Below are 226,601 nucleotides of genomic sequence, written 5' to 3'. Positions count from 1 at the left end.
TTCGACGTCGTACGCGTGGGCGAAGGCTCGACCGACGACGAACCACCCGGCGACGACGGAGCGGACTCCGAAACCGTGGCCCCCGGGGACGACGCCCCGCTCCCGCCCGCCGGCGCAGACCCGCTCCCCGACGGTCCCGGCGTCGCCGACGACGGCGCGGAACCCGACGTTTCGGCGGACGGAGTCGCGCCGTCCGTGGTCTCCTCGGCCGGCAGCTCCTCCTCCGTGTCGCCGCCCTCGGTCACCGACTGCTCGGTCGAGACTCCGGGGTCACCCTGCGGTTCACTGTTCGAGGTGAGCCCGAGGGTCACCACGGTGCCGAGCACCCCGGCGAGCAGCACACCCGCACCGGCCGCGACGAAATTGCGCCGGGCCCCGCCCAGCACCGCGAAGCGGCCGCTCTCCCCCGCATCGGCTGCCTTCGGAGCGCTCTGCCGGGACACGACGGCAGGCTCGTCCGGGTAGGTCCGCGGCATCGACACGGGTATGACGGCCGGCAGGCCGCGGGGCGGCGACACCAGAAGCGGGTTCGCCGTCGTCTCACCGGTCGCGAGGACACCGCCCGAGGCCGGTCCGCCGGAGCGGTCCTCGACCAGGGCGAGCGCCCGCCGCCCGGCCACCGCACCGGACTTGTCGGCGAGAGCCCCCCGCATGCTGATGGATGTCTCCAGCTCGGCCCTGGCCCGGTCGAGGTGGCCGGTACAGAGGGCGAGTACGCCCAACTCGTGGTGGAAGTACGCCTCTTCGGCGACCTCACCGGCGATCCGTCCGGCCTCCTGGCCGATCCGCAGGGACCTCTCCCAGGCGCTCCAGTGCAGCCCGGCGGCCAGGGCGGGCGAGGCGCTGCGGGCCAGCAGCACGGCGACGCTGGTCTGCCCGGCCCCGTCGCCCGGCACCAGCTGCGCCATCGCCGCGACGATCGCATCGGACTCGGCCACCACCCGCGCGGGAGTGACGGAGGGGTGACCGGCCCACCAGGCGTAGTGCTGGGCCACCGTCCGCGCCCGGTCCGTGGCGTCGTCGCCGTATCCGGCGGCCTCCAGCTGGGCGAGGACCCCGGCGGCCAGCCGGTAGCGGGAGCCGGCCGGGGACAGCAGCCCGCAGCCGGCCAGCTCACCGAGCGCCGCGTCGGCGTGGGTGTCCCCCACGAGCGCCGGCAGATGCGCCTGGTGCGGCACCTCGCCGCCGAGAGCGACCGCGAAGCGCAGGGTGTCGCGTGCGGCCACGCTCAGCCGTGAGCCGAGCAGCGCGGCGGGGGCGGCCCCCTCACCGAGGCTGGGCAGCGGTACGTCCGCCTCGACGGCTTCCTCGGCCCTCGGCGGCTCGTCGACGGGCCGGTTCTCCAGGTAGCCGTACTCGTCGTACGCGGTCGGGTCGGTGCTCAGCAGGTCGCGCTGGCGCAGCAGCGCGCCCGCCTGGACGAAGCGCAGCGGAAGGCCCTCGGACTCGAACCAGAGGTCGCCAGCCCAGTTGGCCTCATCCTCGGTGAGCTTCCGCTCGACCACGCGCTCCATCAGGTCGATCGAGGCGCCGCGGTCAAGTCCGGCGAGGAAGACCTCTTCGAGGTGGGAGTCGGGGCCGGGCGCGGCGACGTCGGGCGTCGCGGCCAGCAGGAAGGCGCATTCGGGCGTCGCGTCGAGCAGTTCGTCCAGGGCCGTGCCGCCGAACTCCAGGTCGTCGAGGACGACGACGGCGCCGGTCGTCCGCAGCTTCTCCAGCAGCAGCTCACGGTCCGGGCGGTGCAGCGGGGCGTCGTGAACGGCCTCGAAGAGTCCGTGGAGGAGGTCGGCGACGGTGCGCTTGTGGCCGCTCAGCCGGACGACTCCGTCGGGCGCGAGTTCCGCACAGTCGGCGGCGACGGCGTTCAGCAGCGCGGTTCGGCCGGAACCGGCCGGTCCGGTGAGCCGTACGGAGCGGCCGCGGGCCAGCAGGCGCATCAGCCGTTCGCGCTCGTCCTCGCGCTGCAGCAGGGGCATCTGGAGGACGGGCGGGCCCGGCGGAACGGGGGGCGCGGCGGCCCGCTCGCGGTCGGCCCGCTCCTCGGGGGTGCGCCGCACGGGTGCGGGGGGCTGCTCCCCGGGCGGACAGGGCTCGACCTCGCTGCCGTCGACCGGGTTGACCGTGAGCAGGAGGTCGCCGGATATGAGCGGGACGATGCGCGCCTGTTGCGGCGTTTGCTGACCGAAATCAGGCGTCAGCGGATCACGGGAAGGACGGCGCCGGCCGGCTTCCTCGGTGAAGTCGCTGCCGTCGTGGCCGTACTCTTCCGGCCCCCGGTGTGTCGGGTCCATCGCCAAAGCCCCCAAGACGCGTCGAGCACGGTTGTCCCTCCCGGCCTCGCACGCCCAGCTGTCGCTTCCGGTCCGGTGTCCGCCAGGTGGGTCCGTCAATCGGCAGACGGCCGAACCCTAAACCTTCGCACAGTATCTACGAACATCCGGGGTGCCGCGCCGCCCCACAGATCACGGTCTCGTGAGGATTGTGTGGCTTCGGCAGACCCCGGGACGGACAGGTGCGGTCAGACGCGCGGCAGGGATTCTGCGGCGATTCCGCCCTCGATGGCCAGGATGCGGTGCAGTCTGGTGGCCACGAGAAGGCGTTGCATCTGCGGCGGCACACCGCGGAGCACCAGCCGCCGCCCGGCGCGCCCGGCCCTGCGGTGCGCTCCCATGATGACGCCCAGTCCGGTCGCGTCCCACGAATCCAGCTCGGTCAGGTCGAGCACCAGGTCGCCGACTCCGTCGTCGAGGGCCGAGTGCAGGACCGTACGGGCGTCCGCCGCGCTTCGGACGTCGAGGCGGCCCCCGACGACCAGCTCGGCGTGGTCGCCCCTGATGTGCATATGCGCTCCCCTGGAATGCTCCGTGGCATGGTCGGTCTGTCTGAAACTGTCTCTGCCCCAACTGACTGCGGCAACGACAGGGAAGTTGCCGTCTGTAAGCGAACCGATACCGAATTCACTCCGTGGAGTGACCGAGGCCCGCCGTGGAACCCTGCGGATCCACTGCGGATCCGCTGGTTCCGGAGGACGGCCCCCGGAATCCCGGGACTGACCGACGGCAGATCAGGCAGCCGGGGGCCGAAAACGATCAGTAGGTGTAGAAGCCCTGCCCGCTCTTGCGGCCGATGTCACCCGCATCGACCATCCGGCGCATCAGCTCCGGGGCGGCGAACTTCTCGTCCTGGGACTCGGTGTAGATGTTGCCGGTGGCGTGCAGCAGGATGTCGACGCCGGTCAGGTCCGCGGTGGCGAGGGGCCCCATGGCGTGGCCGAAGCCGAGCTTGCAGGCGATGTCGATGTCCTCGGCCGAGGCGACACCCGACTCGTACAGCTTGGCGGCCTCGACGACGAGCGCCGAGATCAGCCGGGTGGTGACGAAGCCGGCCACGTCGCGGTTGACCACGATGCAGGTCTTGCCGACCGACTCGGCGAACTCCCGCGCGGCGGCGAGGGTTTCGTCGCTGGTCTTGTAGCCGCGTACGAGTTCGCAGAGCTGCATCATCGGGACCGGCGAGAAGAAGTGGACACCGACGACGCGCTCCGGGCGCTCCGTCACGGCCGCGATCTTGGTGATCGGGATGGCGGAGGTGTTGGAGGCCAGCACGGCGTCGTCCCGGACGATCTTGTCGAGGCTCCGGAAGATCTCGTGCTTCACCTCCAGCTTCTCGAAGACGGCCTCGACGACGATGTCCGCGTCGGCGACCGCGTCGAGATCGGTGGTCGTGGTGATGCGGGCGAGCGCGGCCTCGGCGTCGGCCTCCGCGAGCTTGCCCTTGGAGACGAACTTGTCGTAGGAGGCCTTGATGCCGTCACGGCCACGGGTCAGCGCCGCGTCGGTGACATCACGCAGCACGACGTCCCAGCCCGCCTGGGCGGAAACCTGCGCGATACCGGACCCCATGAGTCCGGCGCCGATGACGGCGAGCTTCCTGGCCACGTTGGCACCCCTATGCATTCTCGGCGGTTCTTGTTCCGTGCTCTCCGGCGGAGGTTAGTACCCGTGAGGGACGCTGGGGTGGTGAAGAGATGCGCGTCACGTCTCAAATGACGGACATCACACCGGGATGCGTCATTCAGTGGCGCGCCGGGCGTAGTTGAGCACCTTTTCGCCCAGCAGGTCCTCGATGTCGTCGAGCAGGACGAGTGCGTCGCGGGACACCTCGGCGGCCTTGCGGCCCGCCACCATCTCGGCGCCGATGTACGCCATGAGCGTTGCGTGCACCCAGGCGAGCTGACCGGCCACCAGGGTCGCGGCCCGGTCCCCGGGCCCGTTCCCGCACTCCTCCTGCAGCGTGCCCTCCAGGTGCTGGAGGGCCTCCTGCTGGATGTGCCAGAGGCGGGCCTTGAGGCTGTCCGCGCCCTCGATGACCCGCATGAACCGCTCGTAGCCCTCCATCAGGCCGACGGTGGGCGACACGCTCTCGACCTGGATGCGCAGTTCGCGCAGGACGGCGTCGGCTGCGGACTCCCCCTTGTCCCGGCCCCGGACGTACCGCGAGAGGCGGTCGACGACGCCTCGGCTGCGGTCGAGGAAGAGATCCTCCTTGGTCGGGAAGTAGTTGTAGACGGTGTTCACCGAGACGTCGGCGGCGCGGGCGATCTCGGCGATCGTGACCGCGTCGAACCCCCGCTCCAGGAAGTAACCCGTGGCCACGTCCGAGATGTACTGCCTGGTCTGGCGCTTCTTGCGCTCCCTCAGTCCCTCAGCCATGGCCCCATCGTAGGCAGCTCTGGGGTGCCTGAATATTTGGTGTCATTGCAATTTTACAGTGACTCTGTTTTTGTGGTCGCTATGCCAATCATCAGCACGGCCGGGCTCGCCCGGACCTTCACCTCGAAGACCGGCCCCGTGGAAGCCGTACGTTCCATCGACATGACGGTCGCGGCCGGCGAGATCGTCGGTCTCCTCGGCCCCAACGGAGCGGGCAAGACCACCACCCTGCGCATGCTCACCACACTGCTCGCCCCCACCGGCGGCGCCGCCACCGTCGCCGGCTGCGACCTGATCGCAGACCCGGCCGGGGTACGGGAGAAGTGCGGGTACGTCGCCCAGTCCGGCGGCGTGGACCCCCACATCACCGTGCGGGAGGAACTCGTCACCCAGGGCCGGATGTACCGGCTCGGCAGGGCCGAGGCGGTCACCCGGGCCGGAGAACTGGCCGGGGACCTGGGCCTGTCGGACCTGCTCGACCGGAACACGGGCGCGCTCTCCGGGGGCCAGCGGCGGCGGCTCGACATCGCGATGGGGCTCACCCACCGGCCACCCCTGCTCTTCCTCGACGAGCCGACCACCGGACTCGACCCGGGCAGCCGGAACGACCTGTGGGACCTGGTGCGGCGACTGCGCGACGAGACCGGCACGACCGTCGTGCTCACCACCCACTACCTCGACGAGGCCGACGCGCTCGCCGACCGGCTGGTCGTCATCGATGGCGGCCTGGTCGTGGCGGAGGGCACACCGGCGGCCCTGAAAGCCCGGCACGCACAGTCGCCCGAGGCCTCGCTCCAGGAGGCGTTCCTCGCGATCACGGGCCGCGCCCCCGCCGCCGACGCCGCTCCCGTCGCCGTCTAGGAAACGAGTCCCATGCTTCTCCACGACACCGCGCTCGTCTTCGGGCGGTACGTCCGGCAGACCCTGCGCTCAAAGTTCCAGATCCTCTTCGGCGTCCTCATGCCGCTGCTGTACCTGCTCTTCTTCGGCCCGCTGCTCACCGGGCTGCCGCTCGGCCCGTCCGGTGACTCCTGGCAGATCCTGGTCCCCGGCCTGCTGCTCCAGCTTGGCCTGTTCGGTGCCTCGTTCGCCGGGTTCGCCCTCATCATCGACAAGTCGACCGGTGTCGTGGAACGGATGCGGGTGACCCCGGTCAGCCGGCTGGCACTGCTGCTGGGGCGGGTGCTGCGGGACACGCTCCTGTTCATGTTCCAGGCGGTGCTGCTCGTCCTGGCGGCCCTGCTCATGGGGTTGCGCGCCCCTCTGCCCGGGGTGCTGATCGGCTTCGCGTTCGTCGGCCTGCTGACGGTCTCGCTGGCCTCGCTGTCGTACGCCCTGGCCATGAAGGTCAGTACGCCGCAGGGATTCGGCCCGCTGATCAACGCGGTGACCATGCCGGCCATGCTTCTCTCCGGCCTGATGCTGCCGATGACCCTGGGCCCGGGATGGCTGGACGTGCTGTCGCACCTCACGCCGTTCCGCTACCTCGTGGACGCGGTGCGGGACGCTTACGTGGGCTCGTACGCCACCGCGCACATGCTGTACGGCGTCCTGGTCGCCCTCGGATTCGCGGCGCTCGCCGTGACAGTGGGCACACGCGTCTTCAGGAGGGCGGGGGCTTAGAGGGTCCGGCGATTGGGGGGTGGGTGAAGGAGCGGGGCTGGGTGCGTGCAGCTGCAAGGCGGAGGATTGAGGCAACGCGAAGGGGGTCCCCCCATGCCTTCAGGGCCCTTCAGGGCTATGGGGGAGTTGGTGATTGACGACAACGCCGGAGGGGGCCCCTCCCGGCTCGAGCGAAGCCGAGAGTTGGGGGAGCGCGTGCCCAGCCCCGCGACGCCGCCCCCCAATCGCCGGACCCTCTTCACTAGGCTGACCGCATGGTCAATCTGACACGTATCTACACCCGCACCGGCGACACGGGCACCACCGCCCTCGGCGACATGAGCCGGACCGCCAAGACCGATCTGCGGATCTCCGCGTACGCCGACGCCAACGAGGCCAACGCGGTCATCGGCACGGCGATCGCGCTCGGGCAGCTGAGCGAGGACGTCGTCAAGGTTCTCGTCCGGGTGCAGAACGATCTGTTCGACGTGGGCGCGGACCTGTCGACGCCGGTCGTCGAGGAGCCGAAGTACCCGCCGCTGCGGGTCGAGCAGAGTTACGTCGACAAGCTGGAGGCGGACTGCGACCACTTCCTGGAGCAGACGGAGAAGCTCCGCAGCTTCATCCTGCCGGGCGGTACCCCGGGCGCCGCGCTGCTGCACCAGGCGTGCACGGTGGTCCGCCGCGCGGAGCGGTCCACGTGGGCGGCGCTGGAGGTGCACGGCGAGGCGATGAACGCGCTGACGGCCACGTACCTCAACCGGCTCTCCGACCTGCTGTTCATCCTCGCCCGGGTCGCGAACAAGGAGCTCGGCGACGTGCTGTGGGTGCCGGGCGGCGAGCGGTAGACAAGACGGGCCCCGCCGGCACCTTGACGCCCGCCCGGCGATTGAGGACACACCTCACCCGGGCGGGCCCGACACCCGCTTCGCCTCCCGCTCCCGCCCGGGGCCCCGCTTCGGGAACAGCGTGTAGCTCACCGCGATCACCAAATTGATCCCGGTCACGAACAGCATCGTCTGCTGCCAGGACCGCAGCGACGCCACGTCCCCGTCGCCGCCCACGTACCAGACCGCCGCCTGCAGCAGGGCCAGCGCCGTCACCGAGGCCACGGTCCACCGCCCGGCAACCCGCCACTCGTGCGCGGCCCGCGCCATCCCGTACTTGGGCGGCTTCACCGGCGGCGGACCGCCCGCGAAGCGGTGCGCGACCCGGGCGTCGACCCACTTGATCGTGGAGTGCCCGAGTCCGACAGTGAAGCCGATGTAGACCGCGGCGAGCCCGTGCTTCCAGTCCGGATCGGCGCCGTTCTTCAGGTCGACGGCCGTCACCACGAGCAGGACGACCTCCAGCAGCGGCTCGCACAGCAGCACGGCGGCGCCCAGCCGCGGCTTCTTCGCGACGTAGCGCAGCGCGAGCCCCGCGGCCAGCAGCACCCAGAAGGCGATCTCGCAGAGAACGATCAGTGTGACGATCACGGTCCGGCTCCCTTCGCTCCCCTCCAGCGTCCCCGCCGCGGCGCACCCGATCGTCGGCCGGAGTGACGAACCGGCGCTGCATCCTTCGATGTACTCGCGGCTCACTCCCCGTACCGACGTGCAAAGACGCCCCGCCGTGTTGGATGGCAGGGTGTTCTCTCCTCCCCGCCCCCACCGCGGCGACGTCCTCATCGCGGTCGTCGGACTGCTCGGCGGTACGGTCCTGTCGCTGCTCGGTCTGCACATGCAGAACGGCCGCCTCCTCGACGCGCCCTGGCTCGCGCTCATCCCGCTGACCGTGATGTCGGGGCTGGAACTGCTGCGCCGGAGCGCACCGCAGACGGCGCTGGTCATCGGCACCTTCGCCCTGGTCGCGGACCAGTTCACCCGGGGGAACCTGGCGACCGTGCTGATGTTCACCGACATCATGTACGCGGCCGTGCTGTACGGGACCCCGGCGGCCGCACGCCGGATCCCGGTGACCACGTTCCTGATCACGGTCGGCACCACGATCGGCTTCCTGGCCTGGTTCCGCGATGCCGAGGCGCTGCTCATCGGCATCGTCACCGGCCTGGTCTCGTTCGGGCCCGCGCTCACCGGCGTCAGTGTGCGCAACCACCGGGACGCCGCCGAGACCGCCCGGCTGCGTGCCGATCAGACCGCCCTGCTGGCCGAGATGGACCGCACGCAGGCGGTGACCGCCGAGCGCGCCCGGATGGCACGCGAACTGCACGACATGGTCGCCAACCACCTCTCCGCCATCGCCATCCACTCCACCGCCGCGCTCTCGATCGACGATCCGGCGACCTCCCGCGACGCCCTCGGGGTCATCCGCGAGAACAGCGTCGACGGTCTGGCCGAAATGCGCCGTCTGATCGGGCTGTTGCGCACCGGGGCAGCGGACCTGGAGCCGAGCAGCTCGCCGACCCTCGGCTCACTGGACGCCCTCATCGAGCAGCACCGTACGAACGCCTCCTCCAGCGGGCTGACCTGCACCCTGGACGACGCCCGCACCGACTCCGGCCGACTGCCCGCCCCGGTCGAGCTGGCCGCGTACCGCATCGTCCAGGAGTCCCTCACGAATGCGCTCAAGCACGCCGCACCGGGCCCGGTCACCGTTCGGCTGGGGCAGACGGGGGAGCTGCTGACGGTGGAGGTGGTCAGCGCCCTCGGGAACCGGCCGGGGCCGCGTGCCCCGGGCTCAGGGGCCGGTCTGATCGGGATGCGGGAGCGAGTGGCGCTGCTCGGCGGGGAGTTCGAGGCGGGCTCCGTGTCCACCGGGGACGGAGCGAAGATCTGGCAGGTTCGGGCAGAACTGCCCGTGGCGGAAGGAAGCGTGAAGCCATGACGATCCGGGTTCTGGTCGCCGAGGACCAGGCGGCCGTACGGGCGGGGCTGGTGCTCATCCTGGGCAGCGCACCGGACATCGAGGTCGTCGGGGAGGCCGGTGACGGTGAGGAGGCCGTCCGGCTGGCCCGCGAACTGCGCCCGCATCTGGTGCTGATGGACATCCAGATGCCCCGCCTGGACGGGGTGTCCGCGACGAAGCAGGTGGTCGCGGAGCGGCTGGCGGACGTGCTGGTACTGACGACGTTCGACCTGGACGAGTACGTGTTCGGCGCACTGCGGGCCGGGGCGTCGGGCTTCCTGCTGAAGGACACGGAGGCGCACGGGCTGCTCGAAGCGGTCCGCACGGTGGCGCGCGGCGAGGGGCTGATCGCTCCGTCGGTGACGCGCCGGCTCATCGCCGAATTCGCGGGGGCGATGCCTCCCCAGCCGTCGGGGGGCCCCGACAGGACGGTCCTGAACACGCTCACCCGGCGCGAGCGCGAGGTGCTCGGCTGTCTCGGCGAGGGGATGTCGAACGCGGAGATCGCGGTGCGGCTGACGATGGCCGAGGCGACGGTGAAGACGCACGTCAGCCGCTTGCTGGGGAAGCTGGAGCTGCGCAGCCGGGTCCAGGCGGCCGTACTGGCCCAGGAGTTGGGGATCTGAGGTTTAAGCACACCCGGCCTCGATCTTTGGTCTGGACCTCTTGACGATTGGTCCAGACCTTCCTAATCTCACCGAACACACTGCGGTGAGCCCGCCATGACAAGGCGGACTCAGGGCGGCGCAGGGTTTGCAGTCCACGGACCACCCCCGTTCGGCCGGACCCCACCCGAGGAGCACCGTTGAGCACTGAGACCCCCCGCCGGACCCGATTCAGATTCGGGGCCGGAAAAGCCACCAGATCCCGAGCAGTCGCGGGCCTCACCGCGCTACTCCTTCCGCTCGCCGCGCTGGTCGGCCTGGCCTCCCCCGCCGAAGCCGCCACATCGGCGACCGCCACGTACCTCAAGAAGTCCGACTGGGGCAGCGGCTTCGAAGGCCAGTGGACGGTGAAGAACACCGGCACCACCGCCCTGTCCTCCTGGACCATCGAGTGGGACTTCCCCTCCGGCACCGCGGTCGGCTCCGCCTGGGACGCCACCGTCACCAGCTCCGGCACCCACTGGACCGCCAAGAACGTCGGCTGGAACGGCTCGGTCGCACCGGGCGCCAGCGTCTCGTTCGGCTTCAACGGCACCGGCTCCGGCTCCCCCACCGGCTGCAAGCTGAACGGCGCCTCCTGCGACGGCGGCAGCGTCCCCGGCGACAACGCCCCCTCGGCCCCCGGTACCCCCACCGCGAGCAGCATCACCGACACGTCGGCGAAGATCAGCTGGAGCGCCGCCACCGACGACCACGGCATCAAGAACTACGACGTCCTGCGGGACGGCGCGGTCGTCGCCACGGTCACCGGCACCACGTACACGAACACCGGCCTCACCGCGGGCACCGACTACTCGTACACCGTGCAGGCGAGGGACACCGCCGACCAGACAGGCCCGGCCAGCGGATCGGTCAAGGTGCACACCACCGGCGGCGGAGGCACCGACCCCGGCACGGGCGACAAGGTCAACCTCGGCTACTTCGCCGAGTGGGGCGTCTACGGCCGGAACTACCACGTCAAGAACCTGGACACCTCCGGTTCGGCCGCGAAGATCACGCACATCAACTACGCCTTCGGCAACGTCCAGAACGGCAAGTGCACCATCGGTGACTCCTACGCCGACTACGACAAGGCGTACACCGCCGACCAGTCCGTCGACGGCGTCGCCGACACCTGGGACCAGCCCCTGCGCGGCAGCTTCAACCAACTGCGCAAGCTCAAGGCCAAGTACCCGCACATCAAGGTCCTGTGGTCCTTCGGCGGCTGGACCTGGTCCGGCGGCTTCGGCCAGGCCGCGCAGAACCCGGCCGCGTTCGCCCAGTCCTGCTACGACCTGGTGGAGGACCCGCGCTGGGCCGATGTCTTCGACGGCATCGACATCGACTGGGAGTACCCCAACGCCTGCGGTCTGACCTGCGACACGAGCGGCCCGGCCTCGCTCAAGGCCCTCACCTCCGCGCTGCGCACCAAGTTCGGCAGCAGCAACCTGGTGACCGCCGCGATCACGGCCGACGGCTCCGACGGCGGCAAGATCGACCTCGCCGACTACGCGGGCGCCGCGCAGTCGCTGAACTGGTACAACGTGATGACGTACGACTTCTTCGGCGCCTGGGACGCGAAGGGCCCGACGGCACCGCACTCCCCGCTCACGCCGTACACCGGCATCCCGAAGGCCGGCTTCACCGCCACCGAGGCCATCGCCAAGCTGAAGGCCCAGGGCGTTCCCGCCTCGAAGCTGCTGCTCGGCATCGGCTTCTACGGCCGCGGCTGGACCGGCGTCACCCAGGACGCACCCGGCGGCACCGCGACCGGCGCGGCCCCCGGCACGTACGAGGCGGGCATCGAGGACTACAAGGTCCTCAAGAACAGCTGCCCCTCCACCGGCACCGTCGCCGGTACCGCGTACGCGCACTGCGGCACCAACTGGTGGAGCTACGACACCCCCGCCACCATCACCAACAAGATGACCTGGGCAAGGAACCAGGGCCTGGGAGGCGCCTTCTTCTGGGAGTTCAGCGGGGACACCAGCAACGGTGAGCTCGTGAGCGCGATGAACAGCGGTCTCAAGTAGTCCCCACCGCACGGCTCATCGCGTAACCCCCGAAAAGCACCGGGGAGACAGGTCCGCCCCCTGTCTCCCCGGTTTTTCGTGTCTGTTGTACGCAGCCCGGCCTCAGGCCACGTTCACCCTCTGGCCGGGCGGTGCCGCCTCCAGCCAGGCGAGGAATCCGGTGAGGGCGTCCTCGCTCATCGCCAGCTCCAGGCGGGTCTCCCGGTGGAGACAGCCGAGCACGACGGCGTCGGAGAGCAGTGCGAGCTCCTCCTCGCCCTCGGGCAGCCGGCGGGCGACCACCTCGATCGAGGCGCGCTCCAGCACCCGGCGCGGGCGCGGCGAGTAACTGAAGACCCGGAACCAGTTCACCTTGTCGCCGCTGTACCGGGCGACCCCGTACACCCAGCCCTTGCCCGAGAGGTCGGGCTCCTCCGGCACGTTCCATCGCAGGCTGCAGTCGAAGGTCCCGCCGGAGCGCTGAATCAGCCGCCGGCGCAGACCGAAGACGAAGAGCCCCAACAGGACCAGTGCGACGACGAGCCCGCCCACCCACAGCGCGAGGACCATCTCCACCGACCTCCTCGCGTCATCGAGTAAACGGATACCGCCCGAACTTCACCTGCACCTGCATCGCCTCAGCCGCGACACGGTCTGGAGAGGTCTCCAGCTCGGGCCGCGGCTGAGGTTAAAGCCGTTTCGCGGGGTGACTAGTGCACCGCCACCGCACGCAGTCGCACATCGGCGCGGCGCTCGGCGGCGCTGTCCGTGTCCGACTTCGCACGCTCGAACGCACGCTCCGCGCGCTCGACATCGATCTCGTCCGCCAGCTCGGCAATCTCCGCCAGCAGCGAGAGCTTGTCGTCGGCGAAGGAGAGGAAACCGCCGTGCACAGCAGCGATGACAGTACCGCCGTCGCTCGTACGGATCGTCACCGGGCCCGATTCCAGCACACCCAGGAGCGGCTGGTGACCGGGCATGACACCGATGTCGCCGGACGTGGTACGTGCGACAACGAGGGTGGCCTCGCCGGACCAGACACTGCGGTCCGCGGCGACCAGCTCGACATGCAGCTCAGCAGCCAAGGGTGGCTCCTCGGGTCACCACCCGGCGGTCGTGCCGGGTGTTGGGTCAATTCTACGGGGCGTGGTGAGGGGGGCGGGACACACCCACCCCCCTCGGTGAGCCGGAGGCTCAGGAGACGCCGAGCTCCTTGGCGTTGGCCTTGAGGTCCTCGATGCCACCGCACATGAAGAACGCCTGCTCGGGGAAGTGGTCGTACTCCCCGTCACAGATCGCGTTGAACGCGGCGATCGACTCGTCGAGCGGAACGTCCGAACCGTCCAGGCCGGTGAACTGCTTGGCGGCGTGGGTGTTCTGCGACAGGAAGCGCTCGACGCGACGGGCGCGGTGGACAACGAGCTTGTCCTCCTCGCCCAGCTCGTCGATACCGAGGATCGCGATGATGTCCTGGAGGTCCTTGTACTTCTGCAGGATCCCCTTGACGCGGCTGGCCGTGTCGTAGTGGTCCTGCGCGATGTAGCGCGGGTCCAGGATGCGGGACGTGGAGTCCAGCGGGTCCACGGCCGGGTAGATGCCCTTCTCGGAGATCGGACGGGAGAGAACCGTCGTCGCGTCGAGGTGGGCGAACGTGGTGGCCGGGGCCGGGTCGGTCAGGTCGTCCGCGGGGACGTAGATCGCCTGCATCGAGGTGATCGAGTGACCACGCGTCGAGGTGATGCGCTCCTGGAGCACACCCATCTCGTCGGCCAGGGTCGGCTGGTAACCCACTGCGGACGGCATGCGGCCGAGCAGCGTGGAGACCTCGGAACCGGCCTGCGTGAAGCGGAAGATGTTGTCGATGAAGAGCAGCACGTCCTGCTTCTGCACATCGCGGAAGTACTCCGCCATGGTCAGGGCGGACAGGGCCACGCGAAGACGCGTGCCCGGCGGCTCGTCCATCTGGCCGAAGACCAGCGCGGTCTTCTCCAGAACGCCCGAGTCCGTCATCTCGTCGATGAGGTCGTTGCCCTCACGGGTGCGCTCACCGACGCCGGCGAACACCGACACACCGTCGTGCAGCTTCGCCACACGCATGATCATTTCCTGGATGAGGACCGTCTTGCCGACGCCCGCACCACCGAACAGACCGATCTTGCCGCCCTTGACGTACGGGGTCAGCAGGTCGACGACCTTCAGGCCGGTCTCGAACATCTCGGTCTTGGACTCGAGCTGGTCGAAGGCCGGGGCCTTGCGGTGGATCGGCCAGCGCTCGGTGATCTGCGCCTCGGCCTCCGGCTCGTTCAGGATCTGACCGAGGGTGTTGAACACCTTGCCCTTGGTGATGTCACCCACGGGAACGGTGATGCCCGCACCCGTGTTGGTCACCGGGGCCTGGCGGACCAGGCCGTCGGTGGGCTGCATCGAGATCGCGCGGACCACGCCGTCACCCAGGTGCTGGGCGACTTCGAGGGTCAGCAGCTTACGAGCGCCGGCCTCGGCCGGGTCGTCGACCTCGACGTGCAGGGCGTTGTAGATCTCCGGCATCGCGTCGACGGGGAACTCCACGTCGACGACCGGGCCGATGACCCGGGCGACGCGGCCCGTGGCAGCGGCCGTCTCAACTGTCGTCGTCATTACTTGTCACTCCCCGCGGACGCGTCGGCCAGCGCACCTGCACCGCCGACGATCTCGCTGATTTCCTGGGTGATTTCGGCCTGGCGGGCCGCGTTGGCAAGCCGGGAGAGGCTCTTGATCAGATCCCCGGCGTTGTCGGTCGCCGACTTCATCGCGCGGCGGCGGGCGGCGTGCTCGGAAGCGGCCGCCTGCAGCAGTGCGTTGTAGATGCGGCTCTCGACGTAGCGCGGCAGAAGGGCGTCGAGGACGTCCTCCGCCGACGGCTCGAAGTCGAACAGGGGAAGGATCTCGTCCTTCTCCGTGCTCTCCTTCGCGACCTCGTCGATCGAGAGCGGCAGCATCCGGCCGTCGACCGCGTTCTGCGTCATCATCGACACGAACTCGGTGAAGACGATGTGCAGCTCGTCGACGCCACCCTCGGCCGTGTCCTTCGTGATGGACTCGATGAGGGGCGCGGCGATCTTCTTGGCGTCCGCGTACTCCGGGCTGTCGGTGAAGCCGGTCCACGACTCCGCGACCTTGCGCTCGCGGAACCCGTAGTAGGCGACACCCTTGCGGCCGACGATGTACGTGTCGACCTCCTTGCCCTCGGCCGCCAGCCGCTCCCGCAGCTTCTCCGCCGCCTTGATGGCGTTGGAGGAGTAGCCGCCGGCCAGACCGCGGTCGCTCGTGAGGAGCAGGACCGCGGCCCGCACCGGGGCGTCGGCCTCGGTGGTGAGCGGGTGCTTGGTGTTGGAGCCGGTCGCCACCGCGGTCACCGCGCGGGTGAGCTCGGTCGCGTACGGCATCGACGCCGTCACCTTGCGCTGCGCCTTGACGATGCGCGAGGCGGCGATCATCTCCATCGCCTTGGTGATCTTCTTGGTCGCGGTGACGGCTTGGATGCGGCGCTTGTAAACGCGAAGCTGAGCGCCCATCGATCAGCCCTCGCCCAGGAGCTTGCCGTCCGAGGTCTCGAACTGCTGCTTGAAGGCGGCGATCGCGTCGGCGATCGACTGCAGCGTGTCGTCGGACATCTTGCCGCCCTCGGCGATGCTGGTCAGGAGGTCCTTGCGCTCACGGCGCAGGTACTCCAGCAGCTCACCTTCGAAGCGGCGGATGTCCTCGACCGGGACGTCGTCCATCTTGCCCGTGGTGCCGGCCCAGACGGAGACGACCTGCTCCTCCATCGGGAACGGGGCGTACTGGGCCTGCTTCAGCAGCTCGACCATGCGCTTACCGCGCTCCAGCGACGCCTTGGAGGCCGCGTCCAGGTCGGAACCGAAGGCGGCGAACGCCTCCAGCTCGCGGAACTGGGCGAGGTCCACGCGCAGCCGGCCGGAGACCTGCTTCATGGCCTTGTGCTGGGCGGAGCCACCGACTCGGGAGACCGAGATACCGACGTTGAGCGCCGGACGCTGACCCGCGTTGAACAGGTCGGACTCCAGGAAGCACTGGCCGTCGGTGATGGAGATGACGTTGGTCGGAATGAACGCCGACACGTCGTTCGCCTTGGTCTCGACGATCGGGAGACCCGTCATCGAACCGGCGCCCATGTCGTCGGAGAGCTTGGCGCAGCGCTCCAGCAGACGCGAGTGCAGGTAGAAGACGTCGCCCGGGTAGGCCTCGCGGCCCGGCGGACGGCGCAGCAGAAGCGACACGGCGCGGTAGGCGTCGGCCTGCTTCGAGAGGTCGTCGAAGATGATCAGGACGTGCTTGCCGGCGTACATCCAGTGCTGGCCGATGGCCGAGCCGGTGTACGGCGCCAGGTACTTGAAGCCGGCCGGGTCGGACGCCGGGGCGGCGACGATGGTCGTGTACTCGAGCGCGCCGGCCTCTTCCAGGGCACCTCGCACGGAGGCGATGGTGGAGCCCTTCTGACCGATGGCGACGTAGATGCAGCGCACCTGCTTGTTCACGTCGCCCGAGCGCCAGTTGTCGCGCTGGTTGATGATCGTGTCAACGGCCAGCGCGGTCTTACCCGTCTGACGGTCGCCGATGATCAGCTGACGCTGGCCGCGGCCGATCGGCACCATGGCGTCGACGGCCTTGTAGCCGGTCTGCATCGGCTCGTGCACCGACTTGCGGACCATGACGCCAGGGGCCTGCAGTTCGAGGGCGCGACGGCCTTCGGTCGCGATCTCGCCGAGGCCGTCGATCGGGTTGCCGAGCGGGTCGACGACGCGGCCGAGGTAACCCTCGCCGACGCCGACGGAGAGCACCTCACCGGTGCGCTGCACCGGCTGGCCCTCCTCGATCCCGCTGAACTCGCCGAGGACGATCGCACCGATTTCGCGCTCTTCGAGGTTGAGGGCGAGACCGAGGGTTCCGTCCTCGAACTTCAGCAGTTCGTTCGCCATGGCGGAGGGCAGGCCCTCCACCTTTGCGATGCCGTCGCCGGCAACGCTGACCGTTCCGACCTCCTCGCGCGAGGCCGCGTCCGGCTGGTACGACTGGACAAAGTTCTCCAGTGCGTCCCGGATCTCCTCCGGCCGGATCGTGAGCTCCGCCATCTGGGTTCCCTGCTCTCCTTGTTGGGCCCGAAGTTTCTTAAGGGGGTCTGGGGGCCGACCCCCAGGAATCTTCTGCAATTTCTGCACGGCCCAACCGGGCCGCTGGTCTTGCTCTGTTTCTGTTTGGTACGTCGCGCTGTGTCAGCCGGCCATGCGTCGGGTCGCCTCTTCGAGGCGCTCCGCGATGGTGCCGTTGATGACCTCGTCGCCGACCCGCACCACGATCCCGCCGAGGACCTCGGGGTCCACGTCCAGGCTCAGGTGCATCTGCCGACCGTAGATCTTCGCCAGGGCGGCGCCGAGGCGCTGCTTCTGCCGGTCACTGAGCGGCACGGCCGAGGTGACGACCGCGACCACACGGTCCCGGCGGTCCGCGGCGAGCTTGGAGAGGGACTCGAGTCCCGCTTCCAGGCTACGTCCCCGGGGCTGGGTGACGAGCCGCACGACGATGCGCTCGGTGGTGGGCCGCGCCTTGCCGCCGAGCAGGCTGCGCAGCAGCTCGCCCTTGGCGGCGGGGGTCGCGGTCCGGCTGGTCAGCGCGGAGCGCAGCTCGGTGTCCGAGGCCACGATCCGGCCGAACCGGAACAGCTCGTCCTCGACGTCGTCGAGGTCTCCGCTGCGCTGGGCGGCGGTGAGGTCGGCGGTGTTCGCCAGCTCCTCGGTCGAGTCGACCAGGTCACGCGACTGCGACCAGCGCGAGCGGACCATGCCGGAGACCAGGTCGAGGGCTTCGCCGCCCACCTGGCCGCCCAGCAGCCGTCCGGCCAGCTCGGCCCTGGCCTCGCCGGCCTGCGCCGGGTCGGTCAGGACCCGGCGCAGCGACACCTCGCGGTGCAGCAGCGCCGTGACGCCGGCCAGGTCCTCGGCGAGCTTCGCCGCGTCGACCGACGTGTTGTCGGTCAGCGCGTCGAGACGCTCGCGTGCGGCAGCCAGTGCCTCGCGGCTCGCGCTGTTCATCGGACTGCCTCGGCCTTCGCCTCGAGCTCGTCGAGGAACCGGTCGACGGTGCCGCTCTGCCGGGCGTGGTCCTCGAGGGACTCGCCGACGAGCTTGCCGGCCAGGGCGGTGGCGAGCGTGCCCACGTCCTGGCGCAGCGCCGAAGCTGCGGCCTTGCGGTCGGCCTCGATCTGGGCGTGGCCGGCAGCGACGATCTCCTCGCGCTGCCGCTGGCCTTCCGCCCTCATTTCCTGCAGGATCACGGCGCCCTGCTCCTGCGCCTCCTGGCGCAGACGAGCGGCTTCGTGGCGGGCCTCGGCGAGCTGAGCCTTGTACTGCTCAAGAACGCTCTGGGCCTCGGTCTGGGCCGCATCGGCCTTTTCGATGCCGCCTTCGATGGCCTCGCGGCGCTCTTCCAGAACCTTGTTGATGTTCGGGAGGAGCTTCTTGGCGAGGAAGCCGAAGACGATGACGAAAGCGATGAGGCCAATGACGAGCTCAGGGATCGGCGGGATCAGCGGGTTTTCCGGATCCTCCGCCGCGAGCTGAACCAGGGGGTTCACGTCAGTGCCTTCCGTCGAATGGGCTGTTCGCGACCGGTCAGGCGGTCGGGTAGACGAACGGCATGACCAGACCGATCAGGGCGAGCGCCTCACAGAAGGCGAAGCCGAGAATCTGGTTGGCGCGGATGAGGCCGGCAGCTTCGGGCTGACGGGCGAGCGCCTGGGTGCCGTTACCGAAGATGATGCCGATGCCGACGCCGGGGCCGATCGCGGCGAGGCCGTAACCGATCGAGCCGAGGTTGCCCTTGATTTCGACGCCGGCGGCGAGGGTCTGGAGAGCGGACATGCCGGTTCTTCCTTCTCTTTCAATGTCCGGTGGGGGTTGGCCACCGGGTGCTTCAGGAGGTGAGGTGCTCAGTGCCCCTTGGCGAGAGCGCCCTGAATGTAGCTGCAGGCCAGGAGCACGAACACATAGGCCTGAACAGCCTGGATGAAGAGCTCGAAGGCCGTCATCACGAGGACCATCACGAACGACACGCCTGCGTAGGCGAAACCGATGCCGTTGAGCAGGTACCAGCTGGCGATCGTGAAGAGCAGCAGGAGCGTGTGGCCCGCGAACATGTTGGCGAAGAGTCGGACCGCGTGCGTGAACGGCCGGACCAGCAGGTTCGAGAACAACTCGATGGTCATCGAGAGCGGCAGGACCCCGCCGAGGCTCTTGTCGTAGCCCGTGAAGTTCTTGAAGGCACCGACGAAACCGTGCTTCTTGAAGGTCAGGCCGACCCACACGATGTAGACGATCCCGGCAAGAACGGCGGGGTACGAAATGATCGCCGTCACGGGGAACTGCGCGATCGGGATGATGGACCAGAGGTTCATCATCCAGATGACGAAGAACAGGGAGACCATCAGCGGGACGTACTTCTCGCCGTCGCGCTTGCCGATCGTCTCGTAGACGATGCCGCGGCGGATGAAGTCGTATCCGGCCTCGGCCGTCATCTGAAGCTTGCCGGGCACCAACTTCGGCTTACGGAAGGCGGCCCAGAAGAAGCCAACGATGATGACCGAGCCGAGCAGGGCCAGCAGCATCGTCTTGTTGAAGTACAAGTTGCTGTCCGCGTCGCCCCAGAGGGGCTCGAACAGGAACGAGTGCAGGCCGGGTGCCGGGAAACCACAACCGTCGAAGATGTGGCAATCGGTCTCGAAGGCGAGCACCTGTGTCGGGTCAGCACTCACCGCGGGCTCCTTCAGCGTGGCGCATAGGTACGGCAACCTCGTTGTGTCGGCGCGGCGCGCAGCCGCGGTTCGGCACTGGACTGGTGTTTCGGATGTGTGAGCGGCAGTCAGGCATGTGAGCCTCGCGATCGTGCAGGCGTCAGCTCACATGCCCGCGCCCGCAGTGCCGCAGTTGGAACCGGACGATAGCAGGGTCGTGAACCTGCACTTATTCCGCCCCTACCCTTCACGCTGCGGACCCCGGCTTCTTGGGCTTTTCGTCCTTGTCGGACTCGGGTTCCACGTAAAGGATCTTGGCCTTCATGTGCGCACGCGCCTGTGCGCCGATCCACACGAGTGTCGTCACGACCAGAGTGATCGCGAAGGCCTTCGGGTTGAACAGTGAGGTGTTCTTGAATACGGCGACGAAGATGAACAGCAGCAGGAGTTGCGCCGTGTACAGCGCAAGCCCCATCGCCTGGAAGAGGTGGGGCATGGACCGGGCGGTCCGTTGCAGGACCATCAGTCCGATCCCCATGAAGAGGATGACCACGATCGTCGCAACGATCGCGCCCAGGGCTCCCTTGCCACCGGCGACGCCACCGCTGATCGCGGCGGCGACTGCGCCGGCGACAGCGGTGGGTACGGCGGTCTGGAGGAGAGTCCGGACGTCGTTGGACGGCATGGCGGCAGCTCCGCTTGCTGGGGGTGGGCAGTGTGTCGTCATGGACGAGCGTAGGCCCGGTCCGAGTCGATGCCTCGGGCCAATGGACCGTGCTACTCAGGTCCTTCGGCTCTGTCACCGGGCTTCGTGAACGGTATCACAAACTATTTGATGAGGTCTTTACCTAGAAAGTGTGCTCACTGTCACACGTGAGAGCTAATCAGCCCGTGTGAGCAAGACAACTCAGCAACTTGTCTGGTATTGGCCCTTGATGACCGAATCACCGACGCGTCGAATCTGCCTTGCGCCGGTCCGCGAAGCGCGAACGGGGGCCGATCGCGGTCGCTCCGTTGACGCCGGACACCCCGGCCGCGATCGGGGGCTGCGGCGCGGACTCGTGGCCGTCCTGCCCCATCTGGTCATCCGGGGGCCGCTGTTGGCTCTCCAGCCCCTGCGACGACTCCGTCCCGGGTTCCGCCCCGCGGCGGCTCCGGCGGCGGTAGCGCGGCGGCACGAAGCCCTCCGCCCATCGCGGGGCGCGCGGGGTGAACCGGGGCATCAGCAGCAGGATCAGGCCGAGCGCGCTCAGCCCCACGATCAGGAGCACGATCCACATCGACGTCGAGTGCACCGAGTAGCCGACGGCACCGAAGGCGATCAGGGCCGACCAGAAATACATGATCAGCACCGACCGGCTGTGCGAGTGGCCGATCTCCAGGAGCCGGTGGTGCAGATGCCCGCGGTCCGCGGCGAACGGCGACTGTCCGTTCCACGTGCGCCGCACGATCGCCAGCACCAGGTCCGCCGCCGGGATGGCGATGATCGTCAGTGGCAGGAGCAGCGGGATGAAGACCGGCAGCATCGCGTGGGTCGCCTGCCGTTCGCTTCCCGCGAAGAGCTTCATCGCGTCCGGGTCGACCTGCCCTGTGACGGAGATCGCGCCGGCGGCGAGGACCAGACCGATCAGCATCGACCCGGAGTCGCCCATGAAGATCCGCGCAGGATGCATGTTGTGCGGCAGGAAGCCGAGGCACATGCCCATCAGGATCGCCGTGAAGAGCGTCGCGGGGGCGGCCGCTTCGATTCCGTACCCGTACCAGAGCCGGTAGGTGTAGAGGAAGAGCGCGGCCGAGGCGATGCACACCATGCCCGCTGCCAGGCCGTCCAGTCCGTCGACGAAGTTCACCGCGTTGATCGTGATGACGACGAGCGCGACCGTCAGCAGCGTGCCCTGCCACTGCGTCAGCGGGACCGTGCCGACGCCGGGGATCGGCAGCCAAAGGATCGTGAGGCCCTGGAGCACCATGACGGCCGCGGCGATCATCTGCCCGCCGAGCTTGATCAGGGCGTCGATCTCGAACTTGTCGTCCAGGACGCCGATCAGCCAGATCAGGGCCGCTCCGGAGAGCAGCGCCCGAGGTTCGTTGGAGAGCTCGAAGACGCCGTCGAGGTTGGCCAGGTGATCGGCGACGATCAGCCCGGCGCACAGCCCGCCGAACATGGCGATGCCACCGAGCCTCGGTGTCGGTTCGCGGTGGACGTCACGCGCACGGATCGCGGGCATCGCCCCGACCGCGATGGCGAACTTACGCACCGGGCCGGTGAGCAGATACGTCACCGCGGCCGTGACACAGAGCGTCAGCAGGTAATCACGCACGGGCTGCCCCAGAAATATCGCCGGCCATCTCAGCCCACACCTTAGCCCGACCGGCACATGGGGGGCGGAAGCAGGAGCGGGGCTGGGTGCGTGCAGCTGCAAGGCGGAGGATTGAGCCATGGCGGAGCCATGGTGATTGACGACAACGCGGCAGATGTCCGTGACCGGCCTCGCGACGCCGCCCCCCATGTGCCGGTCGGGCTAAGCTACGTCGGCCTCGTGGTTGAGGACACGGAGGCCCCGGCAATGGTTGCACAGGCTGCCGGCATTGCGGACGTACTGCTTATTTCACCCGGGGTACGGGGGATGCTGCGCCGCCATCTCCCGCACCTCCGCGAGGACGTCACCCTCCTCCCGGACCGCGGAGCCGATCAGGACCGCGAGGCGCGCCATGTCGGTGTCGTCCATGCCCTGGGTGGTGACGGCCGCGGTGCCGAGCCTGATGCCCCGGGCGTCCCCGTACGGCAGCGCGCAGGTGTCCAGCACCAGCCCGGCGGCGGCCAGCCGGGCGCGGGCCGTGGGGCCGTCGACGCCGAGCGGGGCCGGGTCGGCGACGATCAGGTGGGTGTCCGTGCCGCCGGTGGTGACGTCGAAGCCCTCGGCCTCCAGGCCGGCCGCCAGTACCCGCGCGTGGTTCACCACGTGATGGGCGTACGCGGCGAAGGCGGGCGCGGCCGCCTCACCGAACGCGACGGCCTTCGCCGCCACCGTGTGCATCTGGGCGCCGCCCTGCGTGAAGGGGAACACCGCCCGGTCGATCCGCTCCGCCAGCTCCGCGCCGCACAGGATCATGCCGCCGCGCGGCCCCCGCAGCACCTTGTGCGTGGTGGCGCAGACCACGTCCGCGTACGGGACGGGGCTCGGCGCCGCTCCCCCGGCGATCAATCCCATCGGGTGCGCGGAGTCGGCGATGAGGTAGGCGCCCACCTCGTCGCAGATCTCCCGGAACAGCTCGTGGTCGGGGTGGCGGGGATAGGAGATCGAACCGCTGACGATCGCCTTGGGCCGGTGTGTGCGGGCCAGGGTCCGGACCTGGTCGTAGTCGATCAGCCCGCTCTCGGAGTCCACCCCGTAGCCGATGAACTCGAACCAGCGGCCGGAGAAGTTGGCGGGCGAACCGTGCGTGAGGTGTCCGCCGTACGGGAGTCCCATCGCGAGCACCGTGTCACCGGGCCGCAGCAGCGCCGCGTACGCCGCGAGGACGGCCGAGGATCCGGAGTGGGGCTGCACGTTGGCGTGCTCGGCGCCGAAGAGCGAGGTGGCGCGGCGGATCGCGATGCGTTCGGCCGCGTCCGCCTGTTCGCAGCCGCCGTGGTGGCGGGCGCCGGGGTATCCCTCGGCGTACTTGTTGGCGAGCGGGGAGCCGAGTGCGGCCAGGACCGCGGGCGAGGTGAAGTTCTCCGCCGCGGTCAGCTGCAGGGTGTCGGACTGGCGGTGCAGCTCCCCCACCAGGACATCGGCGATCTCCGGATCCTCCCGGAGCAGGGCGCCGAAGTCCTGCGGCAGGGCGGCGACGGCGGAGGGTGCGGCAGCAGCAGTGGTGACCGGCATCGGGGGCTCCGGGCCTGGGGAGGGGAACGCCTGGGGGGTGACGTCAGCTCCAATGTAGGCCCGGGGCGGATCTGCTGCCCGCTGTCCCGGGCCGTGGCGCACCCTTCCGGGCCGCTAGGGAGTGTTTTAGAGGTAGCGTCGGCCGCCCGGAGGGCGGGTCTCGCGTGGTCCGGTGCGTGCGATCGCAAGGTGCCGGGGTGCCCTCGGATGGGGTCTCCCCTGCTCGAACGCAGTTGAGAGCTTGGGGAAGGAGCTACTAGGGCATTTCGGCAACGCGGCGAGCGTGCGTGCCGGACCACGCGAGACAAACGGGACTTCTCAAACACGACCTAAGGGCCCCGGCCTGCTCCGTACGGCGGTCGGAGCGCCACGGACGGCCCCCCGGGCGTCACTTCAGCGCGGTGCCGATACGCCCGTCAGCGCGGTGACGACCGGGTCCAGGGCCTGGTTGATCTCGTCCCCGATGGACCGGAAGAACGTGATGGGGGCGCCGTACGGGTCGTAGACCTCGTCGGCCTCCGCGGTCGGGGCCAGCAGCCAGCCGCGCAGCGCGGCGGCCGCGCGCACCAGGGCGCGGGCGCGCTCGACGACCCCCTCGTCGAGTGCGTCGGGCAGCGTGGCGGGGTCTATCGCCCGGACCAGTCGGGTGAACTCCTTGAGCGTGAAGGTCCGCAGCCCGGCCGAGTGACCCATCGAGATCACCTGGGCCCGGTGGTCGCGGGTGGCGGTGAGCACGAGGTCGGCGCGGATCACGTGCTCGTCGAGCAGTTCGCGGCCGACGAACCCGGTGGCGTCGGCGCCGAAGTCGGCGAGGACCACCTCCGCGTTGGCCTCCATCGGGGCACCCTCGTGCCCCCAGGTGCCCGCGCTCTCCACGATCAGCCCGCCCTGGAGCGGGTCGCCCAGGCGGTCCACGAGGGCGTGCCGGGTCAGCCGCTCGGTGATCGGTGAGCGGCAGACGTTGCCGGTGCTGACGTGGAGGATGCGGAAGGTGTCGGTCTGCCCCGCTATGCCACGCCCCTCAGGGGCGGTCAATTGGCCACCTCAAGGTCGGGAACCACCTTGCGCAGGTCCTCCGCGGAGAGCGCGCCGGCGCGCAGCAGGACCGGCACCTTGCCGGTGACGTCGACGATCGAGGACGGGACGATGCCCGGGGTCGGGCCGCCGTCGAGGTACACGGAGACGGAGTCGCCGAGCATCTCCTGGGCCGCGTCGCAGTCCTCGGGAGAGGGGTGTCCGGTGAGGTTGGCGCTGGAGACGGCCATCGGGCCGACCTCCGTGAGCAGTTCGATGGCGACCGGGTGCAGCGGCATCCGGATGGCCACGGTGCCGCGGGTGTCCCCGAGGTCCCACTGGAGCGACGGCTGGTGCTTGGCGACGAGCGTGAGCGCGCCCGGCCAGAAGGCGTCCACCAGCTCCCAGGCCTGCTCCGAGAAGTCGGTGACCAGGCCGTGCAGGGTGTTCGGCGAACCGATGAGGACGGGCGTCGGCATGTTGCGGCCGCGGCCCTTGGCCTCCAGGAGGTCGACGACGCCCTCGGAACTGAAGGCGTCCGCACCGATCCCGTACACGGTGTCGGTGGGCAGCACGACCAGTTCGCCTCGGCGGACGGCGGACGCGGCTTCGCGCAGACCCGTCGTACGGTCCGTGGCGTCGTTGCAGTCGTATCGCCGTGCCATCAGCCGGCCTCCTCAAGCATGTACGGGTAGGGCTGGTACGGGTCGTGCGGGTGGTTGCCGCCGGTCACGGCATGGCCTTGCGGGCCGTGGCGAACCGGGGACGCCTGTTCAGGTCGGGGTGGTCGGCCGCGTCGGCCCAGCCCCGCTCCTCGGTGAAGATCCACGGCACCTGGCCGCCCTGGGTGTCGGCGTGCTCGATGACGACGAGGCCGCCGGGACGCAGCAGACGGTGGGCGGTGCGCTCGATGCCGCGGATGGTGTCGAGGCCGTCCTCGCCGGAGAAGAGGGCCATCTCCGGGTCGTGGTCACGGGCCTCGGGGGCCACGTACTCCCATTCGGTGAGCGGGATGTACGGCGGGTTGGAGATGACCAGGTCGACCTGGCCGTCGAGCTCGGGAAGGGCCGTCAGGGCGTCTCCGCGGTGCACGGTGACCCTGGACTCCTCGGCGTTCTTCCTGGTCCATTTGAGAGCGTCCTCGGACAGCTCCACGGCGTGCACGCGCGAGCGCGGCACCTCCTGGGCCATGGCGAGGGCGATGGCACCCGATCCGGTGCACAGGTCGACGATCAGCGGCTCGACGACGTCCATCGCGCGGACGGCGTCTATCGCCCAGCCGACGACCGACTCGGTCTCCGGCCGGGGCACGAAGACGCCGGGTCCTACCTGGAGCTCCAGGTAGCGGAAGAAGGCGCGGCCGGTGATGTGCTGGAGCGGTTCGCGGGCCTCGCGCCGGGCGATGGTCTCCCAGTAGCGGGCGTCGAAGTCGACGTCCGGCACGTTGTGCAGCTCGCCCCGCTTGACGCCGTGCACGAACGCGGCGAGCTCCTCCGCGTCGAATCGCGGTGAAGGGACACCGGCGTCGGCCAGCCGCTGGGTGGCCTGGGCCACCTCGGCGAGCAGCAGGTTCATCGCGGTTCTCCGTACGGGTTCACGAGCGGGGCGGGCGGCGGACAGGACTTACGCGGCGGCGAGCTTGGCTGCGGAGTCGGCGTCGACACAGGCCTGGATCACAGCGTCCAGATCCCCGTCGAGCACCTGGTCCAAGTTGTACGCCTTGAAGCCGACGCGGTGGTCCGAGATCCGGTTTTCCGGGAAGTTGTACGTACGGATCTTCTCGGACCGGTCGACCGTTCGCACCTGGCTGCGGCGTACGTCGGACGCTTCCTGCTCGGCGGCTTCCTGGGCCGCGGCGAGAAGCCTCGACCGCAGGATACGCATGGCCTGCTCCTTGTTCTGGAGCTGGCTCTTCTCGTTCTGGCAGGAGGCGACGACACCGGTGGGCAGGTGCGTGATGCGGACTGCGGAGTCCGTGGTGTTGACGGACTGGCCGCCGGGGCCGGAGGAGCGGTAGACGTCGATACGGAGATCGTTGGCGTGGATCTCCACCTCGACCTCCTCGGCCTCGGGCGTGACGAGCACACCGGCGGCGGAGGTGTGGATGCGGCCCTGGGACTCGGTGGAGGGCACGCGCTGCACGCGGTGCACGCCGCCCTCGTACTTCATCCGGGCCCATACGCCCTGGCCGGGTTCGGTGGCCCCGTTGCCGCCCTTGGTCTTCACGGCGACCTGGACGTCCTTGTAGCCGCCGAGCTCGGACTCGGTGGAGTCGATGATCTCGGTCTTCCAGCCGACGCGCTCGGCGTAGCGCAGGTACATGCGCAGCAGATCACCGGCGAACAGGGCGGACTCGTCGCCGCCCGCGCCCGCCTTGATCTCCAGGAGCACGTCCTTGTCGTCGCTGGGGTCACGGGGTACGAGCAGGAGGCGGAGCTTCTCGGTGAGCTCCTCGCGCTCCTTCTCCAGGTCCTTGACCTCGGCGGCGAAGTCGGGATCGTCGGCGGCGAACTCGCGGGCGGTCTCGATGTCGTCGCCGGTCTGCTTCCAGGAGCGGTACGTGGCGACGATCGGAGTCAGCTCGGCGTAGCGCTTGTTCAGCTTGCGCGCGTTGGCCTGGTCGGCGTGGACCGACGGGTCTGCGAGCTTCGTCTCGAGATCGGACTGTTCGCCGATCAGTTCCTCGACCGCCTCGAACATCTTCGGGCTCCTGGTTTCTTCGATCGTCGTGCCTGCCGGCCGGCGGGTGCCTGCCGGGCGGGATGACGGGTATGCCGTCGTCCCGGCCGGAAAAAAACGCCGGTCCCGGCGCCCCCGGGAAGAGGGCGCCAAGGACCGGCGCAGTGGCTCGCTACTTGCTGGCGGAGCCGGCGGCCTTGCCGAAGCGGGCCTCGAAGCGGGCCACGCGGCCACCGGTGTCGAGGATCTTCTGCTTGCCCGTGTAGAACGGGTGGCACTCGGAGCAGACGTCGGCACGGATGGCGCCGCTGTCCAGCGTGGACCGGGTGGTGAACGACGCGCCACAGGTGCAGCTGACCTGCGTCTCGACGTACTGGGGGTGAATGTCGCGCTTCAAGGGTTTCTCCTAGGTTCGGGAGGGCGCCGGGTCGTACGCGCGGATTGCGCGTCCGTGAACCGGGGCCGACGTACCAGTCTGCCAGGACCGGCCGTATCTCCCAAAACGAGGGTCGGCCGCCCGCTATTCCCGAAGGGCAGTCACTGCACGATCTGCCCGGCATCGCCCTTGTCGCCCGCCGACTTCTCGGTGGCGGAGGCGGGGATCGGCCGGTCCTCGAGGAGCGCCTTCCACACCTGCTTACCGGCCTCCTCCTGCGGGATGACGCGGTTCGGGTCGGCGGGGTCGTACTCGACGGGCAGGGTCACCATGTGGACGTCGTTCGCGCCGAGCCCCTTGAGGCCGCTCGCGAAGGAGGCGAGTGCCTTGACCGAGCCCAGGTCGGAGTCGGTGGTGATGGCCTTGGTCGCGGTGTCCGCGATGCCGTACAGCTTCGTGCCGTTGAGGATGCCCACGCTCTTGGCCTGCTCCATCAGCGCCTTGATGAAGGCCTGCTGGAGCTGGATGCGGCCGAGGTCGCTGCCGTCGCCGACGCTCTTGCGGGTACGGACCAGCCCGAGCGACTCCTCGCCGTTCAGGGTGTGGGTGCCCGGTTCGAGGTTCAGATGGCTCTTGGAGTCGTTGATCGCCTGCTTGGTGGTGATCTCGACCCCGCCGAGCTTGTCGACCAGCTTCTTGAAACCGGTGAAGTCGACCTCGATGTAGTGGTCCATGCGGATCCCCGACATCGACTCCACGGTCTTGACCGCGCAGGCCGGTCCGCCGACCTCGTACGCCGTGTTGAACATCGCGCGCTGCTCCCCGGCGACGGGCTGTCCGCTCTCGGCGCCCGTGCACTCGGGCCGGGTGACGAGGGTGTCGCGCGGGATGGAGACGACGCTTGCCGTCTTGTGGCCCTTGTTGACGTGCACCACCATCGCGGTGTCCGAACGGGCGCTTCCCTGGTCCTCGCCGTACTGCGCGTTGGCGCCGGAACGGGAGTCGGAGCCGAGCACGAGGATGTCCTCGGAACCGTTGTCGACGTTGTCGGGGCGGTCCTTGCCCAGCGCGTTGTTGATGTCGACGGCCTTGAGATTGCCGTTGAGGTGGAAGTACGCGTAGCCGAGCCCGGATCCGCCGACGACGACGATGCCGGCCAGACTCCACGCGGCTATGACGGTCGCCCTGCGGCGGCGGGACGGCTTCCTCCGGCGTCTGCCGGTGGCCCGTATTCGGTTGCTGCTCCCGCTCTGCTCGCTCATCCGTCTCCTCGTTCCTCGGCTGCTCCCGGCTACCCCCTGCAGTGGTGTGCGGGTCTGTGTGCCGCTTTGTCGCTCCTGGTGTCGCTCTTGGTTACGACGCTGCGGCGACAAGAAGGGTTGCACAGGGCGCTGTGGCCTCCGGGTAAGCGCGGGGCCCGTCCACGGGGTGCGGGAACAGCCGGTGACACCGGGTTCACCTGCGGTTTCCTGGCCGCTACAGGCAACAGGACATCGCCCCGGGGCCCGCCGGCCGTGTGGCGAAGGTCTCGGAGCGGCAACGGCACAGGGCCGCCCCCGGCACCGAGGTGCGGGGGCGGCCCTGTGTACTGCCGGAGGACGCGGACTAGTCGTTGTTGCCCGCGGACGGCGTCGTCTTCTGGATCTGGAGCAGGAACTCCGCGTTGGACTGGGTCTTCTTCATCCGGTCCAGGAGGAGCTCGATCGCCTGCTGCTGGTCCAGCGCGTGGAGCACCCGGCGCAGCTTCCAGACAACCGCCAACTCGTCGCTGCCGAGCAGGATTTCTTCCTTACGGGTGCTGGACGCGTCGACGTCCACCGCCGGGAAGATGCGCTTGTCGGAGAGCTTGCGGTCGAGCTTGAGCTCCATGTTGCCGGTGCCCTTGAACTCCTCGAAGATCACCTCGTCCATGCGCGAGCCGGTCTCGACGAGCGCGGTGGCCAGGATGGTCAGCGAGCCGCCGTCCTCGATGTTGCGCGCCGCACCGAAGAAGCGCTTCGGCGGGTAGAGCGCGGTCGAGTCGACACCACCGGACAGGATGCGTCCGGAGGCCGGGGCGGCGAGGTTGTACGCGCGTCCCAGACGGGTGATCGAGTCCAGCAGGACGACGACGTCGTGACCCAGCTCGACGAGACGCTTGGCGCGCTCGATGGCCAGCTCGGCGACGGTCGTGTGGTCCTCGGCGGGACGGTCGAAGGTCGAGGAGATGACCTCGCCCTTCACCGACCGCTGCATGTCGGTGACCTCTTCCGGACGCTCGTCGACCAGGACGACCATCAGGTGGCACTCGGGGCTGTTGACCGTGATCGCGTTGGCGATCGCCTGCAGGATCATGGTCTTACCGGTCTTCGGCGGGGCCACGATCAGGCCTCGCTGGCCCTTGCCGATGGGGGCGACCATGTCGATGATCCGGGTGGTCAGGACGTTGGAGTCGGTCTCCAGACGGAGCCTGTCCTGCGGGTACAGCGGGGTCAGCTTCTGGAACTCGGGCCGACCGCGGCCGGACTCCATGCCGTTGACCGAGTCGAGGCGGACCAGCGCGTTGAACTTCTCGCGCCGCTCGCCGTCCTTGGGCTGGCGCACCGCACCGGTGACGTGGTCACCCTTGCGCAGGCCGCTCTTGCGGACCTGGGCGAGCGAGACGTACACGTCGTTCGGGCCCGGCAGGTAGCCGGAGGTCCGGATGAACGCGTAGTTGTCGAGGATGTCCAGGATGCCCGCGACGGGGATCAGGACGTCGTCGTCGGTGACCGGCGGTGCGTCGCTCGCGAAGTCGTCGCGGCCACGACGGCCCCGGCGGTCGCGGTAGCGGCCACGGCGTCCGCGCCGACCGCCCTCGTCGTCGAAGTCGTCCTGCGGTCCGCCGCCGCCCTGCTGGCCCTGGTTCTGCCCCTGGCCACCCTGACCGCCACCCTGACCGCCCTGGCCGCCGCCCTGGCCACCCTGACGCCGGCCCTGGCCGCCCTGGTCGTCGCCCTTGCCGCGACGGTCGCGCTGACGCTCACGGCGCTCGCCGCGTTCGCCCCGCTCACCGCGCTGGCCGCGGTCCTGGCGGTCGCCACGACGGCCCTCGGCGTTGTCCGCGGCGGCTTCGGCCTTGGACTCGGAACGGTCCTCGGCAGGGGCATCCTGCTTCGGCTCGTCCTGCGTACGGTCCTTGGCCTGCGCCTTGGTGTCCGGGCTGCCCGCCTGCGCGGTCGCACGGCGACGACGACGCTCGCCCGTGGGCTGGTCGTCGCTGGCCGGCTGGCCGGGGATGTCGATCTGCTGCTGAGCCGTGGCCTTCTCGGCGGGTGCGGCGGCCGGGGTCTCGTCCCCGGCGCCGGTGCGCGCCTTGGAGGTGGCCCGGCGCTTCGGCTTGGCCTCCGCCTCTTCGGCGGGGGCCGAGGCGGCCTTGGCCTTGGGCGCGGAGGAGCCGCCGGCCTGGGTCTCCTTGATGACCTCGATCAACTGGCTCTTGCGCATCCGCGCAGTGCCCTTGATGCCGAGGCCGGACGCGACCTGCTGCAGCTCGGCCAGGACCATGCCGTCAAGGCCGGTGCCGGAGCGGCGGCGCCGTGCGGTGGTGCCAGTGGCAGCACCTTCGGCAGGCGCGGCGCTGTCGACGTTCTTGTCGGCAGTCACGCCCATCAGATCGGTGGTGTCGCTCACGAAGGGTCCTTCCCTGGAGCGGACGTCGGCCTTCTGGCTCGGCGACCGGTTGTGCTGTCCGACTGCGGTCTTCGGTGCGGACCGTGCCGGGGCGGTGGTCCCGCCGGATAGGTACGGCGGAGAGATGAACGTGTGCGTGGGGCCCGGCGCGAGCATCCCCCTGCTCGGCCCACTCCTGGACAAGCGAGGGGTGTCGTGCCGGTTCCGGAGCGTGCTCGAAACTGCTCAGGCAGGCTGCTCAGGCAGTTGGGGAGGCTCCCGGAAGAAAGGTGGTCCCGGAAAGGGACACGAAGCAACGCGCCGCATAGACGTCGATTGCAGACTTGAGGTTAACACTACCGGCTCCAACAAACATTCCCCCTCTCACTCACCGGCAATCACTTCTCGCTAAGGCGCGAGCGGCAGCACGCTCGCCCCCTGGGCGTCGAGAGCGAGCCGGTTGGCCGCCCATCCCTCGCCCGCCAGCCGTGCGACCTTGTCGGCCGCACCGTCCTCGGCCAGCGCCAGCACGGTCGGCCCGGCACCGGAGATGACCGCGGGCACGCCGTCGGCGCGCAGCCGGTTCACGAGCTCCACGCTCTGCGGCATCGCCGGAGCGCGGTATTCCTGGTGGAGCCGGTCCTCGGTGGCCGTGAGCAGCAGCTCGGGGCGCCTGGTCAGGGCCTCGACGAGGAGCGCGGCGCGGCCGGCGTTGAAGGCGGCGTCGACGTGCGGGACGGATCGCGGCAGCAGTCCGCGGGCGGTTTCGGTGAGCACCGGCTTGCCGGGAACGAAAACCACCGGAACGATGGAATCCGCGGGATCCATCCTGATGGCGCGGGCCGATCCGCCGTCCATCCACGCGAGGGTGAATCCGCCCAGCAGACAGGCCGCGACGTTGTCCGGGTGGCCCTCGATCTCGGTGGCGAGCTCCAGCAGGGCCGCGTCGTCGAGCCGGGCGTCGCCGCCGGTCGTCACGGCCCGGGCGGCGACGATTCCGGCGCAGATGGCAGCGGAGGAGGAACCGAGGCCGCGGCCGTGCGGGATGCGGTTGGCACAGACGATCTCCAGCCCGCGGGGCTGTCCGCCGAGCAGGTCGAAGGCCGTGCGCAGGGAGCGTACGAGCAGGTGCTTCTCGTCGCGGGGCAGCGTGTCCGCGCCCTCGCCGGCGATGTCGATGTGCAGCCCGGAGTCGGCGACCCGGACGACCACGTCGTCGTACAGGCCCAGCGACAGGCCGAGGGCGTCGAAACCCGGGCCCAGGTTGGCGCTGGTTGCGGGGACGCGCACCCGGACGGCGGCGGCTCGGAAGGCGGGACCGGCCATCGCTCTGACGACTCTCCTTGTGAGGCGGCGGGGAATTCGAGGAGCTGCGGGGTCTTTCGGGGCTCTCGCGGCTCTTCGGGTTCTGCTCTGTGCGGCTCTTCGGGGTTCTGCTGGGGCTGAGGATTTCCGGGGGTCTGCGGGTGTGTGGGGATTCTTCGGGCCGAATGCGGCGGCGGGTACGGCCTGACCCCGGAATTGAACCGACGGCCGCAACGGCCCGAGCACCCCGGCATATGCGGCGGGGCGGGTTGGGTACAGCTTATCGAAGGAAGGTTCTGTCGCGACATAGGGCGCACAGGAGGCGCACGATGCGTGTCGCACGTCTGCGATGCGCTCTCCGCCCCGAAAAGGGGTGTTCCGGCCGTCTTCCTGACGAACCGTTGCCGCGGCCGCACCCGGGGCCCGTCATCCGGACCGGGGGTGCGGCCGCCCTGCGGCGGGGTGCTGCGTCCTGCTACGCGAGGCCCAGCTTCTCGGCTGCGGTGACCGCGTCGACCGGGACGGTGACCGGCTGGGGGGCGCCGGCGACGGCCCAGTCCGGGTCCTTGAGCCCGTTGCCGGTGACCGTGCAGACGATCTTCTGGCCGGGGTCGACCTTGCCCTCTTCGGCGGCCTTGAGCAGACCCGCGACCGAGGCGGCCGAGGCGGGCTCCACGAAGACGCCCTCCTGGGAGGCCAACAGTCGGTACGCCGCCAGGATCTGACGGTCCGTGACCTCGTCGATGAAGCCGCCCGACTCGTCCCGTGCGGCGAGCGCGTACTGCCAGGAGGCCGGGTTGCCGATCCGGATCGCGGTGGCGATGGTCGACGGGTCCTTGACGATCTCGCCGCGCACGATGGGCGCGGAACCGGAGGCCTGGAAGCCCCACATCCGCGGCTTGTGCGTGGACAGGCCGTCCCCGGCGTACTCCGTGTACCCCTTCCAGTACGCGGTGATGTTGCCCGCGTTGCCGACCGGGAGGACGTGGATGTCCGGGGCGTCGCCGAGCGCGTCGACGATCTCGAACGCTGCGGTCTTCTGGCCCTCGATACGGACCGGGTTGACCGAATTGACCAGTGCCACGGGGTAGTTGTCCGAGAGCGAGCGGGCCAGCGTCAGGCAGTCGTCGAAGTTGCCGTCGACCTGGAGGATCTTGGCGCCGTGGACGAGCGCCTGACCCATCTTGCCGAGTGCGATCTTGCCCTGCGGTACGAGGACGGCGCAGACCATTCCTGCCCGTACCGCGTACGCGGCGGCGGAGGCGGAGGTGTTGCCGGTGGAGGCGCAGATGACGGCCTGCGCACCCTCCTCCTTGGCCCGGGTGATGGCCATCGTCATGCCGCGGTCCTTGAAGGACCCGGTGGGGTTGGCGCCCTCGACCTTGAGGTGCACCTCGCAGCCCGTGCGCTCGGAGAGGACCTGAGCGGGAACGAGCGGCGTTCCACCCTCACGGAGCGTGACGATGGCCGTGGTGCTCGTGACCGGAAGACGGTCCCGGTACTCCTCGATGATGCCGCGCCACTGGTGGGTGCCCTTGGTGGTCATGGGTCCTTACTCCCCTTCAACACGCATGATGCTGGCGACACCGCGCACGGTGTCGAGCTTGCGCAGCGCCTCGACGGTCCCGGAGAGGGCGGCGTCGGGCGCGCGGTGGGTGACGACGACGAGGGAGGCCTCGCCGCCGCCCTGTTCGATGCCGGCTTCGTCGCCGCTGCTTGAATTTCGGCTCTGCTGGCGGACCGTATCGATCGATACGCCCTGTTCGGCGAAGACCGTCGCGACCTGGGCGAGTACGCCAGGCTTGTCGGCCACGTCGAGGCTGATGTGGTACCGCGTGACGACGTCGCCCATGGGGCTCACCGGCAGACGCGTGTACGCGGACTCGCCGGGCCCGGGGGCCTCGTTGAGTTTGTTGCGGCAGACCGCGACGAGGTCGCCGAGGACCGCGGAGGCGGTCGGCGCGCCACCGGCGCCGGGGCCGTAGAACATCAACTGCCCGGCGGCCTCGGCCTCGACGAACACCGCGTTGTACGCCTCGCGGACGGAGGCCAGCGGGTGGCTGAGCGGGATCATCGCGGGGTGCACGCGGGCCGTGACGGACTGCCCGTCGGCGGCGCGCTCGCAGATGGCGAGGAGCTTGACGGTGCAGCCCATGCGGCGGGCGGAGGCGATGTCGGCGGCGGTGACCTCCGTGATGCCCTCACGGTGCACGTCGCCGATCTTCACCCGGGTGTGGAAGGCGATTCCGGCGAGGATCGCGGCCTTGGCGGCGGCGTCGAAGCCCTCGACGTCGGCGGTCGGGTCGGCCTCGGCGTAACCGAGTGCGGTGGCCTCGTCGAGCGCCTCGGAGTAGCCGGCGCCGCTGGTGTCCATCTTGTCGAGGATGAAGTTGGTGGTGCCGTTGACGATGCCGAGGACCCGGTTGACCTTGTCGCCGGCGAGGGACTCGCGCAGCGGCCGTACGAGCGGGATGGCACCGGCCACGGCGGCCTCGTAGTAGAGGTCCCGGCCGTGCTGCTCGGCGGCGGCGTGCAGGGCGGCGCCGTCCTCCGCGAGCAGTGCCTTGTTGGCGGAGACGACGCTCGCACCGTGCTCGAAGGCGGTGGTGATGAGGGTGCGGGCGGGCTCGATGCCCCCGATGACCTCGATGACGACGTCGATGTCGCCCCGTTTGACGAGGGCGGTCGCGTCGGTGGTGATCAGGGCGGGGTCGATGCCCTCACGGACCTTGGAGGGCCGGCGCACGGCGACGCCGGCGAGCTCCACCGGCGCACCGATGCGCGCGGCGAGGTCGTCGGCGTGCGTCGTCATGATGCGGGCCACCTCTGAGCCGACCACTCCACAGCCCAGCAGCGCCACCTTCAGCGGACGCGTACGCATCATCCGACCTCGTTTCCTTTACATCTGATGTGTGAACCAGTCTCACTCACCGGACGGGCGTTTCCGCCACCCGTCCGGATCCTGAGATGTTTGGTGGACTCCCGGGGTGTGCCCCGGGAAATAAGTCATCAGCCGACGTCGAGACGCAGGAGATCTTCCTCCGTTTCGCGCCGGACGATGACCTGTGCCTGTCCGTCGCGCACGGCCACGACGGGCGGCCGCAGGGCGTGGTTGTAGTTGCTCGCCATGGACCGGCAGTACGCGCCGGTGGCGGGGACGGCGATCAGGTCGCCGGGGGCCAGGTCGGACGGCAGGAACGCGTCCTTGACCACGATGTCACCGCTCTCGCAGTGCTTGCCGACGACCCGGACGAGCATCGGCTCGGCGTCCGAGGTGCGCGAGACGAGCGCGACGCTGTACTCGGCGTCGTACAGCGCGGTGCGGATGTTGTCCGACATGCCACCGTCGACGCTGACGTACGTACGCAGCCCCTCCAGGGGCTTGATGGTGCCGACCTCGTACAGCGTGAAGGCCGTGGGCCCGACGATGGCGCGGCCGGGCTCTACGGAGATCCTGGGGGTGGCGAGACCGGCGGACTCGCACTCGCGGGTCACGATGTCGCCGAGCGCCTTGGCGATCTCGTGCGGTTCGCGCGGGTCGTCCTCGGAGGTGTACGCGATGCCGAGGCCGCCGCCGAGGTCGATCTCGGGCAGTTCCACGCCGTGCTCGTCGCGCACCTCGGCCAGCAGCTGCACCACACGCCGGGCGGAGACCTCGAAGCCGGCCATGTCGAAGATCTGCGAGCCGATGTGGGAGTGGATCCCGATGAGTTCGAGCCCGTCGAGGGTGAGGGCCCGCCGGACGGCCTCGGCGGCCTGCCCGCCGGCCAGCGCGATGCCGAACTTCTGGTCCTCGTGCGCGGTGGCGATGAACTCGTGGGTGTGCGCCTCGACGCCGACGGTCACCCGGATCTGCACGGGCTGGCGGCGGCCGAGCCGCTGCGCGATGTGCGCGACGCGGACGATCTCCTGGAAGGAGTCGAGCACGATCCGGCCGACTCCGGCCGTGACGGCCCGCTCGATCTCGTCGACCGTCTTGTTGTTGCCGTGGAAGGCGATGCGCTCGGCGGGCATTCCGGCGTCCAGCGCGGTGGTCAGCTCGCCGCCGGAGCAGACGTCGAGGTTGAGGCCCTCCTCCTGGAGCCAGCGCACGACCGCGCGGGAGAGGAAGGCCTTGCCGGCGTAGAAGACGTCGGCGCCGGGTCCGAACGCGTCGGACCAGGCGCGGCAGCGGGCCCGGAAGTCGGACTCGTCGAGGAAGTAGGCCGGGGTGCCGAACTCCTCGGCCAGCCGGGCGACTTCGATCCCGCCGACGGTCAGGGCCCCGTGTTCGTCGCGGGTGACCGTACGGGCCCAGACCTTCTCGTCCAGGACGTTGAGGTCCTCGGCGGGGGCGGAGTAGTGGCCCTCCGTCATGACATCGGCGTGACGGGGCCCGGCGGGGTGTGCGGATCGGCTCATCGTGTTGCTCTGCTCTCTCGGGTCTCTCAGAGGTGTCGGGGTGCGCTGATACCGAGCAGGGACAGGCCGCCGGCCAGCACCGTCCCGGCGGCCTCGGCGAGGGCGAGCCGGGAGCGGTGGGCGGCCGAGGGTTTCTCGTCCCCGACGGGAAGCGGTGAGGCGGCGTCATGGAAGTCGAGGAAGGCCCGCGCGACCGCTTCGAGGTGCCGGGCGAGCCGGTCGGGGGCACGGTGGTGGGCTGCGGCGGCGAGCACGGCGGGGTGGTCGTCGAGGAGGGCCAGGAGCGCGGGCGCGTCGGCGCCGTGGGCGCTTGCCGTGTCGCCGGGGGTGCTTCCGAAGCCGCCCGGGGCGCTCGCGGTGCCGCCCGGGGCGCTCGCGGTGCCGCCCGGGGCGCTCGCGGTGCCGCCCGGGGCGCTCGCGGTGCCGCCCGGGGCGCTCGTGAAGCCGAGCAGCGCCGCGCCGCGGGTCAGCGCGTGGGTGCGGGAGTGCGCGTAGCGGACCAGGAAGAGCGCGTTGCCCTCGCCCTGGACGAGGAGGTCGTCACCGAGGGGGGCGCGGTCGTGCCCGGCGGGCCGCAGCAGCCCCCAGCGGGTCGCGTCGGGCCCGAGCCGGCCGAGCAGCTCACCGGCGGTGGCACCGGCGGGGACGGGCCGTATCTCCGTGATCTCCGTGGCGCGCGGCTCCTCGACATCGACGGGGATTCCCAGCCGCGCCCAGTCCGGATCGGGCACCTCGTCACAGCCGACGCTCACCCGCGCGCCCTGCGCCCTCGCGAGCGCACCCACCGCATGGGCGGTGACGGCTGCCCGGACCTCGCGGGCATGGCTGAATCGCAGCAGGTCCCCGGCGAGCGCGTCCCCGTGCCCGTACCGCAGCCCCTGTTCGCGCACCCGGGCCATCAGCGCACCGTGCCCGTCCGCGGAGGCGTCGAGCGTGAAGTTCAGGAATCCGGGCCCGGTGATCTCGACCCGCCCGATGCCGGGCGCACCGGCCACCCGCTCCCGCAGGATCTCGGCCACTTCCCGCGCGGTCAGGGCGGCGGGCCCGGCCAGCTGAAGGGCGACGGCGCTGGCGTAGTCACCGCGGCCGCCGGGCCGGGTCCGCTCCACTCGCACGCGCGCGGGCACGGGCGCGCGCAGGACGTGCTCGTCCACGGCGCGGCGCACGGCGTGCAGCACGGTCGCGGAGAGATCGGCGGGGGTCACGGGACAAGCGTATGGGAGGAAGGGGGGCCTTTCGCGAACCGGTTTCGCCATCCGGTCAGCCGGCGGCGCTCTCCGCCCGCCCGGCGCCCTGCCACCCGTCAAGCACGGAAGACCGCCCGCGCTCCATCAACTGCCGCACGAGCCGCACCAGCTCGCTCGGCTCGAAGGGCTTCGCCAGGAACGCGTCGACGCCCGCAGCGACACCGTTGTCCACCTCGTACGGCGTGCAGGCACTGACGATCGCCAGGGGCAGATGAACGGTCCGCGGGTCGGAGCGCAGCCTGGTGGCCGTCTGCAGCCCGTCCAGGCGGGGCATCACGACATCGAGCGTGATCACGTCGGGCCTGATCCGATGCACCAGATCCAGACACTCGACACCATCGGCCGCGGTCACGACCTCGAAGCCCTCCAGCTCGAGATTGACCCTGATCAACTGCCGGATGACCTTGTTGTCGTCGACAACAAGCACACGGCCGCACGCCTCTGACACCCTTCGAGAGTAGGTGGAGCGGAGTGGCTGCGTCCGGGTTTTGCCCACTTCCGTCCCCGGACGGGTGGCGCGGGGGTGGCTGGATGTGTGTGCGACCTGCGGGCGTACATCCGCATCGGGGCACGAAAAAGGCTCTGGCCAGCATTTCTGCTGGCCAGAGCCTTGATTCCGGAAGTGCCCCCGGCAGGATTCGAACCTGCGCACCCGGCTCCGGAGGCCGATGCTCTATCCCCTGAGCTACGGGGGCGTATCGCTGTGTTGCTCTGCGACGGGTGAAACACTACCAGCTTCCACGAGGTCTCCGTGAACAGGTATTTCCGCGTCGCCGCGATGCGTCCGGCTCCCCCGGACGCATCGCGGCGGACCGGGTCACGCCACCGGCAGCCCCGGTGCCGGATACCCGTCCATCAGCGCCTTCACCTCGGCGCGGACCTTCGTGACGGTCCTCTCGTCGCCCGTGCGGGCAGCGTCGACCACGCGGTCGATCCAGGCCGCGACGGTGGCCATCTCCGAGGCGGGGATGCCCCGTGAGGTCAGGGCCGGGGTGCCGATGCGGATGCCCGAGGGGTCGAAGGGCTTCCGGGTGTCGTAGGGGACGGTGTTGTAGTTGACGACGATGCCGGCGCGGTCCAGGGCCTTGGCCGCGGTCTTGCCGGGGACGTCCTTGTTCGTGAGGTCGATGAGCAGCAGGTGGTTGTCGGTGCCGCCCGAGACGAGGTCGAAGCCGCGGGCCGCCAGTTCCTCGCCCAGGGTGCGGGCGTTGGTGACCACGCCGTGGGCGTAGGTGCGGAAGTCCGGCGTGGCCGCTTCGCGCAGGGCCACGCCGATGGCGGCCGTGGTCTGGTTGTGCGGGCCGCCCTGGAGGCCCGGGAAGACGGCGCGGTCGATGGCGCGGGCGTGCTCGGCCCGGCTCAGCAGCATCGCGCCGCGCGGGCCGCGCAGGGTCTTGTGGGTGGTGGTGGAGACCACGTCCACGTGCGGGGCGGGCGAGGGGTGCGCGCCGCCGGCGATCAGGCCCGCGATGTGGGCGATGTCCGCGACGAGGACCGCGCCCACCTCGCGGGCGACCGAGGCGAAGCCGGCGAAGTCGATCTCGCGGGGGACGGCCGTTCCGCCGCAGAAGATCAGCTTGGGCCGCTCGGCGAGGGCGAGGTCGCGCACCTCGTCCAGGTCGACGCGGCCGGTGTCGCGCCGCACCCCGTACTGGACGCCGTTGAACCAGGTGCCGGTGGCGGAGACGCCCCAGCCGTGGGTCAGGTGGCCGCCCATGGGGAGCGACATGCCGAGCACGGTGTCGCCGGGCTTGAGGAAGGCCAGGTAGACGGCGAGGTTGGCCGGGGAGCCGGAGTAGGGCTGGACGTTGGCGTGGTCCATGCCGAAGAGCGCCTTGGCCCGTTCGACGGCGAGGGTCTCGACCTGGTCGATGATCTGCTGGCCCTCGTAGTACCGCTTGCCGGGGTAGCCCTCGGAGTACTTGTTCTGGAGGACCGTGCCGGACGCTTCGAGCACGGCCGATGAGACGTAGTTCTCGCTGGGGATCAGGCGGAGGGTGTCGGCCTGGAGCTGCTCCTCGGCGGCCACCAGCGCGGCGAGTTCCGGATCGGCTGCCGCCAGGGCGGGGTGGCGGGGGTGCGAGGGTACGGATGCGGTCACGGGATCCTCCCGGGTCGGCCGCGTTGCTGCGGCGTGGACCCGGATGCCCAGGCGGACGGCTCTCCGGAGACGACGCCCCGGGCGGGCCCGGGGTGTGCCGCTCCCTCGTGGTCGATTCCACTGAGCACCCCGGCAGGGGGTGCGCGCCAGTCGCAGCGCTTCGTACCTTACCGGGCGGGCGGTTTCGGGGCCCGGCATTCCTCCACGGGGCCGGGCAGCGTGTAGCCGGGCGGCCGGAGCAGGCCGGGAGTCAGCCTTCGCGGCCGGGCAGCATCCCCAGGGCCCGGGAGCGCTGCGCGACGAGGTCGTCGTAGGTGCCGTCGCGCTCGGCCCAGCGGTGCACGAGGGCCGCCTTCACGACGACTTCGCGGGGCGTGGGGTCCGCCGAGAGCAGGTGCATGACCTCGGTGGCGAAACCGTCGAGCGGCAGCGCGTGCGGGTTCACCTCTTCCTGGCCTGCAGTGGCGACGGCCGGGGGGACGAGCTCGACGACGCCGACGCCGGTTCCGTCGAGCTGAGCGCGCAGGGCCTCGGAGTAGGCGTGTACCGCGGCCTTCGAGGCGGCGTAGGTGGGCATGGGGGGGAAGGGCAGGAAGGCGATGCCGGAGGTGACGGTGATGAACGTGCCGGTGCCCCGCCGGACCAGGTGCGGGGTGAAGGCGTCGATGACCCGGATGGTGCCCACCAGGTTGGTGTCGATCGTCCTCTCCGCCGCCTCGAAGTGCGCGGGGTCGCGCAGGTCCTCCAGGAGCATGACGCCCGGCATCGTCACCACGGTGTCCAGCTGGGGGTACCGGGCGAGCACGGCGTCGCGGGCGGAGGTGACGGAGGCGCTGTCGGTGACGTCGATACTGATGGTGCCGAAGCCTTCTCCGGCGAGTTCCGAGAGTGCCTCGGTGTTGCGGCCGCCGACGGCCACGGTGCTGCCCGCCGCGGCGAACCGGCGGGCCAGCTCCCGTCCGATGCCCGAGGTCCCGCCGACGACGAGAACGGTGCGGTTGGAGAGATCCATGAGGTCTTCCCTTCGGTCCGGGGCGCCGGCGGCATTCGGGCTGCGGCGCCTTCGGTGATGTTCCGCGGTCCTCCGCAGAACGCTGTACCCGCAGTCTTGACGGAATCAGCCGGGCCTGGCAGAGCCCCCGTCTTCCCTGGTCCTGCGAGGGCCCCCTCTGCGACTCGCACACCGCATTACGGTGGGCCCATGAAGGATGAGGAATCCGGCAACCGGCTCGGCAGCTACCTGCGCGCCCGGCGCGAGCTGGTCTCCCCGGAGCAGGCAGGGATCCCGCCCGGCGGCAACCGCCGGGTGCCGGGGCTGCGCCGTGAGGAAGTGGCCCTGCTCGCCGGCATCAGCCCCGACTACTACCTGCGCCTGGAACGTGGCCGCGACAAGAATCCTTCGCCCCAGATCCTCGAATCACTCGCACGGGTCCTGCTTCTCGACGATGTCGAGCGGACGTATCTGCTCGGTCTCACGGCGGTACGTCCCAGGTCGTCGCGGCGCAAGCGGCCCGAGCACGTCCCCGCACGGGTGCACCAGCTCCTCGCCCACCTTCAGGTCCCCGCGTTCGTCGAAGGGCGCGCTTTCGACGTCCTGGCTTCCAATCCCATGGCCGTCGCGCTCTCCCCGCGCCTGCGGCCCGGCCAGAACCGGCTGCGTTCCCTGTTCCTCGACCCCGGGGAACAGGCCTTCCACCAGGACTGGGAGAAGGCTGCGGCCGAATTCGTCGCCGGGCTGCGCACCACCATCGGGGACGACACCGACAACCCCAGGTTCGTGGAGCTCGTCGGGGAGCTCGCACTGTCCAGTCAGCGGTTCCGCGAGCTGTGGGCCCGCCACGACGTCCGTAACCTCGACGGGGGCACCGCCACCGTCCACCATCCCGTCGTCGGTGCACTACGGCTCCACCGCGACAAGCTGCCCATCGGCGACGTCATCCTCGTCGTCTACTACCCCGACAAGGACAGCGACAGCGACGAGAAGCTGCACCTTCTCGCCGCACTCTCACAGACCGGGCCCACCGACGCGGCACACAGCGGGTCGGCAGACGCCCCGCACCCGAAGACGTCATGACGAAGGCCGGCCGTGCGGCCGGAACGGTCGCGGCGACGACTCGGGCCGGAGGAAGGCGCAGGCACAAGCGGCGTGCTCACCACCGGCCCGGGTTCGCGCCCCGGTTGACGAGCGTGCGGCGCGCGGGCCGGTTCATGCCGGACCCGGGACAGACACCCACTGGTACACGATCACGATCTGACACGGGTGCCCCGCAGCCCCCGACACCGGGTCATACCTGAGGAAAGAGCAAGATACTCGGCGGTCCGGTGCGAACTCCCCTCGCCGACTTACCCCTTGGCCGATTCTTGGTCATTGCATGCCCCCTACATGAGGCGTTCCTCGCCAGAGTGGCGCATTACATGTGCACATCATCCGGCACATGCTCCACACGCGAGACCCACATCGCAGGGGGTTATTTTGAGAATCAGCCGCGCCCGACGACGCGCCGCGCTGAGCATGGCAGCGACACTGCCGCTGCTCGCCGGTGCGCTCGCCCTCGGGATACCCGACGCCAGCGCGGATTCCGCGCCGAGCGGCCGGGACGCGCTGCAGGGCACCAAGCCGGCCTGGGCCACCGCCACGGCCGACCGGGGCGCCACGGCCGACAGCGGAAAGGTCACCGTCCGGGTCCACCTCGCCGGACGGGACGCGAAGGGGCTGGCCGCCTACGCGGCCGCCGTCTCCGACCCGCAGTCGCCTTCGTACGGGAAGTACCTGAGCGCCGCGCAGGCGCAGGCGCGGTTCGGGGCCACCCAGGACCAGATCGACCGGGTCGGCCAGTGGCTGGAGTCCAGCGGGCTGACCGTCACCGGCGCCAACCGGCACTACGTCTCGGCCACCGGTGAAGTGGCGAAGACCGAGAAGGCGTTCGGCACCCAGCTGCGCGACTACCGCAAGGGCGGCCGCACCTACCGCGCTCCGGCCTCCACCGCCTCCGTACCCGCCGCGCTGAGCGATGTCGTACTCGCCGTCTCGGGCCTCGACAACGCACCGCACAAGTCGAGTCACGACGAGGTGCTGCCGCCGCCGGACGCGGTGTTCCGCAACTCCGGGCCGTTCTCCTCCTACTTCGGGTCGAAGACCGCCTCCACCCTGCCGGGCGCGTACGGGGACGAGGTGCCGTACGCGGTCAAGGGGTACACGGGCAAGCAGCTGCGCGCCGCGTACGGGGCCGGGAGCTACACCGGCGAGGGGGTGACCGTCGCCATCACCGACGCGTACGCCTCCCCCACCATCGCGAAGGACGCCGCCGAGTACGCCAAGCGCAACGGCGACGCGCCCTACCGGCGTGGGCAGTTCAGCCAGGTGCTGCCGGACGACTACACGAAGACCGAGGAGTGCGGTGCCTCCGGCTGGTACGGCGAGGAAACCCTCGACGTCGAGGCCGTGCACGCCGTCGCGCCCGCCGCCGACATCGTGTACGTGGGCGGCGCGTCCTGCTACGACAACGACCTGCTGGACTCGCTGAACAAGGTCGTCGACCACCGGCTCGCGGACATCGTCTCCAACTCGTGGGGCGACATCGAGGCCAACCAGACGCCCGACCTGGCGCTCGCCTACGACCAGGTGTTCAAGATGGGCGCGGTCGAGGGCATCGGCTTCTACTTCTCCTCGGGTGACGACGGCGACAACGTCGCGTCCACCGGCACCAAGCAGATCGACGTCCCGTCCAACTCCGCCTGGGTGACCTCAGCCGGCGGTACGTCACTGGCCGTCGGCAAGCACGACACGTACCAGTGGGAGACCGGCTGGGGCACGCTGAACGCCCCCCTGGCGGCGGACGGCAAGAGCTGGACGGGCTTCCCCGGCGCGTACACCTCGGGCGCGGGCGGCGGGACCAGCTCCACCGTGAAGCAGCCGTTCTACCAGCGCGGCATCGTGCCGGACTCACTGGCGAAGGCCAACGGGAAGACCCGGATGCGTACGGCTCCGGACATCGCGGCCGTCGCCGACCCGAACACCGGCTTCCTGGTGGGCCAGACGCAGACGCTGCCGGACGGATCACTGGGCTACGACGAGTACCGCATCGGCGGTACGTCGCTGGCGGCGCCGGTCATCGCCGGTGTCCAGGCCCTGGCGCAGCAGGCGCAGCGCGGGCGCCCGATCGGTTTCGCCAACCCGGCGATCTACGCCCGCTACCACTCGAAGGCGTACCACGACGTGACGGACCACCCGCTGGGTGCCGGCCGTGATCTCGCGGTCGCCCGGGTGGACTTCGTCAACGGCGTCGACGCGGCGGACGGCCTGCGGACCTCCGTGCGCAGCCTGGGCAAGGACGCCTCGCTGTCGGCGGTGCGGGGATACGACGACGTGACGGGTGTCGGTACGCCGGCCTCCGGCTATGTGAGCTCGTACCGCAGGCGCTGAGTCCGGTGCGCTGGACGGGGGGGGCGGCCGCCACGGGACTCGGTCCTGTGGCGGCCGTCCGGTCTGCTCCCGGTGCGCCGGTGGTGGGCAACCGACTCGGTCACGCCGAGGCCCGTTTGCGCGAGGCGGCCTTGGTACCGCCCTGCTTCTTGGCCGCCGCCGTCTTCTTGGCCGCGGCGCTCTTGGCCGTGCCGTTCTTCGACTCGGTCTTCTTCGCGCCGGACCGGCTGCTGGACGCGCTCTTCTTCGCCGCCGGTTTTCCCGTACTCGCCGTGGACTTCTTCGCTCCCGAGGACTTGGGCGAGGAGGAAGCGGTCTTCCGGGCCCCGCCGGACCCGGCGCGCGACACCGACTTGCCCGTGGGCGTCCTGCGGGTGGTGGAGCCCGATGACTCGCGGTCCGCGATCGAGGTGACCGATGCCTTCTCCTCGTCCGCGCCACCCCTCTCGCCCTCCTCCTCGCCGCGGGCTTCCTTCGCCGCCCGCACACTGCTCTCCAGGGCCGCGAGCAGGTCGATGACCTTTCCGCCGCCGGAGCCGCCGGACTCGGGCGGTTCCAGGACCTCACCGGATGCCTTGGCCGCGATGAGTTCCTCGACCGCCTCGCGGTAGTCGTCGTGCAGCGAGTCCATGTCGACCTCGCCGAGCGTGTCCATCAGGGCGTCCGCCAGGTCGAGTTCGGCGTCGCGGACCGACACGTCGCTCTCCGGGGCGACCCCTTCGGGGGCCCGGATCTCGTCCGGCCAGAGCAGTCCGTGCATCGCGATCACGTCGTCGACCACGCGCAGCATCCCCAGGCGCTCCCGCCCGCGCAGCGCGTACTTGGCGAGGGCGACCTTCTGGCTGCGCTTCAGGGCTTCGCGCAGCAGGGTGTACGGCTTGGCGGCCGGTACTCCGTTGGCGGAGAGGTAGTACGCCGCGTCCATCTGGAGCGGGTCGATGGAGTCTGCCGGTACGAAGGCGACGATCTCGATCGTCTTGGCGGTGGGCAGCGGCAGCGAGCCGAGGTCCTCGTCGGTGATCGGGATCATCGAGCCGTCCGCGTCCTCGTACGCCTTGCCGATGTCGGAGGCGGTCACCTCCTCGCCGTCCAGATCGCACACCTTGCGGTAGCGGATGCGGCCGCCGTCGGCGAGGTGGACCTGGCGGAAGGAGATCGAGTGGTTCTCGGTGGCGTTGACCAGCTTGATCGGGATGCTGACCAGCCCGAAGGAGATGGCGCCGTTCCAGATGGACCTCACCGGTCACCCCTTACATGCGTTACGCCCGTATAGATCCGTGTTTCGTGTGATTCTTATCGTATGACGCCGATCACAGTGGTGGAGGGGCGGCGGGTGCCGCTCAGCAACCTGGACAAGGTGCTGTATCCGGCCACCGGCACCACCAAGGGCGAGGTGCTGCACTACTACGCGGCCACGGCGGCCGAGGTGCTGCTGGCGCATCTGCGGGACCGGCCCCTGTCCTTCCTGCGCTATCCGGACGGGCCGGACGGGCAGCTCTTCTTCACCAAGAACCCGCCGCCCGGTACGCCGTCCTGGGTACACACCGCCCCGGTGCCGCACCACGAGAAGGAGCAGGCGAGGCAGGTCGTCGTCCAGGACCTCGCCTCGCTGATGTGGGCGGCCAACCTGGTGGTGGAGTTCCACACCCCGCAGTGGCGGGCCGAGGCGCCGGGGCTGGCCGACCGGATGGTGTTCGACCTGGACCCGGGGGCGCCCGCGACGGTCGTGGAGTGCTGCACGGTCGCGCTCTGGCTGCGGGAGCGGCTGGCCGCGGACGGCCTGCAGGCTTACGGGAAGACATCCGGTTCGAAGGGGCTGCATCTGCTTGTACCGGTGGAGCCCACCGCCTCCGAGCGCGTGTCGGCGTACGCGAAAACGCTCGCCGTCCAGGCCGAGAAGGAGCTTCCGGATCTGGTGGTGCACCGGATGAGGCGGGCGCTGCGGCCGGGCAAGGTGTTCGTCGACTTCAGCCAGAACGCGGCGGCGAAGACGACCGCAACCCCCTACACCCTGCGCGCGCGGGCCGAACCGACCGCCTCCGCGCCGGTCACCTGGGCCGAGATCGAGGCGTGCCGCCGGCCCGGGGAGCTCGTCTTCCTGGCCGGTGACATGGCGGAGCGGCTCGCGCGGTACGGCGATCTGCTCGCACCGCTCACCGAGCCGGACCACGGGCGGCCGGTTCCGGACACTCCGTAGGGCTCGATGGCCGGGACATACCGCATCGCCGCTGGCCTTGTCATGTTCAAGGGCAAAAGGCGGGATGGGGCGGGTGGATTGTCCGAGCGGTGGTGCACACTCTGCGCAGACACTGCTTCGTGGGAAACCGTGGGGAGGCGATGGCGTGTTCGCGGGGATCGACGAGGTCGACTGGGCCTCGATGGAGCACGCCTACGGGCCTGCCGACGACGTTCCGGAGCTGCTTCGGGGCCTGGCGTCCGCCGATCCGTCGGAACGCGAGGCCGCACTGGACGGCATGTACGGGGCGGTCCACCACCAGGGTGACGTCTACGCGTGCACGCTCGCCTGCATCCCCTTCCTCTTCGAGCTGGTCGTCGATCCGGTGGTCCCGGACCGCGGGGGCATCGTCGAGCTGCTGACCAGCATCGGCGGCATCGACATCGACGAGGAGGACCTCGGGGAGGCCGAGGACGAGGACGAGGCCGAGGGCGCGGCCAACTACGCGATGGCGGCGGCCGCCGTCAGCGCGGGCGCCGGGGTCTTCTTCGCACTGATGGCCGACGAGGACCCGGGGGTACGGGTCTCCGCCCCGCTGGCGCTGGCCACGCTGCACGGCAGTCCGGCCCGGGTGCTGACGCTGCTGCGGGAGCGGCTGACGGTCGAACCGGACGACGAGGTGCGGCTCGCCCTGGTCGAGGCCGCGGGGCGGGTCGCCCTGCGCCACGGCCCGCTGACCGGCCGGATCGCCGACTGGCTGAGCCGGCTGGCCGCCGAGGCGAACCCGCCGGGGCTGCGGCTGGCGGCCCTGGCCCAGCTGGCGCGGTGCGCGCCCGAGTCGCTCCCGGGCGATGTGGTGCGGGTGGTGGCGGGTCTCCTGCGGCAGCTGCGGTCGGCTCCGGGGACGGCGAAGGCCTCCGAGGCGGGGTCCCGGGGCCTGGGAACGCACACCGATCCCGATCCCGATCCCGCCTGCGCCGAGGCGGCACCGGTGACCCTGTTGGGGCAGCTGCGGGCGTTGTCGGCCGAGGACAGGGCCGGGCGTACGGCGCCCTGGACGGCCGATCTGCTGCGCACCCTGCATGTCGGCCTCGACGACCGGGTCGCCGACCGGACGGCACTGCTGGCCGATCAGCTGTGCAGCCCCGACCCGGGGCAGCGCATCGACGCCGTCCGGATGAGCGGCGGGCTGATCCGGGCCTGGCGCGGTTCCTACGGGGAGCTCGTCCGGCTCGTGGGCGAGCAGCTCACCTCGGACGAGCCGAAGCTGGCCGAGGCCGCCTCGCACGTCCTGGAGGAGCTCTTCGGCCTGGCCGCACCCGCGGCGGACGCGCTGGCGGCCCGGGTGGCGGCGGATCCGGGCGCCTGGGTGAAGGAGTGGGCGAGCGGGCCGCCGGGGCTCGGCAGCGCGGTGAAGGCCCTGGCCCGGCTGGGCGACGCCCGCGTGGTGCCCTCGCTGGCGGCGGCGCTGGAGCGGCCCGAGGTGCCGCACGACGTGGGGTTCGCCATCGGGTATCTGGGGCCTGCCGCCGCACCGTTGGCCGGGGTGCTGCGCCGCCGGCTGAGCGAGGTCGGGCTGGACGAGGAGGCGTACGACCGGGCGAGTCCGCTGCTCGCCGGGCTGACCGCGCTCCGGGCGGGCGAGGCGGCGCCGGAGGTGCTGCGGATCCTGCGCGGTGCGCCGGAGTACCGGGGCGAGTGGCTGCGTACGGCGGCGCTGCGGGCGCTCGGCTCGTTCGGGCCCGCGGCGCACTGCGCGGTCCCGGAGCTGCGGGCGCTGATCCGCCGCCCCGGGACGGCGGGGGCCACGGAGGCGGCCGAGGCGCTCTGGGCGGTGGACGGGGACGCCGGGGCGGTGCTGCCGGCCCTGATAGAGGGGCTCCAGGCGGAGCACGCGCGCGAGCGGCGGGCGGCGGCGAGCGCGCTGGGCCGGCTCGGCGCACACGCGGCGGTGACCGCGCCGCGGCTGCGGGCGCTGCTGCTCCACGAGGAGCTGTGGCTGCGGGTGGACGCGGCGATCGCCTTGTGGGAGGTTTCCGGACGGGCCGAGGAGTCCGTTCCGGTACTCCTCGCGGCCTGGGAACAGAACCGTCATGTCAGGGTTCGGGTGGCCGAATGCCTGGCGCGGACGGGGGCTGCTGGTGCAGGGTCGGACGCGGCGCACGTGCTGCACGCCGAACTCGCCTCCGTACGCCGTCACAACGCGATGGACGGCGGATACGGCAGCCACGACACGTACGAGGACGAAAAGCTGCTGGCGCTCTGCCGCCGGGCACTCCTGGGGAAGACGGGGAAGGGACCCACGACATGATCATTTTCGGTACGCGAGGCTATCTCTACCAACTGGCGGTCCTGACGCTGGTCTGCGGCTGGTGCGGGAATCCGTCGGCGCACACGCTGCGCAAGCGGGTGACGAAGTTCACGTTGTTCTTCGTGCCGCTGTTCCCCTTCTCGACGAAGTACGCCACGCAGTGCACCTTCTGCGGCGGGGAGCAGAAGATCCCCAAGGAGCAGGCCGACCAGCTGCTGGCCCAGCACGTGGCCTCGCAGGACGGGAACCCCTTCGGTCAGTCCCCGCAGCAGCCGGGCTACGCTCCGGGCACGCAGGGCCAGGGCCAGAACCCGTATCAGCACTGAAGTACCGGAACCGAAGCATCAGTACGAAATACACATAAGAGACCTCCTTCCGCATAAGGTCTACGGAGCCGGAGCCGGGGCCGTGCACACGCACGCGCGGTCCGGCCCGGCCGGCCCTCGGAATCGGAGGAAGACATGCGTCCGCAGCACCGGACGGGGCGCCGCGCGGCTGCCGCCTTCGCGGCTCTCACGGGCGCCGTCCTGCTGGCCGGCTGCGGCACCGGTGGCGAGCTGAAGAGCGCCGGACGGGCCCCGGCCGCCATCGGTCCCGCCCGTCTCTGGCCGGAGCTGCCGCCCGCCTCCGCCGCCCCGTACGACTACGGCGAGGGCGAGACCGCTCATATCCCCGGGATCACCGTCCCGGGCGGCGACGTGCGCCGGCTGGACCCGGTGGCGGTGGTGCAGGCGGGGCTGAACGCCCGTCCGGACCGGTCCAGCGGCACGGCCGCGTTCCCCGCCGAGACCGTACGCCGGATCAGCGCCTGCCGGACCGCACCCGCCTCCTGCCCGGTGCTGAAGCCGTACTACCGCGACCTGACGGGCGACGGGCGCGACGAGATGGTCCTCGGCATCCAGCTGGCCGACCGTCAGCTCTCCGTACGCGTCTACATGCCGGAGCCGAGCGGGCTGACCCGGATCATGTCGACCTCCGATGCCGTGATCAGCGTGGAGCTGGCGGGCCGGGACCTGATCATGCGGGCTCCGTCGGCCATCACCGGGTACGAATACCGCACGGCCTGGTCCTGGGACGACCAGCAGCGCGCCATGCTGCCGACGCAGGACGAGATCCTGCGGATGGCTCCCCGGGCCGACCCGGGCCGGCGCAACACGCCGAGCGCCCGGCCCTCCGCCCGGCCGACCGCCGACGCGACCCCGACACCCGGCACCGCCGCGCCCACCTCGGCCCCCTCCGCGGCCGTGACCGCGGAGCGCCGGTGAGAGCGCACCGGACCGGCGCGGCCCGGTCCCGGCGCGGCCGGCGCGGGCCGCGGCTGCCCGCCTGGACCGCGACGCTCACCTGGAAGTCCGCGGTCTTCATCACCGTGATGTGCTGCGTCCTCGCCGCCCTGCTGGGCGTGCTGGTGCACACCGCGGTCACCCGGCAGACGGTCGGCCACGCCCGGGAAAAGGCGCTGGCCCGACTGGAGGCCGTCACCACGGCCTACGAGGCGGGCGGTGCGCTGCCGCCGCGTTCCGGGCTCGACCCGCCGGGGCTGCCCGCGTCGCTGCGCGCCCTGGCGGTGGACGGGAAGCGGGGCACGATGGTGGCCGACCACCTCGGCCGCCCCACGATGTGGGCCGCCGCCCCGGCCGACGGGCGGGCCCTGGCGACACAGATCGACTACAGCCAGAGCGCCCGCACGATCAACGGCCTGGACGGGGCGATCGTGGGCTCCTCGCTGCTGGCGATCGGCGCCACCCTGCTCGTCGGGGCGTTCGCCGTCACCCGGGTGACCCGGCGGCTGCACCAGACCGCGCGGGTGGCCCGCCGGATCGGTGCGGGAGACCTGGACGCCCGCGTCAACGACCCGCGCACGGCCGACCCCTCGCGCCGCCAGGACGAGGTCGCGATCGTCGCCGGAGCGCTGGACACCATGGCCTCGGCGCTCCAGCGCAAGCTCGTGGCCGAGCAGCGCTTCACCGCCGATGTGGCGCACGAGCTGCGCACCCCGCTGACCGGCCTGTCGGCCGCCGCCGAACTCCTGCCGCCGGGCCGTCCCTCGGAGCTGGTGCAGGACCGGGTCCGGGCGATGCGCGCGCTGACGGAGGATCTGCTGGAGATCTCCCGGCTCGACGCCCGTACCGAACAGGTCGATCTCGCTGTGCACGAACTGGCGCCGCTCGCCGGGCGGGTGGCGTGCGCCTCGGGTCCCGGCACCGAGGTCCGGATCGCCCCGGACGGGCCGCCCATGCGGGTCGAGACGGACAAGCGGCGCTTCGAGCGGGTGCTCGGCAATCTGATCGGCAACGCGCACCGGCACGGCCGTCCGCCGGTGGTGCTGACGGTCGACGGGCCGGTCGTGACCGTACGCGACCACGGCGGGGGCTTCCCGGACTACCTGATCGCGGGCGGTCCGCAGCGCTTCCGTACGGAGGCCGGCACCAAGGGGCACGGCCTCGGGCTGACCATCGCCGTCGGGCAGGCCGAGGTGATGGGCGCCGAACTGGCCTTCGAGAACGCGCCGGACGGCGGGGCGGTGGCGCGGCTGACGCTGCCGGAGTACGTACACCTGGACGACGGCGGCCAGGAGCCGCCGCACTCCCCCGCCGAGGTCTGACGGCAGGGCGGCACCCCTGGACCGCAGACCCACGAACCCCCACACCAGCACATAAGGGAAATAACACCCACCTCTTGCTACGTTGCGTGGCATGACCGCAACGACGGCGGACGCACCCCCGCCCGAGCTGCGCCTGCCCAAGCGGCGCGGCGTAGAACTCTCGCTCCTCATCGGGGCCGTCCTCCTCTCCGTCTACGGCTACGCCGCCGTCGGTCTGGCCCACGACGACGCGGTCCCGCCCGATGTCGCCGGATACGGCGGCGGGCTCGGGCTGCTCGCCCTCCTCGCCCATCTCGCCGTCCGCTTCCGTGCCCCGTACGCCGATCCGCTGCTGCTGCCCATCGCCGTCCTGCTCAACGGCGTGGGCCTGGTGCTGATCTACCGGCTCGACCTGGAGACCCCGAAGGACCAGGCGGCGCCCACCCAGCTGATCTGGTCCACGCTCGGCGTCGCGTTCTTCATCGCGGTGGTGGTGTTCCTGCGCGACCACCGGGTCCTCCAGCGCTACGCGTACCTCTCCGTCGCCGCCGCCCTCGTCCTGATGATCGTGCCGATCTTCTTCCCCGCGGTGAACGGCGCCAAGATCTGGATCAGGATCGGCGGATTCTCCTTCCAGCCGGGCGAGTTCGCCAAGATCCTGCTCGCGGTGTTCTTCGCCGCCTACCTCGCGGCGAACCACAACGCCCTCGCGTACACCGGCCGCAGGATCTGGAAGCTCCAGCTCCCCGCCGGCCGGGTACTCGGCCCGATCGTGGCCATCTGGCTGATCAGTGTCGGGGTCCTGGTCCTGGAGCGCGATCTGGGCACCTCGCTGCTGTTCTTCGGCCTGTTCGTGATCCTGCTGTACGTGGCGACGGGCCGGACCGGCTGGATCGCCGTCGGACTGCTGCTGGCCGCCGTCGGCGCGTTCGTCGTCGGCTCCTTCGAACCGCATGTGCACAGCCGGGTGCAGGACTGGCTCGACCCGTTCGCCTCCATCGACGCCGGCCGGGGCCCCGGGCAGCTCGCCCAGTCACTGTTCGCCTTCGCCGCGGGCGGGATGCTCGGCGCCGGTCTCGGGCTCGGCCACTCCATCCTCATCGGCTTCGCCGCCAAGTCCGACTTCATCCTGGCGACGGCCGGCGAGGAGCTCGGCCTGACCGGGCTGACCGCACTGTTCATGCTGTACGCGCTGCTGGTGGCGCGCGGATACCGGGCCGGGCTCGCCCTGCGCGACGCGTTCGGGCGGCTGCTCGCGATCGGCCTCGCCTCGATCCTGGCGCTCCAGGTGTTCGTGATCGCGGGCGGGGTGATGGGGCTGATCCCGCTGACCGGCATGGCGATGCCGTTCCTCGCCCAGGGCGGTTCTTCGGTGGTCACCAACTGGATCATCGTGGCGCTGCTGATCCGGGTCAGCGACGTGGCCCGCAGACCCCACCCGGACAAGGTGGAGACCGGAGTCGTCGCCTCGGTTCCGGAGGGCGAACTGTGATGTCCCATCCGCCGGCCACCCGGGAGGCCCGGACATGATCCGCTACATCCGCCGCGCCGCCGCGTTCTGCCTGCTGCTGCTCGTGGCACTGCTGGTGAACGCCGCCCGCGTCCAGGTCTTCGAGGCCGACGCTCTCGACGACAACCCCGCCAACCGCCGTACCACCATCGACCGTTACGACCAGCCGCGCGGCAACATCCTGGTCGACGGCCGGTCCGTCACCGGCTCGAAGGACACCGGCGAGCAGCTCGCCTACGAGCGCACCTACCGCAACGGCCCGCTGTACGCGCCGGTGACGGGCTACGCCTCGCAGACGTACGGCACGACCCTGATCGAGAACGCCGAGGACACGATCCTCTCCGGCACGGACCCCAGGCTCGCCCCGCTCCCCTTCTGGAACGAGATCACCCGCGCCCGGCAGCCGGGCGGCGATGTCGTCACCACGATCAAGGACTCGATGCAGCGCGCCGCCTACGAGGGGCTCGGCAGCCGCCGGGGCGCCGTCGCGGCCGTCGAGCCGGCGACCGGCAAGATCCTGGCCCTGGTCTCGACCCCGTCGTACGACCCCGGGCGGCTCTCCGGCACCGGTTCGTCCGTCACCGACGCCTGGCGCGAGCTCAACGCGTCCGCGAGCCAGCCGATGCTCAACCGGGCGATCCGGCAGACGTATCCGCCCGGCTCCACGTTCAAGATCGTGACGGCCGCGGCGGCGCTGGACGCCGAGGTCGTCACCGATCCGGACGCCGAGACGGACACCCCCTCCCCCTACGTCCTGCCGGGCACCTCGACGACACTGCCCAACGAGGCGAGCGGCTGCGAGCAGGCGTCGCTGGCCGAGGCGATCCGGGTCTCCTGCAACACCGTGATGGCGCACCTCGGAGTGGAGGTCGGGCTGGACGGCATGGTGGAGGCCGTCGGGAAATTCGGCTTCAACGACACCGGGCTCAAGATCCCGTCCGGGGTGGCGAAGAGCAACTTCGACACGGACATGAGCGACGACCAGCTGGCCCAGTCCGCGATCGGCCAGTTCAACACGACGGCGACCCCGCTCCAGATGGCGATGGTGGCCGCGGCCGTGGCCAACGGCGGCGACCTCATGCACCCGTACCTGGTGGACCGTACGACCACGCACAGCGGCTCCACCGTCCGCACCACCGGGCCGCGTACGTACCACCGGGCGATGAATCCGCTGACGGCGACGCAGCTGCGCCAGATGATGATCGACGTGGTCCAGGACGGCACCGGCACCAACGCGGCCATCGACGGGGCGACGGTCGGCGGCAAGACCGGCACGGCCCAGCACGGCATCGACAACTCCGGTATGCCTTATGCGTGGTTCATCTCCTGGGCGCAGGCGGAGGGCTCCGCCAGGCCGGCCGTCGCCGTCGCCGTGGTCGTCGAGGACGCCGCCGCCGACCGGGCCGACATCAGCGGCGGGGGCAGCGCCGCGCCGATCGCCCGTTCCGTGATGGAGGCGGCGCTGCGAGACTGAGCCCCGTGACGGGATCCAGGGATGTCTCCGGGACGCTGGGCGCGATCGAGCGGGAGGACCCGCGACTGTGCGCCTTCCTCGACGTGTGGCGCCAGGAGGCCCTCGCCCGGCTGCCGGCGGCGGCCCGACTCCCCCTCGCCGGGCTGCCGTTCGCGGTGAAGGGCCCGACCGGGTTCCGTTCGTACGCCGCCCGCCGGCTGATCGCGGCCGGTGGCGTCCCGGTCGGCTCGACCTCCGTGCCGGGCCCCGGCACGTACTGGAAGACCTGGGGGCTGGGCGCTCACGGCCGCACCGTCAACCCGTGGCGGCCGGACCGGAGTCCGGGCGGCTCGTCGGCGGGCTCGGCGGTGGCGGTCGCGGCGGACCTGGTGACGCTGGCGACCGGCAGCGACGGGGCGGGGTCGGTGCGCATCCCGGCCGCCTGGTGCGGGGTGTTCGGGCTGAAGACGACCAACGGGCTGCTGCCCTCCCCCGACCGCTCCGGCCTCGCCTCCGCCGGGGTCCTGACCCGGACGGCCGCGCAGGCGGAGACCTATCTGCGCTGCGTCCTGGACGGCTACGAACCGGCCGCGGCCGAACTCCCCCTGGCCGCCGTCCACAGCCCGGACCTGGGGTTCGCGGACGTCGACCCGGAGGTGGCGGCGGTGGTGCGGGACGCGGTACGGCGGCTGGTCGCGGCGGGGGTGGTACGGCTCGTGGACAGCGGGTGCGAGCTGCTGGACCCGGGGGCGGTCTGGCAGGCCGTGCGGGACGGGGAGGTGCCACCGCACCTCGGGGACGTCCGGCGCGAGAACGACCGCAGGCTGGACGCCTTCTTCGCGGGCACGCCCCTGCTGCTCACCCCCGCCACCCCCAACCGCCCGCACGGCCACGACGGTCCGGGCGCGCTCTTCTCGACCTCGCTGACCTGTGCGTTCAACCTGAGCGGACATCCGGCGGCGAGTGTGCCCGCCGGATTCACCCCGGACGGCTGCCCGGTCGGGCTCCAACTCGTGGCGCGGCGGGGCGCGGACGCCCGGCTGCTGGCCATGGCGCGTGCGGTGGAGGAGGCGCTGGGGCCCGTGCGGCCGTGACGGGCGGCGGCATCCCGGGGAAACCGGGCGCCCCGGGCCCCGGACCGCCCCACGGCTGGGGTGCCTGCGGATACCCGTAGGGCGGCTGTCCCGGCACCGATGCTGGGCGTACGGATTCTACTGGGCCTGCGGCGAGCCGTACGGGTCCTGCGGAGGCGGGGGCGTGGTCATGGCGCCCAAGTTACGTCATACGCGAACATCGTTTCGAGTCCCCGGAAGGGGCCGCCCCCGCCTCAGTTCAGGGGCTCACGGCGTCGCAGCCACTCGGCCGGCACCCCCTCGACCCCGGTGACCGCGCCGACGACCCCGCCGGTGATGGCGCACGTGGTGTCGACGTCACCGAGCCCCTCGGCGGTGGCCCAGAGCGCGGCCTCCAGGTCGTCCGGGTGCCGGGCCGCGGTCCACAGGGCGAACGGCACGGTGTCGTCGGCACGGATGCGCTGCCCGTTGCCGAGCAGGTCGGCGGCCTTCCACGGTTCGGTGTCGAACGGTACGTCCACGGCCCTGAGCAGGCCGTCCCGCACCGCACCCGCGGGGGTCCGCCCGGCGACCCGGGACAGCGTGAACTCGCCCCGTACCGCCAGCGCCGCCGCCACCGCGACGGCCACCGCGCCCGCGATCCCCTCCGGGTGTGCGTGGGTGACCTCCGCTTGCAGGACAGCCTGTTCGACCACGTGGTCGACGTCGCGGTGGAACCGTGCGCCGAGCGGGGCGACCCGCATCGCGGCGCCGTTGCCGAGGCTGCCGCCCTCGAACAGTTCGGGCGCCAGCGTCCGCCAGTCGGCCGGCGACGTCAGCAGTTCGGGCAGCAGGATGTGCATGCCGTGGCCGTAGCCGCGGGCCCGGTCGGCGTCGAAGGCGAGAGCGAAGTACAGCGCGAGCCGGTCCTGCTCGACGTGCCCGTGGTCGTCGAGCACCCGCTGCAGCGCGCGGGCCAGCGCGGTGTCGTCGGTCCAGTGCCAGACGGGCTCGTGAGGTGTGCGGCGCGCCCGGATCTCGCTGTACGCCTGGCGGGGCTGCCGGAAGAGGGAGAACCATCGTTCCCCGAACGCGTCGCCGAGCGCGAGGGCTTCGAGACTGCGGCGGGCGGCGGTCAGGCCGGGGGTGGCATCGGTGGAGGTCATGGAGGCATCGTCCCGCCGCCGGCCCGGGACCGTACACCGGATTTCGGCGCCTGGCAGGTGGACCCCGGGGCCAACGCTGCCGAGGTCCTCGGCCGCTATCGCGAGGAGACGGCGCTCGCGGACGCCGTCATCACCTCGGCCGTGGCAGACGCACCCCTGGCGTGGTGGCCCCACGACCAGTTCGGCGCACCGCATCTGCACACGCTGCGGGACGTCCTGCCGCACGTCATCACCGAGACCGCGTGCCACGCCGGCCATCTCGACGCGGCACGCGAACTCCTCGACGGGCGGCGGTGGCCGGGGCCCGGCCGGGCCTACTGGCCCTGTCCGCCCTCCGCTATCGCCTCCGCCACCTCCGCGACCCGTTCCTGCTCCTCCACCTCGAAGCGCTCCCGGTCCAGCTGCTCGGCTATCTCCTCGTCCTGCGCCATCAGCAGGTCCAGGTTCGAGTCGCCGAGGTCGAAGACGCCCATGTCGACGTACGCCTTCTGGAGGCGCTCGCCCCACAGGCCGATGTCCTTGACGCATGGGACGATGCGGCTGAACAGCAGCTTGCGGAAGAGCTGGAGGAACTCCGAGTGCTCGGAGAGGTCCTTCGCCTCCTGCTTGGCGATGCCGAAGTTCTCCAGCACCTCGACCCCGCTGAGCCGGTCGCGCATCAGGTAGCAGCCCTCGATGACGAACTCCTCGCGTTCGCGCAGTTCGGCGTCGCTCAGCTGCTTGTAGTAGTCGCGCAGCGCCATCCGGCCGAAGGCGACGTGGCGGGCCTCGTCCTGCATGACGTACGCGAGGATCTGCTTGGGCAGCGGCTGGGTCGTGGTGTCGCGGATCATGCCGAACGCGGCCAGGGCCAGGCCCTCGATGAGGACCTGCATGCCGAGGTAGGGCATGTCCCAGCGCGAGTCGCGCAGAGTGTCGCCGAGCAGCCCCTGGAGGTTGTCGTTGACCGGGTACAGCATCCCGACCTTCTCGTGCAGGAACCGGCTGTAGATCTCCGCGTGCCTGGCCTCGTCCATGGTCTGGGTCGCGGAGTAGAACTTGGCGTCCAGGTCGGGGACGGACTCCACGATCCGGGCGGCGCAGACCATGGCGCCCTGCTCACCGTGCAGGAACTGGCTGAACTGCCAGGAGGTGTAGTGCTTGCGCAGCTCTCCCCGGTCGTTCTCGGTCATCTTCGCCCAGTGCGGGGTGCCGTACAGGGTGAGTGCCTCGTCGGGGGTGCCGAGCGGGTCCGTGGGGTCGACCTCGATGCTCCAGTCGATGCGCTTGTTGCCGTCCCACTGCTTGTCCTTGCCCTTCTGGTAGAGGGCGAGGAGCCGCTCGCGGCCGTCGTCGTAGTCCCAGCTGAACCGGGCGGCGCCCGAGGCGGGCACCGTCCACAGCGGCTGCTCGGGGGCGGTGGTGTAGAGGTCGTGTGTCGACACGGACGGCTCCTTCGCCTCTCAGGGCCTCGGTAAGTCACCTGACTCCTGGCTCAGTTGGCAGGTTCACACGTTGGTAGACGCCGGGTCAACAAGTCGCGCGCAAGGGATTGACGGCCTTGCTGACAGGCAGTCTCATAGTGGGTGACCGTCGGTAACCCAGGGGAGAGGCACGTCCAGCCATGACGACCGTGACCGAACGCGATGTGCAGTTGCTCCGCGACGCACTCGGCCCGCTCCGCGACCGCGAGCAGATCGCCGAACGGCTCCTGGAGGCCTCCGCCAAGCACTCCTTCGACCCGGACAAGGAGCTCGACTGGGACGCGGCGGCCGAGGACGGCAAGTGGTTCTGGCCGCCCGAGCTCATCTCCCTCTACGACACCCCGATGTGGAGGAGGATGTCGCTGGAGCAGCGGCAGGACCTGGCCCGCCACGAGGCCGCCTCGCTCGCCTCGCTCGGCATCTGGTTCGAGATCATCCTCATGCAGCTGCTGGTCCGCCACATCTACGACAAGCCCGTGGTCAGCAACCACGTCCGCTACGCGCTCACCGAGATAGCCGACGAGTGCCGGCACTCGATGATGTTCGGCCGGATGATCACCTGGAGCGGGGCCCCCTGCTACCCCGTTCCCCGCAGGTACCACAACCTCGCCCGGGTCCTGAAGACCGTCTCCACGACGCCCGGTTCGTTCGCGGCGACACTGCTCGGCGAGGAGATCCTCGACTGGATGCAGCGCCTGACCTTCCCCGACGAGCGCGTCCAGACCCTGGTGCGCGGCGTGACCCGCATCCACGTCGTCGAGGAGGCGCGCCACGTCCGGTACGCCCGCGAGGAGTTGCGCCGCCAGATGGTGACGGCCCCGCGCTGGGAGCGCGAGCTGACCCGGGTGAGCTGCGGGGAGGCGGCCCGCGTCTTCTCCGTCTGCTTCGTCAACCCGCAGGTGTACGAGAACGTCGGCCTGGACCGGCAGGAGGCCGTGGCCCAGGTGAAGGCCAGTGGTCACCGGGCGGAGGTCATGCAGTCCGGGGCCAAGCGGCTGACGGACTTCTTCGACGACATCGGTGTTCTGGGCGGGGTGGGACGCAGACTGTGGAAGAGCTCGGGCCTGCTGGCCTGACAGCATCAGCGCTTAGGCTGCCAGGTATGACCCCTGCCGCAGCCGCGCCGCCGACCCGTGCGTACCGAAGGCTCAGCGTCGAGGAACGGCGTACCCAGCTCCTCGGCGCGGCGCTCACCCTCTTCGCGCACCGGGCCCCCGACGAGGTCTCGCTCGACGAGGTCGCGACGGTGGCCGGGGTGTCGCGCCCGCTGGTCTACCGCTACTTCCCCGGCGGCCGTCAGCAGTTGTACGAGGCGGCGCTCAGGTCCGCCGCCGACCAGCTGAAGCTGTGCTTCGCCGAACCGGCCGTGGGCCCGCCCACGGAACGGGTGACGCGCGTCCTCGACCGCTATCTCGCCTTCGTCGACGAGCACGACGCCGGCTTCAGCGCCCTGCTGCGCGGCGGCAGCGTCGCCGAGACGTCCCGTACGAGCACGATCGTCGACGAGGTGCGCCGGGCGGCCGCCGAGCAGATCCTCCTGCACCTGGGCCGGGGCGCCGACAGCGAACCCGCGCCGCGGCTGCGGATGATGGTGCGCACCTGGATCGCCGCGGTCGAGGCCGCGTCGTTGATCTGGCTGGACGAGGGGAAGCAGCCGGCCGCGTCCGACCTGCGCGACTGGCTCGTCGACCAGTTCATCGGGCTCCTCGCCGTCACCGCGGCCACGGACCCGGAGACGGCGTCCGCGGTGGCCGAACTGCTGCCGCTGGAGACCGCGGCGGGCCCTGCCGGCCGGCTGGCGGACCGGCTGTCGCCGCTGATCGGCGCGGCGGAGCATCTGCTGCCGCCCGGCTGATCGGTCAGACTGGGGCGGTGAGAAGCGAGAACACCCCCTTCACCGGCGGCCCGCTGGACGGGCGCGTCCTGCCCGTCCTCGTCGGCGCGACCGGCCACCCGCCCAAGTGGTACGAGGTCCCGGTCCCGGCCGACGACGGCGGACCGGCCACCGTGTACGCCTACCGGCGGGTCCCGTCCGGGTACACCAAGCGGCTGGGGATCCAGCGGGGCTGGGTGTACGAGTACGCCCCGGACGGCCGTGAACGCCACCGCCCCAAGTGGCCCTGGTCGAAGCAGGGGTAAGAGGTCCGGGCGGAATGGGCCCCGGGCCGAACACTCTAAGATCGACGGTCCGAGGGACGGCAACAAGGGGGTGCGCCATGGAGGCGCTGCGTCAGGACGATCCACGCCGTTTCGGCCCGTACACCGCGCTGGTGCGGTTCCGTGAGACGGCCGCCGCGGTCCAGTACCTCGCGCACGGTTCGGCCCCCGACGGCTTCGTCGTGATCACCGCGGCCCGGCCGGCACTGGCCGCACTGCCGGCGTTCCGGCGGCGGTTCCTCGCGGAGGCGCGTACCGCCGAGCGGCTGGCGGGCCGCTGGGTGGAGGCACGGCCGGCCACCCCGGCCGACGGGCCCGAGGACGACGACCTGCTGTGGACGGCCTCGGCGTACGTACCGGCGCTGACCCTCGCCGAGGCGGTCGACCTCGCCGGGCCGCTCCCCGAGCGTGCCGTGCGGATACTGGGCGCGGGCATCGCCGAGACGCTCTCCCGGGTCCATGCGACGGGGGCCGTGCTGCAGGGTCTCGCCCCCAGGACGGTGCTGCTGGCCGAGGACGGGCCGCGGCTCACCGCGTTCGGGCCGCTGGGCGCGGCGGCCGACGCCGAGGCGCGGCCGGGCGGCCAGCTCTCCGTACGCCTCGGCTATCTGACCCCGGAGCAGGTCGCGGGCCAGGAGGCCGGACCCGCCTCCGACCTCTTCGTGCTGGGCCTGCTCCTCGCGTACGCGGCGACGGGCAGCACCCCGCTGGCGGAGGGTCCGGCCGACGAGGCCGCGGAGCGGATCGCCCACACCGACCCCCGGCTGGACGCCGTGCCGGACGAACTGCGTGAACTGGTCGCCCGCTGCCTGGCGAAGGACCCGGCCGACCGCCCCACCGCGGGCTCGGTGGCGGCGGAGCTGGCGCTGGAGGGTGCGGCCGGACTGGCCAAGGGCGGCTGGCTGCCCGAGCCGCTGACGGCCGCCCTGGCCGAACAGAGTGCGCGGGTACGGGAACCGGCGGCCGTGGTGGACGCCGCCGACGGGGGCACGGTGGCCCTGGCGGACGCCTCCGACGTACAGGACGCCACGCCCCCGCCGCCGCCCCATCGCGACACCCGGACCGCACAGTTGGGGGTCATCGACCACCAGGCCCCCCGGCCCGACCGCGCGACCACCCAGCTCGCCCTGCCACCCGGACCGCCCCTGCCACCCGGGCAGTCCATGCAGCTGCAGGGGCAGCCGGCCGGCATCCCCGCCGCGCCTGCGGCCCCGCACCCGCCGGCGCTGCCCGCCCCCGGACCCGTCGCGCTCCTCCCCGTCGCCACTCCCCCGGCCCCCGCCGGGCGTACCGCCGTCGACCGCCGCACCCTGCTGATCGGGGCCGCCGCCGGAGCCGCCGGCCTCCTCGTCGGGGGCGGCGGGGTCCTCGCGCTCGGCTCCGGTGACGACGCCGAGCCCACGGTCGACGCGAAGCCCGCACCGAGCCCCAGCCGGCCGGTCGTCGCCGGGCTGCCCCCGCAGCCGCGCTGGGTCTACACCCACCCGGCGGCCGAACCGGCCCCCCTCACCGCCACCCTCTGGAACGAACGGCTGCTGGTGCTGACCGGCGAGACCCATGCGTCCGCCGTCGATCTGAGCACCGGGCGCCGGATCTGGGAGAGCCCGGACGCCGCCAAGGGCCAGGCCGCCCTGGCCGCCGGCAAGGAGTTCGTCTTCGTCGCCGGCCCGTCCGAGTTCCTGTGGCTGTCCGCGAAGGACGGCCGGCCGGCCCACCGGGTGGCGTACGCCGACGGGTTCGAGGGCGCTCCGCACCTCTCGGTGCGCACGCTCGTCGGATCGTCCGGTGCGCACCTCTGGTTCACCGGCTCGCACGAGGTCACCGTGAAGGCCCCCAAGCCCAAGAAGGGCAAGAAGCCCGGCAAGGACCGGCAGGTCGTCAAGTCCTATCTGTTCGGGTACGACATCGAGCAGCGCAAGGAGCTGTGGCGGACGCCCGTGCCCACCGGCCGCGGTCCGATCGCGCCCGTCCACCGCCTGGTGGCGATCCGCCCGGACGCCGTCGTCGTGCGCCAGGACCGGCTGACGCTCACCCCCGCCGACGTGAAGGCGGCCAAGGGCAAGGCCCTCTTCCGCAGCTTCGACCGGCAGACCGGGAAGCAGCAGTGGGCCAAGGCCATCGGCACGGTCGCCCCCGACGCGGCAGCCGTGGGAGACGCGGACGGGGTGCTGTACGCGGCGGTCGGCGACGACCTGCGGGCCTTCGAGACCCCCGGTGGCCGGCCGAAGTGGACGCTGAACGGCACCTCGGGTTCCTTCTTCGGAACCTCCGTCGAGGCCGGTGGGCTGCTGCACACCACCAACGGCAACCAGGAAGTGGGCGTGGTCGACCGGGAGACCGGGCGGCTGCGCTGGCGGCGGTCCACGGAGTCGGTGGTCAAGGGATCGACTCCCACGGTCACGGTCAGCGGCTCGGGCAGCACGCTGTTCGCGGCGGACCCCGGGCAGGTCACCGCGTTCGCGGCGGCCGACGGGCGGCGGCTCTGGAAGTTCCAGGACATCGGGGCCCAGGACCCGAAGGGGGCGACGGTCACCGCCCGGTACCAGGTGCTGGCCTACGGGAAGACCGCGGTCGTCCGGCGCGACCGCGTGGTCTACGCGTTCCCGGTCGCCTGACCGGTGCGGCCGACGGGCGGTGCGGTCGCCTGACCGGTGCGGCCGACGGGCGGTGCGGTCGCCTGACCGGTGCGGCCGACGGGCCGGTGCGGTCGCCGGGCCGGTGCGGTCGCCGGGCCGGTGCGGTCGCCGGGCCGGTGCGGGCCCGGACCGCCGCCTTCCGGGGGAATCGGGCCACCGCCACACCCGGAGGTTCTTGCATCACCTGACGGCGAGTGAGCGTATGGAGGAATTGCGCTCACTCATGGGGTAGTCGCACGATTCGCCCCGTTTCGGAGGTGGTGTCGTGTCGGGCAAACTCCTGCGCTCCTTCGGCACGGCGGCGCTGGCCGCCGTCGTCGTGACCTCACCGGCCGCAGCCGTCGCGGCCCCCTCACCGGCCCCGTCGCCGAGCACCGAGAGCTCCGATGGCCCCGCCGCCCCGGCAGCCGGTCCCGAGGCGGCGCCCGGCAGCGTCGCCGGACTGCTGAACGAACTCCAGCGGCTGTACCAGCAGACCGAGGAGGCCACCGAGACCTACAACGGGACGGCGGCCGAGCTGAAGAAGCGGACCGCGGAGGCGAAGAAGCTGGACTCCGCGCTCGTCACCGCCCGGCTCTCGCTCTCCCGCAGCCGCGACGCCGCCGGGCAGCTGGCCCGTGAGCAGTACCAGGGCCGGTCCGAGCTCTCCGCGTATCTGCGGCTGCTGCTGATGCGCGATCCCGAGTACGCCCTGGACCAGGGCCAGGTCGTCCAGCGGCTGGCCGCGGGCCGGGTGGCGACCATGAAACGCCTCGGCGGCGCCGAGAAGCGTGCCGACGACCTGGCGAAGGCATCCCGCAAGGCCCTGGACCGGCAACAGGTCCTGGCGACGCGGCAGAAGAAGGAACGCGACACGGTCCAGGAGCGGCTGAAACAGGTCGAGGGGCTGCTCGCCACACTCTCGGCGGACCAGCTCGCCGAACTCTCCCGCCTCGAACAGGAGGGTACGGACAAGGCCCAGGACGCCCTGGTCGCCTCGGGCGCCCTCTCCTCGGCCCGGCCGGCGACCGCGCAGGGCGGCGAGGCGGTCCGGTACGCGATCGAGCAGATCGGCAAGCCGTATGTGTGGGGCGCGGAGGGGCCGGGCTCGTTCGACTGCTCGGGGCTCACCTCGCAGGCCTGGGCCAGCGCCGGCCGCACCATCCCCCGCACCTCGCAGGAGCAGTGGCGACAGCTGCGGAAGGTGGCGGTGAGCGCCCTGCGGCCGGGCGATCTGGTGGTCTACTTCCCGACGGCCACGCACGTGGCGCTGTACATCGGCAACGGCCTGGTGGTGCAGGCACCGCGCCCCGGCTCCCGGGTCAAGGTCTCACCCGTGGCGTCGAATCCGCTGCTGGGCGCTGTCCGGCCCGATCCGGAGAGCGCGCCGCTGACCACGTACAGGACGCCGAAGCTTCCCGAAGGGGCCTCCGAGGGCTCCGACGAGGGGTACGGCGACACGTCGGCGCCCGGCGAGTAGCGCGCAGCGACGCATCGGCCGGGCCGGGCGCGCCGGAGGACCGGCGGTGCCCGGCCCGGCCGGTGCGTTCAGGGGGTACGGGGCGTTCAGGCGGCCGGACCCGCGACCGAGGCGAGGTAGGCGTTCGTCTTCTCCGGCTCGTAGAAGAAGTTCTCGAAGTCCGCCGGGTCGTTGAACCCGTTGGCGAAGCGGTCGGCGACCGGCTGGAGCTGAACGCCGGCGCCGATCAGGTTCAGCACGTGCTCCGGCGGGACGCCGAGCATCGCGTTAGTCCACTTCGTGACGTGCTGGGCGGTGTCCCAGTAGCGGTCGAACGTGGACTGCATCCACGCCGCGTCGAACTCCCCGTCGCCGTGCTCGATGATCGAGTCCAGGTAGGCGTTCGCACACTTGGAGGCCGAGTTGGAGCCCTGGCCGGTGATCGGGTCGTTGGCGACGACCACGTCCGCCACACCGAGCACGAGACCGCCGCCGGGGAGCCGGCCGATCGGCTTGCGGACGGTCGGGGCGTAACGGCCCGCCAGGGTGCCGTTGGCGTCGGTCAGTTCGACCTTGGTGGCGCGCGCGTACTCCCACGGGGTGAACTTCTCCATGAGCTCCAGCGTCTTGGCGAGGTGCTCCGAGGGGTCCTTGATGCCCTGGAAGGCGTCGATCGGGCCGCCCGGGACGCCCTCCCAGAACAGGATGTCGGCGCGGCCGGACGTGGTCAGGGTCGGCATCACGAAGAGCTCGCCGACGCCCGGGACCAGGTTGCAGCGGACCGCGTCGAACTCGGGGTGCTCGGGGCGCGGTCCCATGCCGTGGACGTACGCGACGGCCAGGGCGCGCTGCGGGGCGTCGTACGGCGAACGGGACGCGTCCCGGCCGAACATGGACACCAGCTCGCCCTTGCCGGCCGAGACCATCACCAGGTCGTAGGTGCGGGAGAAGTAGTCCAGGTCGGACACGGCCGCACCGTGGATGACGAGCTGTCCGCCGCGCTGGGCGAAGGTGTCCATCCAGCCGGCCATCTTCACGCGCTGGTCGACGGACTGGGCGAAGCCGTCCAGCTTGCCGACCCAGTCGACGGCGCGCGAGGAGTCGGGCGCGGCGACCGAGACGCCGAGGCCCTCGATGCGCGGGGCCTGGGACTCCCAGAAGTTGAGCTGGTAGTCCCGCTCGTACTGGAGCGCGGTGTGGAACATGCACTGCGTCGACATGACCCGGCCGGAGCGGATCTCGTCGGCCGTGCGGTTGGACATCAGGGTGACTTCGTAGCCTCTGGACTGCAGTCCGAGGGCGAGCTGGAGCCCGGACTGACCGGCTCCGACTATGAGTATCTTCCGCATCGCGGTTCTCCGTTGTGTGTAGCTAGGGCCTGGCGTCAAACTGCCGTCGTCGCCCGAAGGGCGGCCGCGCGGCGTCTGACGGCAGTTTGACGCCGCGAGCGTGCGTGCCAGACGCCGCCCGGCAGGCGGGACTTTCGAAACACGCCCTAGGCCGGGGTGTTGTCGAGAGCGTGGCCCACCAGGGCCAGCAGCGACTCGACGACGGTGATCCTGTTACGCGCGTCCATGATCACAACTGGCACGTGCGGAGGGACGGTCAGGGCCTCCCGGACGTCTTCGGCCTCGAACCCGGGTGTGCCCTCGAAGTGGTTGACGGCCACGATGTACGGCAGTCCGCAGCTCTCGAAGTAGTCGAGTGCGGGGAAGCAGTCGGCGAGCCGGCGGGTGTCGGCCATCACGACCGCGCCGATCGCGCCGCGCACGAGGTCGTCCCACATGAACCAGAAGCGCTGCTGGCCCGGTGTGCCGAAGACGTACAGCACGAGGTCGTCGTCGAGCGTGAGACGGCCGAAGTCCATCGCGACGGTCGTGGTGACCTTGTCGGGCGTCGCGCTGAGGTCGTCGGTCTCCTCACTGGCCTGGGTCATCATCGCTTCGGTCTTCAGCGGGGTGATCTCGGAGACCGAGCCCACGAAGGTGGTCTTGCCCACCCCGAAGCCGCCCGCGACCACTATCTTCGTGGCGATCGGGGCCCTGGTGCGGTCGAGCTGCCAGGCCTGCAGCGATTCCTCGGCCTGGTCCTTCGGCCCCGGCTGGCGCGGGGCGAACAGCGGCGACTCAGAGACGACGGAGTCCATTGAGCACCCTTTCGAGCAGTGCGCGGTCGGGCTGGCCGGTGCCGTGACCGGTTCCGTACACGCGGATCTTTCCCTGGTCGGCCAAGTCGCTGAGCAGCACCCTGACCACACCGAGCGGCATCTTCAGCAGGGCGGAGATCTCCGCGACGGTACGCATCCGGCGGCAGATCTCGACGATGGCCTGGAGCTCCGGCATGACGCGCGAGGCCAGGTTGCCGTTGGTCAGTTCGCGGCGCTCGTCGGGGGCTTCGAGCGCGGCGACGAACGTCTCGACGAGCAGGACGTGGCCGAAGCGGGTACGGCCGCCGGTGAGCGAGTACGGGCGCACCCGCGCGGGCCGTTTGTCGGCCCCGCGCACCGGGAGCCTGCGGGCGGGTTCAGCAGCAGCGGGGATCACTGGGCGCTCTCCATCGATTTGCGCAGCTCACTGCGGAGTTCGGGGGTGAGTACGTGTCCGGCACGGCCGACGAAGAGCGCCATGTGGTAGGCGATGACGCTCATGTCGCAGTCGGGTGTGGCGTGCACACCGAGCAGCGAGCCGTCGCTGATCGACATGACGAAGACGCTGCCTTCGTCCATGGCGACCATGGTCTGCTTGACGCCGCCGCCGTCCATCAGCTTCGCGGCGCCGACGGTGAGGCTGCCGATGCCGGAGACGATGGTCGCCAGATCGGCGCTGGAGCCCCGGGGGCCGTCCTGCCGGCCTGCCCCCTTGGCGTTCTGGTGGCCGGGGTCGGAGGAGAGCAGCATGAGTCCGTCGGACGAGACGACGGTGACCGAGTGGACCCCTGGCACCTCCTCCACCAGATTGCTCAGCAACCAGTGAAGGTTCCGGGCTTCGGTACTCAGCCCGAATGTGCTGGGCGCAGTCAACTGCGTGCCTCCTCGACTGTGTCCCCCGTCTCTCCGGTTCGGCCATCGGTACGGCCTGCCGGCTCAGTGTGCTCGGTACGTGTGGTGCCTGCGGCCGGGGCGGTGGTCTCGGCGATCTCCGCCTCGACGTCCCGGCGGCCGTTCTTCGCGCCCTGGTGGAAGCCGCCGAGCCGGCGGCGCAGGGCTTCCTTGTCGACGCTGCCCGTGCGCTCGGGGGCGGGGGCAGACGCGGGCTTGACGACCTTGGGGGTGCGCTTGGGCAGCCCCTTGTCGGTGGTCCGCTCGGGCGCCGGCTGCGGGTCGGGCTCCGGGTGGCGCGGCCCGGGCAGCGCGTCTGCCACCGGGTTCGCGACGGGGGCGGGGGCGGGTGCGGGTGCCGGGGCGGGGGCGGGGGCGGGTGCCGTAGCGGGCTCCGGCCGGCCGGCCTCGTCGGCGGTGCGCTCGTGACGGTCGGGGCCGATGGCGTACGGGCCGGCGGCGGTCGTGGGCTCCGGGCCGTCCCCGAAGGCGGGGGCGTGCGTGAACTCGGGCACGTCCTCGAACTCGGGCACCCTCGGGAGCCGGACCTGCATCGTGGTCTCGGCCTCGGTCTCCGGGGGCCGCACGGGCCCGGGGACCGGGGAGACCGGGGAGGGCCCGGGCTGCTGCGGGCCCTCCGGCTCCGGCGCGGCCGGAGGGGCGTGGTCGGGGACGACCGGGGTGGCGACCGGGGTGTGGTCCTCGGCCGGGGCGGCCTGCGGGCCGGGCGTGGGAGCGGCCGTGGTGCCGGTCTCCGCGATCGTCTGCTCGGCGATCGTCTGCTCGGCGGCCGCGATCAGCGGGTCACCGGGCAGGGCGAGGGTGCGGCGCGGCAGGGCGTTGGAGTTGGCCTCGGCGACCGATCCGGGGAGGTTCAGCGTGGGCGCGTCGCCCAGGGCCGTGACCGGCGGCGGGGTCGCGGCCGGGGGCGCCTTCGGGAGCAGGGCCTGGGGCAGCACGACGACCGCGGTCACCCCGCTGCCCTTCTGCTCCCGCAGCTGGACCCGTACACCGTGGCGTGCGGCCAGCAGCGAGGTCACCTGGAGACCGAGACCGGCCCCGTCCGCGCTCTGCTCACCCGCCTCGAAGAGCGACGGGTCGCCGAGACGGGTGTTGAGCTCGCCCATCCGTACGGACGACATGCCGATGCCCTCGTCCTGCACGGAGAGCATCACCTCTCCGGTCTCCAGCAGCCAGCCGGAGAGCTGGACATGGGAGTCGGGCGGAGAGAACGAGGTGGCGTTCTCCAGGAGTTCGGCGACGAGGTGGCTGAGGTCGTCGGCGGCGAACCCGGCGATCTGGGCGTGCGGCGGCAGGGACTGGATGGTGACCCGCTCGTACCGCTCGATCTCGCTGACCGCGGCGCGCGCCACGTCGACCAGCGGGATCGGCCCGGGGTGCCCGTGTCCGTGCTCGGCGCCGGCGAGGACCAGCATGTTCTCGCTGTGGCGGCGCATGACGGTGGCCATGTGGTCGAGCTTGAACAGCGTGCCGAGCCGCTCCGGGTCCTGCTCGCGCTCCTCCAGGGACTCGATGACGCCGAGCTGGCGCTCGACGAGGCCGAGGGTGCGCAGGGACAGGTTGACGAAGGTGTGGTGGACGGTGTTCTTCAGCTTCTCCAGCTGCGCCGCCAGATCCGCGGTGTGGACCTGGAGTTCGGCGCGCTGGAGGGTGAGGGCCTCGCGGCCCGCGATCAGTTCGCCGCGCTCGCCCTCCAGCTTCTCGAACCGTCCGTTGAACTCGTGGAGCAGTCCGTGCAGCCGGCCGTGCAGGGCGTTGACGGAGCGGACGACCTGGGCGAACTCGTCGTTGCGGCCGGTGTAACGGACCGGTTCGGCCGTCTCGGGTTCGGCGGCGAGGCGGCCGGCACCGATCCGCAGGACGGCGAGCGGCTGCGTGAGGGTGCGGGCCACGGCGGTGGAGACGCCGACGGCGATGAGCAGACAGCCGCCGAGCAGCGCGATCCGCAGCTCGAGCGCGGTGACGTCGTCGTCGCGCAGCTGGCCGAGACGCTGCACCTGCGAGGTGCCGAGGGCGGATTCGACGCCCCGCATCCGGTCGATCCGGGCGGAGAGCGCTGCCTGGAGCTTCTTGCTGCTGACCTTCTGGTCGGACTCGGAGAGCTCGGGGCGATCGGTGAGTGAGGCGAGGTACTTGTCCGCGCTGTTGACCTCGGGGCCGGTGACGGTGGTGGACAGCTTGTCGCGGGCGCTCGCACCGGCGGCCTGGTCGAAGTCGGCGAGGGCGGAGAGCTCGCCGACCCGGGACTGCTGGGCGGCACGGCTCAGCTCGTCGCGGGTGCGGTCCTCCTTGGTCTCGCCCTCATCCTCGGTCTGGACGGGCAGGCCCGTGAACGGGTCGGTCTGCGGGGCGGCCGGTTCCTTGCGGGGGACGGCGAGCGCGGCGAGCAGCAGCCCGCGGGTGGCGGAGGCCTGCTCGGTGGCCCGGCCGAGCGCGAGCGGGGCGCGGACCGCCTCGGCGGCGCGCGGCGGCGTGCTGTCCGCGAGTTCGTCGGCGAGGTCGTGGAGCTTGGAGATGACCTCGGAGTACGCCTGATGGGCCTCCAGCGCCGTGCCTTTGCCGCTGATGGCGTTGCGGCGCAGGGAGGGGATGGTGGAGAGGTCGCGGCGCAGCACGGCGGAGGCCGCGTCCCGGATCTCGTCCACCTGTTGGTCGACCCGGGCGCTGCGGCTGCCCGCGGCGCCGTTGGCCGACCCGGGCCTGCCCTCCCGGCCGGCGGCGATGAAGGCAGTGACCTCGTCGCGCTCGTCGGCGAGGGAGTGCGCGAGCGCGATGGCCTGCTGGTTCACCTCCGCGAGGGTGACCAGCCGCTGCGAGTCGGTCAGGTCGGAGGAGGCGCTCAGCGCCGCCGGTGCCCCCGCGGCTATGACGGTGATCCCGACGACCGCGACGCCTGCGACGAGCCGGCTGCGGACGCGCACGGTGCGCCCGCTCTCAGCCGGCGCCGATGACGCCACCTCGGGTCCGCTGTGCTTGCTGCCCTTGCTCCGAGGCCGCTTCTTCTGCACCGGTGCTCGCAATCTCGACTCGTCCGCCCTTGAAGCAGAGGTGACGCCCGGTCACGTGAACGAGCGCCCCGACCCCTGGTACGGCTTCTGACCATTCCAGTGCTTTTGAGAGGGGGGCGTGCATCAACCGCTCCGCCACTCGAACGAGTGAACCGCACTCCGGAGTTGGCGAACAAGTCTCCCCCCGGGCTCCCGAGAGCACACCTGGGCACCCGGCTGGATCTTCGGGGCAGGCTTTGGCAGGATGCCCGCCCGCACACTTCCCGGAGTGATTCGTTCCGCTCCAACGGCCCGTCTGACCTGCTGGTACGGGCCAATCCCCGGTCCGTGCAGGCTCCGTGAAGGCATCGTGCAAACTTGCCGCATGCGCATCGAACTCGCCACCGCCCCCGGTCTCGCCGGGCACCCGAACGAGGACTGGACGGCCACCGTCCTGCCCGCCTCCGGCCAGGGTGGGGGGCTCGTCCTGCTCGACGGGGTGACCCCGCCCCGAGGTGACGACGGTTGTGCGCACTCCGTCCCCTGGTTCACGGCGCGACTCGGAGGGGCCCTGGTCGAACTGTCGGGTTCGCGGCGGGATCTGACCCTGCGGGAGATCCTCGCGGAGTCCATCCGGCGCACCGCCGACACGCACCGTTCCCTGTGTGACCTTTCTCACGTGCGCACGCCACAGGCAACCGTGGTCATGGTGCGTTGGGACGAGACGGAGATCGAGCACCTGGTGCTGTCCGACTCGGTGCTGCTGTTCGAGTCGCCGGGCGGCGCCGTCCGCGCCCTGCTGGACGACCGGCTCGACCGGCTGCCGCCGGGCTCGCTCGCCTCCGAGGCGAGCGCCGACGCACTGCGGAACAGGGAGGGCGGCTTCTTCACCGCCGCCGCCGACCCGGCCGTGGCCGGCCGCGCGGTCACCGGGCGGACGCCACGCGCCGAGGTGCGGGCGGTCGCCGCGATGACGGACGGGGCGAGCCGCTGGACGGAGATGTTCGGCGAGGGCGACTGGGCGGCCTGCCTCGGAGTGCTGCACAAGGAGGGCCCGCAGGCGCTGATCGACCGGGTCCGGGTCCTGGAGGACGCGGACACCGACCGTACGCACCTGCGGCGGAGCAAGCGGCACGACGACGCGACGGCGGTCTACGCCCAGCTGTGAACCGCCCCGGCGCGCCCGGCGGTCCACGCGCGACTGCGACCCGCCCCGGCGTGCCCTGCGCGGTCCTCGCGCCGCCTTCGCCCGCCCCGGCGTGCCCGGCGGTCCGCCTCAGCCCTCGGCGCGGGCGTTCAGCTGGTGCAGGAGCCGGGCGAGCTCCGCCACCTCGACGCGGTCCCAGTCGGCGAGCTTGCGCACATAGCGGTCACGGCGCGCGTCCCGGACACTGCGGAAGCGGGCGAGGCCCTCGTCCGTGAGGTGGACGAGGAAGGCCCGCCCGTCGGCGGGGTCCGGCTCGCGCGCCACCAGTCCGAGGTCTTCCAGGGCACGCAGTTGACGGCTCATGGTGGCCTTCCCGACACCGATGTACGAGGCGAGGTCGGTGGCCCGCTGACGGCCGGCCGACTCCAGGCGTACGAGGAGTCCGTAGGCCGCCGCCTCCAGCTCGGGGTGCACCTCACGCGCCATTTCACCGGAGTTGGCCCGGGCGCGGCGCAAGAAGACCGCCAACTCCAGTTCCAGGGCGAGGAATTCGTGGTCCACACCATTTCCTCCGGTTGCGCCGGGTTCACTCCCGCTTTCGCTCCCGTGCACGTCAACACCCCTCATGAGCTTTCCCACCAATGAAAGTTTCTTTCACCGCCGCTCATCGCCGCAGCTCCGCCAGTATTTCGCAGGAGTAGACCAACGGCACCGCCCAGGCCCTCTTCCGCCACCCGGGTCTACGTGCGTAGCGTCATGCATGGCATGTTCACACCACGGCATGCCGCCAGGGGTGCGTCCGACGCTCCCCGGGTCAGCAGTTCCCCCCACCAAGGCTTCGGAGGCACGCACATGCCCGTGCACAGATCCGGCTCCAAGACAGCCCGTCGCTCGCGGTTCGCCGCAGCGGGAACTCTGCTCGCAGCGCTCTCCCTCCTCGTCGCCCTGCCCGGCGCCGCCGGCGCGGCCCCGACTGCGGGGGACCCCACGAAACCCGCCCGGGGCACGGCCACCATGGGCATGGGCGTCGTCGCCCACGACGGCCAGGGCGGCCTGCCCACCACCCGCGCCGTCCAGACCGAAGGCGTGGACGTGAGCGGCCACCAGAACGCCGTGGCCTGGTCGACGCTCTGGAACAGCGGCGTCAAGTGGGCCTACGTCAAGGCCTCCGAAGGCACGTACTACACGAACGAGGACTTCGCCCAGCAGTACAACGGCTCGTACAACGTGGGGATGATCCGCGGCTCGTACCACTTCGCCACCCCGGACACGACGAGCGGCGCCACCCAGGCCAACTACTTCGTGGACCACGGGGGCGGCTGGTCCAAGGACGGCAAGACGCTGCCCGGCGTGCTCGACATCGAGTGGAACCCGTACGGCGCGCAGTGCTACGGCAAGACCGCGGCCGGGATGGTCTCCTGGATCCGTGACTTCGTGAACACCTACAAAGCGCGCACCGGACGCGATGCGGTCATCTACACCGCGACCAGCTGGTGGCAGTCCTGCACGGGCAACAACGCGAGCTTCGGCGCCACCAACCCGCTGTGGGTGGCCCGCTACAACACCACGGTCGGAACGCTCCCGGCCGGCTGGGGCTTCTACACGATCTGGCAGTACACCTCGTCCGGCCCGACGGTGGGCGACCACAACCACTTCAACGGCGCCCTCGACCGCGTACAGGCACTGGCCAACGGCTAGCCGCCGACCGCTCGGCCCTTCCCCACGGAGCCCGGTGACGCATCCCGTCGCCGGGCTTTGCCTTGCCCAACGCCTCCGACCAGGAACGGAGGCCCCTGACCGGCCTCACGCCACCCCCCTATACACCGCATGTATACGCGCTGTGTATATTCCTTGCAGCTCGCACGTAAGTGCGAGGTAAGCAACGAGGGAGTGACCTGCCTTGCCCAGTAGGACGAAGTCGATCGGTACGGGGTTGGCCGTCGCTCTTGTGACGGCGCTCACGCTGACGCTGAGCGGCTGCTCGATGGAGACCACGGCCCCCGGATCCGCCCGCGGCGACGCGGGCTCGGACGCCAAGGGATCGTTCGGCCCGGTGGACTGCCGCAAGGCGAAGTGCATAGCCCTCACCTTCGACGCGGGTCCGGCCGAGGACACCCCCCACCTGCTGGACATCCTCAAGAAGGAGAAGGTCCACGCGACTTTCTTCCTGCTGGGCAAGAACCATGTGAAGAAGCACCCCGAGACCGTCCGCCGGATCGAGGCGGAGGGGCACGAGGTCGCCAACCACACCTGGTCGCACGAGATCCTGACGGACAAGAAGCCCGCGGAGATACGCGCCGAGCTGGAGAAGACGCAGGACGCGATCGAGGCGATCACCGGCAAGAAGCCTCGTCTGATGCGCCCGCCGCAGGGCCGCACCGACGACACCGTCTCCGAGATCAGCAAGGACCTCGGGCTCTCCCAGATCCTGTGGAGCGCCACCGCCAAGGACTACTCGACGACCGACTCCGCGCTGATCAAGAAGCGGATACTCGACCAGGCGAGCAAGGACGGCATCATCCTGCTGCACGACATCTACAAGGGCTCGGTACCCGCGGTGCCCGGCATCATCGAGGAGCTGAAGAAGCGCGGCTACACCTTCGTCACCGTCCCGCAGCTGATGGCGCCCGCCGAGCCGGTCCCGGGGACCATCTACCGCCCCTGATCCGATCCGCGGCCACCGCTCACGCGGAACGGCCCGCCTCCCCGCGAGGGATGACGGGCCGTCCGCTCCGGTCGTGTCCGCAGCGCCCACAGACCCTTAGGCCGCGGCCGGGATCCTCCGCTCCGCCGGGGCCGAGGCCGGGGCGAGGGCGATCTCCAGGACCTGGCGGACGTCGGTGACCGGGTGGACCTCCAGGGTGTCCAGCACCTCGGCGGGGACGTCGTCCAGGTCTGCCTCGTTGCGCTGGGGGATCACCACGGTGGTGATGCCCGCGCGGTGGGCGGCCAGCAGCTTCTGCTTCAGGCCGCCGATCGGCAGCACCCGTCCGGTCAGCGACACCTCACCGGTCATCGCCACATCCGTACGGACCAGCCGTCCGGAGAGCAGCGAGGCCAGCGCGGTCGTCAGGGTGATGCCCGCACTCGGGCCGTCCTTGGGGACCGCGCCCGCCGGGAAGTGGATGTGCACGCCCCGGTCCTTGAGGTCCGCGACCGGCAGCTCCAGCTCCGCACCGTGCGACCGCAGGAAGCTCAGCGCGATCTGCGCGGACTCCTTCATCACGTCGCCGAGCTGACCGGTGAGGGTCAGTCCGGACGCCCCGGTCTCCGGATCGGCCAGCGACGCCTCCACGAAGAGCACGTCACCGCCCGCCCCGGTCACCGCGAGCCCGGTGGCCACGCCCGGCACCGCGGTGCGGCGCTCGGCCGGGTCCTGGGCGGACTCGGGGACGTGGTGCGGCCGGCCGACGAGACCGCGCAGATCGTCCTCGGTCACCGTGAACGGCAGTTCGCGGTCGCCCAGTTCGTGCTGGGCCGCGACCTTGCGCAGCAGCCTCCCGACGGCCCGCTCCAGATTCCGGACCCCGGCCTCCCTCGTGTACTCGCCGGCCAGCTTGCGCAGCGCGGACTCGTCGAGGGTGACCTCGTCCTCCTCCAGACCGGCCCGCTCCAGCTGGCGCGGGAGCAGGTGGTCGCGGGCGATGACGACCTTCTCGTCCTCGGTGTAGCCGTCGAGCCTGACCAGTTCCATCCGGTCGAGCAGTGCCTCCGGGATGGCGTCGAGCACATTCGCCGTAGCCAGGAAGACGACGTCGCTGAGGTCGAGTTCGACCTCCAGGTAGTGGTCGCGGAAGGTGTGGTTCTGGGCCGGGTCGAGCACTTCGAGGAGGGCTGCGGCGGGGTCGCCGCGGAAGTCGGAGCCGACCTTGTCGATCTCGTCGAGGAGGACGACCGGGTTCATCGAACCGGCCTCCTTGATGGCGCGGACGATGCGTCCGGGGAGCGCGCCGACGTACGTACGCCGGTGGCCGCGGATCTCCGCCTCGTCACGGACACCGCCGAGTGCGACGCGGACGAACTTGCGGCCCATGGCGTGCGCCACGGACTCGCCGAGCGAGGTCTTTCCGACCCCGGGCGGCCCGACCAGGGCCAGCACGGCACCGCCGCGCCGGCCCCCGACGACGCCCAGTCCGCGGTCGGCGCGCCTCTTGCGTACCGCGAGGTACTCGGTGATGCGCTCCTTCACGTCCTGCAGGCCCGCGTGCTCGGCGTCGAGGATCTCCCGGGCGCCCTTGATGTCGTACGCGTCCTCGGTCCGCTCGGTCCACGGCAGTTCCAGGACGGTGTCGAGCCAGGTCCTGATCCAGGAGCCCTCGGGGCTCTGGTCCGAGGAGCGCTCCAGCTTGTCGACCTCCTTGAGCGCCGCCTCGCGGACGTGCTCGGGGAGGTCAGCGGCCTCGACGCGCGCCCGGTAGTCGTCGGACTCGTCCTCCGGGTCGCCGTTGAGCTCGGAGAGCTCCTTGCGTACGGCGTCGAGCTGGCGCCGCAGCAGGAATTCGCGCTGCTGCTTGTCGACGCCCTCCTGGACGTCCTTGGCGATGGACTCGGCGACGTCCTGCTCGGCGAGGTGTTCGCCGAGCCACTGGATGGCGAGCTTCAGCCGGGCGACCGCGTCGGTCGTCTCCAGCAGCCGCACCTTCTGGGCGGTGGTGAGGAAGGGGGAGTATCCGGAGTTGTCGGCGAGCGCGGAGACGTCCTCGATCTGCTGGACCCGGTCCACGACCTGCCAGGCACCGCGCCCCTTCAGCCAGCTGGTGGCGAGCGCCTTGTACTCCTTGACCAGCTCGGCGACGGCTCCGGGGAGGGGTTCGGGGACGGAGACGTCGACCCGTGTCCCTTCCACCCAGAGCGCGGCACCGGGACCGCTGGTCCCGGCCCCGATGCGCACCCGTCCACGGCCGCGGATGAGGGCGCCCGGGTCACCGTCCGAGAGTCGCCCGACCTGCTCGACGGTCCCCACGACACCGATGCCGGTGTAGGTCCCGTCGATGCGCGGAACGAGCAGCACCTCGGGCTTGCCGCCGGCTTCGCGGGCTGCGGCCTGTGCGGCCTCCACCGCGGCGCGTACATCGCTCTCGGACAGGTCGAGAGGCACCACCATTCCGGGCAGCACGACCTCGTCGTCGAGCGGCAGCACGGGCAGGGTGAGCGGTGTGACCGCATTGGACTCAGTAGCCATGATCTCCCCTTTGGCAGTCAAGTTGAGCTATGTGGACTCAATGCTAGTGAGCCGCTCAATGTTCCCCGGGGTGCGTTCGCTCTGAGCGATCGCGGCATGACAGCCGCGGCCTGCCCTGGGTGCAACAGCGGGCGGGACCGCCGTAATCCCGCGACCGCACGGGCCCGCGTACGCGCAATCGGGCGCGACATCGTGCAGCACATCGGGCGCGAAATCCCGTGGAGGACGAGGGTCCGGCCGACCAGGATGGGCCCATGGCCGATTCCCTCCTTCCCGTGCAGGCCCTGCTCGTCGTGGACGTCCAGAAGGCGGGGGTGACCGGAGACAGGGCCGTGCCCGGCGCGCCCGAACTGCTGGAGCGGACCGCGGACCTGATCGCGCGGGCACGGCAGAGCGGTGCACTCGTCGTGCACCTCCAGAACGACGGTGCTCCCGGCGCGGGCGACGAACCCCACACGCCCGGCTGGGCCCTCCACCTGCGGGTCGAGGCGGGGCCCACGGAGTCCGTGATCCGCAAGACCAGGGACGACGGCTTCGCCGGCACGTCGCTGGGCTCCCTGCTGAGCGGGGCGGGCGTCAGGGCAGTCGCCGTCTGTGGCGTGATGTCGGAGGTGTGCGTCCAGGCGACGGCCCGCTCGGCCCTGGCCCAGGACTACCGGGTCGTTCTCCCCCATGACGCGCATGCGACGCAGGACATCCCGGCGGCTCCCGGGATCAGCGCGGCGGTCCCGGCCGCCGTGGTCTCCCGGGTCGCCGCGTGGGCCATCAGCGCGGACGCGGATGTCACCACACGGGCCGCGGACGTGACGTTCACGGCTCCGCCGGAGGCGTAGCCGGAGTCACGGGGTATATGCCGTGGTCAGGGGGGAGCGGGGCGGGCAGAGTACCCGTATGGACGACGACCGAGGGCCGAATAGGGACGGCACGATCGCGTGGGAGGGCTCACTGAGCCGGGTGCAGGAGGGGGTCGCGCCTGTCGTCGCGGCGGCCCGTTCCCGGATCACGGAGGAGGCTGGACCAGTGACCTGGCCGAGTCGGCCGAGCTCTTCGCCCGCTACCGCCCGCATCTTCCCGAGCGGGCCGAGCAGATGCGGCCGGCCGCGCGCACGGGCCGCACCCCGACCGCCGATCCGGCCGTCCTGCCCATGCTCGTCGACGACCTGGCGCCCTGGCTGGCGGCCGAGCACATCGCGGTGCACGGCGAGAAGGCGCCACGTCCCTGACCGGGTCCGGATGCGGCGTACGTGAACCGACCGGGCTCCCGGCTCCGATAGAGGAGGTGTGAGCGACGTGCACCCCTCGGGGGACGACCGGAACGACGAGGCGCTGCTGCGTGCCGTCGCGCAGGGGGACACGACCGCGCTGGCCGCGCTCTACGACCGGCACGCCGGCTGGCTGCTGGCCCGGCTGAACCGGCGGTGCGCGGACGCCGAGACCGTACGGGAGGTGCTGCAGGACACCTTCGTCACGGCCTGGCGTTCCGCCGGTTCGCACCGCGGTGCCGAGGCCGGCGGCTGGCTCTGGGTGATCGCCGCCCGCCGGCTGGTCGACGCGCAGCGGACCCGGGCCAGGACGGAGCGCGTGGCACAGGCCGAGAGCGCCGGCGGCGCGGAGTGGGCGGCCGCCGTGCCGTCCGCCGAGGACCGGGTCCTGGCCGGTCTGGAGTACGGCGACGTGGGTGCCGCGCTCGAGCGGATCTCGCCCGAGCTCCGGGAGGTCCTGCGGGCGACGGTCATCGACGGGCTGACGACCCGGGAGGCCGCCCGGCTGCTCGGCATACCGGAGGGGACGGTCAAGACCCGGGCGATGCGGGCCCGGCGAGAGCTGCGGGCCGCACTGGACCGGCTGGTTGTGGAGAACGGTCCGTTGGGAGGCACGGCATGACGGCCTGGCATGTGGGGGACGAACTGGCCGGGCGGTACGCGGCGGGGACCGCCGCCGAGACCGACGCCTGGTCGCTGGAGAAGCACGTCGAGTCGTGCGCACACTGCGCGGACCGGGTGTCGGCGGCGGTACGCGGCCGGGGGGCCGCGGCACCGCTGCTGGCGGACATCCGCACCGCGGTGCTCGCGGTCGCGGAGGCGGAGCCGGTACGGGGAGCCCCGCGGTTGCCGGGGCCCGCCTCCCGGCTCGGGCGGGTGGTGTGGGCCGCCGGCCCGGCCCTCCGGGGGGCGTGGGCCGGGGCGCTGCTGCTCGTGGCGCTCGGGGCCGTCGCCCTGGCGTACGTCGGCGGACTCGGCGGCGCGGCCCGCCCCCTGCTCCTCGTCGTCGCTCCGGTGCTGCCGCTGGCCGGGGTCGGCGTCTCGTACGGGCGCCACGCCGACCCGATGCACGAGATCGCCACCACGACCCCGGGCGGCGGGCTTCGGCTGCTGCTAGTCAGGACCACGGCGGTACTCGCGGTGGCCGTCCCCGTGCTCACGCTCGCCGGGGCGGCGCTGCCCTCGTCGGCGGGCGGACCGGGGGCGGTGGCCTGGCTGCTGCCGGGGCTCGCCATGACGCTGGGGGCGCTGGCGCTCGGCTCGTACGTCGGCTGCCGCACGGGCGCCTCGTCCGTCGCCGCGTGCTGGGCCGCCGCCGTCGTCCTGCCGGCCTTCGGTACGTCGCCGTCGCGCATCTTCGACGCGGCCGAACCGGCCACCCGGTACTTCGCGGGGACCGCCGCACAGAGCGGCTGGGCGGCCGCGGCGGTGCTCTGCGCCGGGCTGCTGGCCCTGCGCCGCCGATCATTCGACCATCTGGAGAAGTCATGAGCGTGATCGCATGAGCAGCACCGTCAAGGTCACCGGGCTGACGGTCCGGCATCGCCGGACGACCGCCCTGGACGGCGTCGATCTGGACTTCGCCCTCGGTGTGCACGGGCTCCTCGGACCCAACGGGGCGGGCAAGACGTCGCTGATCAGGGTGGTGTCCACGGCTGCCGCCCCGACCGCCGGGCGGGTCGAGCTGCTGGGCAGCGAGGTGGGTGCGGAGGCGGATCACCGCAGCCGCGCGGCGGTCCGGCGCAGGCTGGGCTATCTGCCGCAGGAGTTCGGCTTCTACCCGGGCTTCACCGTCCGCGAGTTCGTCGCGTACGTGGCATGGCTCAAGGAGATGGACGGCGCCCTGATCGCGGGCGCCGTGGAGCGTGCGGTGGACCGGGTGGGCCTGACGGACCGGATCGACGCCCGGATGAAGACCCTGTCCGGCGGCATGGTGCGGCGCGTCGGCATCGCCCAGGCGATCGTCAACGAACCGGATCTGCTGCTGCTCGACGAGCCGACCGCGGGTCTGGACCCGGAGCAGCGGGTCGAGTTCCGCACCCTGATGCGGGAGCTCGGCGAACGGACCACGGTGATCCTCTCCACACACCTGGTCGAGGACGTGGCCACGGCCTGCGCCGATGTGACGCTGGTCGAGGCGGGCCAGGTCGCGTACCGGGGGACCACGGCCGAACTGGCGGCCCTGGGTAGCGAGGGGGCCGAGCTCGACGGCAGCCCCATCGAGCGCGGCTACACCGCCGCCCTGCGTACCCACCGTGCGAAGGCGGGGGCCCGATGACGACGACCGGCACCCCCGTCGCGGAGCAGCAGGACCCCCCGATGCACCGCTCCACCCGCTCACGCGCCGCATACCGCTCGACCCTTCTCGCGCTGCGGACCGAGCTGCGCCGCGGCATCGCGCCGTGGACCGGTGCGTGTACGGCGGTCATGCTCGCCGTCCCCATGGTGAACAAGGCCGATACGTGGCAGGGCGACTGGGGCGAGACCCAGGGATATCTGCACTCCGTGGCCACCCTCCTCGCCGGGCCGATGGTGGCGGCCGCGGCCTGCTGGGCCGGCGCCCGTGACTACCGGCGCGGCACCGACGAACTCTGGCGCTCGACCCCGCTCCCCCGCGCGTCGCGGGTGCTGGTGGCCGCACTGCCGGTCGTACTGTGGTCGGTCGCCGGGTATCTCGTCGTGCTGGCCGCGTCGCTCGTGGCCACCTGGCCGTACACAGGCGGCGGCAGCCCGTTCCTGTCCCTCGCCGTAGTGGACGCCGGCGTCCTGGTGGCCATGGGGCTGGTGGGGTACGCAGTCGGTCAACGGTGCCGGTGGCGGCTGGCCGCGCCGGTGCTCGCCGTGCTTCTGTACCTGGCCCTCGGCGTGCCCAACTACTCCGAATCGTCGGCGCAGTACCTCGACCCGGCCATGCAGTACATGCTCACCAGATCGCTGCCGGTGTGGTGGTTCGCCCCGGCGATGGTGGCCTGGACCTGCGGTCTCGCTCTCGCCGCACTGATCGCCCACGCGGCCAGGCGCCGGATTCTCGCCGTCGTACCACTGGTCGTTGCGGCGGCGGTCGCGCCGCTGATCGTGCACACAGGCTCCAGCCTGATCCGGGACGACCCGGCCGCCGGTCGGCTCGTCTGCGCGGACGGCACCCCGCAGCTCTGTCTGACCGCGTACGACGCATCGCTGCTGCCCCAGGTATCCGAGGCGCTGTCCGGGCTGTTCGGGCGGTTGGACGGAGTGCCGGGGGCACCGGCCCGCTACGTGAACCAGCAGCCCCTGGACGGCACCGCCGAGGTCTGGGTGCCGACGCCGGACATCGGCTGGTACGTCCGGCGAGGGCGGCTGCAGCACCCGCAGGACTTCGCCCGGCAGGTGGCCTACCAGGTGGTGAACCGGGACTGCCCGGACCCGGCGACCAAGGCGGAGCAGGCGGGCTCCGAGCGGCTCGTGTCCACCGACGATGCCGTCAGGGGCTGGCTCGCCGGTCCCGAGCCCTGGCGTCCCGTCGACGCGGAGAAGACCCCGCAGCAGCGCCGGCTCGAAACGATGCCGGCCCCCGAGCGCCGGGCCTGGCTCGGCCGCTTCCTCGCCACGCGCACGAGCTGCGACCCGTCCGAGGTGCCGGCCCTGTGAACCGCGCATCCGGCACCGTTCCCGTCCTCTGTCTGCGCTCCCGCGCCGTGCCCCGTACCGCCGCCGCGCTGACGTGCATCGTCCTGGTCGCCGCCTGGGCCGCCGACTGGCTGGTGAGCCGGACCTACTTCAACCACAGTGCCCGCGTCCCGGTCCTCGTGCTGGCCCCGATGCTGGTGTCGGCCGCGATCGGCACCAGCCTGTACGCCGCCGCCGACGAGCTCGACCGGACAGCCGTGCGCCGCTGGTGGCCGCGGCGGCTGCTGCATCTGCTCGCGCTCACCGTGCCGGCCGCGACGGCTCTCGCGCTGGCCGTCCCCGGACATCCCGAGGCCTTCGGCGCACCGGGCATGGTCCGTAACGTGCTCGGTGCGACCGGGGTGGCGGCCGCCTCGGCCGCCCTGATCGGCGCCCGGCTGAGCTGGCTGCCGATGACGGTGTACGGCGGCGCGGTGTACCTGGCGGCCCCGCGCACTCCGGGCGGCGCCGCCTCCGTATGGGCCTGGCTGATGCAGCCGGGGCCGCAGGCCGGGGCGTGGGTGGTGGCCTCGGTGGCGTACGCGACGGGGGCGACGCTGTTCGCCGTACGCGGGCCGCGCCGCGAACGCGGCTGACGACGCCCCCCCGTTCGGGGAAACCGCTGGCCCGGCGGCTGCGGCAAGCGACAGGATGACGGGACACCGACCGCCATCCACCGGAGACCAGCGCCATGCCCCTCACCTTCGGCCCCGACGCCCTCGCCCCCGTCACCCTGGACCGCCGCGAGGGACCGTACGGGGAGGTCGTCCTGCGCAGGCGGGGCGACGACTTCGAGATCATCGCCAACGGGTGTTTCCTGATGGACACCTCCGACGGGCGCTCCGAGCGGCTGCTGATCGATGCCGCGCTCGACGCGCTGCCCGCAGGGAGGAAGGACCCCGCGGTACTCATCGGCGGGCTCGGCGTCGGGTTCTCGCTCGCCCGGGCCGCCGACGGGCCGAGGTGGGGGCGGATCGCGGTGGCCGAGCGGGAGCAGGCCATCGTCGACTGGCACCTGGACGGGCCGCTGTCCGGGATCTCGGGGGCGGCGCTCGCCGATCCGCGGACCGTCGTCCTGACGACGGACCTCGTCGCCCACCTCCGTACGACTACGGACCGTTACGACGCGCTGTGTCTGGACATCGACAACGGACCGGACTGGACCGTCACCGAGGACAACGGGAATCTCTACTCCCCCGCCGGGCTCGCCGACTGCCTCGCACGACTCACGCCGGGCGGCGTGCTCGCGGTGTGGTCCGCACAGCCGTCCACGGAGTTCGAACAGGCCTTGCGGAATGCCGGATTCCGTGGGGTAAGGACGGAAGAGGTAGGCGTTGCCCGAGGTGTGCCCGACGTGGTCCATCTCGCAATTCGAGCAGCCTGACAACCCCCGCCGGGTATACGGGCCCCCGGGACGCCCGGGGGCCAAGCGGCACAAGCGCGACACTCCGCCTCCGTTGTTCCCCCGGCCCGCCCCCGCGGGCTTGCACCCTGCGTAGCCGGGAGCCCTCCGCTGCCTTTACGCTGCTGACCGATAGCGGGATCACCCACGAAATTCACGAGCGAAGACCGTACGTCCGGGGGAATGGCCTCCGTGAGAACGGGCAGGGGCGGGGCGATGGAACAGACACACACCACCCACACAGGTGTCGCGGCCACCCCGGGCGCGCAGCGCCGCGTGCTGGTGGTCGAGGACGACGCCACGATCGTCGATGCCATTGCCGCCCGGCTGCGGGCCGAGGGCTTCCTGGTGCAGACCGCGCTCGACGGCCCGGCGGCCGTGGACGCGGCCGAGGCCTGGCAGCCGGATCTGATGGTGCTCGACATCATGCTTCCCGGCTTCGACGGCCTGGAGGTCTGCCGTCGCGTGCAGGCCCAGCGCCCGGTGCCGGTGCTGATGCTGACCGCCCGCGACGACGAGACCGACATGCTGGTCGGCCTCGGCGTCGGCGCGGACGACTACATGACCAAGCCGTTCTCCATGCGTGAGCTGGCGGCCCGGGTCCACGTCCTGCTGCGCCGGGTGGAGCGGGCCGCACTGGCCGCCGTGACACCCCGCAGCGGAATACTCCGCCTCGGCGAGCTGGAGATCGACCACGCACAGCGCCGGGTGCGCGTCCGCGCCGATGACGTGCACCTGACGCCGACCGAGTTCGACCTGCTGGTCTGCCTGGCCAACACCCCGCGCGCGGTGCTCTCCCGGGAGCAGTTGCTGGCGGAGGTCTGGGACTGGGCGGACGCCTCGGGCACCCGCACCGTCGACAGCCACATCAAGGCGCTGCGCCGGAAGATCGGCGCGGAGCGGATCCGTACCGTGCACGGTGTCGGTTACGCGTTGGAGACCCCAGCGCCATGACCGCGCCCGGACCGGGGCTCCGGCCGTTCTCCATCAAGGCCAAGCTGGGCACGCTGGTCGTGGTCTCGGTGTTCATCACGACCGGGTTGATCATGGTGGCGGTGCGCACGCGCACCGAGCTCCGGTTCATCACGGTGTTCTCGGTGATCGCGACCCTGCTGATCACCCAGTTCGTGGCGCACGGCCTGACCGCGCCGCTGGACGAGATGAGAGCCGTGGCCCGGTCGATCTCGCACGGCGACTACACCAGACGCGTGAGCGGCGCCGACCGGCGTGACGAGCTCGGCGATCTGGCGCAGACGATCAACCTGATGGCGGACGACCTGGCCGCCGTGGACCGGCACCGCAAGGAGCTGGTGGCGAACGTCTCGCATGAGCTGCGCACCCCCATCGCGGCGCTGAGAGCCGTGCTGGAGAACGTCGTGGACGGGGTGTCCTCGGCCGATCCGGAGACGATGCGGACGGCGCTCAAACAGACGGAGCGGCTCGGCCGGCTGGTGGAGACGCTGCTGGACCTGTCCCGGCTGGACAACGGCGTGGTCACGCTGAAGGCCGGCCGCTTCGAGGTGTGGCCCTATCTGTCGGGGGTCCTCAAGGAGGCGAACCTCGCCGCCGCGCACCGCCGGCTGTCCTCCGGCTCCGGCAACCACTCCCGCACGGACGTCCATCTGCACCTGGACGTGTCCCCGCCGGAACTGACCGCGCACGCCGACGCGGAGCGGCTGCACCAGGTGGTGGCCAACCTGATCGACAACGCGGTGAAGCACAGCCCACCGCACGGCCGGGTCACCGTGCGCGCCCGGCGCGGCGGGCAGCCCGAGTCGCTGCATCTGGAGGTCATGGACGAGGGCCCCGGCATCCCGGAGTCCGAGCGGCACCGGGTCTTCGAGCGCTTCAACCGCGGCGAGGTGCCGTCCCCGCACGGTCCGGGCAGCGACGGCGGCACGGGACTGGGCCTCGCGATCGCCCGCTGGGCGGTGGATCTGCACGGCGGCCGGATCGGTGTGGCCGAATCAGCTCGCGGCTGCCGCATACGCGTCACTCTTCCGGGGATCCATCAGCCGCGAGGTTGACATAGGGTTCGAACCGGAAGGGCACGTTCTACGTGTTCTGTTCAAGGGGTACGGTCGAAGGGGCCGTAACTACGGTCTCGCGTACCCGGAGTGAAGCGGAACCAAGCTTGTTTCCCGCCATTTCCTGCCCCGAAACCCGACTTTCGATGTGACTTGCACGACGAAGACCGGCCCGGCCTGCATGGAACGGCCGGGGAGGCGTAGCCTTGATTTCCGCTGTCCATCACCTTGTGAAGCGGAAGAGGGCGGTTGCCGCCGTGTCGTCTCAGTCCCCCAGTAACTCGAGCATCTCGACCGACCAAGCAAGCCCGGGTACGAACCCGGCTGCTGCTTTTGGCGCCAATGAGTGGCTCGTCGACGAGATCTACCAGCAGTACCTCCAGGATCCCAATTCGGTCGATCGCGCCTGGTGGGACTTCTTCGCCGACTACAAGCCGGGTACGTCCGGCACGGCGGACAAGCCCGTTCCCGGCGCCGCAGCCGCGGGGGCTGCGGTGCCCGCGGCCCCGGCCGCCACCGCACCGGCCCCCACCACGCCTGCCGCACCCGCGGCCAAGGCTCCGGCCGCCCCGACTGCCCCGGCGCCCGCACCGGCCGCCCCGGCGGCTCCGGTGAAGGCCGCACCGGTGAAGGCCGCACCGGCTCCCGCCGCGAAGGCCCCGGCCGCTCCGGCGACCGAGGCTCCGGCCGGTCCCGAGTACGTGACGCTGCGCGGCCCGTCCGCCGCAGTCGCGAAGAACATGAACGCCTCGCTGGAGCTGCCGACGGCCACGTCCGTCCGCGCCGTCCCGGTGAAGCTGCTCTTCGACAACCGCATCGTCATCAACAACCACCTCAAGCGCGCCCGCGGCGGGAAGATCTCCTTCACGCACCTCATCGGGTACGCGATGGTGCAGGCCCTCAAGGCCATGCCGGCGATGAACTACTCCTTCGCCCAGAAGGACGGCAAGCCGACCCTGGTGAAGCCGGAGCACATCAACCTCGGCCTCGCCATCGACCTCGTGAAGCCGAACGGCGACCGCCAGCTGGTCGTCGCGGCCATCAAGAAGGCCGAGACGCTCAACTTCTTCGAGTTCTGGCAGGCCTACGAGGACATCGTCCGCCGGGCCCGCAACGGCAAGCTCGGCATGGACGACTTCACCGGCGTCACCGCCTCGCTGACCAACCCCGGCGGCATCGGCACCGTTCACTCGGTACCCCGCCTGATGCCCGGACAGGGCCTCATCATGGGCGTCGGCGCGATGGACTACCCGGCGGAGTTCCAGGGCACGTCGCAGGACACCCTGAACAAGCTGGGCATCTCCAAGGTCATGACGCTGACCTCGACGTACGACCACCGGGTCATCCAGGGCGCCGCCTCCGGCGAGTTCCTGCGGATCCTCTCCCAGCTCCTGCTCGGCGAGAACGAGTTCTACGACGAGATCTTCAAGGCGCTGCGCATCCCCTACGAGCCGGTCCGCTGGCTCAAGGACATCGACGCCTCGCACGACGACGACGTCACCAAGGCCGCACGGGTCTTCGAGCTGATCCACTCCTACCGGGTCCGCGGCCACGTCATGGCCGACACCGACCCGCTGGAGTACCACCAGCGCAAGCACCCCGACCTCGACATCACCGAGCACGGCCTCACCCTGTGGGACCTGGAGCGGGACTTCGCGGTCGGCGGTTTCGCCGGCAAGACGATGATGAAGCTCCGGGACATCCTCGGTGTGCTGCGTGAGTCGTACTGCCGCACCACCGGCATCGAGTTCATGCACATCCAGGACCCGAAGCAGCGCAAGTGGCTCCAGGACCGGGTGGAGCGTCCGCGCCCCAAGCCCGAGCGCGAGGAGCAGCTGCGCATCCTGCGCCGGCTGAACGCCGCGGAGGCGTTCGAGACGTTCCTGCAGACGAAGTACGTCGGCCAGAAGCGGTTCTCGCTGGAGGGCGGCGAGTCCGTCATCCCGCTGCTCGACGCGGTCATCGACTCCGCCGCCGAGGCCCGCCTCGACGAGGTCGTCATCGGCATGGCCCACCGCGGCCGGCTGAACGTGCTGGCGAACATCGTCGGCAAGTCGTACGCGCAGATCTTCCGGGAGTTCGAGGGCAACCTCGACCCGAAGTCGATGCACGGCTCCGGCGACGTCAAGTACCACCTGGGCGCCGAGGGCACCTTCACCGGTCTGGACGGCGAGCAGATCAAGGTCTCGCTGGCCGCCAACCCCTCGCACCTGGAGGCGGTCGACCCGGTCCTGGAGGGCATCGCCCGCGCCAAGCAGGACATCATCAACAAGGCGGGCACGGACTTCACGGTCCTGCCCGTCGCGCTCCACGGCGACGCGGCCTTCGCGGGCCAGGGCGTCGTCGCCGAGACGCTCAACATGTCGCAGCTGCGCGGCTACCGCACCGGTGGCACCGTGCACGTCGTCATCAACAACCAGGTCGGCTTCACCGCCGCCCCGGAGGCGTCGCGCTCCTCGATGTACGCCACCGACGTCGCGCGCATGATCGAGGCGCCGATCATCCACGTCAACGGTGACGACCCCGAGGCCGTCGTCCGCGTCGCACGGCTCGCCTTCGAGTTCCGTCAGGCGTTCAACAAGGACGTCGTGATCGACCTCATCTGCTACCGCCGTCGCGGTCACAACGAGGGCGACAACCCGCAGTTCACCAACCCGCAGATGTACACCCTGATCGACAAGAAGCGCTCGGTGCGCAAGCTCTACACCGAGTCCCTCATCGGTCGCGGCGACATCACGCTGGAAGAGGCGGAGCAGGCGCTCCAGGACTTCCAGGGTCAGCTGGAGAAGGTGTTCGCGGAGGTCCGTGAGGCCACCTCGCAGCCGGCGCAGCCGCATGTGTCGGACCCCCAGGCCGAGTTCCCGGTGGCCGTGACCACCGCGATCTCCCAGGAGGTCGTGAAGCGGATCGCCGAGTCGCAGGTCAACATCCCGGACCACATCACCGTCCACCCGCGCCTGATGCCGCAGATGCAGCGTCGCGCGGCCTCGGTGGAGGACGGCACGATCGACTGGGGCATGGGCGAGACCATGGCCATCGGTTCGCTGCTGATGGAGGGCACCCCGGTCCGGCTCGCCGGCCAGGACACCCGCCGCGGCACGTTCGGCCAGCGCCACGCGGTGCTGGTCGACCAGGTGACCGGCGAGGACTACACCCCGCTGCTCTACCTCACCGACGAGCAGGCCCGTTACAACGTCTACGACTCGCTGCTCAGCGAGTACGCGGCGATGGGCTTCGAGTACGGCTACTCGCTGGCCCGCCCGGAGTCGCTGGTCATCTGGGAGGCCCAGTTCGGTGACTTCGTCAACGGCGCACAGACCGTCGTCGACGAGTTCATCTCCTCGGCCGAGCAGAAGTGGGGCCAGACCTCCGGCGTCACGCTGCTGCTGCCGCACGGCTACGAGGGCCAGGGCCCGGACCACTCGTCCGCCCGCCCGGAGCGTTTCCTCCAGATGTGCGCGCAGGACAACATGACGGTCGCGATGCCGACCCTGCCGTCGAACTACTTCCACCTTCTGCGGTGGCAGGTGCACAACCCGCACCACAAGCCGCTGATCGTCTTCACCCCGAAGTCGATGCTCCGCCTCAAGGCGGCGGCGTCGAAGGCGGAGGAGTTCACCACCGGCGGCTTCCGCCCGGTGATCGGCGACGGCTCGGTCGAGCCGAGCGCGGTCCGCAAGGTCGTCTTCTGCGCCGGCAAGGTCTACTACGACCTGGACGCCGAGCGTCAGAAGCGTGGCGACACGGAGACCGCGATCATCCGTCTGGAGCGCCTGTACCCGCTGCCGGGTGCGGAGATCCAGGCCGAGATCGCCAAGTACCCGAACGCGGCGAAGTACCTGTGGGCCCAGGAGGAGCCGGCCAACCAGGGCGCCTGGCCGTTCATCGCCCTGAACCTGATCGACCACCTGGACCTGGCCGTCGGCGCCGACGTCCCGCACGGTGAGCGCCTGCGCCGCATCTCGCGGCCGCGCGGCTCGTCCCCTGCGGTCGGCTCGGCCAAGCGCCACCAGGCGGAGCAGGCTCAGCTGGTCGCTGAGGTCTTCGAGGCCTGACCGGTCGCCTTACCCGTACGAAAGGGGCCCGGCTCCGCGAGATGATCGCGGGGCCGGGCCCTTCGGCGTGGGTGCGGGGCTCAGGTGATGAGCGGCTCGAAGGGCCAGAACCGCGGGTCGCCGTCCGCAGGCCTGGTGGCGATCGCCGCGTAGCAGGCCACGGAGAGCGGATGGCGGGACGTCAACGTGGCGTTGGCGCGCTCGCAACTGGCCCGGCCCAGTTCACGCGCGGCGCCGAGCTGTCCCGTGCGGGCCCTCATCACGACCGCGTTCATCGCGCAGCCGATCGTCCAGGGGTGGTCCTCGCCGACCGCGCCCGCCATCAAGGTGCGGGCCCGCTCGACGAGCTGGGAGCCCAGATCGCGATCCCCGGTCGACCAGTGTGTCAGCCCCAGGTTGCCCTGGACGCCGATGGTGTACGGATGCCGGTCGCCCAGCATCCGCCGGTAGCCGGCCATCACGTGTTCGTGCAGTTGCAGTGCCTGTCGGGATTCACCGGCCTCCCTCTCCGCCGTCGCGACGGCCGTGGCGATCAGGAGGCTGAGGGGATCGTGCTCCCCGAGGAGCCGCAGTGCGCTCTGCCTGGTCGCGGCGAGTGCCGGAAGCGCGGACTCGGGTCCTTCCAGGGCGTACTGGCAGAGCGTCAGGTGATATTGGGCGCGCAGCGTCTGTGGGTTGTTGGAGCCCATCCACCGCAGATGGCGCGCGACCGTCTCCCGCAGGGCGAGTTCCGCTTCCCGGTGCCGGCCGAGGAGCCGCAGGTCCATGGCGAGGTTGATCTCCGAGTACAGGGTCGGCGGCGCGTTCGGCGCCAGGACGGACCGGCGCAGGTCCAGGGTGCGTTCGTCCTGTCGCCTCGCTTCCTCGTACCGGCCGAGCAGTCGTAGGGACACGGCGAGGTTGTTCTGCGCGTTGAGCGTGCGGGGGTCATCGGGGCCGAGCAGCAGCCGGTCGCGCTCCAGGATCGAGGAGGAGAGGTCCAGCGCCTCCTGGTAGCGGCCGAGGCCCCGCAGATCGGCGGCGAGGCCGCCGGCGGCGCGCAGGTGGTCGAGGTCCAGTTCGCCGCGTTCGGTGGCCAGGAATTCCGTGGTGGCGCGCTCGACGCCTTCGCTGCCGCGGTAGTCGCCGACGGCCCGCAGCAGGTTGGCGTAGTGGTGGCGCAGGGCCAGGACCCGCTCGTCCACCGGTCGGAGCTGCCGCGCCCAGGACTCCATCGCGGGACGGGCGAACCGGATGCCGCTGCCGTACTCTCCCGAAAGGTACATGTAGCGCAGGCAGTTGAGGACCAGTCGGTGCACCTGCGGAGCGGTGCTGTCCAGCACTTCCGCCCAGGTGAGGTGGGGCGTGAGAGCGGCGTAGGCAGGCCAGTGGCGGATGTCCGACGGGTCACCGGGATCGGCGGCGGCAAGGACGCGGCAGGCACCGTCGGCGCATGCCTGCCGGTCGCTTTCCGGCATGCTCTTGCGAACGATCTGGTGGATCATGCGGTGCAGGTAGATCGACTCGCCGGAGGTCGCGTCGTCGATGACGGAGTCGTGGGACTCCAGGCGGACGACGGAGTACTGGCGCAGCTGGCCGATCGCCTTGTTCCACAGCAGCGGATCGTTCATCAGGGCCGCGAACCGTCCGGGCAGTTCATCCGGCGGAACCGCCTTCAGAAGCCGTACGGGAACGGAGCCGGGCGCGAGGAAGCTGCACAGGCGCAGCAGGTCGACGGACTCCGGGACGGTTTCCCGGAGCTGGTTCAGCACGATCGACCAGGCCGTCTGGAAGGCCAGCGGGAAGTCCGCGGACACCTTGACGACATCCTGGTCGATCCCCCCGGCCAAGAGGTCGATGTACTCCTCGACCAACAGGTCCGATTCGTTGAGCCAGCCCGCGGTCTGGTCGAGCAGCAGCGGGAGATCCTCCAGCGCCCCGGCCAGCCGGTCCGCTTCGGCGTGCGTCAGCCGCGGTGCCCGGCGGCGGATGAAGGCGACCGACTCGTCGCGCGCGAACACGCCCACCTCGACGAGGGCGCTGTTGTGCTCGCTCCACTCCGGGTTGCGGGAGGTGATCAGGACGTGCCCGGGGCCGGTCGGCACCAGGTCCCGGATCTGATCGGGTTCGTCCGCGCCGTCCAGGATCAGCAGCCACCGGGAGTAGGGATCTCCCCGGCGCAGTGAGTCGCGGACGGCGCGCAGGCGTTCGCCGTACTCGGCGCCCGTGGGCAGGCCGAGTTCGGGGGCGAGTTCGGCGAGCTGCTGGCGGTAGAGCGCCCGCCGGTCGGCGGACACCCACCACACCACGTCGTACTCGGAACCGAACCGGTAGACGTACTCGGCCGCGAGTTGCGTCTTGCCGGCTCCCGACAGACCGTGCAACGTGACCACTCCGGCGCCCGCTCCGGCGTTCTGCAGCGTCTCGTACACCACCGGCAGCAGTTCCTCACGGCCGGTGAACCGGGTGTTACGGCGCGGGACCCCACCCCATACCTCGGGCATGTCGGCCGGGAATCGGGGGCCCGCGCGAGCCGCCCGGTCGGGCAGCGGGTCGGCGGGCAGCCCCAAGCGCGCCAGCAGCCGTCGTTCCGCCTCCTGCGCACCGATGCCGGTGAGATCCGCCGCGTCGAGCAGCGAGGTGGCGCCCGGTGGCAACGAGGTGGTGAGGGAGACCGCGGCGAACCGGTCCGGGTCGGGGGCGACGACCTCGCGCAGGGCCCGCTCCCACTCCTCTTGGCTGCGCGGGCCCAGCTGGAAGTACCAGTCGCTGAGCAGGACCAGGACCCGGCCCGGTGAAAGCGCGAGATCGCCGAGGGCCTCCGCCAGCTGCTGCTCGGTCGGGGGGCCCCAGCGCCGGTGGATCACGGTCACCCCGCGCCGCTCCAGCCGGTCCGCGATCCACGCCGCCCAGGCCCGGTTGAACCCGGCGAAACTGACGGTGACGCTGGAGTCGAGCCGGCCGGGCTCGGCGGGCCGGCCGGATCTCGGGACTGGTGCCGGCGGCGGGCCGGACCTCCAGGGGCCCCGGTCGCCCACGCCCCCTTCCGCTGGATGCCCGGGAGCGCCGCCGGGCGGGGCCCCCGGAATGCTGCGGGCGGCAGGGCGCGTCCCGGCGGACCCGGCCGGCTCCACGATGACGCAGGGCAGTTCGGCCTTGCGGACCGAAGCACCCCACTGGTTGAAGATGGTCAGCCGCAGCACGGCGTCGCCGGTGGAGGTTCCCGCGGTCACGAGGAACCTCGCCGGACCGTACGTACCGCCGAACCGGTGCAGTACGAGTCCCGGGTCGTCGAGCACCTCGCAGACGAAGTAGGGGGCCCCGTCCAGCGAGACGCTGAAAGCCAGTTCCTCCTCGTCGTACGGCCACGCGTCGCCGTCCGTGCCGCCCCGCCCGTCGAGCGGGCCGCGCAGATCGACGCTGACGCACTGGACGAGGCCGGGTTCCACCTCGGGCAGCCAGCCCACCACGGGCTCGATCAGCAGGGGACGTTCGTCCTGGGTCACGACGCATCCGCCTCCGCCCCGGCCGAGCCGCCCTGGTACCGCCCGGTGAGGCGCACGGTGCTGAGCGGGTGTCCGTAGTACTGGAACATCAGGCTGTACAGCAGCCGCAGCACGTTCCTCTGCCGTGCCGCGTCGAACGTGCCGTCGTCCCTGACCATCATCGGGACGTCGCCGCCGGCGGCGAACGCCGCGTGGACTCCGGCACGGAAGGAGCGCAGCGCGCGGGCCACCGGCCGTTCGGGGTCCTCGGTCACGGTGTCGACGATCCGGCGGATCATGACGCGGGCCTCGGCGTCACCGACTTCTCCGGCGGAGACGATGCAGCCGCCGGCGCCCTTCTCCAGGAACACCTGGGTGAAGCCCCGAAGCCCCTGCATACCGTCCCCGTTGTAGTCGATGAAGCGTCCCGAGTGGCAGGCGTTGAGGCAGACCAGCGAGGCGTCCCGGCGCAGGACATTCATGCCGAGCCGGTCGTAGTCGGCCCATGTCTCGCCGGCGAGGGTGAGGTTGTGGATGATGCCGGGGTCGAACGTGCCGTGGCAGCCCATGTAGACGAGGCCGACCGGCTTCGTCGACAGGTCGTCGAGACTGTTGAGGAAGGTCTCGATGCCGGAATGGGTCTGGTGCTCGTACCCCTGGAAGAACTCCTGGTCGCGAGCCATGTCGGAATGGAAGAAGCCCAGAACCGCCCCGTTCGGTTCGGCGGCCGTGGCCGGGAAGTCGTCGAGCCAGCGGGCCAGATCGACGAGCGCGCCCAGCGGTCCTCCGGGAAGTTCCGCCTCCGCCACGGCAGGCAGGTGGAGTGCCTCCCAGGGCAGATCGAAGCCGGTCTCGTCGAGGACGACGATCTGCAGCGCCTCGCCGTGGACCTGCCGGCACCGGTTGATCCATCCCGTCAGCCGGTGCTGGTACCCCGACCAGCGTGCGATGGACTTGAAGAGTTCGGACGGCGGTGTGCCGCCCCGCCGGGCGTGGCCGAGGCTGACGTCGACGGGCCGCAGGAAGCCTTTGCCCGTGGTGTAAGGGAGCGCGTCCACACCGTCGCACCACGCCTGGACGCCGAAGTCCGGGTCTTCCGGGGCCTTCTTGCGGTGGCGCACGACGAGGACGCGGGCGTACGTCGTGTCCGGCGCCCGGCCGGGGTGCGCGGGGGCCGGGCCGAGACCTTGCGGCTGCGCCGTGCGCACCCCGTCCGGTACCGGCGTCCGCTGCCCCGGCAGCACCTGAGCGGCTGCCGCGACCATGCCGCGGATGAGACGCAGGCGGTCCTCAGCCATGGATGGCCACCCGCGGATCCCGGTCGGCCCGGCCCACGACGACACCGCAGCCGAGGGCCTCGGCCAGCGTGGCCGGAAGGCGGGTGTACGGGTGCCGGCCCGGGTCGACGACCACGCAGTGCAGCCGGCTCCGCCCCAGGGAACGGATGCGTGCGGCCACGGCCAGGGCGTCGTCGACACCCGCCCGTCGTACCGGGCCCCGCCCTCGCGTCCCGGCCCGGCTCATGGCCAGCGGTACGTTGCCCCGGCCGTCGGTGACCACGACGAGCAACGCTTCGACGAGGCCGGCGCGATGGTGCTGGAAGGTGCGCCGCAGCGCGTGCGCGGCCCGGTCGAGCCCGTGCGCGAGCGGGGTGGCCCGGCCGGGCGGGCGGGCCAGCGCGGCCGCGATCCGGGGGTCCCGGGTGGAACGGGCGGTGAACGCGCCGGCCCGCAGCTCGTTCGTCTCCCCCGCGCCGCCGACCTCGACGATCTGGACGGACGCCCGGGTGACGTAGGCCCAGTGGACGAACGGTTCGAGCGTCGCGGACCAGTCCCAGTCCCCGCGGCAGGTGTGGTCGAGTACGAGGGTGAGCGTCCGGACCGGTTCGGGCGCCCGGACATAGCCGCGCAGGTCCTGCGGAAGGATCACCAGCGGCCCGCTGCCGCCCCGGTGCGCCCGGTATGTGGCGGCCTCCATCGCGGTACGGACCGGAGCCAGGTCCCACAGGTCGCGGGCGCGCCGCACCCCGACGACCGGGCCCCTGGAAGCGCGGGCGCCCGTCGCGCGGCGGGCGGGTGTCCGCAGCACAGCCCCGCCCGGCCCCGGGCCCGCGGTGTCCTCCGGGTACGGGGAGGCCGGGAGCTGCCGCTCCCCGGCCGCCGGAGCGAGTCCGAGCGGGACCGCGGATTCGGGGTCGTGCACCGGGATTCCCGCCTCCGTCCCGCGCTCCGCGGTCCGCGGGTGCTCGGGACGGGCCGGGTCGCGGCCGGGCCCCGTGAACGCGGGCGCGTCCTGCTCCGAGGGCTCGTCGAGGGGTGATTCCGGACGGGTGCGGGTGCGGAGGCGGATCAGCCGGGCGGCCCGGCCCACGTGGTCGGCGGTGACCGGCAACGAGCCGGCGAGCGGCGCACCGCCGGCCACCGTGGCGTGCCCGGCGCCATCCATCCGGGCCAAAGCGCGGGCGATGCGGGCCAGGGCGAGCTCCCGGCGGTGTCCGACGTTCTCCTGGTCCGCCAGGAGTTCCAGCACCGTCGGTACGAACTCTTCGGTGAGGGTGAGACGTGGGCGTGGTGTCGTCGGGTCGAGGGCGGTGGCCCAGTCGGCAGGGAGCTCTCCGAGCGGGTCGGTGCCCGGCAGCGGCCGCAGTCCGGGGGTGGCGAGGCGGACGGGGAAGCGGTCCAGCAGGTGCGGGGAGAGGAGTTCGGCGTCCTCGGCCCGGCAGCAGGCCAGCCATCGCGCGCGGGGCCGCCAGTGGTGGCGGATGCCGGAGTGTTCGAGGGTGGCGGTGACCGTGCCGAGCAGCTGAACGGCCGCCCGCATGCCCGGGACGCTGAGCCGGGCCAGGTCGGGCACGACGACGAGCCGCGCACCGTCGCCCGTCTCGGCCAGCGGTCCGGGCACGAAGGTCAGCTCGACGCCTCGTGGGCCGCGGTGCACCCGGGGCCGTATCCAGAGGTCCTCGTCGACCGTGCCCGCGTCGAGCACCGTCCGCGACACCGCGGTGCCCGGGGGATGTCCGGCGGCCCGGCCCAGCACCTGGGCGAACACGCCTGCGACGGCGGGGAGGTGTTCGGGCGGGAGGTCGAAGAGCAGGACGCCGGTGAGGGACGGTTCGAGGGCGGAGCAGACGAGCGCGGCGAGCAGCCGGCGCGAGACGTCGTCCGGCTCCCCCGGGTCCTGCACGTGTTCCGGACGGGCAGCCATCCGCGACTCAGCCGAACAGCTCGTCGAGAGCGGAGTCCTCGTCCGGCCCCCAGCTCAGCTCCGAACCGTGAACGGAATCGGGCCTGCGGTGGCGCAGCGCGAACGACAGGACCCGGCGCACGTGCCGGGGCTCGACCCGCCCCGCCCCCTCCTTGGCGGCCAGCGCCCGGGCGGCCTTGGCCACCAGCAGGTCACCACGCTGTCCGACGGCACCCGTCCGGGAGGCTGCTTCGGCGCAGAGCCTGCTGATGTCCGTGCCCAGCCGGACCGCCGGCAGCCGGTCGCGGGCGGCCATCAGGTCGTCCCGCTGCTTCCGGTTCTCCTCCTCGGCGGTGCGCAGCCAGTCGGAATCGGGGACGGTCCGCTCCTCCTCGAAGGTGAGCACGGTGGTGATCATCCGGTGGCGTTCTTCGAGGTCCAGTTCGGCGGCGGTCACCATCAGACCGAAACGGTCCAGGAGTTGGGCCCGCAGGCTCCCCTCCTCCGGATTCATCGTGCCGACGAGCCCGAAGGACACATGGGTCTCGGTGTCGATGCCTTCTCGCTGAACGGAGAGGACACCGGTGGAGACGACATCGAGGATGATGTTGACGATGTGGTCGTCCAGGAGGTTGACCTCGTCGACGTACAGCATCCCCTTCTCGTGCGCCTCCTCGAGCAGTCCGGCCTGCCGCTTCGCCTCGCCGCGCATCAGGGCGTCCAGTTCCCAGCCGCCCAGGACCCGGTCGTCTGTCGCGTTGATCGGCAGCGTGACCGGCAGCCGGCCGCCGGTCATCAGTGCGAACGCCCGCACCACGGTGGACTTGGCCGTGCCCCGCTGTCCCACGATGAGGACGCCGCCGATGGCCGGAGCGATGTAGTTCAGCTCCAGGGCCAGCTTCAGCTCGTTCTGCCCGACGACACGGCTGTACGGAAGGATGGGAACCGGCGTCCCCGACGCCGCACCGCTCACGACGGGGCCACCACCGCGGTCGCCTGCTCCTCGCGCCCCGGCTGCCAGCGGAAGGTGACCTGGATCTGCGCCTCCGCACCGGCCTTCACCACGGCGGCCATGCCCGCCTCGAAGGTGATGCCGACCTGGAGTTCGACCTCGTCGGGCCGCAGCCCGTCCCCGAGGTCGCCCAGCCTGCGCATGGCCTGGGAAGCGCAGCGCCGGGCGAGGTCGAGGCCGTCCCCGTACAGATCGCCCGCCGCCCCCAGCGCGCGCCGGGCGGAACCGGCGCCGTCCCTGGTTTCCGTGCTCCCGTACAGCGAGTCCGCGTCGCTGACGGGCGACCGGGCCGAGGTGTACGCGTCGGCGTCCACCACGACCGGTATCGGACCGTCCTCGCCAGGTGCCACAGAACCCACTACGACAGCCATACGCCCCCCTGGGTACACAAGTCGCTTGCGATGCAAGGTTACTGACACATCATCAAGCATGCGGAGCGATCAGATGAACTGGGGTTCGAAGTCCCAGTAGGGCCGTACGCGGGAGCGCGCCGACATGGTGTGGACATGCTGGGCGCCCAGCGTCTTCCCCAGATCGTCCAGCGCCTCCGATTCGACCTTGTCCGCATGGCGCAGGTCACGGAGGCCCCGCAGGTCCGCCGCGTGCGCGATACGGGCGGAGAGGGTCAGCGGGTGGGTGCGGCCGAGGACCTCGATGGCCCGGGTGCTGATCGTCTCCGTCAGAGCAGCGGCGGCCTCCGGGTCACCCACCAGGTTGCGCAGCGCCGAGGCGTTGACCGCGCAGCCGAGGGTCCAGGGGTGGTTCTCGCCCACCGACCGGCCCATGTCGATGAGCGCTTCCTCCAACAGGTGGTGCGCCTGGTCCCGCTCGCCGACGTTGCGCAGGATCAGGGCATGGTTGGCACGGGTACCCGCGACATAGGGATGCTCCTCGCCGAGCATGTCGACATAGCCACCCACCACCTTCTCGCTTATGGCCCTGGCCTGGTCGATGTCGGCGTGCTCCCGGGCGAAGAAGCTCTGGCTGGCCGCGAACATCATGGTCAGCGGGTCGTTCTCGCCCAGGACCCGCTCGCCGCGTTCCAGTACTCGGGTGAACAGGTCCGCGGCCTTGCTCCGCTCGCCGGAGCGGTACAGGCAGAGCGCGAGGTTGTGCTCGGCGCGCAGGGTCTGGGGGTTGTCCTGGCCCATCACGATGCTATGCACCCGGGCGCTCTGGGTCTGAAGCGATTCGGCCTCGTTGTACCGGCCGAGCAGGCGCAGGTCGGTGGCGTAGTTGGTCTCCGAGTAGAGCGTCCAGTTGTGGCGCGGGCGGAGCAGTTGCCGACGCGCCTCCAAGGTGCGCCGGTTGAGTTCCAGCGCCTCCTGGTACCGGCCAAGCAGCCGGAGCGACATAGCCAGGTTGTTCTGCGCGTTGAGCGTGCGCGAGTCCTGGTCCCCCAGCAGTTCCCGGTAGGCGCCGAGGATCCACTCGGACATCTCATGGGCTTCGTCGTACTTCCCGAGCCCCCGCAGGTCGGCCGCGAGGCCGCCTGCCGCGCGCAGGTGTTCCAGGTCCTGCGCACCCCGCTCGGCCCGCAGGTGGTCCACGGCGGCCCGCTCGATGGCCTCGGTTCCGGCGTAGTCACCGACGGCCCGCAGCAGGTTGGCGTAGTGGTAGCTGAGGTCCCAGAGGCGCGGGTGGTTCTCGCCGAGCAGCTCGCGCCACGCGGTCATGGCACGGGCACCCAGCTTGATGCCGGCCCGGTACTCGCCGGAGAGGTACATGTAGCGCAGGCAGTTGAGCACCAGGCTCTGCACCGCGGGGTCCGTGCTGCGCAGGACGTCGGCCCACTTCAGGTGCGGGGTGATCTCCGCATACGTGGGCCACAGCCGGGTGTCCGTGGGGCGGCCGGGGTCGGCGGCCGCGAGGGCGCGGCGGACAACTTCGATGAACTCGCGGCGGTCCTGGTCCGGCATGTCCTTGCGGACGATCTGGTGGACCATGCGGTGCAGGTAGATCGACTCACCGGAGGTCGCGTCGTCGATGATGGAGTCGTGGGACTCCAGGCGGACGACGGAGTACTGGCGCAGCTGGCCGATCGCCTTGTTCCACAGCAGCGGGTCGTTCATCAGGCCCGAGAGCTGTTCGGGCAGTTCCCCGGACGGCATTTCCTTCAGCAGCCGTACGGGGATGGAGCCGGGCGCGAAGAAGCTGCACAGGCGCAGCAGGTCGACGGACTCGGGGACGGTGTCCCGGAGCTTGTTCAGCAGTATCGACCAGGCGGTCTGGAAGGCCAGGGGGAAGTCCGCGGAGACCTTGACGACGTCCTGGTCGATGCCGCCGGCGAGGAGGTCGATGTACTCCTCGACCGACATGTCGGAGTCGTTGAGCCAGCCCGCGGTCTGGTCGAGCAGCAGCGGGAGATCCTCCAGCGCCCCGGCGAGCCGGTCGGCCTCGGTGTGGGTGAGGCGCGGGGCCCGGCGGCGGATGAAGGCGACCGATTCCTCCCGGCCGTAGACCGGCACCTCGACGAGGTTGCTGTTGTGCTCGCTCCACTCCGGGTTGCGGGAGGTGATCAGGACATGCCCGGGCCCGGTCGGCACCAGGTCCCAGATCTGGTCGGGTTCGTCCGCGCCGTCCAGGATCAGCAGCCAGTGCGCGTGCGGATCGCCCCGGCGCAGTGAGTCGCGGACCGCGCGCAGGCGTTCGCCGTACTCGGCGCCGGTGGACAGGCCGAGTTCGGGGGCGAGTTCGGCGAGCTTCTGCCGGTAGAGCGCGCGCCGGTCGGCTGGCACCCACCACACCACGTCGTACTCGGAACCGAACCGGTACACGTACTCGGCGGCCAGTTGCGTCTTGCCGACACCGGACATGCCGTGCAGCGTGACCACGCCGGCGCCGGTGCCGGCGTCCTGGAGCGCCTGGTAGGCCTTGCTGAGCAGTTCCTCACGGCCGGTGAAGCGGGTGTTGCGGCGCGGAACCCCTCCCCACACCTCGGGGGTGTCGAACGGGAAGCGGGGGCCCGTACGGGTCTCGCTTCCCTCGGGCAGCGCGCTCGTGGGCAGGCCCAGACGTACGAGCAGGCGGCGCTCCGCCTCGACCGCTCCGACGTTGGTGAGGTCGGCCGCGCCGAACACCGAGGTGGCGCCGGGCAGTGCCGAGGTCGTGATGGAGACCGCGGCGAACCGGTCCGGGTCCGGGGCGACGACCTCGCGCAGGGCCCGGTTCCACTCCTCGTGGCTGCGTGGGCCCAGTTGGAAGTACCAGTCACTGAGCAGGACGAGGACCCGGCCGCGGGAGAGGGTCAGATCCTGTAGCGCGTCCTCCAGCGGGACGTCCACCTGAGGGTCCCAGCGCTGCTGGACGACCGTCACTCCGCGCCGCTCCAGCCGGTCCGCGATCCACGCCGCCCAGGCCCGGTTGAACCCGGCGAAACTGAGGGTGACGGTCTGCGCCCCGATTGCTCCAACTTGCTTACGCGTACCGGGCATTCAACCGTCTCCCTGACATCGTTGCGAGCCTTTTCACGATACACCGGGGCGTGGTCGCTCCGGCCGGAATCACCTGGCTGCTCACGTCCTGGGTGATCCGTTCCTCTGCTGCCATATCACCCGCGTGGTGTTCACATAGGCGTCCGCGCGCGCCAGGTGACCCGTGGGTGGAGGCGAATCCTCCAGACGGTGGTAGAGCGTGATCATCTCGTTGACGAGGACGCGCCCCTCGACGGTCAGCAGGGCAGATCCGGCCAGTACGGGCAGTACGGCCCCGACCTGTTGACGGCAGCGGGCGTGCTCGGCCCAGGCCAGGTCGCGATGGGTGACGCGCCGCGCGCCGAGTGCGAAGCGCTGCCAGTAGTCGGCGAGCCCGAGGTGCGAGTAGGCGCCCTGGAACAGCCCGTCGAAGGGCCGGGGGTCGGCGCGCCAGGGGGCGAAGTGGCGGGGCGTGGCGTCCTCGTGGTGCAGCGGGACGAGTGCGCCGAGCGCGGCGAGCTTGGTGTGCTGGAGCTCGTGGACGAGCGTCGACGCGAAGTAGGCCGGGGTGGCGGGCTTGCTGCTGAGAACCGCGCCGAAGGCCTCGCGCCGGGTGCCGCTGCAGTGGGCCGCGGCCTCGCCGGTGGGTCCCGAGCCGGGCGGCGGGCCGAGCGGGACGAGGCAGCGCAGCAGCACGGCCGCTTCGGTGAGCCGGTGCTCGCCGCCGATGCGGAGCAACGGTTCGACTCCGGCCCAGGACGCGATCCAGGCCTTGCGTTCGCTGTCGTCGATGTGCGTGGCCGCGCTCAGTCCGTGCCGCTCCAGGCCGGTACCGCGGGTGCGGTACGGGTCGACGTCGTCCAGGGGTACGGGGCCGGTACCCGGCAGCACGGCGGACAGCATGAGCACCGGCAGCCAGCGCGGGTCGGCCGAGCTCAGGGTGCCGTCCGGCTGGGTCCGTACCGTCAGAGGGGGCCCTCCGGTCGGCCGTACGGTCATCTCCCCGTCGGCGAAGGCGAGTTCGGCCGTTCCGGCCGGGGCTCGCACCGCCCCCAGCGTCGGCAGGGAGAGCAGGCCGTCGCGGGCGGTGAGCCGGGCGGTGACGGACATCCCGGCGCGGATCGCGGCCGCTGCCGCGAGTGCGGTCAGATGGCCCAGGTCGGCGAGGAGCCCGGGGCCGTCCGGGGCCGCCGTGGTGAGGCCGGTCAGGAGCCGCTGCGCCCAGGGCCCCGTCATGGGGTGGAACAGCACGGCGTGCACCGCGGCCCGGTCGGTGCGCTCGGCGGCTTCGAGCAGCGCCCAGTCCGCGCGCAGCCGGTCGAGCAGCGGGGGTGGGCAGACGGTCGTGGGGGCGGCGGCCGCCGCGTCGAGCAGGGCCCGGAGGAGGACGAGACGGCGGGTGTCCTGGTCGCGTACGAGCAGGGCGAGGGTGGCGGCGGTGCCTTCGGTGCGGCCGAGTTCGCGCAGTGCGCGGTCGGGGACGGGGACGGCGGAGTTCATGGGGGGTCTCCTGCGGTTGCGTCGGCGAGCCGGTCCGCCACGTGGCGGACCAGCCGGTCGAGGTCGGCGCAGTAGACGGAGGGGTTGATGAAGCCGTTCTCTGCGCGGTAGCGGTGGGCGTAGTGGCCGCCGCCGCAGACGGTCAGCAGCGGGCAGGCGCGGCAGACGGCGGCGAGTGCGCCGGCCCCTGCCTGGCGGGCGGCGACGCCGGGGTGGCGCAGGGCGTCGTCGAAGGTGTGCCGGAAGATGTCGAGTCCGGTGGCGGCTGCGGTGTCGTAGGCGGACTTGAGGGAGTCGACCTGTTCGATCGATCCGTCCGTCTCGACGACGACCGCGTTGAGGGGGTCGAGCCCGAGGGACTCGGTGGCGCCGGGCAGCCCGAGGAGCAGCGCGATGCACTCCTCGAAGAGCCGGATCCGGGTCTCCCGCCGGGAGGCCGGCCACCAGCGGTCGAAGACGGTGCACAGCCAGTCGCCGTACGGGGTGGCTCGGCCCGCCCCGGGGCCCGTGGGGACACCGGCCGGATCCGGCAGACCGGGCGGCGGCTTGGTCCAGTTGCCGTGCGGCAGAAGCAGGTCCAGGGCCGGAGGGCGCAGGGCGAGCAGTGACTCGTACATCTCCAGGGGGTCGGTGCGCGGGTCGACGACGGTGAGGATGCCCGCGTACGCCTCCGGGTGGCGGTCGGCGAGCAGCCGGGCGCCGCGGGAGGCGGCGGGCCAGGAGGGGCGGCCCGCATGGTCGGTGCGCAGGGTGTTGTGTGCGGCCAGGCCGCCGTCCAGGCTGATGCCGATGCGTATGCCGTGCCGGGCGAGGGTGGTGACGCCGGCGTCGGTGAGCAGGGTGGCGTTGGTCTGCACGGTGGCGTGGACGGTGCAGTCGCCGGGCACCCTCTCCCGCAGCCGGTCGGCGAGGGCGGCCAGCCGCTCGGGTCCGGCGAGGAGGGGTTCGCCCCCGTGCAGGACGAGGGCGACATGGCGGAGCCGATGGGTCGCCGCGTGTTCGGCGATGCGGTCCGCGGTGCCGTCGAGGACAGCGGGCGAGGCGGCGGCGGGGCGGGTCCGCCAGGTCGAGTCGGGGCCCTCGTACAGGTAGCAGTAGCGGCACGCCAGGTTGCAGCGGCCGTGCACCTTGACGATGAACTGCCCGAAGGGCACCGGCCTCACCGCGTGGGAGGAAGACGCCGGGTCCGGGCGCGCCGCCCCCTCCACGCGCCGCGGCGTCGTCCGTCGGGCCACTGGGGCACCCCCGTGCTGTACGTCTGCCGGGACGCGGCCCGGAACCGGCCGCCCGGGCCGGACGGCCCCCGCGTCGTACGGCGGGGGCCGGTCCGTCCCGGGCGATGATGTCGTGGTCGTCGGCGGCCCGGTACCGCTCCGGGCGGCACCGGACCGCGCGGCTGCGGGGCTCCCCGCCTCAGAAGGCGTTGTTGAATCCCCAGAGCATCTCGCGCGGCTGTTCGACGCGGCCGCGCAGATCCGCGACCACCTCGGCCAGCACGGGATGGTCCATGGTGCGCAGGGACTCCAGATCGAGGCCCAGGAGATCCGGCAGCTCACCGGTGGCACCGGACGCACCGGACGTCCCCGCCCCGTCCTTACGTGTCGACTCGCTCATCACGCCTCCCCGTAGTACAGCACCGGGACCGCCGCGCCGCGCTCGCCGTTGAGCGCACCCCGCCGGCCCCGTGTCCCTGACCTGCCTCGAGCCTTGCGTTCGGATCGTGCCGGGCGCCACCTGTCGCGGAAGCGCCCCGTGCTCGTCGTTGAGCACTCAGCGCTCCAGTTCGGCCAGCCGCTCGGTGGTCGACTCCCCCGCCGCGCCGCCGCCGTCCCGCAGTTTGCGCCACTCCTGACGGGCCGCCCGGTACGCGTCCCGCGCGGCCCGGGGGCGCCCCGCACTCTCATAGGTCATACCCCGCCAGTGGTTGGCTGTAGCACCCAACTCCACAGCCTCTTGGAGCTTTTGTGGATTCTCCAGCTCCGCTTCGGCCTCGGCTGCGGCCTCGGCGGCCGAACGGAAGGCCTCCGCGGCATCGTCGCGCCGGGCCGGCCTGTCCAGTACGTCGGCGGCCTCCAGACAGGCGCGGCCCAGCTCCAGCCAGCAGCGGGCCGCGGTCAGCGGAGCCGTCGCCTCCTGTGCCGCCAGCCTGAGGAGGTGTTCGGCCTCCCGTAGATCGACCCGGTCCGCTGCGGCCCGGTGCCGCAGCATCAGGGCCCGGCCGAGCATGAGCAGCCGCTCGGACTGGTGCGCACCGCCCGCGGGTGTCTCGGACCGGCAGTCGCGCAGCACCCGCACGGCCGCGCCGACATACGCGCCGCCGTCCGGCAGTTCGGCGCGGCGCAGCAGCGTGGTGCCCCACTCGGCGAGCAGGTCGGTGTGGGCCCGCGAGTCGCGCGGGGTGCCGCGGGCGGCGCGGGCGAACCACTCGGCGGCGGCCACGAGTTCGTCCGGGTCACCGGTGTGCTCGTAGCGGGCCGCCCGGATCCGTCCGGCCCTGGTCTGCAACTGGGCGCGCTGCCGCCCTTCGCGTACGGTCTCCAGCGCCTGGCCGGTCAGGACCGCGGCTTCGTCCGGCTCCTCGCCCGAGGCGAGCAGCGCGTCCACCAGGTCCAGCACGATGCGGTTCCCGGTGCCCGTGGTGTGCCCGCCGCCCTGCGCGAACGCGGTGCGCAGGGAGCGCGCCGACTGCCGCGCGTACTCCTGGGACTGCTCCGTGTCCTCGGTGGCACCGGCCAGTTTCAGCAGTGTCCTGCCGTGCTGCAGCGGCAGTGCGGCCGGACGGTTCTCCTGGTCGGGCCAGGAGTCGGCGAAGGCCTCCAGCATCCCGCAGGCGCTCTGCAGCAGGGCGCTGTCGCCGTCGAGCCGCCACTGCGCCTCCAGGGCCCGCACCCGCTCCAGGGTGAGTCGCAGGGCCTCTGCCGGCTCCATACCGGGAGCCGCGCAGGCGAGGGTGTACTCGCGCTCGGCGCGCCGCAGGAGGTCCAGGGCGCCGCGCCGGTCCCCGCGCCGCCGCCCGTCGTCGGCCGCCGCGTGCAGGACCTGTGCCAGCACCGCCCGTTCACGTACGGCGCCGGGGTACGCGACGGCCCGTTCGGCGGCGCGCCTGGCCTCGTCGAGCAGATCGTCGCCGCCCCGCACCTCCCAGAGCCTCAGCGCACACCGCGCGTACTCGGCCCAGAGTTCGGGGCCGACGGCGGACTGCGGGCTGTTCTCGGCGGCACCTCGCAGCAGTTGTACGGCGTCGATCAGGCGCTGCACCATCTTGTCGGCCTCGAACTGCCGCACGAGCCGGCGGGCCCGACCCACGGCGGGACTGGTGCCGGATCCCGGGAGATCCGCCCCCTCGGAGGGCTCCGGGGGCACGAATCCGGGGGGCACGGGCATGAAGCGCTCCAGCACGCGGGCCGCGACCTCGGCGAAGGCGTGGGGGACGCCCCGGCCGTCGCCCGGCTCGTGCCCCACTCCCTCGATCCCGTCCCGCTCGTCCCCGTCCCCGTTCTCCTCGCTCTCCTGGCTCTCCCAGGTGTCCTCCGTCCCGTCGCCGGGCCGGGTACGGGTGCCGGCGGCGAACCGCGAACCGCGCAGCGCTCCGTCCCCGAGCTGGGCGAAGGCGAGGGCGGGGAAGTTGGGTCCGCCCTTGCCGAACCGCTGCTCGATGTACTGCGAGCAGTGCTTGAGTACGAGCAGGGCCTCGTCGCGGCCGAGCGGTCCGAGCAGCGCGTCCTGGACGCCGGGCTCGAACGCGTACCACTGCCCGCGGCCCCCACCGCCGTCGGCGCGGGTGAGCAGCCCGCTGAGCAGCACCTCGGCCAGCTCGGAGGGCCCCGAGTGGGGCAGCATCGTGCGCTGCACGAGTTGCATCACCGGAAGGTAGAGGGGGGCTGCCGCCAGATGGACGGCCAGCTGTCCGGCGGCCGGTGAGGCCACCGAGCGGAAACGGCTGACGAGTTGGAGCGAGGAGAGCGATCCGCCGGACCGCTGGGCGGCGGCCGCCGGCTGGTCGGCCCGCACCCACCCCACCGCTCCGGCGATCCGGGCCGCGCCGGTTCCGGAGAGCAGTCTGGCCCAGGCGCCGAGCGCGTCCGCCGTGGGCGGGAGGACCGGGACCGCGAGGGCTCCGGGGTGCACGGCGGGGCCGGTCCCGGCGTCCTCGGCGACCCTGAGCAGCGCCGCTCCGGCCGGCCCGTCGCCCCGCGAGAGGGAGCCGAAGGTGACGGGCAGCCTGGTCCGGTTCCACATGCGCTGCGGCAGCGGCTGCAGGACGGCGACCGGGGACTGGCAGGCCAGCTGGTGCAGCAGCCGGTGGGCGCGCCCGCTGTGCCAGAGCGGTCCGGCGCAGTCACTGATCACGACGGTGACCCGGCGCCCCGTCGGATCGCTGAGCCGGTCCGCGGAGTGCAGGGGGCCCGCCGCCGGGTCGGAGCTGCGACTGACCGCGCATCCGCCGTCCGGACCCTGATGCAGATAGCGCACCTGGACATCCCGGAAGGCACCCAACTGGGCGAATATGCGCTGGAGTTCGCGGAACATCCGGTCCCACACCAGCATGGAGGAGGAGGCATCCATGACGCACTGGAGGATGGCGTCACCCCTGCGGATGCCACGGAACACCGGCATGATCACGCCGCCGGCCCGGGCACTGAGTTCAGCGGTCGCCGTCTCGTCCAGGGCGCGCCGCAGCGGCGCGGAGGCCGGGTGGTAGCGCTGCAACGGGCGTAACGCGCGGGCGAGTTCGAGTGGGGCCGGGAGCACGGGGGCAGCCGGCACGCCGAAGGTGAGCGCGGCGCCGGGGTCGTCCGCGGCGGGTCGCCGGCCGGGGCCGGAGTCACCGTCCCGGGGCGTGCGCGTCTGACCGGGGAGGGGGTACAGGGAGATCTTTCCGTCCCCGCCCGTCCTGCGCGCCGCCTCGGGCGCGGCGTCCTCGCCGCCGTCCGGGCCGTCCCGCCCCGGCGTGGTCTCCGCGCCGGTACGGGCAGGAGCCACCGGCTCCTCGGCCTGCGGCGCGGGCGCGGGCGCGCCACCACCCCCGCTCTCGCTCCGGGCCGCCGCGGGCCCGTCGGCACTGCGCGTCCACCGGGCCAGCCAGAGCGCGTCGCACAGCTGCTCCACGTCGGGGTCGAGCCCGGCTCCACGCAGTCGGGCGACCAGCGTCGCGAGCTGCTCCGGGCCGGGCGCTCCGCCACCCGCCTCCGCACGGGGCGTTCCGTCGCCCGTATCCACACCGGGCGTTCCGTCGCTCACATCCGCACGGGGCAGCGGGTCCGGCGCCCCACCCGGCCCCGGGCCCCCTGGGGCCCCTGGCGTCCCGTCCGCCCCATGCATCAGCGCGTCACCTCGGCCGGTCGAGTCGCTGGATGAGCAGGTCGGCGAGCCGGTCGCGGCCGGTCGGAGCCGCAGCCTGGGTGAGGTAGATCGCGTTCAACAACTGGTCCGTCGCCAGGAGTTCGCTGCGCGAGCGCTCCAGGAAGAGCGTGATGAGATCCTCGCTGGATCGCGCCGCCTCCTCGCCCAGATGTGCCTTGACGAACGCCGCCAGCCGCTTGTGGTCGGGCCGCCCCAGCTCCAGGTGAATGCAGCGGCGCATCAGCGGGGCGGGGAAGTCCCGCTCACCGTTGCTCGTGAGCACCACGAACGGGAACGCCCGGCACTGCACACGGCCGCCCTTGATCCGCACCTTGTTGCCGTCGTGGTCCAGTACGTCCGCCTCGCCGTCGGGCAGCCGGTCGGCGATCCGCTCCAGCTCGGGGATGGCGAACTCGCCCTCCTCCAGCACATTCAGCAGATCGTTCGGCAGGTCGATGTCGCTCTTGTCGAGTTCGTCGATGAGAAGCACCCGCGGCCGGTCCGAGGGGAGCAGCGCGGTGCCCAGCGGTCCGAGCCTGATGTAACTCCCCACGCTCTGCGCGGAGTCGGCACCGGAGCCGTCGTCGGCCGACGCGTGCGAGGCGATCTGTACGTCCTGCAGCCGCGCGATCGCGTCGTAGTGGTAGAGCCCGTCGAGCAGGGTGGTGCGGCTGACCACGGGCCAGCGCAGCACCTTGCCGAACTCCAGCTCCCGGGCGACGGAGTGGGCCAGGGTGCTCTTCCCCGCCCCCGGGTCCCCGGTGACCAGCAACGGGCGCCGCAGATACAGCGCGGCGTTGATCATTTCGAGCTCCTCGGCGCCCGGCCGGTGCTCCTCGGCGATCCGCCCGGGAATGCCGAGCCGGCGGTCGGCCGACTCGCTCCCCTCCGCCCCTGCGGACGCACCGGCGAAATCGCGCCAGGGCGGCGGGGGCGGCAGTTGCGCAACCTCGTCGTGCGGTTCGCCGATTCCTCGGTAGATGAGCCACTCGCTGGGTTCACTCATAGCGTGTTCCTCGTTGTCACTCGCCTGCGGGCGGCCGCCGTCGAACGTGCCTTACCGTAGCGAGCCGGAGTAACCGCCGTAAGGGGATGGCCTGTTCGGCCTCCCGGGCGATGTGGAAAGCTTCGCGTCACGGTGCCTCCAGGAACTCGTCGGGATCCGGCACGGCTTGGTTCGCATCTGCGTAGTACAGGGCGATTCCGTCGGACCAGAACATTTCCGTACGCCCTGCCCCCACTCCCCTTCTCAACTCATGGATCTTCCAAGGCAGCCGGTCCGGGGTACGGGCGTCCGCCACGGCCTCGGCCACGCGGCGATGGAATTCCCTGCAGAGTGAGTCCGCCTCCGCGGGCCGCCGCTGCAGCAGGGCGGCCTCGAAGCCGGCGTCGAGCAGCCGCACCACTCCGGCCGTGGTGTCGGAGTCCGGCCGGCTGCCGTAGCGGCAGAGCACCGGCACGGTGCCGTGCGCCAGGGCTCGCAACCCCGTCACATCCGGTACACGTACCCTCAAATCGTCCTCGCAGTCGACGACTTCGGCACGGATGGCCACCCCCTCCCCCGCCCAGGCGTCCCGGCGTCCCGGCTGCTCGTCGACCGGCCCCCGGTGGGAACCGCGCAGGACCACCGGGCGTACGGCCCCGAGCGGCAGTCCGTTCGTGGGGAGCACCCACTCGTCGACCGGCAGTCCGAACAACTGGGGTGCCACGACCACCTGGAGCATCGCCGGACTGCCCGGCTCGTCGCACCGCCGGAAGGCCTCGGCGAGCGCGGCGGCGAGCCGGTCGGGGACCGTGCCGAGCAGGGCGCCCCGGCTGTCCATGTCGATGGGCTCCGCCCCCGAGGCCTGCCGGCCGACGGCGACCCGCCAGTCGTACTGGTCCCGGGCCCAGCCCTGGAGGTCCACGTTCAGCACGACACTGTCGCGTTCCCCGTACAGGACGGGCTCACTCGCCGGTGGGCGGCCGGACTGCTGGCGATTCTGCTCCAGGCGCAGGCGAATGCCCGCCCACTCCATGTCGAGCTGCCGGCGCAGGCCCCGCGGGAGCTCGACGTCGGCGATCTGCTTCACCCACCCCCACAGCTCCTTGGCGTTCGTGACGGAGAGCTGCCCGCAGGGGCGGTCCGCCGCGAGGACGCCCATGCAGTAGCGCACGATCAGTTCGAACCGGGCCCGCCGGGCGCGGACACCGGCCTCGTACAGAACCCCCAGACCGTCACGCCAGCCGCGCGGGGCCGGACGGTGGTTCCGGGAGTAGACGTCGGGCAGGCCGTCGAGGAGCGCGAGCAGGCTGCGGGTACTGGCCGGCGGCGGGAGTTCGGCCAGTCGCCCGAGCAGAGCCGCGCGCAGCCTGGGACCGAGGATGCCACCGGGGGGCAGCGGCCGTTCGCTCTGCACGTCGGTCCACGTCCGCTCGGCGCCGACCGCGCTGTTGTGCCGGTCCGCGTGGTAGCGGTCATGGGCATGGAACACGGACTGGTAGATGTCGTCGGTCTCGGTCTCGATGGGCGTGGACGGCACCTCCAGGGTGCGCAGCCGCTCGATCCCGACGGCCATACCGCCCTGCTGCCTGTCCAGCCGTGACTTGACGACTCCGACGACCTCGCCCCGGGCGAAGTCGATCACGGGGCCGCCGGACATGCCCGGCTGCACCCAGCCCTCGTCGAGGAGGACGACCTGTTCCACGTCGTCGTCGGCGCCGTAGGCTCCGTTCGCCCGGTAGGCGCCGTTGAACAGCTTCAGGCCACCGCCGGGTGATTCGACCCATCCCACGCAGCGGATGTCGCTGCCGTGGCGCAGGGCCCCGGAACGCTCGGCGACGTACACGCACGCGTGCTCGACGGGCCGGCGGAGCTGGATGAGCGCGAGGTCGGGGGCTGGCCACCCGGCCGTCCCCGGCGGCCGGGTGCCGGGCATCGCGACGACGACCTTGCCGGGGACCTCGGTGAGTTCGCCGCTGTACCGGTCACCTCTGAACACCACGTTCACCACACCCCCTTCCCCCCGCACCGCCACATGCGCGCACGTCAGGATCCAGCTCGGAGCGATGAAGAACCCGCTCCCCAGGAACTCCCCCGACCCCCCTCCCCGGGCCTCCCCGCCCGGTTCGTCAGGGGCATACCCGGACGCCGGGCGATGGATGCGTACGGTGGCGTCCTCCACGAGGCCGATGAGAGCAGCGTCCGACTCCTCCTGGCCGCCCCCTGCGCCCCCGTCGCCGCCCGGGGTCATGCCCCGCCACCGCCGGCGCCGTCCGCGCCGTCCGGGTGTGCCGGTGCGCCGGGGGCTGCCCCGGCGGGCGGAGACGGGGGTGCGGGCGCCGGTGGCGCCGGTGGCGCGAACGGAACCGGCGGCACAGGCAGCGGAGGCACGGCACCCGGAGGCGCAGGTGCCTGAGCGGGTACGGGTGCGGGCGCCGGCGGGGGCGGATCGACCGGCGGCCCACCGCCGTTCCAGGTGAGCGTGACCTTGATCGCGCCCTTCGCCTCGCCGTCAGCCAGCAGTCCGACGATCTTGCCGGACTTCGCGGTGAGCTCGATCCCGAACTCGACGCTGACCTCGTCCGGCCGCACCGCACGCAGCGGCACGGCGAGCGAGCGCGCGACACTGGTCACCACCGAGTGCAGACTCTCGACCCGGGCCTGCACCTGGTCGGTGAGGTCCCCGAAACCGGTGTCCGTGAACGTCAGACCACCGGACTCCGGACGGTCCAGCTCCTCGGCTCCGGAGATCCGTGCCCAGACCGGTGTGCCGTCCGGCATCTCGATGCGTGTGATCCGGGCCCCGCTGTCGTCCATGACGCCCCCCGTTTCCCAACTACCCGCAGGTTAACGGCCGTAGCCGGCCGATGCGAGGCACATGGACCATCACGCGGGGAGTCGGCTGCCCGGTTCTCGGCGCGTACGCCCCCAATTGCCGGACCATCCAAGAGGGTCCGGCAATTGGGGGGGGCGGGTGAAGGAGTGGGCTGGGTCGTGCAGCTGCAGGGCGGAGGATTGAGCCATGGCGAATGGGGCCTCCCCTGCTCGAGCGCAGCCGAGAGCTCGGGGAACCTGGTGATTGACGACAACGCCGCAGGTGTGCGTGACCAGCCCCGCGACGCCGCCCCCCGATTGCCGGACCCTCTAAACTTGCTCCATGTACTTCACCGACCGCGGTATCGAGGAGCTGGAGAAGCGGCGAGGCGAGGAAGAGGTCACCTTCGAGTGGCTCGCCGAGCAGCTGCGTACGTTCGTCGATCTCAATCCCGACTTCGAGGTGCCGGTCGAGCGCCTCGCCACCTGGCTGGCCCGGCTGGACGACGAGGACGACGAGGACTGATCAGCGGTTCGCAAATGATCAGCGGTACCCGAATGATCAGCGGTACGTGGACTGACCGACGAGGGGCGTCCAGGGGCCGCCCCTCCCCTCGCCCGGCTCCTCGTCCCTGATCCGGTCGTACGCGAGGCCGAGCGCACCGTGCACCATCAGCAGCGCCCCGGCGAAGACCCATCCGCCCCTGCGCCGGCCCGCTCCCCAGAGGGCGATCGGGAGCCCCGCCGCCAGCTGGGCGCCCGCCAGGGCGCGGGCCCTGGGGCCGCGCATCCAGGGCCCCAGGGGGCTGCTCTCGACCGCTTCGAGTTCGACCTTGACCACGTCGCGCCAACCGGTCCACGCGATCCGCTCGGCCTGCGGCCACGCGTCGGCCCCCGTGACCAGCCGGCCGGAGGGCTCGCCGGGATCCAGGCCCGGCGGGAGTTCCAGCCCGATGCGGGCGAGCACGGCGAGCAGTCCGCGCAGCCGGGCCCGGGCGTTCGCCTCCGGATCGGGGCGGGTCAGGGCTTCGAGGGCCTGGACGTCCAGCACGGGATCGAGGCCGAGCCGCTCGGCGAACGTACGCATCGCCTCGTCCTCACCCGCCGGGGTCCCGTCGGCGAGCCACACGTAGCCGACGGGGCGGCGGAATCCCGCGGCCAGCGTGTATCCGGCCCGGTCACCGTCCCACCACAGGGCCAGGACCGGCCAGGTCGAGCCGACCGCCAGCGCGGTGGCCCAGCCGCCGAGCACCCGGTCTACGGGCTCGGCGGCCTCCCCCGGCGCCGGCTGTCCGCCGCTCCCGCGCTGCCAGGGCGTCCCTTCCGGTACGAGGACGCTCCAGCCCTCCCCGGCGGGCGCGAGCAGCATCCGCTCACGCAGCAGATGGGCGACCGGCCGCACCGTATCCGGTTCGGCCCGGCACAGCAGCAGTGCTCCCACGGGTGATGTCGCGTCCATGCCCCACACGGTAGGTCAGATTGCCCGCATTTGACGCACTCTGCTCCGCCAGTCACCTCACCCCTCCCCGCTGACGCACCTTGACTTCCACGATCCGCGATATATCGTGTTCTGCAAGAGACGCGATATGTTGCGTCATCCGCGCTCCCCAGGAGGTCAGATCCATGCCTGTGTCGACGTGGGCCATCGCCGAGCCTCGCAGGCTCACCTTCGACGAACCCGTGACCGCGCTCAGCGTGCGCATCGTCAACGGAACGGTCAACGTCGTCGGCACCGACGAACCGACCGCCAGGCTGGAGGTCTCCGACATCGAGGGGCCACCCCTGATCGTCACGCAGCAGGACGGCGTCCTCACCGTCGCTTACGAGGACCTGGCCTGGCAGAGCATGCTCAAGTGGCTCGACCGCAAGGGCTGGCAGCGCCGCGCGGTCGTCTCCCTCGCGGTCCCGGCCGGGTCGGCGGTGGAGGTCGGCGTGGTCGGCGCCGGAGCCTTCGTGTCCGGGGTCCGCGGTCGTACGGACGTACGTGGCGTCACCGGCGACACCACGCTCGTCGGACTCGCCGGACCGGTCGGCGCGGAGACCGTCTCCGGCAACGTGGAAGCCCAGGCAGTCACCGGCGAACTGCGCTTCCACTCGGTCTCCGGCGACCTGACCGTCGTCGAGGGCGCCGGGGCCTCGGTGAAGGCGGAGTCGGTCAGCGGCAACATGGTGCTCGACCTCGACCCGACCGGGAAGCCCACCGACGTCCGGCTGGCCACCATCTCCGGCGCGCTCGCCATCCGCCTGCCGCACCCGGCCGACGCGAAGGTCGAGGCGAACACCGCGAGCGGCTCCGTCTCCAACGGCTTCGAGGATCTTCGGGTCAGCGGACAGTGGGGCGCGAAGAAGATCACCGGCACGCTGGGCTCCGGAACCGGGACACTGAGGGCGACGACGGTCTCGGGATCGATCGCCCTGCTGCGCCGCCCACCGGCCGAGGACGATCCGCACGACGCCGAGCCGACCGGAAAGGTGCTCTGACATGCCCCCCGTATTCGCCCACGGCCGCCTGCGCCTCTACCTGCTGAAGCTGCTCGACGAGGCCCCCCGCCACGGCTACGAGGTGATCAGGCTCCTCGAGGAACGCTTCCAGGGCCTGTACGCCCCGTCGGCGGGCACGGTCTACCCGCGCCTGGCCAAGCTGGAGGCGGAGGGCCTGGTCACACACGCCACGGAGGGCGGCCGCAAGGTCTACTCGATCACCGACGCCGGCCGCGCCGAACTGGCGGGCCGCACCGGCGAGCTCGCCGATCTGGAGCTGGAGATCAGGGAGTCCGTCTCCGAGCTGGCCGCCGAGATCCGCGACGACGTCAGGGGCGCGGCGGGCAAGCTGCGCAGCGAGATGCGCGCCGCGGCCGACGAGTCGCGGCACACGGGCTCCTCGCGGCCGGGCGGCAAGGCCGGCAAGGCGTCCCCCTTCGGCGATCTCGGCGACCTGGGCAACTTCGGCGACTTCGGTGACAAGGAGGCCTGGCGCACCGCTAAGGAGGAGCTGCGCAAGGCGAAGCAGGAATGGAAGGAGCAGGCCCGCCGGGCGAAGGACGAGTCCCGCCGCGCCCGCGAGGAGGCCCAGCAGGCCCGCCGCCAGGCCAAGGAGGCCCAGGACAGGGCGCGCGAGCAGATGCAGAACGCCGCGCGCCAGGTCCAGGACCACTTCGCCCGGGGCGACTGGCCGGCAGGCGTACGGGAGGGGCTGGCCGAGATCACCGGCCAGCTGGGCGGCTTCGCACGTACGGGCAACTGGCCCCCGTACGTGAAGCCGGATGTCGCTGAGGACGGCCTCGCCGCCCCGGTTGACGCCGATCCGGACTGGGGCAGGGACGCGGGCGGCACCGGTGACCCGGCCCGCGACCTGGACCGCCTGCTCGACCGCTTCCGCGACGACATCCGTGATGCGGCCAGGGACCGGGGGGTGACGGAGGACCAGCTCACGGAGGCCCGCCGCCACCTCTCGACGGCGGCTGCCCACATCGGGGCGCTGCTGCGGAAGGACACCGACGGCACCGCGAAGTAGGGCGCCGGCAGCGGGGCGGCCCGGGGAGCGGGAACACTCCCCGGGCCGCGCCGCGTTCAGCCCGCCTTGCGTTCCTGGCGCGCGTCGCCGTCCCCGTACAGCGCACGGTTGACCGTCTCGTACGTCGCGCCGTGCTCGGCGAGCACGTCGGCGACTACCCCGGGGGACGCGGTGAGGGCCAGCAGGAGGTGCTCCTCGCCGATGAAGCGGTCACCGCGGCCGAGTGCGATCCGCAGCGACTTCTCCAGGATCTTCTTGGCCTCCTTGGTGAACGCACGGGTGCCCGGCCACCGGCGCCGTTCCTTTCGGTCGCCGCGCAGGGCCCCTTCGCCGTGCGCCTCCTCGATGCGGGAGACGATCGCGGTGAGATCGATGCCGATGCCGGCGAGGGCGTCGGCGTCGGCCCTGGTCATCCCGCCGCGCCTGCGTGCGTCGGCGAGTGCGGCCTCCACCGAGGCCCTGCGGTCCGTGAGGCCCAGTGCGGCGACGGCGAACGACGCCCGGCTGCCCTCCTGGTCCAGCAGGGCGAGCAGCAGGTGTTCCTCGGTGACCGAACCGGCGTCGGCCCGTTCGGCATGGGTCACGGCGCCGGTCACGGTGGCGCGGGCACCCTTGGTGAATCGCTCGAACATCAATGCCTCCCGTACTTCTTGTGCACGGCCTGCCGGCTGACGCCCAGTTCGGCCGCGATCTCCTGCCACGACCAGCCCTGGACACGGGCGCTTCTGACTTGTACGGCTTCGAGCTGCTCCAGCAGCCGCCGCAGCGCGGCGACCGACCGCAGCCCCACGCGGGGGTCGCGGTCGCCGGCGCGCTCGGCGAGATCCGTTGCTTCGGTCATGGTGTCAACTTACGTTGACACCATGACGCACGTCAACCCTAGTTGACAGTCAGCACGATCTTCCCGAACTGGTCACCCGAGGCGAGGCGCTCGAATCCCTCGGGGGCACGGTCCAGCGGCAGCACCTCGTCGATGACGGGACGCACCCCCGTCGTGGCGCAGAACGCCAGCAGGTCCTCCAGCTCGTCCTTGGAGCCCATGGTCGAACCGACGACCTTCAGCTCCAGGAAGAAGATGCGGGTCAACTCGGCGTGCGAGGGCCGGTCGCCGCTGGTCGCCCCGGAGATGACCAGCGTGCCGCCGGGGCGCAGGGACTTGACGGAGTGGGACCAGGTGGCGGCGCCGACCGTCTCGATGACGGCGTCGACCCGGTGGGGCAGCCGTGCGCCCGGCTCGTACGCCTCGATCGCACCGAGTTCGACGGCCCGCCTGCGCTTGGCCTCGTCGCGGCTGGTGGCGTAGATCCGCAGCCCGGCGGCCCGGCCGAGGACGATCGCGGCGGTCGCGACACCGCCGCCGGCACCCTGGACCAGGACGGAGTCGCCGGGCCGCACCCCGGCGTTGGTGAAGAGCATGCGGTACGCGGTCAGCCAGGCGGTGGGCAGACAGGCGGCCTGCTCGAAGGTGAGCTCCTTCGGCTTGGGCAGCACGTTCCAGCTGGGGACGGTCACCTGCTCGGCGAACGTGCCCTGGTAGCGCTCGGTCAGGATGGAGCGGGGCTCGTCGGGGCCGACCCCGTGCCCGGTCTGGCCGATGACGGAGTGCAGGACGACCTCGTTGCCGTCCTGGTCGGTGCCCGCGGCGTCGCAGCCGAGGATCATCGGCAGCTTGTCCTCGGCCAGGCCGACGCCGCGCAGGGACCAGAGGTCGTGGTGGTTGAGGGAGGCGGCCCGGACGTTGACGGTGGTCCACCCGGCACGCGCCTCGGGAGCCGGGCGTTCGCCCAGCTCAAGGCCGTTGAGGGGGTGGTCGCGGTCGAGGCGGGATGCGTAGGCGGCAAACATGGGGCCGACGATAGGCGGGGCCACGGGCGGGCGTAACCGGCTGCGGGTGTGACACGCACCGCGCGTGTCAGCGACCGGCCCCGGCCGGTTCGTTCGAGCGCCGGAGGGGCACAATCAAGCCCCTCCGGCGCTTGAGGAGCGCGGGTCCGGGGGCAGCGCCCCCGGAAAGGCGCCGCGCCCGAACCCCCGCACTCACGCACCTCAGCGCCGGGACACACCCTCCGCCCGCGCCGCGGCGGCCACCGCGGCCGTCACCGCCGGGGCGACCCGCTCGTCGAACGGCGACGGGATCACGTAGTCGGCGGCCAGCTCGTCGCCCACCACGTCCGCCAGCGCGTTCGCCGCGGCGATCTTCATGCCCTCGGTGATCCGCGACGCCCGCACCTGGAGCGCGCCGGCGAAGATGCCGGGGAACGCCAGCACGTTGTTGATCTGGTTCGGGTAGTCCGAACGCCCGGTCGCCACGACCGCCGCGTACTTGTGCGCGATGTCGGGGTGGACCTCGGGGTTCGGGTTCGCCATGGCGAAGACGAAGGCGCCGGGCGCCATCGAGGCGACGGCCGGCTCCGGGACCGTACCGCCCGAGACGCCGATGAAGAGGTCCGCGCCGGCGAGCGCGTCCGCCAGGGACCCCGAGATCCCTGCCTTGTTGGTGAGCTCGGCCAGCTCCCGCTTGACCTCGGTCAGGTCGTCGCGGTCCCGGCTGACGATGCCCTTGCGGTCGGCGACGGCGACATCGCCGATCCCCGCCGCCAGCAGGAACTTGGCGATGGCGACCCCGGCCGCACCCGCGCCCGAGATGACGCCGCGCAGCTCGCCCAGGCCGCGCCCTGACAGCTTCGCCGCGTTGCGCAGGGCCGCGAGGGTGACCACGGCCGTGCCGTGCTGGTCGTCGTGGAAGACGGGAATGTCGAGCCGCTCCTGGAGCTTGCGCTCGATCTCGAAGCAGCGCGGCGCCGAGATGTCCTCCAGGTTCACGCCGCCGAAGGACGGGGCGAGCCGGACGACGGTCTCCACGATCTCGTCCGCGTCGGTGGTCGCGAGCGCGATCGGCACCGCGTCCACACCGCCGAACTGCTTGAACAGGATGGCCTTGCCCTCCATCACCGGAAGGGAGGCCTCGGGGCCGATGTCACCGAGACCGAGCACGGCGGTGCCGTCCGTCACGACGGCGACGACCTGGGACTTCCAGGTGTAGTCGTGGACGAGCTCGGGATTCTCGGCGATCGCGCTGCACACCTTCGCCACGCCGGGCGTGTACGCGAGGGACAGGTCGTCCTTGTCCCGGATCGGGACGGTGGCCTGCACGGCCATCTTCCCGCCCCGGTGGAGCGCGAAGGCCGGATCGAACGGCTCGTCGGTGGTGCCGGCTGTCGTGCTGTCCGTGTTGCTGTCGCTGCGAGGATTGACGATCTCCGCTGCCATGGTGTTGACCCCTTAAGTCTTCATCGTTCGAGGGTGGCCACTCCTGGTTGAGGAGGGGTGGGTGGGCACCGCGTACGTTCCCCGCGCTGGGCGATCGGTCCGCCTCTGCGGGGAGGAATTCATACGCGCGGGCGCGCCGCACACGCGCCCTGAGCCCCGGATGAGGGGTGTAAACGTCCTTCTTACCGGACAGGCCACACCGCAGACGAGTCGGTATCCCCACGGTGACACGTCTCATAGTGGGACATACACACAAGTCGGCCAGTCGACATGAAACCCGCCCAGAGCAGGTCCTGGGCAGGGGATTTTCCGGCAGGAAGAAACGATTCCAGGGAAAGGTCCGGCCTTGATGTGCCGGCCCACTGGGTTCGGGGGTGTCCCGTTACCCGATTTTGACATGCTGCGCCCCCTGATTGGGCTAGTCCGAATGGCAAGATGCCGTAATCACACAAGGCGGCGACACTCGGCGCCGTGTGCCATACCGCCTGGTTACACCCCCTTCACCTGCCGGAGGAACCCCTCATGACCGCACGTACCACTCGTCGTACGACCGCGAAGTCCCGGATCGCCGCGGTCGGCGCCATCGCGGTCGCCGGCACCATGCTGCTGACCGCCTGCGGCGACCAGACGAAGAACAACTCCAGCGACTCTGCTTCGCCCAAGGCCGGCGACGGCGCGTCCTCCTCGGCCTCCGCCGCCGCCCTGCTCCCCGCGGACATCAAGTCCAAGGGCGTCATCAAGGTCGGCTCCGACATCGCGTACCCGCCGGTCGAGTTCAAGGACGACTCCGGCAAGACGGTCGGCATCGACCCCGACCTCGCCGCCGCGCTCGGCAAGGAACTGGGCGTGGAGTTCCAGTTCGAGAACGGCACCTTCGACACCCTCGTCACCGGTCTGCGCGCCAAGCGCTACGACCTGGCGATGTCGGCGATGACCGACACCAAGGACCGCCAGAACGGCATCGACCCCGAGACGAAGAAGAAGGTCGGCGAGGGCGTCGACTTCATCGACTACTTCACCGCCGGTGTCTCGATCTACACCAAGAAGGGCGACGACCAGGGGATCAAGACCTGGGCCGACCTCTGTGGGAAGAAGATCGCCGTCCAGCGCAACACCGTCTCGAACGACCTGGCCAAGGCCGAGTCCAAGAAGTGCACCGGCGGCAAGAAGATCGCCATCGAGTCCTACGACAACGACCTGCAGGCCCAGACCCGGCTGCGTTCCGGCGGCGCCGACGCCGGCTCCTCCGACTTCCCGGTCGCCGCGTACGCGGTGAAGACCTCGGGCGGCGGCAAGGACTTCCAGATCGTCGGCGACCAGGTCGAAGCCGCCCCGTACGGCATCGCCGTCGCCAAGGGCAACGACCAGCTCACCAAGGCGATCCAGGCCGCGCTGGACGCGATCATCAAGAACGGCGAGTACGGGAAGATCATCGCCAAGTGGGGTGTGGAGGCCGGCGCGGTCACCGAGGCCAAGCTGAACGGCGGATCCTGACCGGATCCGGCCCTGAAAGGCATCAGCCGTGACTGACATCGAGAAGACGGGCCCGGTCGACCGGTCGCCCGCACCCCCCACACCGCCGGCCGGACCGGCGGCGATCAAGGCCATTCCGGTCCGGCACTACGGCCGGTACGTCTCGGCGGTCGTCGCCATCGCCGCGCTCGTCGCGATCATCTACGCCTTCAGCCAGGGAAAGATCAACTGGGGCGCGGTCCCCGACTACTTCTTCGACGACCGCATCATCAAGGGGGTCGGCCAGACGCTGCTGCTGACCGTCCTGTCGATGGTGATCGGCGTGGGCGGCGGCATCCTGCTGGCCGTGATGCGCCTGTCGAAGAACCCGGTGACCTCGTCGATCGCGTGGTCCTACATCTGGTTCTTCCGCGGAACACCGGTTCTGGTCCAGCTCTTCGTCTGGTTCAACCTGGGTCTGGTCTTCGAGTACATCAACCTCGGGCCGGTCTACAAGGACTACTGGTCGAGCTTCATGACGCCGCTGCTGACGGCGCTGCTCGGCCTGGGCCTCAACGAGGCCGCGTACATGGCGGAGATCTGCCGCGCCGGTCTGCTCTCGGTCGACGAGGGCCAGACGGAGGCCTCGCACGCGCTCGGCATGAGCCACGGCAAGACGCTGCGCCGTGTCGTGATCCCGCAGGCCATGCGGGTGATCGTGCCGCCCACGGGCAACGAGGTCATCAACATGCTCAAGACCACGTCGCTGGTGGCGGCCGTACAGTTCTACGAGCTCTTCAAATACGCCCAGGACATCGGGCAGGCCTCCGGGGCCCCGGTGGAGATGTACTTCCTCGCCGCGGCCTGGTACCTCGTCATGACCTCGGTCCTGAGCGTCGGGCAGTACTACCTGGAGAGGTATTACGCCCGCGGCTCCAGCCGCAGTCTGCCGCCCACCCCGATGCAGAAGATCAGGGCCAACCTGCTGTCGCTGGGCCGCCCGAAGGGAGGCATGGCATGACCGCCATGGTGAAGGCCGAGGGCGTCCACAAGTCCTTCGGCGCCGCACACATCCTCAAGGGCATCGACCTCGAGGTCGCCCCGCGCGAGGTCTTCTGTCTGATCGGCCCGTCCGGCTCCGGCAAGTCGACCTTCCTGCGGTGTATCAACCACCTGGAGCAGATCAGCGCCGGCCGGCTGTCCGTCGACGGCGAGCTGGTGGGCTACCGCCAGAAGGGCGACAAGCTCTACGAGCTCAAGGACAGCGAAGTCGCCCTGAAGCGCCGCGACATCGGCATGGTCTTCCAGCGCTTCAACCTGTTCCCCCACATGACGGCGATCGAGAACGTCATGGAGGCCCCCGTCCAGGTCAAGGGCGAGTCCAAGGCAGTCGCCCGGGCCCGTGCCGAACGTCTCCTGGACCGCGTCGGCCTGTCCGACAAGGCGAAGAACTACCCCTCGCAGCTCTCCGGCGGACAGCAGCAGCGGGTGGCCATCGCCCGGGCGCTGGCCATGGAGCCGAAGCTGATGCTCTTCGACGAGCCCACCTCGGCGCTCGACCCGGAGCTGGTGGGCGACGTGCTCGACGTCATGCGCGGCCTCGCCGAGGACGGCATGACGATGATCGTCGTCACCCACGAGATGGGCTTCGCCCGGGAGGTCGGCGACGCGCTGGTCTTCATGGACGACGGCGTGGTGGTCGAGTCGGGCCACCCGCGCGACGTCCTGACCAACCCGCAGCACGACCGGACGAAGTCGTTCCTGTCGAAGGTGCTGTAACTGCGAGCACGCGCGCGGGGGCGGTACGGGCCGACGGGGCCCGTACCGCCCTCGCGTACGTACGCGCTACTTCACCGGCAGCAGCTCCGGCCTGAGCATCAGCGTCCGCAGCTGCGCCCGCGTGAGCGGCGGGGTCCTGAGCAGCGGCCCCAGCGCGGCGTCGCCCTCGAACCCGGTGCTGGCCCGCACGGCCAGCCGCCTGCCGTCCTTGAGCGTGAGCCAGCCCGACAGCTCCGGGCCCCACTGCGCGAAGCTGCTGTGAATGAGGGTCTTCGGGTCGTTCCAGATGGTCAGCACCCTCCCGTCCGGCAGCTCCTCCCGGACGCAGTCCTTACGCTGCAGCGCCCCCGCCCCTGCGCACACGTTCGTGTTCCGGAGGAAGCCGGGAGGTGCCATCCCCCCCACTTCGAGGAAGCCGACGCCGCCGCCCCTGCGGACCGCGTAGAGCCCGCTGAGCGGCCCGCCCGAAGGCTCCACGATGTGCTGAGCCGTCCCGCCCACTTTGAAGATGTCGCGCGGCGACACCTGCTCGACCGAGCCGACTCCCTCGGGCAGCAGCTTGATCAGTTTCCGGGCCCGCGCGGTGTTGCCGGCGACCTTGCCGGGGGCCGCGACCGAGGACGCCCGCGGCGCCTCTCCTCCCGCCGAGATCCCGGGCACCACGAACGCACCCGCCGCCACCGCGCACACCGCCGCCGCCGACACCGCGACCCGGCGGCGCCTGCGTACCCGCGCCGCCCGCGCGTAGACCTCCTCGGTGCTGATGACCGGCCGCCCCGCTTCCTCGGCGGCCCGCTCCAGCAGCTCCCGCACGTCGTTCATACCAATTCCTCCGCCATCTCGGCGCGCAGCGCCGCCAGCCCCCGAGCCGCGTGGCTCTTGACCGTGTTCTCCCGCATCCCGAGCACCTGGGCCGTGGCCTCGACGCTCAGGTCCTCCCAGAAGCGCAGCACCAGTACGGCCCGCTGCCTGGGCGTGAGCCGGGCGAGTGCCGCCCGTATCGCGAGGCCGGTGTCCGTGTCGGGTGCGTGGACCGCCCGCTCGGGCAGTTCGCCGTACGACTGCTCGCGCCGCCAGAACCGGCGGCGGGCCGCGATGAAGGTGTTGATCAGGGTCTTGCGCGCGTACGCCTCGATGTTGTCGAGCCGCCCGTACCGCCGTCCGCCGAGCACCACCTTGACCAGCGTCGCCTGGACCAGGTCCTCGGCCTCGTGCCGGTCGCCGCAGAGCAGATACGCGCTGCGGAAAAGTGCGGTGCGTCTGCTCTCGACGAAGGCGTGCAGCGCGTCGTCGTCATCGCTCCGCATCGTCAGTGTCCCTCCCCCTGGTCCGCGGGCGCGGACCGTCTCACCCTTCCAGTGCGGTGGGACGCAAGGCGGGTTGCGGCAGTAGGCCAAAAAATGGCGGGGCGGCACGGACCGTCGTCCGCACCGCCCCGCCCCGCATGGTGCCGCTACTTCACCGCGAGCACCAGACTGTCCGAGGGGGAGGACCAGACGGCCCGCGCCTCGGCGAACCCGGCCGCGCACAGGGTGTCCGCATGCCATGCCGCGGATGGCGTGTCGCCGTCGGCGTGCTCACCGTAGATCTCGAAGCGCTCGGCGGTCGGCCCGGCGAGCACCGGGTCCTTCGCGGCCAGTGCCCACCAGTCCGCCCAGTCCAGGACCCCGGCGCCCTTGGCCCGGTCCATGCCGGCGTGCCGGTGGGCGCGTTCGGCCGCGTTGATCCGGGGAGTCCCCGTCTCGATCATGCGGTCGGCGTTCATGAACACGCCGCCTTCCCGGACGAGCCCGCCGATCTGCCCGTAGAGGGCGGTGAGCGGTTCGCTGTGGAGCCAGTGCAGGGCGGTGGCGGTGAGGACGGCGTCGTACGAGTCGTGGGGCAGCCGCTCCGTCCACCGCGGGTCCTTGAGGTCGGCGGTCACGAAACTGACGCGCTCGTCGCCGGCGAAGGTGCCGCGGGCGATGGCGAGCAGCGCGGGGTCGAGGTCGACGCCGGTGCTGGTGGCCTTCGGGAACCGCCGCAGCAGCCTGTCCGTAATACTTCCCGTACCGCACGCGAGGTCGAGCACCCGCGGTTCCGGGCCTGTGAAGGCCTCGACCATGTCGAGCATGACCCGGAAGCGTTCCTCGCGGTCGGGCAGGTACCACTCCTGCTGCCGGTCCCAGCTGCTTTGCCAAGCCTGCCAGTCGGTGCCCGTCACTGATTCCGTCACCCGAAACCTCCATGTAATACCCTGGGCTGGCAGCAGCCCATTACATCGTCATCGTCGCCCCGACCTTAGACCGACCCGGTAAGGACTACAAGTGGAACTGGCCTATTACTCGGACTATGCCCTGCGCCTGGTCAACACCGAGGAGCCGGCCCGCAACAAGGACGCCCTCACCTCGGTCGACGCGGTGCGTGAGCTCTTCGGCGCCAACGGGCAGGCGGCACGGCGGGCGACCGACGCGGACGTGACCCGCTTCCGGTCCGTACGGGCCCGGCTGCGCGCGGTCTTCGAGGCGGCCGACGGCGGCGACGAGACGCTCGCCGTCGACCTGCTCAACTCGCTGCTGCTGGAGTTCCCGGTCAGCCCGCAGATCTCCGGGCACGACACCCGGGACTCGGACGGCAAGCCGGACTGGCACATGCATCTGTCCGACCACCCGTCCAACGCCACGGCGGGCTACGCCGCGATCGCGGCGATGGGTCTCGCCTTCCACCTCACGTCGTACGGCGTGGACCGGCTCGGCCTGTGCGAGGCGACACCGTGCCGCAACGCCTACCTCGACACCTCGACCAACCGCTCGCGCCGCTACTGCTCGGACCGCTGCGCGACCCGCGCCAACGTGGCCGCCTACCGGGCCCGGAAGCGCCTGGAGACGGAACGGGCGGCGGAGACCGGCCGCAGCGCGGAGACCGCCCAACCCACCACGCCGCGCACCGAGCGCTGATCCTTCGTCAGCGGCCGGTAGCGGGCCCGGACCCTGGCCAGGACGAGGTCCTCGGGCACGGTCCCGTAGTCCGTGCTGTCCCCGCCCGCGAAACTGTTGTCACCCAGCACCCACCAGCCACCGGCCCGCCGCTCCACGGCCCGCTTGACCACCAGCAGGTCCTGCTGGAACGGGTGCCGCAGGATCACCACGTCACCGGGGCGCACCGGCGCCCCGTACTGCACGAGCAGCCAGTCCCCGTGGTGAAGCGTGGGCACCATCGAAGGCCCCGTCACCTCCACCACCTGGAACGGGACTCTCGCCGCCAGCCCCCGTCCGGGCTGGTCATCGGTCAGCTCCGGCACCTCCGGCACCTCCCGCATCTCTCCGGCACCTCCACGGTCCGTCCAGTACACCGTCCCCCACAGGGTTCCGTGCATTCGGCCACTGGTCCCATCCTCACCCTGGACTTTTGGCCTAAGCCCACGGGGGCACCCGCTAAATCACGCCTCTCACGGAGTAATGTCCCACCTGAGAAGACGATCACGAGGAAGGACAGCCCCATGCTTTCCCGCCTGTTTGCCCCCAAGGTGAAGGTCAGCGCCCACTGCGACCTCCCCTGCGGCGTGTACGACCCGGCCCAGGCCCGCATCGAGGCGGAGTCCGTCAAGGCCGTCCAGGAGAAGTACCAGGCCAACGAGGACCCGCACTTCCGGGCCCGCGCGGTGGTCATCAAGGAGCAGCGCGCCGAGCTCGCCAAGCACCACGTCTCGGTGCTGTGGAGCGACTACTTCAAGCCCCCGCACTTCGAGAAGTACCCGGAGCTGCACCAGCTGGTCAACGACGCCCTCAAGGCGCTGTCGGCCGCTAAGGGCTCCACGGACCCGGCCACGGGCCAGAAGGCGCTCGACCTGATCGCCGAGATCGACAAGATCTTCTGGGAGACCAAGAAGGCCTGATCTCCGGTTGGGCCGCCCGACCCCCGATATCGCGGGTCGCGTCGCCCGTACCTGACCGCACCCGGTCCGCGGGGCGCCGATGACGGCGTCCGTCGCGGACCGGGTGCGGTCTTTTTTTCTCCTGGCCGCAGATGGGCGTGGATCCGCAGGGTGGCGACGGCGGAAGCGCGGCCGGGGACCAACTGAACCCGCTTGACGCTCGCTCCGCCGTGGGTGCTTTCCGTTCAGTTCCTCATGGCATAGCGCATCAGCTGGAGCGCTGAGCGGCTGCCTGAAGGCGCTCATAGAGGAAGGGGGCGTCGAGACATGTGTCGATGACACGATCGCGCACGTCGGTGAGAAGCCAGCCCAGCAGTTCGGCAGTGGCGTCGTACTCATCGTAGAAGCCCAGGCGCAAGTCAGTGATCTCGAACTCGAACATCACGTCGTCAACGAGGTCTGCCAAGTGCGCATCGGCGGCTGGGGTATTGGTCGCGGTCCATACGTTCAGCCAAGGACGCAGGCTGTTGGTGGCCACGGTGATGACGCTGAGGGAATCCCTGACGGGCACGGGGCTGGGGTGAGTATGCAGCGTGCTCTGCCACCAAGCGGACCAGACGTCCTGCAGGGCCTCGGCCAAGGGCAAGTCCCAGGTGGCCCAGCCCGCGTGGATCAAGCGGGAGGCAATGAGCTCCTCGTCGATGTGGAGCCTGCCTGTGACGAGTAGGCGAATGATGCGCGGGACGAGGTGACGATAGAGACGAGGAAAGTCTTCCCAATGATCAGGCGTCTTTGCGGCAACCGAGGAAACCAGGTCGTCGCCTATGAGGTGCAGCGGGCCGGAGAGTTCGGCGAAGTCGCGATCGCCGTAGCAGTACGTGCATCCTGTGACGAGGAAGGAACCTTCTGAGGCGAAGGCGTGGTCCAGGGCATCGAGAGCTGTCATGAGCTGCTCAGAGCAAGACATGAAGACCTGCCGGGGGACTCCGTCCGGGTGACCGGCGAAGATCGCAGGCTATCAGGCCGTCCCCCGCCTCTCACGGAATACCTTGATGGCCCGAGTCGAGGGAAGCGATGGTCCGTGAAGGATCCGTCTCCGATCCTCACACGGGCGACTCGATAGGGTCGGGCCATGATGGAGAGCCCCGTGGTCGAGCTACTTGAGACCGAGTACCGGCGCGTTTGGGACCGCTTCTACGACGAGTTCACGTTCCGGCCGAGTACGAGTTCTCTCAAGTGGCCGGCCATCAAGGAGCCCGTCGCATCGGTTGCCTGGAGCCTTGCCGCGCTTGACGACGACCCTGAATACGAGCGGTTGGACCGCTTGGTCGAGGTGGTCGAGCAGGGGCTGACTTCCTGCATTGGCCCGAGCGGAACGCTGCTCGCGCTCGACTGGCAGCACACGTCGTATCGCTTGGCACCGCTGGGCGTCGGTGGCCCGGGGCAGTCGGCCTGGCCTTTGAGCCCGTACCCCGATGGGGATTACTACATCTACCTCTCGGAAGACTTCCGGATGGGCAGTTTCGGGCACCCCTGGGAACAGTCGCTCTGTCTGTTCGGTCAGGAATTCCTCGACGCCGCATCCGCGGAGGTGGAGAAGCTCCTCGGCCAGCCGATCCGTAGATCCGGCAGGGCAGTCGGCACCGCCTGAGTCGGGCCCCGACTTCACAGGCGCCCAGAGAGTCAGACCCCACAGCGCATCCTGATGCCCTCGCTGCTCGCGGCAGCGAGGGCATCAGTCGTCAAATGGCGCGGGCTGTGGGCAACTGCGCGACCCACTTCGTCACCTCGGTCAGATGCTCGGGCTGCAGCCCGAGCTGCGGGTCGGGCTGAACGATCAGGGTCGGCGTTCCCCTGGCGGTACGCTCCGCCGCCCAGGCGCAGTCGAGGCTGGTGAAGTCGTCGTCGATCCAGATGGCGGGAGCGTCTGCCAGCCAGACCTCGACGTGGTCGCGTTTCCAGAGGTAGCCGTCGGGGTGACTGGTAGTGATCTGGGGGCGAGGCAGGTCGAGGTAGGGGAAGTCGGGCAGCCCCAGGAGAGGACCGATGATCGTGGTGGCGTCCCTGCGCCAGCTCGTGCACCACACGGGGGTGACGAGTCCGCTGGTCAGGAGGTCGGTGAGAAGGACGCCCTGGCTCGGGTTGAGCCAGATGGGGACGGGGTCGTCGGGGTGTCGGCCGGTGGGCAGGACGGTGTGGCGGACGTGGGTGGGCGGGGTGCTGCCGTCGGCGGCCGGGAACGGTATGAGGACGCCGTCGATGTCGAGGAGCAGGTAGGGCGGGGTCATCGTTGCCTCCGTCGGTCAGCTTTTGCGGGCGGTGATCAGGAGGGTGGTGGGCCACGGGTCGCGGCGCGGGTGCCGCAGCTCCACCGTCGAGGTGATGCGCAGGCCGGTCCGGGAGAGGTGGGCGTCCCAGCGGCGGGCGTCGAACTCCCATCGGGCGAGGGGCAGTCGGGTGCGGTCGGGCATGGTGACGTAGTCCTCGCGCGGACGGTCGTCCGTGGATGGATGTCTTCCGGCCCGTGCCGGGTGAGGAACGGAGAAGGCCAGGACTCCGCCCGGTTCCAGGCGTCGGGAGATGGCGGCGAGGAGGAGCTCGGGGGCGACGAGGCCGACGGCGCCGAAGACGGAGTAGATCGCGTCGAAGGTCCGGCCGGTGGCCTGCAGGTGGTGCAGTGCGTGCCCGGCGGCGAACGTGACACCGTCGATGTGGCCGTAGTGGGAGCGGGCCCGGCGTACCTGGAGGCCGATCAGGTCCACGCCGGTGGCGCGGGCCTGGTGGTATTTCGCGAGGTGGGCCACGTTGTGGCCGGGGCCGCAGCCCAGCTCCAGGACGGGTTTGCCGCACAGGTCCCGGCCCAGGATCTCGGCGCCGGGACCGATGCCCGCGTGGGTGCTCCACTCCATCCGGGCCCGTGCAGTGAGGGCGTGCGCGGGAGCGGCGGCTGTGCGTTGGGCTGCGTGGGCGTACCAGGGGGAGATCTGGGCGAGCACCTAGACCTCCAGGAGTTGGGCCACGTCGCCCAGGTGGCGGCGGACGACGGGGATGTACGCGGGGTCCTTGGCCGGGTCGTCGATCCAGCGGATGGCCTGCTCCATGAACCACTCCACGGCCCACATGCGGTGCCAGCCCAGGGCCCATGCCTCTGCGGCCAGGCCGCCCCGCGCGGCGAGGGCGTCCTCGTGGCCGCCTGCGGTGACGTATTGCTCCAGGAGCACCCGCATTCGGAAGGGGCTCGGTACGTCGGTGGTGCCGTGGTACGAGGCGAGGTCGATCAGGCCGGGGCCGGTGAAGGCGCGTGCGAAGTCGAGGAGGTGCCAGCCGTTCTCCCCGATGTGGATGCTCGTGGGGTGGAACTCGGAGTGGACCCAGCCGAACGGGTCGAGCGTCGCCCCCTGGACGCGGGTCTCGGCTGCGGCGGAGATCTTCCCCAACGCCGTCTCGATGTCGTCGCAGTCCGCCCATCGGTCGGTTTTCCGGAGCCGCTGGAGGTGATCGAGGGCCCGGCCGGGCAGGGCCGCGAGGCCCGCCCCGTCGAGGAGGGGTAGACCGCCCGCCGGGCGGGCGGCATGGAGCATGACGGCGGCGGCGACGCCGTCGAGGTCGTCGGCGTCCCGTACGGGAGTGCCGAGGTCGTCCATGAGCATCCCGAGCCACTTGTCCTGCATGGCGGTGGCGTGGAGGGCGGGGACCGGGAGGCCGCGCTGGTATGCCGCCCGCAGTGCCTGGGCCTCGCGGTCGAAAGGTTCCTTGGCGTACTTGAAAACGGCCGTAGTGCCGTCGGGGAAGGTGACGCGTTCGACGCCGGACATGCCCCAGACGCGAATCTCGGTACGTTCGGGGAGGGGCTTGCCGACGAGGGCGCACAGGTCGTCCAGCAGGGTGGCGGACAGGCTCTGGTCCATGTGGGTCTTCTCCAGGGGACTGGTGGGCTCCGGGGCGGGCGGCGCGCGAGCCGGCCCGCCCCGGAGCCGTACTGGGGGCGGGGCTACTCGGCTGCGGTCACGCGGTGGACGTAGACCTGCTCGATCCAGCCCGCCTTGAACTCGGCCAGGTCGTCACGGAAGTTGGCCATCGAGGCACCGTAGGGCGCGACGACGCCGCCGGACTGGTCCGGCACGGACTGGCAGCCGTGCACGAGCCGGCCGCCGAGCGCGGCGTGGGCCTTGATGGACTCGATCCGGCGGTGCTCGTTGAACCAGCCGCCGTGGTAGACCTCGTCGAGCATTCCGCCCGTCGCGTCGTCAAGGTCGAAGACGACGGAGGTGGCGGCGGGGAAGAACCAGCACGGGCCGACGTTGGAGATGTGCCCGTCCACCTCGACCTTGTTGAGCGCCATCAGCGTGGCCGCCTCGCGCAGCATGCGCAGGTGGTCGGCGGTGACCTGCGGGAGGCCGAGGCCGGCCAGGTGCTCCTCGCGGAAGAGGTACGAGTACACCCCGTACGCCGTCGCCAGCACACGGGCCGCGTCGGACGTGGACTCGCTGTGCTGCTTGATGAAGTCGAGCGCGAGCTGCTCGACCGCGCTCTCGGTAGTCTCGTCCACGTCCAGGAGCTGGGCCTTGACCAGCTCCCAGTCGGCGACGAGCCAGGTGCTGGACTCGAAGCGGAAGAAGTACTCGGCCGGGTCGATGGTGATGCGCCGGCCGTCGACCTGGATGCCGGGCAGGCGGTTCCAGCGCGGGTCGAAGGCGTCGGGCAGCTCGACCGTGATGGTCGCGGTGTCGATGGTGGTCACCGTGTCTCCGTCTCTGATCGTCCGGGCCCGGGGCACAGGAATGCCCGAGCCCGTTGGGGCGTACGGCACTTGGGGGCCGCCCGGCCCGCGATGCCGTGAGTGGGGCGGCTGTCGATAAGTGAACCGCCCGCTACGCAGAGTGGGTACGGTGTGAGCGAGGCCAAGCGGTATACACGGTTTACGGATCCGGAGCGGAGGCGATCGTGTCGACACCGACCAGCGCCAACTCCCGCCTGCGCGACACGATCAACGCCGCCGGGTGCACGTATGACGCGCTCGCCAAGGATGTACGCCGCATCGCCGCCGAGAACGGCGAACTGCTCCAGACCAACAAGTCGGCCATCTCCCACTGGGTGGGCGGTGCCCGCACGCCGACTGGCCAGGCAGGCCAGTACCTCGCCGAAGCCCTCTCACGGCGGCTGGGACGCGTCGTCACCCGAACCGAGCTCGGCCTCCACTCACCCGACACGCAGTCGCCACCGGGCACCGACCCCGTCACCGCGGTCACCGACCTCGGCCGCGCAGACGTCGAACGCCGCCGCTTCCTTGCCATCGCCGCCTTCACCACGGCCGGCGTGGCCATGCCGCTCCTGCACGACCACGAAGCCACCTCCCGGATGCTCCGCGCCCGCACCGCCCGCTCCCTCGTCGGCAGCGACGACATCGATGTCGTACGACAGATCACGGCGGCCTTCAGCGCCGCCGACGAACGCCTCGGCGGCGGCCACGGCCTGACCACAGTCACCGCCTACCTCGCCGACACAGCAGCCCCCATGCTGCGCGGACGCTTCCCCACAGAAGCCTTACGCCAGGCCGCCTTCGGCGCCGTCGCCGAACTCGCCTACCTCGCAGGGTGGAAGCACCACGACCTTGGACACGAAGGCGCTGCCCAGCGCTACTACCAGGTCGGCTACCAGCTCGCCTGCGAAGCCGACCCCCACGGCCACGCCGCCTGGATGATGCGCGCCCTCGCCCACCAGTCCCTCAGCCTCAAGCAACCCCACCACTGCGTGGACCTCGTCAAAGGAGCCCTCACCCGCGGCCTCGGCCACGTAGACGGCCAAACAGAAGCGCTCCTCCACATCACGCACGCTCGCGCCTACGCAGCGGTCGGCGAGAACCCATTGGCCGCCCGCGCTCTCCTCGCCGCCGAAGACGCCCTCCTGCGCGAGGACGGTCCCCAGCCCAGCTTCTCCCGCGTCAGCGGTCCCGCCGCCGGCACCGTGGCCAGCCACACCGCCCGCACGCTGACCGACCTCGCCGACCACATCGGTACGGAACAGCAGCACCGCGACGCCCTCACCCGCTGGGACCCGGAGAAGTACAAGCGCGTCCACGCCCTCACCCATGCCGACCTGGGCGACAGCCTCGCCGCCCAGGCCCGAGCCGATGAAGCTGTCGCGGCCTGGACCCAGGCCCTGGTCCTCATGGAGGGCATGACCTCCGACCGCACCCGGAAGGCGATCACCTCGATCCGCTCGACGCTCGCGATCTACCAGCGCCGCCGCGTCCCCGGCGCCGCAGATCTCGCCCGCCGAGCCCGCGAGGCCCTCGCCTAACATGCCCAACAACCCGCCCGACGAAGGGAACCCCGTGGCCCAGCAGACCGACAACCGCCCCCCGGCGCTCAAGCCGGCACTCGAATCCATGACCCTGCTGGTCGCGGCCGTCATCGTCCACGACAAGGCCACCAATCGCGTCGTCCTCCTCCAGCGCAGCGAGAACGCCAAGTTCGCCCGGGGCATGTGGGACCTCCCCGTCGGCAAGAGCGAACCGGGCGAGCCCATCACTGAGACGGCAGTCCGCGAGCTCTACGAGGAGACCGGCCTCACGGTGAAACCGGAGGCCCTCAAGGTGGCCCACATCATCCACGGAGCCTGGGGCGTTGAGTCCCCCAACGGCTTCCTCACGGTCGTCTTCGCCACGCACGAATGGGCTGGCGAGCCCGAAAACCGCGAACCTCACAAGCACTCCCAGGTCCGCTGGATCGACGCCCACACAATCCCCGAAAGCTTCGTGGACACCACCTCAAGCGCCCTCCACCGGTACCTCATGGGAGGACCGGAGGTTTCCCTGAACGGCTGGAGCTAGGCTCACTTCCATGCCCGATCCAACTCCTGACCCTCGCCTGCAAGCCTTGATCAACCAGCTCCAGCCGGGCCCCGTGAGAACGGTGGAGGTCATCGGGTTCGACGGAGCGGATGTCCTGGTGAAGCTTGTGGATGGCGAAGGAGAGAACGCCGAGATCGGTCGGGTCCCCCGGCACGAGGCTTCGATGCGTCGGCTGGAGCACCCATCCGAGCTCTTCAAGATCGGCCAAGAGATCAACGCCGAGGAGATCGGACGTTGGGGTGAAGGTCAGCTTCATCTCTCCACCAGGGCGTGCGAAATCCCATCCTTGCGATCCTTTCTCCTCACCAAGGAACGCGGACAGGTTGTCACCGGGACCGTCGCGGAAGTGCGCAACTTCGGGGCCTTCGTCTACCTCGACGGCGAGCCTGATGGCTTGTGCACCGGCTTCATCCGAGTGCCAGACCTGACGTGGTCTCGGATCGACTACCCCTCCGAAGCCGTCAAAGCCGGCCAGCGGATCACGGCGGAGGTGATTGTCGCCGAGACGCGATCCGGACAAGTCACCCTCTCGCTGAAAGCCCTGCAGGAAGATCCACTCATCCGCTTCGCGGACCAGGCCGGCCGCGTCGTCACAGGGCGGATCACCAAGATCATTCCCTTCGGTGTGTTTGTGCAGCTTGCTCCGGAGGTCGAAGGGCTCCTTCACATCTCAGAGCTGACCGACGAGCCGGTTGAGACCCCTGCCCAACTCGTCCGCGAAGGCGAGCTGATCGCAGTGAAGGTCGCCGAGGTCGACCTTCAGCGTCACCGGCTGCGATTGTGCGCTGCTGACGGAGCAGGCAGCTAGTGACCTGAGTCGGAGGTTCCTGAGCATTTCGCCCTCCTCCCTGCACTGCGGCAAGTGATGCCGCGACAAGCCGAACCTCGATCGGAAGCAGACCCGACCACCGACCGATAGAGGTCGAGAACTACCGAGCAACTTCCGACTCAGGTCACTGGAGTCATTCCGAAATCCGGTGGATCCTCCGCCGCAGGCGAGTCACAATCCGCCTGGGAACTGGGATGAGGGGGAGCTTGTTTGGACGTGTTCGCGTGTGCCGAGTGCGGCACGGAGCTGACGGTGCCGGTGTCCCGGGTTGCCCTCCCCGTCCACACCCACCACGGGGGGTGGGAGGAACTCCATCCGCCGCTGATGAAGCCCGCCACGTATGCCGTCGACCCCCGGCCCACTGGACCACCCTGGCGGTTGTGGGAGGAGGTCGGAGAAGACGCGGCCGCCCGACAGGGTGTCTACGCCCCTGTGTACTCGGTCTCCTTCGGCGCGCGGAACAGGATCGTCATCGCTCCCGGGGACTCCCGGTCCATGGCCCTGATCCCCGAGAAGTGCGAGGGCTACTGCCAGGGTCTGGACGGCCGGGACGGTCCCAACCTGGCGTGCGAGGGGTGCGGGCGAGCCGTGGCGACCCGCATGGACGACTGCGGATCGTGGCAGGCGGTGTGGCTGGAGCCCGACGCGGTCGTACCCCGTCCCTCGGGACACCTGGCCGGTCCACCTTACGGCTGGGACGACCTGGAGCGTGTCGAGCACCGCGTCCCACCCGTCGAACCCGACGGGTCGTGGAGTCGCCACTGGGAGGCGGCGGTCGGAGTCGCGCTGGCCCACCTCGTGGCGACCACCGAGGGGCGCCCGGTGGCACTCCCCTCCGGCCCCGTCGCCGAGCTGCTCGGCCACGCCGTCAACCAGTACCTACCCGCCGGGCCCGGAACCCGGTCCGTGGGGCTGGCCGGCCCCGGGATCCGCACACCCCGGCCCCGTCCCGACGTCCTCCTCGTCCCCCGCCACCCCCTTACGGGCGCGCCTTGGCGCCCGCTCGGCGACGAGGAGGCTGTGGTATCGCTGGACAGCGGAGTCTGGGCATACCTCGCCCACCCGGGCGAGACCTCGCCGATGCCCGCGACGGGTGTTCTACCGGAGGGCGTGCTGCGAGACGACTACCCTCTGCCGCCGCACCCCTGGTACCCGCTGGCGCCCCACCACCGCGCCTTCGAGTACACCTTGGTCGGGCTTCCCGCCGTACGAGACCCCCGGCTGCGCAGGTATCGCGACGCATCCCGCCAGACTTGAGTCGGAAGCTCCCCAGTAGTTCTCCGCCTCGATCGATGCGATACCCGGTCCGCTTCCGGCCGGAATTCAGCTCACCTCGGCATGACCGGCCGCAGTTCCGGGAGTCGGACGAACCGCCTAAGAATCTCCGGCCCAGGTCACTAACGCTGGCCCGCTGAATCACGCATCGGCCGTCACGTACTGGGTCGGGCCTGAGCCGCCCAAAACCGGTCGGCACGTGCCCGCGGAGGGGCGCTGTCGGTGCCTGAGTGCACACTGCCGCTATGAGATCTTCCTCGTCCGTCGCAGCCGAGACGTCACACGCCCCCTTTGACTGGGTGGAGTCGATGGGCGGTCCCTTGATCGTGATTCCCGTCTCCGCGCTGGATGCATGGCGCGGGTGCACGGAGAGCGGGATGGTCGTGGGGGACGGGGCCGATCCGGACGACTACGACAGGGCCTGCGCGGTGGACGATCTGGCCGGCGCGATCGCCGTCGGCGAGGACGGGGTGCAGGCGCTGGTCCTGGGGGACGAGCCCGCCACAACCTGTTACATGCCTGAGCATCACGCCTTCCTCCGCTGGCTCGCCGCCGACTCTGAAACCGGGCTCAAGGCCGCCGCCCAAGCTGTCCTCGCAGATCCCGCCACCCAGTGGGAGCAGCACGGGATGTGGATCACGGACGGTCCAGCTGTACTCATGGACTCCGCCGAAGCAGGTGCTGAGCTGAACGTGGAGTATCCGGGTGGTGGACTTCCTGCACAGGCAGGAGTCTCGCTGCCCCCTGGCCGCTGGAGGGTCCGCGCCGTCCACACCGAGGCCGACGAGGAGAACTGGGTTGGCCTGGTGCAGCTCCTGGCCGTCGCGGACTAGCGCGTCGTCTCGTTCTCGCTGTTATTCACTGCCGGGTGGTGACCCGCGTCGCTACTCTGCACGTCATGCCGAAAAAGCTCATCCAGCCCACCTACGACGAGCTGATCGCCGAGGCCATCGTGAACGCAGCCATGGGCACGGTGAGGATCCGCTTCGATGACCAGAGCGCGCCGGGGCTTGTGGACTTCGGGCTGGGACCCCGGGTGGACGCCGAAGTAACGGATGTCTTGGAGGTCTCGTCAAAGCGGGATCGAGACACCAACGCGATGTGGCAGCAGATCAACCGGGTCTACGACGGGCATGTCCATGAGGGGCTGCTCTGTGGATGGGCTGTCCAGTTCCAGCACGGCGCAACCATAGGCAAGGGGGTGTCCAACCGTGTCATCGCCTTCCTCGTCGATCTCGAAAAGCGAGGCATAACCAAGGTCAGTTCAGACCCCGCCGATCTCTTCCAGGCTGGGAACCAGTTTCCCTCGACCGACAACCTGCGCGATGCAGCCACCGCTCGCGAACTCGGCCTCAACGTCGTGCACCAGATCGCGGACTCACCCGACCTAGCAGGACGCATCTTCCCCTCCAGTTTCGCGCCCACTGGTATTGCCCGAGCGACGGCCGATGCAGTCTCCCCTTACGTAAACGACTTCCTGAACACGACTACGGGGGCCAACAAAATAAAAAAGTTGGCCGAGAAGGGCTCGGGCAAGCGGCAGCACCTCTTCATCTGGTCTGACGTGTCACACACGAGTGTGGGGTTCGCATTGAAACGGGGATGGCTTCCGAGCGACGCACCGACGGTGCCGGACCACATCCACACCATCTGGCTGGGCAGCTTCTTCTCGTTCGAGAACGTGTACACGTGGCGTTGCGAAGAAGGGTGGCGGGTGCACCGCGTTGCCGAGGTTGTTGATTCGGTAGTACCGCCGAGCTGATGACGTAGGCCAGTCGGCTCCATGGAACGGCTTCGATCCTGCTGGCTGGCTCTGAACGCGAGAGAGGGTGTCGGTCTGGCGCTGGCTGGCGCCTTCACGGTCAGAGCTCGGCCGTCCAGGTCCCGACAGGGTGCTCACTCGGCGGCAGCCACAGCTGAGGTTGCGACTCTCGATGCCCCTCCTCAGCCTGTTCTTCCCAATGAAACCGGTCATCCACGTCGGGCCACGCAACTTGCAACACGGGGAAAGGAGGCCGCCGGTAGAACCCGATGGCCTGCCCGAAGAAGGTCCTATACCAGCGGAGATCCACCTGCCTGAGCGCGACTTGGTGGCCGTCGGCAACGTCAGGATGCCTCTGGCCTTCAGTCAGCACAGTGCCCGCGGCGGACTTCGCTCCGAGCCTGTTGAGCATGCGGTGCATGGCGTGGACATCGAGCCCGAACATGGCGAGTTCAGGTGCGCCGTGAGTGTGCGAGAGACCGATCGTGTATGCGAATCCAGGACCGATCTCGTCCTCGGGAACCATCACGACGTGCCATCCGTGCTGCCGCACATTCTCGATGATCGTCAGACCAAGGCGGTCCGCTTCGTCTCGATCACCGTAGTCATGGCAAAGGACACAACGGCACCGGAACGGATCATCAGTCATGTGCGGAGGCTACGAGGTGAGCGTTCGAGTCAGGCAGCCAGGGGTCGTGCCCCCCATCGAACGACGTCGTCGCCCTCCGCGACTGCTCCCCAAGATCTGTGCCAGAACCCGAGACTCGTGAACAAAGCCATGCTGGCCCCTGGGCAGTCCGCACACAGTCCGCAGGACACCCGATCAGGACCGTCGCGCCCCAACGCCAGCCATCACCAAAAGGCCAGGTCAGCGCCCCACATGGAAGATCCCCGCAGGTCACCGACCCGGCCTGTTACTTGGAGACCAAGAAGGCCTGATCGCCGGTCGGGCCGCCCGGCTGCGATATCGCAGGCCGCGTCGCCCACTTGACCGCACCCGGACCGCGGGCCCGCCGATGGTGGCGTGTTTGTCGGTCCGGGTGCGGTTTTCTTCGTCGGTGAGTCACCGCTCAACCACCCGCACCCGGACCGCCGGAGGCCCGGAACGCACCAAGTACGACCCCCGTTCCCCTCCTGTGAACGGGAGACCGGTTTGGCCGCGCTCAACGCCCGTAGTGGTACCGGGCCTTGAGGATCTTCACCGTCTTGTCGTCGACTCGATAGACCAGTCGATGCTCGTCGTCGATGCGACGGGACCAGTACCCGGAGAGGTCTCCCTTGAGAGGCTCCGGCTTGCCGATCCCCTCAAAAGGCGTTCGCTGGATTTCGCCGACCAGCCGGACCAGCCGCCGGAAGGCCTTCCGGTCGACAGACCAGGAAACGAAGTCTTCCCAGCCGTCGGGGTCGAAGTAGACTTCCCTCACTCGGCGTCCTCGGCCAGAGCGTTGAGCTCTTCCATGGTCTTGACGACGTCGGCCGCACCCTCCTTGTCGCGCGCGACGGCAGCCATCAGCCGGGCCGCGTTCGCCGGGCTCCGAAGCAGGTAGACCGTCTCCTGCCACGCGTCGTAGTCCTCGGCGGACATCAGCACCGCATCACCGGCCCTGGAGGAGATCCGCTTGACGGTGTGGTCGTTGTTCACCTCTTCGATCAGAGGGAACAGTCTCTGCCGGGCCTCGCTCGCGCTGATGGTCATAGGCCACCTCTCCACTCGACTCGTACCGACAAACGGTACCATTGTCGTACGACTTTACGGTACGTGATAGATGAGGGACGTGGTACATGACACCGCCCCTCACCATCCGCTCACGGCCATTCGACCGTCGGATCGGCCGGAGCGGGCGCCTCATGCACGCAGAACGCCTTCTGCCGCCTCCCGGACGATGTCTGCCAGGGTGTCAGGAGCGGTGAGGTGCGCGATGTGTCCCTCACCCGGGAGCGTGACGATGCGCGCGTCCGGCAGGGCTGCGGCCAGGTCGGCCACGCGCTCGCGCAGGTGGGCGGGGCTGAGGTCTCCCTCGATCAGGGTCGTCGGCGTCTCCAGGGTCGCGAAGCGGTCTACGCCCACGCCGAGCGCGTCGATCGCCTCGTCCTCCGCGATCTGTGGCGTCGCGTAGGCGGCGAAAGCCCCTCGTATGTGCTCGTCGGCGAACATCGCGTCGACCGTGCTCGCGGGCATCCGGACGATGTCGCGCATATGGATCCGCATCGCTTCGACCGGGTCACCCGCGTCGAGTGCGGCACGGGCCCGCGCCCCCGCCGCCCCGGCGATCAACTCCCGTGTGGGCATCGGGGGCTCGTAGAGGACCAGTCCGGCGAACGCCGACGGGGCGAGCAGTGCGGCTTCCAGTGCGGCGACGGCGCCCGAGGAGTGGCCCACGAGCAGCACCGGGGAATCGAGGAGCTCGGCCAGGGCGACGATGTCGGCGGCCTCGGCGGTCATCGAGTGGGGCAGGACGACGTCCGCGCCGGCGGCGTAGATCCGCCGGTGGATCCGGACGACACGGAAGTCGTCGGTCAGGCGGCGCGTGACGCCGTCCCAGGTCGTCGCGTCGCCGCCGCCCGGATGAACCACGAGGAGGGCCGGCCCGGATCCCTCGTCGAGCGCGGTCACGGTTCGGACGCCTTCGGATACTGCGCGAAGTTCGGTCATGGGCACAGCGTGTACGCATCGGCCGACATCGCGCCGACAGACTGCCGACACCCCGACGGACAGGCCCGGCCGCTTCGGGCGGCCGGGCCTGTCCGCATGCCATGGATGCGAGGGGGCGCGTCGTCACCGACGGGCGCCGCTCCCGCCGCGCCGCGGCGCGAGGAAGGCCCCCGCCAGCAGCGCCCCCGCCAGGACCAGCGCGGAGTTGACGAGGATCGCGACCGAGACTCCGGAGAGGACGCCCTCGGGCCCCGGGTCGCCGAGTGCGGAGATGCGGGCCGTGGCGATGGCGCTCATGACCGGGATGCCCATGGTGATGCCGACCTGCTGGGTCATCGTGGCGAGGCCGGTGGCCAGGCCCTGTTCGTCGTCGGGGAGGCCGGAGGTCGCGGTGACCATGAAGCCGACGATCATCAGCATGTTGCCGATGCCCCCGATGAACGTGGCGGCCAGCAGGAGCCAGATCCAGGCCCCCGAGGTGCCGAGCGCCACCAGGGAGAGGGTGGCGGCGGCCTGGATGACGCCGCCGGTCACGATGGTCGTCCGGTTGCCGAAGCGGCCGACGGCCCGGCCTCCGAGCGTGCCGCCGATCACGGTGCCGATGCCGAGGACGCCGAAGGCGAGGCCCGTCGCGAGCGGCGAGTAGCCGAGGACTTCCTGGAGGTAGAGCGTCAGGAGGAAGACCAGCGAGGTCTCGGTGACGAAGGCGATCAGCCCGGTGGCGTTGCCCCAGATGACGCTGCGGCGCTTGAGGATGCGTACGGGGACGAGCGGCGCCGCGGCCTTCTTCTCGACGAACCAGAATGCGATGAGCAGCGCGGCGCCGGCGAGCAGGGCGACCAGGGTGGTGGGTGCGGTCCAGCCGGTCGTGCCGGCCTGGGTCAAACCGTAGACCAGGAGCAGCAGTCCGCCGGTGACGGTCGCCGCGCCCGGGAGGTCGAGGCGGGGGCGGCCGGCCGGGCGCGAGTCGGTGATGACGGACGGGGCGAGGGCCACGACGAGGGCGGCGACGGGGACGTTGACGAAGAAGGCCCAGCGCCAGGAGAGCAGGTCGGTGAGGAGTCCGCCGAGGATCGCGCCTGCCGTGAAGCCCGCGGACATCAGGGCGCCGTTGAGGCCGAGGGCACGTTCGCGCAGCGGGCCCTCCTTGAACGCGGTGGTCAGCAGGGCGAGTCCGGCCGGGGTGACGGCCGCCGTGGCAAGGCCCTGGAGGACCCGGGCGGTGAGCAGGACCTCGGGGGAGGTCGCCAGTCCGCCGAGGGCGGAGGAGAGGCCGAGGACGACCATGCCGCCCACGAAGAGGCGCTTGCGGCCGACGAGGTCGGCGATGCGGCCGAACAGGAGGGTGAATCCGGCGGCGGCCAGGGCGAAGGAGGTGGCGATCCACTGAAGGTTCGGGAGGGAGAAGCCGAGTCCCTCGCCGACGACGGGCAGGGCGACGTTCAGGATCGAGAAGTCCACGGCGATCATGAACTGGGCGCCGAGGAGGAGGGTGAGGACGAGCTTCTGCCGTCCGGTCATACGGGGAGTCACCGGCGGGGCCGCGGCGGGGGCGGTCGCGTTGCGTTGCGGGGTCTGGCTGGGTGCGGACATGGTCGTCCTTCCTCGGACGGAAGTTTTAACGGGTCTGTGGTTCCGTTAAGATGGAGTGACCGTAGCAGAGGAACGCCCATTAATGGAACTGGAGACCCGTTATGACGTCAGAGGGCCCGGAGAACGCTGCGAACCCGGAGAACGTGGAACCTGGCACGGTCCGGCCCGGCGGGCGCACCGCCCGGGTCCGCGAATCCGTCCTGCGCGCGGCAGGTGACGCCCTGGCCGAGCACGGCTTCGACCGGCTCGACCTCGCCGATGTCGCGCGCCGCGCGGAGGTCGGCAAGACAACTGTCTACCGCCGCTGGTCCACCACCACCGGCCTGATCGCCGACCTGCTCGACGACATGGCGGAACAGTCCTCGCCGCGGGCCCGGACCGGCTCGCTGGAGGAGGACCTCAGGGCCAACGCCAGGCTCGTACTCTCGACGCTCACCGACCCGCGCCAGGGCGCGCTGTTCCGCTCCGTGATCGCCGCCGCGACGTGCGACGCGCGGACGGCACAGGCTCTGCACCGGTTCTACGCGGTCCGCATCAAGGAGTGGTCGGGCTGTGTCACCGAGGCCGTCGAGCGCGGCGAGGTCCCCGCGGGAACCGACCCGGACGAGGTGATCCGCGCCGTGTCGGCCCCCCTCTACTACCGGCTGCTGGCCAGCGGCGACCCGCTCGACGCGGCGGCCGCCGACCGGGCAGCCGAGGCCGCGGTCGTGGCGGCGAAGGCCGGTGCGTACGTGAGCTGACTCAGGCCGCCCGCAGCCGGGCCGCCCAAGGGTGGTCGGCGCCCTCGGCCAGGGTGATCGTCTCCGTCAGCCAGGCGCGCCGGCCGCCGTCGAGAACGGGCAGCACGGCCTCGAAGTCCTGCTCGTCCTTGGGCCGCCGGGACCTGGCCTTGTAAAGGAGCTGGACCTCGGGCGCGAGGTACGGGACGCCGTCCCCGGAGACCCGGCCGAGTCGTTCCAGCGGGAGGCGGATCCTCGGGTCGCGGCGGAACACCCAGTCGCCGTCCTCCACGTCGTCGAGCATGAACTGCACGCGCCACGGTTCGCCCGCGCCCGGCCGGCACCAGATGTCGTGGACCTGCGGCGGCAGGATCTCGCCGGGCAGCCAGGGCCGCAGGGTGCCCGGCGGATCGGCGGCCCACCACTGCCCGTCCGGCAGGATCCGCTGGACGGCGAGCTGGTCACCGCGCAGCAGGAGTACGTCGATGTCGCCGTGGTCCCGGTAGGCGCGGCCCACCGCCAGTTCGACCGCGTACCCGCCGGCGATCCACCACGGCGTGCGCAGCGGGGCGAGCAGGCGCACGGCGTCGGCGAGGGACATCGGGTCCCAGGGGCCCCAGGGGGTTTCCGTGCGCACGCGGCCGTCAGCCCTGTGCGAGCAGGTGGCGGTAGCTGTCCGGGTGCTCGCGGAGGTAGGTGGCCAGGCTCATGGGCGGCCTGCCCGTGAGGGTGGCCACGGCATCCGAGACGGCCGCCATCTCGCCGGCCGCGATGGCCTCGTACGACGTCACCCAGCCGGCCACCTCCCAGTCCTCGGCGCCGTAACCGGCCCGCGAGGCGTAGGCCTCCTCCCGGGTCTCCGGCACATAGGTGACGGCCCGTCCGGTGACCCGGCTCAGTTCCTCGGCCGCCTCGGCGAGGGTGAACGCCTCGGGTCCGGTCAGGTCGTACGTCTGCCCGTCGTGCGTCGGGCCGGTGGGGTCGGTGCCGGACAGCAGGACGGCGGTCGCCGCGTCGGCGATGTCCTCGTGGGCCACCGCGGCGACCCTGCCGTCACCGGCCGGCCCGCGCAGCACTCCGTCGGTGCCGGTCATCGCCGGGAGGCCGGCCAGGTACCAGCTGTCGCGCAGGAAGGTGTGCCGGACTCCGGAGACCCGGATGTGGGCCTCGGTGGCCCAGTGGTCCCGGGCGAAGGTGAACGTCGCGTCGGGCGCGGCGCCCAGGAAGGAGACGTACACGATCCGTTCGACGCCCGCCGCGACCGCGGCGTCCACCGCCGTCATGTGCTCGTCCACCCGGCCCGGACTCTCGTGCGCCGAGACGAGGAAGAGGGTGTGCGCCCCGGCCAGCGCGCGGCGCATCGCCTCCCCGTCCCCGTAAGGCGCGGCAGGTGCGGTGTCGGCTCCCGGCAGTTCGGGCAGCCGCGAGGGGTCCCGGCCGAGAAGGCGTACGGGGACGCCCGCCCGGGCCAGCCGCTTCGCGACCCGGCCGCCGAGCGCGCCGCTCGCTCCGGTGACGGCTGTGAGGGGGCCGGTCGCGGCGCCCTCGGCATTCTCTGTGGGGTCCTTGGGGCCTGTGGGGTTCATGCGGGGTCGCCTTCCTTGTCCGGCCAGGGGAGCACCCCCAGGACCGCTTCGACCGGGACCGGTCCGTAGATGTGCGGGAACTCCTCGCCGCCGGGCCGGAGCGATTCGTACCGCACGGGCGCGGGGAGCCGTTCGGTGTCGATGACGAGCACCACCAGGTCGTGGTCACCGGCTCCGGCCCGGCTCCCGGCGCCGTACAGCAACTCGGCCACGCCCGCGAGCTGGTGCGGCAGCGAGCAGTGGATGAAGCCCTCTTCGTGCAGGGTGCGGGCCGCGGGTGGACATCTCGTACGTCCCGGTCCCGCGGGCCGCCTCCCACAACGGGCGTTCGGTCAGGTGCAACAGTTCGGCCATGGGCCGAGGCTAGGGCCTTTCGTTTGGATCAGGCCGGACCCCGCGAGCCCGGCATGATCCAAACGAAAGGCCCTAGCGGCGCCTGCGCGTCCTGCGGGCCATCAGCGTGGCCGCCGATCCGGCAACCAGCAGGCCGGCCGCGATCCCTCCGATCACCCACTCACCGCCGCGCGAACCCGTGTCCGGGAGCTGCCCCCCGGGGTGGGGCGGCCCGGGCGGCCGGCTGTGTGTCGGGGTGGGGTGCGGGGCCGGCGTCGACTCCGTGGGGGACGCGGAGGGGGCAGGCGACTCGTCCGTGGGCGAGGGCGTGGGCGTCGGGGAGGGCGACTCGTCCGTCGGCGAGGGGGTCGGGGACGGGGACTCGTCCGTCGGGGACGGGGAGGGGGAGGGTTCCTCGCCGCAGTCCGGCAGATCGCCCTCGAACGGATAGGCGTGCAGTTCCTGGCCGCCCGACTCCCCCTCCGAGGTGTGGGTCAGCGAACCGGCACTGTAGAAGCGGCCGTTGGTGCCGCTCATCGCAAGGGTCGCCGTACTGGACCGCTGCCCGATCAGCACGCTGCCCTGGAACTGGCCGGTGCCCTTCAGCCCGATCGCGGTCGCGTCCGGGAAGTTCCACATCAGGTGCTCGCGGAGTCCGGACTGGGGCAGCGAGCCCATGTACGTACTGATGTTGCGCGTGCTGCCGTACACGTTGACCAGCACGGTCGCGCCGTCCGGGACGCCGTTGAAGACGATGCCCTGCTGGCTGCCGGCGGCCGTGGTCAGATCGGCGTCCACCGCGAAGACCTGGAGGGCGGAGGTTCCGTCGCCGGTGAAGACGGTCTCGGAGCCGCTGTTCTCGGTCGTTCCGGTCGTGGGACGGCGGTGGTCCTCGTTGTCGTCGTACGCGTAGCAGTGGCTGGCCGCCGTCAGCTGGTCGCGCAGCGCGGTGTACGGATCGGTGGCGTCGGCGTCGCGGACCGGGTCGGGGATCACCGTCCCGGTGAGGTTCTGGGCGTAGCGCACCAGGCCGTTGTTGGGCCCCTCCTCGGCGAGGAGCCGCTTGCCGCTCTGGATGGTGACGTCGCCGCCCACCGTCAGGTAGTCGGATCCGGTGGGCGGCGGCACCCGCGACCCCCCTCCGGCTACGCCGACGTTGTAGATCTGGGAGGCGCCTTCGCGCTTCATCATGTCGAACGTGCCGAGAGTGACGATCTTGCCCTCGGCCTCCGCGGCGGCTTCCCTCACCAGGTAGTCGCCGCCGACGAAGATGTTGATGTTGCTGTCGTGGTAGATGACGTCGCCCGTGTGGGGATCCGTCCACGTGGCAGGACAGTCGTCCCCGAGGCACGGGCCGAGACCGCCGGGCAGCGAGTCGGCGGCCGCGTCGGGGGCAAAGACCCCCACGGCTGCAGCCGCTGCCGCCACTGACACCGCCACGCGGTGTCTTGTACCGATTCTGCGCTCTCTTGCTCCCATACAGCGCAATATGCAGCTTTTCTGCATACGTACCGGACATGCCACGCCGGGCGGGCGGTCGCGATCCGCCGACTGCCGTCGACTACCGCCGACCGGATGTCGTCCTTCCGGCGCAGCCGCCGATCAGCCCGCCAGCAGCTTCGCCTCGGTCGCCGGGTCGATGCCCGTCAGCGGCCGGTCGGCGCGCTGCGGTGCCGTACCGCCGAGCTCGCAGAGCCAGGCCCACGTGTCGGCGACCGTCTCCTCGACCGGCCGGCAGCGCAGCCCCGTCGCGTACGCCCTGGTGACATCACCCTGGTGGAGGGTGTCGTACAGCTCCCCCGGCGGCAGCCAGACCGGCAGGTCCGTCCAGGGCTCGACGCCCGCCGCGAGGATCCGCTCGGTTTCGGTCCAGCGGAGCTCGGCGTCGGAACCGGTGGCGCGCACGCAGGCCTTCAGCAGGTCGCCCATCGTGGTGTGCCCGGGGCGGCTGACCAGGTTGTACGGGCCGTGCAGTTCCCTGCCGCAGGCGTCCAGCAGCCATTCGGCGAGGTCGCGGGCGTCGATGTACTGCAGGGCCAGATCCGGTGTACCGGGCGCGAGCACGGGGCCGCCGCGGGCGATCCGGGTCAGCCACCACGGCAGCCTGCCGACGTTCTCCCAGGGGCCGATGATCAGCCCGGCGCGGGCGAGGAGCGCACGGTCCCCGAAGGCGTCCAGTGCGGCCAGTTCACCGCCGCGCTTGGCCTGGGCGTACGGGATGTCGCCGCCGGCGTCCGGTGAGGCCCCGTCCACCAGCGGGCCGTCCTCGGGCAGGCCCGCCGGTGCCGGGTAGTCGTACACCGACCGGCTGGAGACGTACGTGTAGCGCGCGGCGCGGCCGGACAGCAGCCGGGCCGCGTCCCGTACGGCCGAGGGCGCACCGCTCCAGGTGTCGACGACCAGGTCCCACGTGTAGGACCCGTCGGCCGGTTCGGCGACCGCCGCGAGCGCGGCGAGGCCGCCCTCCGCCGTGCGGTCGCCGAGCAGTTCACTCACTCCGGGCGGGGGCGCGTGACGGCCGCGGTGGAACACCGTGACGTCCCAGCCGCGCGCGAGCGCGGCCGCGGTGACAGCCCTGCCGACGAATTCCGTACCACCGAGTATCAGAAGCCTCATGCCCCGACTCTGCCCGTCCGCGCCCCGGTCCGGAACGGTCCTCGCTCTCGGCTGAATCACCCCGGACCCGGCGCGCCGTACCGGAACTCATGCCTCCGAGGCCGGTCGCGGACCCGTGCTCAGGACAGGGCGAGCGGGCTGCGGTGGCGCAGCAGCCACTGGTGGTAGCCGGCCGCTCGCCGGGCCGCCTCCCGGTAGGCGGCCTCCAGTTCTCCGTACACCACCGTCATGTCGGCGCCCGGCCGGGAGACCAGGAGCAGCCGGACGGCGAGCGGGTCGTCGCGCAGCGGGCGGATCGCCATGTCGTCGCGCGGCCCCGAGGTGGGCTGGCAGGGCGCCACCGCCTCACCGAGGACGACGAGCGACGCGGCGGTGAGGTAGTCGCCGTGCAGCACCGTCGGCGCGACACCGGCGGCGCCGAACACCCGGCGCAGACCGTCCCATTCGCCGTCCACCGTCGGGTCGACCATCCACCGGTCGGAGGCCAGGTCGGCCAGGTCGACGACGGGCAGCACCGCCGCCGGATGGTCGCGGGCCATGGAGATGAACTGCGGTTCCCGTTCCAGCAGGACGCGCTGTTCCAGGCCGTCGGGGACGGACAGCGGCGATCCCTCCACCTCGTGCACGAAGGCCACGTCGAGCCGGCCCGCCCCGACCGCGCGGAGCAGTGCGTGGGCCGACACGTCGACCCGCAGGGAGATGTCCGTACCGGGCAGCCGAATGCGCAGTCCGCGCAGCCAGCCGCCGATGACCCGGCTGGCGGTGCAGCCGATCCGCAGCCGCGACCCGCCGGCGCGGGCGGCATCCACCTCCGCCTTCGCGTCGGTGACCAGGGCGCTCATGCCGTCGACGAGGGGCCGGGCCCGGCCGATGACGGCGCGGCCCAGCAGGGTGGGGCGGCAGCCGGTGCGTTCACGGCTGAACAGTTCGGCACCGAGCGCGTTCTCGATGCGCCGCAGCTGGGTGGTGAGCGAGGGCTGGCTGACGCCCAGTCTGCGGGCTGCCCGGTGCAGGCTGCCGGTGTCGGCGATGGCGCACAGCGCCCTGAGGTGCCTCACCTCAAGCTCCATGCTGCCGAGAGTAGGGCGGCGCAGTCGCACCGCACCAGATGCCGCAACCCCATCAAATACCGTTAATTCAGCGCCTGTTGGCGCGACAGATGCCGGGTGTGCGGCCGTGGGCCCCTGGCGGGCGATAGGGCGGCGCTATCGCCGGTTGGCATCATCCGCGCGGAGCCGCGTTCCCCGACACTCGCTGCGTACCGCCCCCGTTCGCGTCCGCTGACCGGACGGGCCCCCTGGCAGGTAACCCGTAGGAGAACCCCCCATGAGACACCCCAGGACCGTCATGTCCGCCGTGATCGGCCTCGGCTTCGGCCTCGCCGCCGCGCTGGGCACCGCCCCCGCGATCGCCTCCACCGCCCCGGCGCCCGCCGCTCCCCCCGTGTCCGCCTCGGCCGTCCACGCCGCGTACACCTCCCACGCCGGTTCGCACGAGAGCGGCGCCGCCAACAAGGCGTTCTTCGAGGCGGTGACGAAGTCGGTGGCCGAGAAGCGGGCCGCGCACCCCGGCGTCCAGGCCGTCACCATCGTCTACAGCACCGCCAATGCTCCGAGCTTCCGTTCGGAGATAGCCAACAGCGCGCAGATCTGGAACGGCTCCGTCTCCAACGTCCGGCTGCAGGAGGGCTCGAACGCCGACTTCTCGTACTACGAGGGCAACGACCCGAGCGGCTCGTACGCGAGCACGGACGGGCACGGAAACGGGTACATCTTCCTCGACTACGCGCAGAACCAGCAGTACGACTCCACCCGTGTGACGACCCACGAGACCGGTCACGTCCTCGGCCTTCCGGACCACTACTCGGGCCCGTGCAGCGAGCTGATGTCGGGCGGGGGCCCCGGCCCGTCGTGCACCAACCCGTATCCGGACTCCAATGAGCGCAGCGAGGTGAACTACCTCTGGCAGAACGGCTTCGCGGCCGCGCTGGCCCGCAGCGGTTCCTGACTCCGCCACAGGCCCTGAGGGCCACCTCGCAGGACGGGGTGGCCCTTCGTGGGCAGGGGATGCGCTGCGGCTGTCATCCGGCGGCGAGTTCGCTCCGGACCAGGGTCACCAGTTCGTCCTCCGTCATCCCGAGTTCGCGCGCCTCGCCGACCATCTCGCGCACCCGCTCCAGCAGTCTGGCGCGGTGGGGGGAGGCGCCGTCGGCGACGACTGCGCCACGGCCGCGGCGCAGTTCGATGAGCCCTTCCTCGCGCAGCCTCCGGTAGCCGCGCAGGGCCGTGTGCACATTCACACCGAGCGATTCGGCGAGCACCCGGGCGGCGGGCAGCCGTTCGCCGGGGGCAACCGCCCCGTCGGCGACGGCGCGTCGCACACAGGCCGCGATCTGGTCGCCGAGCGGCACGGTAGAAGTGGGGTCGACCCGGAAGAGCATGGTCAGTGTTCCGTTCGGCGCTGGTCGATCAGGGTGTTGAGAAGTGCGGCGGCGGTCGCCGAGTCGTCCACCGTCACCGCGAAGTCCCGCCCGCCCGCCAACCGTGCCACGATCCCCTCACCAGAACGGATCATGACGCCGGTGCGTCCCGGCCGGATCCGGTATCCCCAGCCCCCGTACTCCGTGAGCGGGTTGATGTCCCGGCTGACCGCCGTCTCGATCCGGTCGAGCGGAACCCGCACACGCGGCCACGGCAGCACTCCGGACACGGTGATCCCGCGCCGGTCCACGGTCACGTACGGACGGGCGAAGCCCGCCAGGAGCAGCCCGACCAGAAGAACCGGAACCGCTGCCGCCCAGCCCGCGGTGAACAGCAGCACGACCCCTGCCGCGCAGGTCAGGGCCGCCGCCGGCAGCAGCCATCGGTTCCCCGCACTGCGCGCCCAACCCGCGACCTCCCCGGCAGCCAGCGCGATCCGCTTTCCGTCAGCGGCCGGATCGACAGCCGCCGGCGGCTCGGGTACGGGGAGGAGCGCGGCGAGCAGCAGTCCGAGCCCGAAGGCGAGCGCCGCGACTACCGGCGCGGCGGCCAGGTGCCACATCGGGAACGAGACGTCCTGGGCACGTCCCTGCGCGTCCTCGGCGGCGTCCACGTTGACGAGCAGTACCACCGCCATCAGGTAGCCCAGCAGACCGGCGACGGCATAACCGCAGGCGACCATCCTCCTGTACGCCCTGCCGTGGAAGCCTCCCCTGCCGGTCATCAGCACCCACAACGCGCCCGTTCCCACGAGCAGCACCGTGGTGACGACGACGTACGCGCTCCGGCCCGCGTAGTCGTCCGCCCGGCCGTTGCCCACGAAGTGACTGGCCAACTGCGCGGGCAGGCGGTCACGACGCATGGCGAAGAGAATCAGGTCGACGGCGAGGGCCAGCAGGAACGGCAGAGCGGCGAGAGCCACGCGGCCGACGTTCTTCCGGTTCATCAAAACCTCCATTGTTCGCATGCTAGTAGAACAATGACCGGGCGGCAACGCAATGGCGCGAGGGGAGACGTGAGGAGAGGCGTCAGGGGGGCGCGAGGGGCACCGCGAGGGTGCGGCCGCAACGACGGACCGGCCCGACGGCGTTGGGCCGTCAGGCCGGTTGAGGGGGTGTCACAGGAGACGGGCCGCCGCCCGCCCGGGATACGGTCAGGCCGTTTCGAGCGGGAACGCGCCACGGTGGCCGGTGCCCGCGCCCGCCTCCGGGCGGGGTTCGAACTCGCGGCAGCTCCAGACCTCCTGGACGAATCCGCTGCGCCGGTCCCACAGGTCGAGGACGTCGTCCTCGCCGGTCGCCCCGCGGTAGGCCTCCTTGGCACCCCGGAAACAGGCGAGGCCGCCGGAGAGCCCGCGGCCGGGAGCCGGGAAGTAGTCCGAGAAGGCGCACGCGATGCACGTCTGGAGCCGGATCCCGGGCGGGAGGGACCGCTGGATGGTGGCGAGCGCGGCGCCGAAGTCACTCTCGGCCCGGTGGGACCGGAAGGCCGCACCGCCGTACCGCAGCTCCAGATAGAGGTACGGGTCGGGCCTGCGGAGCGACAACAGGCAGCTCAGCGTGGCCTGATGGACCGCGCCGTCCACCGTGACGGGGAACGGCAGGTCCCACTCAAGGACGCAGTCGTTGAGCATCCCGTCGGCAAGGGCGAACATCCCGCTCTCCGGCGGCATGCCCGCCACCGGGCACAGGCCGTCGAAGCTCTCACCCTCGAAATCGACGCCCCTGATGCGAAGGCGGAGTTGCTGTCCGTCGGTGGTGAGGATGACGGCATCGGAGCCCTGTCGGTCCCGGTACCACCCTGCCCACGACTCATCTGTCATGGGCAGGGACTGTAGCCCGTGGCTCGGACACTCCCCGTGCCGCCCTCCACTTCGGCGCCCGACCCCTGTGACCTCGGCCGATCCGGGATCGGCCTGCGGTCAGTGCGTCCGGCGGGTGACGAACTCCGCCAGGGCCAGGAGATCGCCCGCCGCCGACAGATCGGGCACGGCCCGGGACAGGTGATGCACCGCCCGCGCCATCCGGTCCGCGGCACAGACCTGCGCCCAGTCACGGCCGCCCGCCCGGTCCACGGCGTCGGATGCCCGGCTCACCTCACCGGGCGTGTTCATGGGGCCCCGGTAGAGCGCGGCGAGCTCCGCCGCCGCCGGGGTGCCCGAGGTCAGCGCGGCGACCACGGGCAGCGACTTCTTGTGGGCGGACAGGTCCGCGCCGACCGGCTTCCCGGTCTGGGCGGGGTCGCCCCAGATGCCGATGAGGTCATCGATGAGCTGGAAGGCCAGCCCGGCCTCCCGGCCGAAGCCGTCCATCGCTCCGACGGCGCGCTCCTCCACGCCCGCGTAGAGGGCGCCCAGCGCGCAGGCACAGCCGAGCAGCGCTCCCGTCTTCGCCGTCGCCATGGTGAGGCACTCGTCCAACGAGACCTCGTCCGGCCCGCGTTCCTCGAAGGCGCAGTCCGCCTGCTGGCCCGCGCACAGCTCGATGACACAGGTGGAGAGCCGGGCCGAGGCCCGGGCCGAGACCGCGCGGGCGTCCTCGGCGAGGAGCCGCTGGGCGAGGGCGAGCATGGCGTCGCCGGCGATGACGGCGTCCGGGATGCCGAAGACCGTCCAGGCCGTGGCCCGGTGGCGGCGGGTACGGTCCTCGTCGATGACGTCGTCGTGCAGCAGGGTGAAGTTGTGGGCCAGTTCCACGGCGACGGCCGCCCGCACGGCGGCCTTCGGGTCACCGCCGAGCGCCCGGGTGGCGGCGAGGACGAGCGCGGGTCTGATCGCCTTGCCGGCGCCGCCCGCGGCGGGGCTGCCGTCGGCATGCTCCCAGCCGAAGTGGTACATCGCTACACGCCGGATCGACCCCGGCAGGGAGGCGACCGCGGCCCGCAGATGCGGATCGACGAGGGTCCGGGTGTACTCCAGGAGCGCCGCGGCCTCGTTGCCCTCGGTGGCGGCGGCGTCGGTACGGGTCATGGTCAATCGGTCACCCCGGTCGTTGCCGTCCCCGGCCCCCGATGACTTCTCGCCCCGGGGGCCGGGGACGTGGGTGGTTGCTGTGGGTGCGCCGGCTGCGGCCGGCGGGGTCCCGGACCGGGCGGGCCCGGGACCCCGCGGACTCACCGCCAGCGGCTGACCTCGACGTTCTCCAGGACACCGAGGGCGTCCGGGACCAGTACGGCCGCGGAGTAGTAGGCCGTCACGAGGTAGGAGATGATCGCCTGCTCGTCGATCCCCATGAAGCGGACCGACAGGCTGGGCTCGATCTCGTCCGGGATGCCCGTCTGCTGGAGGCCGATGACACCCTGTTCGGCCTCGCCGGTCCTCATGCAGATGATCGACGTGGTGCGGGCTTCCGTGACCGGGATCTTGTTGGACGGGAAGATCGGGACCCCGCGCCAGGCCGGCACGTGGTGTCCGCCGATGTCCACGCTCTCCGGCACCAGACCACGCTTGTTGCACTCGCGGCCGAAGGCGGCGATGGCGCGGGGGTGGGCGAGGAAGAGCTTCGATCCGCGGCGGCGCGACAGCAGCTCGTCCATGTCGTCGGGGCTGGGCGCCCCGTCGTGGGGCTGGATCCGCTGTCCGTAGTCGCAGTTGTTGAGCAGGCCGAACTCCCGGTTGTTGATCAGCTCGTGCTCCTGGCGCTCGCGCAGCGCCTCGACCGTGAGCCGCAACTGCTGCTCGGTCTGGTTCATCGGCTGGTTGTAGAGGTCGGCGACCCTGCTGTGCACCTTCAGGACGGTCTGGGCGACGCTCAGTTCGTACTCGCGGGGCGCGGCGTCGTAGTCCACGAACGTGTGCGGGACGACTGCCTCGCCGCTGTGCCCCGCGGACAGGTCGATCTCCGCCTCGCCGTACTTGTTGGTGCGCTGGTTCGGGATGGCGAGCAGCCCGGCGAGATGGGCGCTCAGCGATTCGGACCGCTCGGCGAGGTTGAGCACATCGGCCCGCCTCAGCGTCAAGACCGTGCACGCCGTGACGGCGCGGGCCGTGTACTCCCAGAGGGCGTCACCCTCGACCAGGGAGTGGTCCCCGAAGTAGGCCCCGTCCGCATGGACGCCGAGCACGGTCTCGTCCCCGTAGGGCCCGGTGCCGACCTTCTCGACCTTTCCGTGCGCCAGCAGGAAGACCCGGTCCGCCGCCTCACCCGCCGTGGCCAGGAGCTGTCCGGCGGGAATGTCGCGCTGCTCGCACCGCCTGGCCAGTTCGGCGAGCACCTCCTCGTCCCCGAAGTCCCTCAGGGCCGGGAGTTCACCGAGCTCGGCGGGGATCACCGAGACCCGGTCGCCGGTCTGTACGAAGGTCACCCGACCGTCCCCGACCGAGTAGCTCAGCCGGCGGTTCACCCGGTACGTGCCGCCCTGCACCTGGACCCACGGCAGCATCTTCAGCAGCCACCGCGAGGTGATCTCCTGCATCTGCGGAGCGGACTTGGTGGTCGTCGCGAGGTTCCGCGCGGCTGCCGTGCCAAGACTCTGCTGCGGCGGCACCTGCGCGTTCTGAACCTCTTCACCAACGGACATCTGTCGTCCTCTCGATTCTTCGGCTGACCTGCGAGAAGAACCTTTCAGCATGCGGACTCCACACGCCATTACACAAAAGAGTGTGACTAATCGGGCTTTGGGCTGGGCACAACGCTGCGCGATACCCAGCCGACCGGTTAATTTGCATACGGAATGCAAGTTCACTTACCGTGACCGTCATGCGGCTGACGAGGTTCACGGACGTGGCACTGCGCGTACTGATGCGTCTCGCCGTCGTTACGAGCGAGGATCCGCCGACCACCCGGGAGGTGGCGGCGACCATGCAGGTGCCGTACTCCCACGCCGCGAAGGTCGTGGCCCGTCTCCAGCACCTCGGCCTGGTCGAGGCGCGACGGGGGCGCGGTGGCGGGCTCACGCTCACCGCGGCCGGCCGCTCCGCCTCCATCGGCGGACTCGCCCGCGAGCTGGAGGGCCCGGGCGACGTCGTCGAGTGCGAGGGCGCCACCCCCTGCCCGCTGCGGTCGGACTGCCGGCTGCGCCACGCCCTGCGGGCGGCCTCGGAGGCCTTCTACGCCTCACTCGACCCGCTCACCGTCGCCGAACTGGTCTCCTCCCCGACCGGGCCCCTGCTGATCGGCATCAGCAGCAGGCCGCCCACGGACGACTGAACGACCCCCCGACGCACCGGCCCCGGGGCCCGGTTCCTACACTGAGCTTAAATGCGCATCTGAGATGCCAATTCTGATCCAAGGAGTTAACGATGCTCTCCGAGCCGTCGACCGCCACCGTCCGTGCCACCCTTCCCGCCGTCGGCGCGGCCATCGGAGACATCGCCGATCTCTTCTACCGCAAGCTGTTCGACGCCCACCCCGAGCTGCTGCGCGACCTGTTCAACCGCGGCAACCAGGCCTCCGGCGCCCAGCGCCAGGCCCTCGCCGGGTCCATAGCCGCTTTCGCGACCCAGCTGGTCGAGCACCCGGACACCCGTCCCGACGTGATGCTCGACCGCATCGCGCACAAGCACGCCTCGCTCGGCGTCACGGCCGCCCAGTACGACGTCGTGCACACGCACCTGTTCGCGGCCATCGCCGAAGTACTCGGCGACGCGGTGACCCCCGAGGTCGCGGCCGCCTGGGACGAGGTCTACTGGCTGATGGCCAACGCACTGATCGCCATCGAGGACCGGCTGTACGCACAGCAGGGCGTCGTAGCCGGCGACGTCTGGCGCGACTGGGAGGTGGCCTCCCGCACCGAGGAGACCGCAGACGTCGCCACGTTCCAGATCCGCCCGTCCGACGGCGCCCCGGCCCCCGCCTTCCACCCCGGGCAGTACGTGTCCGTGCAGGTCGAACTCCCCGACGGCGCGCACCAGATACGCCAGTACAGCCTCTCCTCCGCCCCCGGTTCGGCACTCCGCTCGTTCACCGTCAAACGGGTCCACGGCGGTGGCGCCCCCGACGGCGAGGTCTCGCAGCAGCTGCACACACAGGTCCGGGCCGGTGACCGGCTCCGGGTCTCGGCTCCGTACGGCGACCTCGTACTGAAGTCCACCGGCGCTCCGCTCCTGCTCGCCTCCGCGGGCATCGGCTGCACCCCGATGCTGTCGATGCTGGAGCACCTCGCGGACTCCGGCCACCGCGCGCCGGTGACCGTGGTGCACGGCGACCGCTCCCCCGCCGACCACGCGCTGCGCGCCGACCACGCCCTGTTCACCGCCAAACTCCCCGACGCCGCGGCGCACTTCTGGTACGAGGACCCGGAGCCCGGCCACCCGGCGGACCGCACCGGCCTGGTCGACCTGACCGGCGTGGTGATCCCCTCCGGCACCCACGCCTACCTCTGCGGCCCCTTGCCCTTCATGAGGGCCGTGCGCACCCAGCTGCTCGCCAAGGGCGTCCCGGCGGCCGACATCCACTACGAGGTGTTCGGCCCCGACCTGTGGCTCGCCCAGAACTGAGGGACGGCCGGGCGGAATTGACCGGATCGGCTCGCACAGCGTCCGAACAGTGCCCCGGAATCTCCCCGTAACTGGTCCGGGACCCCGTCCGTCGGGTAGAAGCGCTGTACGGACACACTCCCCCCACGCACGAAGGAGTCGGTCATGTCCTCACCCATGTCCGCGAGCACCTTTCTCGACGCCCTCAAGGACGAAGGGCTCACCGTCGTCCAGGTCGGCGACTGGCGCACCCACAACCGCAACCACAAAGGCCCCTGGGGGCCGGTCAACGGCGTGATGATCCATCACACGGTCACCAGGGGCACCGCCGCGACCGTCCGGATCTGCCGGGACGGCTACACCGCACTGCCAGGCCCGCTGTGCCACGGCGTCATCGCCAAGGACGGCCGGGTGCACCTGGTCGGCTACGGACGGGCCAACCACGCCGGACTCGGCGACGACGACGTGCTGCGCGCCGTCATCGCCGAGAAGGGCCTGCCGACGGACAACGAGGCCAACACCGACGGGAACCGGCACTTCTACGGCTTCGAGTGCGAGAACCTCGGCGACGGCGAGGACCCCTGGCCCGCCGTCCAGCTCGAAGCCATCGAGAAGGCCGCGGCCGCGGTCTGCCGGCACCACCACTGGACCTCCCGTTCGGTCATCGGCCACCGGGAGTGGCAGCCCGGCAAGGTCGACCCGCGCGGCTTCTCGATGACCTCCATGCGGGCACGGATCCACGACCGCCTGAAGTAGCCGGAGCCCGCTCCCGCCCGGGCGCGGCCACAATGGAGCCATGCCCTCCACGCCGTCCGGACAGGACCTCGGCCTCTCCCGGCTGCAGCCGGTGCTCCCGTCACCCCTGCAGCCGGCCGAGGACGAGCGCTTCGCGCGTCACGGAGTGACGCTGCTCCTCAAGCGCGACGACCTGATCCATACGGACCTGCCGGGCAACAAATGGCGCAAACTCGCCCCGAACCTCCGCGCCGCGGCCGGCCGGCCCGTACTTACCTTCGGCGGCGCCTACTCCAACCACCTGCGCGCCACGGCCGCCGCCGGCCGGCTGCTGGGCTTCCGCACCATCGGCGTCGTCCGCGGCGACGAACTCGCCCACCGCCCGCTCAACCCCTCGCTCGCCCGGTGCGCGGCCGACGGCATGCTGCTGCGCTTCGTGGACCGCCGCACGTACCGCGACAAGACCGATCCGCGGGTCCTGGCGGGCCTGCTGAGCACCTACGGGGAGTGCGAGGTCATCCCGGAGGGCGGCAGTAACGCCCTGGCCGCACAGGGCTGCACAGAGCTCGGCCACGAACTGCGCGGGTCCGTCGACGTGGCGGCGGTGGCCTGCGGCACCGGAGGCACCCTCGCCGGACTCGCCGCGGGCCTGGCGCCCGGACAGCGCGCCCTCGGCATCCCGGTCCTGCGCGGCGGCTTCCTGGGGGACGCGGTACGCGAACTCCAGCGCGAGGCGTTCGGCGGACCGGCCGGAGCGTGGTCCCTCGACGACCGGTTCCACTTCGGCGGATACGCCCGCACCACGCCCGCCCTGCACACGTTCGCCGACGACTTCGAGGACCGGCACGGGCTCCCGGTCGAACGGCTCTATGTGGCCAAACTCCTGTACGCGCTGACCGAGCTGGCCGGGGAGGGCGCGTTCCCCTCCGGATCCACCGTGGCAGCCGTCATCACGGCGCGCCCCGACGCTCCCCCGGAGGATCAGTCGTCCGACTCCTCCCGGTAGGCCGCGGCCTCCTCCAGGTCGAGGCGCCTGAGCAGGGTCCGCATCATCTCGTCGTCGATGCCGCGCTCGTCCCGCAGCCTTACGAAGACCTCGCGCTCGGCCTCGATCATCTCGCCGGCCAGCCGCCTGTAGGTGTCGTCCGCCGACTCCCCCGTCACCGGATTGGCCGCACCGAGCCGCTCCCAGACCGCGTTGCGGCGGCGCTCCAGGACCGTGCGCAAACGGTCGGTGAGCGGCTGGGGCAGGCAGTTGCGCTGATCGGCGAGCAGCTCCTCCAGACGCGCCTCGGCGGCCGTGGACGCCTCGCTCTGGGCCTGCGCCTCGGCGAGCGTCTCCGCCTGCCGGTCGCGCCCCGGAAGCTTCAGGACCTTCACCATGACCGGCAGGGTGAGCCCCTGGACGACCAGGGTGCCGATGACGGTGGTGAACGTCAGGAACAGCACCAGGTTGCGGGCCGGGAACGCCTCGCCGGCGCTCGTGACCATCGGGATGGAGAAGGCGATGGCGAGCGAGACGACGCCGCGCATCCCGGCCCAGCCGACGATCAGCGGCGAGGTCCAGTCGGTCTCGGGTTCCCGTTCCCGGATGCGTCTGGACAGCAGGCGTGGCACGTAGGTCGCCGGATAGACCCAGATGAACCGGACCACGACGACCGCCAGGAACACCGCCACCGCGTACCAGAGGGCCTCGCCGACGGCGTACGTACCGAGCCCCTTCAGTACGAAGGGCAACTGGAGGCCGATCAGGGCGAAGACGGCGGACTCCAGGATGAACGCGACCATCTTCCAGACGGCGGCCTCCTGGAGCCTGGTGGCGAAGTCGACCTGCCAGGAGCGGTGGCCCAGGTAGAGCGCGACGACGACCACGGCGAGCACCCCGGAGGCGTGGACCCGTTCGGCGGCGGCGTACGCCACGAACGGGATCAGGAGCGACAGGGTGTTCTGGAGCAGGGGCTCCCTGAGGTGCGTCCGGAGCCAGTGCAGCGGGACCATGAGCACCAGGCCGACGCCGACACCGCCGACCGAGGCGAGCAGGAACTCGCCGATCCCGCCGCCCCAGCTCACGCCCTCGCCGACGGCCGCGGCGAGCGCCACCTTGTAGGCGGTGATCGCGGTGGCGTCGTTCACCAGGGACTCGCCCTGCAGGATCGTCGTGACCCGCGCGGGAAGGCCGACCCGGCGGGCGATGGCGGCGGCGGTGACGGCGTCCGGCGGGGCGATGACGGCGCCCAGCACCAGCGCGGCCGTGAGCGGCAGGTCGGGCACCAGCCGGTACGCCAGCCAGCCCACCGCGACGGTGGCGAACAGCACATAGCCGACGGAGAGCAGGGCGACGGGGCGGATATTGGCCCGCAGGTCCAGGTACGAACTGTCCACGGCCGCCGTGTAGAGCAGCGGCGGCAGCAGGAGCGGCAGCACGATGTGCGCGTCCAGCGTGTACGTCGGCACGCCCGGCAGATACGAGCCGATCAGCCCGAGGGCCACCAGCAACAGGGGGGCCGGCACCGGCGTCCGGCGGGCCAGACCGGCCGTCGCCGCACTGGCCGCCACCAGCGCCACCAGTGGCAATGCGTCCATCTCACGGTCCTCGCATCCGTCGTAACCTGGCCATCATGAGTGAGTGCCCGCATGTACCGGACCTGCCGCGCCCCGAACCCGCAGCCCTCGCCGAGACCTGTCTCGAATGCCGCGCGGCGGGCACCCACCCCGTGCAACTGCGACTCTGCCTGATGTGCGGCCATGTCGGCTGCTGCGATTCGTCGCCCCGGCAGCACGCCACGGGACACTTCAAGGAGACCGGTCATCCGGTGATGCGGAGCTTCGAGGCCGGCGAGAGCTGGCGCTGGTGCTTCGAGGACGGTTCGATCGTCTGACGTCTGGGTACGTCAAACCGGCGCCTGTTGTTCGTAATTGACCGTCGCAGACCTCTAGCCACTGTGTGTACTCATGGGCTTACCATGAGTGACAGTCATGGGATGGGTCTCGGCGACACGGCATCATGGATCGCGATAGCGTCGCCGGACCAAGAACCGAAGACGTACCGCATGGCTCCGGGCGACCCTTCCCGGATCCTCGAAGAGTTTGTGCCACCTTGGAGGTGAGGGTGTCCCAGATCGCAGGCGAGCCCGGGAATCAGGACTTCGTAGAGGTCCGGCTGCCCGCTGCGGGTGCCTACCTGTCGGTGCTGCGTACGGCTACGGCCGGTCTCGCAGCGCGTTTGGACTTCACTCTCGACGAGATCGAGGATCTTCGCATCGCGGTCGACGAGGCCTGCGCGATCCTGCTCCAGCAGGCCGTGCCCGGTTCCGTCCTCAGCTGCGTGTTCCGGCTCGTCGACGATTCTCTCGAGGTGACGGTTTCGGCCCCGACGACGGACGGCCGGGCCCCGGAGCGCGACACGTTCGCGTGGACGGTGCTCTCCGCACTGGCCGGAAAGGTCGACTCCTCGGTCGCCGATGACCGTACGGTCAGCATCAGCCTGTACAAACAGCGCGGCGCGGGACCCGGGCCGGCGTGAGCAACGGGAACGGGGACGGTCCTGTGCGGGACGAGACGATCCGACCAGGGGTGGTGCGCGCAGCAGGCATCCCGGAACAGCAGGCCCTGCCTCATCCGGTGGACGGGGCGGACGTGCCCCGTGCGGTGGACGGGGCACAGGGGCCCGCCGGCATTACGGTCGCGGTGGAGCAGTCGCAGGCGGAGCGGGCAGGCCAGATGAGCGAGCACGGGCACCACGATCCACACGACCGCAGCGCGGCGCGGGCGTTGTTCATCGAGCTGGGCAAGCTCCCGGACGGGTCACCCGAGAAGGCGGAGCTGCGCAACCGGCTGGTGCGGATGCACCTGCCGCTGGTGGAGCACCTGGCGCGGCGCTTCCGCAACCGCGGCGAGCCGCTGGACGATCTCACCCAGGTCGCCACGATCGGTCTGATCAAGTCGGTGGACCGGTTCGACCCGGAGCGCGGCGTCGAGTTCTCGACGTACGCGACACCCACGGTCGTCGGCGAGATCAAGCGGCACTTCCGCGACAAGGGCTGGGCGGTGCGGGTGCCGCGCCGGCTCCAGGAGCTGCGGCTCTCGCTGACCACGGCGACCGCGGAGCTCTCCCAGCAGCACGGCCGCTCGCCGACGGTGCACGAACTGGCGGAGCGGCTCGGCATCTCCGAGGAAGAGGTTCTGGAGGGCCTGGAATCGGCCAATGCGTACAGCACGCTCTCGCTGGACGTGCCGGACACGGACGACGAGTCCCCCGCCGTCGCGGACACGCTCGGCTCCGAGGACGAGGCGCTGGAGGGTGTCGAGTACCGGGAGTCGCTGAAGCCGCTGCTGGAGGACCTGCCGCCGCGAGAGAAGCGGATCCTGTTGCTCCGCTTCTTCGGGAACATGACCCAGTCGCAGATCGCCCAGGAGGTCGGCATCTCACAGATGCACGTCTCCCGGCTGCTGGCCCGCACGCTGGCCCAGCTGCGCGAGCGGCTGCTCGTCGAGGAGTAGGCGGGCGCAGGGGCGGCCGGGCGGGGCACCCCCGTCCGGATCCGGCCGCCCCGAGGCTGCCGGATCGCCGTACAGCTCCTCAGGCGTCGGCGCTGTCCGCGTCGGGAGTCGTGCCCGGCCGGCGGATGCCGAGCGCCTCGATGGTCGTGGGCCTCGCCAGCTGGTAGAACGCGGTCAGCGCCACCGCGGCGAGCACGATCCCGGCCGGGATCAGCACCCCGTGGGACCGCAGCAGTGTCCAGGCCACCGGCAGCGCGATGATCTGCGTGATGAGCGCCGGTCCGCGGCTCCAGCTGCGTCGCCGGAGCAGTCCGCGGGCGGCGATGAGCGGGATCAGCCCCAGCGCGATCACCGTCAGGCCGCCCATTTCGGCCTGCTGCGGACTGTCGGGGCGCCCGAGCAGCCCCATGACCAGCATGTAGACACCGCCGATGACCAGGGCCGCGCCTTCGAGGACGTTGAGTCCGGCCACGAGCGTGATCCTGGCCGGCTTCGGCGGTTCGGCCAGAGGCATCGGCGAGGGCGCGTTCTCCTGAGTACTCACCCTTGCAGGTTGGCATCCCGGGCACACGAAAGCGAAGCCGGGGTCGAAACACCACCGGATCGCCGGCGCACGCCACGCGCGGACCCGCACGCCGCGCCCAGTTCGTCACTCAGCGTGAAGGCAACCGGGCAGGACTTCAGGCCCGTACCTCGCGGTAGGTAGTCTGGCAGTCATGCGCGCACTTCTTGTGGTCAATCCAGCTGCCACCACCACCAGTGCGCGGACCCGTGACGTGCTGATTCACGCGCTGGCCAGCGAGATGAAGCTGGAGGCCGTGTCCACGGAGTACCGCGGGCACGCCCGCGACCTGGGACGACGGGCCGCCGACAGCGACGACATCGATCTCGTGGTCGCGCTCGGCGGTGACGGCACGGTCAACGAGGTCGTGAACGGCCTGCTCCACAACGGCCCCGACATCGACAACCTGCCGAAACTCGCCGTGGTTCCCGGTGGCTCCACCAATGTCTTCGCACGCGCCCTCGGTCTGCCGAACGACGCGGTGGAGGCGACCGGCGCCATTCTGGACGCGCTGGCCAACCGGACCGAGCGCACGGTGGGCCTGGGGCTGGCGGCCGGTACCCCGGGCACGGAGGACGAATCCGTCCCGGAGCGCTGGTTCACCTTCTGCGCCGGCCTCGGATTCGATGCCGGAGTGATCGGCCGCGTCGAACAGCAGCGTGAGCGCGGCAAGCGTTCGACCCATGCGCTGTACGTGCGCCAGGTGATGCGCCAGTTCCTGGAGGAGCCGCATCGGCGGCAGGGGATGATCACGCTGGAGGCGCCCGGTCAGGACCCGGTCACCGACCTCGCGCTCTCCATAATCTGCAACACGGCCCCCTGGACCTACCTGGGGAACCGGCCGATGTACGCCTCCCCGAAGGCCTCGTTCGACACCGCCCTGGACGTCCTCGGCCTGCAGCGTCTGTCCACCGCCGCGGTCACCCGGTACGCCACGCAGCTGCTCACTTCGAGCCCGGAAAAGGGCCCGCGCGGCAAGCACGCTGTTTCACTGCATGACCTCACGGACTTCACCTTGCATTCAAAGGCCCCACTGCCCTTCCAGATGGACGGTGACCACCTGGGGCTGCGTACGAGTGTGACGTTCACAGGCGTACGCCGTGCACTGCGTGTGATTGTGTGAGTGGAAGGGACCAAAGTCCTTTAACTCGAACGTTTGGACTGGCTTCCACCCTCTAGAAGTACGGCTGTGACCTAGCCGACACCGAGGAATCAAAAAAAACTTTCCAGAAGGGGTTGTATCCGTCGCCGAGGTTTGCGAATCTCTACATGGCGATCGGGACGGCCCGCAACAACGGCCTCCACTGAGAGCCAGAACCCCTCCTCACTGCACAGGACCACAACCAGTTCATCTGGGCGTCGGCTCGACACTTGCGGGGGGATTCGTGAAAGCGTTCACATTCACAAGCCACAGTACGTATACCAAGGAGAGGTAGCAGCCATGGACTGGCGTCACAACGCCGTTTGTCGTGAGGAAGACCCGGAGCTGTTCTTCCCCATCGGCAACACCGGTCCTGCGCTGCTGCAGATCGAGGAAGCCAAGGCCGTCTGCCGTCGCTGCCCCGTCATGGAGCAGTGCCTGCAGTGGGCGCTCGAGTCCGGCCAGGACTCCGGCGTCTGGGGTGGCCTCAGCGAGGACGAGCGCCGCGCAATGAAGCGCCGCGCCGCTCGCAACCGGGCGCGTAACGCCAGCGCCTGACCGACGCCACCGCTACGAACCTCAGCCAGGCGGCGCGTACGGAGTGTACGCATCACCCCGCCCCCCGAGTCGCAGCGCGCAGTACCCCCGAAGCGCATGCTTGACCAGAGAGCCCGGACCGTTCACCAACGGTCCGGGCTCTCTGCTGTGCGTACGTCCGCGCTGCTCGTCGGCGCGGACCGGGAACGCGTTACGTGTCACTTGTCCGCGCGGACCGGTAATGCGCTCATACGTGCTACTTGTCGGCGCGGACCGGGATGTCGAGGACGACCTGGGTGCCTCGCTCGGGCGCCGGCACCATGCCGAACGAGCCGCTCAGCTCGCCCTCCACCAGCGTGCGCACGATCTGGAGTCCCAGATTCCCGGCGCGCTGCGGGTCGAATCCCTCGGGCAGACCGCACCCGTCGTCCTGAACGGTGATCAGCAACCGCCCCTCGGTGGGTGAACCGCCGCGCACCGCAGAAACCTCGACCGTGCCGGACTCGGCCACGCCGAACGCGTGCTCCAGGGCGTTCTGCAGCACCTCGGTGAGGACCATCGCCAGCGGGGTGGCCACTTCGGCGTCGAGGATGCCGAAGCGTCCGGTGCGCCGGCAGGTGACCTTGCCGGGTGAGATCTCGGCGACCATGGCGATGACCCGGTCGGCGATCTCGTCGAACTCCACCCGCTCGTCCAGATTCTGGGACAGCGTCTCATGGACGATGGCGATCGAACCGACGCGCCGCACCGCCTCGTTGAGCGCCTCGCGGCCCTGCGGGGAGTCCATCCGGCGGGCCTGCAGGCGCAACAGGGCCGCAACCGTCTGGAGGTTGTTCTTCACCCGGTGGTGGATCTCCCGGATCGTGGCGTCCTTGGTGATCAACTCGCGCTCGCGGCGGCGCAGTTCGGTGACGTCGCGCAGCAGGACCAGGGAGCCGATGCGGACCCCCTTGGGCTTGAGGGGGATCGCCCGGAGCTGGATCACGCCGCCCGTGCACTCGACCTCGAACTCACGGGGCGCGTAACCGCTGGCCAGTTTGACCAGCGCCTCGTCCACCGGGCCGCGGGAGGGCGCGAGTTCGGCGGTGATCCCGCCGAGGTGCTGTCCGACCAGGTCGGAGGCGAGGCCCAGGCGGTGGTAGGCGGAGAGGCCGTTGGGGCTGGCGTACTGGACGACGCCGTCGGCGTCGAGGCGGACCAGCCCGTCGCCGACCCGCGGCGAGGCGTCCATGTCGACCTGCTGGCCGGGGAAGGGGAAGGACCCGGCCGCGATCATCTGGGCCAGGTCGGAGGCGGACTGGAGGTAGGTGAGTTCCAGCCGGGACGGCGTACGGACCGTGAGCAGGTTGGTGTTACGGGCGATGACGCCCAGGACGCGGCCCTCCCGGCGCACGGGGATCGACTCGACCCGTACGGGAACCTCCTCGCGCCACTCCGGGTCGCCCTCGCGCACGATCCGGCCCTCGTCCAGTGCCGCGTCCAGCAGCGGACGGCGGCCGCGCGGGACCAGGTGGCCGACCATGTCGTCCTGGTAGGAGGTGGGGCCGGTGTTGGGCCGCATCTGGGCGACGGACACGTAGCGGGTGCCGTCACGCGTCGGGACCCAGAGCACGAGGTCGGCGAAGGACAGGTCGGAGAGCAGTTGCCACTCCGAGACCAGCAGATGGAGCCACTCGAGGTCGGTGTCACTCAGGGCTGTGTGCTGGCGGACGAGGTCGTTCATGGAGGGCACGTGTGCGAGCGTACCTGTGGATGTGCACAGGTTCCGAACCGGACGGCCCGCCCGTACGTGCAGGAGGAAGGGCCGGAAATCGCCGTGTCCCGCGGATGGACACCGCGAGTGGTCTAGTCCACAATGCAGAAGACAGAGCCTCCGCTCTCCCCGCACAGGAGAGCGGAACGAGGTACCCGCGCTCTCTGCCCTGACTGCGCCGGTGCCTCTCCCCGGCCGGGGGCACCGCACACCGCCGGCCGAGCCGGCCGCCCGTAACGGGCGGTCCTACTCCGGGCTGCGGTGCTGGTCGGGCTGAGGGTCCCGGCCCGGCGCCGCGGCCCGCGGGTGTTTCCGGGCCCGGCTCCACCGCCCTCACCGCGTGCTTCCCGGGCCGGTTCGCATGGCCCTCAGCGGGTCTCGGTGACCTTCGCGAGCGCGCGCGGCGCGTCCGGGTCCTGGCCCCGGGCGATCGTCACCTCGTAGGCCAGCATCTGCAGCGGCAGGATCTCCAGAATCGGCTGAACCTCCTCGGCGACCCCGGCCATCGGCAGCACGAACCCCGCGGAGGCCGCTTCCACCTGGGCCTTCGGGCCGACCACGAAGAGGTCCGCCCCTCGGCCGCGCAGCCGGTCGAGGACCGGCTGGAGGGCCTCGCCACCCCGGCCGTCGGTGACCACGGCGATCACCGGGGAGATGTTGTCGACCATGGCCAGCGGACCGTGCAGCAGATCGGCGCCGGAGTAGGACAGAGCGGGGATGTAGCTCGTCTCCATCAGCTTCAGGGCGGCTTCCTTGGCCGTGGGATAGCCGTAGCCGCGCGAGGTGATGACCATGCGCTCGGCGAAGCGGTAGCGGGACGCCAGGGCCTTGACCTCGTCCCTGCGGGCCAGGATCGCCTCGGCGAGCTCCGGCAGGATCGCGGCTGCCGCCCCGTCGCCGCCGCGCAGACCCTCCACGAAGAGGTACAGGCAGAGCAGCGAAGCGGTGTACGTCTTGGTGGCCGGCAGGGCCTTCTCCGGCCCCGCCAGGATGTCGATGTGGTACTCGGAGACCGCGGCGAGCGGTGAGTCCGGGCTGTTGGTCACCGCCAGCGTGATGGCTCCGGCCTCCCGGGCCGCCTTCGTCGACGCCACCAGGTCGGGCGATCCGCCGGACTGGCTCACGGTGACGACCAGGACGTCCCTGAGGTCCGGCTTCGCGCCGTACGCGGTGGTCGTGGACATCGAGGCCAGGCCGCAGGGCAGGCCGAGCGTGATCTCCAGCAGGTACTTCGCGTAGAGGGCCGCGTTGTCCGACGTGCCGCGGGCGGTGAGCAGGACGAAACGCGGCTTCCTGGCCGCGATCTCGGCGGCCACCGCCCGGATGGCGGGTGCGCCCCGGTCGAGGATGCGCCGGAGCATCTCGGGCTGCTCGGCCATCTCGCCGGACATGATCCGGCCGGGCTGCTCGCTCTCGTCGGCCGGGTACGTGGCGGACATGTCTGGTGCCTCCCGGGGTGTCGCGATGCGTCGGTCAAGTCCAACACGGGGCACCGCGGGCCCGCCAGCGGAAGGCGCCGGCGCGCACTTGACCGGGGGCCCTGCAACGCGTCCCCGACGGGTGACCGGGGCCGTGTCCGGGAGCGCGAGTTCTGCTAGATTAGGCCTTTAAGTGGTCTATACCACACGTCTTCACTCCAGATCGGCAGGCCCCGCGTGGAAGTTGTCATCGTCCCGGACGCCAAGGCAGGCGGCGAACTGATCGCGGGGGCCATCGGCGCCCTGCTGAGCCGTAAGCCCGACGCCCTTCTCGGCGTTGCCACCGGCTCGACCCCGCTGCCCATCTATCAGGCGCTGGCCGAAAAGGTCCGCTCCGGCGCGGTGGACGCGTCGCGCGCCCGCATCTGCCAGCTCGACGAGTACGTGGGGCTGCCGGCGGGCCACCCGGAGTCGTACCGTTCCGTGGTGCTGCGCGAGGTCGTCGAGCCGCTCGGGCTCTCCGAGGCCTCGTTCATGGGTCCGGACGGCTCCGCCGAGGACGTCCAGGCCGCCTGCGAGGCCTACGACAAGGCGCTCGCCGCAGCCGGCGGAGTGGACCTCCAGCTGCTCGGCATCGGCACGGACGGGCACATCGGCTTCAACGAGCCGTGCTCCTCGCTCGCCTCGCGTACCCGGATCAAGACGCTGACCGAGCAGACCCGGGTCGACAACGCGCGCTTCTTCGACGACGACATCGAGCAGGTGCCGCACCACGTCATCACCCAGGGCATCGGCACGATCCTGGAGTCCCGCCACCCGATCCTGCTCGCGACGGGCGAGGGCAAGGCGGACGCGGTGGCGCAGACGGTCGAGGGCCCGATCGCCGCGATCGTGCCCGCGTCGGCGCTGCAGCTGCACCCGCACGCGACGGTCGTGGTCGACGAGGCGGCGGCGTCCAAGCTGAAGCTGGCGGACTACTTCCGCGCCACGTATGCGGCGAAGCCGCTGTGGCAGGGTATTTAGTTCTGCCGGTACGCGGGAGGGCCGGGACACCGTGTGGTGTCCCGGCCCTCTCGCGTGCGGGGGCATCCCGCGTGGACGTTCTGCCCTCAAGCGCCGGGCGGGCTTGAATGTGACGACCCGGCCGTCCGGTACCGGCTTTGTCCTCAATCGCCGGACGGGCTTGGTTTAACCTGGCCGGCTTGACCGTTTCCTGGTTCTACTTCGGTGACACGATCGCTTCCGCCGCTGCTAGGCCGCAGACCCTGGCCGCGCCGTGGGTGGCGATGTGCAGGGCGCCCCGGGGCTCGGCCTGGGGGACGCCCATCTCGACCACGATCGTGTCCGGGCGCGCCGCGAGCACCGCGTCGAGGGCCTCGGTCATCCACGGGTGACGGTGCGCGTCGCGGACGACCGCGACGATGCGCCGCTCCCCCGCGGCCCGCAGCACACCGGCCGCGGGTGCCTCGGTGCGGCCGCTGTACGTGTCCGTCCCGGTACCCGGAACCAGCCGGGCCAGTTCGGCGGCGACGCCCCACGGGGTCTCGTCGCCCACGGCGATGTTCGCGACCGGAGTGAACGCGGCGACGTAGGCCGGTCCGGTGAGCGGCTCGCCCGTGCCGGTCACCTTCACCGCGCGGCGGGCGGCGATCAGACCGATGTCCGAGCCGATGCCCTTGCTGCTTCCGGTGCCGGGCGCGGTCCCCTCCTGCACTGCCGCGCCCGGCTCCGAGACAGCCCCCCTGGCCCGCCGCGTCCAGGACGCGAGGGCCCGTACCCGGGCTGCGGCGTCGGCCAGCCGCTCCTCGGGCAGTTCACCGGCACGGACGGCCGCGACCAGCGCGTCGCGCAGTCGCAGGACCGTGCTGTCGTCGTCGAGGCCGCCGCCGACGCAGAGCGCGTCGGCACCGGCCGCGATCGCGAGGACCGAGCCGCGCTCGATCCCGTACGTCGAGGCGATGGCCTGCATCTCCACGGCGTCGGTGACGATCAGGCCGTCGTAACCCAGCTCCTCGCGCAGCAGACCGGTCAGGATCTGCGGGCTCAGGGTCGCCGGGCGGTGCGGGTCGAGCGCGGGGAGCAGGATGTGCGCGCTCATCACCGATTTGGAGCCTGCCGCGATGGCTGCCCGGAACGGCACCAGTTCGCGGGCGTGCAGGGTCTCCAGGTCCACGTCGATGCGGGGCAGCGCGTGGTGCGAGTCGACCGCGGTGTCGCCGTGCCCCGGGAAGTGCTTGGTGCAGGCGGCGACGCCGGCGGCCTGGAGGCCCTCGACGTACGCGGCGGTGTGCCGGGCGACCAGGTGGGGGTCGGCGCCGAAGGACCGCACCCCGATGACCGGGTTGCCGGGGTTGGAGTTGACGTCCGCGGAGGGCGCCCAGTTGAGGTTGACGCCGCAGTCGGCGAGCCGGCGGCCCAGCTCCTGGGCAACGGCTCGGGTCAGCGCGACGTCGTCGACGGAGCCGAGCGCCAGGTTGCCGGGGAAGGACGAGCCGTGACGCACCTCCAGCCGGGTGACGTCGCCGCCCTCCTCGTCGATCGCGACGAGCACGTCGTCGCGCTCGGCCCGGAGCTGTGCGGTGAGCGCGGCGAGCTGCTCGGGGGTGACGATGTTGCGGCCGAACAGACCGACGGAGGAGAGGCCCTCACCGACGCGGCGCAGCAGCCAGTCCGGTGCGGTGGTGCCGGTGAAGCCCGGCTGCAGGACGGCGAGGGCGTCGCGGGTGACGGTGTCCGTGGTGGAAGTCAGGGTGGTCATGGGAGGCGTTATCCCTTCACTGCGCCGTCGGTGAGGCCGCTGACGGCCTTGCGCTGCAAGTAGATGAAGAGGATCAGGATCGGGATCGCGAAGAGTGAGGAGGCGGCCATGGTCGCTCCCCAGTCGTCACCGAACGCGGTCTGGAACTGCGAGAGCCACAGCGGCAGGGTCTGGGACTCGATGTCCTTGTTGAGGATGAGAACGAGCGGGAACTCGTTCCAGGCGGTGATGAAACCGAAGAGCGAGGTCGCCATCAGACCGGGGCCGAGCAGGGGCAGGATCACCTTCCTGAACGCCTGCGGGCGGGTGCAGCCGTCGACCATGGCGGACTCCTCCAGCTCCTTGGGCACGGCGGCGACGTAGCCGCGCAGCGTCAGGATGGTGAAGGGCAGGACCATCATCATGTAGAAGGCCGTCAGCGGGACCAGGCTGTTCAGCATGTCGGCATCGCGGACCAGCATGTAGATCGCGATGACCATGACTTCCCAGGGTGCCATCTGCGCGATCATGAACGTCAGCAGGATGCCGCGGCGGCCCTTGAAGCGCATGCGGGCCATCGCGAAGGATGCCAGCAGCGCAATCACCAGCGAGGCGACCACGGAGATGATCGTCACCGTGAAGGAGTTTCTGACCAGTGTCCAGAAGTGGTCGGCCGCCATCGCCTTCTTGAAGTGCTCGAAGGTGATGTCGGTGGGGAACCACACCGGGGTGTCCGTGATGATGTCGCCGGTCGGCTTGAAGGCCGTGCTGAACATCCAGTAGACGGGGAACGCGAAGCCTATGAAGAGGACGACAGCCGTCAGGTTGGGCCAGATCCGGCCGAACAGTGAGCGCTTCACAGCTCGTCCTCCTCTTGCTTGAGTACGGTGCGCAGGTAGTAACCGGTCATCGCCAGCAGGACGATGATCGTCAGGAACGAGATGGCCGCACCCATGCCGAAGTGCTGGTTGCCGACGCCTTCGACGAACGCGTAGACGGGCAGGGTCTCGGTGAGCCGGTCCGGGCCGCCGCCGTTGATCGCGAAGATCTGGGCGAAGGACTTGAAGACCCAGATGACTTCGAGGAACGTCGTGGCCAGCAGGAACGGCTTGAGGAAGGGGAGCGTCACCAGGGTGAAGCTCTTCCAGGAGTTGGCGCCGTCGAGCGAGGCGGCCTCGTACAGCTCCTTGGGGATCGTCGTCGACGCGGCGTACAGGTTGATCGCCACGAACGGGATGGACTGCCAGACGATCACCAGGGTGACCAGCGAGAAGGTGGACAGCTGACTGCTCGTCCAGTTGAAGTCGGCCATCGAGTGCCAGCCGAGGCTGTCGAGGACGTAGTTGACGACTCCGAACCGCTGGGCGAACAGCCACTGGTAGACCGTCGTCGCCGCGATCATCGGCATGGCCCAGGCAAGCACCAGGCCCAGCATGAGCACCAGCCGCATCCTCTTGCCCAGCCGCGCGAGCAGGAGGCCGACCAGCATCCCGATCACCATGATCAGGACGACGTTGGCCGCGGTGAAGAGGACCGACCGCTCGACGACCCTCCAGAAGTCCGAACTGCCGAGGACTTCCTTGTAGTTGTCGATGCCGTTCCACTCGGTCAGGTGGAGGATCAGCTGGCGCGGGTTGAGGTTCTGGAACGACAGCATGCCGTTCTTGACCAGTGGGTAGCCCAGGAGCACCGCTGTGACGAGCAGTGCGGGCACGAGGAGGAGGTAGGGGGCGGAGCCACCGGCCCGCCCCTTGCTCGATGCGGCGGGGCCGCCGGAAGGAGCGTCGTCCTTGCGGACGCCGGCTGCCGGGACCGAGTCCACTTTTTCGGTCTGCGCTGACATGCTCGCCATCTCTGTCTTGGGCCGTACGGTCGAGTCACGCGAGTGCGCCGGGGGGCGGTCGTTGCCCGCCCCCCGGCGCGTGCGATCAGCTCTTCTGCGAGAGACGCTTGTTGATCTCCGACTCGACCGCCTTGGCGGCCTCGGCCGGGGACTTGCCGTTCAGAACCGCGGTCATGTAGCTCTTGATCGGGTTCGGCGCGTTCTCGACAGCGGCCCACTCGGGGATGAGCGGGGTGGTGCCACCGACGGCGGCGGCCGGGGCGGCTGCCTCGGCGGCGCCGTTTCCGGTCAGGTTGGAGTTGAGCGACTCCTTGTTCGGGATGACGCCGTTCTCCTTGGCCAGCTGGCCCTCGAACTGGTCGGACAGGGAGAGCTTCAGGAACTCCTTGGCGAGCTCCTGCTTCTTGCTGCCCGCGGCGACCGCGAAGTTCGAGCCACCGAGGAAGACGCCCTCGGGCTTTTCGGCGGTCTCACCCGGGATGGTGAAGTAGCCGATGTCGCTCTCGATCTTCTTGTTGGCCGCGATGGCCGTGCCGGCCTCCCAGCCCATGCCGATGAAGGCACCGACGTTGCCCTTGGCGAAGACCTCGGCCTGCTGCGGGGTGGCCTCGTCCTTGTCCTTGGGAGCCTTGGAGTAGCCCTGGTACTTCTTGTACAGCTCCATGGCCGCGGTGACCTTGGGGTCGGAGAGGTTGGAGACGTACTTGTCCCCCTCCTTCTTCACGAGGTCCGCGCCCTGGCCGATGGTCAGGCCGTCGAAGAAGTACCAGTTCTGGCCGGGCAGGTAGATCGGCTCGGCCTTGCCCTTCGCCTTGATGGCGTCCAGGTCCTTGAAGAACTCGTCCCGCGTCTTCGGGGTGTCCTTGATGCCGGCGTCGGCCCAGACCTTCTTGTTGTAGATGACGACGCGGTTGGCGAAGTACCACGGGGCGGCGTACTGCTTGCCGTCGAAGACCGAGGACTCGTTGAGCGCCTCGACCCAGTCGCCGCCGATCTCCTTCTTGAGGTCGCTCAGGTCGGAGAGGCCGCCGGTGGCCGCGTATGCCGGGGTCTGGGTGTTGCCGACCTCGATGACGTCCGGCGGGGTCGACTCGGAGAGAGCCGTCGTGATCTTCTGCTGAATGCCGTCCCACTTCTGGGTCTCGAACTTCAGCTTGGCGCCGGTCTTCTTCTCGAAGGCGGCGGTCAGGTCCTTGGTCCAGCCGGGAGGCGTCGAGCCGTCCATGGCCCAGACAGTCAGCGTCTGGCCCTTGTAACTGTCGGGGCCGGTCTTCTTGCTGCTGCTGTCGGTCTTGTCGTCCGAGCCACAGGCAGTGGCACCGGCCAACAGAGCCACGACGCCAATGGCCGCGATGAGTCCGCGCTTCACGACACCCTCCTCAGGGCTGCAAGAGAATTCCCCCCACCACCCGAGAACGCCGTCCATCGCACAAATACATGCGACGGGTACTGCCCGTGGGGCTGGGACCTGGTCTTTAATGGTTTAGACCAGTACCGGGAGCTTGGCCTAGACCTTTAGGGGTGTCAAGGGTGTATAAGAAGTGCACTCGCGTCCGTTACAGGACCGACACCTGAGGGAGGGCGACGAGCCGTGACCGGACCGTGCCACCATGTGAGCCGCGACAGACGGAGGAGCCGGTGACGGCAGCAACGCAGCAGTCGGGAAGGCGGGCCATGGGTGCCGACGGGGGCAGTACGGAGAACGAGACGGGCTCGGGCGCGGGCACGCGTACCGCGCGCGTCCCGAAGTACTACCGGCTGAAGCGACATCTGCTCGACATGACGGACACGATGCCGCCGGGCACCCCCGTGCCCCCGGAGCGGACCCTGGCCGCCGAGTTCGACACCTCGCGCACCACCGTGCGCCAGGCACTCCAGGAACTGGTCGTCGAGGGCCGGTTGGAGCGCATCCAGGGCAAGGGCACCTTCGTCGCCAAGCCGAAGGTCTCGCAGGCCCTGCAGCTCACCTCGTACACCGAGGACATGCGCGCCCAGGGGCTGGAACCGACGTCCCAGCTCCTGGACATCGGCTATGTGACCGCCGACGACACACTCGCCGGGCTGCTCGATATCACCACGGGCGGGCGGGTGCTGCGGATCGAGCGGCTGCGCCTGGCGAGCGGTGAGCCGATGGCGATCGAGACCACTCACCTCTCGGCCAAACGCTTTCCCGCGCTGCGGCGTTCGCTGGTGAAGTACACGTCCCTCTACACGGCCCTGGCCGAGGTGTACGACGTACGGCTGGCCGAGGCCGAGGAGACCATCGAGACCTCCCTGGCCACCCCGCGCGAGGCCGGCCTGCTCGGTACGGACGTGGGGCTGCCGATGCTCATGCTGTCCCGACACTCACTGGACGGACAGGGCGAGCCGGTCGAGTGGGTCCGCTCGGTCTACCGGGGCGACCGCTACAAGTTCGTGGCCCGCCTGAAGCGGCCGCTGGACTGAGGCCGTCACCGGATGCGTTGAACAGCCCCCGTGGAACCCTTCCCGCGGGGGCTGTTTGCTGCCCCGCGGGCGTCCACCCCTTTGATTGGCCTGGACCAACACCCCGACGTTTGACGTCATTTCGGCCAGGCGTCCGACGCCACAGGACCGTTGCCGGACCGCAATGCGGACAGGGGGTGACGGTGGGCGGGACCCTCGCCTAGATTTCGTGCGCATTGGGCCGACCGGCACGTGGGGGGTGGGTGAAGGAGCGGGGCTGGGTGCGCGCAGCTGCAAGGCGGAGGATTGAGGCAACGCGGAGCGTTGGTGATTGACGACAACGTCGCAGATGTGCGTGCCCAGCCCCGCGACGCCGCCCCCCACGTGCCGGTCGGCCCCACACCAGGTGATCAGCGAGGGGACGGAGTCGCCGCCATGCCGGAAGAACCAGAAGGAAAACCACCCACCGTCACACCCATGCGGGTGGTTATCGCCCTCTGTCTCATCGCGCCGTTCGTGGCGATGCTCTGGGTGAGTTCGTACGCCAAGGTCGACCCGACCTTCATCGGCATCCCGTTCTTCTACTGGTACCAGATGCTCTGGGTGCTCATCTCCACGGCGCTCACGATGATCGCGTACAAGCTGTGGCAGCGTGACCAGCGCGCCCGCAAGGGGGGTGCGTCAGCATGAAGGACGGCGTGAACGGCGTCGCGCTCGGCGTCTTCATCTTCTTCTTCCTGGCCGTCACGGTCGTCGGCTTCATGGCCGCCCGGTGGCGCAAGGCCGAGAACGAGGACAGTCTCGACGAATGGGGGCTGGGCGGACGGTCGTTCGGCACCTGGGTCACCTGGTTCCTGCTCGGCGGCGACCTCTACACCGCGTACACCTTCGTCGCCGTTCCCGCGGCGATCTACGCGGCGGGCGCGGCCGGCTTCTTCGCGGTGCCCTACACCATCCTGGTGTACCCGCTGATCTTCACCTTCCTGCCGCGCCTGTGGTCGGTGTCGCACAAGCACGGCTACGTCACCACCTCGGACTTCGTCCGCGGCCGCTTCGGCTCCAAGGGGCTCTCGCTGGCGGTCGCCGTCACCGGCATCCTCGCCACGATGCCGTACATCGCGCTCCAACTCGTCGGCATCCAGGCGGTGCTGGACGTGATGGGCGTCGGCGGCGGCGAGAACACGCACTGGTTCATCAAGGACCTGCCGCTGCTGATCGCGTTCGCGGTGCTCGCCGCGTACACGTACTCCTCCGGGCTGCGCGCGCCGGCGCTGATCGCGTTCGTCAAGGACGGGCTGATCTACCTGGTCATCGTCGTGGCGATCATCTACATCCCGATCAAGCTCGGCGGCTTCGACGACATCTTCGCCAAGGCGGGCGATGCGTTCTCGGCGAAGAACGAGGCGGCCGGCAAACCGGTGGCCGGACTCGCACCCGGTGAGGCGGGCCACTGGGGTTACGCCACCCTGGCCCTGGGCTCGGCGCTGGCGCTCTTCATGTACCCGCACTCGATCACGGCGACGCTCTCCAGCCGCAGCCGTAACGTGATCCGCCGCAACACCACGATCCTGCCGCTGTACTCGCTGATGCTGGGCCTGCTCGCACTGCTCGGCTTCATGGCGATCGCCGCCGGCGTCAAGGTGGACAACGGCCAGCTGGCCATCCCGCAGCTGTTCGAGAACATGTTCCCCGACTGGTTCGCGGGCGTGGCCTTCGCCGCGATCGGCATCGGTGCGCTGGTGCCCGCCGCGATCATGTCGATCGCCGCGGCGAACCTGTTCACCCGCAACATCTACAAGGACTTCCTGAAGCCCGACGCGACACCCGCGCAGGAGACCAAGGTCTCCAAGCTGGTGTCGCTGCTGGTGAAGGTCGGCGCGCTCGCCTTCGTCCTCACCATGGACAAGACGGTCGCGATCAACTTCCAGCTGCTGGGCGGGATCTGGATCCTCCAGACGATGCCGGCCCTGGTCGGCGGGCTGTTCACCCGGTGGTTCCACCGCTGGGCGCTGCTCGCGGGCTGGGCGGTCGGCATGGCCTACGGGACGCTCGCCGCGTACGGGGTCGCCAGCCCGACCCAGAAGCACTTCGGCGGGTCCTCCAAGGAGATCCCGGGCCTCGGCGAGATCGGCTACATCGGCCTGACGGCCATCGTGCTGAACGTCGTGGTGGTCATCGTCCTCACGTTCGTCCTGAACGCCGTCAAGGCGCCCGCCGGGATCGACGAGACCTCCCCGGGCGACTACACCGCGGACGCGGGCGACCCCGGCGTGAAGGCGGAGCTCCCGCCGGCCACCGCCGGTGCGCCGGGCGGCCACTGACCGCCGGATACGCGTGAGCGGGCCGCCGCACCCCTGCGGGCTGGGGTGCGGCGGCCCGTTCGCGTGTCCCGCAGAAAAACCCTTGCGGCTCCGGCCCCCGCGTGCGGCAGACTTCCGCCCATGGACATAGCGATCCGGCCGGTCGAGCCCGCCGAGCACACACTCCTCGGCGAGATCACCGCCGAGGCCTATCTCGGCGACGGGCTCCTGGACTACGGTGCCGACGATCCGTACCTGGTGCAGCTGCGCGACGTACCCCGCCGGGCCGCCGAGGCCGAGGTGCTGGTGGCGGCCGACGCGCGGGGCCGCGTCCTGGGCGGGGTCACCTACGCCCCGCCGGGCAACCCGTGGGCCGACATCGCGGCGGCGGACGAGGCCGAGTTCCGGATGCTGGCGGTCTCCCGCGAGGCCCGCGGCGCCGGGGCGGGCGAGGCGCTCGTACGGGCCTGCATCGACCGCGCACGGGGCGCCGCGGGGGTCACGGGGCTCGTCCTGTCGACGCAGCCGGCGATGCTCGGGGCCCACCGGATCTACGGGCGCCTCGGCTTCGTACGGACCCCCGAGAAGGACTGGAACCCCATCGAGGACCTGAAGCTGCTGACGTACCGTCTGGAGCTGCGCCCTCCGGCGTAACAGCGAGCACGACACAACATGTGGGGGCTGCCGCAACCGGCAGCCCCCACATGTATGCTCATGCCTGCTGTCGCCGCAGGGAAATCCGGTGCGAATCCGGAACTGTCCCGCAACGGTGTATTCGGTGTGCATTTGCGCACCCCCGAGTCCGAGGTCCTGCCGACAGCGCATCCGGCTCGACCGATCCGGATGCCCAGACGTCCGGGCCTCGTGGATGGGCCGGTGGACGCCGCACGGAGCGCTGCCCTGCCGGGTCCCGCTCCGTCCGGCTGCCCCCGCTCCCCCGAAGGCCCCGAGCCGAGCGAGGGAGAGCACCGCGTGACCATCGCGCCAGCCGATCCGGTTTCCGTGGCCGAGTCAACGGGAACCACGAGCGACGGACCGGGGACCGTACTCCTGCGGACCCTGACCGACCTCACCGCCGATCTGCCCGACACCGACCCCGGACGCGTCGCCGCCGCCGCGCTGCGCGGCCGCAACGCCCGGTCGGACGAGGCCGAACTGCGCTCGCTGGCCACCGAGGCCGCCGCGGGCCTGATCTCCGAGGACCCCGCCTACTCCCGGCTCGCCGCCCGCCTCCTCACCCGCACCATCGCGGACGAGGCGGCCGGGCAGGGCGCGACGTCGTTCTCCGCCTCCGTCGCCGTCGGGCACCGCGAGGGCCTGATCGCGGACCGTACCGCCGAGTTCGTCACGCTCCACGCGGCCGCCCTGGACGCGCTGGTCGGGCAGTCGCTCGCCGACGGCGCCGACGACCGCTTCGGCTACTTCGGCCTGCGCACCCTGCACAGCCGCTACCTGCTGCGCCACCCGATCACCCGGCAGGTCATCGAGACGCCGCAGCACTTCATGCTGCGTGTCGCCTCCGGGCTCGCCGAGGACACCTCCGAGCGCGCCCTGGACGAGGTCGCCGCGCTGTACGGGCTGATGAGCCGGCTGGACTACCTGCCCTCCTCCCCCACGCTCTTCAACTCCGGCACCCGGCACCCGCAGATGTCCTCCTGCTACCTGCTGGACTCCCCGCTGGACGAGCTGGACTCGATCTACGACCGCTACCACCAGGTGGCGCGCCTGTCCAAGCACGCGGGCGGCATCGGCCTCTCGTACTCCCGCATCCGCGCCCGCGGTTCGCTGATCCGCGGCACCAACGGGCACTCCAACGGCATCGTGCCGTTCCTGAAGACGCTCGACGCCTCCGTCGCCGCCGTCAACCAGGGCGGCCGGCGCAAGGGCGCCGCCGCCGTCTACCTGGAGACGTGGCACGCGGACATCGAGGAGTTCCTGGAGCTGCGCGACAACACGGGCGAGGACCAGCGGCGCACCCACAACCTCAACCTGGCGCACTGGATCCCCGACGAGTTCATGCGCCGGGTCGACGCGGACGGCACCTGGTCGCTGTTCTCCCCCGCCGACGTGCCGGAACTGGTCGACCTGTGGGGCGACGCGTTCGACGCCGCCTACCGGGCCGCCGAGGCCAAGGGCCTGGCGCGCAAGACCATGCCGGCCCGTGAGCTGTACGGCCGGATGATGCGGACCCTCGCACAGACCGGCCAGGGCTGGATGACGTTCAAGGACGCCTCCAACCGGACCGCGAACCAGACCGCCGAACCGGGCCGTGTCGTGCACTCGTCGAACCTGTGCACGGAGATCCTGGAGGTCACGGACGACGGCGAGACGGCCGTCTGCAACCTCGGCTCGGTCAACCTCGGCGCGTTCGTCGAGGGCGGCACGATCGACTGGGAGCGGCTCGACGCCACCGTCCGTACCGCCGTGACCTTCCTCGACCGGGTCGTGGACATCAACTTCTACCCGACCGAGCAGGCCGGGCGCTCCAACGCCCGCTGGCGGCCGGTGGGTCTGGGCGCCATGGGGCTCCAGGACGTCTTCTTCCAGCTGCGGCTGCCGTTCGACTCCCCCGAGGCCCGCGCCCTGTCGACGAAGATCTCCGAGCGGATCATGCTCGCAGCGTACGAGGCGTCCTGCGACCTCGCCGAGCGCTCGGGCCCGTTGCCCGCGTGGTCCGAGACGCGTGCCGCCCGCGGTGTGCTGCACCCGGACCACTACGACACCGAGCTGAACTGGCCGGAGCGCTGGGACGCGCTGCGCGCCCGGGTCGCGAAGACCGGGATGCGTAACTCCCTGCTCCTGGCCATCGCGCCGACGGCGACGATCGCCTCGATCGCGGGCGTGTACGAGTGCATCGAGCCGCAGGTCTCCAACCTCTTCAAGCGCGAGACGCTCAGCGGTGAGTTCCTCCAGGTCAACGCCTATCTGGTGGACGAGCTGAAGAAGCTCGGCGTATGGGACGCGCGGACCCGTGAGGCGCTGCGCGAGGCGAGTGGCTCGGTGCAGGGCTTCGCGTGGATCCCCGAGGAGGTGCGGGCGCTGTACCGCACCGCGTGGGAGATCCCGCAGCGTGGACTGATCGACATGGCGGCGGCCCGTACGCCGTTCCTCGACCAGAGCCAGTCGCTGAACCTGTTCCTGGAGACGCCGACGATCGGCAAGCTCTCCTCGATGTACGCGTACGCCTGGAAGCGGGGGCTGAAGACGACGTACTACCTGCGCTCCCGCCCGGCGACCCGGATCGCCCGTGCGGCGTCCGCCGCCCCGATCCCCGAGCAGGCTCCCTCGCCCGACGCGGACGCGATCGCCTGCTCCCTCGAAAACCCCGAGTCCTGCGAGGCCTGTCAGTAATGAGCACCGACAAGAACAAGAACCTGCTGGACCCGGGCTTCGAACTGACCCTGCGGCCGATGCGTTACCCGGACTTCTACGAGCGCTACCGGGACGCGATCAAGAACACCTGGCACGTGGAGGAGGTCGACCTCCACTCCGACGTGGCGGACCTCGCCAAGATGTCGCCCGCCGAGCAGCACCTGATCGGCCGGCTGGTGGCGTTCTTCGCCACCGGTGACTCGATCGTCTCCAACAACCTCGTGCTGACGCTGTACAAGCACATCAACTCCCCCGAGGCGCGGCTGTACCTGTCGCGGCAGCTCTTCGAGGAGGCCGTGCACGTCCAGTTCTATCTGACGCTGCTCGACACCTATCTGCCCGATCCGGACGACCGCGCGGCCGCCTTCGACGCGGTCGAGGAGATCCCGTCGATCCGCGAGAAGGCGCAGTTCTGCTTCCGGTGGATGGACTCGGTCGAGAAGATCGACCGGCTGGAGACGAAGGCCGACCGCCGCCGCTTCCTGCTGAACCTGATCTGCTTCGCGGCGTGCATCGAGGGGCTGTTCTTCTACGGCGCCTTCGCGTACGTGTACTGGTTCCGCTCACGCGGGCTGCTGCACGGTCTCGCCACGGGCACCAACTGGGTCTTCCGTGACGAGACGATGCACATGAACTTCGCGTTCGAGGTGGTCGACACCGTCCGCAAGGAGGAGCCCGACCTCTTCGACGACGCGCTCCAGCAGCAGGTCACCGACATGCTGAAGGAGGCCGTCGAGGCGGAGCTGCAGTTCGGCCGGGACCTGTGCGGCGAGGGCCTGCCCGGGATGAACACCGAGTCGATGCGCCAGTACCTGGAGTGCGTCGCCGACCAGCGGCTCACCCGGCTGGGCTTCCCCGCGGTGTACGGGTCGGAGAACCCGTTCTCGTTCATGGAGCTCCAGGGCGTCCAGGAGCTGACGAACTTCTTCGAGCGCCGCCCCTCCGCCTACCAGGTGGCCGTCGAGGGCACGGTCGGCTTCGACGACGACTTCTAGATCCGCGCCCAGGTTCTGATGTACGGACGCCGTGCGGCCCTCACCGGCTGCGCGGCGTCAGCCGTTTGCGGAGGTTCGGTACTCCCGGCCCGTTCCGCCTCCCGGAGGTGGCGGTCGATGCGGCGTTCGCGGGCGATGCCGACCAGCGTCGGCAGCAGGAAGAGTGCGAAAACAACGGTTATGCCCAGGTAGTTCAGGAATGTGTTCATGCCTCTACTGTCGTCGGTTCCCGGAGATTGCGGCAGTGGCAGGACTGTCATAGAGCATCGAATTACTGCCACACTGGGGGCATGCTGAAGAATGTCGCCGCCCTGCTGCTCGACGAGGTCAATCCCTTCGAACTCGGCGTGCTGTGCGAGGTGTTCGGACTCGACCGCAGCGAGGAGGGCTTGCCGGTGCACGATTTCGCCGTGGTCTCCGCCGAGGGCCCGGTCCTGCGGACGCATGCCGGGTTCACCCTCACCACCGCCCACGGCCTCGACCGCTTGGAGGAGGCCGACCTCATCGCCGTCCCGGCCGGCAGCCGCTTCGCCGACCGGGAGTTCCCCGAGGACGCCCTGGAGGCACTGCGCCGGGCCGTGGACCGCGGGGCCAGGGTGCTGAGCGTCTGCTCGGGGGCGTACATGCTCGGCGCGGCCGGTCTGCTGGACGGCCGGCGCTGCACCACCCACTGGCGGCACGCCGCCGAGCTGGCCCACCGCTTCCCGCGGGCGATCGTCGAGCCGGACGTGCTGTACGTGGACGAGGGCCCGGTCATCACGTCGGCAGGCACGGCCGCGGGGATCGACGCCTGTCTGCACCTGGTCCGCCAGGCGTACGGGACCGCCGCCGCCAACACCATCGCCCGCCGCATGGTGGTGCCGCCGCACCGCGACGGCGGGCAGGCGCAGTACATCGAGCGTCCACTGCCCCGCAACCGCTGCGACACGGTCGGCGACACCCTCGCCTGGATGGAGCGCCACCTCGACCAGGAGATGACCGTCGAGCAGCTGGCTGCCCAGACACACATGTCGCCCCGCACCTTCGCCCGCCGCTTCCAGCAGGAGACGGGCACCACGCCGTACCGCTGGCTGCTCCGCCAGCGGGTGCTGCTGGCCCAGCACCTCCTGGAGACATCCGATGAAACGATGGATACGATCGCCGGACGGACCGGCTTCGGAAACGCCGCCGCGCTCCGCCATCAGTTCGTACGTTCCCTGGGCACCACGCCGAACGCGTACCGCCGAACCTTCCGCGGCCCGACCGAATTGACCGAAGTGGCCTGATCGCCATAGATCTGACGTCGGATCATTCGTCCAACCGATTCCCTCACCTGTCCATAGACCGGGCCGCTGTCGGCACGCCAGGGTCGGGCGCATGGACATCCGGATGGCTAAACGAAGGACCATCGGGGCCGTGGTGGCCGCGCTCGCCGCCACTCTGCTGCCTCTGCAGAGCGCCTCGGCCGTGGACGGGGCAGCAGCCGCGCCGCCGCCCGAGGTGCTGCCCTCGCTGCGGCAGTGGCAGGCCGGCGAGGGGGAGTTCACCCTCACGGACCGGGCCAGGATCGTGCTGGACGGGGTGCGGGAGCAGCGCACGGCGGCCGACGCGGCGCGGTTCGCGGGCGAGCTGGCCGGCAAGGCACCGGTCTCGCGGGGCAGCGCCCGCTCAGGTGACATCGTGCTGCGCCAGGACCCGTCCCTGAAGGGCTCGCTGGGCGCGGAGGGCTACCGCCTGGACGTCGGCGACCGGGTCACGGTCACCGCCGCGACGTCGGCGGGCGTGTTCTACGGTTCACGTACGGTGCTCCAGCTGCTGAACGATGACGGGCGGGCCGCGCGCGGTTCGGCGACCGATGTGCCCGCGTACCGCGAGCGCGGGGTCGGGGTGTGCGCCTGTTACATCAACGTCTCGCTGCCCTGGTTCGAGCGGCTGATGAAGGACATGGCCTCGCAGAAGCTCAACCAGCTCTGGATCGAGGCGAAGGTAAGAAGCGACGTCGACCCCGAGTCGGCGTTCTGGGGCTACTACACGAAGCCGCAGGTCCGCGCCCTGGTGGCGATGGCGAAGAAGTACCACATCGACCTGGTGCCGGAGATCAACTCCCCCGGCCACATGGACACCTACCTGGAGAACCACCCGGAGCTCCAGCTCAAGGACAAGGACGGCGTCGCCTCGCCGCCCCGGCTGGACATCTCGCGCCCCGAGGCGCTGGCGTACTACACCTCGATGGTCGACGAGGCCCTGGAGGTGTGGGACACCCGTACCTGGCACATGGGCGCCGACGAGTACATGATCGGCTCCTCGTACCCGGACTATCCGCAGTTGCAGACGGCCGCGACCGCGAAGTTCGGCGCCTCGGCCACCCCCGACGATCTCTTCGCCGACTTCATCAACCAGGTCAACGCCCACGTGAAGGCCGACGGCCGGTCGCTGCGGATCTGGAACGACGGCCTGATGGGCCGCAACAGCATCGTCCCCCTCGACCGTGACATCACCGTCGAGCACTGGCTCGGCGGCGGCGCCATCCAGCAGCCGTCCGCCCTGCTGGCCGAGGGCCGGCCGGTGATGAACTCCCCGTACGCGCTCTACCTGGTGCGCGGCGGGTACACGACGCAGACGCAGAAGCTGTACGAGAGCGACTGGACGCCCCTGCGCTTCGAGGGCCAGACGCTGCCGGCCACAGCGGCGAACCTGACCGGCGCGAAGATCAGCCTGTGGCCGGACAGTGCGGCGGCCGAGACCGAGAACGAGGTCGAGGCGAAGGTCTTCATGCCGCTGCGCTTCATCGCGCAGGCCACCTGGGGCGGCCCGAAGCCCAGCGCGACGTACGCCGGTTTCGAGGCCCTGGCCCGCCGGGTCGGGCACGCCCCCGGCTGGGACAACACCGACCGCACCCCGCTGGCAGACGGCACGTACCGGCTGACCGCGGGCGCGAAGGCGCTGGCGCCCGGCGAGGAAGCCGGGGTTTCGCTGGCCAGGGACGCGAAGGCGGCCTGGACGCTGACAGCGACCTCCGACGGCTACTACACCGTGAAGTCCGCGGACAGCGGCCTGTGCCTGGACGCGGTGCGCGGGAAGAAGTACCTGGGCGCTCCGCTGGAGGTGGGGGCCGAGCTGTCGCTCGGGACCTGCTCGGCGGGCGCGCGCACGCAGCGCTGGCAGCTGGACGCCGGAGCCGGCGCGCTGGTCCTGCGCAACGCCATCTCGCAGCTCCGCCTGACGGAGCGGTCCGCGGACGGCGCCGCGGTGCAGACGACGGGCGGGACGCGCCTGACGGCGAAGACCGGCTGACCGGTTGACCGCAGGTGTGGGGCCCGCCGGTGCCGGCGGGCCCCACACGCGTGTCAGATGCCGCAGTTGGGCGCTGACCAGAAGTGGCTCGGCCCCTGGTTCACGTGGACGTGGTCGTTGTGGTCCGGGTAGCCCGGGCCGAGGATCCCGTTGAACCCGTGGTTGCGGGCCTGCTGGGCGAGGGTGCAGAAGGCGATTCCGCCGAGGTCGGCCGCGTCACCGTACAGATGACGGCTGTTCGACGCACCGCCGACCGCGCTATTGCAGGACGTGGAGCGGAAGCCGCTGTTGACGGTGATGGGCCGGTCACCGAGCGCGTGGCGCAGCGCCTCCAGCTTCCACATGGTGCTCAGGGCGTTGGCCTTGGCCGTGCCCGCCGCGACGGCACCACCGGCCCAGGTGCTGTTGCAGTGGTTGAGCTCGGCGTACGTGAAGTGAACGGGCGTGCAGTCGTTGTCCTGGAGCGCGTAGAGCTTGGACTGCGTGGCGGGGCCCGCGATGCCGTCGGCGGCGAGTCCGTAGGCGGCCTGGAAGCGCTTGACGGCGGCGGTGGTGGCGGGCCCGTAGGAGCCGTCGACGGCGAGCACGGAGTTGTATCCGGGGTATCCGGCCACGCGGATCTGGAGCTGGACGACGTCGTTGCCGGTGGCGCCCGGGGACAGGGTGCGGGTCCAGGTGTAGCAGCCGTCGGCCTGTGCGGTTCCGGCGGTCACCACCGCACCACCCAAGGCGAACGCCATGGTCATGACAAGGCCGAGCAGGAGTCGTGCGGAACGTCTGAGCATGGGGGGGCTCCCTACCACGGTGAAGGTGTGGAGTGTGAGCCTGGCGGACGAGTCGACGCGCGTCAACTATGTGCAGGAGAACGAAAGTTGACGGCATGGAGACACGACAGGGGCCCCGCTCCGGCGTACCGGAACAGGGCCCCTCGCAGAACACGCGCGCAGCCCGGTCAGTCGTTCGGGACGACCTCGTAGCGCGGGGTGTTCTCCGCCATCTGACGCAGCGCGTCCTTGCGGTCGCGCTTGGAGAGGCGGTCGATGTACAGGTAGCCGTACAGGTGGTCCGTCTCGTGCTGGAGGCAGCGGGCGAAGTAGCCGTCGCCCCGCACCTTGACCGGGTTGCCCCGGGCGTCCTGGCCGCGCACCACCGCGTAGTCCGGGCGGGCCAGCGAGGCGTATGCCGTCGGGACCGAGAGGCAGCCCTCGTTGGAGTCGTCCAGGACGCGCTCCTCGGGCGCCAGCTCCTCGAGCACCGGGTTGCAGATGGCGCCCGTGTGCCGGACCCCGTCGTCGTCCGGGCAGTCGTAGACGAAGACCTTGAGGTCGACCCCGATCTGGTTGGCGGCCAGGCCCACGCCCTCCGCCGTCCGCTGGCTGGCGAACATGTCGTCGATCAGCTGGGCCAGCTCGTCGTCGAACGCGGTGACGTCCCGGCACTCCTTGTGCAGGACCGGGTTGCCCACGACCGTGATCGGGCGCGAGGTGCCGCGCTCGCGGTGGGCCGCCTCACGCGCCTCACAGTCCTCGGTGTCGACGAGGAAACCTTCCTCGTCGACGCTGATCTGCTCGTCCGTCTCCTGCTGCGCCATGTCCGCCGTACGCCTTCCTCACAACCTGAAACCCGGGATCCGCGGCTCGCGAGAACCCGGGCACCCGAGCACCGGAATCGGTGCGCGTACAGCCTACGGGCACCTGTCGGCAGACTTCTTCGAGACGTCAGCAGACTTCTTCGAGATCCCGCCACTCACGGCTGTCCGGGCTGTCCGCCACCCAGCCGTCGAGCAGCCCGCGCACCAGCCCGGCGGGGGCCGCGAGACCGCACTCGCGCTCCGGCACCCACAGCTCGCCGGCGGTGCGGTGGCCCAGCGGGCCGGGATGGCCCGGTTCGCTGTGGTCGTGCGGGTCGAGGTGCTCCCCGTCGCCCTCGTCGCTCTCCATCCGGCTCTCCGAACAGGCCCGGCACAGCAGCCGGACGGACGAGGACCAGTCCTCGGCGGCGAAGCCGGCGTCGGACGCCAGCTGCTCCAGCGCGTCCCGGTCCGCCTCGGTGGCCGCTTCGAGGAGCACCACCCAGGTGGGCACGGGGGACGGGGCCCACAGCTCGATCTCGTCGAACACCGGGTACGAGGGCCCGGCCGCGGTGATCCGCTCGCCGTGCGGCACCCCGTCGTGCAGGACGACCTCGCCCCAGCGCCGCCCGGACGACGGCAGCGGAATCGACAGCACTTCGATCCGTGCCGGATCCAGCCTGCGGCCCCAGACGACCTCGGCCTCGCCCTCGGGCGACAGCCGTACGGCCGCGCTGCCCAGCTCCATGCCGACCGGCTCGCTGTTCGACGCCGGTGTCTGCTGCCCGCCGCCGGGCACCTTCAGCCCGTACGCCTGCCAGGCCCGGCGGGCCAGCGGCCAGTCCTGGAGCGCGGTGGCGGCGATCCCGACGTTCCACCAGTCGGGGGCGCCGGACTCCTTGTCGAGCAGCGCGACGGCCCGCAGGCCCGCGGCCCTCGCCTGTTCCCAGTCGTGCCGGAACTTGTGCAGCAGCGCCAGGTTGAACCACGACTCGGAGAGCCAGGGCTCCAGGTCCGCCGCACGCGTCAGCAGCGCGCCCGCGTCCTCGTACCGGCCGTCGCCGATCAGCGTGAACGCGCGGTCCGTTGCCTGCCGCCAAGAGGCGGAGGGCCGATGCCGTACCTTCCCGAAGATCCTCACGATTCCCGCCTGTCCCGACTGGACACCCTCGTTTTACCGCTCTCTTCGCATCCAACCATGCCCGGCCGGACGCCCGCTCATTACCCATGGGTTACCCAGGCGGGACGGGGGTCAGACCGCCCCTGGCCAGAACCCTGGCGAGCGATTCCACGACCTGGGGCTGGTAATCACGGCCGGTCCCGAGCCTGAGCTGTTCCAGTGCGCCGAGCGGCCCGCCGATCCCTTCCCCGCACAGGTCGTCGTATGCGTTGACCGCCCGGATGATCCTGGCGGACAGCGGCTGCTCGCGGAAGGGGTCGGCCTGCTGCTCCACCACGACGGCGACCCCGGTGTCCACCCCGGTCTGGCGGACCACCGCACCGCCCAGCAGGGCGATGCGGCGCTGCTCGGCGGCCGGCAGGCGGGCGGTCGCCCCGTCGGGCACCGGGTCGACCAGCGAGAGCTGGCCGATGTCGTGCATCAGCGCCGCGTACTCCAGGACGGTGAGCTCGGGCCCGGAGAGGCCCATCTCGCGCCCGACGGCCGTGCAGAGCACCGCCACCCGGCGGGCGTGGCCGTGCGGGGTGTAGCCGGCGATCTCGGTGGACCGGGCGAGCGAGGCGATGGTCTGCCGGTAGGTGGTCCGTACGGCGGCGAACCGGCGGAACGACACCTGGGTGAGCAGCAGCGGCACGCACAGGACGGGCAGCGCCCACAGCCCGGCGACGGCGACCCCGAGCGCCATCACGGCACCGGTCGCGCAGACCGCCGACCCGATGCCCGTCAGGGCCCGCAGCTCGTCGCGGAGCAGTGGCCCGTACGGGACGGGGGTGGCGCCCGCCGCACGGAGGCCGCGGGGCAGCGTGCGGGCCCGCAGCAGCAGGGCGCCCAGGACCGCGTCGCACAGGGCGGTGAGGCCGAGCAGCACGAGCAGGAACGCCGCGTAGTACGGGCCCTCGCCGAACAGGCTCTCGGACCGTCCGGAGTTGTAGAGCGGCTGGAAGCAGACGGCCGCGAAGGCGACGATCAGGACGCGGCGGGCCACCTGGTCGGGGCCGGGTCCGCTGCCGCGGGCGACATGGGGCACGCAGGCGACGAGCTGCGCCGCGACGAGCACGGCGATCACCTGGAGCACCCCGTGGCTGGTGGGCTCCCCGCCGCTGCGCCCGAGCAGGGCGTACGCGAGCGCCCCGGCGGCACCGAGCGGCGCAGGCTCCCGCTCCCCCGGCTGGGCACCCCAGCGGGCCAGCTCACCGATGGTGATGAGCACTCCGAAGGCGAGGGCGTGGCCGGGTTCGTGGAGGCCGCCCCAGAGCGTGTGCGCCAGCCCGGCGGCGGCGAGCGCGAGGGCGGCGCCGCGAACGGCCAGGACGACGGGCGGCAGCCGCACCCATCTCGGGCTCACCGGGGCCGGCCCGAATCGAGCCCGTCGAGGGGGTACCTCCCATGCCCTTCAGGCCATGGGGGAGAGGGAGGACGAACCGGATCGCGGACGGCTCCGGCACCCATACCCCGAGCCCCGCCCCCGCCCTCACCCCGCGGCATCGGCATCGGCATCGGCATCGGCATCGGCATCGGCATCGGCATCGGGACCTGCATATCGTCCGCCGTCACGGCCCCCGACCACCCGTGCCGTTCCAGGCCCCGCGCCAGGGCCCGCACCATCTGCGGGTCGAACTGGGTGCCGGCGCAGCGCTTGAGCTCCGCCACGGCGACCGGCACCGGGCGGCCCGGCCGGTAGGAGCGGGTCGAGGTCATCGCGTCGAACGCGTCGGCGACGGCGACGACGCGGGCGAACTCGGGGATCCGCCGGCCGGTCAGCCCGTACGGGTACCCGCTGCCGTCGAGCCGTTCGTGGTGGTGCAGGATCGCGGCCCGGGCCTCACCGAGGAAGCCGATGCCGCGGACGATCTCGTGCCCGTACTCCGGGTGCAGCTCGATCACCCGACGCTCCTCGGGCGTCAGCGGCCCGTCCTTGCGCAGCACCCGCGTCGGCACCCCGAGCTTGCCGACGTCGTGCAGGATCCCGGCGAACCGGAGGACCTCGATGCGCTCCTGCGCCATGCCCAGCTCCTGGGCGATGAGCACGGACGCGTGTCCCACCCGCTCGCTGTGCCCCCGGGTGTAGGTGTCCTTGATGTCGACGGCCTGCACCAGGGCCCTGATCGTGGCGCGGTGCGCGGCGTGCTCGCGGTGGTACTGGGCGAAGACCCAGCAGGAGATGTACATCGGCAGCAGGACGAAGAGCGCGGCCAGCGGCCCGTACGAGCTGTTCCACAGGATGGCCATCATCAGCCCGGCGAGGCCGTGCACCAGGTGCGGCCCCAGCGAGCGCGGCAGCAGCCCGCTCCAGGCGCGTCGCAGGGGCAGGTGTTCGGCCGCGGCGAGGATGGAGCCGTCCAGGGCGGACAGGACGAGGCTGAAGACCAGCGCGGCGGCGCAGGCGGGCAGCAGCGCGTACGGGAGGTCGGGCAGCCGGTCAGGTCCGGGGCCGCCGAGCGCGGCCGGGCCGCCGAGCAGGGTGTGGACGGACGAGGTGGCCCAGACGGTGACGGGCAGCTGGCCCGCACGCCAGATCCGGCGGGCGGTGGCGGGCGGTTTCTCCACCCGGCCGACGAGCGAGCCCGGAATCGCCACCAGCGCGGCGGCCGGGGGCGGCAGCAGGAAGGCCGCCGCGAGCAGCAGGGGAAAGAACGATCCGGCACTGATCGGCACGGAGCTGCCGAAGAAGGGGCAGCGGCCGGGAAGTTCACAGACGAGGTAGAGCCCGGCGAGTAGTCCGAGGGTGGTCCACGGGGTGCCCGCGCCGGGACGCAGCGCGGGCAGAACACACAGGGCGGCGCCGAGCGCGACGGCCAGGATGTACGCCCGCGCCGCGCCACGTGTGGCTCTCACCCGTTCCGCCCGCCCCCAGCATCACCAACGCCAATGGAGGCGCCAGGCTAGCGAGTTGGGCGTCCCGACCGAGGGCCGACGACCGCGATTAGCACGTTCGGGTGATGCGTCATTCGCCGGCGGCGGCCGGCAGCTCGGTGTCGGAAACCGTGACGTCCTGTTCCGGCACTGCCTGCCCGGACCGGATCAGGTCGATCCGGCCCATCACCTTCGAGCGCAGGTCGGACGGCACGTCGTCCTGCCCGCAGCAGCGCTTGACCAGCTTCTTCACGGCCTGCTCCAGACCGTACTTCTCCAGGCAGGGGGAGCACTCGCCGAAGTGCACCTCGAACTTGGTGCAGTCGCTGTCGGGCATCTCCCGGTCGAGGAACTCGTAGAGGTGATCGAGGACCTCAGCGCACTCCGTCTCGTGCGGCTCTCCGCAGCTCATGAGCCCGAGCCTTTCCGATCGTCCGACTCACCGGCGCCGGCCGGGACGAGCCCGCGGTCACGGGCGTAGTCCTCCAGCATGCCGCGCAGTTGACGGCGGCCCCGGTGCAGTCGGGACATCACCGTACCGATGGGAGTCCCCATGATGTCCGCGATCTCCTTGTAGGCAAAGCCCTCTACATCGGCAAGATAAACCGCGATGCGGAACTCTTCGGGGATCGCCTGCAGCGCAGACTTCACATCGGAGTCGGGCAGGTGGTCGAGGGCCTGGGACTCGGCGGAGCGCAGACCGGTCGACATGTGCGACTCGGCACGGGCCAGCTGCCAGTCCTCGATCTCCTCGGCGGCACTGCGCTGGGGTTCGCGCTGCTTCTTGCGGTACGAGTTGATGAAGGTGTTGGTGAGGATGCGGTACATCCACGCCTTGAGGTTGGTGCCCTCACGGAACTGATGGAAGGAGCCGTACGCCTTGGCATACGTCTCCTGGACCAGGTCCTCGGCGTCCGCGGGGTTGCGCGTCATGCGCAGCGCGGCCGAGTACATCTGGTCGAGGAAACCGAGGGCATCGCGCTCGAAACGCGCGTTGCGCTCGGCCGTCGTCTCCTGCGGGCGGCCGTCGTCGGTCCCTGTGTCGGTCCCAGTGACCGGACCCACCTCCTCCAACGCTGTGGCGGAGCCGAAACCGGACCCGCTCGAATCGGAGAATAGTCGACCTTGGTCCGACGCGGGCTGTCGATCCGATCCGCTCAGTGCCCGCTCGGGAGTGGTCTTGGCCGCATGCAGCACCGTCCACTCCAGGTCAGCGGCGTTCGAGCGACGCGGGCAGATGGTCGAACCCATGCGACGGACTTCCTCTCCACATACGACGTTGGTGTACCGACGTCCCGAACAACATCGGCCCCCCGTCCAACATTCCCGGGTCCGGAACCCGTACCGGTTCAGCCGATTTCGGCCAGCCAGCCGGTCACGGACGTGGTGAGGATCTCCATCGCCTGATCCTCGGTCAGCCCGGACCGCTTCGGCACGGCGAAGCCGTGGTCCCCGTGCGGCACCTCGGCCATCCGGTACTCCCCCGGTGGGAATTCGGCCGGCTTGCCGAACGGGTCGTTGCCGCCCTGGACGACGAGCGTGGGGAGGCCGGAGGCCAGGAGTTCGTCCGCGCGGGACTTCTCCGGGCGGCCCGGGGGGTGCAGCGGGAAGCTGAGCGCGAGGACCGCGCGGGCGCCGAGCCCGGCCGCTGTGCGACAGGCCACCCTGGCCCCGGCACTGCGCCCGCCGGCGACGACCGGGAGCCCCGGGGCCGCCAGCGCCGGCCACAGGCCGCGCCAGCCGGTGTCCAGGGTCTTCGGGGCGGGGGCGATCTTCTTCCCGGCGACCCGCCAGGGCTGCTCCACCAGGGCGACGCTCACCCCCTGCGCGGGCAGCGTGGCGGCCAGCGCCCGCAGGTCGCGGGCCTCGATGCCGCCGCCGGCGCCGTGCCCGAGCGCGAGCAGGAGGCGCGGCTTCGCTGCGGGGACCCAGGTGATCCGGGCCGTGCCGGCGTCGGTGTCGACCGTTTCGGTGCGGGGGTCTGTCTCGGTGGCTTTCACGCCCCCCATCCAACCAACCCGTGACGGGGTGTTCGGGGTCCGGCGCGTCCCTCAGAAGAGCGTGCTCACCTCGGGCGCGGCCAGCTCCTCGAGCAGCTCGGGGCCGTTGTTGCGGACGTTGCTGACGGCGGTGGCCACCGGATAGGCCCGCATCAGCCCGCCGGGCGGGGGTGCGAGCAGCCCGCGCAGCTCCTCGACGTCGGTGCGGGAGGGGTCCAGCCAGTCGTCCCAGCGGTCCGGGGTCAGCATCAGCGGCATCCGGGGGTGGATGTCGGCGAGCGCGGCCGGGCCCTCGGCGGGCGCGACGGCGAGCGGACTCGTCTCCGCCTCGGTGGTGATCACCGAGCAGGTCACCCACCAGGCCTGGGGGTGGTCGTCCGGCAGGGTCCGGTCGCGCCAGAACTCGTAAAGACCGGCCATGGCGAAGACCGATCCGTCGGCGGGCGTCACGAAGTACGGCTGCTTGCGGGGCCGCTTCTTGCGGCCCTTCTCCTCCAGCTGCCGTTCCTCGCTGCCGGTCACCCACTCGTAATAGCCGTCGGCCGGCAGGATGCAGCGCCGGGAGGCGAAGGGGCGGCGGAAGGACGGCTTCTCGTGGACCGTCTCGGCGCGGGCGTTGATCATCCGGGCGCCGCCCTCGGGGGTTTTGGCCCAGGAGGGGACGAGCCCCCATTTCAGGGCGCGCAGCTGGCGAACCGGACGCTGGTCGTCGGCGTCCTTCACAGGACGTTCCAGTACGGCGTAGACCTCCTTGGTCGGCGCCACGTTGTAATCGGGTTCCAGCGTCTCGGCCGGTTCCCACTTCTCCACCTGGAAGAGTCCGGTCAGATCCTCGGGCCGCCGACTCGCTGCATACCGTCCGCACATAGGTGCCAGACTGCCACGACCGTCATCCCGACCGGACGTCAATACCGCAAGGAGCCGCCCGTCCCATGGACAGCACCGATCTCGGCAATCTGTGGGAGCGCATCGTCGGCACCCAGCCCGCCCCGGAGCAGTGGCTGGTGGTGGTGACCGCCACGGCCGCGCTCATCGCCGTCGTACCGAACTTCATATGGCGGCTGTCACGCAACGCGATCACCATCGCCCACGAGGGCGGCCACGGCCTGATCGCCCTGTGCACCGGACGGCAGCTCTCGGGCATCCGGCTGCACTCGGACACCAGTGGACTGACGGTGAGCCGGGGCAAGCCGACGGGGATCGGCATGGTCCTGACCGCGGCGGCGGGCTACACCGCTCCGTCGCTGCTGGGTCTGGGCGGTGCCTGGCTGCTGGTGAACGGCCGGATCACTCTGCTGCTCTGGGTGGCCACGGCGCTGCTCGCGGTGATGCTGGTGATGATCCGCAATGTGTACGGGGCGCTGACGGTGATCCTCACCGGTTCGCTCTTCCTGCTGATGTCATGGCTGGCCTCGCCCGCCTGGCAGTCGCTGTTCGCCTACAGCGCGGTCTGGTTCCTGCTGCTGGGCGGCGTGCGCCCGGCGTTCGAGCTGCAGTCCAAGCGGCGGCACGGCGGGGCGCCGGACTCGGACGCGGACCAGCTGGCCCGGCTGACGGACGTACCGGGCGCGCTGTGGCTGTTCCTGTTCCACGCGGTGTCGCTCTGCTCGCTGATCGGCGGCGGGCGCTGGCTGCTGGGTCTGTGAGCGGACCGTGAGCGCGCTTCGAGCGGGCTTCCCCTATCAGCCCCGCGTTACGTCCCTGTTTCGTACCGTTTGGTCAAAATCCGGGTGGGCGGGGAGCCACTAAAGTGAGCCCATGACCGAAAGTTCCGTGCACCCCGCCCTCTGGCCCGCCCCTCACGCGAGCGGAGCCGTCGACGCCACCGTCACGGTGCCCGGATCGAAGTCGGTCACCAACCGCGCGCTGGTGCTGGCCGCGCTCTCCTCGGAGCCCGGCTGGCTGCGCCGCCCGCTGCGCTCCCGCGACACCCTGCTGATGGCCGACGCGCTGCGCGCGATGGGCGTCGGCATCGAGGAGACGGTGTCCTCCAGCTCGTCCGTCGCGGGCGGCCCGGACGGTTCGGGCGAGGCCTGGCGGGTCATCCCGGCCGGCCTGCACGGCCCCGTGACCGTCGACGTGGGCAATGCCGGTACGGTCATGCGCTTCCTGCCCCCGGTGGCGACCCTGGCGAACGGGCCGGTCCGTTTCGACGGCGACCCCCGTTCCTACGAGCGCCCGCTGACCGGCGTGATCGACGCCCTGCGTGTGCTCGGCGCCCGGATCGACGACGACGGCCGCGGCTCGCTGCCGATGACCGTGCACGGCGGCGGGGCGCTGGACGGCGGCCCGGTGGCGATCGACGCCTCCTCGTCCTCCCAGTTCGTCTCGGCACTGCTGCTGTCCGCGCCCCGCTTCAACCAGGGCGTGGAGGTACGTCACACAGGCGCCCGGCTGCCCTCCATGCCGCACATCCGGATGACCGTCGACATGCTGCGGGCCGTCGGCGCCCAGGTGGACGAGCCGGAGACGGGCGGCGAGCGAGACGTCTGGCGGGTCTCCCCCTCGGCCCTGCTCGGCCGTGACCTGACCGTGGAGCCGGACCTCTCCAACGCCCAGCCGTTCCTGGCCGCGGCGCTGGTCACCGGCGGCCGCGTCGCCATTCCGGACTGGCCGCTGCGCACCACGCAGCCCGGTGACGCTCTGCGCGAGATCTTCACCGCGATGGGCGGCAGCTGCGAGCTGACCGAGCACGGGCTCACCTTCACCGGCTCGGGCCGGATCCACGGCATCGACGTCGACCTCGGCGAGGTCGGCGAGCTGACCCCCGGCATCGCGGCCGTCGCGGCCCTGGCCGACTCCCCCTCCACTCTGAGCGGCGTCGCCCACCTGCGGCTGCACGAGACGGACCGGCTGGCCGCGCTCACCAAGGAGATCAACGAGCTGGGCGGCGACGTCACGGAGACCGCCGACGGCCTCCACATCCGGCCCAGGCCGCTGCACGGCGGTACCTTCCATACGTACGACGACCACCGCATGGCCACCGCGGGGTCGATCATCGGCCTTGCCGTCCCCGGAGTGGAGATCGAGAACGTGGCGACGACCGCCAAGACCCTGCCCGACTTCCCGCAGATGTGGACCGGAATGCTCGGGGCCTGAGACATGCGCCGCTACGGCAAGAACCCCGACGAGGACGACATCCGGGTCCGCCCCAACCGCAAGGGCAACCGGCCTCGTACGCATATTCGACCCAAGCACGAGGACGCCGAGGAGGGCATGGTCCTCACCGTGGACCGCGGCCGCCTCACCTGTCTCGTCGAGGGCCGTACGGTCGTCGCGATGAAGGCCCGTGAGCTGGGCCGCAAGGCCGCGGTGGTGGGCGACACCGTCTCCATCGTCGGCGATCTGTCCGGCGAGAAGGACACCCTCGCCCGGATCGTCCGGATCGGTGAGCGCCGGACGGTGCTGCGCCGGACGGCGGACGACGACGACCCGTTCGAGCGGGTGGTGGTGGCCAACGCCGACCAGCTGGCGATCGTCACCGCACTGGCCGATCCGGAACCCCGCCCGCGCATGATCGACCGCTGCCTGGTCGCCGCGTACGACGGTGGGCTCTCCCCCCTCCTGGTGCTGACCAAGTCCGATCTGGCCTCGCCGGACAAACTGCTGGAGGCGTACACCCCGCTGGGGGTCCCGTTCATCGTCACCAGCCGCGAGGAACTGGAGAACGGCGACGCCGCCGACCGGGTCCGCGAGCAGCTGAACGACCGGGTCACCGCCTTCGTCGGGCACTCCGGTGTCGGCAAGACCACCCTGGTCAACGCCCTCGTACCCAAGGACAGGCGGCGCACCACCGGGGTCGTCAACGCGGTCACCGGCCGTGGCCGGCACACCACCACGTCGGCGCTGGCGCTCCCGCTGCCGGACTACCGGGGGTGGGTGATCGACACGCCGGGCGTGCGTTCGTTCGGCCTGCACCACATCGACCCGTCCCGGGTCATCAACGCCTTCCCCGACCTCCAGCCCGGCACCGAGGAGTGCCCTCGCGGCTGCACCCACGACAGCCTGCAACCGGAATGCGCGCTGGACGCCTGGGTGGCCGAGGGGCACGCCGATCCGGCCCGGCTGGACTCCCTGCGCCGGCTGCTGTCCACTCGGGAGCGACGCGAAGGCGACTGATCCGGGCACGTTTGCGATCACTCGCCACCGGTAAGTGCATAATCACGAATCACGCCCAGCGGTACGAGGCGGTCACCTACGCGGGAGGGGCACTGACGATGGCGTGGCTGCTGGTCGTGGTCGCGGGACTTCTGGAGACCGGTTTCGCGGTCTGTCTCAAGCTCTCGCACGGCTTCACCCGGCTCTGGCCGACCATCGCCTTCTGCGTCTTCGCCCTCGGCAGCTTCGGTCTGCTGACCATGTCGCTGAAGAAGCTCGACGTCGGCCCGGCCTACGCCGTGTGGACCGGCATCGGCGCGGCAGGCACCGCGATCTACGGCATGATCTTCCTGGACGACGTGGTCTCCACGCTCAAGCTGGTCTCGATCTCGCTGGTGATCCTCGGCGTGATCGGTCTTCAGCTGTCCGGCTCGTCCCACTGACGGGCGGCCCCTCGCGGCATCTCCCCCGCCGTGCTCAGGCGGCCACGTCCGGCAGCCGGTCCACGACGTCGCGCACCAACTGCGCCCCGTCCCCCGCCACCCCCGCGGGCGGCGGCACCAGCGCGTAGGACAGGGCGAGCCGCAGAGCGAGCTCGCAGATCATGGCCAGGACCGCCGGGTCGTGCGGCGGGCGCCCCTCGTCCAGTGCGGCCACCGCCCGGTCCCTGACCTGGCCGAGGAGTTCGGCGGGGGTCGGCGGTCCGGCATCGGCCAGGCGCTGGGCCGGCACGGCGGAGACGGAGCGCCGCACCGGGGCGACGGGCCGGGGTAACCACCCCTCACCCCAGCAACCCGTGAGCAACCCTCTGACGAGGGCGCTCGCCCGGGTGGCGCGGACCGTCCAGGCGGCGGTGGCGGCCAGCCGGTCGCCCGTACCGCCCGCGGATCCCAGTGCCCGCTCGACACCGGCCAGATACTCGTCGGCGGCGCGCCGGAGCAGGGCCCTGGCCAGTCCGTCCTTGCTGCCGAACTCGTTGTGGAGTGTCTGGCGGGACACCCCGGCGGCCGCGGCGACATCGACCATCCGCACGGCGGGCCAGGGCCGGGCGGCCAACGCCGCGTGGGCGGCGTCCAGCAGTGCTTCCCGCGCTGTCGGCATCGTCGCCTCCCGCACCGAGGGCTCTGCGTTTCAGAGTTGAGGCGCTCCCCCGCACTGTCAAGGCTTCACACAGCCTCCGGGGCCCTGTGGCTCCGTTCACCCGCGGTGGATACTGTGACGGCATGCCCGATTACCACGATGATCTGCGCCTCGCCCACGTGCTGGCTGACGCCGCCGACGCGACGACGATGGACCGGTTCAAGGCTCTGGACCTCAAGGTCGAGACCAAGCCGGACATGACGCCGGTGAGCGAGGCCGACAAGTCCGCAGAGGAGCTGATCCGCGGCCACCTCCATCGGGCAAGGCCGCGCGACGCGATCCTGGGCGAGGAGTACGGGATCGAGGGGACGGGGCCGCGCCGCTGGGTGATCGACCCGATCGACGGGACCAAGAACTACGTGCGCGGCGTGCCGGTCTGGGCGACGCTGATCTCGCTGATGGAGGCCGGCGAGGACGGCTTCCAGCCGGTGGTCGGTGTGGTGTCCGCGCCCGCGCTGCAGCGGCGCTGGTGGGCGGCGAAGGGCGCGGGCGCGTTCTCCGGCCGCAGCCTGACCTCCGCGACCCGGCTCAGCGTCTCGAAGGTGGAGCGCATCGCGGACGCCTCGTTCGCGTACTCCTCGCTGACCGGCTGGGAGGAGCAAGGCAGGCTGGACGGCTTCATGGACCTGACCCGGGCCTGCTGGCGCACCCGTGGGTACGGGGACTTCTGGCCGTACATGATGGTCGCCGAGGGTTCGGTGGACATCTGCGCCGAGCCGGAGCTCTCGCTCTGGGACATGGCCGCGAACGCGATCATCGTCCAGGAGGCGGGCGGCCGGTTCACCAGCCTGGACGGGGTCAGCGGGCCGGGCGGCGGGAATGCCGCGGCGTCGAACGGAACGCTCCACCACGAACTGCTGGGCTACCTGAACCAGCGCTACTGACCGCGTCGCACCGGGCTTCACGGCCCTGAGCAGGCGTACGAGACCGCCGAGGGGCGTGCGATGTCACCGCACGCCCCTCGAACGATCTTCGCTCCCCCTTGTTGCCGTCCCTCATCGGTGCAACTCTGAGAGTCCCCCCACTTGTGAACTTGTGAATCGACTCACAGAGTCGCTTCACGAAGGAGGTGGCTCCCTTCATGCTCGTCCGCGACGCCATGAGCACGATGGTCCTCACCATCGGCCCGACCCACACCCTCCGCCAGGCCGCCCGGCTGATGTCGGCGCGCCGGATCGGAGCAGCCGTCGTCCACGACCCGGACACCTGCGGGCTCGGCATCATCACCGAGCGCGACATCCTCAACGCGGTCGGATCGGGGCAGGACCCCGACGTGGAGACCGCCTCCACCCACACGACGACCGACGTGGTCTTCGCCGCACCCACCTGGACCCTGGAGGAGGCCGCCGAGGCCATGACGCACGGGGGCTTCCGGCATCTGATCGTGCTGGACGACGACGGGCCGGTCGGCATCGTCTCGGTGCGCGACATCATCCGCTGCTGGACACCGGCCAGGCGCCATCCGGTCGAGCTGGTCGGCTGAGGCCGGACGCGCAACCGGCCTGATCCAAACGAGAGGCCCTACGCGCGCAGGGCCTGCACGGCGGCGTCCAGGCGCTTGCCGAAGTCACCGTCGGCCTGACGGAAGTTGTTGATCGCGCGCTCGGCGATGTCGTCGCGCGAGACCTTCGCGATGAACCCGGCCAGGTTGTCGATCAGCCGGCTCTTCTCGTCCTCGGAGTAGAGCCGGTAGAGGTTCCCGGCCTGCACGAAGTCGTTGTCCTCGGCGTGGGTCGGCGCCTCGTGCGTACCGGTGCCGCCCGTGACCTGGGTGGCCTCCCACAGCGGGCGGTCGGTCTGGACCGGCCCGCCGAAGCTGTTCGGCTCGTAGTTCTTCGCACCCTTGTGGCGGCCGTCGTACAGGTACCCGTCACGGCTGTTGGTGCGCGCCTCGGTGGCGTGCGGGCGGTTGACCGGCAGGTGGTCTGCGTTGATGCCGACGCGGTAGCGGTGCGCGTCGCCGTACGCGAAGAGACGGCCCTGGAGCATCTTGTCCGGGGACGGACCGATGCCGGGCACGAAGTGCGCCGGGCTGAAGATCGACTGCTCGGTCTCGGCGAACACGTTCTCCGGGTTGCGGTTGAGCTCCAGCTTGCCGATCTCGATCGGCGGGTAGTCCGCGTGCGGCCACACCTTGGTGAGGTCGAACGGGTTGAAGCGGTACGTCGCCGCCTCGGCCGCCGGCATGATCTGGACCTGCACGGTCCAGGACGGGAATTCGCCGCGCTCGATGGACTCGCGCAGATCGCGCTGGTGGCTGTCCGGGTCCTCACCGGCGAGCTTGTTCGCCTCGTCCTGGGTGAGGTTCTTGATGCCCTGGTCGGTCTTGAAGTGGTACTTGACCCAGAAGACCTCGCCGGCCTCGTTGCTCCACTGGTACGTGTGCGAGCCGTACCCGTTCATGTGGCGCAGCGTGGCCGGGATTCCCCGGTCACCGAAGAGCCAGGTCACCTGGTGGGTGGACTCGGGCGACAGACCCCAGAAGTCCCAGACGTTGTCCGCCTCCTGCGAGCCGGTGTACGGGTCGCGCTTCTGGGTGTGGATGAAGTCGGGGAACTTGATGGCGTCCTTGATGAAGAACACCGGGGTGTTGTTGCCGACGAGGTCGTAGTTGCCGTCCTCGGTGTAGAACTTCAGCGCGAAGCCGCGCGGGTCACGCACCGCGTCGGCGGAGCCGAGGTTGCCCGCGACCGTGGAGAAGCGCAGGAAGGTCTCGGTCTGCTTGCCGACCTCGGAGAGGAACTTCGCCCGGGTCCACTGCGAGACGTCACGGGTCAGCGTGAACGTGCCGTACGCACCGGCGCCGCGGGCGTGGACGATGCGCTCCGGAATGCGCTCACGGTTGAAGTGCGCGAGCTTCTCCAGCAGCGACTGGTCCTGCACCAGGACGGGACCGCCGACGCCCGCGGTCTGACTGTTCTGGTTGTCGGCAACCGGTGCGCCGGCCTCCGTAGTGAGCGGTCCCTGTGTCACGTGCGCCTCCTGCGTCGTTCCTGCGTATACGCCACGTTGTCGTGCCGTCATGGCGAGCACAGCCTGTCCCTGGCCTATCTCGCAGTCGATCCTACAATGGACTAAGTCCAAGTCAAGGTGGCATCCAAAGCCACACCTGTTCAGAACCTGGCCCTCACCACTGTTAGGCTTGCGCCATGAGTGACCTGCTGGAACGACTCCGTGGACGCGGCTGGCGCATGACCGCACAGCGGCGCGTCGTGGCCGAGGTCCTCGACGGGCAGCACGTACACCTGACGGCCGACGAGGTCCACGCGCGGGCCGTCGCCAAGCTGCCCGAGATCTCCCGCGCCACCGTCTACAACACGCTGGGCGAGATGGTGACCCTCGGCGAGGTCATCGAGGTCTCCACCGACCGCCGGGCCAAGCGCTACGACCCGAACGCACACCACCCGCACCATCACCTGGTCTGCGCGAAGTGCGGCGCCATCCGCGACGTGCACCCGGCAGGCGATCCGCTCGCGGACCTTCCGGCCGGCGAGCGCTTCGGCTTCATGGTCTCCGGCGTCGAGATGACGTACCGCGGCATCTGCCCGAACTGCGCCACGGCCGCCTGACCTCCGCAACTCCCCCTCCGCCCCCACCGGACATTCCGGCGGGGGCGTTGTCGGCACGCCCCGGTATCGCCGCTCCAGCACCCGGCGCGCGCCACGCCGCCGCCTCCTCATCCCCGCGTAACCCCTTCCCGAATCTGACGGGCCGTCATATCGTCATCGGCGATCACAGCCGTCCCCGCGACGGCTGTGCACCTCGATGTGTACGAGGAGAGACCCGTGGGAGACCCGCACCCGAACCCACTCCAGGCAACCGCGCCACCGATCACCGCACCCAAACTCCGAGCCCACGCCCTGTCCCGTTCCTTCGGACGCGGCACCCGGGCCCTGGCCGCTCTCGGCCCGGTCGATCTCGACATCCCACCGGGTGAGTTCACCTGCATCGTCGGACCGTCCGGCTGCGGAAAGTCCACCCTGCTGAGGATCGCGGCCGGACTCCTGCGCCCCAGCGCCGGTGAGCTGTCCATCCGTACGACATCACCCCGCCCGGCCGCGATGATCTTCCAGGACTACGGGATCCACGACTGGAAGACCGTCCTCGCCAACGTCCGCTTCGGCCTGGACATCCAGCGCGTGCCCCGCCGGCAGGCCGATGCCAGGGCGCGCGACTGGCTGGCCCGGCTGGGGCTCGCCGACTTCGCCGGCGCCTATCCCGCCGAGCTCTCCGGCGGGATGCGCCAGCGGGTGGCCATCGCCCGCGCCCTCGCCGTCGAGCCCGAGATCCTGCTGATGGACGAGCCGTTCGCCGCGCTCGACGCCCAGTTGCGCACGATCATGCAGGACGAACTGCTGGACCTCACCCAGACCACCCGCACCACCACCCTGTTCATCACCCACAGTCTGGAAGAGGCGATCGTGCTCGGGGACCGGGTCCTCGTGATGTCTGCAAGACCGGGCCGGATCATCGCCGAACACCGCCCGCCGTTCGCCCGCCCGCGCACCGGCGACATCCGCTCGACACCCGAGTTCACCGCGCTGAAGAGCGAGTTGTGGGACCTGCTGCGCGGCGAGGTCGGCGGAGAGGCGGCCCCGGTATGAGCACAGCCGTGAAGTCCACGAGCGTCGAGGAACAGGTCCTCGTCCGCAGGCCCGGGCCGCAGGAACTCCACCCCGTACGCACCCACCGCAGGCGCCGCACCCTGGAGGTCGCGCTCGCCGTCGCCGTACCGCTGCTCCTGGTCCTGCTCTGGCAGCTGGCCGCCGCCAGGTCCTGGATCGACGCCCGCGTCTACCCCGCGCCCTCCACCATCCTCGCGGACGGCTGGGACCGCGCGGCCGACGGCGCTCTGTGGCCGGACGTGTGGGCCACGCTCAAGCGGGTCCTCGGCGGCTATGCGATCGGCACGGTCGCCGGCTACGCCCTCGGCCTGCTGATGGGGTCGCTCGCGCTCGTACGGGCCGCACTGGAACCACTGCTCGACGCCCTCTACGTCGTACCGAAACTGGCGCTGCTGCCGGTCTTCCTCAATATGTTCGGCCTCGGCGAAGGACCGCAGATCGCCCTGGTCGCCGCCACCGTCTTCTTCTTCGTCTGGATCTCGACGATGGCGGCCGTGCTCGCCGTTCCGACGGGTCACCGGGACGCCGGGCAGGTGTTCGGTGCCTCGCCCTGGCAGATGTTCCGGCACATCCTGCTGCCCGCCTCGCTCCCCGCCGTCCTGGTCGGTGCTCGGATCGCGGCGGGGGTGGCGGTGCTGGTCATCGTCGCCTCGGAGCAGATCGCCGCGGCCGACGGGCTGGGGCACCTGATCTTCGACTCCCGCGCCCTGTTCCAGAACGACGTGATGTTCGTCGGCATCGTCTGCGTGGCGGTGCTCGGCGTCGTCTTCTCCGAAGTGGTGCGGATCGCGGGCCGGCTGCTCACCCCGTGGGCACCGCGCGACCGCGGCCGCAGTCAGTCGTGAACGGCTCCACCCGCTCCCCGTACGGAGGCACTGTGCGTACACGTACCCCCTTCACCTGCACCGTTGTGCTCGTGGCGGCGTCCCTGCTCGGCGCGGCAGGCTGCGCCGGGAACGACGCGTCGGACGGCGCCGACGCCGCTGACGCCGCACCGCGCACCGTCAAGCCGGTCGCCGGCTGCGGCGCCGGCGGCTGGACCGACCCCTCGGACCTCGCACCCGACCGCAAGCCCGCCCGCTGCGACAAGGGCGCACCGGCCCCCCAGCCGCTCGCCAAGAAGCGGAAGATCACCGTCGCCACCGGCACCCTGAGCGCGGAGTACGTCGCTCCGCTCCAGGTCGCGGTCGCCAAGGGCGAGTTCGAGAAGGAGGGTCTTGACGTCTCCCTGAAGGTGCTGCCCACCCCGGACGCCCTGCCCCTGCTCGCCAAGGGCGACGTGGACGCGCAGTGGGCGGCGCCCGAGGCCGCGGTGATGAACGGCATCAACGGCGGCTTCGCCATCAAGTGGGTGGCGGGCAACTTCTCCCCCGACCCGACGTCGAAGAGTGGCCTCTGGGTACGGCTCAAGGACGGAGAGAGCGCCGATCACGTGGACATGGCGGGGCGGAAGCTCGGCACGATGATCGGGAAGGGATCGGTGATCGCGTATCCGATGGACACGTCACTGAAGAAGCACGGCGGCGGGCTCGACAAGATCAGTTTCCAGCAGCTCGGCTCCGCGGACGTGCTCACCGCCCTGCAGAACGGTGGCGTGGACTCCGCCTGGCTGCTCGACCCGATCTGGCGGAAGGTGGACGGCGACAAGAAGTACGCCTTCCTGGGCGGCCAGCCCGTCGGCGAGCCGCTGGGCGGGCTCCTCTTCGGACCGACGCTGCTGAACAAGGACCCGGACGCGGGCGTCGCCTTCCTCCGGGCCTACATCCGGACGGTGAACACCTACTTCGCCGACGACTACAAGGCCGACCCCGCCTTCGTCGCCGAACTGGCCGAGCTGATGAAGACCGACGAGGCCACCCTGCGGTCGACACCGTCGATGCGGATGGACTGGGAGATCCGGAAGGGAACCACGGACCGGCTGCAGAAGGCGTACGCCGCCTCCGGCGTCTCGACGGGCTCGCCGGTGCCGGAGGACAAGGCGGTGGACCGTGCGATGTACGGCGAGGCCGTGGGCCACAAGCCCTGAGCCCTGAGCCGACAGATGCGTCCAGGCATGCACAGAGGGCCGGATCCTCGAAAGGATCCGGCCCTCTGTCTTCAGTAGCGGGGACAGGATTTGAACCTGCGACCTCTGGGTTATGAGCCCAGCGAGCTACCGAGCTGCTCCACCCCGCGTCGTTGTGATTGCAACTCTACGTCACGCCCTGGACCAGCGCAAATCCCTTTCCGCGGGCCCTCGGGGCAGGCCCGGAGACCTCACCCAGGGGCCGTCGGAGCGGACCCCTGAGACCTCGTCCAGGGGCCGTCGGGGAGGAGCCGGAGGCGCGACCAGGGCCGTCGGAGCGGACCCCGAGACCTCGTCCAAGGGCCGCCGGAGCGGACCCGGAGGCCTCCGCTACGCGGTCAGTTCCTGGTGCAGGGCCTCGCTCAGCCGCCCCGCACGCTCCGAGACCTCCGCGGGCCCCAGCTCGACGGCCCGCGCACACCACCGCTGCCCCTCGGTGAGCTCCCCGCGGCGCGCGGCCAACAGCGCCAGGCGCAGCGCGGCCCGCCCGTGTCCGTCACCGGCGGCGCGGCTCCACCACAGCGCGGCCTCGCGCTCGCTGCCCTCGCGGGCGAGCAGCAGTCCGAGGTTGAAGGCGCCGTTGCGGCTGCCCGCCTCGGCCGCCGCCCGGTACCAGCCGCCGGCGCTCTCCACGTCCCCCCGGGCCGCGGCGAGCATGCCGACGCGGACCTGGGCGCGGCGGTGCCCCTGCTCCGCGGCGCGCTCGTACCACTCCTCGCACTCGGTCTTGTCCGGCATGGCCTCGCCGAGCGCGGGAGGTCCGGGCGGCGGCTGCCGCGCGTCCAGCAGCCCCGCCAGCCGGAAAGCGGCCTCCGCACTGCCGCCGCCCGCCGCGCAGCGCAGGTGGCGCTCCGCCTCGCGCTCCTGGCCGTGGTGCAGCAGCGCCATCCCGACCTGGAGCGCGGCCTCGGTGTGGCCTGCCGCCGCGGCGCGCTCGTACCAGAGCAGGGCCGTACGGTCCTCGTCCCGCCCGGCGTGCAGGATGCCGAGGTTGAAGGCGGCGTCGACGCTTCCGGCCTCGGCCGCCTTGGAGAACCAGGGCTCCGCGCCGGTCGCGTCGCCCGCCTGGAGGAGGAGTACGGCCAGTGCGTTGGCGGCCTCGCGGTGGCCCGCGTAGGCGGCGCGCCGGTACCACTGCTCGGCCTGCGGCGTGCGGTCCTGGGCGGCGCAGAGCAGCCCGAGGTTGTACGCGCCGTTGACGTCGCCCGCGTCCATCGCCGCGCGGTACCAGCGCTCGGCGGTCTGCTGCTCGCCCCGGGCCGCGTGCAGCGCGCCGAGGGCGTTGGCGGCGTTGCCGTCGCCCTCCTGGGCTGCCCGCAGCCACCACACGGCGGCACTCTCCTGGTCGCCCGCGTCGCGCAGGAGGAAGCCGAGCGCGCAGGCAGCCCGAGCCTCACCGGCTTTCGCGGAGATGAGGTACCAGCGGCCGGCCTCCTTGAGCTCGCCGCGCTGTTCCAGGATGGCGCCGAGGTGCAGAGCGGCACGCCGGTGTCCGCGGGCGGCGGACTGCCGGTACCACTGCTCGGCCTCACCCATACGTCCCGCGTCCGGGCCCGCGACCGGGCTGTCGCCCCTGCGCACGACGGGCCCACGCCCTCCGGCGTCCGCCTCCGACTCGGGTCCGGTACGGGGGCCCAGGCCGGGGCGGCCGAACGCATCGTGCGCGTCGTCCGTCGCATGGCGCTCCAGCATGCGCGCCAGCCGGTACGCCGCCTCGCGGTGCCCCTGCTCGGCCGCGGCGCGCAGCCAGCGCTCGGCGCCCACATCGCTGCGGTGTTCCAGCAGGTCGGCCAGGGCGTACGCCCCCAGCGCGTGGCCCTGCTCGGCGGACTGGCGCAGCCAGTACTCGGCCCCGGGCTCGTCACCGCGCTCGCGGTAGTGGCGTCCCAGGGCGTGCGCGGCCGCGGCGGAACCGGCGACGGCGGCGATCCGCCACCAGTCGGCCGCCTCGTCCGCGTAGCCACGCTGGTGCAGGAGGACGCCCAGGTTGTTGGCCGCCGCGCGGTCGCCGTCGGCGGTGGCCGCGCGCAGGTAGCGTTCGGCGCCGCTCAGGTCGCCCCGGCGCAGCAGCAGCGCGCCCAGGACGCTCATCGACACGGTGTCCCCGGCGTCGGCGGCCCGGCGGTGGCGCGCCTCGCTCTCGGCGTTGTCCGCGCTCGCTGCGGTCTCCGCGCTCTCGGCGTTCTCCACACCGTCGGCGGTCTCCACGGTCTCTGCACTCTCGACGGTCGCGGCACACTCCGCAGTCTCGGCGGTCTCGATGTGGTCGTTGTACTGCGCGACGGCAGCAGCAAATGCCACATCCGCCACTTTTTCCGCCGGATGGACGCGCTGCTGCGCAAACCGCCCTGTCTCCAACAGAGTTGCCCTGTCCCCCATAAATACCATCGTCGCACCACCCGCAACCCGCGCACACCTGCTATTGCGCGGCCATCGAGGTCACTACAGCGTTTTGTCGACATGCCCACAGAGAGACAAGTCAAACACGCTCGTGCCCAACTCGTGCCCTACGAACCGCACTTCACGCAGACTGCACACAAAAGACACCACGACCAAAAGACACCATGACATGACGAAGGCCCGGATCCCCTGGAGGATCCGGGCCTTCGTCTTTCAGTAGCGGGGACAGGATTTGAACCTGCGACCTCTGGGTTATGAGCCCAGCGAGCTACCGAGCTGCTCCACCCCGCGTCGTTGTGTTCAAACCGTACCACGACGCGGGGGTGAAGCTTTACCGGGTTACTCAGCCGCCGCTGTCGGCACTCGCCGACGCCGCCGGCTTCTTCGACTCATCCGCCGTGCTCGGACTGCCGGACTTGGGCTGGGCGGCCGCTGCCCGCTGCAGCGCGTCCTGCAGGTCCTTCTGAGCCTGGCCGTAAGCGGCCCAGTCCTGTTCCTTCAGGGCCGTCTCACCTGCCGTGTAGGCCTTCTGCGCATCGGCGATCGCCTTCTTCAGCGCGGCGTCGCCGGTGGCCGGCGGCTCCGTGGTGTCGCCCGGTGGTCGCGTCGTGTCGGCCGGTGGCTCGGTCGTGTCGGAACCGTCCACCCCGAAGACCGCGTTGAGCGCCTCACCGAGGCTGTTCTCGAAGACGATCTTCGATCCGTACGAGGCGGCGACCTTGCGCAGCAGCGGATAGTTCTGCGTGCCACCGCGCGTGTACACCGGCTCGATGTAGAGGAAGCCCCCTTCGAGTGGCACCGTGAGCAGGTTGCCGTACTCGATGTCGGAGTCCGTGCCCTTGAGGTTTCTCACGAACTCGGCGACGTCGTCGTTGCCGTTGAGCTCACTCTGTACCTGGCCCGGGCCCTTCACCGTGGTGGTGACTCTCAGCAGTCTTATCGTGCCGTAGTCCTTGCTGGCCGCATCGGCGTCGACCGCCATGAACGCCCCTAGGTCGGGCCGCCCCTTGGGAGTGAACGTCGTCGTCAGCGAGAACTTCTGAGCCGTCTGGTCCGGCATCTTTATGCTCAGGTAGTACGGCGGAACCGCACCGGACTCCTTGTTGGTCGGATCGTCCGGGACCTGCCACGCGTCACTGCCGCTGTAGAACTGCGCGGGGCTCGTGACGTGGTAGCGGGTGAGCAGTTCGCGCTGCACCTTGAACAGGTCCTGCGGGTAGCGCAGGTGGTCCATGAGGTCCTGCGGAATGTCCGCCTTGGGCTGCACGGTCCCGGGGAACGCCTTGCGCCAGGTCTTGAGGACCGGGTCCTCGGTGTCCCACTCGTACAGCGTGACCTTGCCGTCGTACGCGTCGACGGTGGCCTTCACCGAGTTGCGGATGTAGTTGACCTGGTTCTGCTGGGCGACGACCGCGCGCTGGTTGGTGGTCAGCGAGTCGGCCGTGGTGTCACCGAGCGTCGTGCGCGAGGCGTACGGGTAGCCGTTGGTCGTGGTGTACGCGTCGACCACCCACTGGATGCGGTGGTTCACCACGGCCGGGTAGGCGTCGCCGTCGATGGTCAGCCACGGGGCGACCGCCTCGACGCGCTCCTTCGGGGTGCGGTTGTAGAGAATCCGCGAGCCGTCGCCGATGGCTCCCGAGTACAGGATCTGCGGCTCGCTGAACGCCACCGCGTAGGCGGCGCGGTTGAAGGCGTTGGAGAGGCTGACCCCGCTCTTGCCCTTGTAGCTGGTGGTCTTCTCGCCGTCCTCCTCGTAGTCGAGCTCCTTCTGGGGCCCGCCGACGATGGAGTACTGCTCGGTCTTCTCGCCGTAGTAGATCTCCTGCTTGTACTCGCCCAGCTCGCCGGTGGTCGGCAGGCCGGACTCGGTGAAGTCGGGAGATCCCTTCGGGTTCTTGCCGGTGGTGGTGCCCCGGGCCGCGATCGCGCCGTAGCCGTGGGTGTAGGTGAAGTGGTCGTTGATCCAGTTGCGCTTGGGGATGCCCTGGAGGTTGAGCTCGCGCAGACCGATGACCGTGTCCTGCTCCTTGCCGGCCTCGTCCTTGTACCGGTCGACGTCCAGCGTCTTGGGGAACTGGTAGTAGTTCCTCTTCTGCTGGAGCTGCTGGAAGGCCGGGGAGACGACGTTGGGGTCCATCACCCGGTAGCTGGCAGCCGCGTCCGCGCTGGCGCGGAGCTTCGCGTCGTCGTCCGTGGTGGACTTGCCCGCGTAGTCGGTGACCTTCGCGTCATCGATGTCGTAGGCGTCCCGTGTGGCCTTGATGTTCTTCTGGATGAACGGGGCTTCCTTGGCCTGCTCGTTCGGCTGGACCTGGAACTTCTGCACGATCGCCGGGTAGAGCCCGCCGATCAGGATCGCGGAGAGGACCATCAGGCCGAACCCGATCACCGGAAGCTGCCAGGTGCGACGCCAGAGCGTCGCGAAGAACAGCACGGCACAGATCGCGGCGATGCAGAACAGGATGGTCTTCGCCGGCAGGTAGGCGTTGGCGTCGACGTACCGCAGGCCCGTCCAGTTGTCCGTGGCCTTGAAGTCGCTCGACTTCACGGCCAGCCCGTAGCGGTCGAGCCAGTAGGCCACGGCCTTCAGCGCGACGAAGATGCCGAGCAGGACCGAGAGATGGCCGGTGGCCGCCCCCGTCGCCCGCGCACCGGGGCTGGTGATGCGCAGCCCGCCGTACAGGTAGTGGGTCAACGCGGCGGCGATCAGCGAAAGCACCGTCGCCGCGAAGCCGAAGCCGAGCATGAAGCGGTACCACGGCAGGTCGAAGGCGTAGAAGGACACGTCCAGGTGGAACTGGGGGTCCTTCTGACCGAACGACACTCCGTTCACATACATCAGCCAGGTACGCCACTGGCCGGAGGCGGACGCTCCGGCGATCAGACCGACGAGCGCGGTGATCGCGAGCAGCACCCACTTCTTGTACGGGGCGAGACTCATCCGGTAGCGGTCCAGGCTCTGCTGTTCCAGCGACATCGCGCTCAGCGGCGGCCGGAGCCGGTGCGCGAGCCAGATGTTCACACCGATGGCGATGGCCATCAGCAGTCCGAAGACGAGGAACAGCCCGATCTTGGTCCACAGGGTAGTGGTGAAGACGGATGAGTACTCGACCGACCTGTACCAGAGCCAGTCCGTCCAGAACCCGGCGAACATGACGAACGCCATGGCGAGGATCGCCAGGACGCCGAGTGTCATGAGCAGGGTTCGGGCGCGCCGTGACGGGCGGCCGACTCTGATCCGTGGCCCGGTCGGGCCTCCGCCGCGGTCCGGCATCTGGAAAGCCAACGTGCGCACCTCGAAGTTCGCGGGTCGTGTGAAGCGGGCCCAGCGATCGTAGAGCCCACCTATGCAACTTACTGAGGCTTTACCTAGTTCCCGTTCCCGGGGCGGAAGGAGGCAGGATGTTGTCCATGCCCAACGTTTCCCCCTCAGGCCCCCCGATGGCCGCGAGCCCGCTCACCGTCGCGGTGCTCGAAATCGACGAGTACATCTCCGGCCTCGGCTGGGACCAGCCCGCCCGGCTCTTCGCCCTGGTCGACACCGCACGGCTGCGGGTCCAGGAGCCCGGACTCGCCGCTCAGCTCGGCCTCGACGACGGCGGTTCGACGACCGCCGCACTCACCCCTATCGAGCAGGAGGAGCTTCCCGCAGGTACCGCACTGGATGAGTTCCTCGCCACGATCGCCTGGCCCGACGCTGTCGTCGGGTGCGCCATGACGGTGGAGCGGCTGATGCTGCCGCCGTCCGCCGAGGCCTCCGTACCGGAAGGTCTCGACGACACCCAGCTGACCAAGTGGGTCGCCAAGCACCCCGACCGTCAGGAGGTACGGATGACGGTGGCCGTCCTGCGGGACGGAGCGCGGGAGTCCGCCGTACGTCTGCGGGAGAAGGATTCGCCGAACGACGTGCTGACGGGCGCCGGTCTGGTGCCGGGGCTGGCCGAGGCGCTGGCCGCGACCTTCGAGTCCTGACCCGTCCGTCCCTCGTCAGCGGGGGCGCGGTCAGCCTGTCGAGCAGCTCGGCAGTCCGGCCGCGTCCCCGGTGCGGATCTTCTCCAGCGACTTCTTGGCGTCGTCGATGGTCTTGACCCTCACCAGGGTGAGTCCGTCCGGCGTGTCGGAGGCGGCCGCCCCGCAGTTCTCGTCGGGGGTCAGGAAGTAGCGTGCGCCGGCGTTGCGCGCGCCGACCAGCTTCATGTTGATCCCGCCGATCGGCCCGACCTTGCCCTTGTCGTCGATCGTCCCGGTGCCGGCGATGAACTTGCCGCCCGTCAACTGGCCCGGGGTCAGTTTGTCGACGATGCCGAGGGAGAACATCAGGCCGGCGCTCGGACCGCCGACGTCGGCGAGCTTGATGTCGATCTCGAACGGGAAGGTGTGGTCCGTCCCCGCCTGGATGCCGACGATCGCCCGGTTCTCCTTGGGGGCCTTCTCGGTGGTGATGGTGATCTTCTCGGTGCCCTCGGGCTCCTTGCCGGCCTTCTCGGCCGCCGCCGCGGTCTTGGCCGGGATGATCGTGAAGGTGACGTCCTGGCCGGGCTTGTGCTTGGTGACGAGCTTCGCCACGTCTGCGGGCTGCTTGACCTCCGTGCCGTCGACGGCCTTGATCACGTCGCCGGCGTGCAGCCTGCCCTGGGAGGGACTGTCCTTGAGGACCGTGGAGACGACGACCCGCGAGGCCACCGGGATGCCCAGCTCGGTGAGGGCCGCGACCTTGGCGCTCTCCTGGGACTGGCTGAACTCCTCGGCGTTCTCCTGCGTCGACTGCTCCTCGGTCTTGCCGTCCGGGTAGAGCGTGTCGTGCGGTACGACCACGCTGTCGTGGCCGAGCCAGCCGTAGACGGCCTCGACGAGGTTCATGTTGTAGTCGGCGCCGGTGACCCTGACCGTCGTCATGTTGAGATTGCCGGAGGTCTCGTACGTCTTGTGCCCGGTGATCTGCAGGACGGGGTCGCCGCCCACCTTGCCGAGTGTGTTCACCGTCGGCCCGGGGGACATCTCCGAGTACGGCACTTTGATCAGCACGCCTGCGCAGAGCAGCGCGATCAGGATCAGGGTGGAGGCGAGCATCGTCGCGGTGCGGCGTGGCATGGAACGACAGTACGGGAAGGGCCTGTCAGTGCACCGTCGGGGCCGGTCCGTACGAGGGCCGGGGCCGGGCGTGGCGAGGACGCCGGGCGGCGGGGCCGGAGAGGGTCGGCAGCGGATTGGCGACTGCGTACGACCGGTGTGGCGTCAGACGTTCGATATCTGCTCGACCGGCTCGGAAGCGGAGTGCGAGCGCTCCATCGCTTCACGGAACCGGGCGTAACCGGCGAGCTCGGTGACATCGCCGGTGGTGCGATTACGGGCAGCCCAGCTCCCCCATATCGCAGCACCGAGCGCAGCAAAAAGCGGAATCAACAACCAGGCGAGTGCTGCCATGACGACCTCCTGCCTCATGAGCGACCGCAACCGAATGATCAGCAGATTAACCATCTGCAGGACCAACGCTCATGGCAGGGGTGTGGTTACGCAAATCGGGGTCGATGCCCACCCGCGGGGTTTGCGCTCAGCAGGCGCCGACCCACTCCTCCGTACCGTCGGAGAACCGCTGGTGCTTCCAGATCGGAACCTCGTGCTTGAGGTCGTCGATGAGCTTGCGGCAGGCCTCGAAGGCCTCTGCGCGGTGCGGGCACGATACCGCCACCACCACCGCGAGATCGCCCACCTCCAGTTCACCCACCCGGTGGACGGCGGCCAGTGCCCGGACCGGGAACCCGGCGACGACCTTCTCCGCCACCCGGCGCATCTCGTCCTGTGCCGAGGGGTGGCACGAATAGCCCAGCGCCCCGACGTCCTGACCACCGTCGTGATTGCGCACGGTGCCGACGAACAGGGCGGTACCACCCGCCGCGTCGTCGCCTACGGCGCGGAAGACCTCGTCCAGGGACAGCGGCGTGTCGCGGATCTCCAGCAGCCGGATGGGGTCCTGTGCCGCCTGCTCGCCGGGGTGGTCATACGTGGTTGCCATGGCAGCCATCGTGCCGTACCGCTCCGGCATCGCGGAATACGCCTTTCACCCGGCGGGCCGTCGGCCGCGTTGGAGCCTCCTACAGCCGCCGGCGCCGGACACGATCCGGTGCCCACCTCCGGAGAGCTCCGCCGGTCACGGCGCTAGAAGCGGCGGCGGGCCTTGCGGGCGCGGCGTACCAGCGCCGCGGTGCCGAGCAGCGCCACGGTCGCACCGGCGGCTCCGGCCGCGGTCGCGTCCTTGCGGCCGAGCCGGCGCCCGGCGACGGTGTGGCGTCCCTCGACCTCTTCGAGGAGTGCGGCGAGCACCTCCTCGTTCGTCCAGCCCGGGCGCCATCCCGCGTCGTGCAGCCGGCTCACGCTGACCACCCAGGGATGCATCGTGTACGCCAGGTCGCCCGCCGGGGACGGGGTCAGGCCGATCCGGTGCAGCCGGGCGGCGGCCCCGAGCGCTACGGCCGAGGGCAGCTCCATCCGGCGGACACCGCTGAGCTCCTCGACCTCCGCCTGTTCGAGCCAGCCGTCGCAGCCGACCGCGAACTCCCCGTCGATCTTCTCCAGCGCGGCGTACTCCAGCGCCGTGACCAGGTCGTCGACGTGGCAGAACTGCCAGGTGGGCCGCGATCCGGCGACGACCAGGAGGCGCGGCGACTCGAAGTAGCGGGTCAGCGCCGTGTCCGTACCGCCGACGAGGATCGTGGGACGGACCACGGTGACCTGGAGTCCGGGGTGGGCGCGGGGTGCGCGGCGGCCGAGCCGTTCGATCTCCAGGAGGTCGCCGACACCGGTCGCCTCGGCCGTGGCCCGCAGCTCGGCGTCCTCGGCGAGCGGGACGTCGTTGTCGGGCAGCGCGCCGTAGACCATCGCCGAGGTGCACAGCACGACGCGGTGGACGCCGACGGCCGCGGCGGCGGTCAGCACGGTCTGGGTGCCGCGCACGTTGTAGGCGGTGCGGGCTGCGGGATCGGTCTCCAGGTCGAGATCGAGCGCCAGGTGCACCACCACATCGGCGCCGCGCAGCTTCTCCGCGATGGCGGGGTCGCGCACGTCGAGGATGTGCCACGTGGCCTCGGAGACCTCTCCGCGGCGCTCGTCGATGGCGATGACCTGCTTGATCTCCTCGGAGGCCGCAAGGCGTGCGGTGAGCAGCTCACCGACACCCGTCGCGGCTCCGGTGACGGCCACGACGGGGCCGCGGCTTCTGGAGCGGCTGCGGACGGACTTGTTCTCGGCCTTGTTCTCGGGCTCGTTCTCGGGCTCGTTCTCGGGCTTGTTCTCGGGCTCGTTCTCGGAGGAAGGGGCGGTCAGGTTTCGCGCTGCGCGAACCTGAGGATCTGGGGAACTCACCGGGCGTCTCCAGCGGTTGTCTTCAGTACGTACCCGAATGACGCGTACGTACCAGGTGGCGTCCATCCTGCCGCAGGCCGGGAGCAGGCGGAGCACTGAGGCCCCGAGCGGACTTGGTGTCTACGCTGGATGGTGATGTCGGGCAGTCGCCGTCGGTTCGAGCCGGCGGCCCTACGAGCCGAGGAAACCCGTGAGTGACACCCCATTCGGATTCGGCCTTCCGCCGGAGGAGCCGGACGACGGCGACAAGGGCAAGAAGAACGACCCCACCGGAGGTGGGCAGGGTTCGGGCGGTCCGGCGAACCCGTTCGGCTTCGGCCCCGGCGCAGGCGGTGACAATCCCTTCGCCGCCATGTTCGGCTCCATGAACCCGAACGACCTGGGCGCCGCGTTCCAGCAGCTCGGCCAGATGCTGAGCTACGAGGGCGGTCCCGTGAACTGGGACATGGCCAAGCAGATCGCCCGCCAGACGGTCTCGCAGGGCACCCCGGACGGCACCAAGGACGCGAGCGTCGGCCCGTCCGAGCGTGCCGCGGTCGACGAGGCGCTGCGCCTGGCCGACCTGTGGCTGGACGGTGTGACGTCGCTGCCCTCCGGTTCCGTCTCGACCGTGGCGTGGAGCCGTGCGGAGTGGGTCGAGGCGTCCCTCCCCGCCTGGCAGAAGCTGGTCGACCCGGTGGCCGAGCGTGTCGGCCTCGCCATGGGTGATGTGCTGCCCGAGGAGATGCAGGCCATGGCTGGCCCGCTGATCGGCATGATGCGGTCGATGGGCGGTGCGATGTTCGGCCAGCAGATCGGGCAGGCCGTCGGCGTGCTCGCCGGTGAGGTGGTCGGTTCCACCGACATCGGGCTGCCGCTCGGACCGGCCGGCAAGGCCGCGCTGCTTCCGCTGAACGTCGAGCGGTTCGGCAAGGACCTGAGCGTGCCGCAGGACGAGGTCCGGCTGTACCTGGCCCTGCGCGAGTCCGCTCACCAGCGGCTCTTCGCCCATGTGCCGTGGCTGCGCTCGCATCTGTTCGGTGCGGTCGAGGGCTATGCGCGCGGCATCAAGGTCGACACGAGCAAGCTGGAGGACGTGGTCGGCCAGTTCGACCCGTCGAACCCGGAACAGCTGCAGGATGCGCTTCAGCAGGGCATGTTCCAGCCGGAGGACACCCCGGAGCAGAAGGCCGCCCTGGCCCGCCTGGAGACCGCGCTCGCGCTCGTCGAGGGCTGGGTGGACGCCGTGGTCCACGAGGCCGCGAAGCCCCGGCTGACCTCCGCCGACGCGCTGCGCGAGACGATGCGCAGGCGGCGCGCCTCCGGCGGTCCCGCCGAGCAGACGTTCGCCACGCTCATCGGTCTCCAGCTGCGTCCGCGGCGGCTGCGTGACGCCTCGCGGCTGTGGGCCTCGCTCACGGACGCGCGGGGTCTCGACGGGCGCGACGCGCTGTGGGAGCACCCCGACATGCTGCCCACCGCCCACGACCTGGACGACCCGGACGGTTTCGTCCACCACGAGCAGCTGGACTTCTCCGAGCTGGACAAGATGCTCGGCGAGGCGGCGAACGGGTCGCAGAAGCCCGCCCCGGGCACCGACGGCGCCTCTGACGACGAGGCCGACGGGACCGGCGACACCGACGCGACCCCGGACGACGGGGCCGGGGGCGGCGACGGCAAGGACGACACCGACAAGTGAGCCTGCACGACGACGCCGTTCTCGTACTGAAGAACTACCGGCACGGGGCGGACGGCACGCACCGGCCGGACGACGCCCAGGAGGAGCTGCGCAGCGCCTATCTGGACCATCTGGCACTGCATCCCGACGGCATGTGGAAGGCCTGCGGGGCCGGGCACCTGACGGCCAGCGCCCTGGTCATAGACCCGGAGCGCGGCAAGGTGCTGCTCACGCTGCACCGGAAGCTGCGAATGTGGCTGCAGATGGGTGGCCACTGCGAGCCCGGCGACGCCACTCTGGCCGCCGCCGCGCTGCGTGAGGCGACGGAGGAGTCCGGTATCGACGGCCTGACCCTGCTGGCGGGCGGCCCGGTGGTCCTGGACCGTCATCCGATCCCAGCGCCGTGCCACTGGCACCTGGACGTTCAGTACGCGGCGCTGGCGCCGTCGGGCGCGGCGGAGCGGATCAGTGAGGAATCGCTCGATCTGCGCTGGTTCGCCTACGCCGAGGTCGCCGGGGTCGCCGACTCCTCGGTGGTCCGCCTGATGGAACGTACGCGCGCCGCCCTGAACGCCGGCCGGTAACCGGAACCGGAAGCGGACGGTATACGGGTAAGGGCCGACCTCCTGAGAGGCCGCCCCTTACCCGTATCACCTAGCCCGTCCCACCCCTCGTACACGGGGACGGGCCGCACGGCTCAGTTCCACGCGTTGTTCTGGTTCTGGGCGTGGGATCCCTGCTGGCCCATGCCGAACTGGGCGGCCAGCCCCTGGCCGATCTGGGCGCCCTGCGGCGGCAGCACCTCGCTCGGCTGGACCAGGGCGAAGCCCTGGCCGAGGAAGCTGAGCTCCCAGCCCTCGCCCGTGTTGCCACGTCGGCGGAACACTCCCGAGGAATGCGTCTGGGCCTGCATCTGCACCCGCAGCGAGCTGGACCAGGCGACGATCGCGTCGGCGTCGGCGTTGACGTACTTGTCGGGCGTGACCTGCATCATCAGCGGCTGGCCGGAGGTCATCAGCGCGACCTTGCCGGTGCCGGAGATGTTGAGCTGGTACTTGCCGGTGCCCGAGATGCCGTACTGGCTGTCCACCGCGATGACCTCGCTGTGGAGGGACGAGTCGAGCGCCAGGACGTAGGCACTGTCCACCGTCAGACCGTCGCGGTCGACGTCCACCACGTGGACGTACTGCGCGAGGTTGGCCAGGTAGACCGTGCCCTGCCCGGAGCAGCGCATCAGGTCGAGGCCCTCACCGGTGGTGGCGCGGGCGCGGCGCTGTCCGTGCGACTGGTACTCGCCGTCGAACTCCATCAGGCCCTGGTACGCGACCATGGCCCCCTTGCGGGCGAGGACATCGTCGTGGCCGGTCAGCGAGACCCGCAGGAGCTGCGGGTTCTGAACCGTGTACCGCTCCTGGGACTGCTGTTCCGTATAGCTGAAAAGCGGACTCTGCATGGTGTGTTCTCCCTCCCCGTCAGTTCCGGACCCGCAGGCGGTCGGTACTGTCCTCGCTCGGCTGGACGACGACGATCCCCTGGCCGGAGAAGGCCATCTGGAACGCCTCGCCGCTGCCCCGCCCGATGAGCGAGGAGGCCTTGAAGCTGCGCTTGCCCTTCACCTTGAGGTTCGGGGACCACGCCACGAGGGCGTCGGGGTCGACGTACGTCTCGTCCTCGCCCCGTCCGCAGTCGACGACGATCGGCGTGCCGCGCGAGGTGATCGCGACCCAGCCGGTGCCGGAGATGCAGACGTTCCACAGGCCCTGGCCGGCGAACTTGGCCAGTCCCTTGACCCTTTCGACGCCCCAGGTCAGGTGGCCGTCGAAGGCGAGGACGTTGGTGCCGTTGACCGAGAGGGAGTCGTTGTTGAGATTGATGACGACCACATCGGCGCCGTAGTCGGCGAGGTAGAGCAGTCCGTCACCGGCGCACTTCATCAGGGGCGCGCCCTCGCCGGTGATCCACTGCGAGGCGATCTGGCGGACGGCCGGCGGGTTGGGCTCGTACTGGATGAAGCCCTCGTACGCCACCATCGAGCCGGTGCGCGCGTACAGGTCCTGGCCGGTCGCCATGGCGACCTTCAGCATCGAATGGCCGTGGTTCTCCATCCGGGCCGTGACGGGGGTCGGGGCGTAGCCCGCGAGTTGCTGATTCATGACGGGCTCCCTCAGACCTCGTAGGGCTGGACGACGATGAAGTTGCCGGGGGCGCCCCGGAACTGGAGGTTGACGGTCTCTCCACTGTGTCCGGGGTACGCGTTGCGGCGCAGCCTGACCTGGCTGGAGATGATCACCTGTGAGGCGGCCGACCACGCCACGACGGCGTTGCAGTCGGCGAAGGTGGTCGGGGTGACCGGCAGGACGACGGGGACACCGTGGGTCTTGACGACGATGGTGCCGGTGCCCTGGAACTGCATGGTGAACAGCGCGCCGCCGGGAATGCCGTGGCCCTCGATCCTGCGGACCTCGTACTGCAGCGACTCGTCGAAGGCGAGGACGCTCTCCGCCGACACGCAGATGCCGTCGCCCTGGAGCTCGATGGCGTGCAGATGGGAACCGTCCTCGGCGAGGAAGACCTGTCCCCGGCCGGTACAGCGCATCAGCTGCATTTCCTGACCGGTGGCGTTGCCGACCATCCGGCCCGCGAAACCCGCGCCCTTGTAGCCGAAGTCGACCTTGCCCTGGTACATCACCATGCTGCCCTGCCGGGCCAGCACCCCGGCTCCGCCCATGGTGAGGTCGACGCGCATGAGCTGCTGGTTCTGCGGGGTCCAGCGCTGGCCGGTGGCGGTCTCCTTGTACGGCTGGAGCGCGGCCTGAAGACCGGCCCCGGCCTGCGGAACCCCTTGCGGCATCCCCTGCGGGGCACCGGGCGGCTGCTGCCCGAACGGAACGGGAGCGGGCTGCCCGTACGGAGCGGGGGCCTGCTGACCGAAGGCGCCCGGCGCCTGGGCCGGGACCTGTCCGAACTGCGGCTGCTGGGGCGGCTGACCGTAGGGAGCGGGCGGGGGCGGGGGCGGCATGCTGCCGCCCTGGGGTGCCAGCGGCGCCGCTATCGTCGGCGCGGCGTGCATCTGCTGCTGCGGTGTGAGCGCGGGAGCCTGAGCCGCCGGCGCGCCGAAGGACGGCGCGGGCTGCGGGGCTTGCGGTGCGGCCGGGGCGCCGAAGGACGGCGCGGGGGCCGACGCCTGTGCGGGCGGGGCGAACGGCGGGGCCGCGGACTGCGGCTGGGGAGAGGCGGGGGCCTCCTCGGCGACCTCGCCGCCGAAGTTCTTCAGCAGCGCGTCCAGCCCACCGTCGAAGCCCTGGCCGACGGCGGCGAACCGCCAGACGTCCTTGAGGTAGAAGTCACCCAGCATCACCGCACGCTCGGTGGTGAACTCCGAGCCAGTGAAGGCGTACCTGACAACTTCCTCGCCGCCCGCGACGATCCGGATGTACCCGGGGCCGACCTGCGACATCTGTCCGGCACCGTCCAGCGTCGCGGTGAAGGACAGCTTGTGGATGTTCGCCGGAATGCGGTCCAGAGTGACGCGGAACGACTCCGTGTCGCCGGCCTGCGCGCCGAGGAGCTGAATGGACTCCTCGGGCGATTTAGGCTGATTGAAGAAGATGAAATAACGGTCGTCGGAGAGCTGCTCATTGGCATCGAGGCCGAAGCAGCTGATGTCAAAGGTCAGTCCCGGGCCGGCGATCTGCACACCTACGTACAGGTCCGTCCCCGGCGTGAGATCGCTGATCTTGGCCTTGTGGCCGCTTTGGAATTCCCTGGCCATGCGTAACGACCGTCCCCCATCCGGAAGGTGAATGCGTCGCGTCAGGCTAACCGCAAACTCCGGCATTGGGCCAAGCCGGTACAGACCCGGTACAAAATCGCGAACGTCACTCGCCGCGTGCGGCAGGCAGGTGCGGCAACCTGTCGGCCGCGACCACCCCTTCGAGGTAACCCCGGGCCCGCTCGGTACGGGGGTAGGCGTCGAGGAGCCGCCAGAACCGCGGTCCGTGTCCGGGCACCAGGAGATGGGCAAGCTCGTGGACGAGCACGTAGTCGACGACGTACTCAGGCATGCCCTGCAGCCGGTGCGAGAGCCGGATGCTGCCCTCGGCCGGGGTGCACGACCCCCAACGGGTGTTCTGATTGGTCACCCATCGGACTGACACCGGGCGGGCCCGGCCCTCGAAATACTGGGCCGACAGACGCTCCGCACGCTCCGCGAGCTCGCTGTCGCCGAGGATCCGTTTGTTCTCCTGGGCCGCCAGCTTGTCGAGCATCACGCTCACCCAGCGCTGCTCCTCGGCCTCGGACATCCGGGCGGGGATCAGCACGATCGTGCGGTCGCCCTCCCGGTACGCGGAGACCGTCCTGCTGCGGCGGGTGCTCCTGCGGACCTCGACCGCGCTCGTCGCCGAGGCACGGGGCGGATGGTCGGCCGCACTGCGCCGGCGGGTTCCGGCGCCGCGCGCGGAAGTCTCCCCGGCGAAGCCGGGTGACGGGTCGGCGGGCACGCCACGACGTTACCCGCTGTCAGTGGGGGAAGTCCCGCCTCCGGGACGGTTCGCGCATGATCCGCCCCACGGCTTGCACCATTTGAACGACTAATACCCCTCGCCTGTGGATAACTTTTCGCACGGTTCCGCGGCGCCCCTCATTCTGGCAATGGAACTCACGCAGCCACACAGACCGGGGGAAGCCGTGCATCCGATGTTGAAGCCCGCACTGCGCCGCGCATGGCGCGGCAGCGGCACCGTGCAATTCGGCGTGACGCCCGCACATGCGGTCAAGGTCGGCCCGATGGATATCGCGACGGGCTGTTTCCTGGAACTGCTCGACGGGACGCGCGGGATGTCCCTGCTGCGCGAGGAAGCCCGGGCACTGGATCTGAATGATCATCAAGTGGACACACTCGTGGCGCGGTTGATGGACGCGGGGCTCATCGATGACGTGCGGGCGGGCGGTCCGGAAGCCGATGCGTTACGAAACCGTGCGGACGCGCTGGAGCGTCACCGGCCCGACCTGGCGTCACTCTCCGTCGTACATCCCGAACCGGGAGGAGGCATGCGCCGGCTGGCGGCCCGCCGCTCCATGCGTGTCCAGGTGCGGGGCGCCGGCCGGGTCGGCGCGGCGGTCGCGGCGGTGCTCTCCGGATCCGGCGTGGGCCGGGTCGAGGTCCTGGACGGCGGATGTGCCGAAGTGGGCGACGTATCCCCCGGAGGTCTGCCCGCCTCGGCGGTCGGGGAGCGCCGGGACTCGGCGGCGCGCCAGTTGGTCCGGCGATCCTCCCCCGGTCCCGCGCCCCGGGTCGTGCAGCCGGCGGCCGGATGTGCGAGCGGCGAGCCCGGCCTGTCGCTGATCGTCGTCGCCCCTCGCGACGGGCTGTCCGTCTACGTTCCCGATCCGCGCACCGCCGAGCCGTGGATCTCCTCCGGCACACCCCATCTCTATGCCGGGGTCATCGAGGCCACCGGGGTCGTCGGACCGCTGGTGCTGCCGGGAGGCACGGCCTGCGCGGGCTGTCTCGATCTGAACCGGCGCGACCGGGACCCGCAATGGCCGCGGATGCTGGCTCAGTGGCAGTCCGGGCGCCGCACCGCCGTGCAGGCGTGCGACCTGGGACTCGCGACAGCGGTGGCGGGGCTTGCGGCCTCCCATGCGCTGGCCTTCCTCGACGGCGAGCTGCCGGCCAGCACCGGCGCCCGGTGGGAGGCGGCACTGCCGCTGTTGGACTGGCGGTCGGAGCAGATCAGGGCGCACGTCGACTGTTCCTGTGGGGCGGGTGGGCACACTGAGGGGGTGCGCACCTCCGGGGCCGGCACGGCGCACGACACAATGGCCGGGTAACCGCCGCACGCAGCGCGGCAGTCTGGGATTTGGAGGGGCATATGTCTGATCTTCCCCGGAAGGCGGTCACCCGAACCGCCAAGCTGGCCGCGCTGCCTTTGGGGTTCGCCGGCCGTGCCACGTGGGGGCTGGGAAAGCGCATCGGCGGGAAGTCCGCGGAACTGGTCGCCCGCGAGGTCCAGCAGCGCACCGCCGATCAGCTCTTCAAGGTGCTGGGCGAGCTGAAGGGCGGGGCCATGAAGCTCGGGCAGGCCCTGTCCGTCTTCGAGTCCGCCCTGCCCGAGGAGGTCGCGGGTCCCTACCGTGCGGCCCTGACGAAACTGCAGGAGGCGGCCCCTCCCCTGCCGAGCGCCACGGTCCACGCGGTGCTGGCGGAGCGGCTCGGTGAGGACTGGCGGGAACTGTTCACCGAATTCGAGGACAAGCCGTCGGCCGCCGCCTCGATCGGGCAGGTGCACCGCGCGGTGTGGCACGACGGCCGGGACGTGGCCGTGAAGGTGCAGTATCCGGGCGCCGGCGAGGCGCTGCTTTCGGATCTCACCCAGCTCAGCCGGTTCGCCCGGCTGCTCGGCCCGCTGATCCCCGGCATGGACATCAAGCCGCTCATCACGGAGCTGCGCGACCGGGTGTCGGAGGAACTGGACTACGAACAGGAGGCGCAGTCTCAGCGGGAGCACGCCGAGGAGTTCGCGGACGACCCCGACGTCGTGGTCCCCGGGGTCGTCCACCAGTCCGATCAGGTACTGGTCACCGAATGGATCGACGGTGTGCCGCTGGCCGAGGTGATCGCCGACGGGACCCCCGAGCAGCGGGACCGGGCCGGGCAGTTGCTGGCCAGGTTCCTGTTCTCCGGCCCGGCGCGCACCGGGCTGCTTCACGCGGACCCCCACCCGGGGAACTTCCGGCTGCTGCCCGCGGACCCGTCCTTCGCGGTGGACGGCGAAGCCGATCAGGACGGCACCAGGGATGCCGGCGCGGATCGGTGGCGCCTGGGGGTACTGGACTTCGGCACCGTGGACCGGCTGCCGGGCGGGCTGCCTCGGACCATCGGGGATTCCTTGCGGCTGACGCTCCAGGGGGATGCGGACTCCGTGTACGAGTTGCTGCGTGAGGAGGGGTTCGTCAAGGACTCGATCGACCTCGCACCGGACGCGGTCCTCGACTACCTGCTCCCGATCATCGAACCGGCCGAGGTGGACGAGTTCACCTTCAGCCGGACCTGGATGCGCAATCAGGCCGCCCGTATAGCGGACCCGCGTTCTCCCGCTCATCAGCTGGGCAAGCAGCTGAATCTGCCGCCCGCCTACCTGCTGATACACCGGGTGACGCTGAGCACGATCGGGGTGCTGTGTCAGCTCGGCGCCACGGTCCGGCTGCGCGAGGAACTGGAGTCCTGGCTCCCGGGGTTCCTGCCGGTGGAGGAGGAGCAGGCGCCGCCGGCCGGGGAGACACCGGCCGGGGACGGGCAGACGGTGCACGAGGTGACGGCGGAGGAAGAGGCGATGGACGGGGCCGCGGCACCCGCGGACATCAATTAGCCGCTGCCCGGCCGGGCACAGCCGTCGCGCTCACCGGCCTCACCACCAGGCGGAGTCGAGGCGGCCCTCGATGGCCCGGATATGCGTGCGCGCGCAGTCATCGCAGTAGTAGCGACGGCTGCCGTCCTCCACGGAACAGAGCCAGGTCGGCGGTGCGTTCTCGCTCCCGGCGGGGGTTCGGCACAGAGCGCACGCGACGTCCTCGGTGCCGCCCGCTCCGGAGCGACGGGTCTCCTCGTCCACCCCGTGACGATATCTCCGCCGTCACGATCCGACACGGCGCAGCATCGGCGGCACCGGCACGACAGGGGCGCCGGCCCGGACACGGCTGCGGGGCCGGTCCGAGTGGACCGGCCCCGCGGCAGGGGTACGGATATGGGTCCTGCTTGCTGGGGAGCAGAGAGCGGCTGCTCCCCAGCGGGTACTGACGGCGTGCGGTCCTGCTGGGTTCAGTGCATGACCGCCATGGCCAGCGCACGGCGGGCGCGCATCGAGGCGCGCTCGGCCCGGCGCTGCATCCGCCGCGCGTTGATCAGGCGCACGGCCTGACGTTCCGCATCGGCTTCCCGCAGGCGGTCGTGCATATGCGCACGAGCCAGGGCTTCTGGGATGAGTTGCATCTCACGGGTCCTGTTCTGACGCGAGTCGTTCGCGCCGATGATGGTGACGTCCGGTGTCGCGGAGCCGACGGGCTCCCTCGTGGGGAGGGTCATTGGTGCCTGGTTTCGGGGGTCGTGGGTCAGGGGACGGTCGATGGTTCCGATGCGTTTCATGGGCTTGGGGGCCATGACCCCCAGGTCGGCGGTCACGCCGCGACCGGGTTCTTGCGCGGACGGCCACGCGGACGCTTGCGGGCGACGACGACGCCCTGGATGAAGAGCTCGCCACCCCAGACGCCCCACGGCTCGCGACGCTCCTTGGCGCCGGCGAGGCAGGCCTCGACGAGCGGACAGGTGCGGCAGAGGGACTTGGCGTACTCGACGTCGGCCGGGGACTCGGCGAAGAAGACCTCGGGGTCGTAGGAACGGCAGGGGACGGGCACGCCGAGGTTCTCGATGGCGTCGTCGAGCGCGGTGAGCGCAGTGAGGGGGATCAAGGTGGAGTCCTCCGTGAGGCCGGGCGGGGAGATCGTTTCGGAAGGCGGTACGGACGGGGCGTGCGCTTCGAGTTGCACGGTGGTGGTGTCCTCGTCTGGTCGTTTCCGGCCTGTTGGCCGGGGGGCGGCTGGTACCAGGTCTTGCTTGTCCCGAGGCTCCTTCGTGCTGTCTCGTCCGTTCGGACAAAACAAAAGGGCCGCGGATCCCGAGTGGGGTTCCGCGGCCCTGAAGGCGCCGGTCCGATCGTCGATCAGACTGGATCACTCCAGGGTTCAGGCCCACGGAAGGCCCACATCGTGTGGTGGTGCGTCGTCTTCTTCTTGGCTCCGGCTTCCGCTCCCGCACCGACGGCCGCAAAGGCATAGGCCTGGGCCTGTCCCTTCGCTACTGCTGCTGCCGGTGCCTGGGTCGGTCGCTCATTGCGCTCCCGCACGGGAAGGCTTGCCAGGGACAGCGGGCTGACGGCGGAAATGCCGGACATACCGGTGCCACGCAGCGAGGAATCCGAAGAGCAGGCGAGGCCGAGCGAGCAGGCGGAGACGACCGAGAGATCGGTCATTTTGTTGGTCTCGATGATGCTGATCACTTCAATCGCCTCCTCTCGGCGTCTCTGGGGACCGGACGGGCCGGTCCTACGTATTCGGATAAGTACAGCACAGGGTCAGGGCTTCAGAGAAGTCGCTGTTCCCGTGGTTAAGAACCTATGGTGATGACTGGGGCGGGCGCAAACTATTTTTTCGACGAGTTTTTCTCACACCTCTTCGTCGGCCGTCTCGGCCCCCTCAACCCCGTCCCCACCTGCGCAGATGTCCAGCACGGCGGCGCCGAACCGGCCCAGCTTCCGCGCGCCGACCCCTGCGATCCCAGCCAGTTCACCCCCGGTACCGGGCACCGCTTCGGCGATGGCCATCAGTGTCTTGTCGGTGAACACGCAGTACGCGGGCTGGCCGATGTCCTGCGCCCGCGTCGCCCGCCAGTCGCGCAGCCGCTCGTACAGCGCCTCGTCCATGTCGGACGGGCAGTCGTCGCAGCGCATCAGTTTCATCTCGCCGGCATCCGTCAGCGTCTTGCCGCAGACCCGGCACAACGCCGGCCCGCGCCGCTTGCGCCGGGCCGGGGTCGGGCGCTCGATCCCGCCGCTGCCGCCTGCCGTCGCCCGGCCGCCGAGGGCCGCCGAGCCCGGGCGCATCCCGTTCAGGAACCGGCTCGGCCTGCGTCCCGCCCGGCCACCGGGTGAGCGCGCCAGCGACCACGACAGGCAGAGCTGGAAGCGGGCCCGGGTGACACCGACGTAGAGCAGCCGGCGCTCCTCCTCGACCTGCTCGTCCGTCTTGGCGTAGGTGATCGGCATCATGCCCTCGGTCAGTCCGACCAGGAACACGGCGTCCCACTCCAGACCCTTGGCCGAGTGCAGCGAGGCCAGCGTGACGCCCTGGACCGTGGGGGCGTGCTGGGCGGCCGCCCGCTCGTCCAGCTCGGCGACCAGGTCGGAGAGGGTCGCGCCCGGCCTGGCCTGTTCGAAGTCCTCGGCCAGCCTGACGAGGGCGGCCAGGGACTCCCAGCGGTCGCGCACCGCCCCTGATCCGGCGGGCGGCTCGCTGCTCCACCCCTTGGTGGAGAGCACCGCGCGCACCTCGGAGGGCAGCCCCTCCGCGTCGTCCAGCAGGGAGTCGTTGCCCCCCGCCCTGGCGGCGCCGCGCAGGGCGACGCCCGCCTCCCGGACCTCCGGGCGCTCGAAGAACCGCTCCGCGCCCCTGAGCTGGTAGGGCACACCCACGTCCGCGAGGGCCTGTTCGTAGACCTCGGACTGGGAGTTGACCCGGTAGAGCACGGCGATCTCACCGGCCGGGACGCCGGCGGCGATCAGATCGCGGATGCGACGGGCGGTGCCCTCGGCCTCGGCGGGCTCGTCCGCATACTCCAGGTAGGCGGGTTCGGGGCCGGACTCGCGCTGCGAGACCAGTTCGAGCCGGTGCTCCGCGGCCCGGCCGCGGGCCTGGGAGAGCAGCCCGTTGGCCAGATGGACGACCTGGGGCGTGGAGCGGTAGTCGCGGACGAGTTTGACCACGGTGGCCCTGGGGTGGCGGGTGCGGAAGTTGAGCAGGTGGTCGGGGGTGGCTCCGGTGAAGGAGTAGATCGTCTGGCTGGCGTCGCCGACGACGCAGAGGTTGTCGCGGTCGCCGAGCCATAGGTCGAGGAGCCGCTGCTGGAGAGGGCTGACGTCCTGGTACTCGTCGACGACGAAGTGCTGGTACTGGCGGCGCACGTGGTCGGCGATGTCGTGCCGGTCCTGCAGGATGCCGACGGTGAGGAGCAGCACGTCCTCGAAGTCGATCACCGTGCGGTCGCGCTTGAGCTGCTCGTACATCGCGTAGACCTGGGAGATCTCGGCGGGATCGCGCGGGGCATCCCGCTGGGACTTGGCGACCACGGCCGGATAGTCGGCGGGCACGGTCTGGGTGACCTTGGCCCACTCGATCTCGCTCGTGACGTCGCGCAGCTCGTTACGGTCGAGCCGGATGCGGCAGCGGGCCGCCGCCTCGGCGACCAGCTGGACCTTGCGCTCCACCAGCCGGGGCAGATCGCCGCCGACTGCTTTCGGCCAGAAGTACTGGAGCTGACGCAGTGCCGCGGAGTGGAAGGTCCGCGCCTGCACCCCGCCCGCGCCGAGCTGGCGCAGGCGACCGCGCATCTCACCGGCGGCACGGTTGGTGAACGTGACGGCAAGCACACTCGACGGCTGGAGTATCCCCGCACGCACCCCGTAGGCGATGCGGTGCGTGATGGCCCGCGTCTTGCCCGTACCGGCTCCGGCCAGCACGCAGACCGGGCCCTGCAGGGCCACGGCGACCTCGCGCTGCTCGGGGTCGAGCCCGTCGAGGATGGCGTCCGGGGAGTCGGGGACCTGGGGGAAGAGGGTGGAGTGCGTTGCTGATGTCACCCCGCCATGCTGCCAGGTCGGAAGGGGCGGCCGCGGAGGTTGTCCACAGGGCTGCCCCATCCGTCGTACTAATCGGGGGCGGGTCCGGGAATGGTGGCCAGGTCACGTGCGTTCTTCTTCCGTGCGGCAACGCATGTCCCCCCGATTCACGTGTGACGGACGAGACTCGGACGCGATGGGGCGGGATGTGGCGGGATTGCCGCGACCGATGAGACAGAGGAGCGCGAAGACATGCCGGGCACTGTGACGATGTACAGCACCACGTGGTGCGGCTACTGCCGTCGGCTCAAGGGCCAGATGGACCGCGAGGGCATCGCGTACACCGAGATCAACATCGAACAGGACCCGGAGTCGGCGGCCTTCGTCGAGAAGGCAAATGGCGGAAACCAGACGGTCCCGACCGTGCTCTTCCCCGACGGCTCGACCCTGACGAACCCGAGCCTCGCCCAGGTGAAGCAGGCGCTGGGCGCCTGACCCACCGACGCACACGACCCCCGACCGGCCCGGCGCCGGTTCGGGGGTCTTCGTATGCCCGCCCGCGCGGGGCCGGTTCGGGGGTCTTCGTATGCCCGCCCGCCCGGCGCCGGTTCGGGGGTCTTCGTATGCCCGCCCGCCCGGCGCCGGTTCGGGGGTCTTCGTATGCCCGCCCGCGCGGGGCCGGATCGGAGGTCTTCGTATGCCCGCCCGCGCGGGGCCGGATCGGCGATAGCGTGATCGGCATGACGACCGAGGACGAGGTGTCCGGCGAAAAGCTGGCCGGAGGCACGGCGAACGCGGGGGCGGTATTCCGCCGGGGTGCGTGGGTGGAACGTCCGGCGCCGCACCATGTACACGCCCTCCATGCCTACCTCCTCGCGCTGGAGGAGTCCGGTTTCGATGCGGCCCCGACTCCCGTGGGCCTCACCGATGACGGCCGTGAGCGGCTGACGTTCGTTCCCGGTGATGTGGCTCTGCCGCCGTTCCCGTCCTGGGTGATGACGACGACCGCGCTCGAGTCCGTGGGGGTCCTGCTGCGCCGCCTGCACGAGGCCTCTGCGGGCATCGCGGCCGGCCCGGACGTCGTGTGGCCCCGGGACCTCGCCGACCCGGAGGGCGGGACGGTGGTGTGCCACAACGACGTGTGCCCGGAGAACGTCGTCTTCCGCGACGGCCGTGCCGCCGCCCTGATCGATTTCGACCTGGCGGCTCCCGGCCGTCCGCTCTGGGACGTCGCCATGGCTGCCCGCTACTGGGTACCGATGCTTGATCCGGAATCCGCGGCTGCCCTGTATTCCGCCGGGCCGGACGCGTCCGCGCGGCTGCGGATCCTCGCCGACGGCTACGGCCTCTCGCCCGAGGACCGTGCCGCGCTGCCCGGCATGATCGAACGGGCCACGGAAGTCTGCCGGGCGTTCGTCGGCCGCCGTGTGGCCGACGGCGATCCCGTCTACCTCCGCGTGCTGGCCGAGCGCGGCGGGTGGCAGCGCTGGGACCGGATGCAGGCCTGGCTGTCCGCCCACCGCGAGACGTTTACGGCCGCGCTGCTCGGCTGACCCGGCGGCCCCGCCGGGTCAGCTCGCGCGGACCGGCTTCGGGAGGGGCTTCCCGTACCAGATCTCAATCAGGCGGGCCGCGATCGAGATGCCGAACGGCGGCAGGATCTCGCCCGATTCGAAGGCGGCCGTCAGTTCCTCGCGGGAGAACCAGCGGGCCTCCTCGATCTCCTCGCCGTCGACGTTGATGTCGAACGTCGTGGCCCGGGCCATGAAGCCGAGCATCAGGCTGGAGGGGAAGGGCCAGGGCTGGCTGGCGACGTACTCGACCTCGCCGACCGTGATGCCCGCTTCCTCGAAGACCTCGCGGGCCACGGACTGCTCGATCGACTCGCCCGGCTCGACGAAACCGGCGAGCGTGGAGAACCGGCCCTCGGGCCAGTGCACCTGGCGGCCCAGCAGCGCGCGGTCCTGGTCGTCGGTGACCAGCATGATGACCGCGGGGTCGGTACGCGGGTAGTGCTCGGCGCCGCAGGCCTGGCAGCGACGGATGTGGCCGGCCGCGGCGATGACCGTGCGTTCGCCGCAACGCGAGCAGAAGCGGTGCAGCCGCTGCCAGTTCTCCAGCGCCACCGCGTGCACCATCAGACCGGCGTCGCGGGCGCCGAGGAGCAGACCCGCCTCGCGCAGCCCCGCCGGGCGCGCCTGCTGGTCCATGCGGCCCGGCAGCGAGTCCTTCTGGAGTGCGAAATAGCTGACGCCCTCCTCGTCGGTGCCGAGGAAGTAGCGGTGGGTCTCGGTGACCGGGGCCTCGAAGGCGGGAGTCATCACGAGTTCGGTGCCGTCGGCGGTGTCGTCGATCAGCACCTGCCCGCCGGAGACGACGAAGACCCGGGTCGTCGGGTGGCTCCACGCGGCGGCCAGCCAGGCCTCGTCGAGGCGGTGGTGCGCCGCGCGGTCGATACCGCTCGGCGCGGTCAGACCGATGGGACGGTCCGTGGTGGCGTTGTCGAAGGTGCTCACAGGTGCTTCCTACTCCCCCGGGATGGATCGGGTGTTCAGAGGATTCAGCGGAGTGCGGCTGCCAGTTCGCCCCAGAGGTGGGCGGTGGTCTCCACTCCCTTGA

208 protein-coding genes, 3 tRNA genes, 2 pseudogenes and 1 riboswitch (2 of these 214 cut by a window edge) are annotated in these 226,601 nt (G+C 70.8%); of the genes and pseudogenes, 88 read left to right on the top strand and 125 right to left on the bottom strand.

Annotated features, from left to right (window positions below):
* From ACIBJG_RS16525 to ACIBJG_RS16510, 4 genes are all read right to left on the bottom strand, one after another.
* A protein-coding gene (locus ACIBJG_RS16525) for an ATP-binding protein (RefSeq protein ID WP_399308215.1) crosses the window boundary here: on the bottom strand, positions 1-2,291 show its 5' portion. 184 nt of this gene lie to the left of the window's left edge; 2,291 of the gene's 2,475 nt are visible here — the first part of the coding sequence; the start codon lies at positions 2,289-2,291; the stop codon falls past the left edge of the window.
* 227 nt (positions 2,292-2,518) lie between these two features.
* Positions 2,519-2,842 (bottom strand): STAS domain-containing protein, encoded by a 324-nt coding sequence (locus tag ACIBJG_RS16520; protein WP_018102617.1) that lies wholly within the window; start codon positions 2,840-2,842, stop codon positions 2,519-2,521.
* Between the two features lie 247 nt (positions 2,843-3,089).
* Positions 3,090-3,938 (bottom strand): 3-hydroxyacyl-CoA dehydrogenase family protein, encoded by an 849-nt coding sequence (locus tag ACIBJG_RS16515; RefSeq protein WP_399308214.1) that lies wholly within the window; start codon positions 3,936-3,938, stop codon positions 3,090-3,092.
* A gap of 132 nt (positions 3,939-4,070) precedes the next feature.
* The gene (locus tag ACIBJG_RS16510) at positions 4,071-4,712 is read right to left on the bottom strand and encodes a TetR/AcrR family transcriptional regulator (protein WP_399308213.1); all 642 of its coding nucleotides are present in this window, start codon (positions 4,710-4,712) and stop codon (positions 4,071-4,073) included.
* An 81-nt stretch (positions 4,713-4,793) separates the two neighbouring features.
* Between ACIBJG_RS16510 and ACIBJG_RS16505 the strand changes: the two genes are divergently transcribed.
* From ACIBJG_RS16505 to ACIBJG_RS16495, 3 genes are all read left to right on the top strand, one after another.
* Positions 4,794-5,573: an ABC transporter ATP-binding protein gene (locus ACIBJG_RS16505; RefSeq protein WP_399308212.1), complete on the top strand. Its 780-nt coding sequence runs from the start codon at positions 4,794-4,796 to the stop codon at positions 5,571-5,573.
* Positions 5,574-5,585: 12 nt separating this feature from the next.
* Entirely contained in the window at positions 5,586-6,335 is a 750-nt protein-coding gene (locus ACIBJG_RS16500) for an ABC transporter permease (RefSeq protein WP_399308211.1), read from the top strand.
* A 254-nt stretch (positions 6,336-6,589) separates the two neighbouring features.
* Positions 6,590-7,162: a cob(I)yrinic acid a,c-diamide adenosyltransferase gene (locus ACIBJG_RS16495; RefSeq protein WP_399308210.1), complete on the top strand. Its 573-nt coding sequence runs from the start codon at positions 6,590-6,592 to the stop codon at positions 7,160-7,162.
* A gap of 54 nt (positions 7,163-7,216) precedes the next feature.
* Here ACIBJG_RS16495 and ACIBJG_RS16490 read toward each other — a convergent pair whose 3' ends face one another.
* Positions 7,217-7,792, bottom strand: a complete 576-nt coding sequence (locus ACIBJG_RS16490) for a hypothetical protein (protein ID WP_399308209.1) — start codon at positions 7,790-7,792, stop codon at positions 7,217-7,219.
* 151 nt (positions 7,793-7,943) lie between these two features.
* On the opposite strand from ACIBJG_RS16490, the gene ACIBJG_RS16485 reads away from it, so the two are divergent.
* From ACIBJG_RS16485 to ACIBJG_RS16475, 3 genes are all read left to right on the top strand, one after another.
* The gene (locus ACIBJG_RS16485) at positions 7,944-9,140 is read left to right on the top strand and encodes a sensor histidine kinase (RefSeq protein ID WP_399308208.1); all 1,197 of its coding nucleotides are present in this window, start codon (positions 7,944-7,946) and stop codon (positions 9,138-9,140) included.
* On the top strand, positions 9,137-9,787 hold the full coding sequence (locus ACIBJG_RS16480) for a response regulator (RefSeq protein ID WP_399308207.1): 651 nt from the start codon (positions 9,137-9,139) through the stop codon (positions 9,785-9,787). The genes ACIBJG_RS16485 and ACIBJG_RS16480 overlap by 4 nt, the downstream gene beginning before the upstream one ends.
* A gap of 179 nt (positions 9,788-9,966) precedes the next feature.
* Entirely contained in the window at positions 9,967-11,838 is a 1,872-nt protein-coding gene (locus tag ACIBJG_RS16475; RefSeq protein WP_399308206.1) for a glycosyl hydrolase family 18 protein, read from the top strand.
* A 102-nt stretch (positions 11,839-11,940) separates the two neighbouring features.
* Here ACIBJG_RS16475 and ACIBJG_RS16470 read toward each other — a convergent pair whose 3' ends face one another.
* The 28 genes from ACIBJG_RS16470 to ACIBJG_RS16335 form a co-directional block, all read right to left on the bottom strand.
* On the bottom strand, positions 11,941-12,387 hold the full coding sequence (locus tag ACIBJG_RS16470) for a DUF2550 domain-containing protein (protein WP_399308280.1): 447 nt from the start codon (positions 12,385-12,387) through the stop codon (positions 11,941-11,943).
* 140 nt (positions 12,388-12,527) lie between these two features.
* On the bottom strand, positions 12,528-12,902 hold the full coding sequence (locus tag ACIBJG_RS16465; RefSeq protein ID WP_399308205.1) for a F0F1 ATP synthase subunit epsilon: 375 nt from the start codon (positions 12,900-12,902) through the stop codon (positions 12,528-12,530).
* A 109-nt stretch (positions 12,903-13,011) separates the two neighbouring features.
* A complete protein-coding gene (atpD, locus tag ACIBJG_RS16460) occupies positions 13,012-14,454 on the bottom strand; it encodes a F0F1 ATP synthase subunit beta (RefSeq protein WP_399308204.1) in 1,443 nt (480 codons plus the stop codon).
* On the bottom strand, positions 14,454-15,371 hold the full coding sequence (locus tag ACIBJG_RS16455; RefSeq protein ID WP_399067434.1) for a F0F1 ATP synthase subunit gamma: 918 nt from the start codon (positions 15,369-15,371) through the stop codon (positions 14,454-14,456). The genes atpD and ACIBJG_RS16455 overlap by 1 nt, the downstream gene beginning before the upstream one ends.
* Before the next feature lie 3 nt (positions 15,372-15,374).
* A complete protein-coding gene (gene atpA, locus ACIBJG_RS16450; RefSeq protein WP_399308202.1) occupies positions 15,375-16,946 on the bottom strand; it encodes a F0F1 ATP synthase subunit alpha in 1,572 nt (523 codons plus the stop codon).
* A 141-nt stretch (positions 16,947-17,087) separates the two neighbouring features.
* Positions 17,088-17,903, bottom strand: coding sequence for a F0F1 ATP synthase subunit delta (locus tag ACIBJG_RS16445; RefSeq protein WP_399308200.1), 816 nt, complete (start codon positions 17,901-17,903; stop codon positions 17,088-17,090).
* Positions 17,900-18,445, bottom strand: coding sequence for a F0F1 ATP synthase subunit B (locus tag ACIBJG_RS16440; protein ID WP_399308198.1), 546 nt, complete (start codon positions 18,443-18,445; stop codon positions 17,900-17,902). The genes ACIBJG_RS16445 and ACIBJG_RS16440 overlap by 4 nt, the downstream gene beginning before the upstream one ends.
* A gap of 37 nt (positions 18,446-18,482) precedes the next feature.
* Entirely contained in the window at positions 18,483-18,731 is a 249-nt protein-coding gene (gene atpE / locus ACIBJG_RS16435) for an ATP synthase F0 subunit C (protein ID WP_330313742.1), read from the bottom strand.
* A 68-nt stretch (positions 18,732-18,799) separates the two neighbouring features.
* Positions 18,800-19,621, bottom strand: a complete 822-nt coding sequence (atpB, locus tag ACIBJG_RS16430; RefSeq protein ID WP_389055106.1) for a F0F1 ATP synthase subunit A — start codon at positions 19,619-19,621, stop codon at positions 18,800-18,802.
* Between the two features lie 226 nt (positions 19,622-19,847).
* The gene (locus ACIBJG_RS16425) at positions 19,848-20,285 is read right to left on the bottom strand and encodes a hypothetical protein (RefSeq protein WP_399308196.1); all 438 of its coding nucleotides are present in this window, start codon (positions 20,283-20,285) and stop codon (positions 19,848-19,850) included.
* 259 nt (positions 20,286-20,544) lie between these two features.
* On the bottom strand, positions 20,545-21,933 hold the full coding sequence (locus ACIBJG_RS16420; protein ID WP_399308279.1) for an MraY family glycosyltransferase: 1,389 nt from the start codon (positions 21,931-21,933) through the stop codon (positions 20,545-20,547).
* A 276-nt stretch (positions 21,934-22,209) separates the two neighbouring features.
* Entirely contained in the window at positions 22,210-23,472 is a 1,263-nt protein-coding gene (gene glyA, locus ACIBJG_RS16415) for a serine hydroxymethyltransferase (protein ID WP_399308194.1), read from the bottom strand.
* Positions 23,473-23,865: 393 nt separating this feature from the next.
* Entirely contained in the window at positions 23,866-24,507 is a 642-nt protein-coding gene (locus ACIBJG_RS16410) for a protein-tyrosine-phosphatase (RefSeq protein ID WP_399308192.1), read from the bottom strand.
* Complete coding sequence (locus ACIBJG_RS16405; protein WP_399308190.1) at positions 24,504-25,151, bottom strand: L-threonylcarbamoyladenylate synthase; 648 nt, start codon at positions 25,149-25,151, stop codon at positions 24,504-24,506. Before ACIBJG_RS16405 ends, ACIBJG_RS16410 begins: the two co-directional genes overlap by 4 nt.
* Before the next feature lie 64 nt (positions 25,152-25,215).
* Complete coding sequence (prmC, locus tag ACIBJG_RS16400; protein WP_399308188.1) at positions 25,216-26,061, bottom strand: peptide chain release factor N(5)-glutamine methyltransferase; 846 nt, start codon at positions 26,059-26,061, stop codon at positions 25,216-25,218.
* Between the two features lie 48 nt (positions 26,062-26,109).
* Positions 26,110-27,186, bottom strand: coding sequence for a peptide chain release factor 1 (prfA, locus tag ACIBJG_RS16395; protein ID WP_399308187.1), 1,077 nt, complete (start codon positions 27,184-27,186; stop codon positions 26,110-26,112).
* A 151-nt stretch (positions 27,187-27,337) separates the two neighbouring features.
* Entirely contained in the window at positions 27,338-27,562 is a 225-nt protein-coding gene (gene rpmE, locus ACIBJG_RS16390) for a 50S ribosomal protein L31 (RefSeq protein ID WP_136328765.1), read from the bottom strand.
* A gap of 140 nt (positions 27,563-27,702) precedes the next feature.
* On the bottom strand, positions 27,703-28,803 hold the full coding sequence (locus ACIBJG_RS16385) for an LCP family protein (RefSeq protein ID WP_399308185.1): 1,101 nt from the start codon (positions 28,801-28,803) through the stop codon (positions 27,703-27,705).
* A 343-nt stretch (positions 28,804-29,146) separates the two neighbouring features.
* Positions 29,147-31,192, bottom strand: a complete 2,046-nt coding sequence (gene rho, locus ACIBJG_RS16380; RefSeq protein WP_399308184.1) for a transcription termination factor Rho — start codon at positions 31,190-31,192, stop codon at positions 29,147-29,149.
* Between the two features lie 387 nt (positions 31,193-31,579).
* Complete coding sequence (gene thrB, locus ACIBJG_RS16375) at positions 31,580-32,497, bottom strand: homoserine kinase (protein ID WP_399308182.1); 918 nt, start codon at positions 32,495-32,497, stop codon at positions 31,580-31,582.
* A gap of 454 nt (positions 32,498-32,951) precedes the next feature.
* Positions 32,952-34,022, bottom strand: coding sequence for a threonine synthase (thrC, locus tag ACIBJG_RS16370; protein WP_399308180.1), 1,071 nt, complete (start codon positions 34,020-34,022; stop codon positions 32,952-32,954).
* Between the two features lie 6 nt (positions 34,023-34,028).
* The gene (locus ACIBJG_RS16365) at positions 34,029-35,360 is read right to left on the bottom strand and encodes a homoserine dehydrogenase (RefSeq protein ID WP_350990723.1); all 1,332 of its coding nucleotides are present in this window, start codon (positions 35,358-35,360) and stop codon (positions 34,029-34,031) included.
* A gap of 125 nt (positions 35,361-35,485) precedes the next feature.
* Positions 35,486-36,877: a diaminopimelate decarboxylase gene (gene lysA, locus ACIBJG_RS16360; protein ID WP_399308179.1), complete on the bottom strand. Its 1,392-nt coding sequence runs from the start codon at positions 36,875-36,877 to the stop codon at positions 35,486-35,488.
* Between the two features lie 26 nt (positions 36,878-36,903).
* Positions 36,904-38,082, bottom strand: a complete 1,179-nt coding sequence (gene nrtL / locus ACIBJG_RS16355; protein WP_399308178.1) for an ArgS-related anticodon-binding protein NrtL — start codon at positions 38,080-38,082, stop codon at positions 36,904-36,906.
* 55 nt (positions 38,083-38,137) lie between these two features.
* The gene (locus ACIBJG_RS16350; RefSeq protein WP_399308176.1) at positions 38,138-38,572 is read right to left on the bottom strand and encodes a response regulator; all 435 of its coding nucleotides are present in this window, start codon (positions 38,570-38,572) and stop codon (positions 38,138-38,140) included.
* A 175-nt stretch (positions 38,573-38,747) separates the two neighbouring features.
* Positions 38,748-38,819: transfer RNA gene (locus tag ACIBJG_RS16345), tRNA-Arg, on the bottom strand.
* Positions 38,820-38,941: 122 nt separating this feature from the next.
* Positions 38,942-40,225, bottom strand: a complete 1,284-nt coding sequence (gene glyA, locus ACIBJG_RS16340) for a serine hydroxymethyltransferase (RefSeq protein ID WP_399308174.1) — start codon at positions 40,223-40,225, stop codon at positions 38,942-38,944.
* 250 nt (positions 40,226-40,475) lie between these two features.
* Positions 40,476-41,237, bottom strand: a complete 762-nt coding sequence (locus tag ACIBJG_RS16335) for an SDR family oxidoreductase (protein WP_399308173.1) — start codon at positions 41,235-41,237, stop codon at positions 40,476-40,478.
* Positions 41,238-41,426: 189 nt separating this feature from the next.
* On the opposite strand from ACIBJG_RS16335, the gene ACIBJG_RS16330 reads away from it, so the two are divergent.
* Together ACIBJG_RS16330 and ACIBJG_RS16325 are read left to right on the top strand one after the other, a co-directional pair.
* Complete coding sequence (locus tag ACIBJG_RS16330) at positions 41,427-42,299, top strand: helix-turn-helix transcriptional regulator (protein WP_399308172.1); 873 nt, start codon at positions 41,427-41,429, stop codon at positions 42,297-42,299.
* Positions 42,300-42,737: 438 nt separating this feature from the next.
* A complete protein-coding gene (locus tag ACIBJG_RS16325) occupies positions 42,738-44,648 on the top strand; it encodes a protease pro-enzyme activation domain-containing protein (RefSeq protein ID WP_399308170.1) in 1,911 nt (636 codons plus the stop codon).
* A 100-nt stretch (positions 44,649-44,748) separates the two neighbouring features.
* On the opposite strand, the gene ACIBJG_RS16320 is transcribed toward ACIBJG_RS16325, so the two are convergent.
* Complete coding sequence (locus ACIBJG_RS16320) at positions 44,749-45,888, bottom strand: Ku protein (protein ID WP_399308169.1); 1,140 nt, start codon at positions 45,886-45,888, stop codon at positions 44,749-44,751.
* A 60-nt stretch (positions 45,889-45,948) separates the two neighbouring features.
* Between ACIBJG_RS16320 and ligD the strand changes: the two genes are divergently transcribed.
* The 8 genes from ligD (at position 45,949) to ACIBJG_RS16280 (ending at position 55,776) form a co-directional block, all read left to right on the top strand.
* On the top strand, positions 45,949-46,845 hold the full coding sequence (ligD, locus tag ACIBJG_RS16315) for a non-homologous end-joining DNA ligase (protein ID WP_399308167.1): 897 nt from the start codon (positions 45,949-45,951) through the stop codon (positions 46,843-46,845).
* Positions 46,846-46,990: 145 nt separating this feature from the next.
* A complete protein-coding gene (locus ACIBJG_RS16310) occupies positions 46,991-49,135 on the top strand; it encodes a HEAT repeat domain-containing protein (RefSeq protein WP_399308166.1) in 2,145 nt (714 codons plus the stop codon).
* Positions 49,132-49,461, top strand: coding sequence for a zinc-ribbon domain-containing protein (locus ACIBJG_RS16305; RefSeq protein WP_399308165.1), 330 nt, complete (start codon positions 49,132-49,134; stop codon positions 49,459-49,461). Before ACIBJG_RS16310 ends, ACIBJG_RS16305 begins: the two co-directional genes overlap by 4 nt.
* A gap of 135 nt (positions 49,462-49,596) precedes the next feature.
* On the top strand, positions 49,597-50,400 hold the full coding sequence (locus ACIBJG_RS16300; protein WP_399308163.1) for a hypothetical protein: 804 nt from the start codon (positions 49,597-49,599) through the stop codon (positions 50,398-50,400).
* On the top strand, positions 50,397-51,740 hold the full coding sequence (locus tag ACIBJG_RS16295) for an ATP-binding protein (protein ID WP_399308162.1): 1,344 nt from the start codon (positions 50,397-50,399) through the stop codon (positions 51,738-51,740). Before ACIBJG_RS16300 ends, ACIBJG_RS16295 begins: the two co-directional genes overlap by 4 nt.
* A 91-nt stretch (positions 51,741-51,831) precedes the next feature.
* Positions 51,832-53,211, top strand: a complete 1,380-nt coding sequence (locus ACIBJG_RS16290; protein ID WP_399308160.1) for an FtsW/RodA/SpoVE family cell cycle protein — start codon at positions 51,832-51,834, stop codon at positions 53,209-53,211.
* A gap of 34 nt (positions 53,212-53,245) precedes the next feature.
* Positions 53,246-54,703 carry a penicillin-binding transpeptidase domain-containing protein gene (locus tag ACIBJG_RS16285; RefSeq protein WP_399308159.1) on the top strand — a complete coding sequence of 486 codons (1,458 nt, stop codon included), beginning with the start codon at positions 53,246-53,248 and terminating at the stop codon, positions 54,701-54,703.
* Between the two features lie 5 nt (positions 54,704-54,708).
* Entirely contained in the window at positions 54,709-55,776 is a 1,068-nt protein-coding gene (locus tag ACIBJG_RS16280) for an amidase family protein (RefSeq protein WP_399308158.1), read from the top strand.
* 233 nt (positions 55,777-56,009) lie between these two features.
* Here the strand turns inward: ACIBJG_RS16280 and ACIBJG_RS16275 are convergent, their stop codons facing one another.
* Complete coding sequence (locus ACIBJG_RS16275) at positions 56,010-56,900, bottom strand: ADP-ribosylglycohydrolase family protein (protein ID WP_399308156.1); 891 nt, start codon at positions 56,898-56,900, stop codon at positions 56,010-56,012.
* A gap of 57 nt (positions 56,901-56,957) precedes the next feature.
* On the opposite strand from ACIBJG_RS16275, the pseudogene ACIBJG_RS16270 reads away from it, so the two are divergent.
* A pseudogene (locus tag ACIBJG_RS16270) lies at positions 56,958-57,176 on the top strand (DUF664 domain-containing protein); the annotation flags it as partial.
* Between the two features lie 38 nt (positions 57,177-57,214).
* Here ACIBJG_RS16270 and ACIBJG_RS16265 read toward each other — a convergent pair.
* The gene (locus ACIBJG_RS16265) at positions 57,215-58,324 is read right to left on the bottom strand and encodes a ferritin-like domain-containing protein (RefSeq protein ID WP_399308155.1); all 1,110 of its coding nucleotides are present in this window, start codon (positions 58,322-58,324) and stop codon (positions 57,215-57,217) included.
* Positions 58,325-58,503: 179 nt separating this feature from the next.
* Between ACIBJG_RS16265 and ACIBJG_RS16260 the strand changes: the two genes are divergently transcribed.
* From ACIBJG_RS16260 to ACIBJG_RS16240, 5 genes are all read left to right on the top strand, one after another.
* Positions 58,504-59,439: a diiron oxygenase gene (locus tag ACIBJG_RS16260; protein ID WP_399308154.1), complete on the top strand. Its 936-nt coding sequence runs from the start codon at positions 58,504-58,506 to the stop codon at positions 59,437-59,439.
* Between the two features lie 26 nt (positions 59,440-59,465).
* Positions 59,466-60,218 carry a TetR/AcrR family transcriptional regulator gene (locus ACIBJG_RS16255; protein WP_399308153.1) on the top strand — a complete coding sequence of 251 codons (753 nt, stop codon included), beginning with the start codon at positions 59,466-59,468 and terminating at the stop codon, positions 60,216-60,218.
* Positions 60,219-60,235: 17 nt separating this feature from the next.
* Positions 60,236-60,502: a hypothetical protein gene (locus ACIBJG_RS16250; protein WP_399308152.1), complete on the top strand. Its 267-nt coding sequence runs from the start codon at positions 60,236-60,238 to the stop codon at positions 60,500-60,502.
* Between the two features lie 77 nt (positions 60,503-60,579).
* The gene (locus ACIBJG_RS16245; RefSeq protein WP_399308150.1) at positions 60,580-63,135 is read left to right on the top strand and encodes a PQQ-binding-like beta-propeller repeat protein; all 2,556 of its coding nucleotides are present in this window, start codon (positions 60,580-60,582) and stop codon (positions 63,133-63,135) included.
* Between the two features lie 286 nt (positions 63,136-63,421).
* Positions 63,422-64,615 carry an NlpC/P60 family protein gene (locus ACIBJG_RS16240; protein WP_399308149.1) on the top strand — a complete coding sequence of 398 codons (1,194 nt, stop codon included), beginning with the start codon at positions 63,422-63,424 and terminating at the stop codon, positions 64,613-64,615.
* Between the two features lie 86 nt (positions 64,616-64,701).
* Here ACIBJG_RS16240 and ACIBJG_RS16235 read toward each other — a convergent pair whose 3' ends face one another.
* The 5 genes from ACIBJG_RS16235 to ACIBJG_RS16215 form a co-directional block, all read right to left on the bottom strand.
* Entirely contained in the window at positions 64,702-65,943 is a 1,242-nt protein-coding gene (locus ACIBJG_RS16235) for a styrene monooxygenase/indole monooxygenase family protein (protein ID WP_399308147.1), read from the bottom strand.
* Positions 65,944-66,089: 146 nt separating this feature from the next.
* Positions 66,090-66,740 (bottom strand): ATP/GTP-binding protein, encoded by a 651-nt coding sequence (locus tag ACIBJG_RS16230; RefSeq protein WP_389055167.1) that lies wholly within the window; start codon positions 66,738-66,740, stop codon positions 66,090-66,092.
* Positions 66,721-67,137, bottom strand: a complete 417-nt coding sequence (locus ACIBJG_RS16225; RefSeq protein ID WP_326738732.1) for a DUF742 domain-containing protein — start codon at positions 67,135-67,137, stop codon at positions 66,721-66,723. The genes ACIBJG_RS16230 and ACIBJG_RS16225 overlap by 20 nt, the downstream gene beginning before the upstream one ends.
* Positions 67,134-67,613, bottom strand: coding sequence for a roadblock/LC7 domain-containing protein (locus tag ACIBJG_RS16220; protein ID WP_399308145.1), 480 nt, complete (start codon positions 67,611-67,613; stop codon positions 67,134-67,136). Before ACIBJG_RS16220 ends, ACIBJG_RS16225 begins: the two co-directional genes overlap by 4 nt.
* The gene (locus ACIBJG_RS16215; RefSeq protein ID WP_399308278.1) at positions 67,610-70,660 is read right to left on the bottom strand and encodes a nitrate- and nitrite sensing domain-containing protein; all 3,051 of its coding nucleotides are present in this window, start codon (positions 70,658-70,660) and stop codon (positions 67,610-67,612) included. Before ACIBJG_RS16215 ends, ACIBJG_RS16220 begins: the two co-directional genes overlap by 4 nt.
* Positions 70,661-71,024: 364 nt before the next feature.
* Here ACIBJG_RS16215 and ACIBJG_RS16210 point away from each other — a divergent pair, with 364 nt between their 5' ends.
* Positions 71,025-71,807: a protein phosphatase 2C domain-containing protein gene (locus tag ACIBJG_RS16210; protein WP_399308144.1), complete on the top strand. Its 783-nt coding sequence runs from the start codon at positions 71,025-71,027 to the stop codon at positions 71,805-71,807.
* A 108-nt stretch (positions 71,808-71,915) separates the two neighbouring features.
* On the opposite strand, the gene ACIBJG_RS16205 is transcribed toward ACIBJG_RS16210, so the two are convergent.
* Positions 71,916-72,413: a MarR family winged helix-turn-helix transcriptional regulator gene (locus ACIBJG_RS16205; RefSeq protein ID WP_399308142.1), complete on the bottom strand. Its 498-nt coding sequence runs from the start codon at positions 72,411-72,413 to the stop codon at positions 71,916-71,918.
* A gap of 225 nt (positions 72,414-72,638) precedes the next feature.
* Here ACIBJG_RS16205 and ACIBJG_RS16200 point away from each other — a divergent pair, with 225 nt between their 5' ends.
* Positions 72,639-73,484 carry a lysozyme gene (locus ACIBJG_RS16200; protein WP_399308140.1) on the top strand — a complete coding sequence of 282 codons (846 nt, stop codon included), beginning with the start codon at positions 72,639-72,641 and terminating at the stop codon, positions 73,482-73,484.
* Between the two features lie 286 nt (positions 73,485-73,770).
* Positions 73,771-74,451: a polysaccharide deacetylase family protein gene (locus ACIBJG_RS16195; protein ID WP_399308277.1), complete on the top strand. Its 681-nt coding sequence runs from the start codon at positions 73,771-73,773 to the stop codon at positions 74,449-74,451.
* Between the two features lie 96 nt (positions 74,452-74,547).
* Here the strand turns inward: ACIBJG_RS16195 and lon are convergent, their stop codons facing one another.
* Complete coding sequence (gene lon / locus ACIBJG_RS16190; RefSeq protein WP_399308138.1) at positions 74,548-76,968, bottom strand: endopeptidase La; 2,421 nt, start codon at positions 76,966-76,968, stop codon at positions 74,548-74,550.
* Positions 76,969-77,222: 254 nt separating this feature from the next.
* On the opposite strand from lon, the gene ACIBJG_RS16185 reads away from it, so the two are divergent.
* The 11 genes from ACIBJG_RS16185 to ACIBJG_RS16135 all read left to right on the top strand — a co-directional run bounded on the left by ACIBJG_RS16185 (position 77,223) and on the right by ACIBJG_RS16135 (position 89,359).
* Positions 77,223-77,801: an isochorismatase family protein gene (locus ACIBJG_RS16185; protein WP_399308137.1), complete on the top strand. Its 579-nt coding sequence runs from the start codon at positions 77,223-77,225 to the stop codon at positions 77,799-77,801.
* A gap of 99 nt (positions 77,802-77,900) precedes the next feature.
* Positions 77,901-78,191 carry a hypothetical protein gene (locus ACIBJG_RS16180; RefSeq protein WP_399308135.1) on the top strand — a complete coding sequence of 97 codons (291 nt, stop codon included), beginning with the start codon at positions 77,901-77,903 and terminating at the stop codon, positions 78,189-78,191.
* Positions 78,192-78,249: 58 nt separating this feature from the next.
* Positions 78,250-78,852 carry an RNA polymerase sigma factor gene (locus ACIBJG_RS16175; RefSeq protein ID WP_399308133.1) on the top strand — a complete coding sequence of 201 codons (603 nt, stop codon included), beginning with the start codon at positions 78,250-78,252 and terminating at the stop codon, positions 78,850-78,852.
* Positions 78,849-79,721, top strand: coding sequence for a hypothetical protein (locus ACIBJG_RS16170; RefSeq protein WP_399308131.1), 873 nt, complete (start codon positions 78,849-78,851; stop codon positions 79,719-79,721). Before ACIBJG_RS16175 ends, ACIBJG_RS16170 begins: the two co-directional genes overlap by 4 nt.
* Before the next feature lie 10 nt (positions 79,722-79,731).
* Positions 79,732-80,508 (top strand): ATP-binding cassette domain-containing protein, encoded by a 777-nt coding sequence (locus tag ACIBJG_RS16165; protein ID WP_399308129.1) that lies wholly within the window; start codon positions 79,732-79,734, stop codon positions 80,506-80,508.
* Positions 80,505-81,857, top strand: coding sequence for a hypothetical protein (locus tag ACIBJG_RS16160; RefSeq protein WP_399308128.1), 1,353 nt, complete (start codon positions 80,505-80,507; stop codon positions 81,855-81,857). Before ACIBJG_RS16165 ends, ACIBJG_RS16160 begins: the two co-directional genes overlap by 4 nt.
* Positions 81,854-82,471 (top strand): hypothetical protein, encoded by a 618-nt coding sequence (locus ACIBJG_RS16155; RefSeq protein WP_399308126.1) that lies wholly within the window; start codon positions 81,854-81,856, stop codon positions 82,469-82,471. Before ACIBJG_RS16160 ends, ACIBJG_RS16155 begins: the two co-directional genes overlap by 4 nt.
* A 95-nt stretch (positions 82,472-82,566) precedes the next feature.
* Positions 82,567-83,259, top strand: a complete 693-nt coding sequence (locus ACIBJG_RS16150; protein WP_399308124.1) for a spermidine synthase — start codon at positions 82,567-82,569, stop codon at positions 83,257-83,259.
* A gap of 234 nt (positions 83,260-83,493) precedes the next feature.
* Positions 83,494-84,231, top strand: coding sequence for a response regulator transcription factor (locus ACIBJG_RS16145; RefSeq protein WP_148020697.1), 738 nt, complete (start codon positions 83,494-83,496; stop codon positions 84,229-84,231).
* A complete protein-coding gene (locus tag ACIBJG_RS16140; RefSeq protein WP_399308123.1) occupies positions 84,228-85,304 on the top strand; it encodes an ATP-binding protein in 1,077 nt (358 codons plus the stop codon). The genes ACIBJG_RS16145 and ACIBJG_RS16140 overlap by 4 nt, the downstream gene beginning before the upstream one ends.
* A gap of 257 nt (positions 85,305-85,561) precedes the next feature.
* Positions 85,562-89,359 (top strand): multifunctional oxoglutarate decarboxylase/oxoglutarate dehydrogenase thiamine pyrophosphate-binding subunit/dihydrolipoyllysine-residue succinyltransferase subunit, encoded by a 3,798-nt coding sequence (locus ACIBJG_RS16135; RefSeq protein ID WP_399308121.1) that lies wholly within the window; start codon positions 85,562-85,564, stop codon positions 89,357-89,359.
* An 80-nt stretch (positions 89,360-89,439) separates the two neighbouring features.
* Here the strand turns inward: ACIBJG_RS16135 and fxsT (ACIBJG_RS16130) are convergent, their stop codons facing one another.
* From fxsT (ACIBJG_RS16130) to ACIBJG_RS16070, 13 genes are all read right to left on the bottom strand, one after another.
* Positions 89,440-92,844, bottom strand: a complete 3,405-nt coding sequence (fxsT, locus tag ACIBJG_RS16130; protein WP_399308120.1) for an FxSxx-COOH system tetratricopeptide repeat protein — start codon at positions 92,842-92,844, stop codon at positions 89,440-89,442.
* Positions 92,841-94,121 (bottom strand): CHAT domain-containing protein, encoded by a 1,281-nt coding sequence (locus ACIBJG_RS16125; protein WP_399308119.1) that lies wholly within the window; start codon positions 94,119-94,121, stop codon positions 92,841-92,843. The genes fxsT (ACIBJG_RS16130) and ACIBJG_RS16125 overlap by 4 nt, the downstream gene beginning before the upstream one ends.
* On the bottom strand, positions 94,114-96,027 hold the full coding sequence (locus ACIBJG_RS16120; RefSeq protein WP_399308117.1) for a hypothetical protein: 1,914 nt from the start codon (positions 96,025-96,027) through the stop codon (positions 94,114-94,116). Before ACIBJG_RS16120 ends, ACIBJG_RS16125 begins: the two co-directional genes overlap by 8 nt.
* A gap of 7 nt (positions 96,028-96,034) precedes the next feature.
* Positions 96,035-96,979, bottom strand: coding sequence for an AAA family ATPase (locus tag ACIBJG_RS16115; RefSeq protein WP_399308115.1), 945 nt, complete (start codon positions 96,977-96,979; stop codon positions 96,035-96,037).
* A complete protein-coding gene (locus ACIBJG_RS16110) occupies positions 96,976-97,389 on the bottom strand; it encodes a CU044_2847 family protein (protein ID WP_399308114.1) in 414 nt (137 codons plus the stop codon). The genes ACIBJG_RS16115 and ACIBJG_RS16110 overlap by 4 nt, the downstream gene beginning before the upstream one ends.
* Positions 97,390-97,458: 69 nt before the next feature.
* Positions 97,459-100,452 (bottom strand): FxSxx-COOH system tetratricopeptide repeat protein, encoded by a 2,994-nt coding sequence (fxsT, locus tag ACIBJG_RS16105; protein WP_399308113.1) that lies wholly within the window; start codon positions 100,450-100,452, stop codon positions 97,459-97,461.
* Positions 100,453-100,533: 81 nt separating this feature from the next.
* Entirely contained in the window at positions 100,534-101,931 is a 1,398-nt protein-coding gene (locus ACIBJG_RS16100) for an aKG-HExxH-type peptide beta-hydroxylase (RefSeq protein ID WP_399308111.1), read from the bottom strand.
* The gene (locus ACIBJG_RS16095; RefSeq protein ID WP_399308110.1) at positions 101,928-103,094 is read right to left on the bottom strand and encodes an FxsB family cyclophane-forming radical SAM/SPASM peptide maturase; all 1,167 of its coding nucleotides are present in this window, start codon (positions 103,092-103,094) and stop codon (positions 101,928-101,930) included. The genes ACIBJG_RS16100 and ACIBJG_RS16095 overlap by 4 nt, the downstream gene beginning before the upstream one ends.
* A gap of 250 nt (positions 103,095-103,344) precedes the next feature.
* Positions 103,345-103,545, bottom strand: a complete 201-nt coding sequence (fxsA, locus tag ACIBJG_RS16090) for an FxSxx-COOH cyclophane-containing RiPP peptide (protein WP_399308108.1) — start codon at positions 103,543-103,545, stop codon at positions 103,345-103,347.
* A 156-nt stretch (positions 103,546-103,701) separates the two neighbouring features.
* Entirely contained in the window at positions 103,702-107,253 is a 3,552-nt protein-coding gene (locus ACIBJG_RS16085) for an SAV_2336 N-terminal domain-related protein (RefSeq protein ID WP_399308107.1), read from the bottom strand.
* Positions 107,254-107,260: 7 nt separating this feature from the next.
* Positions 107,261-108,280, bottom strand: coding sequence for an AAA family ATPase (locus tag ACIBJG_RS16080; protein ID WP_399308106.1), 1,020 nt, complete (start codon positions 108,278-108,280; stop codon positions 107,261-107,263).
* A gap of 127 nt (positions 108,281-108,407) precedes the next feature.
* Entirely contained in the window at positions 108,408-110,507 is a 2,100-nt protein-coding gene (locus tag ACIBJG_RS16075) for a trypsin-like peptidase domain-containing protein (protein ID WP_399308104.1), read from the bottom strand.
* Entirely contained in the window at positions 110,504-111,073 is a 570-nt protein-coding gene (locus tag ACIBJG_RS16070; protein WP_399308103.1) for a CU044_2847 family protein, read from the bottom strand. The genes ACIBJG_RS16075 and ACIBJG_RS16070 overlap by 4 nt, the downstream gene beginning before the upstream one ends.
* 340 nt (positions 111,074-111,413) lie before the next feature.
* Here ACIBJG_RS16070 and ACIBJG_RS16065 point away from each other — a divergent pair, with 340 nt between their 5' ends.
* Positions 111,414-111,596 carry a DUF6104 family protein gene (locus ACIBJG_RS16065; protein ID WP_018535226.1) on the top strand — a complete coding sequence of 61 codons (183 nt, stop codon included), beginning with the start codon at positions 111,414-111,416 and terminating at the stop codon, positions 111,594-111,596.
* A 36-nt stretch (positions 111,597-111,632) separates the two neighbouring features.
* Here ACIBJG_RS16065 and ACIBJG_RS16060 read toward each other — a convergent pair whose 3' ends face one another.
* The gene (locus ACIBJG_RS16060; protein WP_399308102.1) at positions 111,633-112,529 is read right to left on the bottom strand and encodes a hypothetical protein; all 897 of its coding nucleotides are present in this window, start codon (positions 112,527-112,529) and stop codon (positions 111,633-111,635) included.
* A 164-nt stretch (positions 112,530-112,693) separates the two neighbouring features.
* On the opposite strand from ACIBJG_RS16060, the gene ACIBJG_RS16055 reads away from it, so the two are divergent.
* The gene (locus ACIBJG_RS16055) at positions 112,694-113,551 is read left to right on the top strand and encodes a DUF4097 family beta strand repeat-containing protein (protein WP_399308101.1); all 858 of its coding nucleotides are present in this window, start codon (positions 112,694-112,696) and stop codon (positions 113,549-113,551) included.
* A 1-nt stretch (position 113,552) separates the two neighbouring features.
* Positions 113,553-114,584: a helix-turn-helix transcriptional regulator gene (locus ACIBJG_RS16050; RefSeq protein WP_399308100.1), complete on the top strand. Its 1,032-nt coding sequence runs from the start codon at positions 113,553-113,555 to the stop codon at positions 114,582-114,584.
* Between the two features lie 56 nt (positions 114,585-114,640).
* Here ACIBJG_RS16050 and ACIBJG_RS16045 read toward each other — a convergent pair whose 3' ends face one another.
* The 4 genes from ACIBJG_RS16045 to ACIBJG_RS16030 all read right to left on the bottom strand — a co-directional run bounded on the left by ACIBJG_RS16045 (position 114,641) and on the right by ACIBJG_RS16030 (position 117,854).
* The gene (locus tag ACIBJG_RS16045) at positions 114,641-115,216 is read right to left on the bottom strand and encodes a Clp protease N-terminal domain-containing protein (RefSeq protein ID WP_399308099.1); all 576 of its coding nucleotides are present in this window, start codon (positions 115,214-115,216) and stop codon (positions 114,641-114,643) included.
* Entirely contained in the window at positions 115,216-115,425 is a 210-nt protein-coding gene (locus ACIBJG_RS16040) for a sigma factor-like helix-turn-helix DNA-binding protein (protein ID WP_266782775.1), read from the bottom strand. The genes ACIBJG_RS16045 and ACIBJG_RS16040 overlap by 1 nt, the downstream gene beginning before the upstream one ends.
* Positions 115,426-115,463: 38 nt before the next feature.
* Positions 115,464-116,429, bottom strand: a complete 966-nt coding sequence (locus tag ACIBJG_RS16035; RefSeq protein WP_399308098.1) for a zinc-binding dehydrogenase — start codon at positions 116,427-116,429, stop codon at positions 115,464-115,466.
* 201 nt (positions 116,430-116,630) lie between these two features.
* Positions 116,631-117,854: an NADP-dependent malic enzyme gene (locus tag ACIBJG_RS16030; protein ID WP_399308097.1), complete on the bottom strand. Its 1,224-nt coding sequence runs from the start codon at positions 117,852-117,854 to the stop codon at positions 116,631-116,633.
* 522 nt (positions 117,855-118,376) lie between these two features.
* On the opposite strand from ACIBJG_RS16030, the gene ACIBJG_RS16025 reads away from it, so the two are divergent.
* Genes ACIBJG_RS16025 through ACIBJG_RS16015 form a run of 3 tightly spaced genes read left to right on the top strand, consistent with a single transcriptional unit; the run spans position 118,377 to position 121,085 of the window.
* Positions 118,377-119,348 carry an ABC transporter substrate-binding protein gene (locus ACIBJG_RS16025; RefSeq protein ID WP_399308096.1) on the top strand — a complete coding sequence of 324 codons (972 nt, stop codon included), beginning with the start codon at positions 118,377-118,379 and terminating at the stop codon, positions 119,346-119,348.
* A 28-nt stretch (positions 119,349-119,376) separates the two neighbouring features.
* Positions 119,377-120,327, top strand: a complete 951-nt coding sequence (locus ACIBJG_RS16020) for an amino acid ABC transporter permease (RefSeq protein ID WP_399308095.1) — start codon at positions 119,377-119,379, stop codon at positions 120,325-120,327.
* Positions 120,324-121,085 (top strand): amino acid ABC transporter ATP-binding protein, encoded by a 762-nt coding sequence (locus ACIBJG_RS16015; protein WP_285564637.1) that lies wholly within the window; start codon positions 120,324-120,326, stop codon positions 121,083-121,085. Before ACIBJG_RS16020 ends, ACIBJG_RS16015 begins: the two co-directional genes overlap by 4 nt.
* A 66-nt stretch (positions 121,086-121,151) precedes the next feature.
* Here ACIBJG_RS16015 and ACIBJG_RS16010 read toward each other — a convergent pair whose 3' ends face one another.
* From ACIBJG_RS16010 to ACIBJG_RS16000, 3 genes are all read right to left on the bottom strand, one after another.
* Positions 121,152-121,907: a hypothetical protein gene (locus ACIBJG_RS16010; RefSeq protein ID WP_399308094.1), complete on the bottom strand. Its 756-nt coding sequence runs from the start codon at positions 121,905-121,907 to the stop codon at positions 121,152-121,154.
* Positions 121,904-122,392: a SigE family RNA polymerase sigma factor gene (locus ACIBJG_RS16005; RefSeq protein ID WP_399308093.1), complete on the bottom strand. Its 489-nt coding sequence runs from the start codon at positions 122,390-122,392 to the stop codon at positions 121,904-121,906. The genes ACIBJG_RS16010 and ACIBJG_RS16005 overlap by 4 nt, the downstream gene beginning before the upstream one ends.
* 146 nt (positions 122,393-122,538) lie before the next feature.
* Positions 122,539-123,300, bottom strand: a complete 762-nt coding sequence (locus ACIBJG_RS16000) for a class I SAM-dependent methyltransferase (protein WP_399308092.1) — start codon at positions 123,298-123,300, stop codon at positions 122,539-122,541.
* A 91-nt stretch (positions 123,301-123,391) separates the two neighbouring features.
* Here ACIBJG_RS16000 and ACIBJG_RS15995 point away from each other — a divergent pair, with 91 nt between their 5' ends.
* Complete coding sequence (locus ACIBJG_RS15995; RefSeq protein WP_399308091.1) at positions 123,392-124,021, top strand: CGNR zinc finger domain-containing protein; 630 nt, start codon at positions 123,392-123,394, stop codon at positions 124,019-124,021.
* On the opposite strand, the gene sodX is transcribed toward ACIBJG_RS15995, so the two are convergent.
* Positions 123,925-124,383 carry a nickel-type superoxide dismutase maturation protease gene (gene sodX / locus ACIBJG_RS15990; RefSeq protein ID WP_399308090.1) on the bottom strand — a complete coding sequence of 153 codons (459 nt, stop codon included), beginning with the start codon at positions 124,381-124,383 and terminating at the stop codon, positions 123,925-123,927. The two genes, ACIBJG_RS15995 and sodX, sit on opposite strands and share 97 nt — an antisense overlap.
* A 180-nt stretch (positions 124,384-124,563) precedes the next feature.
* On the opposite strand from sodX, the gene sodN reads away from it, so the two are divergent.
* Positions 124,564-124,959, top strand: a complete 396-nt coding sequence (gene sodN, locus ACIBJG_RS15985) for a superoxide dismutase, Ni (RefSeq protein ID WP_219567071.1) — start codon at positions 124,564-124,566, stop codon at positions 124,957-124,959.
* Positions 124,960-125,206: 247 nt separating this feature from the next.
* Here the strand turns inward: sodN and ACIBJG_RS15980 are convergent, their stop codons facing one another.
* A complete protein-coding gene (locus ACIBJG_RS15980; protein ID WP_399308089.1) occupies positions 125,207-125,905 on the bottom strand; it encodes a hypothetical protein in 699 nt (232 codons plus the stop codon).
* A 165-nt stretch (positions 125,906-126,070) separates the two neighbouring features.
* On the opposite strand from ACIBJG_RS15980, the gene ACIBJG_RS15975 reads away from it, so the two are divergent.
* Positions 126,071-126,589, top strand: a complete 519-nt coding sequence (locus ACIBJG_RS15975; RefSeq protein WP_399308088.1) for a DUF2716 domain-containing protein — start codon at positions 126,071-126,073, stop codon at positions 126,587-126,589.
* Between the two features lie 91 nt (positions 126,590-126,680).
* Here the strand turns inward: ACIBJG_RS15975 and ACIBJG_RS15970 are convergent, their stop codons facing one another.
* From ACIBJG_RS15970 to ACIBJG_RS15955, 4 genes are all read right to left on the bottom strand, one after another.
* Complete coding sequence (locus ACIBJG_RS15970; RefSeq protein ID WP_399308087.1) at positions 126,681-127,226, bottom strand: HAD domain-containing protein; 546 nt, start codon at positions 127,224-127,226, stop codon at positions 126,681-126,683.
* 15 nt (positions 127,227-127,241) lie between these two features.
* Complete coding sequence (locus ACIBJG_RS15965; protein ID WP_399308086.1) at positions 127,242-127,934, bottom strand: class I SAM-dependent methyltransferase; 693 nt, start codon at positions 127,932-127,934, stop codon at positions 127,242-127,244.
* Entirely contained in the window at positions 127,935-128,846 is a 912-nt protein-coding gene (locus tag ACIBJG_RS15960; protein ID WP_399308085.1) for an aminoglycoside phosphotransferase family protein, read from the bottom strand.
* A gap of 83 nt (positions 128,847-128,929) precedes the next feature.
* A complete protein-coding gene (locus tag ACIBJG_RS15955; RefSeq protein WP_399308084.1) occupies positions 128,930-129,679 on the bottom strand; it encodes a hypothetical protein in 750 nt (249 codons plus the stop codon).
* A gap of 203 nt (positions 129,680-129,882) precedes the next feature.
* Here ACIBJG_RS15955 and ACIBJG_RS15950 point away from each other — a divergent pair, with 203 nt between their 5' ends.
* The 6 genes from ACIBJG_RS15950 (at position 129,883) to ACIBJG_RS15925 (ending at position 135,657) form a co-directional block, all read left to right on the top strand.
* Entirely contained in the window at positions 129,883-131,238 is a 1,356-nt protein-coding gene (locus tag ACIBJG_RS15950; RefSeq protein ID WP_399308083.1) for a tetratricopeptide repeat protein, read from the top strand.
* Position 131,239: 1 nt separating this feature from the next.
* Positions 131,240-131,770 (top strand): NUDIX domain-containing protein, encoded by a 531-nt coding sequence (locus ACIBJG_RS15945; protein ID WP_399308082.1) that lies wholly within the window; start codon positions 131,240-131,242, stop codon positions 131,768-131,770.
* A gap of 10 nt (positions 131,771-131,780) precedes the next feature.
* Complete coding sequence (locus tag ACIBJG_RS15940) at positions 131,781-132,599, top strand: S1 RNA-binding domain-containing protein (protein WP_399308081.1); 819 nt, start codon at positions 131,781-131,783, stop codon at positions 132,597-132,599.
* 231 nt (positions 132,600-132,830) lie between these two features.
* On the top strand, positions 132,831-133,877 hold the full coding sequence (locus ACIBJG_RS15935) for a hypothetical protein (protein ID WP_399308080.1): 1,047 nt from the start codon (positions 132,831-132,833) through the stop codon (positions 133,875-133,877).
* A 263-nt stretch (positions 133,878-134,140) separates the two neighbouring features.
* Positions 134,141-134,728 carry an immunity 21 family protein gene (locus ACIBJG_RS15930; RefSeq protein ID WP_399308079.1) on the top strand — a complete coding sequence of 196 codons (588 nt, stop codon included), beginning with the start codon at positions 134,141-134,143 and terminating at the stop codon, positions 134,726-134,728.
* Positions 134,729-134,793: 65 nt separating this feature from the next.
* On the top strand, positions 134,794-135,657 hold the full coding sequence (locus ACIBJG_RS15925) for a hypothetical protein (protein ID WP_200692532.1): 864 nt from the start codon (positions 134,794-134,796) through the stop codon (positions 135,655-135,657).
* Between the two features lie 100 nt (positions 135,658-135,757).
* Here ACIBJG_RS15925 and ACIBJG_RS15920 read toward each other — a convergent pair whose 3' ends face one another.
* From ACIBJG_RS15920 to ACIBJG_RS15900, 5 genes are all read right to left on the bottom strand, one after another.
* The gene (locus ACIBJG_RS15920) at positions 135,758-136,306 is read right to left on the bottom strand and encodes a DUF4262 domain-containing protein (protein ID WP_200692533.1); all 549 of its coding nucleotides are present in this window, start codon (positions 136,304-136,306) and stop codon (positions 135,758-135,760) included.
* 514 nt (positions 136,307-136,820) lie between these two features.
* The gene (locus tag ACIBJG_RS15915; RefSeq protein WP_399308078.1) at positions 136,821-137,081 is read right to left on the bottom strand and encodes a Txe/YoeB family addiction module toxin; all 261 of its coding nucleotides are present in this window, start codon (positions 137,079-137,081) and stop codon (positions 136,821-136,823) included.
* Positions 137,078-137,353, bottom strand: coding sequence for a type II toxin-antitoxin system Phd/YefM family antitoxin (locus ACIBJG_RS15910; RefSeq protein ID WP_399308077.1), 276 nt, complete (start codon positions 137,351-137,353; stop codon positions 137,078-137,080). Before ACIBJG_RS15910 ends, ACIBJG_RS15915 begins: the two co-directional genes overlap by 4 nt.
* 150 nt (positions 137,354-137,503) lie before the next feature.
* Complete coding sequence (locus ACIBJG_RS15905) at positions 137,504-138,310, bottom strand: alpha/beta fold hydrolase (protein WP_399308076.1); 807 nt, start codon at positions 138,308-138,310, stop codon at positions 137,504-137,506.
* A gap of 123 nt (positions 138,311-138,433) precedes the next feature.
* A complete protein-coding gene (locus ACIBJG_RS15900) occupies positions 138,434-139,903 on the bottom strand; it encodes an MFS transporter (RefSeq protein WP_399308075.1) in 1,470 nt (489 codons plus the stop codon).
* A gap of 101 nt (positions 139,904-140,004) precedes the next feature.
* Here ACIBJG_RS15900 and ACIBJG_RS15895 point away from each other — a divergent pair, with 101 nt between their 5' ends.
* A complete protein-coding gene (locus tag ACIBJG_RS15895; RefSeq protein ID WP_399308074.1) occupies positions 140,005-140,643 on the top strand; it encodes a TetR/AcrR family transcriptional regulator in 639 nt (212 codons plus the stop codon).
* A gap of 1 nt (position 140,644) precedes the next feature.
* On the opposite strand, the gene ACIBJG_RS15890 is transcribed toward ACIBJG_RS15895, so the two are convergent.
* The 6 genes and pseudogenes from ACIBJG_RS15890 to ACIBJG_RS15865 form a co-directional block, all read right to left on the bottom strand.
* Positions 140,645-141,259: a nucleotidyltransferase domain-containing protein gene (locus ACIBJG_RS15890; protein WP_399308073.1), complete on the bottom strand. Its 615-nt coding sequence runs from the start codon at positions 141,257-141,259 to the stop codon at positions 140,645-140,647.
* 7 nt (positions 141,260-141,266) lie between these two features.
* On the bottom strand, positions 141,267-142,208 hold the full coding sequence (locus ACIBJG_RS15885; protein WP_399308072.1) for an SDR family oxidoreductase: 942 nt from the start codon (positions 142,206-142,208) through the stop codon (positions 141,267-141,269).
* Positions 142,205-142,562, bottom strand: a pseudogene (locus ACIBJG_RS15880) (DUF952 domain-containing protein). The gene ACIBJG_RS15885 and the pseudogene ACIBJG_RS15880 overlap by 4 nt, the downstream one beginning before the upstream one ends.
* Before the next feature lie 72 nt (positions 142,563-142,634).
* Entirely contained in the window at positions 142,635-143,981 is a 1,347-nt protein-coding gene (locus tag ACIBJG_RS15875; protein WP_399308071.1) for a choice-of-anchor A family protein, read from the bottom strand.
* Positions 143,982-144,143: 162 nt separating this feature from the next.
* Complete coding sequence (locus ACIBJG_RS15870; protein ID WP_399308070.1) at positions 144,144-145,157, bottom strand: NAD-dependent epimerase/dehydratase family protein; 1,014 nt, start codon at positions 145,155-145,157, stop codon at positions 144,144-144,146.
* Between the two features lie 119 nt (positions 145,158-145,276).
* Positions 145,277-146,227 (bottom strand): LysR substrate-binding domain-containing protein, encoded by a 951-nt coding sequence (locus tag ACIBJG_RS15865; RefSeq protein WP_399308069.1) that lies wholly within the window; start codon positions 146,225-146,227, stop codon positions 145,277-145,279.
* A 256-nt stretch (positions 146,228-146,483) separates the two neighbouring features.
* On the opposite strand from ACIBJG_RS15865, the gene snpA reads away from it, so the two are divergent.
* On the top strand, positions 146,484-147,164 hold the full coding sequence (snpA, locus tag ACIBJG_RS15860; RefSeq protein ID WP_399308068.1) for a snapalysin: 681 nt from the start codon (positions 146,484-146,486) through the stop codon (positions 147,162-147,164).
* Between the two features lie 73 nt (positions 147,165-147,237).
* Here snpA and ACIBJG_RS15855 read toward each other — a convergent pair whose 3' ends face one another.
* The 5 genes from ACIBJG_RS15855 to ACIBJG_RS15835 form a co-directional block, all read right to left on the bottom strand.
* Positions 147,238-147,597: a GntR family transcriptional regulator gene (locus ACIBJG_RS15855; protein WP_399308067.1), complete on the bottom strand. Its 360-nt coding sequence runs from the start codon at positions 147,595-147,597 to the stop codon at positions 147,238-147,240.
* 2 nt (positions 147,598-147,599) lie between these two features.
* Complete coding sequence (locus ACIBJG_RS15850) at positions 147,600-148,583, bottom strand: DUF1648 domain-containing protein (RefSeq protein ID WP_399308066.1); 984 nt, start codon at positions 148,581-148,583, stop codon at positions 147,600-147,602.
* A 207-nt stretch (positions 148,584-148,790) separates the two neighbouring features.
* A complete protein-coding gene (locus tag ACIBJG_RS15845) occupies positions 148,791-149,459 on the bottom strand; it encodes a DUF6304 family protein (RefSeq protein ID WP_399308065.1) in 669 nt (222 codons plus the stop codon).
* Between the two features lie 99 nt (positions 149,460-149,558).
* Positions 149,559-150,605 (bottom strand): family 2 encapsulin nanocompartment cargo protein polyprenyl transferase, encoded by a 1,047-nt coding sequence (locus ACIBJG_RS15840; RefSeq protein WP_399308064.1) that lies wholly within the window; start codon positions 150,603-150,605, stop codon positions 149,559-149,561.
* Between the two features lie 143 nt (positions 150,606-150,748).
* Positions 150,749-152,155 carry a family 2B encapsulin nanocompartment shell protein gene (locus tag ACIBJG_RS15835; RefSeq protein ID WP_399308063.1) on the bottom strand — a complete coding sequence of 469 codons (1,407 nt, stop codon included), beginning with the start codon at positions 152,153-152,155 and terminating at the stop codon, positions 150,749-150,751.
* 179 nt (positions 152,156-152,334) lie between these two features.
* Between ACIBJG_RS15835 and ACIBJG_RS15830 the strand changes: the two genes are divergently transcribed.
* The 4 genes from ACIBJG_RS15830 to ACIBJG_RS15815 all read left to right on the top strand — a co-directional run bounded on the left by ACIBJG_RS15830 (position 152,335) and on the right by ACIBJG_RS15815 (position 155,793).
* A complete protein-coding gene (locus ACIBJG_RS15830) occupies positions 152,335-152,784 on the top strand; it encodes an RrF2 family transcriptional regulator (RefSeq protein ID WP_399308062.1) in 450 nt (149 codons plus the stop codon).
* Positions 152,785-152,876: 92 nt separating this feature from the next.
* Positions 152,877-154,073, top strand: a complete 1,197-nt coding sequence (locus ACIBJG_RS15825; RefSeq protein ID WP_399308061.1) for a globin domain-containing protein — start codon at positions 152,877-152,879, stop codon at positions 154,071-154,073.
* 144 nt (positions 154,074-154,217) lie between these two features.
* Positions 154,218-154,808 carry an N-acetylmuramoyl-L-alanine amidase gene (locus ACIBJG_RS15820; protein ID WP_399308060.1) on the top strand — a complete coding sequence of 197 codons (591 nt, stop codon included), beginning with the start codon at positions 154,218-154,220 and terminating at the stop codon, positions 154,806-154,808.
* A gap of 40 nt (positions 154,809-154,848) precedes the next feature.
* On the top strand, positions 154,849-155,793 hold the full coding sequence (locus tag ACIBJG_RS15815) for a 1-aminocyclopropane-1-carboxylate deaminase/D-cysteine desulfhydrase (RefSeq protein WP_399308059.1): 945 nt from the start codon (positions 154,849-154,851) through the stop codon (positions 155,791-155,793).
* Here ACIBJG_RS15815 and ACIBJG_RS15810 read toward each other — a convergent pair.
* Positions 155,769-157,370 carry a Na+/H+ antiporter gene (locus ACIBJG_RS15810; protein ID WP_399308058.1) on the bottom strand — a complete coding sequence of 534 codons (1,602 nt, stop codon included), beginning with the start codon at positions 157,368-157,370 and terminating at the stop codon, positions 155,769-155,771. The two genes, ACIBJG_RS15815 and ACIBJG_RS15810, sit on opposite strands and share 25 nt — an antisense overlap.
* Positions 157,371-157,405: 35 nt before the next feature.
* Here ACIBJG_RS15810 and ACIBJG_RS15805 point away from each other — a divergent pair, with 35 nt between their 5' ends.
* From ACIBJG_RS15805 to ACIBJG_RS15795, 3 genes are all read left to right on the top strand, one after another.
* On the top strand, positions 157,406-157,666 hold the full coding sequence (locus ACIBJG_RS15805) for a UBP-type zinc finger domain-containing protein (RefSeq protein ID WP_362545298.1): 261 nt from the start codon (positions 157,406-157,408) through the stop codon (positions 157,664-157,666).
* A gap of 230 nt (positions 157,667-157,896) precedes the next feature.
* Complete coding sequence (locus tag ACIBJG_RS15800) at positions 157,897-158,310, top strand: anti-sigma regulatory factor (RefSeq protein ID WP_067163834.1); 414 nt, start codon at positions 157,897-157,899, stop codon at positions 158,308-158,310.
* Positions 158,311-158,360: 50 nt separating this feature from the next.
* The gene (locus tag ACIBJG_RS15795; RefSeq protein ID WP_399308057.1) at positions 158,361-159,287 is read left to right on the top strand and encodes an RNA polymerase sigma factor SigF; all 927 of its coding nucleotides are present in this window, start codon (positions 158,361-158,363) and stop codon (positions 159,285-159,287) included.
* A gap of 79 nt (positions 159,288-159,366) precedes the next feature.
* On the opposite strand, the gene ACIBJG_RS15790 is transcribed toward ACIBJG_RS15795, so the two are convergent.
* Positions 159,367-159,759: a hypothetical protein gene (locus ACIBJG_RS15790; protein WP_399308276.1), complete on the bottom strand. Its 393-nt coding sequence runs from the start codon at positions 159,757-159,759 to the stop codon at positions 159,367-159,369.
* Positions 159,760-160,003: 244 nt separating this feature from the next.
* Between ACIBJG_RS15790 and ACIBJG_RS15785 the strand changes: the two genes are divergently transcribed.
* Positions 160,004-160,972 (top strand): diacylglycerol/lipid kinase family protein, encoded by a 969-nt coding sequence (locus tag ACIBJG_RS15785; RefSeq protein WP_399308056.1) that lies wholly within the window; start codon positions 160,004-160,006, stop codon positions 160,970-160,972.
* Positions 160,973-161,290: 318 nt separating this feature from the next.
* A complete protein-coding gene (locus tag ACIBJG_RS15780) occupies positions 161,291-161,548 on the top strand; it encodes a WhiB family transcriptional regulator (protein WP_003953983.1) in 258 nt (85 codons plus the stop codon).
* Positions 161,549-161,783: 235 nt separating this feature from the next.
* On the opposite strand, the gene ACIBJG_RS15775 is transcribed toward ACIBJG_RS15780, so the two are convergent.
* Both ACIBJG_RS15775 and ACIBJG_RS15770 read right to left on the bottom strand, forming a co-directional pair.
* Complete coding sequence (locus tag ACIBJG_RS15775; RefSeq protein ID WP_399308275.1) at positions 161,784-163,250, bottom strand: sensor histidine kinase; 1,467 nt, start codon at positions 163,248-163,250, stop codon at positions 161,784-161,786.
* 398 nt (positions 163,251-163,648) lie between these two features.
* On the bottom strand, positions 163,649-164,719 hold the full coding sequence (locus tag ACIBJG_RS15770; RefSeq protein ID WP_399308055.1) for an SIS domain-containing protein: 1,071 nt from the start codon (positions 164,717-164,719) through the stop codon (positions 163,649-163,651).
* Positions 164,720-164,935: 216 nt separating this feature from the next.
* Between ACIBJG_RS15770 and nagB the strand changes: the two genes are divergently transcribed.
* Positions 164,936-165,721, top strand: a complete 786-nt coding sequence (gene nagB, locus ACIBJG_RS15765; RefSeq protein WP_399308054.1) for a glucosamine-6-phosphate deaminase — start codon at positions 164,936-164,938, stop codon at positions 165,719-165,721.
* Positions 165,722-165,917: 196 nt separating this feature from the next.
* Here the strand turns inward: nagB and ACIBJG_RS15760 are convergent, their stop codons facing one another.
* The 4 genes from ACIBJG_RS15760 to ACIBJG_RS15745 form a co-directional block, all read right to left on the bottom strand.
* Positions 165,918-167,456 carry a glycoside hydrolase family 3 protein gene (locus ACIBJG_RS15760; protein WP_399308053.1) on the bottom strand — a complete coding sequence of 513 codons (1,539 nt, stop codon included), beginning with the start codon at positions 167,454-167,456 and terminating at the stop codon, positions 165,918-165,920.
* 8 nt (positions 167,457-167,464) lie between these two features.
* The gene (locus tag ACIBJG_RS15755) at positions 167,465-168,295 is read right to left on the bottom strand and encodes a carbohydrate ABC transporter permease (protein WP_306083171.1); all 831 of its coding nucleotides are present in this window, start codon (positions 168,293-168,295) and stop codon (positions 167,465-167,467) included.
* Positions 168,292-169,278, bottom strand: coding sequence for a carbohydrate ABC transporter permease (locus ACIBJG_RS15750; protein ID WP_399308052.1), 987 nt, complete (start codon positions 169,276-169,278; stop codon positions 168,292-168,294). Before ACIBJG_RS15750 ends, ACIBJG_RS15755 begins: the two co-directional genes overlap by 4 nt.
* 85 nt (positions 169,279-169,363) lie before the next feature.
* The gene (locus tag ACIBJG_RS15745; protein WP_399308051.1) at positions 169,364-170,647 is read right to left on the bottom strand and encodes an extracellular solute-binding protein; all 1,284 of its coding nucleotides are present in this window, start codon (positions 170,645-170,647) and stop codon (positions 169,364-169,366) included.
* 305 nt (positions 170,648-170,952) lie between these two features.
* On the opposite strand from ACIBJG_RS15745, the gene ACIBJG_RS15740 reads away from it, so the two are divergent.
* The 6 genes from ACIBJG_RS15740 to ACIBJG_RS15715 all read left to right on the top strand — a co-directional run bounded on the left by ACIBJG_RS15740 (position 170,953) and on the right by ACIBJG_RS15715 (position 178,369).
* A complete protein-coding gene (locus ACIBJG_RS15740) occupies positions 170,953-171,723 on the top strand; it encodes a GntR family transcriptional regulator (protein ID WP_399308274.1) in 771 nt (256 codons plus the stop codon).
* 414 nt (positions 171,724-172,137) lie between these two features.
* Positions 172,138-172,392, top strand: coding sequence for a DUF3311 domain-containing protein (locus ACIBJG_RS15735; protein WP_399308050.1), 255 nt, complete (start codon positions 172,138-172,140; stop codon positions 172,390-172,392).
* Positions 172,389-174,023 carry a monocarboxylate uptake permease MctP gene (gene mctP / locus ACIBJG_RS15730; RefSeq protein ID WP_399308049.1) on the top strand — a complete coding sequence of 545 codons (1,635 nt, stop codon included), beginning with the start codon at positions 172,389-172,391 and terminating at the stop codon, positions 174,021-174,023. The genes ACIBJG_RS15735 and mctP overlap by 4 nt, the downstream gene beginning before the upstream one ends.
* Before the next feature lie 120 nt (positions 174,024-174,143).
* Positions 174,144-174,656, top strand: a complete 513-nt coding sequence (locus ACIBJG_RS15725) for a GNAT family N-acetyltransferase (RefSeq protein WP_399308048.1) — start codon at positions 174,144-174,146, stop codon at positions 174,654-174,656.
* Positions 174,657-174,703: 47 nt separating this feature from the next.
* Positions 174,704-174,835: riboswitch (cobalamin riboswitch) on the top strand.
* Positions 174,836-174,974: 139 nt separating this feature from the next.
* Positions 174,975-177,353 carry a ribonucleoside-diphosphate reductase subunit alpha gene (locus ACIBJG_RS15720; RefSeq protein ID WP_399308047.1) on the top strand — a complete coding sequence of 793 codons (2,379 nt, stop codon included), beginning with the start codon at positions 174,975-174,977 and terminating at the stop codon, positions 177,351-177,353.
* Positions 177,353-178,369: a ribonucleotide-diphosphate reductase subunit beta gene (locus ACIBJG_RS15715; RefSeq protein WP_399308046.1), complete on the top strand. Its 1,017-nt coding sequence runs from the start codon at positions 177,353-177,355 to the stop codon at positions 178,367-178,369. Before ACIBJG_RS15720 ends, ACIBJG_RS15715 begins: the two co-directional genes overlap by 1 nt.
* Here the strand turns inward: ACIBJG_RS15715 and ACIBJG_RS15710 are convergent.
* On the bottom strand, positions 178,366-178,578 hold the full coding sequence (locus tag ACIBJG_RS15710) for a hypothetical protein (protein WP_399308045.1): 213 nt from the start codon (positions 178,576-178,578) through the stop codon (positions 178,366-178,368). The two genes, ACIBJG_RS15715 and ACIBJG_RS15710, sit on opposite strands and share 4 nt — an antisense overlap.
* 81 nt (positions 178,579-178,659) lie before the next feature.
* On the opposite strand from ACIBJG_RS15710, the gene ACIBJG_RS15705 reads away from it, so the two are divergent.
* Both ACIBJG_RS15705 and ACIBJG_RS15700 read left to right on the top strand, forming a co-directional pair.
* Positions 178,660-179,634, top strand: coding sequence for a helix-turn-helix domain-containing protein (locus tag ACIBJG_RS15705; protein ID WP_399308044.1), 975 nt, complete (start codon positions 178,660-178,662; stop codon positions 179,632-179,634).
* A gap of 103 nt (positions 179,635-179,737) precedes the next feature.
* Positions 179,738-181,642 (top strand): family 20 glycosylhydrolase, encoded by a 1,905-nt coding sequence (locus tag ACIBJG_RS15700; protein WP_399308043.1) that lies wholly within the window; start codon positions 179,738-179,740, stop codon positions 181,640-181,642.
* A gap of 53 nt (positions 181,643-181,695) precedes the next feature.
* On the opposite strand, the gene ACIBJG_RS15695 is transcribed toward ACIBJG_RS15700, so the two are convergent.
* From ACIBJG_RS15695 to ACIBJG_RS15655, 9 genes are all read right to left on the bottom strand, one after another.
* Positions 181,696-182,427: a D-Ala-D-Ala carboxypeptidase family metallohydrolase gene (locus ACIBJG_RS15695; protein WP_399308042.1), complete on the bottom strand. Its 732-nt coding sequence runs from the start codon at positions 182,425-182,427 to the stop codon at positions 181,696-181,698.
* 167 nt (positions 182,428-182,594) lie between these two features.
* The gene (gene def / locus ACIBJG_RS15690; protein ID WP_399308041.1) at positions 182,595-183,233 is read right to left on the bottom strand and encodes a peptide deformylase; all 639 of its coding nucleotides are present in this window, start codon (positions 183,231-183,233) and stop codon (positions 182,595-182,597) included.
* Between the two features lie 127 nt (positions 183,234-183,360).
* Positions 183,361-184,353, bottom strand: a complete 993-nt coding sequence (locus ACIBJG_RS15685) for a hypothetical protein (RefSeq protein ID WP_326738647.1) — start codon at positions 184,351-184,353, stop codon at positions 183,361-183,363.
* A 91-nt stretch (positions 184,354-184,444) separates the two neighbouring features.
* Complete coding sequence (locus ACIBJG_RS15680) at positions 184,445-185,737, bottom strand: HD-GYP domain-containing protein (protein WP_399308040.1); 1,293 nt, start codon at positions 185,735-185,737, stop codon at positions 184,445-184,447.
* Positions 185,734-187,227 (bottom strand): HD-GYP domain-containing protein, encoded by a 1,494-nt coding sequence (locus ACIBJG_RS15675; protein ID WP_399308039.1) that lies wholly within the window; start codon positions 187,225-187,227, stop codon positions 185,734-185,736. The genes ACIBJG_RS15680 and ACIBJG_RS15675 overlap by 4 nt, the downstream gene beginning before the upstream one ends.
* 109 nt (positions 187,228-187,336) lie before the next feature.
* A complete protein-coding gene (gene rsrA / locus ACIBJG_RS15670; protein WP_359076951.1) occupies positions 187,337-187,657 on the bottom strand; it encodes a mycothiol system anti-sigma-R factor in 321 nt (106 codons plus the stop codon).
* Positions 187,654-188,310 (bottom strand): sigma-70 family RNA polymerase sigma factor, encoded by a 657-nt coding sequence (locus ACIBJG_RS15665; RefSeq protein ID WP_018105559.1) that lies wholly within the window; start codon positions 188,308-188,310, stop codon positions 187,654-187,656. Before ACIBJG_RS15665 ends, rsrA begins: the two co-directional genes overlap by 4 nt.
* Before the next feature lie 284 nt (positions 188,311-188,594).
* Positions 188,595-189,254 carry an alpha/beta family hydrolase gene (locus ACIBJG_RS15660; protein WP_399308038.1) on the bottom strand — a complete coding sequence of 220 codons (660 nt, stop codon included), beginning with the start codon at positions 189,252-189,254 and terminating at the stop codon, positions 188,595-188,597.
* 42 nt (positions 189,255-189,296) lie between these two features.
* Positions 189,297-190,112: an SOS response-associated peptidase gene (locus ACIBJG_RS15655; protein ID WP_399308037.1), complete on the bottom strand. Its 816-nt coding sequence runs from the start codon at positions 190,110-190,112 to the stop codon at positions 189,297-189,299.
* A gap of 65 nt (positions 190,113-190,177) precedes the next feature.
* Between ACIBJG_RS15655 and ACIBJG_RS15650 the strand changes: the two genes are divergently transcribed.
* From ACIBJG_RS15650 to ACIBJG_RS15635, 4 genes are all read left to right on the top strand, one after another.
* Positions 190,178-190,891: a M50 family metallopeptidase gene (locus tag ACIBJG_RS15650; RefSeq protein ID WP_399308036.1), complete on the top strand. Its 714-nt coding sequence runs from the start codon at positions 190,178-190,180 to the stop codon at positions 190,889-190,891.
* Positions 190,892-191,003: 112 nt separating this feature from the next.
* Positions 191,004-192,344, top strand: a complete 1,341-nt coding sequence (gene aroA / locus ACIBJG_RS15645; RefSeq protein ID WP_399308035.1) for a 3-phosphoshikimate 1-carboxyvinyltransferase — start codon at positions 191,004-191,006, stop codon at positions 192,342-192,344.
* A gap of 3 nt (positions 192,345-192,347) precedes the next feature.
* Positions 192,348-193,364 carry a ribosome small subunit-dependent GTPase A gene (rsgA, locus tag ACIBJG_RS15640; RefSeq protein WP_399308034.1) on the top strand — a complete coding sequence of 339 codons (1,017 nt, stop codon included), beginning with the start codon at positions 192,348-192,350 and terminating at the stop codon, positions 193,362-193,364.
* A 98-nt stretch (positions 193,365-193,462) separates the two neighbouring features.
* A complete protein-coding gene (locus ACIBJG_RS15635; protein ID WP_123461542.1) occupies positions 193,463-193,786 on the top strand; it encodes a multidrug efflux SMR transporter in 324 nt (107 codons plus the stop codon).
* A gap of 34 nt (positions 193,787-193,820) precedes the next feature.
* Here ACIBJG_RS15635 and ACIBJG_RS15630 read toward each other — a convergent pair whose 3' ends face one another.
* Entirely contained in the window at positions 193,821-194,444 is a 624-nt protein-coding gene (locus tag ACIBJG_RS15630) for a TetR family transcriptional regulator (RefSeq protein WP_399308033.1), read from the bottom strand.
* A 122-nt stretch (positions 194,445-194,566) separates the two neighbouring features.
* On the opposite strand from ACIBJG_RS15630, the gene hisN reads away from it, so the two are divergent.
* Complete coding sequence (gene hisN / locus ACIBJG_RS15625) at positions 194,567-195,367, top strand: histidinol-phosphatase (RefSeq protein WP_399308032.1); 801 nt, start codon at positions 194,567-194,569, stop codon at positions 195,365-195,367.
* 197 nt (positions 195,368-195,564) lie between these two features.
* Complete coding sequence (locus ACIBJG_RS15620) at positions 195,565-195,966, top strand: cyclic nucleotide-binding/CBS domain-containing protein (protein ID WP_399308031.1); 402 nt, start codon at positions 195,565-195,567, stop codon at positions 195,964-195,966.
* Between the two features lie 38 nt (positions 195,967-196,004).
* Here ACIBJG_RS15620 and ACIBJG_RS15615 read toward each other — a convergent pair whose 3' ends face one another.
* Entirely contained in the window at positions 196,005-197,507 is a 1,503-nt protein-coding gene (locus ACIBJG_RS15615) for a catalase (RefSeq protein ID WP_399308030.1), read from the bottom strand.
* 125 nt (positions 197,508-197,632) lie between these two features.
* On the opposite strand from ACIBJG_RS15615, the gene ACIBJG_RS15610 reads away from it, so the two are divergent.
* The 4 genes from ACIBJG_RS15610 to ACIBJG_RS15595 all read left to right on the top strand — a co-directional run bounded on the left by ACIBJG_RS15610 (position 197,633) and on the right by ACIBJG_RS15595 (position 201,134).
* Complete coding sequence (locus ACIBJG_RS15610) at positions 197,633-198,052, top strand: Fur family transcriptional regulator (RefSeq protein ID WP_399308029.1); 420 nt, start codon at positions 197,633-197,635, stop codon at positions 198,050-198,052.
* A 216-nt stretch (positions 198,053-198,268) separates the two neighbouring features.
* Complete coding sequence (locus tag ACIBJG_RS15605) at positions 198,269-199,087, top strand: ABC transporter ATP-binding protein (protein ID WP_399308028.1); 819 nt, start codon at positions 198,269-198,271, stop codon at positions 199,085-199,087.
* Positions 199,084-199,953, top strand: coding sequence for an ABC transporter permease (locus tag ACIBJG_RS15600; RefSeq protein WP_399308027.1), 870 nt, complete (start codon positions 199,084-199,086; stop codon positions 199,951-199,953). Before ACIBJG_RS15605 ends, ACIBJG_RS15600 begins: the two co-directional genes overlap by 4 nt.
* 32 nt (positions 199,954-199,985) lie before the next feature.
* Positions 199,986-201,134 (top strand): ABC transporter substrate-binding protein, encoded by a 1,149-nt coding sequence (locus ACIBJG_RS15595; RefSeq protein ID WP_399308026.1) that lies wholly within the window; start codon positions 199,986-199,988, stop codon positions 201,132-201,134.
* A 75-nt stretch (positions 201,135-201,209) separates the two neighbouring features.
* Here the strand turns inward: ACIBJG_RS15595 and ACIBJG_RS15590 are convergent.
* The 4 genes from ACIBJG_RS15590 to ACIBJG_RS15575 all read right to left on the bottom strand — a co-directional run bounded on the left by ACIBJG_RS15590 (position 201,210) and on the right by ACIBJG_RS15575 (position 206,850).
* A tRNA-Met gene (locus ACIBJG_RS15590) sits at positions 201,210-201,283 on the bottom strand.
* Positions 201,284-201,503: 220 nt separating this feature from the next.
* Positions 201,504-203,561 (bottom strand): sel1 repeat family protein, encoded by a 2,058-nt coding sequence (locus tag ACIBJG_RS15585; protein ID WP_399308025.1) that lies wholly within the window; start codon positions 203,559-203,561, stop codon positions 201,504-201,506.
* 229 nt (positions 203,562-203,790) lie between these two features.
* Positions 203,791-203,864: transfer RNA gene (locus ACIBJG_RS15580), tRNA-Met, on the bottom strand.
* A 52-nt stretch (positions 203,865-203,916) separates the two neighbouring features.
* Entirely contained in the window at positions 203,917-206,850 is a 2,934-nt protein-coding gene (locus ACIBJG_RS15575) for a UPF0182 family protein (RefSeq protein WP_399308273.1), read from the bottom strand.
* 128 nt (positions 206,851-206,978) lie between these two features.
* On the opposite strand from ACIBJG_RS15575, the gene ACIBJG_RS15570 reads away from it, so the two are divergent.
* Complete coding sequence (locus ACIBJG_RS15570; protein ID WP_399308024.1) at positions 206,979-207,548, top strand: PPA1309 family protein; 570 nt, start codon at positions 206,979-206,981, stop codon at positions 207,546-207,548.
* Between the two features lie 30 nt (positions 207,549-207,578).
* Here ACIBJG_RS15570 and ACIBJG_RS15565 read toward each other — a convergent pair whose 3' ends face one another.
* The 4 genes from ACIBJG_RS15565 to ACIBJG_RS15550 form a co-directional block, all read right to left on the bottom strand.
* Positions 207,579-208,667 (bottom strand): PDZ domain-containing protein, encoded by a 1,089-nt coding sequence (locus tag ACIBJG_RS15565; RefSeq protein WP_399308023.1) that lies wholly within the window; start codon positions 208,665-208,667, stop codon positions 207,579-207,581.
* Positions 208,668-208,811: 144 nt separating this feature from the next.
* The gene (locus ACIBJG_RS15560; RefSeq protein WP_148020620.1) at positions 208,812-209,000 is read right to left on the bottom strand and encodes a hypothetical protein; all 189 of its coding nucleotides are present in this window, start codon (positions 208,998-209,000) and stop codon (positions 208,812-208,814) included.
* 127 nt (positions 209,001-209,127) lie between these two features.
* Positions 209,128-209,589 carry a molybdenum cofactor biosynthesis protein MoaE gene (locus ACIBJG_RS15555; protein ID WP_399308022.1) on the bottom strand — a complete coding sequence of 154 codons (462 nt, stop codon included), beginning with the start codon at positions 209,587-209,589 and terminating at the stop codon, positions 209,128-209,130.
* Positions 209,590-209,732: 143 nt separating this feature from the next.
* Positions 209,733-210,935 (bottom strand): SDR family oxidoreductase, encoded by a 1,203-nt coding sequence (locus ACIBJG_RS15550; protein ID WP_399308021.1) that lies wholly within the window; start codon positions 210,933-210,935, stop codon positions 209,733-209,735.
* A 190-nt stretch (positions 210,936-211,125) separates the two neighbouring features.
* Here ACIBJG_RS15550 and ACIBJG_RS15545 point away from each other — a divergent pair, with 190 nt between their 5' ends.
* Positions 211,126-212,613: a zinc-dependent metalloprotease gene (locus ACIBJG_RS15545; RefSeq protein ID WP_399308020.1), complete on the top strand. Its 1,488-nt coding sequence runs from the start codon at positions 211,126-211,128 to the stop codon at positions 212,611-212,613.
* Complete coding sequence (locus ACIBJG_RS15540; protein ID WP_399308019.1) at positions 212,610-213,176, top strand: NUDIX hydrolase; 567 nt, start codon at positions 212,610-212,612, stop codon at positions 213,174-213,176. The genes ACIBJG_RS15545 and ACIBJG_RS15540 overlap by 4 nt, the downstream gene beginning before the upstream one ends.
* A gap of 113 nt (positions 213,177-213,289) precedes the next feature.
* On the opposite strand, the gene ACIBJG_RS15535 is transcribed toward ACIBJG_RS15540, so the two are convergent.
* The 4 genes from ACIBJG_RS15535 to ACIBJG_RS15520 all read right to left on the bottom strand — a co-directional run bounded on the left by ACIBJG_RS15535 (position 213,290) and on the right by ACIBJG_RS15520 (position 217,094).
* On the bottom strand, positions 213,290-214,045 hold the full coding sequence (locus tag ACIBJG_RS15535; protein WP_399308018.1) for an AIM24 family protein: 756 nt from the start codon (positions 214,043-214,045) through the stop codon (positions 213,290-213,292).
* Between the two features lie 19 nt (positions 214,046-214,064).
* A complete protein-coding gene (locus ACIBJG_RS15530; RefSeq protein ID WP_148020615.1) occupies positions 214,065-214,745 on the bottom strand; it encodes an AIM24 family protein in 681 nt (226 codons plus the stop codon).
* A gap of 11 nt (positions 214,746-214,756) precedes the next feature.
* Positions 214,757-216,364, bottom strand: a complete 1,608-nt coding sequence (locus tag ACIBJG_RS15525) for a TerD family protein (RefSeq protein WP_399308017.1) — start codon at positions 216,362-216,364, stop codon at positions 214,757-214,759.
* Between the two features lie 106 nt (positions 216,365-216,470).
* Positions 216,471-217,094 (bottom strand): M48 family metallopeptidase, encoded by a 624-nt coding sequence (locus tag ACIBJG_RS15520; protein WP_399308016.1) that lies wholly within the window; start codon positions 217,092-217,094, stop codon positions 216,471-216,473.
* 187 nt (positions 217,095-217,281) lie between these two features.
* Between ACIBJG_RS15520 and ACIBJG_RS15515 the strand changes: the two genes are divergently transcribed.
* On the top strand, positions 217,282-218,427 hold the full coding sequence (locus ACIBJG_RS15515; protein ID WP_399308015.1) for a ThiF family adenylyltransferase: 1,146 nt from the start codon (positions 217,282-217,284) through the stop codon (positions 218,425-218,427).
* 41 nt (positions 218,428-218,468) lie between these two features.
* On the top strand, positions 218,469-219,965 hold the full coding sequence (locus tag ACIBJG_RS15510) for an ABC1 kinase family protein (protein WP_399308014.1): 1,497 nt from the start codon (positions 218,469-218,471) through the stop codon (positions 219,963-219,965).
* 39 nt (positions 219,966-220,004) lie between these two features.
* On the opposite strand, the gene ACIBJG_RS15505 is transcribed toward ACIBJG_RS15510, so the two are convergent.
* The 5 genes from ACIBJG_RS15505 to ACIBJG_RS15485 all read right to left on the bottom strand — a co-directional run bounded on the left by ACIBJG_RS15505 (position 220,005) and on the right by ACIBJG_RS15485 (position 224,003).
* Positions 220,005-220,208: a hypothetical protein gene (locus ACIBJG_RS15505; protein ID WP_399308013.1), complete on the bottom strand. Its 204-nt coding sequence runs from the start codon at positions 220,206-220,208 to the stop codon at positions 220,005-220,007.
* 206 nt (positions 220,209-220,414) lie between these two features.
* On the bottom strand, positions 220,415-220,738 hold the full coding sequence (locus ACIBJG_RS15500; RefSeq protein ID WP_399308272.1) for a hypothetical protein: 324 nt from the start codon (positions 220,736-220,738) through the stop codon (positions 220,415-220,417).
* A gap of 32 nt (positions 220,739-220,770) precedes the next feature.
* Entirely contained in the window at positions 220,771-221,139 is a 369-nt protein-coding gene (locus tag ACIBJG_RS15495) for a WhiB family transcriptional regulator (RefSeq protein ID WP_326738612.1), read from the bottom strand.
* 173 nt (positions 221,140-221,312) lie between these two features.
* Positions 221,313-221,648, bottom strand: a complete 336-nt coding sequence (locus ACIBJG_RS15490; RefSeq protein ID WP_399308012.1) for a hypothetical protein — start codon at positions 221,646-221,648, stop codon at positions 221,313-221,315.
* Between the two features lie 165 nt (positions 221,649-221,813).
* Positions 221,814-224,003: an ATP-dependent DNA helicase UvrD2 gene (locus ACIBJG_RS15485; RefSeq protein WP_399308011.1), complete on the bottom strand. Its 2,190-nt coding sequence runs from the start codon at positions 224,001-224,003 to the stop codon at positions 221,814-221,816.
* Between the two features lie 231 nt (positions 224,004-224,234).
* Between ACIBJG_RS15485 and ACIBJG_RS15480 the strand changes: the two genes are divergently transcribed.
* Entirely contained in the window at positions 224,235-224,477 is a 243-nt protein-coding gene (locus tag ACIBJG_RS15480) for a mycoredoxin (protein ID WP_148020608.1), read from the top strand.
* Between the two features lie 245 nt (positions 224,478-224,722).
* A complete protein-coding gene (locus ACIBJG_RS15475) occupies positions 224,723-225,535 on the top strand; it encodes a phosphotransferase (RefSeq protein ID WP_399308010.1) in 813 nt (270 codons plus the stop codon).
* A gap of 18 nt (positions 225,536-225,553) precedes the next feature.
* Here the strand turns inward: ACIBJG_RS15475 and nudC are convergent, their stop codons facing one another.
* Positions 225,554-226,498: an NAD(+) diphosphatase gene (gene nudC / locus ACIBJG_RS15470; RefSeq protein ID WP_399308009.1), complete on the bottom strand. Its 945-nt coding sequence runs from the start codon at positions 226,496-226,498 to the stop codon at positions 225,554-225,556.
* A gap of 44 nt (positions 226,499-226,542) precedes the next feature.
* Positions 226,543-226,601, bottom strand: partial view of a dipeptidase gene (locus ACIBJG_RS15465; protein ID WP_399308008.1) — the 3' portion only. Its footprint extends 1,336 nt past the window's final position; only the last 59 of its 1,395 coding nucleotides appear in the window; its start codon lies off the right edge, out of view — the gene reads right to left on this strand; the stop codon is at positions 226,543-226,545.

It is taken from the genome of Streptomyces sp. NPDC050422 (genome assembly GCF_044458665.1).
Lineage (GTDB): Bacteria > Actinomycetota > Actinomycetes > Streptomycetales > Streptomycetaceae > Streptomyces.
The sequence above is the reverse complement of the archived record's forward strand: the minus strand, read 5'-3'. Positions and strand labels throughout refer to the sequence as shown.

Coding starts and splice junctions, on each gene's coding strand:
- ACIBJG_RS16520 (WP_018102617.1), bottom strand. CDS start 2,842: ATGCACATCAGGGGCGACCACGCCGAGCTGGTCGTCGGGGGCCGCCTC.
- ACIBJG_RS16510 (WP_399308213.1), bottom strand. CDS start 4,712: ATGGCTGAGGGACTGAGGGAGCGCAAGAAGCGCCAGACCAGGCAGTAC.
- ACIBJG_RS16505 (WP_399308212.1), top strand. CDS start 4,794: ATGCCAATCATCAGCACGGCCGGGCTCGCCCGGACCTTCACCTCGAAG.
- ACIBJG_RS16500 (WP_399308211.1), top strand. CDS start 5,586: ATGCTTCTCCACGACACCGCGCTCGTCTTCGGGCGGTACGTCCGGCAG.
- ACIBJG_RS16495 (WP_399308210.1), top strand. CDS start 6,590: ATGGTCAATCTGACACGTATCTACACCCGCACCGGCGACACGGGCACC.
- ACIBJG_RS16480 (WP_399308207.1), top strand. CDS start 9,137: ATGACGATCCGGGTTCTGGTCGCCGAGGACCAGGCGGCCGTACGGGCG.
- ACIBJG_RS16470 (WP_399308280.1), bottom strand. CDS start 12,387: ATGGTCCTCGCGCTGTGGGTGGGCGGGCTCGTCGTCGCACTGGTCCTG.
- atpD (WP_399308204.1), bottom strand. CDS start 14,454: ATGACGACGACAGTTGAGACGGCCGCTGCCACGGGCCGCGTCGCCCGG.
- ACIBJG_RS16455 (WP_399067434.1), bottom strand. CDS start 15,371: ATGGGCGCTCAGCTTCGCGTTTACAAGCGCCGCATCCAAGCCGTCACC.
- atpA (WP_399308202.1), bottom strand. CDS start 16,946: ATGGCGGAGCTCACGATCCGGCCGGAGGAGATCCGGGACGCACTGGAG.
- ACIBJG_RS16445 (WP_399308200.1), bottom strand. CDS start 17,903: ATGAACAGCGCGAGCCGCGAGGCACTGGCTGCCGCACGCGAGCGTCTC.
- atpE (WP_330313742.1), bottom strand. CDS start 18,731: ATGTCCGCTCTCCAGACCCTCGCCGCCGGCGTCGAAATCAAGGGCAAC.
- ACIBJG_RS16425 (WP_399308196.1), bottom strand. CDS start 20,285: ATGCCGTCCAACGACGTCCGGACTCTCCTCCAGACCGCCGTACCCACC.
- glyA (WP_399308194.1), bottom strand. CDS start 23,472: ATGCCGGTCACCACTGCTGCTGCCGCACCCTCCGCCGTCGCCGCCCTG.
- ACIBJG_RS16405 (WP_399308190.1), bottom strand. CDS start 25,151: ATGGCACGGCGATACGACTGCAACGACGCCACGGACCGTACGACGGGT.
- prmC (WP_399308188.1), bottom strand. CDS start 26,061: ATGAACCTGCTGCTCGCCGAGGTGGCCCAGGCCACCCAGCGGCTGGCC.
- prfA (WP_399308187.1), bottom strand. CDS start 27,186: ATGTTCGAGGCGGTCGAGGAACTGATCGGCGAACAGTCCGATCTCGAG.
- ACIBJG_RS16385 (WP_399308185.1), bottom strand. CDS start 28,803: ATGAGCGAGCAGAGCGGGAGCAGCAACCGAATACGGGCCACCGGCAGA.
- thrB (WP_399308182.1), bottom strand. CDS start 32,497: ATGGCCGGTCCCGCCTTCCGAGCCGCCGCCGTCCGGGTGCGCGTCCCC.
- thrC (WP_399308180.1), bottom strand. CDS start 34,022: ATGACCACCAAGGGCACCCACCAGTGGCGCGGCATCATCGAGGAGTAC.
- ACIBJG_RS16365 (WP_350990723.1), bottom strand. CDS start 35,360: ATGATGCGTACGCGTCCGCTGAAGGTGGCGCTGCTGGGCTGTGGAGTG.
- lysA (WP_399308179.1), bottom strand. CDS start 36,877: ATGAGCCGATCCGCACACCCCGCCGGGCCCCGTCACGCCGATGTCATG.
- ACIBJG_RS16335 (WP_399308173.1), bottom strand. CDS start 41,237: ATGGATCTCTCCAACCGCACCGTTCTCGTCGTCGGCGGGACCTCGGGC.
- ACIBJG_RS16330 (WP_399308172.1), top strand. CDS start 41,427: ATGAAGGATGAGGAATCCGGCAACCGGCTCGGCAGCTACCTGCGCGCC.
- ACIBJG_RS16325 (WP_399308170.1), top strand. CDS start 42,738: ATGGCAGCGACACTGCCGCTGCTCGCCGGTGCGCTCGCCCTCGGGATA.
- ligD (WP_399308167.1), top strand. CDS start 45,949: ATGACGCCGATCACAGTGGTGGAGGGGCGGCGGGTGCCGCTCAGCAAC.
- ACIBJG_RS16305 (WP_399308165.1), top strand. CDS start 49,132: ATGATCATTTTCGGTACGCGAGGCTATCTCTACCAACTGGCGGTCCTG.
- ACIBJG_RS16300 (WP_399308163.1), top strand. CDS start 49,597: ATGCGTCCGCAGCACCGGACGGGGCGCCGCGCGGCTGCCGCCTTCGCG.
- ACIBJG_RS16290 (WP_399308160.1), top strand. CDS start 51,832: ATGACCGCAACGACGGCGGACGCACCCCCGCCCGAGCTGCGCCTGCCC.
- ACIBJG_RS16285 (WP_399308159.1), top strand. CDS start 53,246: ATGATCCGCTACATCCGCCGCGCCGCCGCGTTCTGCCTGCTGCTGCTC.
- ACIBJG_RS16275 (WP_399308156.1), bottom strand. CDS start 56,900: ATGACCTCCACCGATGCCACCCCCGGCCTGACCGCCGCCCGCCGCAGT.
- ACIBJG_RS16260 (WP_399308154.1), top strand. CDS start 58,504: ATGACGACCGTGACCGAACGCGATGTGCAGTTGCTCCGCGACGCACTC.
- ACIBJG_RS16255 (WP_399308153.1), top strand. CDS start 59,466: ATGACCCCTGCCGCAGCCGCGCCGCCGACCCGTGCGTACCGAAGGCTC.
- ACIBJG_RS16245 (WP_399308150.1), top strand. CDS start 60,580: ATGGAGGCGCTGCGTCAGGACGATCCACGCCGTTTCGGCCCGTACACC.
- ACIBJG_RS16235 (WP_399308147.1), bottom strand. CDS start 65,943: ATGCGGAAGATACTCATAGTCGGAGCCGGTCAGTCCGGGCTCCAGCTC.
- ACIBJG_RS16230 (WP_389055167.1), bottom strand. CDS start 66,740: ATGGACTCCGTCGTCTCTGAGTCGCCGCTGTTCGCCCCGCGCCAGCCG.
- ACIBJG_RS16210 (WP_399308144.1), top strand. CDS start 71,025: ATGCGCATCGAACTCGCCACCGCCCCCGGTCTCGCCGGGCACCCGAAC.
- ACIBJG_RS16205 (WP_399308142.1), bottom strand. CDS start 72,413: ATGAGGGGTGTTGACGTGCACGGGAGCGAAAGCGGGAGTGAACCCGGC.
- ACIBJG_RS16200 (WP_399308140.1), top strand. CDS start 72,639: ATGCCCGTGCACAGATCCGGCTCCAAGACAGCCCGTCGCTCGCGGTTC.
- ACIBJG_RS16195 (WP_399308277.1), top strand. CDS start 73,771: ATGGAGACCACGGCCCCCGGATCCGCCCGCGGCGACGCGGGCTCGGAC.
- lon (WP_399308138.1), bottom strand. CDS start 76,968: ATGGCTACTGAGTCCAATGCGGTCACACCGCTCACCCTGCCCGTGCTG.
- ACIBJG_RS16185 (WP_399308137.1), top strand. CDS start 77,223: ATGGCCGATTCCCTCCTTCCCGTGCAGGCCCTGCTCGTCGTGGACGTC.
- ACIBJG_RS16170 (WP_399308131.1), top strand. CDS start 78,849: ATGACGGCCTGGCATGTGGGGGACGAACTGGCCGGGCGGTACGCGGCG.
- ACIBJG_RS16165 (WP_399308129.1), top strand. CDS start 79,732: ATGAGCAGCACCGTCAAGGTCACCGGGCTGACGGTCCGGCATCGCCGG.
- ACIBJG_RS16160 (WP_399308128.1), top strand. CDS start 80,505: ATGACGACGACCGGCACCCCCGTCGCGGAGCAGCAGGACCCCCCGATG.
- ACIBJG_RS16150 (WP_399308124.1), top strand. CDS start 82,567: ATGCCCCTCACCTTCGGCCCCGACGCCCTCGCCCCCGTCACCCTGGAC.
- ACIBJG_RS16145 (WP_148020697.1), top strand. CDS start 83,494: ATGGAACAGACACACACCACCCACACAGGTGTCGCGGCCACCCCGGGC.
- ACIBJG_RS16140 (WP_399308123.1), top strand. CDS start 84,228: ATGACCGCGCCCGGACCGGGGCTCCGGCCGTTCTCCATCAAGGCCAAG.
- ACIBJG_RS16125 (WP_399308119.1), bottom strand. CDS start 94,121: ATGGCTGAGGACCGCCTGCGTCTCATCCGCGGCATGGTCGCGGCAGCC.
- ACIBJG_RS16120 (WP_399308117.1), bottom strand. CDS start 96,027: ATGGCTGCCCGTCCGGAACACGTGCAGGACCCGGGGGAGCCGGACGAC.
- ACIBJG_RS16110 (WP_399308114.1), bottom strand. CDS start 97,389: ATGGCTGTCGTAGTGGGTTCTGTGGCACCTGGCGAGGACGGTCCGATA.
- fxsT (WP_399308113.1), bottom strand. CDS start 100,452: ATGCCCGGTACGCGTAAGCAAGTTGGAGCAATCGGGGCGCAGACCGTC.
- ACIBJG_RS16100 (WP_399308111.1), bottom strand. CDS start 101,931: ATGAACTCCGCCGTCCCCGTCCCCGACCGCGCACTGCGCGAACTCGGC.
- fxsA (WP_399308108.1), bottom strand. CDS start 103,545: ATGAGCGAGTCGACACGTAAGGACGGGGCGGGGACGTCCGGTGCGTCC.
- ACIBJG_RS16085 (WP_399308107.1), bottom strand. CDS start 107,253: ATGCATGGGGCGGACGGGACGCCAGGGGCCCCAGGGGGCCCGGGGCCG.
- ACIBJG_RS16080 (WP_399308106.1), bottom strand. CDS start 108,280: ATGAGTGAACCCAGCGAGTGGCTCATCTACCGAGGAATCGGCGAACCG.
- ACIBJG_RS16075 (WP_399308104.1), bottom strand. CDS start 110,507: ATGACCCCGGGCGGCGACGGGGGCGCAGGGGGCGGCCAGGAGGAGTCG.
- ACIBJG_RS16070 (WP_399308103.1), bottom strand. CDS start 111,073: ATGGACGACAGCGGGGCCCGGATCACACGCATCGAGATGCCGGACGGC.
- ACIBJG_RS16065 (WP_018535226.1), top strand. CDS start 111,414: ATGTACTTCACCGACCGCGGTATCGAGGAGCTGGAGAAGCGGCGAGGC.
- ACIBJG_RS16060 (WP_399308102.1), bottom strand. CDS start 112,529: ATGGACGCGACATCACCCGTGGGAGCACTGCTGCTGTGCCGGGCCGAA.
- ACIBJG_RS16055 (WP_399308101.1), top strand. CDS start 112,694: ATGCCTGTGTCGACGTGGGCCATCGCCGAGCCTCGCAGGCTCACCTTC.
- ACIBJG_RS16050 (WP_399308100.1), top strand. CDS start 113,553: ATGCCCCCCGTATTCGCCCACGGCCGCCTGCGCCTCTACCTGCTGAAG.
- ACIBJG_RS16045 (WP_399308099.1), bottom strand. CDS start 115,216: ATGTTCGAGCGATTCACCAAGGGTGCCCGCGCCACCGTGACCGGCGCC.
- ACIBJG_RS16040 (WP_266782775.1), bottom strand. CDS start 115,425: ATGACCGAAGCAACGGATCTCGCCGAGCGCGCCGGCGACCGCGACCCC.
- ACIBJG_RS16035 (WP_399308098.1), bottom strand. CDS start 116,429: ATGTTTGCCGCCTACGCATCCCGCCTCGACCGCGACCACCCCCTCAAC.
- ACIBJG_RS16030 (WP_399308097.1), bottom strand. CDS start 117,854: ATGGCAGCGGAGATCGTCAATCCTCGCAGCGACAGCAACACGGACAGC.
- ACIBJG_RS16025 (WP_399308096.1), top strand. CDS start 118,377: ATGACCGCACGTACCACTCGTCGTACGACCGCGAAGTCCCGGATCGCC.
- ACIBJG_RS16015 (WP_285564637.1), top strand. CDS start 120,324: ATGACCGCCATGGTGAAGGCCGAGGGCGTCCACAAGTCCTTCGGCGCC.
- ACIBJG_RS16010 (WP_399308094.1), bottom strand. CDS start 121,907: ATGAACGACGTGCGGGAGCTGCTGGAGCGGGCCGCCGAGGAAGCGGGG.
- ACIBJG_RS16005 (WP_399308093.1), bottom strand. CDS start 122,392: ATGCGGAGCGATGACGACGACGCGCTGCACGCCTTCGTCGAGAGCAGA.
- sodX (WP_399308090.1), bottom strand. CDS start 124,383: ATGCGGGAGGTGCCGGAGGTGCCGGAGCTGACCGATGACCAGCCCGGA.
- sodN (WP_219567071.1), top strand. CDS start 124,564: ATGCTTTCCCGCCTGTTTGCCCCCAAGGTGAAGGTCAGCGCCCACTGC.
- ACIBJG_RS15980 (WP_399308089.1), bottom strand. CDS start 125,905: ATGTCTTGCTCTGAGCAGCTCATGACAGCTCTCGATGCCCTGGACCAC.
- ACIBJG_RS15975 (WP_399308088.1), top strand. CDS start 126,071: ATGATGGAGAGCCCCGTGGTCGAGCTACTTGAGACCGAGTACCGGCGC.
- ACIBJG_RS15970 (WP_399308087.1), bottom strand. CDS start 127,226: ATGACCCCGCCCTACCTGCTCCTCGACATCGACGGCGTCCTCATACCG.
- ACIBJG_RS15960 (WP_399308085.1), bottom strand. CDS start 128,846: ATGGACCAGAGCCTGTCCGCCACCCTGCTGGACGACCTGTGCGCCCTC.
- ACIBJG_RS15945 (WP_399308082.1), top strand. CDS start 131,240: ATGCCCAACAACCCGCCCGACGAAGGGAACCCCGTGGCCCAGCAGACC.
- ACIBJG_RS15940 (WP_399308081.1), top strand. CDS start 131,781: ATGCCCGATCCAACTCCTGACCCTCGCCTGCAAGCCTTGATCAACCAG.
- ACIBJG_RS15930 (WP_399308079.1), top strand. CDS start 134,141: ATGAGATCTTCCTCGTCCGTCGCAGCCGAGACGTCACACGCCCCCTTT.
- ACIBJG_RS15925 (WP_200692532.1), top strand. CDS start 134,794: ATGCCGAAAAAGCTCATCCAGCCCACCTACGACGAGCTGATCGCCGAG.
- ACIBJG_RS15920 (WP_200692533.1), bottom strand. CDS start 136,306: ATGACTGATGATCCGTTCCGGTGCCGTTGTGTCCTTTGCCATGACTAC.
- ACIBJG_RS15910 (WP_399308077.1), bottom strand. CDS start 137,353: ATGACCATCAGCGCGAGCGAGGCCCGGCAGAGACTGTTCCCTCTGATC.
- ACIBJG_RS15905 (WP_399308076.1), bottom strand. CDS start 138,310: ATGACCGAACTTCGCGCAGTATCCGAAGGCGTCCGAACCGTGACCGCG.
- ACIBJG_RS15900 (WP_399308075.1), bottom strand. CDS start 139,903: ATGTCCGCACCCAGCCAGACCCCGCAACGCAACGCGACCGCCCCCGCC.
- ACIBJG_RS15895 (WP_399308074.1), top strand. CDS start 140,005: ATGACGTCAGAGGGCCCGGAGAACGCTGCGAACCCGGAGAACGTGGAA.
- ACIBJG_RS15885 (WP_399308072.1), bottom strand. CDS start 142,208: ATGAACCCCACAGGCCCCAAGGACCCCACAGAGAATGCCGAGGGCGCC.
- ACIBJG_RS15870 (WP_399308070.1), bottom strand. CDS start 145,157: ATGAGGCTTCTGATACTCGGTGGTACGGAATTCGTCGGCAGGGCTGTC.
- ACIBJG_RS15865 (WP_399308069.1), bottom strand. CDS start 146,227: ATGGAGCTTGAGGTGAGGCACCTCAGGGCGCTGTGCGCCATCGCCGAC.
- snpA (WP_399308068.1), top strand. CDS start 146,484: ATGAGACACCCCAGGACCGTCATGTCCGCCGTGATCGGCCTCGGCTTC.
- ACIBJG_RS15855 (WP_399308067.1), bottom strand. CDS start 147,597: ATGCTCTTCCGGGTCGACCCCACTTCTACCGTGCCGCTCGGCGACCAG.
- ACIBJG_RS15850 (WP_399308066.1), bottom strand. CDS start 148,583: ATGAACCGGAAGAACGTCGGCCGCGTGGCTCTCGCCGCTCTGCCGTTC.
- ACIBJG_RS15845 (WP_399308065.1), bottom strand. CDS start 149,459: ATGACAGATGAGTCGTGGGCAGGGTGGTACCGGGACCGACAGGGCTCC.
- ACIBJG_RS15840 (WP_399308064.1), bottom strand. CDS start 150,605: ATGACCCGTACCGACGCCGCCGCCACCGAGGGCAACGAGGCCGCGGCG.
- ACIBJG_RS15835 (WP_399308063.1), bottom strand. CDS start 152,155: ATGTCCGTTGGTGAAGAGGTTCAGAACGCGCAGGTGCCGCCGCAGCAG.
- ACIBJG_RS15830 (WP_399308062.1), top strand. CDS start 152,335: ATGCGGCTGACGAGGTTCACGGACGTGGCACTGCGCGTACTGATGCGT.
- ACIBJG_RS15825 (WP_399308061.1), top strand. CDS start 152,877: ATGCTCTCCGAGCCGTCGACCGCCACCGTCCGTGCCACCCTTCCCGCC.
- ACIBJG_RS15820 (WP_399308060.1), top strand. CDS start 154,218: ATGTCCTCACCCATGTCCGCGAGCACCTTTCTCGACGCCCTCAAGGAC.
- ACIBJG_RS15815 (WP_399308059.1), top strand. CDS start 154,849: ATGCCCTCCACGCCGTCCGGACAGGACCTCGGCCTCTCCCGGCTGCAG.
- ACIBJG_RS15810 (WP_399308058.1), bottom strand. CDS start 157,370: ATGGACGCATTGCCACTGGTGGCGCTGGTGGCGGCCAGTGCGGCGACG.
- ACIBJG_RS15805 (WP_362545298.1), top strand. CDS start 157,406: ATGAGTGAGTGCCCGCATGTACCGGACCTGCCGCGCCCCGAACCCGCA.
- ACIBJG_RS15785 (WP_399308056.1), top strand. CDS start 160,004: ATGCGCGCACTTCTTGTGGTCAATCCAGCTGCCACCACCACCAGTGCG.
- ACIBJG_RS15780 (WP_003953983.1), top strand. CDS start 161,291: ATGGACTGGCGTCACAACGCCGTTTGTCGTGAGGAAGACCCGGAGCTG.
- ACIBJG_RS15775 (WP_399308275.1), bottom strand. CDS start 163,250: ATGAACGACCTCGTCCGCCAGCACACAGCCCTGAGTGACACCGACCTC.
- ACIBJG_RS15770 (WP_399308055.1), bottom strand. CDS start 164,719: ATGTCCGCCACGTACCCGGCCGACGAGAGCGAGCAGCCCGGCCGGATC.
- ACIBJG_RS15760 (WP_399308053.1), bottom strand. CDS start 167,456: ATGACCACCCTGACTTCCACCACGGACACCGTCACCCGCGACGCCCTC.
- ACIBJG_RS15750 (WP_399308052.1), bottom strand. CDS start 169,278: ATGTCAGCGCAGACCGAAAAAGTGGACTCGGTCCCGGCAGCCGGCGTC.
- ACIBJG_RS15740 (WP_399308274.1), top strand. CDS start 170,953: ATGGGTGCCGACGGGGGCAGTACGGAGAACGAGACGGGCTCGGGCGCG.
- ACIBJG_RS15735 (WP_399308050.1), top strand. CDS start 172,138: ATGCCGGAAGAACCAGAAGGAAAACCACCCACCGTCACACCCATGCGG.
- mctP (WP_399308049.1), top strand. CDS start 172,389: ATGAAGGACGGCGTGAACGGCGTCGCGCTCGGCGTCTTCATCTTCTTC.
- ACIBJG_RS15725 (WP_399308048.1), top strand. CDS start 174,144: ATGGACATAGCGATCCGGCCGGTCGAGCCCGCCGAGCACACACTCCTC.
- ACIBJG_RS15715 (WP_399308046.1), top strand. CDS start 177,353: ATGAGCACCGACAAGAACAAGAACCTGCTGGACCCGGGCTTCGAACTG.
- ACIBJG_RS15710 (WP_399308045.1), bottom strand. CDS start 178,578: ATGAACACATTCCTGAACTACCTGGGCATAACCGTTGTTTTCGCACTC.
- ACIBJG_RS15705 (WP_399308044.1), top strand. CDS start 178,660: ATGCTGAAGAATGTCGCCGCCCTGCTGCTCGACGAGGTCAATCCCTTC.
- ACIBJG_RS15700 (WP_399308043.1), top strand. CDS start 179,738: ATGGCTAAACGAAGGACCATCGGGGCCGTGGTGGCCGCGCTCGCCGCC.
- ACIBJG_RS15695 (WP_399308042.1), bottom strand. CDS start 182,427: ATGCTCAGACGTTCCGCACGACTCCTGCTCGGCCTTGTCATGACCATG.
- def (WP_399308041.1), bottom strand. CDS start 183,233: ATGGCGCAGCAGGAGACGGACGAGCAGATCAGCGTCGACGAGGAAGGT.
- rsrA (WP_359076951.1), bottom strand. CDS start 187,657: ATGAGCTGCGGAGAGCCGCACGAGACGGAGTGCGCTGAGGTCCTCGAT.
- ACIBJG_RS15660 (WP_399308038.1), bottom strand. CDS start 189,254: ATGGGGGGCGTGAAAGCCACCGAGACAGACCCCCGCACCGAAACGGTC.
- ACIBJG_RS15655 (WP_399308037.1), bottom strand. CDS start 190,112: ATGTGCGGACGGTATGCAGCGAGTCGGCGGCCCGAGGATCTGACCGGA.
- ACIBJG_RS15650 (WP_399308036.1), top strand. CDS start 190,178: ATGGACAGCACCGATCTCGGCAATCTGTGGGAGCGCATCGTCGGCACC.
- aroA (WP_399308035.1), top strand. CDS start 191,004: ATGACCGAAAGTTCCGTGCACCCCGCCCTCTGGCCCGCCCCTCACGCG.
- rsgA (WP_399308034.1), top strand. CDS start 192,348: ATGCGCCGCTACGGCAAGAACCCCGACGAGGACGACATCCGGGTCCGC.
- ACIBJG_RS15635 (WP_123461542.1), top strand. CDS start 193,463: ATGGCGTGGCTGCTGGTCGTGGTCGCGGGACTTCTGGAGACCGGTTTC.
- ACIBJG_RS15630 (WP_399308033.1), bottom strand. CDS start 194,444: ATGCCGACAGCGCGGGAAGCACTGCTGGACGCCGCCCACGCGGCGTTG.
- hisN (WP_399308032.1), top strand. CDS start 194,567: ATGCCCGATTACCACGATGATCTGCGCCTCGCCCACGTGCTGGCTGAC.
- ACIBJG_RS15620 (WP_399308031.1), top strand. CDS start 195,565: ATGCTCGTCCGCGACGCCATGAGCACGATGGTCCTCACCATCGGCCCG.
- ACIBJG_RS15615 (WP_399308030.1), bottom strand. CDS start 197,507: ATGACGGCACGACAACGTGGCGTATACGCAGGAACGACGCAGGAGGCG.
- ACIBJG_RS15610 (WP_399308029.1), top strand. CDS start 197,633: ATGAGTGACCTGCTGGAACGACTCCGTGGACGCGGCTGGCGCATGACC.
- ACIBJG_RS15600 (WP_399308027.1), top strand. CDS start 199,084: ATGAGCACAGCCGTGAAGTCCACGAGCGTCGAGGAACAGGTCCTCGTC.
- ACIBJG_RS15585 (WP_399308025.1), bottom strand. CDS start 203,561: ATGGTATTTATGGGGGACAGGGCAACTCTGTTGGAGACAGGGCGGTTT.
- ACIBJG_RS15575 (WP_399308273.1), bottom strand. CDS start 206,850: ATGCCGGACCGCGGCGGAGGCCCGACCGGGCCACGGATCAGAGTCGGC.
- ACIBJG_RS15570 (WP_399308024.1), top strand. CDS start 206,979: ATGTTGTCCATGCCCAACGTTTCCCCCTCAGGCCCCCCGATGGCCGCG.
- ACIBJG_RS15565 (WP_399308023.1), bottom strand. CDS start 208,667: ATGCCACGCCGCACCGCGACGATGCTCGCCTCCACCCTGATCCTGATC.
- ACIBJG_RS15560 (WP_148020620.1), bottom strand. CDS start 209,000: ATGGCAGCACTCGCCTGGTTGTTGATTCCGCTTTTTGCTGCGCTCGGT.
- ACIBJG_RS15555 (WP_399308022.1), bottom strand. CDS start 209,589: ATGGCAACCACGTATGACCACCCCGGCGAGCAGGCGGCACAGGACCCC.
- ACIBJG_RS15535 (WP_399308018.1), bottom strand. CDS start 214,045: ATGCAGAGTCCGCTTTTCAGCTATACGGAACAGCAGTCCCAGGAGCGG.
- ACIBJG_RS15530 (WP_148020615.1), bottom strand. CDS start 214,745: ATGAATCAGCAACTCGCGGGCTACGCCCCGACCCCCGTCACGGCCCGG.
- ACIBJG_RS15525 (WP_399308017.1), bottom strand. CDS start 216,364: ATGGCCAGGGAATTCCAAAGCGGCCACAAGGCCAAGATCAGCGATCTC.
- ACIBJG_RS15510 (WP_399308014.1), top strand. CDS start 218,469: ATGTCTGATCTTCCCCGGAAGGCGGTCACCCGAACCGCCAAGCTGGCC.
- ACIBJG_RS15500 (WP_399308272.1), bottom strand. CDS start 220,738: ATGAAACGCATCGGAACCATCGACCGTCCCCTGACCCACGACCCCCGA.
- ACIBJG_RS15480 (WP_148020608.1), top strand. CDS start 224,235: ATGCCGGGCACTGTGACGATGTACAGCACCACGTGGTGCGGCTACTGC.
- ACIBJG_RS15475 (WP_399308010.1), top strand. CDS start 224,723: ATGACGACCGAGGACGAGGTGTCCGGCGAAAAGCTGGCCGGAGGCACG.